Annotated in this window: 210 protein-coding genes, 4 tRNA genes and 3 pseudogenes (2 of these 217 running past the window's edge); 105 read left to right on the plus strand and 112 right to left on the minus strand. The window is 72.0% G+C overall.

Going from position 1 to position 226302, the window contains the following annotated elements; translation table 11 throughout:
• The 4 genes from LG634_RS00260 to LG634_RS00275 form a co-directional block, all read left to right on the plus strand.
• A protein-coding gene (locus LG634_RS00260; protein WP_226731475.1) for a phage holin family protein crosses the window boundary here: on the plus strand, nt 1-311 show its 3' portion. Its footprint begins 70 nt before the window's first position; 311 of the gene's 381 nt are visible here — the last part of the coding sequence; the start codon falls outside the window, past its left edge; it ends in the stop codon at nt 309-311.
• Between the two features lie 10 nt (nt 312-321).
• Nucleotides 322-1506 carry a cystathionine gamma-lyase gene (locus LG634_RS00265; RefSeq protein ID WP_226731476.1) on the plus strand — a complete coding sequence of 395 codons (1185 nt, stop codon included), beginning with the start codon at nt 322-324 and terminating at the stop codon, nt 1504-1506.
• 211 nt (nt 1507-1717) lie between these two features.
• Nucleotides 1718-2614 carry a LysR family transcriptional regulator gene (locus LG634_RS00270; protein WP_226731477.1) on the plus strand — a complete coding sequence of 299 codons (897 nt, stop codon included), beginning with the start codon at nt 1718-1720 and terminating at the stop codon, nt 2612-2614.
• 50 nt (nt 2615-2664) lie between these two features.
• Nucleotides 2665-3144, plus strand: a complete 480-nt coding sequence (locus LG634_RS00275; protein WP_226731478.1) for an NUDIX domain-containing protein — start codon at nt 2665-2667, stop codon at nt 3142-3144.
• Nucleotides 3145-3284: 140 nt separating this feature from the next.
• Here LG634_RS00275 and LG634_RS00280 read toward each other — a convergent pair whose 3' ends face one another.
• Both LG634_RS00280 and LG634_RS00285 read right to left on the minus strand, forming a co-directional pair.
• Nucleotides 3285-4817 carry a globin domain-containing protein gene (locus LG634_RS00280; protein WP_226731479.1) on the minus strand — a complete coding sequence of 511 codons (1533 nt, stop codon included), beginning with the start codon at nt 4815-4817 and terminating at the stop codon, nt 3285-3287.
• Between the two features lie 159 nt (nt 4818-4976).
• Nucleotides 4977-5618, minus strand: coding sequence for an HAD family hydrolase (locus tag LG634_RS00285; RefSeq protein WP_226731480.1), 642 nt, complete (start codon nt 5616-5618; stop codon nt 4977-4979).
• A gap of 225 nt (nt 5619-5843) precedes the next feature.
• Between LG634_RS00285 and LG634_RS00290 the strand changes: the two genes are divergently transcribed.
• The gene (locus LG634_RS00290; RefSeq protein WP_226731481.1) at nt 5844-6731 is read left to right on the plus strand and encodes a GNAT family N-acetyltransferase; all 888 of its coding nucleotides are present in this window, start codon (nt 5844-5846) and stop codon (nt 6729-6731) included.
• Nucleotides 6732-6771: 40 nt separating this feature from the next.
• On the plus strand, nt 6772-7941 hold the full coding sequence (locus LG634_RS00295; RefSeq protein WP_226731482.1) for a winged helix DNA-binding domain-containing protein: 1170 nt from the start codon (nt 6772-6774) through the stop codon (nt 7939-7941).
• A 24-nt stretch (nt 7942-7965) separates the two neighbouring features.
• Here LG634_RS00295 and LG634_RS00300 read toward each other — a convergent pair whose 3' ends face one another.
• The 3 genes from LG634_RS00300 to LG634_RS00310 form a co-directional block, all read right to left on the minus strand.
• Nucleotides 7966-9354, minus strand: coding sequence for a serine hydrolase domain-containing protein (locus LG634_RS00300; protein WP_226731483.1), 1389 nt, complete (start codon nt 9352-9354; stop codon nt 7966-7968).
• 32 nt (nt 9355-9386) lie between these two features.
• A complete protein-coding gene (locus tag LG634_RS00305; RefSeq protein WP_372482351.1) occupies nt 9387-9983 on the minus strand; it encodes a response regulator in 597 nt (198 codons plus the stop codon).
• Nucleotides 9984-10045: 62 nt separating this feature from the next.
• On the minus strand, nt 10046-11176 hold the full coding sequence (locus LG634_RS00310) for a sensor histidine kinase (protein ID WP_226731485.1): 1131 nt from the start codon (nt 11174-11176) through the stop codon (nt 10046-10048).
• A gap of 155 nt (nt 11177-11331) precedes the next feature.
• On the opposite strand from LG634_RS00310, the gene LG634_RS00315 reads away from it, so the two are divergent.
• On the plus strand, nt 11332-11547 hold the full coding sequence (locus tag LG634_RS00315; RefSeq protein ID WP_226731486.1) for a hypothetical protein: 216 nt from the start codon (nt 11332-11334) through the stop codon (nt 11545-11547).
• A 96-nt stretch (nt 11548-11643) separates the two neighbouring features.
• On the plus strand, nt 11644-12210 hold the full coding sequence (locus LG634_RS00320) for a dihydrofolate reductase family protein (RefSeq protein WP_226731487.1): 567 nt from the start codon (nt 11644-11646) through the stop codon (nt 12208-12210).
• A gap of 31 nt (nt 12211-12241) precedes the next feature.
• On the opposite strand, the gene dnaB is transcribed toward LG634_RS00320, so the two are convergent.
• Nucleotides 12242-13729 carry a replicative DNA helicase gene (gene dnaB / locus LG634_RS00325; protein ID WP_226731488.1) on the minus strand — a complete coding sequence of 496 codons (1488 nt, stop codon included), beginning with the start codon at nt 13727-13729 and terminating at the stop codon, nt 12242-12244.
• A 423-nt stretch (nt 13730-14152) separates the two neighbouring features.
• Here dnaB and LG634_RS00330 point away from each other — a divergent pair, with 423 nt between their 5' ends.
• Entirely contained in the window at nt 14153-15490 is a 1338-nt protein-coding gene (locus tag LG634_RS00330; RefSeq protein ID WP_226731489.1) for an MATE family efflux transporter, read from the plus strand.
• Between the two features lie 152 nt (nt 15491-15642).
• On the opposite strand, the gene rplI is transcribed toward LG634_RS00330, so the two are convergent.
• The 4 genes from rplI to rpsF form a co-directional block, all read right to left on the minus strand.
• A complete protein-coding gene (gene rplI, locus LG634_RS00335) occupies nt 15643-16089 on the minus strand; it encodes a 50S ribosomal protein L9 (protein WP_226731490.1) in 447 nt (148 codons plus the stop codon).
• An 18-nt stretch (nt 16090-16107) separates the two neighbouring features.
• The gene (gene rpsR / locus LG634_RS00340) at nt 16108-16344 is read right to left on the minus strand and encodes a 30S ribosomal protein S18 (RefSeq protein WP_005315025.1); all 237 of its coding nucleotides are present in this window, start codon (nt 16342-16344) and stop codon (nt 16108-16110) included.
• A gap of 42 nt (nt 16345-16386) precedes the next feature.
• Complete coding sequence (locus LG634_RS00345; RefSeq protein WP_226731491.1) at nt 16387-16983, minus strand: single-stranded DNA-binding protein; 597 nt, start codon at nt 16981-16983, stop codon at nt 16387-16389.
• A gap of 74 nt (nt 16984-17057) precedes the next feature.
• Nucleotides 17058-17348, minus strand: a complete 291-nt coding sequence (gene rpsF, locus LG634_RS00350; RefSeq protein WP_004950685.1) for a 30S ribosomal protein S6 — start codon at nt 17346-17348, stop codon at nt 17058-17060.
• A 249-nt stretch (nt 17349-17597) separates the two neighbouring features.
• Here rpsF and LG634_RS00355 point away from each other — a divergent pair, with 249 nt between their 5' ends.
• The 3 genes from LG634_RS00355 (at nt 17598) to LG634_RS00365 (ending at nt 20246) form a co-directional block, all read left to right on the plus strand.
• Nucleotides 17598-17912, plus strand: a complete 315-nt coding sequence (locus LG634_RS00355; protein ID WP_226731492.1) for a hypothetical protein — start codon at nt 17598-17600, stop codon at nt 17910-17912.
• A gap of 130 nt (nt 17913-18042) precedes the next feature.
• Nucleotides 18043-19161, plus strand: coding sequence for a lipid II:glycine glycyltransferase FemX (locus tag LG634_RS00360; RefSeq protein WP_226731493.1), 1119 nt, complete (start codon nt 18043-18045; stop codon nt 19159-19161).
• A 53-nt stretch (nt 19162-19214) separates the two neighbouring features.
• Nucleotides 19215-20246, plus strand: coding sequence for an alanine racemase (locus LG634_RS00365; RefSeq protein WP_226731494.1), 1032 nt, complete (start codon nt 19215-19217; stop codon nt 20244-20246).
• 20 nt (nt 20247-20266) lie between these two features.
• Here the strand turns inward: LG634_RS00365 and LG634_RS00370 are convergent, their stop codons facing one another.
• Together LG634_RS00370 and LG634_RS00375 are read right to left on the minus strand one after the other, a co-directional pair.
• Nucleotides 20267-21715: a glycosyltransferase family 87 protein gene (locus tag LG634_RS00370; RefSeq protein WP_226731495.1), complete on the minus strand. Its 1449-nt coding sequence runs from the start codon at nt 21713-21715 to the stop codon at nt 20267-20269.
• An 88-nt stretch (nt 21716-21803) separates the two neighbouring features.
• A complete protein-coding gene (locus tag LG634_RS00375) occupies nt 21804-24485 on the minus strand; it encodes a transglycosylase domain-containing protein (RefSeq protein WP_226731496.1) in 2682 nt (893 codons plus the stop codon).
• Nucleotides 24486-24758: 273 nt separating this feature from the next.
• Between LG634_RS00375 and LG634_RS00380 the strand changes: the two genes are divergently transcribed.
• The 3 genes from LG634_RS00380 to LG634_RS00390 all read left to right on the plus strand — a co-directional run bounded on the left by LG634_RS00380 (nt 24759) and on the right by LG634_RS00390 (nt 27877).
• Nucleotides 24759-25361, plus strand: a complete 603-nt coding sequence (locus LG634_RS00380) for a PadR family transcriptional regulator (RefSeq protein ID WP_226731497.1) — start codon at nt 24759-24761, stop codon at nt 25359-25361.
• A 58-nt stretch (nt 25362-25419) separates the two neighbouring features.
• Nucleotides 25420-26502, plus strand: coding sequence for an inositol-3-phosphate synthase (locus tag LG634_RS00385; RefSeq protein ID WP_226731498.1), 1083 nt, complete (start codon nt 25420-25422; stop codon nt 26500-26502).
• 109 nt (nt 26503-26611) lie between these two features.
• Entirely contained in the window at nt 26612-27877 is a 1266-nt protein-coding gene (locus LG634_RS00390; protein WP_226731499.1) for an MFS transporter, read from the plus strand.
• 144 nt (nt 27878-28021) lie between these two features.
• Here LG634_RS00390 and LG634_RS00395 read toward each other — a convergent pair whose 3' ends face one another.
• The gene (locus tag LG634_RS00395) at nt 28022-29464 is read right to left on the minus strand and encodes a CCA tRNA nucleotidyltransferase (RefSeq protein ID WP_226731500.1); all 1443 of its coding nucleotides are present in this window, start codon (nt 29462-29464) and stop codon (nt 28022-28024) included.
• 186 nt (nt 29465-29650) lie between these two features.
• Here LG634_RS00395 and LG634_RS00400 point away from each other — a divergent pair, with 186 nt between their 5' ends.
• From LG634_RS00400 to trxA, 7 genes are all read left to right on the plus strand, one after another.
• Nucleotides 29651-31969: a DUF6049 family protein gene (locus LG634_RS00400; RefSeq protein WP_226731501.1), complete on the plus strand. Its 2319-nt coding sequence runs from the start codon at nt 29651-29653 to the stop codon at nt 31967-31969.
• Nucleotides 31970-32015: 46 nt separating this feature from the next.
• Nucleotides 32016-34220: a murein biosynthesis integral membrane protein MurJ gene (murJ, locus tag LG634_RS00405; protein WP_226731502.1), complete on the plus strand. Its 2205-nt coding sequence runs from the start codon at nt 32016-32018 to the stop codon at nt 34218-34220.
• A gap of 117 nt (nt 34221-34337) precedes the next feature.
• Nucleotides 34338-36071: a protein kinase family protein gene (locus LG634_RS00410; RefSeq protein ID WP_226731503.1), complete on the plus strand. Its 1734-nt coding sequence runs from the start codon at nt 34338-34340 to the stop codon at nt 36069-36071.
• Between the two features lie 27 nt (nt 36072-36098).
• Nucleotides 36099-36788: an RNA polymerase sigma factor SigM gene (gene sigM, locus LG634_RS00415; RefSeq protein ID WP_226731504.1), complete on the plus strand. Its 690-nt coding sequence runs from the start codon at nt 36099-36101 to the stop codon at nt 36786-36788.
• Nucleotides 36785-37717, plus strand: coding sequence for an RsmA family anti-sigma factor (locus LG634_RS00420; protein WP_226731505.1), 933 nt, complete (start codon nt 36785-36787; stop codon nt 37715-37717). Before sigM ends, LG634_RS00420 begins: the two co-directional genes overlap by 4 nt.
• A gap of 127 nt (nt 37718-37844) precedes the next feature.
• Nucleotides 37845-38804, plus strand: a complete 960-nt coding sequence (gene trxB, locus LG634_RS00425; RefSeq protein ID WP_226731506.1) for a thioredoxin-disulfide reductase — start codon at nt 37845-37847, stop codon at nt 38802-38804.
• 58 nt (nt 38805-38862) lie between these two features.
• Nucleotides 38863-39201: a thioredoxin gene (trxA, locus tag LG634_RS00430; protein WP_226731507.1), complete on the plus strand. Its 339-nt coding sequence runs from the start codon at nt 38863-38865 to the stop codon at nt 39199-39201.
• A gap of 61 nt (nt 39202-39262) precedes the next feature.
• Here trxA and LG634_RS00435 read toward each other — a convergent pair whose 3' ends face one another.
• The 9 genes from LG634_RS00435 to rpmH form a co-directional block, all read right to left on the minus strand.
• Entirely contained in the window at nt 39263-39880 is a 618-nt protein-coding gene (locus LG634_RS00435; protein WP_226731508.1) for a GNAT family N-acetyltransferase, read from the minus strand.
• A gap of 252 nt (nt 39881-40132) precedes the next feature.
• Nucleotides 40133-41209 carry a ParB/RepB/Spo0J family partition protein gene (locus LG634_RS00440; protein ID WP_226731509.1) on the minus strand — a complete coding sequence of 359 codons (1077 nt, stop codon included), beginning with the start codon at nt 41207-41209 and terminating at the stop codon, nt 40133-40135.
• Nucleotides 41206-42285 (minus strand): ParA family protein, encoded by a 1080-nt coding sequence (locus LG634_RS00445; protein WP_308072171.1) that lies wholly within the window; start codon nt 42283-42285, stop codon nt 41206-41208. Before LG634_RS00445 ends, LG634_RS00440 begins: the two co-directional genes overlap by 4 nt.
• A 228-nt stretch (nt 42286-42513) precedes the next feature.
• The gene (gene rsmG / locus LG634_RS00450; RefSeq protein WP_226731511.1) at nt 42514-43233 is read right to left on the minus strand and encodes a 16S rRNA (guanine(527)-N(7))-methyltransferase RsmG; all 720 of its coding nucleotides are present in this window, start codon (nt 43231-43233) and stop codon (nt 42514-42516) included.
• A 157-nt stretch (nt 43234-43390) separates the two neighbouring features.
• Nucleotides 43391-43903, minus strand: coding sequence for a Jag family protein (locus LG634_RS00455; protein WP_226731512.1), 513 nt, complete (start codon nt 43901-43903; stop codon nt 43391-43393).
• 15 nt (nt 43904-43918) lie between these two features.
• Complete coding sequence (gene yidC, locus LG634_RS00460; protein WP_226731513.1) at nt 43919-45022, minus strand: membrane protein insertase YidC; 1104 nt, start codon at nt 45020-45022, stop codon at nt 43919-43921.
• 3 nt (nt 45023-45025) lie between these two features.
• On the minus strand, nt 45026-45307 hold the full coding sequence (gene yidD, locus LG634_RS00465) for a membrane protein insertion efficiency factor YidD (protein ID WP_150208749.1): 282 nt from the start codon (nt 45305-45307) through the stop codon (nt 45026-45028).
• Nucleotides 45304-45681 (minus strand): ribonuclease P protein component, encoded by a 378-nt coding sequence (gene rnpA, locus LG634_RS00470; RefSeq protein WP_226731514.1) that lies wholly within the window; start codon nt 45679-45681, stop codon nt 45304-45306. The genes yidD and rnpA overlap by 4 nt, the downstream gene beginning before the upstream one ends.
• Before the next feature lie 21 nt (nt 45682-45702).
• Nucleotides 45703-45840: a 50S ribosomal protein L34 gene (rpmH, locus tag LG634_RS00475; RefSeq protein ID WP_030457638.1), complete on the minus strand. Its 138-nt coding sequence runs from the start codon at nt 45838-45840 to the stop codon at nt 45703-45705.
• A gap of 352 nt (nt 45841-46192) precedes the next feature.
• Between rpmH and dnaA the strand changes: the two genes are divergently transcribed.
• The 11 genes from dnaA (at nt 46193) to LG634_RS00530 (ending at nt 60259) form a co-directional block, all read left to right on the plus strand.
• Complete coding sequence (gene dnaA, locus LG634_RS00480; protein ID WP_226731515.1) at nt 46193-47950, plus strand: chromosomal replication initiator protein DnaA; 1758 nt, start codon at nt 46193-46195, stop codon at nt 47948-47950.
• 882 nt (nt 47951-48832) lie between these two features.
• Nucleotides 48833-49963, plus strand: coding sequence for a DNA polymerase III subunit beta (gene dnaN / locus LG634_RS00485; RefSeq protein WP_226731694.1), 1131 nt, complete (start codon nt 48833-48835; stop codon nt 49961-49963).
• A 203-nt stretch (nt 49964-50166) separates the two neighbouring features.
• Complete coding sequence (gene gnd / locus LG634_RS00490) at nt 50167-51042, plus strand: phosphogluconate dehydrogenase (NAD(+)-dependent, decarboxylating) (protein ID WP_226731516.1); 876 nt, start codon at nt 50167-50169, stop codon at nt 51040-51042.
• 35 nt (nt 51043-51077) lie between these two features.
• Nucleotides 51078-52214, plus strand: a complete 1137-nt coding sequence (gene recF / locus LG634_RS00495; RefSeq protein WP_226731517.1) for a DNA replication/repair protein RecF — start codon at nt 51078-51080, stop codon at nt 52212-52214.
• Entirely contained in the window at nt 52211-52756 is a 546-nt protein-coding gene (locus LG634_RS00500) for a DciA family protein (protein WP_226731518.1), read from the plus strand. The genes recF and LG634_RS00500 overlap by 4 nt, the downstream gene beginning before the upstream one ends.
• A 335-nt stretch (nt 52757-53091) precedes the next feature.
• Complete coding sequence (gyrB, locus tag LG634_RS00505; protein WP_226731519.1) at nt 53092-55152, plus strand: DNA topoisomerase (ATP-hydrolyzing) subunit B; 2061 nt, start codon at nt 53092-53094, stop codon at nt 55150-55152.
• Nucleotides 55153-55192: 40 nt separating this feature from the next.
• Entirely contained in the window at nt 55193-57793 is a 2601-nt protein-coding gene (gene gyrA / locus LG634_RS00510; RefSeq protein ID WP_226731520.1) for a DNA gyrase subunit A, read from the plus strand.
• A gap of 3 nt (nt 57794-57796) precedes the next feature.
• A complete protein-coding gene (locus tag LG634_RS00515) occupies nt 57797-58402 on the plus strand; it encodes a DUF3566 domain-containing protein (RefSeq protein WP_226731521.1) in 606 nt (201 codons plus the stop codon).
• Nucleotides 58403-58484: 82 nt separating this feature from the next.
• A tRNA-Ile gene (locus LG634_RS00520) sits at nt 58485-58558 on the plus strand.
• Between the two features lie 147 nt (nt 58559-58705).
• A complete protein-coding gene (locus LG634_RS00525) occupies nt 58706-58840 on the plus strand; it encodes a DLW-39 family protein (RefSeq protein WP_208809277.1) in 135 nt (44 codons plus the stop codon).
• 168 nt (nt 58841-59008) lie between these two features.
• Nucleotides 59009-60259 carry a hypothetical protein gene (locus LG634_RS00530; protein WP_226731522.1) on the plus strand — a complete coding sequence of 417 codons (1251 nt, stop codon included), beginning with the start codon at nt 59009-59011 and terminating at the stop codon, nt 60257-60259.
• Here the strand turns inward: LG634_RS00530 and LG634_RS00535 are convergent.
• Complete coding sequence (locus LG634_RS00535; protein WP_226731523.1) at nt 60246-61598, minus strand: serine/threonine-protein kinase; 1353 nt, start codon at nt 61596-61598, stop codon at nt 60246-60248. The two genes, LG634_RS00530 and LG634_RS00535, sit on opposite strands and share 14 nt — an antisense overlap.
• A gap of 27 nt (nt 61599-61625) precedes the next feature.
• Complete coding sequence (locus LG634_RS00540; RefSeq protein WP_226731524.1) at nt 61626-62174, minus strand: helix-turn-helix domain-containing protein; 549 nt, start codon at nt 62172-62174, stop codon at nt 61626-61628.
• A gap of 157 nt (nt 62175-62331) precedes the next feature.
• On the opposite strand from LG634_RS00540, the gene LG634_RS00545 reads away from it, so the two are divergent.
• A tRNA-Ala gene (locus LG634_RS00545) sits at nt 62332-62404 on the plus strand.
• A gap of 66 nt (nt 62405-62470) precedes the next feature.
• Here LG634_RS00545 and LG634_RS00550 read toward each other — a convergent pair.
• Nucleotides 62471-63184: a DUF5324 family protein gene (locus tag LG634_RS00550; RefSeq protein WP_226731525.1), complete on the minus strand. Its 714-nt coding sequence runs from the start codon at nt 63182-63184 to the stop codon at nt 62471-62473.
• 163 nt (nt 63185-63347) lie between these two features.
• Between LG634_RS00550 and LG634_RS00555 the strand changes: the two genes are divergently transcribed.
• Both LG634_RS00555 and LG634_RS00560 read left to right on the plus strand, forming a co-directional pair.
• Nucleotides 63348-63875, plus strand: coding sequence for a peptidylprolyl isomerase (locus tag LG634_RS00555; protein WP_308072176.1), 528 nt, complete (start codon nt 63348-63350; stop codon nt 63873-63875).
• Nucleotides 63876-63889: 14 nt separating this feature from the next.
• On the plus strand, nt 63890-64753 hold the full coding sequence (locus LG634_RS00560) for a rhomboid family intramembrane serine protease (protein WP_226731527.1): 864 nt from the start codon (nt 63890-63892) through the stop codon (nt 64751-64753).
• A 190-nt stretch (nt 64754-64943) separates the two neighbouring features.
• Here the strand turns inward: LG634_RS00560 and crgA are convergent, their stop codons facing one another.
• Entirely contained in the window at nt 64944-65201 is a 258-nt protein-coding gene (gene crgA, locus LG634_RS00565) for a cell division protein CrgA (RefSeq protein ID WP_226731528.1), read from the minus strand.
• A gap of 92 nt (nt 65202-65293) precedes the next feature.
• On the opposite strand from crgA, the gene LG634_RS00570 reads away from it, so the two are divergent.
• The 6 genes and pseudogenes from LG634_RS00570 (at nt 65294) to LG634_RS00595 (ending at nt 69086) form a co-directional block, all read left to right on the plus strand.
• Complete coding sequence (locus LG634_RS00570) at nt 65294-66049, plus strand: DUF881 domain-containing protein (protein WP_226731529.1); 756 nt, start codon at nt 65294-65296, stop codon at nt 66047-66049.
• On the plus strand, nt 66021-66743 hold the full coding sequence (locus tag LG634_RS00575; protein ID WP_226731530.1) for a class E sortase: 723 nt from the start codon (nt 66021-66023) through the stop codon (nt 66741-66743). Before LG634_RS00570 ends, LG634_RS00575 begins: the two co-directional genes overlap by 29 nt.
• Before the next feature lie 32 nt (nt 66744-66775).
• Nucleotides 66776-66952: a hypothetical protein gene (locus LG634_RS00580; RefSeq protein WP_226731531.1), complete on the plus strand. Its 177-nt coding sequence runs from the start codon at nt 66776-66778 to the stop codon at nt 66950-66952.
• Entirely contained in the window at nt 66949-67587 is a 639-nt protein-coding gene (locus tag LG634_RS00585) for an aminodeoxychorismate/anthranilate synthase component II (RefSeq protein ID WP_226731532.1), read from the plus strand. Before LG634_RS00580 ends, LG634_RS00585 begins: the two co-directional genes overlap by 4 nt.
• 14 nt (nt 67588-67601) lie before the next feature.
• A pseudogene (locus tag LG634_RS00590) lies at nt 67602-68360 on the plus strand (class E sortase); the annotation flags it as partial.
• 21 nt (nt 68361-68381) lie between these two features.
• Nucleotides 68382-69086, plus strand: coding sequence for a class E sortase (locus LG634_RS00595; protein ID WP_226731533.1), 705 nt, complete (start codon nt 68382-68384; stop codon nt 69084-69086).
• 71 nt (nt 69087-69157) lie between these two features.
• On the opposite strand, the gene pknB is transcribed toward LG634_RS00595, so the two are convergent.
• The 6 genes from pknB to LG634_RS00625 all read right to left on the minus strand — a co-directional run bounded on the left by pknB (nt 69158) and on the right by LG634_RS00625 (nt 77229).
• Entirely contained in the window at nt 69158-71188 is a 2031-nt protein-coding gene (gene pknB / locus LG634_RS00600; RefSeq protein ID WP_226731534.1) for a Stk1 family PASTA domain-containing Ser/Thr kinase, read from the minus strand.
• A gap of 163 nt (nt 71189-71351) precedes the next feature.
• Nucleotides 71352-72809, minus strand: a complete 1458-nt coding sequence (locus tag LG634_RS00605) for a peptidoglycan D,D-transpeptidase FtsI family protein (protein WP_226731535.1) — start codon at nt 72807-72809, stop codon at nt 71352-71354.
• On the minus strand, nt 72806-74230 hold the full coding sequence (locus LG634_RS00610) for an FtsW/RodA/SpoVE family cell cycle protein (protein ID WP_226731536.1): 1425 nt from the start codon (nt 74228-74230) through the stop codon (nt 72806-72808). The genes LG634_RS00605 and LG634_RS00610 overlap by 4 nt, the downstream gene beginning before the upstream one ends.
• A 46-nt stretch (nt 74231-74276) precedes the next feature.
• Entirely contained in the window at nt 74277-75755 is a 1479-nt protein-coding gene (locus LG634_RS00615) for a PP2C family protein-serine/threonine phosphatase (RefSeq protein ID WP_226731537.1), read from the minus strand.
• Between the two features lie 138 nt (nt 75756-75893).
• Nucleotides 75894-76394 carry an FHA domain-containing protein FhaB/FipA gene (locus tag LG634_RS00620; protein ID WP_226731538.1) on the minus strand — a complete coding sequence of 167 codons (501 nt, stop codon included), beginning with the start codon at nt 76392-76394 and terminating at the stop codon, nt 75894-75896.
• A 10-nt stretch (nt 76395-76404) separates the two neighbouring features.
• Nucleotides 76405-77229 carry an FHA domain-containing protein gene (locus LG634_RS00625; RefSeq protein ID WP_226731539.1) on the minus strand — a complete coding sequence of 275 codons (825 nt, stop codon included), beginning with the start codon at nt 77227-77229 and terminating at the stop codon, nt 76405-76407.
• Nucleotides 77230-77570: 341 nt separating this feature from the next.
• Here LG634_RS00625 and LG634_RS00630 point away from each other — a divergent pair.
• A tRNA-Leu gene (locus LG634_RS00630) sits at nt 77571-77653 on the plus strand.
• A gap of 190 nt (nt 77654-77843) precedes the next feature.
• On the opposite strand, the gene LG634_RS00635 is transcribed toward LG634_RS00630, so the two are convergent.
• A complete protein-coding gene (locus LG634_RS00635; RefSeq protein WP_226731540.1) occupies nt 77844-78995 on the minus strand; it encodes an IMP dehydrogenase in 1152 nt (383 codons plus the stop codon).
• A 362-nt stretch (nt 78996-79357) separates the two neighbouring features.
• On the opposite strand from LG634_RS00635, the gene LG634_RS00640 reads away from it, so the two are divergent.
• The 5 genes from LG634_RS00640 to LG634_RS00660 all read left to right on the plus strand — a co-directional run bounded on the left by LG634_RS00640 (nt 79358) and on the right by LG634_RS00660 (nt 84675).
• Entirely contained in the window at nt 79358-81055 is a 1698-nt protein-coding gene (locus LG634_RS00640) for a sensor histidine kinase (protein ID WP_372482344.1), read from the plus strand.
• Nucleotides 81056-81064: 9 nt separating this feature from the next.
• Nucleotides 81065-81733 (plus strand): response regulator transcription factor, encoded by a 669-nt coding sequence (locus tag LG634_RS00645; RefSeq protein WP_308072178.1) that lies wholly within the window; start codon nt 81065-81067, stop codon nt 81731-81733.
• 131 nt (nt 81734-81864) lie between these two features.
• Nucleotides 81865-83253 (plus strand): DUF2252 domain-containing protein, encoded by a 1389-nt coding sequence (locus LG634_RS00650; protein WP_226731541.1) that lies wholly within the window; start codon nt 81865-81867, stop codon nt 83251-83253.
• 124 nt (nt 83254-83377) lie between these two features.
• Nucleotides 83378-84166, plus strand: a complete 789-nt coding sequence (locus tag LG634_RS00655) for a J domain-containing protein (protein WP_226731542.1) — start codon at nt 83378-83380, stop codon at nt 84164-84166.
• Nucleotides 84167-84330: 164 nt separating this feature from the next.
• Nucleotides 84331-84675, plus strand: coding sequence for a rhodanese-like domain-containing protein (locus LG634_RS00660; protein ID WP_226731543.1), 345 nt, complete (start codon nt 84331-84333; stop codon nt 84673-84675).
• A 150-nt stretch (nt 84676-84825) separates the two neighbouring features.
• On the opposite strand, the gene LG634_RS00665 is transcribed toward LG634_RS00660, so the two are convergent.
• The 6 genes from LG634_RS00665 to paaA all read right to left on the minus strand — a co-directional run bounded on the left by LG634_RS00665 (nt 84826) and on the right by paaA (nt 89680).
• Nucleotides 84826-85968: an acyl-CoA dehydrogenase family protein gene (locus tag LG634_RS00665; RefSeq protein ID WP_226731544.1), complete on the minus strand. Its 1143-nt coding sequence runs from the start codon at nt 85966-85968 to the stop codon at nt 84826-84828.
• Nucleotides 85969-86128: 160 nt separating this feature from the next.
• On the minus strand, nt 86129-87211 hold the full coding sequence (gene paaE / locus LG634_RS00670; RefSeq protein WP_226731545.1) for a 1,2-phenylacetyl-CoA epoxidase subunit PaaE: 1083 nt from the start codon (nt 87209-87211) through the stop codon (nt 86129-86131).
• Nucleotides 87212-87706, minus strand: a complete 495-nt coding sequence (paaD, locus tag LG634_RS00675) for a 1,2-phenylacetyl-CoA epoxidase subunit PaaD (protein WP_226731546.1) — start codon at nt 87704-87706, stop codon at nt 87212-87214.
• Nucleotides 87700-88428: a 1,2-phenylacetyl-CoA epoxidase subunit PaaC gene (gene paaC, locus LG634_RS00680; protein ID WP_226731547.1), complete on the minus strand. Its 729-nt coding sequence runs from the start codon at nt 88426-88428 to the stop codon at nt 87700-87702. The genes paaD and paaC overlap by 7 nt, the downstream gene beginning before the upstream one ends.
• Complete coding sequence (paaB, locus tag LG634_RS00685) at nt 88425-88712, minus strand: 1,2-phenylacetyl-CoA epoxidase subunit PaaB (RefSeq protein ID WP_226731548.1); 288 nt, start codon at nt 88710-88712, stop codon at nt 88425-88427. Before paaB ends, paaC begins: the two co-directional genes overlap by 4 nt.
• Entirely contained in the window at nt 88709-89680 is a 972-nt protein-coding gene (gene paaA, locus LG634_RS00690; RefSeq protein WP_372482346.1) for a 1,2-phenylacetyl-CoA epoxidase subunit PaaA, read from the minus strand. The genes paaB and paaA overlap by 4 nt, the downstream gene beginning before the upstream one ends.
• 162 nt (nt 89681-89842) lie before the next feature.
• Between paaA and LG634_RS00695 the strand changes: the two genes are divergently transcribed.
• Both LG634_RS00695 and LG634_RS00700 read left to right on the plus strand, forming a co-directional pair.
• Nucleotides 89843-90646: a DUF5819 family protein gene (locus tag LG634_RS00695; protein WP_226731549.1), complete on the plus strand. Its 804-nt coding sequence runs from the start codon at nt 89843-89845 to the stop codon at nt 90644-90646.
• Nucleotides 90643-91944, plus strand: a complete 1302-nt coding sequence (locus LG634_RS00700; protein ID WP_226731550.1) for an HTTM domain-containing protein — start codon at nt 90643-90645, stop codon at nt 91942-91944. Before LG634_RS00695 ends, LG634_RS00700 begins: the two co-directional genes overlap by 4 nt.
• On the opposite strand, the gene dhaK is transcribed toward LG634_RS00700, so the two are convergent.
• On the minus strand, nt 91915-92913 hold the full coding sequence (gene dhaK / locus LG634_RS00705) for a dihydroxyacetone kinase subunit DhaK (RefSeq protein ID WP_226731551.1): 999 nt from the start codon (nt 92911-92913) through the stop codon (nt 91915-91917). The genes LG634_RS00700 and dhaK overlap by 30 nt on opposite strands.
• 169 nt (nt 92914-93082) lie before the next feature.
• Here dhaK and LG634_RS00710 point away from each other — a divergent pair, with 169 nt between their 5' ends.
• Complete coding sequence (locus tag LG634_RS00710; RefSeq protein WP_226731552.1) at nt 93083-93895, plus strand: TrmH family RNA methyltransferase; 813 nt, start codon at nt 93083-93085, stop codon at nt 93893-93895.
• Nucleotides 93896-93930: 35 nt separating this feature from the next.
• Here the strand turns inward: LG634_RS00710 and paaN are convergent, their stop codons facing one another.
• Entirely contained in the window at nt 93931-95613 is a 1683-nt protein-coding gene (paaN, locus tag LG634_RS00715; protein WP_226731553.1) for a phenylacetic acid degradation protein PaaN, read from the minus strand.
• Nucleotides 95614-95782: 169 nt separating this feature from the next.
• Between paaN and LG634_RS00720 the strand changes: the two genes are divergently transcribed.
• The 4 genes from LG634_RS00720 (at nt 95783) to LG634_RS00735 (ending at nt 100156) form a co-directional block, all read left to right on the plus strand.
• Nucleotides 95783-97318 (plus strand): 3-hydroxyacyl-CoA dehydrogenase, encoded by a 1536-nt coding sequence (locus LG634_RS00720; protein WP_226731554.1) that lies wholly within the window; start codon nt 95783-95785, stop codon nt 97316-97318.
• Nucleotides 97315-97908: a TetR/AcrR family transcriptional regulator gene (locus LG634_RS00725; RefSeq protein ID WP_226731555.1), complete on the plus strand. Its 594-nt coding sequence runs from the start codon at nt 97315-97317 to the stop codon at nt 97906-97908. The genes LG634_RS00720 and LG634_RS00725 overlap by 4 nt, the downstream gene beginning before the upstream one ends.
• A gap of 344 nt (nt 97909-98252) precedes the next feature.
• Nucleotides 98253-99530: a sensor histidine kinase gene (locus tag LG634_RS00730; RefSeq protein ID WP_226731556.1), complete on the plus strand. Its 1278-nt coding sequence runs from the start codon at nt 98253-98255 to the stop codon at nt 99528-99530.
• Complete coding sequence (locus tag LG634_RS00735) at nt 99527-100156, plus strand: response regulator (RefSeq protein ID WP_226731557.1); 630 nt, start codon at nt 99527-99529, stop codon at nt 100154-100156. The genes LG634_RS00730 and LG634_RS00735 overlap by 4 nt, the downstream gene beginning before the upstream one ends.
• Nucleotides 100157-100245: 89 nt before the next feature.
• On the opposite strand, the gene LG634_RS00740 is transcribed toward LG634_RS00735, so the two are convergent.
• Nucleotides 100246-100776: an Lrp/AsnC family transcriptional regulator gene (locus LG634_RS00740; protein ID WP_226731698.1), complete on the minus strand. Its 531-nt coding sequence runs from the start codon at nt 100774-100776 to the stop codon at nt 100246-100248.
• A gap of 195 nt (nt 100777-100971) precedes the next feature.
• On the opposite strand from LG634_RS00740, the gene pdhA (LG634_RS00745) reads away from it, so the two are divergent.
• Genes pdhA (LG634_RS00745) through LG634_RS00755 form a run of 3 tightly spaced genes read left to right on the plus strand, consistent with a single transcriptional unit; the run spans nt 100972 to nt 104428 of the window.
• Nucleotides 100972-102105 carry a pyruvate dehydrogenase (acetyl-transferring) E1 component subunit alpha gene (gene pdhA / locus LG634_RS00745; protein WP_226731699.1) on the plus strand — a complete coding sequence of 378 codons (1134 nt, stop codon included), beginning with the start codon at nt 100972-100974 and terminating at the stop codon, nt 102103-102105.
• Nucleotides 102105-103106 (plus strand): alpha-ketoacid dehydrogenase subunit beta, encoded by a 1002-nt coding sequence (locus LG634_RS00750; protein ID WP_226731558.1) that lies wholly within the window; start codon nt 102105-102107, stop codon nt 103104-103106. Before pdhA (LG634_RS00745) ends, LG634_RS00750 begins: the two co-directional genes overlap by 1 nt.
• Nucleotides 103106-104428, plus strand: coding sequence for a dihydrolipoamide acetyltransferase family protein (locus LG634_RS00755; RefSeq protein ID WP_226731559.1), 1323 nt, complete (start codon nt 103106-103108; stop codon nt 104426-104428). Before LG634_RS00750 ends, LG634_RS00755 begins: the two co-directional genes overlap by 1 nt.
• Before the next feature lie 53 nt (nt 104429-104481).
• On the opposite strand, the gene LG634_RS00760 is transcribed toward LG634_RS00755, so the two are convergent.
• The 10 genes from LG634_RS00760 to LG634_RS00805 all read right to left on the minus strand — a co-directional run bounded on the left by LG634_RS00760 (nt 104482) and on the right by LG634_RS00805 (nt 116494).
• Nucleotides 104482-105459, minus strand: a complete 978-nt coding sequence (locus LG634_RS00760) for an NAD(P)H-quinone oxidoreductase (protein ID WP_226731560.1) — start codon at nt 105457-105459, stop codon at nt 104482-104484.
• Between the two features lie 29 nt (nt 105460-105488).
• Nucleotides 105489-106583, minus strand: coding sequence for a potassium channel family protein (locus LG634_RS00765; protein ID WP_226731561.1), 1095 nt, complete (start codon nt 106581-106583; stop codon nt 105489-105491).
• Nucleotides 106571-107902 carry a molybdopterin molybdotransferase MoeA gene (locus LG634_RS00770; RefSeq protein WP_226731562.1) on the minus strand — a complete coding sequence of 444 codons (1332 nt, stop codon included), beginning with the start codon at nt 107900-107902 and terminating at the stop codon, nt 106571-106573. Before LG634_RS00770 ends, LG634_RS00765 begins: the two co-directional genes overlap by 13 nt.
• Before the next feature lie 65 nt (nt 107903-107967).
• Nucleotides 107968-108795, minus strand: coding sequence for an NTP transferase domain-containing protein (locus LG634_RS00775; protein ID WP_226731563.1), 828 nt, complete (start codon nt 108793-108795; stop codon nt 107968-107970).
• A gap of 227 nt (nt 108796-109022) precedes the next feature.
• On the minus strand, nt 109023-109562 hold the full coding sequence (locus LG634_RS00780; RefSeq protein WP_226731564.1) for a bacterial proteasome activator family protein: 540 nt from the start codon (nt 109560-109562) through the stop codon (nt 109023-109025).
• A gap of 170 nt (nt 109563-109732) precedes the next feature.
• Nucleotides 109733-112564 (minus strand): FtsX-like permease family protein, encoded by a 2832-nt coding sequence (locus LG634_RS00785; RefSeq protein WP_226731565.1) that lies wholly within the window; start codon nt 112562-112564, stop codon nt 109733-109735.
• Nucleotides 112561-113325 (minus strand): ABC transporter ATP-binding protein, encoded by a 765-nt coding sequence (locus LG634_RS00790; protein ID WP_226731566.1) that lies wholly within the window; start codon nt 113323-113325, stop codon nt 112561-112563. Before LG634_RS00790 ends, LG634_RS00785 begins: the two co-directional genes overlap by 4 nt.
• Nucleotides 113326-113347: 22 nt before the next feature.
• A complete protein-coding gene (locus LG634_RS00795; RefSeq protein WP_226731567.1) occupies nt 113348-114007 on the minus strand; it encodes a PadR family transcriptional regulator in 660 nt (219 codons plus the stop codon).
• Nucleotides 114008-114196: 189 nt separating this feature from the next.
• The gene (locus LG634_RS00800) at nt 114197-114631 is read right to left on the minus strand and encodes a hypothetical protein (protein WP_226731568.1); all 435 of its coding nucleotides are present in this window, start codon (nt 114629-114631) and stop codon (nt 114197-114199) included.
• A gap of 201 nt (nt 114632-114832) precedes the next feature.
• A complete protein-coding gene (locus LG634_RS00805) occupies nt 114833-116494 on the minus strand; it encodes a protein kinase domain-containing protein (protein WP_226731569.1) in 1662 nt (553 codons plus the stop codon).
• Between the two features lie 298 nt (nt 116495-116792).
• Here LG634_RS00805 and LG634_RS00810 point away from each other — a divergent pair, with 298 nt between their 5' ends.
• Nucleotides 116793-118382, plus strand: a complete 1590-nt coding sequence (locus LG634_RS00810) for a protein kinase domain-containing protein (protein WP_226731570.1) — start codon at nt 116793-116795, stop codon at nt 118380-118382.
• 29 nt (nt 118383-118411) lie between these two features.
• Here LG634_RS00810 and LG634_RS00815 read toward each other — a convergent pair whose 3' ends face one another.
• A complete protein-coding gene (locus tag LG634_RS00815) occupies nt 118412-118831 on the minus strand; it encodes a pyridoxamine 5'-phosphate oxidase family protein (RefSeq protein ID WP_226731571.1) in 420 nt (139 codons plus the stop codon).
• Nucleotides 118832-118929: 98 nt separating this feature from the next.
• The gene (locus LG634_RS00820) at nt 118930-119589 is read right to left on the minus strand and encodes a response regulator (protein WP_226731572.1); all 660 of its coding nucleotides are present in this window, start codon (nt 119587-119589) and stop codon (nt 118930-118932) included.
• A gap of 323 nt (nt 119590-119912) precedes the next feature.
• On the opposite strand from LG634_RS00820, the gene pdhA (LG634_RS00825) reads away from it, so the two are divergent.
• From pdhA (LG634_RS00825) to LG634_RS00835, 3 genes are read left to right on the plus strand one after another with little or no spacing between them, the layout of a single operon-like run.
• Nucleotides 119913-121091: a pyruvate dehydrogenase (acetyl-transferring) E1 component subunit alpha gene (pdhA, locus tag LG634_RS00825; RefSeq protein WP_226731573.1), complete on the plus strand. Its 1179-nt coding sequence runs from the start codon at nt 119913-119915 to the stop codon at nt 121089-121091.
• Between the two features lie 2 nt (nt 121092-121093).
• On the plus strand, nt 121094-122074 hold the full coding sequence (locus LG634_RS00830) for an alpha-ketoacid dehydrogenase subunit beta (protein ID WP_226731574.1): 981 nt from the start codon (nt 121094-121096) through the stop codon (nt 122072-122074).
• Between the two features lie 20 nt (nt 122075-122094).
• Complete coding sequence (locus LG634_RS00835; RefSeq protein WP_226731700.1) at nt 122095-123525, plus strand: dihydrolipoamide acetyltransferase family protein; 1431 nt, start codon at nt 122095-122097, stop codon at nt 123523-123525.
• Between the two features lie 82 nt (nt 123526-123607).
• Here the strand turns inward: LG634_RS00835 and LG634_RS00840 are convergent, their stop codons facing one another.
• A complete protein-coding gene (locus tag LG634_RS00840) occupies nt 123608-124033 on the minus strand; it encodes a hypothetical protein (RefSeq protein ID WP_226731575.1) in 426 nt (141 codons plus the stop codon).
• Between the two features lie 160 nt (nt 124034-124193).
• Between LG634_RS00840 and LG634_RS00845 the strand changes: the two genes are divergently transcribed.
• A complete protein-coding gene (locus LG634_RS00845) occupies nt 124194-125150 on the plus strand; it encodes a GNAT family N-acetyltransferase (RefSeq protein WP_226731576.1) in 957 nt (318 codons plus the stop codon).
• Here LG634_RS00845 and LG634_RS00850 read toward each other — a convergent pair.
• The 5 genes and pseudogenes from LG634_RS00850 to LG634_RS00870 all read right to left on the minus strand — a co-directional run bounded on the left by LG634_RS00850 (nt 125116) and on the right by LG634_RS00870 (nt 127894).
• Nucleotides 125116-126219: a CU044_5270 family protein gene (locus LG634_RS00850; protein ID WP_226731701.1), complete on the minus strand. Its 1104-nt coding sequence runs from the start codon at nt 126217-126219 to the stop codon at nt 125116-125118. The genes LG634_RS00845 and LG634_RS00850 overlap by 35 nt on opposite strands.
• Nucleotides 126216-126392 carry a sigma factor-like helix-turn-helix DNA-binding protein gene (locus LG634_RS00855; protein WP_308072182.1) on the minus strand — a complete coding sequence of 59 codons (177 nt, stop codon included), beginning with the start codon at nt 126390-126392 and terminating at the stop codon, nt 126216-126218. The genes LG634_RS00850 and LG634_RS00855 overlap by 4 nt, the downstream gene beginning before the upstream one ends.
• 184 nt (nt 126393-126576) lie before the next feature.
• Nucleotides 126577-126906: pseudogene (locus LG634_RS38120) on the minus strand (RNA polymerase sigma factor); the annotation flags it as partial.
• Entirely contained in the window at nt 126819-127457 is a 639-nt protein-coding gene (locus LG634_RS00865) for a transmembrane-type terpene cyclase (RefSeq protein WP_226731577.1), read from the minus strand. The pseudogene LG634_RS38120 and the gene LG634_RS00865, both read right to left, overlap by 88 nt.
• 26 nt (nt 127458-127483) lie before the next feature.
• On the minus strand, nt 127484-127894 hold the full coding sequence (locus LG634_RS00870) for an ATP-binding protein (protein WP_226731578.1): 411 nt from the start codon (nt 127892-127894) through the stop codon (nt 127484-127486).
• A 215-nt stretch (nt 127895-128109) separates the two neighbouring features.
• Here LG634_RS00870 and LG634_RS00875 point away from each other — a divergent pair, with 215 nt between their 5' ends.
• Both LG634_RS00875 and LG634_RS00880 read left to right on the plus strand, forming a co-directional pair.
• Complete coding sequence (locus LG634_RS00875; RefSeq protein WP_226731579.1) at nt 128110-128991, plus strand: helix-turn-helix domain-containing protein; 882 nt, start codon at nt 128110-128112, stop codon at nt 128989-128991.
• Nucleotides 128992-128993: 2 nt separating this feature from the next.
• Entirely contained in the window at nt 128994-129179 is a 186-nt protein-coding gene (locus LG634_RS00880; protein ID WP_226731580.1) for a DUF397 domain-containing protein, read from the plus strand.
• On the opposite strand, the gene LG634_RS00885 is transcribed toward LG634_RS00880, so the two are convergent.
• From LG634_RS00885 to LG634_RS00895, 3 genes are all read right to left on the minus strand, one after another.
• Complete coding sequence (locus LG634_RS00885; RefSeq protein ID WP_226731581.1) at nt 129160-130413, minus strand: DUF1266 domain-containing protein; 1254 nt, start codon at nt 130411-130413, stop codon at nt 129160-129162. The two genes, LG634_RS00880 and LG634_RS00885, sit on opposite strands and share 20 nt — an antisense overlap.
• Before the next feature lie 81 nt (nt 130414-130494).
• Nucleotides 130495-131427 carry a D-alanyl-D-alanine carboxypeptidase family protein gene (locus LG634_RS00890; protein ID WP_226731582.1) on the minus strand — a complete coding sequence of 311 codons (933 nt, stop codon included), beginning with the start codon at nt 131425-131427 and terminating at the stop codon, nt 130495-130497.
• Between the two features lie 156 nt (nt 131428-131583).
• A complete protein-coding gene (locus tag LG634_RS00895; RefSeq protein ID WP_226731583.1) occupies nt 131584-132765 on the minus strand; it encodes a DUF418 domain-containing protein in 1182 nt (393 codons plus the stop codon).
• A gap of 180 nt (nt 132766-132945) precedes the next feature.
• Here LG634_RS00895 and LG634_RS00900 point away from each other — a divergent pair, with 180 nt between their 5' ends.
• Both LG634_RS00900 and LG634_RS00905 read left to right on the plus strand, forming a co-directional pair.
• Nucleotides 132946-133692: a GntR family transcriptional regulator gene (locus LG634_RS00900; protein ID WP_226731584.1), complete on the plus strand. Its 747-nt coding sequence runs from the start codon at nt 132946-132948 to the stop codon at nt 133690-133692.
• Nucleotides 133689-135005: an MFS transporter gene (locus LG634_RS00905; RefSeq protein WP_226731585.1), complete on the plus strand. Its 1317-nt coding sequence runs from the start codon at nt 133689-133691 to the stop codon at nt 135003-135005. Before LG634_RS00900 ends, LG634_RS00905 begins: the two co-directional genes overlap by 4 nt.
• On the opposite strand, the gene LG634_RS00910 is transcribed toward LG634_RS00905, so the two are convergent.
• Nucleotides 134957-135784 carry a maleylpyruvate isomerase family mycothiol-dependent enzyme gene (locus LG634_RS00910; protein WP_226731586.1) on the minus strand — a complete coding sequence of 276 codons (828 nt, stop codon included), beginning with the start codon at nt 135782-135784 and terminating at the stop codon, nt 134957-134959. The genes LG634_RS00905 and LG634_RS00910 overlap by 49 nt on opposite strands.
• A gap of 168 nt (nt 135785-135952) precedes the next feature.
• Here LG634_RS00910 and LG634_RS00915 point away from each other — a divergent pair, with 168 nt between their 5' ends.
• Nucleotides 135953-136744 (plus strand): carbon-nitrogen family hydrolase, encoded by a 792-nt coding sequence (locus tag LG634_RS00915; protein WP_226731587.1) that lies wholly within the window; start codon nt 135953-135955, stop codon nt 136742-136744.
• A 447-nt stretch (nt 136745-137191) separates the two neighbouring features.
• Here the strand turns inward: LG634_RS00915 and LG634_RS00920 are convergent, their stop codons facing one another.
• Nucleotides 137192-138424: a cytochrome P450 family protein gene (locus LG634_RS00920; RefSeq protein WP_226731588.1), complete on the minus strand. Its 1233-nt coding sequence runs from the start codon at nt 138422-138424 to the stop codon at nt 137192-137194.
• Nucleotides 138425-138609: 185 nt separating this feature from the next.
• Here LG634_RS00920 and LG634_RS00925 point away from each other — a divergent pair, with 185 nt between their 5' ends.
• Both LG634_RS00925 and LG634_RS00930 read left to right on the plus strand, forming a co-directional pair.
• Nucleotides 138610-139428, plus strand: a complete 819-nt coding sequence (locus LG634_RS00925) for an ATP-grasp domain-containing protein (RefSeq protein ID WP_226731589.1) — start codon at nt 138610-138612, stop codon at nt 139426-139428.
• Nucleotides 139429-139508: 80 nt separating this feature from the next.
• Nucleotides 139509-141344, plus strand: coding sequence for an NHL domain-containing thioredoxin family protein (locus LG634_RS00930; RefSeq protein ID WP_226731590.1), 1836 nt, complete (start codon nt 139509-139511; stop codon nt 141342-141344).
• Nucleotides 141345-141436: 92 nt separating this feature from the next.
• Here the strand turns inward: LG634_RS00930 and LG634_RS00935 are convergent, their stop codons facing one another.
• From LG634_RS00935 to LG634_RS00945, 3 genes are all read right to left on the minus strand, one after another.
• On the minus strand, nt 141437-142729 hold the full coding sequence (locus LG634_RS00935) for a M18 family aminopeptidase (RefSeq protein WP_226731591.1): 1293 nt from the start codon (nt 142727-142729) through the stop codon (nt 141437-141439).
• Nucleotides 142730-142852: 123 nt separating this feature from the next.
• Nucleotides 142853-143587 carry a hypothetical protein gene (locus LG634_RS00940; RefSeq protein ID WP_226731592.1) on the minus strand — a complete coding sequence of 245 codons (735 nt, stop codon included), beginning with the start codon at nt 143585-143587 and terminating at the stop codon, nt 142853-142855.
• Between the two features lie 136 nt (nt 143588-143723).
• Entirely contained in the window at nt 143724-145550 is a 1827-nt protein-coding gene (locus LG634_RS00945) for an acyl-CoA dehydrogenase (RefSeq protein WP_226731593.1), read from the minus strand.
• A gap of 183 nt (nt 145551-145733) precedes the next feature.
• On the opposite strand from LG634_RS00945, the gene LG634_RS00950 reads away from it, so the two are divergent.
• The 4 genes from LG634_RS00950 (at nt 145734) to LG634_RS00965 (ending at nt 149160) form a co-directional block, all read left to right on the plus strand.
• Complete coding sequence (locus tag LG634_RS00950; protein WP_226731594.1) at nt 145734-146201, plus strand: SseB family protein; 468 nt, start codon at nt 145734-145736, stop codon at nt 146199-146201.
• Nucleotides 146202-146308: 107 nt separating this feature from the next.
• Nucleotides 146309-147259 (plus strand): ArsR/SmtB family transcription factor, encoded by a 951-nt coding sequence (locus tag LG634_RS38125; RefSeq protein WP_226731595.1) that lies wholly within the window; start codon nt 146309-146311, stop codon nt 147257-147259.
• 154 nt (nt 147260-147413) lie between these two features.
• Nucleotides 147414-148007 (plus strand): hypothetical protein, encoded by a 594-nt coding sequence (locus LG634_RS00960; protein WP_226731596.1) that lies wholly within the window; start codon nt 147414-147416, stop codon nt 148005-148007.
• A 157-nt stretch (nt 148008-148164) separates the two neighbouring features.
• Nucleotides 148165-149160, plus strand: a complete 996-nt coding sequence (locus LG634_RS00965; RefSeq protein WP_226731597.1) for a pirin family protein — start codon at nt 148165-148167, stop codon at nt 149158-149160.
• An 89-nt stretch (nt 149161-149249) separates the two neighbouring features.
• Here the strand turns inward: LG634_RS00965 and LG634_RS00970 are convergent, their stop codons facing one another.
• Together LG634_RS00970 and LG634_RS00975 are read right to left on the minus strand one after the other, a co-directional pair.
• Nucleotides 149250-150284, minus strand: coding sequence for a hypothetical protein (locus tag LG634_RS00970; RefSeq protein WP_264202539.1), 1035 nt, complete (start codon nt 150282-150284; stop codon nt 149250-149252).
• Between the two features lie 194 nt (nt 150285-150478).
• Nucleotides 150479-151477, minus strand: coding sequence for a TetR/AcrR family transcriptional regulator C-terminal domain-containing protein (locus LG634_RS00975; RefSeq protein ID WP_226731598.1), 999 nt, complete (start codon nt 151475-151477; stop codon nt 150479-150481).
• 180 nt (nt 151478-151657) lie between these two features.
• Here LG634_RS00975 and LG634_RS00980 point away from each other — a divergent pair, with 180 nt between their 5' ends.
• Complete coding sequence (locus LG634_RS00980; RefSeq protein WP_226731599.1) at nt 151658-152869, plus strand: FAD-dependent monooxygenase; 1212 nt, start codon at nt 151658-151660, stop codon at nt 152867-152869.
• Nucleotides 152870-152976: 107 nt separating this feature from the next.
• On the opposite strand, the gene LG634_RS00985 is transcribed toward LG634_RS00980, so the two are convergent.
• Entirely contained in the window at nt 152977-155067 is a 2091-nt protein-coding gene (locus LG634_RS00985; RefSeq protein WP_226731600.1) for an ATP-binding SpoIIE family protein phosphatase, read from the minus strand.
• Between the two features lie 160 nt (nt 155068-155227).
• On the opposite strand from LG634_RS00985, the gene aspS reads away from it, so the two are divergent.
• Nucleotides 155228-157045 carry an aspartate--tRNA ligase gene (gene aspS / locus LG634_RS00990; RefSeq protein ID WP_226731704.1) on the plus strand — a complete coding sequence of 606 codons (1818 nt, stop codon included), beginning with the start codon at nt 155228-155230 and terminating at the stop codon, nt 157043-157045.
• 107 nt (nt 157046-157152) lie between these two features.
• Here the strand turns inward: aspS and LG634_RS00995 are convergent, their stop codons facing one another.
• The 4 genes from LG634_RS00995 to LG634_RS01010 form a co-directional block, all read right to left on the minus strand.
• Entirely contained in the window at nt 157153-159390 is a 2238-nt protein-coding gene (locus LG634_RS00995) for an FG-GAP-like repeat-containing protein (protein ID WP_226731601.1), read from the minus strand.
• Nucleotides 159391-159556: 166 nt separating this feature from the next.
• Nucleotides 159557-160828, minus strand: coding sequence for an FG-GAP repeat domain-containing protein (locus LG634_RS01000; RefSeq protein ID WP_226731602.1), 1272 nt, complete (start codon nt 160826-160828; stop codon nt 159557-159559).
• A 324-nt stretch (nt 160829-161152) separates the two neighbouring features.
• On the minus strand, nt 161153-162763 hold the full coding sequence (gene metG, locus LG634_RS01005; protein WP_226731603.1) for a methionine--tRNA ligase: 1611 nt from the start codon (nt 162761-162763) through the stop codon (nt 161153-161155).
• A gap of 119 nt (nt 162764-162882) precedes the next feature.
• Entirely contained in the window at nt 162883-164157 is a 1275-nt protein-coding gene (locus tag LG634_RS01010) for a VWA domain-containing protein (RefSeq protein ID WP_226731604.1), read from the minus strand.
• Between the two features lie 354 nt (nt 164158-164511).
• Here LG634_RS01010 and LG634_RS01015 point away from each other — a divergent pair, with 354 nt between their 5' ends.
• Complete coding sequence (locus tag LG634_RS01015) at nt 164512-166602, plus strand: PhoX family protein (protein ID WP_226731605.1); 2091 nt, start codon at nt 164512-164514, stop codon at nt 166600-166602.
• Between the two features lie 54 nt (nt 166603-166656).
• On the opposite strand, the gene LG634_RS01020 is transcribed toward LG634_RS01015, so the two are convergent.
• The 4 genes from LG634_RS01020 to LG634_RS01035 all read right to left on the minus strand — a co-directional run bounded on the left by LG634_RS01020 (nt 166657) and on the right by LG634_RS01035 (nt 171751).
• On the minus strand, nt 166657-167946 hold the full coding sequence (locus LG634_RS01020; protein ID WP_264202583.1) for a sensor histidine kinase: 1290 nt from the start codon (nt 167944-167946) through the stop codon (nt 166657-166659).
• Nucleotides 167943-168677, minus strand: a complete 735-nt coding sequence (locus LG634_RS01025; RefSeq protein ID WP_226731606.1) for a hypothetical protein — start codon at nt 168675-168677, stop codon at nt 167943-167945. Before LG634_RS01025 ends, LG634_RS01020 begins: the two co-directional genes overlap by 4 nt.
• Nucleotides 168678-168750: 73 nt before the next feature.
• Nucleotides 168751-170772 (minus strand): FUSC family protein, encoded by a 2022-nt coding sequence (locus tag LG634_RS01030; protein WP_226731607.1) that lies wholly within the window; start codon nt 170770-170772, stop codon nt 168751-168753.
• Nucleotides 170773-170845: 73 nt separating this feature from the next.
• Nucleotides 170846-171751: a hypothetical protein gene (locus LG634_RS01035; protein WP_226731608.1), complete on the minus strand. Its 906-nt coding sequence runs from the start codon at nt 171749-171751 to the stop codon at nt 170846-170848.
• A 166-nt stretch (nt 171752-171917) separates the two neighbouring features.
• On the opposite strand from LG634_RS01035, the gene LG634_RS01040 reads away from it, so the two are divergent.
• On the plus strand, nt 171918-172313 hold the full coding sequence (locus LG634_RS01040) for a hypothetical protein (protein WP_226731609.1): 396 nt from the start codon (nt 171918-171920) through the stop codon (nt 172311-172313).
• Nucleotides 172314-172679: 366 nt separating this feature from the next.
• Here LG634_RS01040 and LG634_RS01050 read toward each other — a convergent pair whose 3' ends face one another.
• From LG634_RS01050 to LG634_RS01065, 4 genes are all read right to left on the minus strand, one after another.
• On the minus strand, nt 172680-172889 hold the full coding sequence (locus LG634_RS01050; protein WP_226731709.1) for a hypothetical protein: 210 nt from the start codon (nt 172887-172889) through the stop codon (nt 172680-172682).
• Nucleotides 172890-173727: 838 nt separating this feature from the next.
• Nucleotides 173728-173997 (minus strand): hypothetical protein, encoded by a 270-nt coding sequence (locus LG634_RS01055; RefSeq protein ID WP_226731610.1) that lies wholly within the window; start codon nt 173995-173997, stop codon nt 173728-173730.
• An 81-nt stretch (nt 173998-174078) separates the two neighbouring features.
• Nucleotides 174079-174858, minus strand: a complete 780-nt coding sequence (locus LG634_RS01060) for a CbtA family protein (RefSeq protein ID WP_226731611.1) — start codon at nt 174856-174858, stop codon at nt 174079-174081.
• A 17-nt stretch (nt 174859-174875) separates the two neighbouring features.
• The gene (locus LG634_RS01065) at nt 174876-175097 is read right to left on the minus strand and encodes a CbtB domain-containing protein (RefSeq protein ID WP_226731612.1); all 222 of its coding nucleotides are present in this window, start codon (nt 175095-175097) and stop codon (nt 174876-174878) included.
• Between the two features lie 238 nt (nt 175098-175335).
• Here LG634_RS01065 and LG634_RS01070 point away from each other — a divergent pair, with 238 nt between their 5' ends.
• Nucleotides 175336-175779, plus strand: a complete 444-nt coding sequence (locus tag LG634_RS01070; RefSeq protein WP_308072186.1) for a histidine phosphatase family protein — start codon at nt 175336-175338, stop codon at nt 175777-175779.
• Between the two features lie 129 nt (nt 175780-175908).
• Here LG634_RS01070 and pucL read toward each other — a convergent pair whose 3' ends face one another.
• Together pucL and LG634_RS01080 are read right to left on the minus strand one after the other, a co-directional pair.
• Nucleotides 175909-176826 (minus strand): factor-independent urate hydroxylase, encoded by a 918-nt coding sequence (gene pucL / locus LG634_RS01075; protein WP_226731614.1) that lies wholly within the window; start codon nt 176824-176826, stop codon nt 175909-175911.
• A gap of 272 nt (nt 176827-177098) precedes the next feature.
• A complete protein-coding gene (locus LG634_RS01080) occupies nt 177099-177554 on the minus strand; it encodes a MarR family winged helix-turn-helix transcriptional regulator (protein WP_226731615.1) in 456 nt (151 codons plus the stop codon).
• Nucleotides 177555-177637: 83 nt separating this feature from the next.
• Between LG634_RS01080 and LG634_RS01085 the strand changes: the two genes are divergently transcribed.
• Nucleotides 177638-178927, plus strand: a complete 1290-nt coding sequence (locus LG634_RS01085; RefSeq protein ID WP_226731616.1) for a multidrug effflux MFS transporter — start codon at nt 177638-177640, stop codon at nt 178925-178927.
• A gap of 116 nt (nt 178928-179043) precedes the next feature.
• Here the strand turns inward: LG634_RS01085 and LG634_RS01090 are convergent, their stop codons facing one another.
• Nucleotides 179044-180579: a flotillin family protein gene (locus LG634_RS01090; protein WP_226731617.1), complete on the minus strand. Its 1536-nt coding sequence runs from the start codon at nt 180577-180579 to the stop codon at nt 179044-179046.
• Between the two features lie 155 nt (nt 180580-180734).
• Complete coding sequence (locus LG634_RS01095) at nt 180735-180962, minus strand: NfeD C-terminal domain-containing protein (protein ID WP_226731618.1); 228 nt, start codon at nt 180960-180962, stop codon at nt 180735-180737.
• Nucleotides 180963-181090: 128 nt separating this feature from the next.
• Between LG634_RS01095 and LG634_RS01100 the strand changes: the two genes are divergently transcribed.
• Nucleotides 181091-182173 (plus strand): NAD(P)H-dependent amine dehydrogenase family protein, encoded by a 1083-nt coding sequence (locus LG634_RS01100; protein WP_226731619.1) that lies wholly within the window; start codon nt 181091-181093, stop codon nt 182171-182173.
• The gene (locus LG634_RS01105) at nt 182170-182649 is read left to right on the plus strand and encodes a carboxymuconolactone decarboxylase family protein (RefSeq protein WP_226731620.1); all 480 of its coding nucleotides are present in this window, start codon (nt 182170-182172) and stop codon (nt 182647-182649) included. The genes LG634_RS01100 and LG634_RS01105 overlap by 4 nt, the downstream gene beginning before the upstream one ends.
• A gap of 92 nt (nt 182650-182741) precedes the next feature.
• On the opposite strand, the gene LG634_RS01110 is transcribed toward LG634_RS01105, so the two are convergent.
• Nucleotides 182742-184409, minus strand: coding sequence for a GMC oxidoreductase (locus LG634_RS01110; RefSeq protein ID WP_226731621.1), 1668 nt, complete (start codon nt 184407-184409; stop codon nt 182742-182744).
• Nucleotides 184410-184778: 369 nt separating this feature from the next.
• Between LG634_RS01110 and LG634_RS01115 the strand changes: the two genes are divergently transcribed.
• Nucleotides 184779-186296 (plus strand): hypothetical protein, encoded by a 1518-nt coding sequence (locus LG634_RS01115; protein ID WP_226731622.1) that lies wholly within the window; start codon nt 184779-184781, stop codon nt 186294-186296.
• An 82-nt stretch (nt 186297-186378) separates the two neighbouring features.
• Here LG634_RS01115 and LG634_RS01120 read toward each other — a convergent pair whose 3' ends face one another.
• Nucleotides 186379-186912: a GNAT family N-acetyltransferase gene (locus LG634_RS01120; protein ID WP_226731623.1), complete on the minus strand. Its 534-nt coding sequence runs from the start codon at nt 186910-186912 to the stop codon at nt 186379-186381.
• Nucleotides 186913-186995: 83 nt separating this feature from the next.
• Between LG634_RS01120 and LG634_RS01125 the strand changes: the two genes are divergently transcribed.
• Nucleotides 186996-187283: a hypothetical protein gene (locus LG634_RS01125; RefSeq protein WP_226731624.1), complete on the plus strand. Its 288-nt coding sequence runs from the start codon at nt 186996-186998 to the stop codon at nt 187281-187283.
• Nucleotides 187280-187474: a hypothetical protein gene (locus tag LG634_RS01130; RefSeq protein ID WP_226731625.1), complete on the plus strand. Its 195-nt coding sequence runs from the start codon at nt 187280-187282 to the stop codon at nt 187472-187474. Before LG634_RS01125 ends, LG634_RS01130 begins: the two co-directional genes overlap by 4 nt.
• Nucleotides 187475-187561: 87 nt before the next feature.
• Here the strand turns inward: LG634_RS01130 and LG634_RS01135 are convergent, their stop codons facing one another.
• From LG634_RS01135 to LG634_RS01145, 3 genes are all read right to left on the minus strand, one after another.
• Nucleotides 187562-187837, minus strand: a complete 276-nt coding sequence (locus tag LG634_RS01135; protein WP_226731626.1) for a hypothetical protein — start codon at nt 187835-187837, stop codon at nt 187562-187564.
• 74 nt (nt 187838-187911) lie between these two features.
• A complete protein-coding gene (locus LG634_RS01140) occupies nt 187912-188994 on the minus strand; it encodes a cobalamin-independent methionine synthase II family protein (protein ID WP_308072191.1) in 1083 nt (360 codons plus the stop codon).
• Between the two features lie 369 nt (nt 188995-189363).
• The gene (locus tag LG634_RS01145) at nt 189364-190167 is read right to left on the minus strand and encodes an alpha/beta fold hydrolase (RefSeq protein WP_226731628.1); all 804 of its coding nucleotides are present in this window, start codon (nt 190165-190167) and stop codon (nt 189364-189366) included.
• Nucleotides 190168-190335: 168 nt separating this feature from the next.
• On the opposite strand from LG634_RS01145, the gene LG634_RS01150 reads away from it, so the two are divergent.
• Nucleotides 190336-191187, plus strand: coding sequence for a helix-turn-helix transcriptional regulator (locus LG634_RS01150; protein WP_226731629.1), 852 nt, complete (start codon nt 190336-190338; stop codon nt 191185-191187).
• Nucleotides 191188-191238: 51 nt separating this feature from the next.
• Here the strand turns inward: LG634_RS01150 and LG634_RS01155 are convergent, their stop codons facing one another.
• From LG634_RS01155 to LG634_RS01170, 4 genes are all read right to left on the minus strand, one after another.
• Complete coding sequence (locus LG634_RS01155; protein ID WP_226731630.1) at nt 191239-192438, minus strand: PP2C family protein-serine/threonine phosphatase; 1200 nt, start codon at nt 192436-192438, stop codon at nt 191239-191241.
• Between the two features lie 190 nt (nt 192439-192628).
• The gene (locus LG634_RS01160) at nt 192629-192895 is read right to left on the minus strand and encodes a hypothetical protein (RefSeq protein WP_226731631.1); all 267 of its coding nucleotides are present in this window, start codon (nt 192893-192895) and stop codon (nt 192629-192631) included.
• 95 nt (nt 192896-192990) lie between these two features.
• The gene (locus LG634_RS01165) at nt 192991-193179 is read right to left on the minus strand and encodes a hypothetical protein (RefSeq protein ID WP_226731632.1); all 189 of its coding nucleotides are present in this window, start codon (nt 193177-193179) and stop codon (nt 192991-192993) included.
• Nucleotides 193180-193184: 5 nt separating this feature from the next.
• Nucleotides 193185-193760 carry a DUF5994 family protein gene (locus LG634_RS01170; protein WP_226731633.1) on the minus strand — a complete coding sequence of 192 codons (576 nt, stop codon included), beginning with the start codon at nt 193758-193760 and terminating at the stop codon, nt 193185-193187.
• A 302-nt stretch (nt 193761-194062) separates the two neighbouring features.
• Here LG634_RS01170 and LG634_RS01175 point away from each other — a divergent pair, with 302 nt between their 5' ends.
• Nucleotides 194063-194560 (plus strand): DUF5994 family protein, encoded by a 498-nt coding sequence (locus LG634_RS01175; protein ID WP_226731634.1) that lies wholly within the window; start codon nt 194063-194065, stop codon nt 194558-194560.
• 143 nt (nt 194561-194703) lie between these two features.
• Here LG634_RS01175 and LG634_RS01180 read toward each other — a convergent pair whose 3' ends face one another.
• From LG634_RS01180 to LG634_RS01205, 6 genes are all read right to left on the minus strand, one after another.
• A complete protein-coding gene (locus LG634_RS01180) occupies nt 194704-194925 on the minus strand; it encodes a CarD family transcriptional regulator (protein ID WP_226731635.1) in 222 nt (73 codons plus the stop codon).
• Between the two features lie 134 nt (nt 194926-195059).
• Nucleotides 195060-195368 (minus strand): SCO5918 family protein, encoded by a 309-nt coding sequence (locus LG634_RS01185; protein ID WP_226731636.1) that lies wholly within the window; start codon nt 195366-195368, stop codon nt 195060-195062.
• A gap of 49 nt (nt 195369-195417) precedes the next feature.
• Entirely contained in the window at nt 195418-195822 is a 405-nt protein-coding gene (locus tag LG634_RS01190) for a CBS domain-containing protein (protein ID WP_226731637.1), read from the minus strand.
• Between the two features lie 46 nt (nt 195823-195868).
• On the minus strand, nt 195869-197389 hold the full coding sequence (locus LG634_RS01195; RefSeq protein ID WP_226731638.1) for a DEAD/DEAH box helicase: 1521 nt from the start codon (nt 197387-197389) through the stop codon (nt 195869-195871).
• A 310-nt stretch (nt 197390-197699) separates the two neighbouring features.
• Nucleotides 197700-197903, minus strand: a complete 204-nt coding sequence (locus LG634_RS01200) for a cold-shock protein (RefSeq protein WP_226731639.1) — start codon at nt 197901-197903, stop codon at nt 197700-197702.
• Between the two features lie 483 nt (nt 197904-198386).
• Nucleotides 198387-198728, minus strand: coding sequence for a MerR family transcriptional regulator (locus LG634_RS01205; RefSeq protein WP_226731640.1), 342 nt, complete (start codon nt 198726-198728; stop codon nt 198387-198389).
• A 719-nt stretch (nt 198729-199447) separates the two neighbouring features.
• On the opposite strand from LG634_RS01205, the gene LG634_RS01210 reads away from it, so the two are divergent.
• Nucleotides 199448-199807 carry a hypothetical protein gene (locus LG634_RS01210; protein ID WP_226731641.1) on the plus strand — a complete coding sequence of 120 codons (360 nt, stop codon included), beginning with the start codon at nt 199448-199450 and terminating at the stop codon, nt 199805-199807.
• 80 nt (nt 199808-199887) lie between these two features.
• Here LG634_RS01210 and LG634_RS01215 read toward each other — a convergent pair whose 3' ends face one another.
• From LG634_RS01215 to LG634_RS01225, 3 genes and pseudogenes are all read right to left on the minus strand, one after another.
• Nucleotides 199888-200328, minus strand: a complete 441-nt coding sequence (locus tag LG634_RS01215) for a DUF2267 domain-containing protein (protein ID WP_226731642.1) — start codon at nt 200326-200328, stop codon at nt 199888-199890.
• A gap of 55 nt (nt 200329-200383) precedes the next feature.
• Nucleotides 200384-200554, minus strand: a pseudogene (locus LG634_RS01220) (DUF2267 domain-containing protein); the annotation flags it as partial.
• Between the two features lie 104 nt (nt 200555-200658).
• On the minus strand, nt 200659-201093 hold the full coding sequence (locus LG634_RS01225) for an Hsp20/alpha crystallin family protein (protein WP_226731643.1): 435 nt from the start codon (nt 201091-201093) through the stop codon (nt 200659-200661).
• Nucleotides 201094-201221: 128 nt separating this feature from the next.
• On the opposite strand from LG634_RS01225, the gene LG634_RS01230 reads away from it, so the two are divergent.
• Entirely contained in the window at nt 201222-201884 is a 663-nt protein-coding gene (locus LG634_RS01230) for an HSP18 transcriptional regulator (RefSeq protein ID WP_226731644.1), read from the plus strand.
• Between the two features lie 167 nt (nt 201885-202051).
• Here the strand turns inward: LG634_RS01230 and LG634_RS01235 are convergent.
• Nucleotides 202052-202122: transfer RNA gene (locus tag LG634_RS01235), tRNA-Gly, on the minus strand.
• A 445-nt stretch (nt 202123-202567) separates the two neighbouring features.
• Here LG634_RS01235 and dcd point away from each other — a divergent pair.
• Together dcd and LG634_RS01245 are read left to right on the plus strand one after the other, a co-directional pair.
• Nucleotides 202568-203155 carry a dCTP deaminase gene (gene dcd / locus LG634_RS01240; RefSeq protein ID WP_226731645.1) on the plus strand — a complete coding sequence of 196 codons (588 nt, stop codon included), beginning with the start codon at nt 202568-202570 and terminating at the stop codon, nt 203153-203155.
• Nucleotides 203152-203649, plus strand: a complete 498-nt coding sequence (locus tag LG634_RS01245) for a phosphoribosyltransferase (protein WP_226731646.1) — start codon at nt 203152-203154, stop codon at nt 203647-203649. Before dcd ends, LG634_RS01245 begins: the two co-directional genes overlap by 4 nt.
• Nucleotides 203650-203761: 112 nt before the next feature.
• Here the strand turns inward: LG634_RS01245 and LG634_RS01250 are convergent, their stop codons facing one another.
• Entirely contained in the window at nt 203762-204718 is a 957-nt protein-coding gene (locus LG634_RS01250) for a Yip1 family protein (RefSeq protein WP_226731647.1), read from the minus strand.
• A 289-nt stretch (nt 204719-205007) separates the two neighbouring features.
• Here LG634_RS01250 and LG634_RS01255 point away from each other — a divergent pair, with 289 nt between their 5' ends.
• Nucleotides 205008-206015, plus strand: coding sequence for a hypothetical protein (locus LG634_RS01255; protein ID WP_226731648.1), 1008 nt, complete (start codon nt 205008-205010; stop codon nt 206013-206015).
• A 125-nt stretch (nt 206016-206140) separates the two neighbouring features.
• Here LG634_RS01255 and LG634_RS01260 read toward each other — a convergent pair whose 3' ends face one another.
• Together LG634_RS01260 and LG634_RS01265 are read right to left on the minus strand one after the other, a co-directional pair.
• Entirely contained in the window at nt 206141-208399 is a 2259-nt protein-coding gene (locus tag LG634_RS01260; RefSeq protein WP_226731649.1) for a (Fe-S)-binding protein, read from the minus strand.
• A gap of 85 nt (nt 208400-208484) precedes the next feature.
• Nucleotides 208485-209129 carry a sugar transferase gene (locus LG634_RS01265; protein WP_264202540.1) on the minus strand — a complete coding sequence of 215 codons (645 nt, stop codon included), beginning with the start codon at nt 209127-209129 and terminating at the stop codon, nt 208485-208487.
• Between the two features lie 633 nt (nt 209130-209762).
• Between LG634_RS01265 and dnaK the strand changes: the two genes are divergently transcribed.
• From dnaK to LG634_RS01290, 4 genes are all read left to right on the plus strand, one after another.
• The gene (gene dnaK, locus LG634_RS01275) at nt 209763-211604 is read left to right on the plus strand and encodes a molecular chaperone DnaK (protein ID WP_226731650.1); all 1842 of its coding nucleotides are present in this window, start codon (nt 209763-209765) and stop codon (nt 211602-211604) included.
• On the plus strand, nt 211604-212227 hold the full coding sequence (gene grpE, locus LG634_RS01280) for a nucleotide exchange factor GrpE (protein ID WP_226731651.1): 624 nt from the start codon (nt 211604-211606) through the stop codon (nt 212225-212227). Before dnaK ends, grpE begins: the two co-directional genes overlap by 1 nt.
• 116 nt (nt 212228-212343) lie before the next feature.
• Nucleotides 212344-213516: a molecular chaperone DnaJ gene (dnaJ, locus tag LG634_RS01285; RefSeq protein WP_226731652.1), complete on the plus strand. Its 1173-nt coding sequence runs from the start codon at nt 212344-212346 to the stop codon at nt 213514-213516.
• Between the two features lie 46 nt (nt 213517-213562).
• Nucleotides 213563-214006, plus strand: coding sequence for a heat shock protein transcriptional repressor HspR (locus tag LG634_RS01290; RefSeq protein ID WP_226731707.1), 444 nt, complete (start codon nt 213563-213565; stop codon nt 214004-214006).
• A 50-nt stretch (nt 214007-214056) separates the two neighbouring features.
• Here the strand turns inward: LG634_RS01290 and LG634_RS01295 are convergent, their stop codons facing one another.
• Nucleotides 214057-215109, minus strand: coding sequence for a helix-turn-helix transcriptional regulator (locus tag LG634_RS01295; protein WP_226731653.1), 1053 nt, complete (start codon nt 215107-215109; stop codon nt 214057-214059).
• Nucleotides 215110-215451: 342 nt separating this feature from the next.
• On the opposite strand from LG634_RS01295, the gene LG634_RS01300 reads away from it, so the two are divergent.
• Nucleotides 215452-215766 carry a Rieske (2Fe-2S) protein gene (locus LG634_RS01300; RefSeq protein WP_226731654.1) on the plus strand — a complete coding sequence of 105 codons (315 nt, stop codon included), beginning with the start codon at nt 215452-215454 and terminating at the stop codon, nt 215764-215766.
• Nucleotides 215767-215951: 185 nt separating this feature from the next.
• Here LG634_RS01300 and LG634_RS01305 read toward each other — a convergent pair whose 3' ends face one another.
• Nucleotides 215952-216356, minus strand: a complete 405-nt coding sequence (locus tag LG634_RS01305) for a pyridoxamine 5'-phosphate oxidase family protein (protein WP_226731655.1) — start codon at nt 216354-216356, stop codon at nt 215952-215954.
• A gap of 194 nt (nt 216357-216550) precedes the next feature.
• On the opposite strand from LG634_RS01305, the gene clpB reads away from it, so the two are divergent.
• Together clpB and LG634_RS01315 are read left to right on the plus strand one after the other, a co-directional pair.
• Nucleotides 216551-219136 carry an ATP-dependent chaperone ClpB gene (gene clpB / locus LG634_RS01310; protein ID WP_226731656.1) on the plus strand — a complete coding sequence of 862 codons (2586 nt, stop codon included), beginning with the start codon at nt 216551-216553 and terminating at the stop codon, nt 219134-219136.
• A gap of 138 nt (nt 219137-219274) precedes the next feature.
• On the plus strand, nt 219275-219811 hold the full coding sequence (locus LG634_RS01315) for a YbjN domain-containing protein (RefSeq protein WP_226731657.1): 537 nt from the start codon (nt 219275-219277) through the stop codon (nt 219809-219811).
• A gap of 74 nt (nt 219812-219885) precedes the next feature.
• On the opposite strand, the gene LG634_RS01320 is transcribed toward LG634_RS01315, so the two are convergent.
• Complete coding sequence (locus tag LG634_RS01320; RefSeq protein ID WP_226731658.1) at nt 219886-221082, minus strand: pyridoxal phosphate-dependent aminotransferase; 1197 nt, start codon at nt 221080-221082, stop codon at nt 219886-219888.
• A 140-nt stretch (nt 221083-221222) separates the two neighbouring features.
• Between LG634_RS01320 and LG634_RS01325 the strand changes: the two genes are divergently transcribed.
• The 6 genes from LG634_RS01325 to pyrE all read left to right on the plus strand — a co-directional run.
• Nucleotides 221223-221456, plus strand: a complete 234-nt coding sequence (locus tag LG634_RS01325; protein ID WP_226731659.1) for a hypothetical protein — start codon at nt 221223-221225, stop codon at nt 221454-221456.
• A gap of 312 nt (nt 221457-221768) precedes the next feature.
• Complete coding sequence (locus tag LG634_RS01330; RefSeq protein ID WP_226731660.1) at nt 221769-222287, plus strand: DUF2617 family protein; 519 nt, start codon at nt 221769-221771, stop codon at nt 222285-222287.
• 126 nt (nt 222288-222413) lie between these two features.
• Nucleotides 222414-224102: a polyamine aminopropyltransferase gene (locus tag LG634_RS01335; RefSeq protein ID WP_226731661.1), complete on the plus strand. Its 1689-nt coding sequence runs from the start codon at nt 222414-222416 to the stop codon at nt 224100-224102.
• Nucleotides 224103-224182: 80 nt separating this feature from the next.
• Nucleotides 224183-225025 (plus strand): SRPBCC family protein, encoded by an 843-nt coding sequence (locus LG634_RS01340; RefSeq protein ID WP_226731662.1) that lies wholly within the window; start codon nt 224183-224185, stop codon nt 225023-225025.
• Between the two features lie 29 nt (nt 225026-225054).
• The gene (locus tag LG634_RS01345) at nt 225055-225837 is read left to right on the plus strand and encodes an aldose epimerase family protein (protein ID WP_226731663.1); all 783 of its coding nucleotides are present in this window, start codon (nt 225055-225057) and stop codon (nt 225835-225837) included.
• A gap of 46 nt (nt 225838-225883) precedes the next feature.
• A protein-coding gene (pyrE, locus tag LG634_RS01350) for an orotate phosphoribosyltransferase (protein WP_226731664.1) crosses the window boundary here: on the plus strand, nt 225884-226302 show its 5' portion. Its footprint extends 121 nt past the window's final position; 419 of the gene's 540 nt are visible here — the first part of the coding sequence; the start codon lies at nt 225884-225886; its stop codon lies off the right edge, out of view.

Here is a 226302-nt window from a genome sequence, read left to right on the forward strand (position 1 = left end):
AAATCACCCTCGACGACGGCAGCAGCCTCGGCGACCGGGCCCTCTCCCTGGTCCTGGTCGCGCTGATCTTCGGCCTGGTCAACCTGGTCGTCAAGCCGATCGTGAAGCTGCTGTCCCTGCCCCTGTTCATCCTGACGCTGGGCCTGTTCACGCTCGTCGTGAACGCGCTCATGCTGATGCTCACTTCATGGCTCGCCGAGAAGTGGGGCCTGACGTTCCACGTCGACGGCTTCTGGACCGCCGTATGGGGCGCCCTCATCATCAGCATCGTCTCGTGGGCCCTCAACCTCGTCCTCCCCGACAAGAACTGAGCGGCCCCCCATGACCGATCCCACCCCCAGCCCCCGGACCCCGCCCGGTCGCACCGGGGAGCGGCCGTACGGCGACGGCACCCGTGCCGTACGCGCCGGACTGCCCGAGCCCGTCAAGAACGAACCCACCCTGCCCGGGCCGGTGTTCGCCGCGCACTACCACCTGCCCGGCGAGGTCGAGGGGCCGTACACCTACGGCCGTGACACCAACCCCACCTGGACCCTGCTGGAACGCGCCATCGGCGAGCTCGAGGCACCGGGCACGGACGGCGCGGAAACCATCGTCTTCGCCTCCGGCATGGCCGCCGTCTCCGCCGTCCTCCTCTCCCACGCCGCCGCCGGCGACACCGTGGTCCTGCCCGACGACGGCTACCAGGCCCTGCCGCTGGTCCGGGCCCAGCTGGAGGCGTACGGGGTCGAGGTCCGCACCGGTCCCACCGCCGGTGACGCCCAGCTCGCCCTGCTTGACGGAGCCCGGCTGCTGTGGCTCGAAACCCCGTCCAATCCGGGGCTCGACGTCTGCGACATCCGGCGCCTCGCCGACGCGGCGCACCGCGGCGGCACCCTGGTCGCGGTCGACAACACCCTCGCCACCCCCCTCGGCCAGCGGCCGCTGGAGCTCGGTGCGGACTTCGCCGTCGCCAGCGGCACCAAGGGCCTCACCGGCCACGGCGACCTGCTCCTCGGCTACGTCGTCTGCCGGACCCCGGAACTCGCCGCGCGGATCCGGCTCTGGCGCAAGGTCGTCGGCGCCATCCCCGGACCCATGGAAGCCTGGCTGGCCCACCGCTCCCTGGCCACCCTCCAGCTGCGCACCCGGCAGCAGTGCGCCAACGCCCTCGCCGTGGCCGAAGCCCTCGCCGGCCGCACCGAGGTCACCGGGCTGCGCCACCCCGGGCTGCCCACCGACCCCTCGCACCCGGTGGCCACCCGCCAGATGGGGACGTACGGCAGCATCGTCTCGTTCACCCTGCCCGACCGCACCCATGCCGGCCGCTTCCTCGACGCCCTCCGGCTCGTCGAGGACGCCACCAGCTTCGGCGGCGTGCGGTCCACCGCCGAGCGGCGGGGACGCTGGGGCGGGGACGCCGTACCCGAGGGGTTCATCCGGTTCTCGGCCGGTGCCGAGGACACCGACGACCTGGTGGCGGACGTCCTGCGGGCCCTGGACCTCGCCGCGGACGCCTCGCTGTAGGCACCCGGGCCCGGCCGGCGTACCCGCCCTACGCAGCACGGACGGTCCGAACCTCCCCCCTCATGGCTCGGACCGTCCCGGGTTCCACGCGCGAAGAACCACACAGACAAGGCTAGTTGACTCTGCGTCAGAGTCCAATCACGCTAACGACAGAGACCTATCGACATATTTATAGTGGAGGCCGGGACAAGACCTGCCGAAGGGGGCAGCCGTGGATCTGGCCCTGCTGCGCACCTTCGTCGCCGTGCACCGGGCCGGCTCCTTCACCCGCGCCGCCGCACTGCTCGGCCTCTCCCAGCCCGCCGTCACCTCCCAGATCCGTACCCTGGAACGGCGCCTCGGCCGGCCCCTGTTCGTCCGCCGCGCCCGCGGCGTGACGCCCACCGCCGTCGGCGACGAACTCGCCCACAAGGCCGCCCCGCACCTCGACGCCCTGCTGGAGATCACCGAAACCGAGCGGGACCCCGGCGCCGGCCTGCGGACCCTGCACCTGGCCGGCCCGCCCGAGTTCCTCACCCTGCGGGTCCTGCCCGCCCTCACCCCGCTCACCACCCAGGGCCAGATGCTGCGCACCTCGATGCCGCCGGACGCCGAGGACGCCTTGGACGGGCTCGCCGCCGGCCACCACGACCTCGTCGTCACCACCGCCCGCCCGCGCGGCGAACTGTTCTCCTCGGCCGTCCTGTGCGACGAGGAGCACGTCCTGGTCGCCGCCCCCTACTGGGCCGCCCTCGTCGATCCCGCCGCCCTGCGCGACCGCGGGCCGGCAGCCCTGACCGGGATCCCCGTCGTCGAGGTCCACGAGTCGCTGCCGCTGCTGTCCCGGTACTGGGCCGAGGTCTTCGACACCCCGCCCGCCGCGACCGCGACCGCCGTCGTCCCCGATCTGCGGGCCGTCCTTGAGTGCGCGGCCGCAGGCGGCGGGCTCGCCGTCCTGCCCCGCTACCTGTGCGACGGGGCCCTGAAGTCCGGTCGGCTGGTCGCCCTGCTGGACCCGCCGGTACCGCCGCTGCGCACCTGGTTCCTGGCCGTACGCGCCGGGACCCTGGCCCATCCGCACCTGGCACGGGCCTACGAGCTGCTGCTCCGGGCGGCCTCCGACTGGTGAGCACGGGCCCGGGGAGTTTCAGAACGGGACCGCCGGGCCACTCTTCTCCCATGACCGAACGCCCCGTGGTCAAGCGCACCGCCCGTGCCATCCTGCTCGACGGTGAAGACCTCATCCTGATCAAACGGACCAAGCCCGGTGTCGACCCCTACTGGCTGACCCCCGGCGGGGGAGTCGAGCCCGAGGACGCCACCGTCGTCGACGCCCTGCACCGCGAGGTGCACGAGGAACTCGGCGCGAAGATCACCGATGTCGTGCCCTGCTTCGTGGACACCGTCGAACACATCGCCTCGGGCGGCGTGACGGGGGTCAAGGTGCAGCACTTCTTCGTGTGCCGGCTCGCCTCCATGAACCCCGACCTGCGGCACGGCCCCGAAGTGGACCATCCCGAGGGCACGTACGAGATCGTCCGGGTGCCGTTCAGCCGGGTCGGCATCGCGGCCGTGCACCTCGTCCCGCTCTCCCTGCGCCACTACCTCGACGGCAACATCGAGGGCGTCCGCGCCATGCACGCACCCGACCTCGGCTGAACCTCCGTGCGGGCCTTGGTGGCCGGGCCCGCACGGCGGCACGCCGGCGCCCGTGCGGGCCCGGTCTGGTCTGTTCCGGACTGGACTGGACTGGTCGGACCTGGCTCGACTCGGCTCGACTCGGCTCAGCTCGGCTCGGCTCAGCTCGCGAGGCCCATGAGTTCCTCGACCTGGTCGTGCCGGATCCGGTCCCCGGGGATCCCGATCCGCTTCAGCGCGTCCACTCCGCTGCGGATCAGCCCGGGCGGACCCGAGATGTAGGCGTCGTACGAGTTCCACGGCCCGTGCTCGCCGACGGCCTGGGGCAGCTGCCCGGTCAGACCCTCCGACACCACCGGCCGCACCGACAGCCACGAGTGCGACTTCTGCAGGCCGAGCAGGGTGTCGATGTCGTACAGGTCGACGTCCGTGCGGGCCCCGTAGAACACCTCCACCGGCCGCCGCTCGCCGTGCTCGGCGACGTCCTCGATGAGGGCCTTGATCGGGGCGATGCCCGTGCCGCCGCCGAGGCACAGCATGCCGTTCTCCGTGCTGTGGTCCACGACCATCGACCCGGCCGGCGGGCCCAGCCGCAGCACGTCACCGGGCCGGGCGTGACGGACCAGGGCGTTCGACACCCAGCCGGCCGGGACGGCCTTCACGTGGAACGACAGCAGTCCGTCGGAGCGGGGCGCGGAGGCGAACGAGTAGTGCCGCCACACCCGCGGCCACCACGGGGTCTCCAGGCTCGTGTACTGCCCGGCCAGGAAGGGGTACGGCTGGTCGGGCCGGACCGTGATCACCGCGATGTCCGAGGTCCGCAGGTCGTGTGAGACCACCTCGGCCTGCCACCAGGCCGGCGCCTGGCCCTCCTGCTCGGCGGCGGCGTCGATCATGACCTGCGAGACGACGGTGTAGGCCCGCACCCAGGCCGCCTCCGCCTCGGGGCCCCACGTCTCCACCGCATACCGGGACAGCGCCCCGATCAAGGCCTCGCCGACCGCCGGATAGTGCTCGGGACGGGTCCCGTACTTCCGGTGCCCGCTGCCCAGTCGGCGCAGGTACGGGACGAGGACCTGCGGTTCGTCGATGTGTTCGCCGGCCGTCAGCAGCGCCTTCAGCAGCCGGTCCCGCTGGACGTCCATGGCCGCGGGGAACATCTCCCGCAGATCGGGGTGGCCGGTGAACAGCAGCGCGTAGAAGTAGGAGGTGACCTTGTCGGCGATCGGCGCGATCTCGGTGAGGGTCCGCCGGACCAGCAGGGCGTCAGGGGAGGGCTCGGACACGCTCGCCGGAGGGAAGGCCGCGGGGCAGACCGGACGCTCGGCGGCATCGGCGGCGGGCGCGGCCGGGGTGACAGGGGCGGCCGAGGTGGTGGGGGCAATGGCCCCGGGCGCCCCTGGAGCCGCGGGAGCCGCGGCCGGCTCCGGCGTTGCGGCTGCTTCCGGGGCGGGGGCGACCTGCGGTGCCGGGGCCGCCGCCGGGACCGGGGTGGCCACCGGCACGATGAACGGTTTCGGCGGAGTGGCCGGCATCGGCGGGATGGTCGGCCGGATCGGCAGGGCGGTGACCGGTGCCGTGGTCTGGTGCGCGGTGCCTGTGGTCTTGCTCGCGGGTGTGGACCTGCCCGCTGCGGGACCCACCGGACGTATCTGGGCCAGGCGTCTGGCCGGTTTGGTGGGCGGAGCGTCCATGCGGTGCCTCGCTTCGAGCATCTCGGTGGTCGGCTCCCGCCACGGCCTCGAATCCGTGGTTCCGGGTTTTCGCAGCATGGCACTCGGTGGCGAGAGAACGGGCGAATAGCGGGAATTCAGCGTTTCCCGACCGAGATTCCCTTAGGATCGCCCGCCGTCTTACCGGCCGGTTCGACTTGTGCGCGCCAGCGCGAAGGCCTCCCGCAGGTCGCGGCCCTCGTACACGTGCGTCGCGGTCGCCGCCAGGTGGGGACGGGCGTTGACGGCGACGGATACGGGGACCTTCTCGAAGAGCACGGCGTCGGTCATGGAGTCCCCGTACGCCACGCAGTCCCGCAGGTCGACGCCGAACCGGGTGCACAGCCGGGCGGCGACCTCGGCCTTCCCTTCCGGGGTGAGGATGCCCGAGACGTCGACGGGCTGAGAGAAGGGCACTGACGGGAAGACCGACCCATGTGCCGCATGGGCGCCCCAGCCCAGGAGGCGCTCCACGAAGAAGGAGGGCGACAGCGAGATCACCGCGCAGTACTCCCCGCGGTCCCGGATCTCCTGCCAGACCTCCCGGATCCCGGTCAGCCACGGGGCACCGTCGAAGGCGGCCCGGACGTGCTCCTCGGTCAGCCCGCTCCACATCTCCCGCAGCCGGACGGCGAACTCGGGCGGCCCGATCCGGCTCGCGCTGAACTCCTGCTCCAACTCGGCGATCTCCGACTCCAGACCCAGCTGCCGGGAGATCTCCACCGGCGCAGCGGTGCCGTACATGAGGGTGCCATCGAGATCGAAGAGGTGGAGTGCCGTCATGTCAGACGAGGCTAGTGCGTGTTTCACGTGAAACATCACCCCACCGAAACCCCGGTCCCGGAGAAACGCCGGGACGGGGAATCCCCGCCCTCGTGAAACACCGAGCCGCGTGCAGGCGGCCGCCCGGTGTTTCACGTGAAACATCAGGTTGTTTCACGTGAAACACGAGGCCGGGATACCGAAATCAGGTGGACGCTCCCCCGCCGTTCATCCAGTCTGAACCCCGTGCCCACACCTCACCTCGCCACCCTGACCATCCGCCCGCTGACCGTGCAGGACGTCTCCTTGTGCGCCGATCTCTCCGAGGATCGCGGGTGGCCGCGCGAAGACCACAAGTGGGGACTCCTCCTCAGCGCGGGAGCCGGATACGGCATCGACGCTCCCGACGGAGATGGCCTGGCAGCCTCCTGTGTGGTCACCTCCTACGGGCACAGCGCCGACGGCCCTGCCCTCACCGCCATCGGCATGGTGCTGGTCGCCGCCCGCTACGCCCGCCAGGGCCTGGGCCGCCGCCTCATGACCCAGATCTGTGAGCAACTGGCCCCGGCCCCCATCACCCTGCACGCGACGCCCAACGGGCAGCCGCTCTACGAGCAGCTCGGCTTCGAGGCCACCGGCCGGGCCGAAATGCTGGTCGGACGGTTCACCCCGCACCCCGCCGACAGTGCTGCTTCCTCCGCGGTCTCCGTACGGCCCGCCATCGCCGCCGACCTGCCCGCGATCCTGCACCTCGACCGCGAGGTGTTCGGGGAGGACCGCACACACATGCTCACTCGGCTGCCCTCCTTCGCCGACCTGTTCCTGGTCGCCGAGGACACACACGGCGCCCTCATCGGCTACACCGCCGCCTGGCCCAACATGGACACCCACGTCGTCGGCCCCCTGATCGCCCGGGACGCCGCCACCGCGCAGGCGCTGGTCGCCACGCTCGGCACCCGCAGCGACCGGCCGCTGCGCACTGACATCGACGTCCGGCACACCGCTCTGATCAGCTGGCTCAAGGACCACGGCCTGGGATCCGTGGCCTTCAACGCGGTGATGACCCACGGCATCCCGGAACTGCCCGGCGACTGGACCCGGCGGTTCGCCCCGCTCACCGTCGCCGCCGGCTGAACCACACCGTCACCCCCGGCAGCCGCCCTACGATCCGGCCATGAGCAGCCACCCCGGGATCAGCACCGCCGACCGCCGCAACCGGCTCGGCCTCCGCCACTGCCTGGCCCCCTCGGCCCGCGCCACCACCGTGGCCGAGGCGGCCGACGCCGTCGTCGCCCTGCATGCCACCGATGCCGCGACCGTCTTCCTCTCCGCCCGGGCCCGTACCGGCGCTGATGTCCCGGCGATCGAGAAGGAGTTCTACGAGGAGCACGCCGTGGTCCGGCTGCTCAGCATGCGCAACACCCTGTTCGCCGTCTCCACCGCCCTTGCCCCCGTCGTGGACTCCTCCACCGCCCGGGCGATTGCCGCCAAGGAGCGCCGCACCCTCCTCAAGCACCTCGCCGAGGACGGGCAGGGGCTCGATGCCTCCTGGCTGGCCCGCGCCGAGGAAGCCGTGCTCGCTGCCCTCGACACCCAGGGCCCGGCCACCGGCACCCAGCTCTCCGCTGCCCTCCCGCTCCTCCGCACGAAGATCACCTTCGGCCGCGGGACGAGGCACGAGACCGAGACCGGTGTGGCCACGCGTGTCATCCGGCTGCTGGCCGCCGACGGCCGGATCCGCCGGGACCGCCCCCGTGGCAGCTGGACCTCCAGCCAGTTCCGTTGGACCCACACCGCCCCTTGGCCCCCGCTACCGCCCGCCGACGCCCGTACGGAACTGGCCCGGTGCTGGCTTCTCGCCTACGGCCCGGCCACCGAAGCCGACCTCAAGTGGTGGACCGGCTGGACCCTCACCGACACCCGCAAGGCCCTCGCCGCACTGGGCGCCGAGCAGGTCCGCCTCGACGACGGCAGCACCGCCCTCGTCGCCCCCGGCGACACCGCCCCGGTGCCCGCGCCCGACCCCTGGGCCGCACTGCTGCCCGGCCTCGACCCCAGCGCCATGGGCTGGGCGGACCGCAGCTTCCACCTCGACCCCGCCCACCGTCCCGCCCTCTTCGACCGCGCCGGCAACATCGGCCCCACGGTGTGGTGGAACGGCGAGATCATCGGCGGCTGGGCCCAGCACTCCGACGGCCGGATCGTCTGGCGGCTCCTGACCGACCGCGGCCGGGACGCCGCCGACGCGGTCGCCACCGAAGCCGGACGCCTCACCGACTGGCTGGGGGAGACCCGGGTCACCCCGCGCTTCCGCACTCCGCTGGAACGCGAACTCACCGCGTGAGCACCGGGGCTCCGCCAGGGGCGATCAGCCGTCCAGGCCGCGCCAGCCCTGCGGGTCGACTCCGCCGGGCACCGGGGCCTGCGGGTCGTACGGCTCCCGCGTGAAGCAGAACGACCCCAGGTCGAGGTGGCTCACCGACCCGTCCGGCCGCCGCACCACCCGCAGCGACTCGCCCGCGTAGTAGCCGTTCAGCCCCGTCCACGAGCCGTCCGGCTCCGGCCGGAAGCGCGCCCCCCGGCCGGTGGCCCCCACCGGGCTCAGGTCCAGTTCGCCGCCCGGCAGCAGCCGCAGCAGGTTGGGCGAAGTCCCCCAGTACCAGGGCCCGGTCACCGCCACCACCGCAGGATCCGCCTCGGCCTGCGGCAGCGGCCGCCACGGCTCCGGCATCCGCGGCTCCGCCTCGGCCAGGATCCGCACCAGATCCAGTGCCACCGAGGAAGCCGGCAGCGCCGTCGTACAGTTCGCCAGCACCACTGCGGCGACGTCGTCCGCCTCGCTGAACCACAGCCCCGCCACGAACCCCGGCAGCGAACCGCCGTGCCCGGCCACCGCCCGGCCACCGGAATCCAGCAGTTGGAGCCCCAGCCCGTACCCGGACCCCGGCGTCCCGGGCTCCGGCGCCACCGCGTGCGTCCGCATCTCCCGGACGCTCGCCTCGCTCAGCACCCGGTCGTCACCCCGGGCGAGGAACACCGCGAACCGCGCCAGGTCCCGGGTCGTCGACCACAGCTGTCCGGCCGGCGCCATCAGGCCGAGGTCCTCCAACGGCTCCGGCATCATCACGTCCGCCCACGGGTGCACCGCCCAGCCCCCCGCGTGCGGGGCCTGCGGCTGCCCGCTCGTACGGTCCAGGCCCAGCGGCTCCAGCACCTCGGACCGCAGGACCTCTTCCCACGGCCGCCCGCGCACCGCCTCCACCAGGGATCCCAGCAGTGTGTAACCGGGGTTCGAGTAGTGGAAGCGCCGCCCCGGCTCGTGCCGGAACGGCTCCTCGCCCAGCACCTCCGCGAGCCCCGGCCGCAGCGCGCTCGACGACCGCTCCCACCACTCCCCCGGTGTCTCCGCCGCCAGCCCCGCACCGTGGCACAGCAACTGGGCGACGGTCACCTCGCCGGCGCCCGTCCCGGGCAGGTGCTTCTCCAGCGGGTCCGACAGGCTCAGCAGCCCTTCGTCCCGCAGCCGCAGCACCAGCACCGCCGTGAAGGTCTTCGTGATGGAGCCCACCCGGTACTGCACGTCTCCGTCCGGACCGTGCCCGTCCACGCACGTACGCGAGCCCTCCCACACCACCTGCCCACCCCGGGCGACGGCGGCGACGACGGACGGCGCACGCCCCTCGGACTGGGCGACGGCGAGCCGGTGCAACAAGGCCCGGCGGGTGGCGGGAAGCAGCTCTTCAGCGACGGAGATCATGCCCGCAGCTTCGCACCTCCCCGCGCCCCGGATCATCCGAGTTCCTCCGCGTCGTGCACCAACAGGGCGATCTGCACGCGGTTGTTCAGCCCCAGCTTCGCCAGGATCCGCGACACGTTCGTCTTCACCGTCGGCACGCTCATGAACAGCTCGGCCGCGATCTCCGCGTTCGACCGGCCCCGTCCGACGGCCACCGCCACTTCCCGCTCCCGGTCCGCGAGCGCTGCCAGCCGGGCCTGCGCCTCCGCCGCCCGCGGCCGCGCCCCGCCCCCGGCCACCTGCGCCATCAGCTGCCGGGTCACCGCCGGCGACAGCACCGGCTCCCCCGCGGCCACCCGCCGCACCGCCGCCACGATCTCCGGCGGCGGCGTGTGCTTGAGCACGAACCCCGCGGCGCCGGCCCGCAGCGCCCGCAGCACGTGCTCGTCCGTGTGGAACGTCGTCAGCACGAGCACCTCGGGCGCATCCGGCCGTGCCCGCAGCTGCTCCGTCGCGGCCAGTCCGTCGAGCGTCGGCATCCGGATGTCCATCAGCACCACGTCCGGCGCGCACTGCGCCACCAACGGCAGGACCTCGCTCCCGTCCGCGGCCTCACCCACCACCTCGATGTCCGGGGCACCGCCCAGCATCAGCCGCAGCCCGGAACGGACCAGAGCATCGTCGTCGACCAACAGGACCCGGATCTCAGCGCTCACGCCGACCACGGTAGCCAGGCGTACAACCGGAAGTCCCCGCCGGTCCGCCCGTGTTCGAGCCGACCGCCCGCCAGCTCCACCCGCTCCGCCAGCCCGTTCAGCCCCTGCCCCGCCCCCGGGATCCCGGCTCCCGACGCCCCGCCACGTGACGGCACCGCATTGCGCAGCTCCAGCTCCAGCCCCCGGCCCTGCCGCCCCGCCACCACCACCCGCGCCGACGCCCCCGGCGCATGCTTCAGCGCATTGGTCAGCCCCTCCTGCACCACCCGGTACGCCGTCCGCCCCACCCCCGCCGGCACCCCCGCCAAGTCGTCCGCGGTCACCTCCAGCTCCACCGGCAGCCCGGCCCGCCGCGACTCCGCCACCAGCCGCCCCAGATCGCCCGCCGTCGGCTGCGGCCGCTCGGCGTCGTCCGGCCCCACCGGCGACCTCAGCACCCCGATGACCTCCCGCAGGTCCTCCAGCGCCTGGTGCGCGCTGTCCCGGATCACCGCGGACGCCCGCCGCACGTCCTCCGGCGACGCCCCCGGGTTGTACTCCAGCGCGCCCGCGTGCACGCTCAGCAGCGAGAGCCGGTGCGCCAGCACATCGTGCATCTCCCGCGCCACGTCCTCCCGGGCCTGCCGCCGGGCCGCTGCCTCCGCCTGCTCCGCCCGCAGCCGCAGTTCCGCCACCAGCTGCCGCCGCGACCTCACGTAGAGCCCCCAGCCGAACGAGGCGGCCGCCAGCGCGAAGTAGACGATCGCCGACGCGGTGCCCGGCTGCGCCGGATCCGGTCGGCTCAGCAGGAACCACGGCAGTGGTGCGAACGCCAGCGCCCCCGCCCAGCGGCTCACCCGCAGCGGCCGCAGGCACGCCACCGTGAACAGGGCGACCATGATCGGACCCGTCACGAAGTGCGACCAGGTCCCGGCGATCGGCAGCACCACCGCCAGCGGCACCGGCCACCGCCGCCGCAGGAACAGCAGGACACACGCCAGCAGCCCGCCCAGCTGCTCGTAGAACAGCCGGGCGGACGGGATCTCCTCCCCGGCGAGCACGTCCTCGTAGGTGAGGACGGAGAACCCCGCCGCGAAGAGGAAGGCGCCGATGTCGGCGAAGCGGTCCCGTGCGAGCTGACTGGCCATGCCCGCAATGTACGGTCCGCCCCGGCCCCGGGGCGGACCGCGACGGCACTGCGCGACTTCCGGACGACAAGCGGGGCGCACTCCGCTACTTAGGTCACCGCCCCCGCTACCGGCGGCCGATGCCCCGCCCGGACCGCCCGCACCACCATCGGGGCATGAAGAAAATCCTGGGCTTCCTCAGCTTCGTCCTCACCGCCGGCGGCATCAGCGGACTCCTCGGCGAGTGGCTGGACTTCGACTTCCGCCTCTTCGGCTTCCTGCACCACATCAGCCCCGACGGCTACGAGGTCTACACGTATCTCGTCCTGACCGTCGTCGGCATCGCCCTGGCCCTCGCCAACGACGCCCGCACCCGCACTCCCACGCCCTGACCGGGGGCGAGACCGCGATCCGGCGGCTTGCCCCGGTCGGACGAGCGCACCACGCTGGTCTGTACGCCGGGGACACCACGGACGGAAGGCTGGGCCATGCGGAAACTGATCTACGGCATGAACCTGACCCTGGACGGCTACATCGCCGCGCCCGGCGACGACATCAGCTGGGGCGGACCGCCGAGCGAAGAGCTGTTCCAGTGGTGGCTCGACCACGAACGGGCGAGTGGCCTGACGCTCTACGGGCGCAAGCTGTGGGAGACGATGAGCTCCTACTGGCCGACCGGCGACCAGCAGCCCGGCGCGACCCCGGCGGAGATCGAGTTCGCGCGGAACTGGCGGGACACGCCGAAGGTGGTGTTCTCGTCGACGATCGACAAGGTCGACTGGAACACCCGCCTGGTCACGGGCGACGCGGTCGCCGAGATCACCCGGCTCAAGGCCGAGGACGGCGGCTCGATGACCATCGGCGGCGCCGTCCTCGCCGGGGCTGCGATGCGCGCCGGGCTGATCGACGAGTACGTGATCGCCACCCATCCGGTCCTGGTCGGCGGCGGCACCCCGTTCTTCACCGCGCTGGACAGCTGGGTGAACCTGGACCTGGTGGAGACGCGGACGCTCCCTCGCGGCATCGTCCTGACCAGGTACGAAACGAGGCGCTGAGCACCTGCCCGCCGTCTCACGGCGGTCGGGATCAGGTGTTGGCCATGTCCACGAAGCGGGAGTAGTGGCCCTGGAAGGCGACGGTGATCGTGGCCGTGGGGCCGTTTCGGTGCTTGGCCACGATCAGGTCGGCCTCGCCGGCCCGCGGGGACTCCTTCTCGTACGCGTCCTCGCGGTGCAGCAGGATCACCATGTCGGCGTCCTGCTCGATCGAGCCGGACTCACGCAGGTCGGAGACCATCGGTTTCTTGTCCGTACGCTGCTCCGGGCCACGGTTCAGCTGGGACAGCGCGATCACGGGAACCTCCAGCTCCTTGGCGAGGAGCTTCAGGTTTCGGGACATGTCCGAGACTTCCTGCTGACGGCTCTCGGGCCGCCGGGCGCCACCGGACTGCATCAGCTGGAGGTAGTCGATGACCACCAGTTGGAGGTCGTTGCGCTGCTTGAGCCGCCGGCACTTGGCGCGGATCTCCATCATCGACAGGTTGGGCGAGTCGTCGATGTACAGCGGTGCCGCCGACACGTCCGGCATCCGGCGCGCGAGGCGCGTCCAGTCCTCGTCCGTCATCGTGCCCGAGCGCATGTGGTGCAGCGCCACCCGGGCCTCCGCCGACAGCAGGCGCATCGCGATCTCGTTGCGCCCCATTTCGAGGGAGAAGATCACGCTCGGCAGGTTGCTCTTGATCGAGCAGGCCCGCGCGAAGTCCAGTGCCAGCGTCGACTTGCCCATGGCGGGACGGGCCGCAATGACGATCATCTGGCCGGGGTGCAGTCCGTTGGTGAGCGAGTCGAGGTCCGTGAAGCCCGTCGGGACCCCGGACATCTGCCCGCTGCGGGAGCCGATCGCCTCGATCTCGTCGAGCGCACCCTCCATGATGTCGCCGAGCGGCAGGTAGTCCTCGGACGTCCGCTGCTCGGTGACCGCGTAGATCTCGGCCTGGGCCTTGTTGACGATCTCGTCGACGTCCCCGTCGGCCGCATAGCCCATCTGTGTGATCTTCGTACCGGCGGAGACGAGTCGGCGCAGCACGGCCCGCTCGTGGACGATCTCCGCGTAGTACTCGGCGTTCGCCGCCGTCGGGACGGACTGCACGAGGGTGTGCAGGTACGCGGCACCGCCGACCTTGGAGATCTCCCCGCGCCGGGTCAGCTCGGCGCCGACCGTGATCGGGTCGGCGGGCTCGCCCTTGGCGTAGAGGTCGAGGATCGCCTGGTAGATCGTCTCGTGCGAGGGCCGGTAGAAGTCGTGGCCCTTGAGGACCTCGACGACGTCGGCGATGGCGTCCTTCGACAGCAGCATGCCGCCGAGGACCGACTGCTCGGCGTCGAGGTCCTGCGGGGGCATGCGTTCGAAGGCGCCGCCGCCCCCTTCCCAGGAGCCGCCGTCGCGCTCGCCCTGCTCGTCGCCACCGCCGCCCCGGCGGCCGCCGCCCTCGCCCCGGCGGGAGCGGGAGACGGGCAGACGGTCACCGGGACCGGCATCGGCCCAGGGGTCGTCCATGGGCTCGGCAATGCTCACCGGCCACCTCCTCCCGTCCGCGGCGCGGACCTCGCCGTGTCACTCTTTCTACGACACGGCTCTGACAGTTGGGGCGCCCGGATCCACTCTCGGCGCGTCGGGGCGCCGGTCCACGGTAGGGCTGCCGGCACCTACAGCCAATCTTGTTATCCACAGGCCGTGTGGACGAAGCCCAGAATGCTGTGGGTAAGTCGTCGGATCCTGTGCACGGAGCGGGGGACGGCACTGTGGACAAAATCTCACGCCACCCCCTCACACCCCACCTGAGCTGGGGCTTTCCCATCCACCACCTGTGGGGGAGAAAAAGTTGCGCGGATCTCTCAAGATCGTCGCGAACGGCGCCCGAACGAGCTGCCGAGGACCGCTAAAGTAATAGACGCAATATGATTGCGACCATTACCTGTGGAAGATGAGACTGCACCCATGACACAGGCCACCGCGAGACCGCTGACCACCGCCCGGAAGCACGACCGCGAGATCTTCGCCCTCGCCGTCCCCGCCTTCGGCGCACTCGTCGCCGAGCCACTCTTCGTCATGGTCGACAGCGCTGTCGTCGGCCACCTCGGAACCGCTCAGCTGGCCGGCCTCGGCATCGCCGCCGCCCTCCTCACCACTGCCGTCAGCGTCTTCGTCTTCCTCGCCTACGCGACCACTGCCGCGGTCTCCCGGCGGGTCGGAGCAGGCGACCTCCGGGCCGCCATCCGGCAGGGCATGGACGGCATCTGGCTCGCCCTCCTGCTCGGCGCCGCCGTGGTCGCCGCGACCCTGCCGACCGCCCCTGCGCTCGTCTCCCTGTTCGGCGCCTCCGACAGCGCGGCTCCGCACGCCGTCGAGTACCTCAGGATCGCCTCCCTGGGCATCCCCGCCATGCTGGTGGTGCTGGCAGCCACCGGAGTCCTCCGCGGCCTCCAGGACACCCGTACCCCGCTCTACGTGGCCCTCGGCGGCTTCACCGCCAACGCCGGCCTCAACGTCGGCCTGGTCTACGGCGTCGGCCTGGGCATCGCCGGATCCGCCTGGGGCACGGTCCTCGCCCAGTGGGCCATGGCCGCCGTCTACCTCGCGGTCGTCGTCCGCGGGGCCCGTCGGCAGGGCGCCTCCCTGCGCCCGGACGCCGCCGGCATCCGGGCCTGCGCCCAGGCCGGCGCGCCACTGCTCATCCGCACGCTCTCCCTGCGGGCCGTCCTGATGATCGCCACGGCAGTCGCGGCTCGGCTCGGCGACGCCGACATCGCCGCCCACCAGATCCTGCTCTCCCTCTGGAGCCTGCTCGCTTTCGCGCTGGACGCCATCGCCATCGCCGGCCAGGCGATCATCGGCCGCTACCTGGGCGCCGGCGACACCGAGGGAGCCCGTGCGGTGTGCCGCCGCATGGTCCAGTGGGGCATCGTCTCGGGCGCCGCACTGGGCGTCCTCGTCATCCTCGCCCGGCCGCTGTTCATCCCGCTCTTCACGAGCGACCCTGCGGTCCACGACGCCCTGCTGCCGGCCCTCCTCGTCGTAGCGGTGTCCCAGCCTGTCTCCGGCATCGTCTTCGTCCTCGACGGGGTGCTGATGGGCGCGGGCGACGGACCGTACCTGGCCTGGGCCATGCTCATCACCCTGGCGGTCTTCGCCCCGGTCGCCCTGCTGATCCCGGTGGTCGGCGGCGGCCTCACCGCCCTGTGGTGGGCCATGACCCTGATGATGCTGGTCCGAATGGCCACCCTGCAGCTGCGCGCCCACTCGGGCCGCTGGCTGGTCACCGGCGCCACCCGCTGAGCACGCTGTTTCACGTGAAACAGCCTCGTTTCACGTGAAACACGGAGCATGTGAAGCACAGAGCATGTTTCACGTGAAACGCCGAGCAGCAAGCGCCCCGGACATGCGAAAGGGCCGCACCCCCGGAGGGGTGCGGCCCTTCACGTACAGCCTTAGGCAGCGACGACCTCGACGCCCAGCTGCGCCACGACCTCAGCGTGCAGGCGCACGGAGACCTGGTGCGAACCGAGGGTCTTGATCGGGGAGCCCAGCTCCACGCGGCGCTTGTCGACCTTCGGGCCACCGGAGGTCTCAATCGCCGTGGCGATGTCGCCCGGGGTCACGGAGCCGAAGAGGCGGCCGGCGTCACCCGAGCGGGTGGCCAGGCGGACCTTCAGGCCCTCGAGCGTGGCCTTGATCTCGTTGGCCTGCTCGATGGTCGCGATCTCGTGGATCTTGCGGGCGCGGCGGATCTGCGCCACGTCCTTCTCGCCACCCTTGGTCCAGCGGATCGCGAAACCGCGCGGGACCAGGTAGTTGCGAGCGTAGCCGTCCTTGACGTCAACGACGTCGCCGGCGGTGCCGAGGCCAGAGACCTCGTGGGTCAGGATGATCTTCATTGTTCGGTCACCCTTCCCTTATCGCGCGGTGGACGTGTAGGGCAGCAGCGCCATCTCACGGCTGTTCTTGACGGCCGTGGCGACGTCACGCTGGTGCTGCGTGCAGTTGCCGGTCACGCGACGGGCACGGATCTTGCCGCGGTCGGAAATGAACTTCCGCAGCATGTTCGTGTCCTTGTAGTCCACGTACGCGGTCTTGTCCTTGCAGAACGCGCAGACCTTCTTCTTAGGCTTGCGCACAGGCGGCTTCGCCATTGTGTTTCTCCTGTGTGATCAAGAAGTGGGGAACGGGCTGCCCTAGAAGGGCGGCTCGTCCGAGTAGCCGCCGCCGGAACCGCCGGAACCGCCGGAGTTTCCACCCCAGCCGCCCCCGCCGCCCTGCTGGCCACCGGCCGGCGCGCTGGAGGCCCAGGGGTCGTCGGAGGGAGCTCCGCCGCCCTGCTGGCCACCGCCGCTGGGGGCTCCGCCCCAGCCGCCGCCACCCTGCTGGCCGCCGCCACCGCCGCCGTAACCACCCTGGCCACCGCGGCCGGCGGTCTTGGTGACCTTGGCCGTGGCGTTGCGCAGGCTGGGGCCGACTTCCTCGACGTCCAGCTCGAAGACCGTGCGCTTGACTCCGTCCCGGTCCTCGTACGAGCGCTGGCGGAGCCGGCCCTGTACGACGACGCGCATACCACGCTGGAGCGACTCGGCGACGTTCTCCGCCGCCTGGCGCCACACCGAGCAGGTCAGGAACAGGCTCTCGCCGTCCTTCCACTCATTGGTCTGGCGGTCGAACGTGCGCGGGGTGGACGCGACGCGGAACTTCGCGACGGCCGCCCCGGACGGGGTGAAGCGCAGCTCGGGGTCGTCGACGAGATTGCCGACGACCGTGATGACGGTCTCGCCTGCCATGGATGAACCTCTCGGCGGGGATTGCTGGCTGCTGGTGCTTGGCTACTCGAACCCGATGACTTCTGAGCGGAAGCTCAGTGGGTCTCGGGGCGGAGGACCTTGGTCCGGAGGACCGACTCGTTCAGGTTCATCTGGCGGTCGAGCTCCTTGACGACCGCAGGCTCGGCCTGCAGGTCGATGACCGAGTAGATGCCCTCGGGCTTCTTCTTGATCTCGTAAGCGAGACGACGACGGCCCCAGGTGTCGACCTTCTCGACCTTTCCGTTGCCCTCACGGACGACGGAAAGGAAGTTCTCGATCAGGGGAGAGACAGCGCGCTCCTCAAGATCGGGGTCGAGGATGACCATCACCTCGTAGTGACGCATGTGGAACCCACCTCCTTTGGACTCAGCGGCCACGGTCGTTCCGTGGCAGGAGGGTCGTGATGCGTGCCGCACGGCGTCTGAGAGCAGACACCGCGCAGACCGTACAGAGTACCTGCTCCCCTCCTTCCGGTTGAAATCCGGCAGCCGGGGGCCACAATCAGTACACATCGGGTGTGTGCGGTGCTAGGGCCGCCGGAGCGGCCGGCGCAGCACCGCGGCACGTCGTCTCCTCGCCTGGAGGTGCCCCTCATGGCACAGGCAATGCGTCCGCAGCAGTCCATCTCCCTGTTCTCCACCGACGGCAAGCCCCATCCGCTCCAGGACACCCTGCTCGCGGTGACCCTGGTGCTGGGAGCCGTGGCGTTCGTCACGGCGTTCTTCCACAATCTGCATCTGCTCAGCTCGTGGACCGGCCTGATCGGCATCCTCACGGGGGCCTACGGCCAGTTCATCTCGGAGACGACACGCGAGCGCTTCGCACTGATCATCGGGCTCGGCGCCTCGGCCATCGGGTTCTTCATCGCGATGTCGCACGGCGGGCTCTTCGGCGGCGTGCTGGGCTGACCGGGGCCCCGCCCGAGACGGTGGGGGACGTGCTGCGGAGTTTCCGCAGCACGTCCCCCAGATGGGTGCCGCCCTTGTCGCAGTAGGCTTCGCGCCATACCCAGCGAAGCCGCCGGAGGAGACACCCCGCATGAGCCTGTCCCTGAGGACCATCAGCCGAGAGCAGCATCTGGCCTACATCCAGAGCCTGTCCTCGGCGAGCCACTGTCAGGTCCCGGCATGGGCCGACGTGAAGAACGAGTGGCGTTCCGAGAACCTCGGCTGGTTCGACAAGTCCGGTGAACTCGTCGGCGTCGCCCTGGTGTTGTACCGGCAGCTGCCCAAGGTCAAGCGGTACCTCGCGTACCTGCCCGAGGGTCCGGTCATCAACTGGTACGCCCCCAATCTCGACGAGTGGCTCCAGCCGATGCTGGCCCACCTGAAGGCCCAGGGCGCGTTCACCGTGAAGATGGGTCCGCCGGTGGTCATCCGCCGCTGGAACGCCGCCGCCATCAAGGCCGGCATCCAGGACCCCGAGGTCAAGCGCCTGCGGGACGTCGAGGCATCGCACATCGAGCCGCGCGCCTTCGAAGTGTCGGACAAGCTGCGCCGGATGGGCTGGCAGCAGGGCGAGGACGGCGGCGCCGGATTCGGGGACGTCCAGCCGCGCTACGTGTTCCAGGTCCCGCTGGCCAACCGCTCCCTGGACGACGTCCTCAAGGGCTTCAACCAGCTGTGGCGCCGCAACATCAAGAAGGCCGAGAAGGCCGGCGTCGAGGTCGTCCAGGGCGGCTACGAGGACCTGCCCACCTGGCAGCACCTGTACGAAATCACCGCAGAGCGCGACAAGTTCCGCCCGCGCCCGCTCAGCTACTTCCAGCGCCAGTGGACGGCCCTCAACTCCGAGGACCCGAACCGCATGCGCCTGTACATCGCCACGCACGAGGGCGAGCCGCTCGCGGCCGCCACGATGCTGACGGTCGGCCAGCACGTCTGGTACTCGTACGGCGCGTCCGCGAACCACAAGCGCGAGGTCCGCCCGTCGAACGCGATGCAGTGGCGGATGCTCCGCGACTCGTACGCGCTCGGCGCCAGCGTCTACGACCTGCGCGGCATCAGTGACACGCTGGACGAAAACGATCACCTGTTCGGCCTGATCCAGTTCAAGGTCGGCACCGGCGGCGAGGCCGTCGAGTACGTCGGCGAGTGGGACTTCCCGCTGAACAAGCTGCTGCACAAGGCGCTCGACATCTACATGTCGCGCCGCTGACGGCCGACGCCCCACCGCCCACCACCCCATACGAGAGAGGCTCCGTCCGCGTCATGGCGCTCACGCTCTACGTCGACACCGCGCGCTGGCGTGCGCACCAGAAGCACGTCCTGGACCAGTTCCCCGGGATGATCCCGGTCTGCAAGGGCAACGGCTACGGCTTTGGTCACGAGCGGCTCGCCGAGGAGGCGACCCGGCTCGGGGCCGACGTCCTGGCCGTGGGCACCACGTACGAGGCGGCCCGGATCAAGGACATGTTCAGCGGCGACCTGCTGGTCCTCACCCCGTTCCGGCGGGGTGAGGAGCCGGTGCCGCTGCCGGACCGGGTGATCCGTTCCGTGTCGTCCGTCGACGGGGTCCGCGCGCTGGTCGGCGTCCGGGTCGTGATCGAGTGCATGAGCTCGATGAAGCGGCACGGCGTCTCCGAGCAGGACCTCGGGATGCTGGCGTCGGCCATCGAGGACGTCCGCCTGGAGGGCTTCGCCCTGCACCTGCCGCTGGACCGCCCGGACGGGACCGACCCCGTCGAAGAGGTCATCGAGTGGATGGACCGGCTGCGCGCGGCCCGGCTGCCGCTGCACACCATGTTCGTCAGCCACCTGCGGGCCGAGGACCTGGTGCGGCTGCAGCAGCAGTTCCCGCAGACCCGCTTCCGGGCCCGGATCGGCACCCGGCTGTGGCTGGGCGACCACGAGGCGACCGAGTACCGCGGCGCGGTGCTGGACGTGACGCGGGTCGCCAAGGGAGACCGTTTCGGCTACCGCCAGCAGAAGGCCGCCTCGGACGGCTGGCTGGTCGTGGTCGCCGGCGGAACCTCCCACGGCGTGGGCCTGGAGGCGCCCAAGGCGCTGCACGGCGTGATGCCGCGGGCCAAGGGCGTGGCGCGGGCCGGCCTGGCGACGGTCAACCGGAACCTTTCGCCATTCGTGTGGGCGGGCAAGCAGCGCTGGTTCGCCGAGCCGCCGCACATGCAGGTCTCGATCCTGTTCGTGCCGGCCGACGCCACGGAGCCGAAGGTCGGCGACGAGCTGGTGGCGCACCTGCGGCACACCACCACGCAGTTCGACCGCGCGGTCGACCGCTAGGTTCTGAGGGCCCGGGCCGCTCAGTGGCCCCAGTCCACCCGCTGTCCCGGTGAGGGCGTCGCATCCTGCGGCGCCCTCGCGGCGTCTCCGAGCACGAACACGTCGGGTGCGCCGTCCAGCACCCCGCCGGAGGGGTCGTCGGAGCCGTCGCGGCGCACCGGATCCCGGTCGGGCCTCAGGACGTCGCGTACGACCACCGCGCACAGGTACAGCGTGGCGAGCAGGTGGGCGGCGACGGCCAGCTGGTAGCCCTCGACGGGCAGCCCCTGGTGCTTGTCCCCGCTGGTCGTGTACGCGAGGTACATCCAGATCCCGAGGAAGTACGCGACCTCGCCGGCCTGCCAGATCAGGAAGTCACGCCAGCGCGGGCGCGCGAGTGCGGCCAGCGGCACCAGCCACAGCACGTACTGCGGCGAGTACACCTTGTTGGTGAGGATGAACGCGGCCACGACGAGGAAGGCCAGCTGAGCGAGGCGGGGCCGCCGCGGGGCGGTCAGGGCGAGCAGCCCGATGCCGGCGCAGACCAGCAGCATGAGCACGGTGGCGTACGTGTTGACGTCGTCCAGGGGGTTCCCGGAGCGCTGGGAGAGGACCAGCCAGAACGAGCCGAAGTCCACCGGCCGCTCCTGGCTGAACGTGTAGAACTTCTTCCAGCCCTGCGGCGCGATCAGCAGCACGGGCACGTTGACCAGCAGCCAGGTGCCGGCGGCACCGGCGACGGCGGTGCCGTACTCCCGCCAGCGTCCGGCCCGCCAGCACAGCACGAGCAGCGGTCCGAGGATCAGCACCGGGTACAGCTTCGCAGCGGTGGCCAGGCCGATCAGCAGGCCGAAGGCGAGCGGCCGGCTACGCGACCACATCAGCAGCGCGGCGGCGGTCAGGGCGACGGCGAGCAGGTCCCAGTTGATCGTGGCCGTGAGCGCGGCGGCCGGGGCCAGGGCGACCAGCAGGGCGTCCCAGGGCCGGCGGCGGTGGGTCCGGGCCACGCAGACGGCGATGACGGCGGCGCAGGCCATCAGCATGCCCGCGTTGACCATCCAGTAGATCTGCTCGCGGTGCTGGACGGTGCCGGCGCTCGGCGTGAACCAGGACGCGAACTCCATGAACAGGCCGGTCAGCACGGGGTACTCCAGGTACTCCATGTCGCCGGCGATGCGGTCCACGTACGGGGTGAGGCCGTCGGAGAAGCCGCGGGCCGCGTACAGGTGCGGGATGTCCGAGTAGCAGGCGTGGGTGTACTGGGACGCCGCTCCGCGGAACCAGGCCCAGTCGTAGCAGGGCAGCTTCTGGACCATGCCGAGGGCGAACATGCCGATGGCGACCAGGACGATCACGTGGACCGGGGTGAACCGGCGGCCGCCGGTCCTGGCGTACCGGCCGAACGGCCCGCCGAGCAGCCCGCTGCCCGCTGCGGCGACCTCGTCCTGCTGTGTGGGCAGTACGGGGCGGTCCTCGTGCACCTTCGTCATGCGCTCATCCTGCCGTACGGATCCGGGAATGCGGCGAGGGCCGCCGCACCGTGGTGCGACGGCCCTCTGCGGGTGCCGGCAGGCCGGATCAGCCGTCTCCGCTGCCGCCGATCAGTCCGCTGTTCGTACCGCCGTTGCGGCCGCCCGGTTTCAGGGTGTCGGTCGGTGTCGGTGTCGGTGTCGTCCCGCCGCTCACGCCTCCGTCGGACGTGCCGCCGGTGTCGTTGCCGGCGGTCGTGCCGCTGTCGGTGCCGCCGTCGGTGTTGCAGTCCCACTGCCAGGGCTTGCAGGTCGGCTTGCCGCCCTTGGTCGGCGTCGGCGTGGGCTTCGGCGACTTGGTCGTGGCCGACGGCGTCGGCTCGACGGTCTTGGTGGCCTTCGCGGTGGGCGTCGGGGTCGGGGCGCCCAGGGCGTCGGCGTCGACGCCGATCTCCTCGGCCTCCGGGAAGTCCTTCACCGGGACGCCCTTGACGGCGTCCTTCATGTAGTTCACCCAGATCTCGGCCGGAATGTCACCACCGTGGATGGACGGCACGTCACCCGTGCCGTTCATGGAGATGAGCTCCTTGTCCTTGGAGTTCGGGTCGGTGCGGAACAGCGTCACCGCGGTCGACAGCTGCGGGGTGTAGCCGACGAACCAGGCCGACTTGTTCTTGTCGGTGGTACCGGTCTTGCCGGCGGCCGGCCGGCCGAGCTTCTTGACCTTGGTGCCGGTGCCGTTCTCGACGACGTTCTGCAGCACCTTGGTGACGTTGTCCGCGATGGAGTTGTCCATCGCCTTCTCGGCCGCCGGGGCCTCGAAGCCGGGCTGCTCGACGCCGTTCTTGAGGACCTTCGTGACGGAGAACGGTTCGTAGTGCGTGCCGGACGCCGCGAAGGTCGCGTAGGAGTCGGCCATGCGGATGGCGCTGGGGGTGGAGGTGCCCAGGGCGAACGACGCGTTGTCGTTCGGGTCCATCGAGTCCTTGAGGATGCCGGTGGCCTCGGCGACCTTGCGCACCTTGTCGTGGCCGACGTCGAAGACGAGCTGCGCGAACGGCGTGTTGATGGACTTCTCCATCGCCTCGTTGAGGGTCACGTAGCCGTACTTCGTGGGGCTCTCGTTCTTCTGCCGGAACGGCCGGCCGTCCGCGTACCGCAGCGGCTCGCCGTTGCGGTTCTTGATGACGGTCAGGTCGTCGCCGTTGTACTTGCTGTCGACGGAGATGCCCTCGCCGTCGGAGTTCGACGTGCCGTACTCCATCGCGGCGGCGAGGACGTACGGCTTCCACGTCGAGCCGACCGGGACACCGATGGTGTTGGCGTTGTTCGAGAAGTGCTTCTTGTCGTAGCCGGCGCCGCCGTACAGGGCGACGATGGCCCCGCTCTTCGGGTCCACCGAGGCCGCGCCGAACTGCACGAACCTGTCGGTCTTCGGCCGGGACTTCTCGTCGAGGAACTCGTCGCGGGTCTTGTCGACGGCCTTGGCCAGCGCGTCCACCTTCGGCTTCTGGAAGGTGGTGTAGATCCGGTAGCCGCCGCGGTCGAGGTCCTCGGGCTTGAGGTCCAGCTTCTTCATGACGTACTGCTTGGCCGTCTCGACCAGGTAGCCCGTCTGGCCGGTCAGTGCGAGGGCCTGCTCGGAGGGCTGGAGCTTGGGGAAGGTCGTGTACTTGGCCCGTTCCTCCGGGGTCATGCGGCCGACCTCGACCTCGCGGTCGAGGACCCACGCCCAGCGCTGCTTGGCCCGCGCCTCGTTCGCCTCGGGGGTGGCGGCCTTGCCGATGCCGCCGTCCGGGTTGTAGAGGTTCGGGCCCTTCAGCAGCTGGGCGAGGAAGGCGCTCTCGGAGGGGTCGATCTCCTGGCAGTCCTTCTTGAAGTACGCCTGGGAGGCGGCCTGGCAGCCGTACGCGTTGCGGCCGAAGTACGCGGTGTTGAGGTAGCCCTGCATGATCTCGGGCTTCTTCTTGGTCGCGCCGACCTTTATCGAGATGAAGAGCTCGGCGACCTTGCGCTTCATCGTCTGGTCGGAGTCCAGGTAGGTGTTCTTCACGAACTGCTGCGTGATCGTGGAACCACCCTGCGTCTCACCGCCCGTCATCATGTTGAAGACGGCCCGGCCGATGCCCATCGGGTCGACGCCCTTGTCGGTGTCGAACGAGGCGTTCTCCGCCGCGATCACCGCGTTCTGCAGGGACAGCGGGATCTTCTCGATGGGGATGATCTGGCGGTTCATCTCGCCGCCGACCGCGGCCATCTGCTCTTTGTCGGCCCAGTAGTAGACGTTGTTCTGCGCCTTGGCAGCGTCCTTCTCGTTGGGCGTGCCGACCACGGCCAGGGCGATGCCCGCGCCGGCCGTGAGCAGGGCCGTGAACCCGAGCGCGGTGCCGCCGACCAGCTTCCAGCTGGGCACGAACCGCTGCCAGCCGTCCTTGTCGGCGCGCGGGTAGTTGATGAAGCGGTCCTTGGCGGCCGCGCCGCCGCGCCCCTGGGGCTCCGCACCGCGCCGGCGGCCGCCCGCACCGCGCTGGGCCGCGCGCCGGGCCTCGGCACGGCCGCCCTGCACGGCGCCCGGGCTGTAGCCGCCCTGATCGTGGCCGGTCTGTCCGTAGGGGGCCTGGCCGTAGCCCTGCTGACCGTAGGGGGCCTGACCGTACGGTGCCGAGGGCGACCCGGTGGGGACGTCCCGTCCGGCCGCGTCTCTGCGACCGGGACGCTGCTGCGCAGCACGGCGGCCTGCGGCGCGTCCACCACCCTGCGACTGCGGCGGTTTGCGACGGTGCTCGCTCATCGAACGACTACTCCTCGGGCAGGCAGTGACGCCTGAAGCGGCAGTTGAGTTCCGGTCCCCCCGGTGTCTGCCGCACAGACTACGCACGGTCAAAACCCTCGCAGCACCGAAGTTCACCCCAAAACAGGCACTTCGCCTCCTGCGAATTGGTGATGTGACGCCGGTCACCATGCCCGCCCTTGCTGCTTGATCCAGCCCGTTCTATCGTCTGGATGTATCGAGTCGATACATCAGCTCGGCATAAGGAACCAGGGTGGAGGAGGAGGGCGACGAATGAGCAGACGCTCGGGGATCCTCGAATTCGCCGTCCTGGGACTCCTCCGCGAATCCCCCATGCACGGTTACGAGCTGCGGAAACGGCTCAACACCTCGCTGGGGGTGTTCCGGGCGTTCAGCTACGGAACCCTCTACCCCTGCCTCAAGACGCTGGTGGCCAACGGCTGGTTGATCGAGGAACCGGGCAATGCCCCGGAGGACGCCCTCGCCGCTTCACTCGCGGGGCGCCGCGCCAAGATCGTCTATCGGTTGACGGCCGAAGGTAAGGAGCACTTCGAGGAGCTCCTGTCCCACACCGGACCCGATACCTGGGAAGACGAGTCCTTCGCCGCCCGCTTCGCCTTCTTCGGCCAGACCGAACGCGACGTGCGGATGCGAGTGCTCGAAGGCCGTCGGAGCCGGCTCGAGGAACGCCTGGAGAAGATGCGGGCCTCGCTGGCCCGTACCCGGGAGCGCCTCGACGACTACACGCTTGAGCTGCAGCGGCACGGAATGGAGTCCGTGGAGCGCGAAGTGCGCTGGCTGAACGAGCTCATCGAGAGCGAGAGGGCGGGACGGGATCGGCGACGATCCGGCCCGTCCGACGACACTGCAAAGTGAGCGCCTGCTGATGCAGGCACTCAACCGGAACACTGAAAACTGACAGGGAGCAACCGGAATGGGTTCGGTTCGCGTAGCCATCGTCGGCGTGGGCAACTGCGCCGCCTCGCTGGTGCAGGGCGTCGAGTACTACAAGGACGCCGACCCGGCCACCAAGGTCCCGGGCCTGATGCACGTCCAGTTCGGCGACTACCACGTCGGTGACGTCGAGTTCGTCGCCGCCTTCGACGTTGACGCGAAGAAGGTCGGCCTCGACCTCTCGGACGCCATCGGCGCCAGCGAGAACAACACCATCAAGATCTGCGACGTCCCGAACGCGGGCGTCACGGTCCAGCGCGGCCACACCTTCGACGGCCTGGGCAAGTACTACCGCCAGACCATCGAGGAGTCCGCCGAGGCCCCGGTCGACGTCGTCCAGGTCCTCAAGGACAAGCAGGTCGACGTTCTGGTCTGCTACCTGCCCGTCGGTTCCGAGGACGCTGCGAAGTTCTACGCGCAGTGCGCCATCGACGCCAAGGTCGCCTTCGTCAACGCCCTCCCGGTCTTCATCGCCGGCACCAAGGAGTGGGCGGACAAGTTCACCGAGGCCGGTGTCCCGATCGTCGGCGACGACATCAAGTCGCAGGTCGGCGCCACCATCACGCACCGCGTGATGGCCAAGCTGTTCGAGGACCGCGGTGTCCGTCTTGAGCGCACCATGCAGCTCAACGTCGGCGGCAACATGGACTTCAAGAACATGCTCGAGCGCGAGCGCCTGGAGTCCAAGAAGATCTCGAAGACGCAGGCCGTCACCTCGCAGATCCCAGACCGTGAGCTGGGCGAGAAGAACGTCCACATCGGCCCGTCCGACTACGTCGCGTGGCTCGACGACCGCAAGTGGGCGTACGTCCGCCTCGAGGGCCGCGCCTTCGGTGACGTCCCGCTGAACCTCGAGTACAAGCTCGAGGTCTGGGACTCCCCGAACTCCGCCGGTGTCATCATCGACGCCCTGCGCGCCGCGAAGATCGCGAAGGACCGGGGCATCGGTGGCCCGATCCTCTCCGCGTCCTCGTACTTCATGAAGTCCCCGCCGGTGCAGTACTTCGACGACGAGGCCCTGGCCAACGTCGAGAAGTTCATCAAGGGCGAGGTCGAGCGCTAAATCCGCGCCGACCGCCGGAACACCGGGTGACCGGCTGTTCTCCGGCTCTTCTCAGAGGGTCTCCGGACAATGTGTCCGGAGACCCTCTGCGTATGTGACTCTTGCCCACATGCCTGTCGTACGTGATCTGCGCGTACTCCTGCGCTTCCGGGACTTCCGCCGTCTGCTCGCCGTACGACTGCTCTCCCAGGCCGCCGACGGTGTCTACCAGGTGGCCCTGGCCACGTATGTGGTGTTCTCCCCGGAGAAGCAGACCTCGCCTGCGGCGATCGCCTCCGCCATGGCCGTGCTCCTGCTCCCGTACTCGGTGATCGGCCCCTTTGCCGGGGTCCTCCTCGACCGCTGGCGCCGGCGGCAGGTCTTCCTCTACGGCAACCTGCTGCGGGCCGCCCTGGCCTGCGGCACCGCGGGACTGGTGCTGGCTTCCGTACCCGACTGGCTCTTCTACGCCTCAGCCCTCTCGGTCACCGCCGTCAACCGGTTCGTGCTCGCCGGCCTCTCGGCGGCCCTGCCCCGCGTGGTCGACTCCGACCGGCTGGTGACCGCCAACGCCCTCTCGCCCACCGCCGGCACCCTGGCCGCGACCGCGGGCGGGGCCCTCGCCTTCCTCGTCCGCGTGCTCTCCTCCGAGACCGACGCCCTGGTCGTCCTGCTGGGAGCCGCCCTCTACCTCTGCGCGGCCCTGGCTTCACTACGGCTCGCCATCGGACTGCTCGGCCCCGACCACACCCCCGAGCACCGCCACCCGGCACTCGGCGAGGCGGTCGTTCTCACCGCGCGGGGCATGGCGGAAGGGCTCCGGCACCTGACCTCCCGCCCGGATGCCGCCCGCGCGATGACCGCCATGACCCTGATGCGCTTCTGCTACGGCGCGCTGACCGTGATGCTGCTGATGCTCTGCCGGTACGCCTGGACCGACACGGAGTCCGAGGGGCTGGCCCTGCTGGGCGTGGCGGTCGGGGTCTCGGGCGGCGGGTTCTTCATGGCAGCTCTGATCACGCCCTGGGTCGTGGGCCGGCTCGGCACCCTGGGATGGATCACGGCCTCCGCGGCCGGCGCAGCCGTCCTCGTGCCGGCCCTGGGACTGCCCTTCGCGGTCGCGCCCATGCTGGTCGCCGCCTTCGTCCTGGGCCTGGTCACCCAGAGCGCCAAGATCTGCACCGACACCGAGGTCCAGTTCCGGGTGGACGACGCGTACCGCGGACGGGTCTTCTCGGTCTACGACGTGCTCTTCAACGTGGCCTTTGTCGGCGCGGCGGCAGTGTCGGCGCTGATGCTGCCGCCCGACGGCAAGTCGGTGACGCTGCTCCTGTCGGTCGCCGCCCTCTACGGCGCGGTCGCGCTGGCACTGCTGCGCCGACGACGTTTCACGTGAAACACCACACCCCGGCGCGCGCGTGCGCAGGCGGTGTTTCACGTGAAACGAGAACGGGGTCGTTGTTTCACGTGAAACATCGACCCCGTTCCGCAGCATCGCTCCCCGGCTGGCGTCGGTGTTTCACGTGAAACACCCACCGCTTCAGCTCTGAGTCGCCCACCACTCCTTGAGGGCCTCGGCAGCCGCGTCCCGGCCCATCGGGCCGTTCTCCAGGCGCAGCTCCAGCAGGAACTTGTACGCCTGGCCGATCAGCGGGCCGGGACCGACGCCCAGCACGGTCATGATCTCGTTGCCGTCGAGGTCGGGCCGGATCGAGTCCAGCTCCTCCTGCTCCTTGAGCTGGGAAATCCGGTCCTCCAGCCCGTCGTACGCCCGCGACAGCGCGGCTGCCTTGCGCTTGTTGCGGGTGGTGCAGTCGGACCTCGTCAGCTTGTGCAGCCGGTCGAGCAGCGGGCCCGCGTCGCGCACGTACCGGCGGACGGCCGAGTCGGTCCACTCTCCGGTCCCGTAGCCGTGGAACCGCAGGTGCAGCTCGACCAGCCGCGAGACCTCCTTGACCATGTCGTTGGAGTACTTCAGCGCGGTCATCCGCTTCTTGGTCATCTTGGCGCCCACCACCTCGTGGTGGTGGAAGGAGACCCGCCCGTCGCTCTCGAAGCGCCGGGTCCGCGGCTTGCCGATGTCATGGAGCAGCGCAGCGAGCCGCAGCACCAGGTCCGGGCCGTCCTCCTCCAGGTCGATCGCCTGCTCCAGGACGATCAGCGAGTGGTCGTAGACGTCCTTGTGCCGGTGGTGCTCGTCGCTCTCCAGCCGCAGCGCCGGCAGCTCGGGCAGTACGTGGTCCGCGAGACCCGTCTCCACGAGCAGGGCCAGGCCCTTGCGGGGGTGAGCGGAGAGCAGCAGCTTGTTCAGCTCGTCGCGCACCCGCTCGGCCGAGACGATCTCCAGCCGGTCCGACATCTCCGTCATCGCGGCGACGACCTCGGGGGCCACCTCGAAGTCCAGCTGCGCGGCGAAGCGGGCGGCCCGCATCATGCGCAGCGGGTCGTCAGAGAACGACTCCTCAGGAGTTCCAGGGGTGCGCAGCACCTGGGCGGCCAGATCCTCCAGGCCGCCGTGCGGGTCCACGAACTCCTTCTGCGGAAGGGCCACGGCCATCGCGTTGACCGTGAAGTCGCGGCGGACCAGGTCCTCCTCGATGGAGTCGCCGTACGACACCTCGGGCTTGCGGGAAGTCCGGTCGTACGCCTCGGAGCGGTAGGTGGTCACCTCGATCTGGTAGCCGTCCTTCTGGGCACCGACGGTGCCGAAGGCGATGCCGACGTCCCAGACCGAGTCCGCCCAGCCGCGCACCAGCTTGAGGACGTCTTCGGGACGGGCGTCCGTCGTGAAGTCGAGGTCGTTGCCGAGCCGACCCAGCAGTGCGTCCCGGACCGAGCCGCCGACGAGGGCCAGGCTGAAGCCCGCCCCCTGGAATCGACGGGCAAGATCGTCTGCAACGGGGGCGACCCGCAGCAGCTCGGTCACGGCGCGCTGCTGCACCTGGTTCAGGGCGCTGGGGGAGTCTTCATTGGCGTTCGGCACAACAGAAGAGGGTACGTGCCCCACCCGGTCCGGGCTTCCGCGTTTCCGCCCGGCCCCGGCCGCCGGCCCCGGGCACCCCCCGGCGATCATGTGGAGCAGTCCGCGGCACTCACGTACAGCAGCCCTCGTTACCATGCGTGGACGCACAACCGACGACCACTGACACGACGAGGGACGGGCGAGCGCGTGGCCGAGGCGGCAGACATCCAGGGGAGCTCCCCCGCTCCTGCCCGCCGCTGGCTGCGGCGGGCGGTCGTTCTGCTCGCCGGGACACCCGTCCTGGCCGGACTGGTCTACGTCCAGGACCCCTCCGCGGCCCAGGCCGCCCCGAGCGCTCCGACCGCCCCCACGGCGCCGGGCACTCCCGCCGGGCCCCGCTCGGCCTCCTCGGCCGTGGACGTCTCCCTGGACTCCCTGACGCCCAGCGCGCCGGTGAAGGACGACACCCTCACCATCACGGGGACCGTCGTCAACCGCGGCGCCGAGACGATCACCGACGCCCACGTCGGCCTGCGGGTCGGATCCGCGCTCACCGACCGCAGCTCCCTGGACGACGTCACCGAGCGGACCTCCTACCAGCCTGGGGTCGACCCGCAGGAGATCGACTCGGCGTACGCCATAAAACTCCCGCCGCTCACCTCGAAGGTCGCCCAGCCCTTCACCCTCAAGGTCCCCGTGGCCAAGCTGGGACTCGACGACGAGGGCGTCTATCCGCTGGGCGTCTCGGTGTCCGGCCAGACCGACAGCCGACGCTACGAGCAGGTCCAGGGCATCGAGAGGACCCTGCTCCCGTGGCAGCCGGAGCCCGCCGCCAAGCGCGCGCAGATCAGCTACGTCTGGCCGCTGATCTCCACCACCCACCTGACTGCCGAGACCGGCTCCGACGAAACCCAGACTCCGGTCTTCCAGAACGACGACCTCGCCGCCGAGCTCGCCCCGGGCGGCCGCCTGGAGCAGATGGTCTCCCTCGGCTCCGAGCTGCCCGTCACCTGGGTCATCGACCCCGACCTCCTCGCCAGCGCCGACGCGATGAAGGGCAACTACCAGGTCCGCACCGAGGACGGCGGTACCGTCCCCGGCCGCAACCAGGACGTCGCCAAGCGCTGGCTGAACGCCCTGGAGCAGGCCGTCCAGGGCAAGAAGGTCGTCGCCCTCCCGTTCGCCGACCCCGACCTGGCCTCCCTCGCGCACCGCGGGAAGAACGTCTCCGGCTCGCTCGGACAGCTCCGGCCCGCCACCGACAAGGCCCGGCAGGCCGTGGAGACCGTCCTGCACGTCACACCGTCCACGGACTTCTCCTGGCCGGTCGACGGCGCCGTGGACCCCTCCATCGTCAGCGTCGCCACCTCCGCCGGCGCCCACAACGTGCTCGCCCGCAGCGACAGCTTCCGGGAGACCGGCTCCCTCGGCTACACCCCGTCCGCGGCCCGCCCGATCGGCGCCGGCCGCACCGCCGTCGTCGCCGACGCCCGCCTGTCGACCGCCTTCGGCGGGGACATGCTCAACGCCGGGAAGTCCACCCTGGCCGTGCAGGAGTTCCTCTCCCACAGCCTCGCCCTGAACCTCCAGGACGCCGCCGGACCGCGCAGCTTCGTCGTCGCCCCCCAGCGCATGCCCACCACCGGCCAGGTGCAGAGCATGGCCATCGCCCTGCGCACCCTCCAGTCCGGGCGCTGGAGCCAGCCCGTGGACCTGGAGACCGCCGCCAAGGCCAAGCCCGACCCCGACGCCACCTCCCTGGTGCCCGGCGCCGGCCAGTACCCGCGCGCCCTGAGCCGCCAGGAACTGTCCCAGGACGCCTTCGAGCAGATCCGCGCCACCCAGGTCCAGCTCGGCAACTTCCAGGTGATCCTCACCAAGCCCGAGCGCGTCGACATCCCCTTCAACAACACGTTCAACCGGGAGATGTCCACCTCCTGGCGCGGCCGCGCCCAGGCGGGCCGGGTCTACCGCACCGAAACCCAGGACTACCTGCGCACCCTCACCGAGCGGGTGCAGCTGATCCCGAAGACGGATGTCACCCTCTCCGGGCACAGCGCGACCATCCCCGTGACCGTGCAGAACAGCCTCGTCCAGGACGTGGAAGGGCTGGTCCTCAGGCTGAAGTCGAGCAACTCCACCCGCCTGATGTTCAACGGCTCCGGCGTCGACGAGCAGGACGTCGCCGTCCAGGGCGGCCACAGCCAGTCGGTGAAGTTCACCGCGAACGCCACCGCCAGCGGCCCGGTCGAGGTCACCGCACAGCTCTTCACCAAGGAAGGCGTCCCGTACGGCAAGGAACGCCGCTTCAAGGTCGACGCCACCGAGATCACCCCCACGGTGATGCTCGTCATCGCGGGCGGCATGCTTCTCCTGGTCCTCGCCGGCATCAAGATGTACGCCAGCCGCAAGCGCGCCGCGGCCCGCGCCGCCTCGGAGCAGAGCACGCAGCCGAGTGACCCGACCCCGGACACCGGACCCGAAAGCGGGGACCCGTCCGGCGCGGGTGAGACAGTGGACCGTTGAGCGATGCCGTGGCCGGCCGGCCTGGGGACGATGAGGTGGGGTTTCGATGAACGCGCCGTACGACGGTGACCGCCCGCAGAGCGCGGGCAGTCCTGCGCCCTTCGGGGACACGGGTCAGGGCGCACCGCTGCCGGGTCAGGCGACTCCGCCCGCGCCCCCGCAGCCGGACCCGTACGTCCAGGACGCCTACGCCCACGACCCGTACCGGGCTCAGGACCTGTCCGCGCAGGATCCGGTGACCGAAGCCCTGTACGACCGGGCCGCGCACCCGCCGCCCCCGCCCGGCACCTTCCAGGAGCCCGGCCCGCTGTACGACAGCCCCGCTACGGCCGCGTACGGCCCCGACCCCCGGGTGTGGGCGCAGACCCCGCCGCCCGAGCCGGACGGCCCGTCCCGGCACCTGCCGTACGGGGACCACGCCACGACCACGCAGTTCGTCGGTGTGGACGCCCTGGTCACCACGGCCGCCGACGAGCAGCCCGAGCCCGACGCCTTCGCGCACCTCTACCGCGACCAGCAGGCTCCCGCCCCGCGCGCCCCCGGCCAGGCGCCGGCCCCCGCTCCCGCCCCCGTGCCGGAGGCCCCGGTGGCCACGCCCGCGCCGAGCAAGCCGGCCGGCCGGGCCGCCAGTCTGCTGAAGTCCTCGGCGCTCATGGCGGCCGGCACGATCGTGTCCCGCATCACCGGGTTCCTGCGCACCCTGGTGATCGCTGCGGCCATCGGCGTCGGCACCCTCAACGACACCTACCAGGTCGCCAACACCCTGCCGACGATGATCTACGTCCTCGTCGGCGGCGGCGCCCTGAACGCCGTCTTCATCCCGCAGCTCGTGCGGGCCATGAAGAACGACGACGACGGGGGAGAGGCGTACGCCAACCGCCTCCTGACCCTCGTCGTGGTTCTCCTCGCCGGCGTCACCACCGTGTGCGTGCTCGCCGCCCCGCTGTTCATCCGGATGATGTCGACGAAGATCGCGTCCGACCCGGAGCAGCTGGAAGTGGCCGTGGCCTTCGCCCGCTACTGCCTGCCCACCATGTTCTTCATGGGCATCCACGTGGTGCTCGGTCAGATCCTCAACGCACGTGGCCGCTTCGGCGCGATGATGTGGACCCCCGTCCTCAACAACATCGTCGTCATCGCCACCTTCGGCGCCTTCATCTGGGCCTTCGGCGGCTTCACCGAGTCCGGCGTCACCGCCGGGAACGTCACCGCCGACGGTGTACGGCTCCTCGGCATCGGCACCCTGCTCGGCCTCACCGTCCAAGCCCTCGCGATGCTCCCCTACCTGCGCGACGCCGGCTTCAAGCCCCGCCTGCGGTTCGACTGGAAGGGCCACGGCCTCGGCAAGGCCGCCCGCCTCGCCAAGTGGACGTTCTTCTTCGTCCTCGCCAACCAGATCGGCCTGGTCGTCGTCACCCAGCTCGCCACCTGGGCCGGTTCCGTCGCAGAGAAGCAGGGCCACCCCGGCACCGGCATCACCGCCTACAACTACGCGCTCCTGCTCTGGCAGATGCCGCAGGCCATCATCACCGTCTCCGTGATGACGGCGGTCCTGCCCCGGATCTCCCGCTCCGCCCACGACGGCGACGCCGCCGCCGTCCGCGACGACATCTCCTACGGCCTGCGCACCTCGGCCGTCGCGATCGTGCCCTGCGCCTTCGCGTTCCTCGCCCTCGGCGTCCCGATGTCCACCCTGCTCTACGCGGGCTCCGGGGCCGGCGCCCAGAACATCGGCTACGTGCTGATGGCCTTCGGCCTCGGCCTCATCCCGTACTCCGTGCAGTACGTCGTCCTCCGCGGCTTCTACGCCTACGAGGACACCCGAACGCCCTTCTACAACACGGTCATCGTCGCCTCCGTCAACGCGGCCGTCTCCGCCGTCGCCTTCTTCGTCCTGCCCGCCCGCTGGGCCGTGGTCGGCATGGCCGTCGCCTACGGCCTCGGCTATGCCGTCGGCGTCGGCGTCGCCTGGCGCCGGCTGCGCACCCGCCTCGGCGGCGACCTCGACGGCGCCCACGTCATCCGCACGTACGCCCGCCTCGCCGGCGCCTGCCTCCCGGCGGCCGTGCTGGCCGGTGCCGCGGGCTTCGGCATCACCCGAATGCTCGGCAGCGGAGTCGGAGGTTCCCTCCTGTCCCTGGCCGCCGGCGGGATCGTGCTGCTGGGCGTCTTCCTCGCCGCCGCCAAGCGCATGCGGATCGACGAGCTGAACGCGATGGTCGGCATGGTGCGCGGACGCCTCGGGCGCTGATGCGCACAACCATCGCCCCCCGCCGCGTGTCGTGCATAGCGACGGACTGTGGGCACAATTGGCATGGCTTTGCAGACTGGCCGACAGCGCGCAACGGATGGGGAGGCAGGAACGACGGTGGCGGAACGTAGCACAGCTGCCGTCGACGTGGCCGACAACAGCGGCGACAAGCCGCTGGCCGCCAACGCGGCGAAGGCCACGGCCGACGGGGCAGCGGAGACCCAGGCCCGGACAGCCCAGCAGCAGCCGGACACCGGCACGCCCGAACCCGAGACCGACCGCAAGACCGCAGCGACCACCGCCGCACCCGAGCTGCACAGCGGCCACAAACTCGCCAGACGCTACCGCCTGGAAGAGTGCGTCACCCGTCTGGACGGTTTCAGCAGTTGGCGCGCCATGGACGAAAAACTGCGCCGCGCAGTCGGCGTGCACCTGTTGCCCGCCGACCACCCCCGCGCCCGGTCCGTCCTCGCCGCCGCCCGGTCCTCCGCCCTGCTCGGCGACCCCCGGTTCGTCCAGGTCCTCGACGCAGTGGAGGAGAACGACCTCGTCTACGTCGTCCACGAATGGCTGCCCGACGCCACCGAGCTCACCGCCATCCTGGCCGCCGGCGCCCTCGAACCGCACGAGGCGTACCAGCTCGTCAGCCAGGTCTCGCAGGCCATGGCCGCCGCCCACCGCGAAGGCCTCGCCCACCTACGGCTCACCCCGAGCGCCATACTCCGCACCTCCACCGGCCAGTACCGGATCCGCGGGCTCGCCGTGAACGCCGCCCTGCGCGGCATCACCAGCCAGCACCCCCAGCGCACCGACACCGAGGCCATCGGCGCCCTCCTGTACGCCTCCCTCACGCAGCGCTGGCCGTACGAGAACGACGCCCACGGCCTCACCGGACTCCCCAAGGGCGTCGGTCTCCTCGCCCCGGACCAGGTCCGCGCGGGCGTCCACCGCGGCCTGGGCGAGCTCGCCATGCGTGCGCTCGCCAATGACGGCGCCACCGCGTCCCGCCAGGAACCGGCCTGCACCACCCCCGAAGAGCTCGCCAAGGCCGTGGCCGCCATGCCGCGGATCCGCCCGCCCGAGCCCTCCTTCGCCGCCCCGCCGGACTACCAGCACACCACCTACCAGCAGGGCACCTACGGCCGGCCGCCGCAGCACCCCGGCACGGCCGCCACCACCACGATGGCCGTACCGCCGCCGCTGCAGAGCCGCACCGGCCGCGCTCTCAAGTGGGGCGTTGCCGCGCTGCTCATCGCCGCCCTCGGACTCGGCAGCTGGCAGCTGGCCGATGCCCTCATCGACCGCCTCAACGGCGGTGCCGGCCACACCCAGGTCCAGGACGAAGGCACCGACGACGCCCCCAAGAAGAAGGCCCTCGTCCAGCTCAAGATCGAGGGCGCCGAGGAGTACTACCCCGACGGCAACCCGCAGGACCGATCCGGCGTGGCCAAGAGCTACGACGGGGACTCCGGCACCTTCTGGAAGTCCCGCACCTACCGAGACGGTCCGCGTCTTGCCCCGTACAAGCAGGGTGTCGGCATCGTCTACGACCTGGGCGCCGCCCGGGACGTCTCCACCGCCGCCATCGCCCTGCGCTACGGCTCCGGGCACACCACGATCAACCTCTACGCAGCCGACTCGCTGTCCCCCTCGGGCAGCGTCGACGCGATGAAGCAGATCGGCACCGGTACCACTTCGGGAACGAACCTGAAGATCGCCGCCAAGAAACCGGTGAAGACCCGCTACGTTCTCCTCTGGATCACCGACGTCCCCTACTCCGCCGGGGACCAGGAGAGCGGCTCCATGGCCGGCTACAAGCAGGCCATCACGGATGTGAAGTTCTCCGGCTGACGGAACGGCACAGGAGGGGGCACACCGTTGGACGACTCCGCACCCGGCGACATCAGCGACCAGGAACTCCTGGCACGGCATGTCGCCGGGGACCCCGACGCCTTCGGTGAGCTCGTACGCCGCCACCGCGACCGGCTCTGGGCCGTCGCCCTGCGCACCCTCGGCGACCGAGAGGAGGCCGCCGACGCCGTCCAGGACGCCCTCGTTTCCGCCTATCGCGCCGCCCACACCTTCCGGGGCCAGTCCGCCGTCACCACCTGGCTGCACCGGATCACCGTCAACGCCTGCCTCGACCGGGCCCGCAAGGCCGCGACCCGCCGCACCTCCCCGCTCAACGACACCGAGCGCCTGGAGAGCCTCCTGGAGCCGCACGAGTCGGCCGAGGCACCCGCCGAACGCCAGGACCTCCACCGGGAGCTCCTGGCCGCACTCAGCACCCTCCCCGCCGAACAGCGAGCCGCTCTGATCCTCGTCGACATGCAGGGATACCCCGTGGCGGAGGTCGCCCGCATCCTCGACGTACCGACCGGCACCGTGAAGAGCCGCTGTGCGCGCGGCCGCGCCAGACTCCTCCCGATGCTCACTCATCTGCGCGCAGGTCCCGGGGGTAGCAGTGACTCCGACCGGGGAAGGAACCGGTCGCAGGGGACAGCCGTCCCACCAGCAGCAGAACCCAGGGACCCAGATGCCGTGAAGGGCGGAGGTGGAAGAGCGTGACTTCTACGACCGGCGCGATCCGGCACCCTGACGTCTCGGAGATCTCCGACCTGACCGAGGGCCTGCTCTCCCCGGCCCGGACGGCCGAGGTCCGCGGGCACCTGACCGACTGCGCCCTGTGCGCCGACGTCAGGGACTCCCTCGAGGAAATCCGCGGCCTGCTCGGTACCCTGCCGGGCCATCCCCGGATGCCCGCCGACATCGCCGGGCGGATCGACGCCGCCCTCGCCGCTGAAGCCCTCCTCGACGCGACCTCCCCCGAGGCCCGTCCGGTGTCCGCAGACGACGAGACCACCCCGGTAGCCGAAGCACCGGCACCCGATGTTTCACGTGAAACACCGCGCCCGGTGCCCGCCGCAGACGTCCGGAGCACCGGTCCCGACCGGCCCGCCGGCCGCGGGCGCGCCGCCACCGGACCCGGTCTCCGCTCCCGCCGCCGCATCGCTCTGGGAGCCCTCACCGGCGCCGCCGTCCTCGCCTTCGGCGTCTTCCTCACCCAGAACATGCAGACGTCCTCCACCGACGCCAAGAAGGACGCCGGCACCTTCTCCGCCAGCCTCCCCTCGGGAGAGTTCACCGCCGCCGAGCTGGGGGGAACCGTTCAGCAGCTGCTGAACGGCGAGAGCACGGATTCCGGCGCCAAGACCTACCCGGTACCGAACTCGCTCGGAGCCGACACCAAGGAAGCCGGCACCAAGGGCGCCGCCCCGCCGCTGCCCGCATGCGTCCGCGCAGGCACCGGCCGCACCGAGCCGCCGCTGGCCGCCGAACAGGGGACCTACCAGGGCACCGACGTCTACCTGGTCGTCCTCCCCCACCCCGGCGACAGCCGCGCCGCAGACGCCTACCTCGTCGATGCCGGCTGCGAGACCGCCGCCCCCCAGGGCAAGGGACAGGTCCTCTTCGAGAACACCTACCCGCGTCCCTGACGGCTCGCCCTGTGGTCACGCGGACCGTCCGGGAATGCACGCGCCGTAGGATCCGTTGGGTGGGGTGAGACCAAGCACCGGCCCCCCGGTAGTCAGCAGGCAGTCCGCAGAGACGAGGAAAACACCCGTGAGCGACGTCCGTAACGTGATCATCATCGGCTCTGGGCCGGCCGGTTACACCGCCGCCCTGTACACCGCACGCGCTTCGCTCAAGCCGCTGGTCTTCGAAGGTGCCGTCACTGCCGGTGGCGCCCTCATGAACACCACCGACGTGGAGAACTTCCCCGGCTTCCGCGACGGCATCATGGGCCCGGACCTCATGGACAACATGCGCGCCCAGGCGGAGCGCTTCGGCGCCGAGCTGGTCCCGGACGACATCGTCTCCGTCGACCTGACCGGTGAGATCAAGACCGTCACCGACACCGCCGGCACCGTGCACCGCGCCAAGGCCGTCATCGTCACCACCGGCTCGCAGCACCGCAAGCTCGGCCTGCCCAACGAGGACGCCCTCTCCGGCCGCGGTGTCTCCTGGTGCGCCACCTGCGACGGCTTCTTCTTCAAGGACCAGGACATCGCCGTCGTCGGCGGCGGCGACACCGCGATGGAGGAGGCCACCTTCCTCTCGCGCTTCGCCAAGTCCGTCACCATCGTCCACCGCCGTGACAGCCTGCGCGCCTCCAAGGCCATGCAGGACCGCGCCTTCGCCGACCCGAAGATCAAGTTCGCCTGGGACAGCGAGGTCGCCGCGATCCACGGCGAGCAGAAGCTCACCGGCCTGACCCTGCGCAACACCAAGACCGGCGAGACCTCCGAGCTGCCCGTGACCGGCCTGTTCATCGCCGTCGGCCACGACCCGCGCACCGAGCTGTTCAAGGGCCAGCTGGAGCTCGACGACGAGGGCTACCTCAAGGTCGACGCCCCCTCGACCCGCACCAACCTCACCGGTGTCTTCGGCGCCGGCGACGTGGTCGACCACACCTACCGCCAGGCGATCACCGCCTCCGGCACCGGCTGCTCCGCAGCCCTCGACGCCGAGCGCTTCCTCGCCGCGCTCGCCGACGCCGAGACCGCGGCCGCGACCGCCTGACACCCCGAGCTTCCCCAGCTTCCCCCACCCCACCGCAGTAAAGAAGAAGGAGGCCGCTGTGGCCGGCACCTTGAAGAACGTGACCGACTCGACCTTCGAGGCCGACGTCCTCAAGAGCGAGAAGCCCGTCCTGGTGGACTTCTGGGCCGAATGGTGCGGCCCGTGCCGTCAGATCGCCCCGTCCCTGGAGGCCATCGCGGCCGAGTACGGCGACCAGATCGAGATCGTCAAGCTCAACATCGACGAGAACCCGGACACCGCCGCCAAGTACGGCGTCATGTCCATCCCGACCCTGAACGTCTACCAGGGTGGCGAGGTCGCCAAGACCATCGTCGGTGCCAAGCCCAAGGCGGCGCTCCTGCGCGAGCTCGACGGTTTCGTCGAGCTGAACGCCTGACCGCCACACCGTTTCACGTGAAACAGGGCCGCCCTCCGGGGCGGCCCTGTTTCCGTTGTGGTCACAGCGGCCGCAGGGCCGGCTCCTTCTGCACCGCACCGAGCAGCCGATCCAGCGCCATCTCCACGTCTTCCTTCCACGACAGCGTCGACCTCAGCTCCAGCCGCAGTCGCGGATGCGCAGGATGCGGACGCACCGTCTTGAAGCCCACCGACAGCAGGTGGTCCGCCGGCAGCACACACGCCGGCCCTTCCCACCGCGCATCGCCGAAGGCCTCAATCGCCCGGAACCCTCGCCGCAGCAGGTCCTTCGCCACCGTCTGCACCATGACCCGGCCCAGCCCCTGGCCCTGATAGCCCGGCAGGATCCGTGCCGTGATCAGCTGCACCGCATCCGACGCCACGGGACTGGTCGGAAAAGCGAGCGACCGCGGAACGTAGGCCGGCGGCGCGTAGAGCACGAACCCCACGGGCACCTCGTCGACGTAGACCACCCGCCCGCATGAGCCCCACTCCAGGAGCACCGCGGAGATCCAGGCCTCCTTCTCCAGCTCCGGAGTCCCCGCCTTTACCGCGGCCTCTCCGGTGACCGGGTCGAGCTCCCAGAAAACACAGGACCGGCAGGGCTGGGGCAGATCCTTGAGGTTGTCCAGCGTGAGCGGTACAAGCCGACGGCCCATGATCCGACAAACCCTCCGACGGCTCCCAGTCCCAGGCCCACGGTCACCAGCCCGGTTCGACTCACCGATCGCATGGCCCCCGCCCCCTCCGCACTGAGGTGCTCTTGCGTGGAAATGCCATACCTGGACGCATCGTATCCACCCAGCGATTGCCCCGATACCGGTGGAAAGCAAAAGAGGACAGCCCGCTCTCCACAAGGGGCGGGAACGCCGGAGGGGCGGACCGAAGCCCGCCCCTCCGCCGCACGGCGTTCAGCTCTCGGAGCCGCCCTGATCAAGCACCCGGCCCTCGCCCGGTGCCAGCGTGGACAGGATCCGCTCCAGATCCTCCATCGAGGCGAACTCGACGGTGATCTTGCCCTTCTTCTGGCCCAGGTCGACCTTCACCCGCGTCTCGAACCGGTCCGACAGCCGCGAAGCCAGCTCCGTCAGCGCCGGCGACACGCGCGCGCCGGCGCGCGGACCCTTCGGCTTCACCGAGCTCGACGGGCTCGACCCCATCAGCGTCACGATCTCCTCGACCGCACGCACCGACAGCCCCTCGGCCACGATCCGGTGCGCCAGCCGGTCCTGCTCTTCCGAGTCCTCCACGGAAAGCAGCGCCCTCGCATGCCCCGCAGACAGCACACCCGCGGCCACCCGCCGCTGCACCGGCGGCGAGAGCCGCAGCAGCCGGAGCGTGTTCGACACCTGAGGGCGGGACCGGCCGATCCGGTCGGCCAGCTGGTCATGGGTGCAGTGGAAGTCCTGGAGCAGCTGGTCATACGCCGCTGCCTCTTCCAGAGGGTTCAGCTGCGACCGGTGCAGGTTCTCCAGGAGTGCGTCCAGGAGCAACTTCTCGTCTTCCGTGTCCCGGATGATCGCCGGAATCCGCTCCAGGCCCGCCTCACGGCAAGCCCGCCAGCGCCGCTCGCCCATGATCAGCTCGTAGCGCTCGGCACCCACCTGCCGGATCACCACCGGCTGGAGCAGGCCCACCTCCTGAATGGAGGTCACCAGCTCGGCCAGCGCGTCCTCGTCGAACACCTCGCGCGGCTGCTTCGGGTTGGGCGCGATGGCATCCAGCGGAATCTCCGCGAAGGTCGCCCCCGCCACCGAGGGAAGCGCCGGCAGCACCGGCTCCGCCTCGGGCACCGCTGTTTCACGTGAAACAGCGCTGTGCGGAAGCGTCGCAACCTTCGCCGCCGCCACCCCGCGCTCCGCCGTCAACAGCGGAACAGCCGACGGAGAAGTCGACCCCGCCCCCACGGCCGTACCCGGCTTCTCCTGCGGAGCAGCGGGAATCAGCGCACCGAGCCCCCGCCCCAGTCCTCTACGTCGCTCGCTCACTGGATCCCCTCCGCCATGCTCGCCGTGCTGTGCTGTGCCCCGCTCATCGAGGCGTGCCCGTCGTACGCCATCCCCGCCCCGCGCAGCGCGATCTCGCGAGCCGCCTCCAGGTAGGACAGCGCACCACTGGAGCCCGGATCGTACGTGAGCACCGTCTGGCCGTAGCTCGGCGCCTCCGAGATACGGACCGACCGCGGGATGCTGGTCCGCAGGACCTCGTTGCCGAAGTGGCTGCGCACCTCCTCGGCCACCTGGGAGGCAAGCCGGGTCCGGCCGTCGTACATGGTCAGCAGGATCGTCGACACATGCAGGCCCGGGTTCAGGTGCGCGCGCACCAGGTCCACGTTCCGCAGCAGCTGCCCCAGCCCCTCCAGCGCGTAGTACTCACACTGGATCGGGATGAGCACCTCGGCCCCCGCCACCAGGGCGTTGACCGTGAGCAGCCCCAGGGACGGCGGGCAGTCGATGAGGATGTAGTCCAGCGGCTGCTGGTATGCCTGGATCGCCCGCTGGAGCCGGCTCTCGCGGGCCACCAGGGACACCAGCTCGATCTCCGCACCCGCCAGGTCGATGGTGGCCGGCGCGCAGAAGAGCCCCTCGACGTCGGGGACCGGCTGAACGACCTCCAGCAGCGGCCTGCCTTCCACCAGCACGTCGTAGATCGACGGCACATCGGCGTGGTGGTCGATGCCCAGCGCCGTGGAGGCGTTCCCCTGCGGATCGAGGTCGATGACCAGTACCCGGGCACCGTGCAGGGCGAGGGATGCAGCCAGGTTCACGGTGGTCGTGGTCTTGCCCACGCCACCCTTCTGGTTGGCGACCACCATCACACGGGTCTGCGCCGGACGGGGGAGCACCTCACCCGCACGGCCCACCGCCTGTACCGCCAAACGGGCGGCATGTTCAAACGGGGTGTCGTCGACCGGGGGAGGTGTTTCACGTGAAACATCCTCGCCCGGCGACTCGGAGCGGGGGCCGGGGACCGGGTCGGCCACGGGCCCCGCAAGGTTGGCGTCGGACCGCACGGATTCACTCTCCTCGACGGCAGCGGGCTCGGAACCCCCTGAGCCTCCCATGCCATCGGGGTTGCGAACCAGCGGGGCCCCGTCATCTGGGGATGAATCCACCGATGTGGACAACTCTGTCACCCCCGCCTCCTTGCGGGCGCGAGGGGACGCAGCCGCACGACCGCGGCTGATGATTCCGTGCAGCAGTGAGCGACGTTTCACGTGAAACACGATGCACGCGCGGCCTCACCAGCCCGCTACGACACTCCGAAATCCCTACCCGTGGGGCGCAACAGCTCAGCGGCGCCGGCGTACCCGTCCCGTCCGGGCCGCCTTGGCCCGCTTGGCCGCGAATCGCACGCCGCCCGGGCTCTCCCCGACCTCGACCCGCACCACCGTGGACAGCGGGTCGACGACCCCTTCACCCACCTGGAGCACCGAGGTCTTCACCACACCGAGCTTGCTCAGCGCGGCCTTCGCCGACACGAGCTCCTCGTCCGCAGTGTCGCCCTTGAGCGCCAGCATCTCTCCGTACGGACGCAGCAGCGGCACGCCCCAGCCCGCCAGCCGGTCCAGCGGAGCCACCGCGCGGGCCGTGACCACATGCACCGGCTGGAGCTTGCCCAGCATCTCCTCAGCACGGCCGCGCACCACGGTCACGTGGTCCAGGCCGAGCAGCTCGACGGCCTCCTGGAGGAAGGTCGTGCGCCGCAGCAGCGGCTCCAGCAGCGTGATCTTCAGGTCGCGGCGCACCAGCGCCAGGGGGATGCCGGGCAGACCGGCACCGGAACCCACGTCGCACACGGTGACGCCCTCAGGCACCACCTCGGAGAGCACGGCGCAGTTCAGCAGGTGCCGCTCCCACAGCCGGGGCACCTCCCGCGGACCGATCAGACCGCGCTTGACGCCTGCATCGGCCAACAGCTCCGCGTACCGGACAGCCGCGGGGAAATAATCGCCGAATACCGCCCGGGCCTCTTCGGGGGCCGGGGGAAGCTCCGCTGCTGCCTCCGTCACGGGGACCGTCCTTCCGTACCGTGCTGTGATGTCTGAACTCTGGGGTGACTGTGAAACCGGGCGGCCGGAGCCGGCCCCGGCGCATGTGAATGCCAGGCTGACAAAGATCGGCCCCGCCTGCGATACAGACGGGGCCGACCTCTCGACTCGCTCCGGATCAGGCCGGGAGCACAACGACGAAGCGCTGCGGCTCCTCGCCCTCGGACTCGCTGCTCAGGCCCGCGGCCGCGACGGCGTCGTGGACGACCTTCCGCTCGAACGGGGTCATCGGGTCCAGCTTGACCGGCTGGCCGGTGCTCTTCGCCTCGTCCGCCGCCTTCGCGCCGATCGCCGCGAGCTCCTCGCGCTTCTTGGCGCGGAAGCCGGCGATGTCCAGCATCAGACGGCTGCGGTCACCGGTCTCCCGGTGCACGGCCAGGCGGGTCAGCTCCTGGAGCGCTTCCAGGACCTCGCCGTCCCGGCCCACGAGCTTCTGCAGGTCCCGGCTGCTCGAGTCGCTGATGATCGACACCGCGGCCCGGTCGGCCTCGACGTCCATGTCGATGTCGCCGTCGAGGTCGGCGATGTCGAGCAGGCCTTCGAGGTAGTCGGCCGCGATCTCACCCTCCTGCTCCAGGCGGGTGAGGGTGTCGCCACCCTCAGCGGCGGCGGAGGTGGTGCCTTCCGTCACGGGATGGACTCCTTCTTACTTCTTGGGCGAGGACTTGGGGGGGTTCTGGCGCTGCGACTTCGACTGCCGCTTCGGCTGCTGGCGCTTCTGCGTACCGCTGCTCGCGGCATCCGCGTCGGCGGTCGCCTCCACGCTCTTGACGACCGTGCCGTCGGCCTGGGCGGCCAGACCCTGCTTCGACAGTGCGGTGACGAACTTGCGCTCGTTGTCGTTGCGGTCCGGACCCTTGGCCACGATCGCCGAGACGATGTTCTTGCGGCGGCGGCCGCGGACGTCACCGTGCGAGCTGATGTGCTTGAGCAGGCGCTGCAGGTACTGGTCCTGCGCCTTGCTGCCCGGCGTCGGGTTCTGGTTGATCACGTACATCTGCTGGCCCAGGGTCCACACGTTGGTGGTCAGCCAGTAGACGAGGACACCCACGGGGAAGTTGATGCCCATGCCGGCGAAGATCAGCGGGAAGATGTACATGAGCATCTTCTGCTGCTGCATGAACGGCGTCTGGACCGAGAGGTCGACGTTCTTCGCCATCAGCTGGCGCTGCGTGTAGAACTGCGACAGCGACATCAGGACGATCATGATCGCGGTCACGACCCGGACGTCGGTCAGGGTCGCGCCGAGCGCCTCGACCTTCGCGGGGCTGTCCATGAACTTCGCGGCGATCGGCGCACCGAAGATCTTGGCCTCACGCGCGCTGTCGACCAGGCGCTGGTCGAGGACACCGATCTGCTTGCCGTTCGCGATGCTCGCGAGCACGTGGTAGAGCGCGAAGAAGAACGGCGACTGCGCCAGGATGGGAAGGCACGAGGAGAGCGGGTTGGTACCCGTCTCCTTGTACAGCTTCATCATCTCTTCGGACTGACGCTGCTTGTCGTTCTTGTAGCGCTCCTGGATCGCCTTCATCTTCGGCTGGAGCGCCTGCATGCCCCGCGTCGCCTTGATCTGCTTCACGAAGAGCGGGATCAGGCAGATACGGATCAGCACCACCAGCGACACGATGGACAGGCCCCAGGCCCACCCCGAGTCATCGCCGAACAGGGCGCCGTACAGCTTGTGGAACTGCACGATGACCCACGAAACAGGCGTGGTGATAAAGCTGAACAGACTGGCAATCGTGTCCACTAATCAGGCTCCTTGAGCATTGCGAGGTCTACGCAACGCACTGCGCAGCTGTTCGTGCCAACGCGGGCGTTTACGAGGTGGGACATGATCCACACCGCCCGGGGACCACGGATTGCACCGCAGGATCCGCCAGGCGGTGAGGGCAGTCCCCTTCACCGCACCATGCCGGTCGATGGCCGTGTACCCGTAGTGCGAACACGACGGGTAATAGCGGCACACCGGCCCGAGCAGCGGACTGATCGTCCACTGGTACAGCTTGATCAAAGCGAGCAGCGGGTACTTCATCGAGCCGCGCCTCCCACCAGCAGCCGCTGTATGGCGGCATCCAGGTCCCGGGCCAGCTGTTCGTGGTCGGCCTCGCCCGATCCGGGCAGAGCACGCACCACGACCAGGCTACCGGCGGGCAGGACGGCGAGCCGGTCCCGCATCAGGTGGCGCAGCCTGCGCCGGACCCGATTGCGGACGACCGCTCCGCCCACTGCCTTGTTGACGACGAAACCCGCACGCGTCGGGGAAGCTGAGTCCCCCGGCTCGTGCGGGTCCGTTGCACCGCTGGTACGTAGGTGGACGACGAGGAGCGGGCGGCCTGCCCGGCGGCCCCGTCGTACCGCGGTCGCGAAGTCCTCGCGCCGCCTCAGCCGGTTTCCGGTAGGCAGCACGACGTCATGACCTGTGCGCGATTACGCGGACAGGGCGCTGCGACCCTTGGCGCGGCGGTTCGCGAGGATCGCGCGGCCGGCACGGGTACGCATACGCAGACGGAAACCGTGGGTCTTGGCGCGACGACGGTTGTTCGGCTGGAAGGTGCGCTTGCTCACTCGGGGGCTCCAGAGAATGAATCGTTGTGGCGGGACATCGCCTGGCTGTCACCGTGCGCCCACGAGGAACTCGCGTATCGCCCGAGTGGCACCGCTAAACGATCACTTGGAGTGACCTTCGCCCATCGGTAGGCAGGCGGCAGCAGCCATCGACAACTCGACCTGGTTACGGTACGCGCGGCTACGCCATCCGGTCAAACCGAGCCGCACTGACCCCACACTGTGCACAGCCTGTGGACAACAACTTGAACCACGGCCCCCGCGCTGACTACCTTGGCTTGACCCCGCATTTTTTTGTCCCGACCGTCCCAAAGAACCACACATTCGTGGGACCTGTGAGAGAGCGTGCCCTGTGGCTGACGTACCTGCCGATCTTGCCGCAGTGTGGCCACGGGTCCTCGACCAGCTCCTCGGGGACGGCACGACGGGGATCGAGCCCAAGGACCAGCAGTGGATCGAGCGCTGCCAGCCCCTCGCGCTGGTCGCCGACACCGCCCTGCTCGCCGTGCCCAACGAATACGGCAAGCAGGTCCTCGAAGGCCGCCTCGCCCCGCTGATCAGCGAGACCCTCAGCCGCGAGTGCGGCCGGCCGATCCGCATCGCGATCACCGTCGACGACTCCGTCGGCGAGCCCGCCCCGGCCCCCGCCCCGCCGGCTCCCCAGTCCCGGTACGACGACGACCGCCGCGACGCCTACGACGGATACGGCCAGCGCCCCGGCGACGACCTCCCCACCGTCCGCCCCGCCTACCCGGACTACCAGCAGCCGCGCCCCGAGCCCGGCGCCTGGCCCCGGGCCGGCCAGCAGGACGACTACGGCTGGCAGCAGCCCCGCCTCGGGGGCTACCCCGAGCGCGACCCCTACTCCACCCCGCAGCAGCCCCAGCACGGCTACCTGCCGCAGCCCGAGCCCGGCGGCTACGACCAGCAGCCCCCGTACGAGCCGTACCCGTACGAGCCCAAGCCGTACGAGCAGCAGCGCCCCGACCGCACCGAGCAGCAGCCCGCGCCCGGCCGGCCCGGACCCGCCGCGCCGCCGCCCGCCCCCTCCGGCTCCTCGTCCGGCCCCGTCGAGCCCACCGCCCGGCTGAACCCGAAGTACCTCTTCGACACGTTCGTCATCGGTGCCTCCAACCGGTTCGCGCACGCCGCCGCCGTCGCCGTGGCCGAGGCGCCCGCGAAGGCGTACAACCCTCTCTTCATCTATGGCGAGTCCGGCCTCGGCAAGACGCACCTGCTGCACGCCATCGGGCACTACGCGCGGAGCCTCTACCCCGGCACCCGGGTGCGGTACGTGAGCTCCGAGGAGTTCACCAACGAGTTCATCAACTCCATCCGCGACGGCAAGGGCGACGCCTTCCGCAAGCGGTACCGCGAGATGGACATCCTGCTCGTCGACGACATCCAGTTCCTCGCGAGCAAGGAGTCGACGCAGGAGGAGTTCTTCCACACCTTCAACACGCTCCACAACGCGAACAAGCAGATCGTGCTGTCCTCCGACCGGCCGCCCAAGCAGCTCGTCACCCTGGAGGACCGGCTGCGCAACCGCTTCGAATGGGGCCTCATCACCGACGTCCAGCCGCCCGAGCTGGAGACCCGCATCGCGATCCTGCGCAAGAAGGCGGTCCAGGAGCAGCTGAACGCCCCGCCGGAGGTGCTGGAGTTCATCGCCTCGCGGATCTCGCGCAACATCCGCGAACTCGAGGGCGCCCTCATCCGGGTCACCGCCTTCGCCAGCCTGAACCGGCAGCCGGTCGACCTCGGCCTCACCGAGGACGTCCTCAAGAACCTGATCCCCGGCGGCGAGGACACCGCGCCCGAGATCACGGCCGGCGCCATCATGGCCGCCACCGCCGACTACTTCGGGCTGACCGTGGACGACCTCTGCGGATCGTCGCGCAGCCGCGTCCTCGTGACGGCCCGGCAGATCGCCATGTACCTGTGCCGGGAGCTCACCGACCTCTCGCTGCCGAAGATCGGCGCACAGTTCGGCGGCCGCGACCACACCACCGTCATGCACGCCGATCGGAAGATCCGCGCCCTGATGGCCGAACGGCGGTCCATCTACAACCAGGTGACCGAGCTGACGAACCGCATCAAGAACGGCTGAGCCGTTCGGGCGACGTGGGTGAGAGGGCGCCCCGGGGCAACTCCCCGGGGCGCTTTTTCGTGTCCGGGGGCGGTCCTCGACGCCGTCCGGGCGCCCAGCGGACGGTGTCCGCGGTGTGAACAGACGACCAAAGCGTTCGATTAGTGAGGTGGTTACGCAAGTTGCCCACAGATCGGGAGACTTTGTTCCGTCCACACCCTGGGGACTCTTGCGATCGCCCACAATCTGTCCACAGGCAGGCCTGTTGAGGGACCATCAGAGCTGGTCAGAGGGTTGTGAAATTGTGGGCGAGAGGTGTCCACAGGCTGTGGACGAAAAAACTGTCCACAGGACTGCCCACAGCGTTGTCCACCGTCGGCCCACAGGCTGGGGCTGCTTGTGCACAGCCGGAGCCGTTTCGTCCACACGGTTGTCCACTGTTCGGCAACGAGAGGTCCGCAGTCACCACCCGGAGTGAAAGGCGTCACACCAAGGTGGACGATTGGCCTGTGGGCAAGCCGGGTAAAGCTGGGGACGATTCTGTGGACGGGGAGGGGCTTCCTGGGGACGGGGTGTGCAGAACTTTCCGTTCTCCACAGACAAGGCCTGTTGTCCACCGGTGCCACCCACAGGGTGTGGGGATAAAAAACCGGGGCTGACCTGCGTAGATCGCGTTATCCACGGTATCCACAAGGCCTACTACTACCCCCATAGAGAGGTAGGCCGGAATCCGTTTTGAAGCAGGACCTGTGCACAAGTCGTCGTCCGGGCTCGCCTCCGACTCGGGACCGATTTGACGGGCAGCAGCGTCAGGTGTCGGTGCCGTACGTCAGACTGGTCTCCGGCATTCAGCCGACGACGAAGGCCAGCAGGGCGAGCCAGCAACAGCAGGAGGCGGTTCCGGTGAAGATCCGGGTGGAGCGCGACGTACTCGCGGAGGCGGTGGCGTGGGCGGCCCGTAGCCTTCCGGCCCGGCCGCCGGTGCCCGTTCTCGCAGGCCTTCTCCTGAAGGCAGAGGAGGGCTCCCTGAGCCTCTCCGGCTTCGACTACGAGGTCTCGGCCCGCGTCTCCGTCGACGCCGACGTCGAGGAGGACGGCACCGTCCTCGTCTCCGGCCGTCTCCTCGCCGACATCTGCCGTGCCCTCCCCAACCGGCCCGTCGAGATTTCCACAGACGGTGTACGGGCGACCGTCGTCTGCGGCTCCTCCCGGTTCACCCTCCACACCCTGCCGGTGGAGGAGTACCCGGCGCTGCCCCAGATGCCCGGCGCCACCGGCACGGTCCCCGGCGAGGTCTTCGCCTCCGCGGCCGCCCAGGTCGCCATCGCCGCCGGCCGCGACGACACGCTCCCCGTCCTCACCGGCGTGCGCATCGAGATCGAGGGTGACCGCGTCACCCTCGCCTCCACCGACCGCTACCGCTTCGCCGTCCGCGAGTTCCTGTGGAAGCCGGAGAACCCGGACGCGTCCGCCGTCGCCCTGGTGCCCGCCAAGACGCTGCTCGACACCGCCAAGTCCCTGACCAGCGGTGACACCGTCACTCTGGCGCTGTCGGGCTCCGGTGCGGGCGAAGGCCTCATCGGCTTCGAGGGCGCCGGCCGCCGCACCACCACCCGGCTGCTGGAGGGCGACCTCCCCAAGTACCGGACGCTGTTCCCGACCGAGTTCAACTCCGTCGCCGTCATCGAGACCGCCCCGTTCGTCGAGGCCGTCAAGCGCGTGGCCCTCGTCGCCGAGCGGAACACCCCGGTGCGCCTCAGCTTCGAGCAGGGCGTCCTCATCCTGGAGGCCGGTTCCAGCGACGATGCACAGGCTGTGGAACGTGTGGACGCCAAGCTGGACGGCGACGACATCTCGATCGCCTTCAACCCGACCTTCCTGCTCGACGGCCTGAGCGCCATCGACTCCCCGGTCGCCCAGCTCTCCTTCACCACCTCGACCAAGCCGGCCCTGCTCAGCGGCCGTCCCGCCGTCGACGCCGAGGCGGACGAGGCGTACAAGTACCTGATCATGCCGGTGCGGCTGTCCGGCTGACCCGCCCGGCCGGATGCCGGTGCGGCTGTCCGGCCCGCTGACGGCCGGACGTTCTCGCAGCTCAGGCCCGGTCCCGCGACGCGCGGGGCCGGGCCTTGCGACTCCTGTGCAGGCCGGCACCCGCGGCCCGGCGTAGGCTCGGAGCCGGGAGAAGGCCCGGGAATCCCCGGGCTTGACGGCCTCAACGCTTAAGGAACCACCTGATGGAGCTCGGTCTCGTCGGTCTCGGCAAGATGGGCGGCAACATGCGCGAGCGCATCCGCCGCGCAGGCCACACCGTCATCGGATACGACCGCAACCCTGACCTCGCTGATGTCCACAGCCTGCAGGAGCTTGTGGACGGACTGCAAGGTCCGCGCGTGGTGTGGGTGATGGTCCCGGCAGGGGCGGCCACCCAGTCAACGATCGACGAGCTGGCCCAGCTGCTCTCCCCCGGCGACATCGTCGTGGACGGCGGGAACTCCCGCTGGACCGACGACGAGAAGCACGCCGAAGAGCTCGCCGCCAAGGGCATCGGCTTCGTCGACTGCGGCGTCTCCGGCGGTGTCTGGGGCCTGGAGAACGGCTACGCGCTGATGTACGGCGGCGACAAGGAGCACGTCGCGGCCGTCCAGCCGATCTTCGACGCGCTCAAGCCGGCCGGTGACTTCGGCGCGGTGCACGCCGGCAAGGTCGGCGCGGGCCACTTCGCGAAGATGGTCCACAACGGCATCGAGTACGCCATGATGCAGGCCTACGCCGAGGGCTGGGAGCTGCTGGAGAAGGTGGACTCCGTCACCGACGTCCGCGAGGTGTTCCGGTCCTGGCAGGAGGGCACGGTCATCCGTTCCTGGCTGCTGGACCTCGCCGTCAACGCGCTGGACGAGGACGAGCACCTGGAGCAGCTGAAGGGCTTCGCGCAGGACTCCGGCGAGGGCCGCTGGACGGTCGAGGCCGCGATCGACAACGCGGTGCCGCTGCCGGCGATCACCGCGTCGCTGTTCGCGCGCTTCGCGTCGCGCCAGGACGACTCCCCGCAGATGAAGATGATCGCCGCGCTCCGCAACCAGTTCGGCGGCCACGCGGTCGAGAAGAAGTAACGACACACCTGCAGCCGGGGGAGGTCGGCGCAACCATGCACGTTTCGCATCTGTCGCTGGCCGACTTCCGCTCGTACGCCCGGGCCGAGGTTCCGCTCGACCCGGGCGTCACGGCTTTCGTGGGCCCCAACGGGCAGGGGAAGACGAACCTCGTCGAGGCCGTCGGCTATCTGGCGACGCTCGGCAGCCACCGGGTGTCGTCGGACGCCCCGCTGGTGCGGATGGGGGCCGACCGGGCCGTCATCCGGGCCGCGGTCACCCAGGGCGAGCGCCGTCAGCTGGTCGAGCTGGAGCTCAACCCCGGCCGCGCGAACCGGGCCCGTATCAACAGGTCCTCGCAGGTCAGGCCGCGGGACGTGCTGGGGATCGTGCGGACGGTGCTGTTCGCGCCGGAGGACTTGGCGCTGGTCAAGGGCGACCCCGGGGAGCGGCGGAAGTTCCTCGACGAGCTGATCACGGCGCGGTCGCCGCGGATGGCGGGCGTGCGGTCCGACTACGAGCGGGTGCTCAAACAGCGGAACACGCTGCTGAAGTCGGCGGCGATGGCGCGCCGGCACGGCGGCCGGTCGATGGACCTGTCGACGCTCGACGTGTGGGACCAGCACCTGGCGCGGGCCGGTGCGGAGCTGCTGGCGCAGCGGCTGGACCTGATCGCGACGCTGCAGCCGCTGGCCGACAAGGCGTACGAGCAGCTGGCGCCGGGCGGGGGCCCGCTGGCGCTGGCGTACCGCAGTTCGGTGGGCGAGGCGGTGGACGCAGCTGTCCACAGCAGCCGCGAAGAGCTGTGCACAGCGCTGCTCGGTGCGCTGGCCGAGGCCCGCAAGCAGGAGATCGAGCGGGGGGTGACACTGGTCGGTCCGCACCGGGACGAGCTGCTGCTGCGGCTGGGCGACCTGCCCGCGAAGGGGTACGCGAGCCACGGCGAGTCGTGGTCGTACGCGCTGGCGCTGCGGCTGGCGTCGTACGACCTGCTGCGGGCCGAGGGCAGCGAGCCGGTGCTGGTGCTGGACGACGTGTTCGCCGAGCTGGACGCGCGGCGGCGGGAGCGGCTGGCGGAGCTGGTGGCCCCGGCTGAGCAGGTGCTGGTGACGGCGGCTGTGGACGACGACGTTCCGGACGTTCTGACGGGCGTCCGGTACGGGGTTTCGGGTGGTGAGGTGACCCGGCTGTGAGCGAGCAGGAAGAAGGTTCCGGGGCGGGGCGGGTGCCCGAGCTGTCGGGAGTCGACCTGGCCCGGCAGGCGCTGGCGGCTGCGAAGGAGGCGGCGCGGGCGCGGGGTGCGGTGGCCGGCGACCGCAGCCGGGCGCGGCAGGGCGGGCTGCGGTCGGGTGCGCGGGCGGACGGCCGGGACCCGATGCGGCTGGGTGCCGCGCTGGAGCGGATGCGGACCGAGCACGGCTGGGAGCAGCCGATGGCGGTGGCGGGCGTGATGCAGCGCTGGGACGAGATCGTGGGTCCTGACGTGGCGGCGCACTGCCGGCCGGAGTCGTACGACGCGGATCCGGAGAAGCGCGAGCTGACGGTGCGGTGTGACTCGTCGGCGTGGATGGTGCAGCTCAGGCACCTGACTCCGCAGCTGATCGCCCGGCTGAACGGGCAGCTCGGGCAGGGAACCGTGCGGTTCATCAAGGTGCTGCCGCCGGGTGGTGCCCCGCGTCGGTACGGCCCGCTGCGGGCGCCGGGATCGACGGGACCCGGGGATACGTACGGGTGATGCGGGCCGGCTGCGGGCCGTGGGAGGTGTGGTGTCCCGCACGGTAGCCGGAGCTTGACAGCCCGAAGCGCTGGATGCCCGTGTGAGCCTCTTGGGACCCCGGTCCGGATATGGGGAGTCGGGCGACACAGGTTCAGGGCGGCACATGCGGACTCAGGTACCTGCAAACCCCCATTCATGTCCGTGGTACCGGTAGACTGGGGGGTAATCCCGCCTTTCGGCGGGATCGAACGTGAAGATCGCTGAAGACCGCAAAGACACCGCTAGACAACGCTGACTACGCAGAACGACGCAGCCGCTCCTGCTTGCATGCCTGCCGGCCCGGAGTACGGCCTGTGCTGTGCCAGAAAGGGCGCTTCGTGGCCGATTCGGGCAACCCCAACGAGAACAAGTCCACAGCCGCCGAGGGCGGCGAGGCCGCGGGGGCCTCGTACACCGGAAGCAACATCCAGGTCCTGGAAGGTCTGGACGCGGTTCGCAAGCGGCCGGGCATGTACATCGGCTCGACCGGTGAGCGCGGCCTGCACCACCTCGTGTACGAGGTGGTCGACAACTCGGTCGACGAGGCCCTGGCCGGGCACGCGGACACGATCGACGTGACGATCCTGGCCGACGGCGGGGTGCGGGTGGTCGACAACGGCCGTGGCATCCCCGTCGACATCGTGCCGTCCGAAGGGAAGCCGGCCGTCGAGGTCGTCCTCACGGTGCTGCACGCGGGCGGCAAGTTCGGCGGCGGCGGCTACGCCGTCTCCGGCGGTCTGCACGGCGTGGGTGTGTCCGTGGTGAACGCCCTGTCGAGCCGGGTCTCGGTCGAGGTGAAGCGGGACGGCTACCGCTGGAGCCAGGACTACAAGCTCGGTGCACCGACGGCGGGCCTGGCCCGCAACGAGGAGACCGACGCGACGGGCACCTCGGTGACGTTCTGGGCCGACGCGGACATCTTCGAGACGACCGAGTACTCCTTCGAGACGCTGTCGCGGCGCTTCCAGGAGATGGCCTTCCTCAACAAGGGCCTGCGGCTGCGGCTGACGGACGAGCGCGAGTCGGCCAAGGCGACGATGGGTGCGGATTCCGCGGAGGAGTCCGACGCCGACCAGGTGCGCACGGTCGAGTACCACTACGAGGGCGGCATCGTCGACTTCGTGAGGTACCTGAACTCGCGCAAGGGCGAACTGATCCACCCCACGGTGATCGACGTCGCGGCCGAGGACAAGGAGCGGATGCTCTCGGTCGAGATCGCGATGCAGTGGAACAACGGGTACACGGAGGGCGTGTACTCGTTCGCCAACATCATCCACACGCACGAGGGCGGTACCCACGAGGAGGGTTTCCGCGCCGCGCTGACGTCGCTGATCAACAAGTACGCGCGCGACAAGAAGATCCTGCGCGAAAAGGACGACAACCTCACGGGTGAGGACATCCGCGAGGGCCTGACGGCGATCATCTCGGTGAAGCTGAGCGAGCCGCAGTTCGAGGGCCAGACGAAGACCAAGCTGGGCAACACGGAGGCGAAGACCTTCGTGCAGAAGGCGGTCTACGAGCACCTGGCGGACTGGCTGGACCGCAACCCGAACGAGGCGGCGGACATCGTCCGCAAGTCGGTGCAGGCGGCGACGGCGCGCGTGGCGGCCCGCAAGGCGCGCGACCTGACGCGCCGCAAGGGTCTGCTGGAGAGCGCGTCGCTGCCGGGCAAGCTCTCGGACTGCCAGTCGAACGACCCGACCAAGTGCGAGATCTTCATCGTCGAGGGTGACTCCGCCGGCGGCTCGGCGAAGTCGGGCCGCAACCCGATGTACCAGGCCATCCTGCCGATCCGAGGCAAGATCCTGAACGTCGAGAAGGCGCGGATCGACAAGATCCTCCAGAACGCCGAGGTGCAGGCGCTGATCTCGGCGTTCGGCACGGGCGTGCACGAGGACTTCGACATCGAGAAGCTCCGCTATCACAAGATCATCCTGATGGCGGACGCCGACGTCGACGGCCAGCACATCAACACCCTGCTGCTGACCTTCCTGTTCCGCTTCATGCGGCCGCTGGTCGAGGCGGGGCACGTCTACCTCTCCCGGCCGCCGCTGTACAAGATCAAGTGGGGTCGTGACGACTTCGAGTACGCGTACTCGGACCGTGAGCGCGACGCCCTGGTGGAGCTCGGCAAGCAGCAGGGCAAGCGGATCAAGGAAGACTCGATCCAGCGCTTCAAGGGTCTGGGCGAGATGAACGCCGAGGAGCTGCGCGTCACCACCATGGACGTGGACCACCGCGTGCTCGGCCAGGTCACGCTGGACGACGCGGCGCAGGCCGACGACCTGTTCTCGGTGCTGATGGGTGAGGACGTCGAGGCGCGGCGCTCCTTCATCCAGCGGAACGCCAAGGACGTTCGCTTCCTCGACATCTGAGTCGGTCTCAGCTGACCGCCTGAAAGGACTGAAGCCGGCCATGGCCGACGAGAACACCCCCGTTTCCGACGGGGCGACCGAAGAAGAGGGTCCGCAGCTGCGGATCGAGCCCGTCGGGCTCGAAACGGAGATGCAGCGCTCGTACCTCGACTACGCGATGTCCGTCATCGTGTCCCGCGCGCTGCCCGACGTACGCGACGGCCTGAAGCCGGTGCACCGGCGCGTGCTGTACGCGATGTACGACGGCGGGTACCGGCCCGAGAAGGGCTTCTACAAGTGCGCCCGCGTCGTCGGTGACGTCATGGGCACCTACCACCCGCACGGCGACTCCTCGATCTACGACGCGCTGGTCCGCCTGGCGCAGTCGTGGTCGATGCGGATGCCGCTGGTGGACTCCAACGGCAACTTCGGCTCCCCGGGCAACGACCCGGCGGCCGCCATGCGCTACACCGAGTGCAAGATGGCGCCGCTGTCGATGGAGATGGTCCGCGACATCGACGAGGAGACCGTCGACTTCACGGACAACTACGACGGCCGCAACCAGGAGCCGACGGTCCTGCCGGCGCGCTTCCCGAACCTGCTGGTGAACGGTTCGGCGGGCATCGCGGTCGGCATGGCGACGAACATCCCGCCGCACAACCTGCGCGAGGTCGCGGAGGGCGCGCAGTGGTACCTGGCGCACCCGGAGGCCTCGCACGAGGAGCTGCTGGACGCGCTGATCGAGCGGATCAAGGGCCCGGACTTCCCGACCGGTGCGCTGGTCGTGGGCCGCAAGGGCATCGAGGAGGCGTACCGGACGGGCCGCGGCTCGATCACGATGCGCGCGGTGGTCGAGGTCGAGGAGATCCAGAACCGCCAGTGCCTGGTGGTCACGGAGCTGCCGTACCAGACCAACCCGGACAACCTCGCGCAGAAGATCGCCGACCTGGTGAAGGACGGCAAGATCGGCGGCATCGCGGACGTCCGTGACGAGACCTCGTCGCGGACCGGCCAGCGCCTGGTGATCGTGCTCAAGCGCGACGCCGTCGCCAAGGTCGTGCTGAACAACCTGTACAAGCACACCGATCTGCAGTCGAACTTCGGCGCGAACATGCTGGCGCTGGTGGACGGCGTGCCGCGCACGCTGTCGCTGGACGCGTTCATCCGGCACTGGGTGCAGCACCAGATCGAGGTCATCGTCCGGCGGACGAAGTTCCGGCTGCGCAAGGCCGAGGAGCGCGCGCACATCCTGCGCGGTCTGCTCAAGGCGCTGGACGCGATCGACGAGGTCATCGCGCTGATCCGGCGCAGCAACACGGTCGAGATCGCGCGCGAGGGCCTGATGGGCCTGCTGGAGATCGACGAGATCCAGGCGAACGCGATCCTGGAGATGCAGCTGCGCCGCCTGGCGGCGCTGGAGCGGCAGAAGATCGTCGCCGAGCACGACGAGCTCCAGGCCAAGATCAACGAGTACAACGCGATCCTGGCCTCGCCGGAGAAGCAGCGGGCGATCGTCAGCGAGGAGCTGGCCGCGATCGTCGAGAAGTTCGGCGACGACCGCCGCTCGAAGCTGGTGCCGTTCGACGGCGACATGTCCATCGAGGACCTGATCGCCGAAGAGGACATCGTCGTCACCATCACCAACGGCGGCTACGTCAAGCGCACCAAGACCGAGGACTACCGGTCGCAGAAGCGCGGCGGCAAGGGCGTCCGCGGCACGAAGCTGAAGCAGGACGACATCGTCGACCACTTCTTCGTGTCCACCACGCACCACTGGCTGCTGTTCTTCACGAACAAGGGCCGGGTCTACCGGGCGAAGGCGTACGAGCTGCCGGACGCCGGCCGGGACGCGCGCGGCCAGCACGTGGCGAACCTGCTGGCCTTCCAGCCGGACGAGCAGATCGCGCAGATCCTCGCGATCCGCGACTACGAGGCGGCCCCGTACCTGATCCTGGCCACGAAGGCCGGCCTGGTGAAGAAGACGGCGCTCAAGGACTACGACTCCCCGCGTTCCGGCGGTGTCATCGCGATCAACCTGCGGGAGACCGCGGACGGCAGCGACGACGAGCTGATCGGTGCCGAGCTGGTGTCCGCGGACGACGACCTGCTGCTCATCAGCAAGAAGGCGCAGTCGATCCGGTTCACCGCCACGGACGAGTCGCTGCGCCCGATGGGCCGGGCGACGTCCGGTGTGAAGGGCATGAGTTTCCGCGAAGGCGACGAACTGCTCTCGATGAGCGTGGTCCGGCCGGGTACCTTCGTGTTCACCGCGACCGACGGCGGCTACGCCAAGCGGACGCCGGTCGACGAGTACCGCGTGCAGGGCCGCGGCGGTCTGGGCATCAAGGCTGCGAAGATCGTCGAGGACCGCGGTTCGCTCGTCGGTGCGCTGGTGGTCGATGAATCCGATGAGATTCTCGCCATCACGCTCAGCGGTGGTGTGATTCGTACGCGAGTCAGCGAAGTGAGGGAGACCGGCCGTGACACCATGGGCGTCCAGCTGATCAACCTGGGGAAGCGCGATGCCGTGGTCGGCATCGCTCGTAACGCGGAGGCGGGTCAGGACGCTGAAGAGGTCGACGAGTCGGCCGACGCAGCGGAGGGCCCGGCCGTCGAGGCCGCCGAGGGCAGCGAAGCCCCGGCCGGGGAGCACGAGGAGTAGATCGTGAGTGGAGCCACGGGCGCCGGATCGGCCACGTCCGGAGCGAACGGTGCCCGTGGCCCTGCCGCGGACTCCAAGGGGGGAACCGTGACGGATCCGCGGGCGCCGCAGCCCCAGTCGTCGTCCCAGGCGCAGCAGCCGTACCACCCGCCGCAGGCATACGCGGCCCCGGGCAGCGGCCCGGCGGCGGCGCGCGGCGGGGACCGGGCGCGGGTGGCCGCGTCCCGGACGCAGCCGCGGACCCGGAAGGCGCGGCTGCGGGTGGCCAAGGCCGACCCGTGGTCGGTGATGAAGGTCAGCTTCCTGCTGTCCATCGCGCTGGGCGTGTGCACGATCGTGGCGTCGGTGGTGCTGTGGATGGTCATGGACGCGATGGGCGTCTTCTCGACCGTCGGCGGCACCATCAGCGAGGCCACCGGCTCCAACGAGAGCAACGGCTTCGATCTGCAGTCGTTCCTTTCGCTGCCGCGGGTCATCATCTTCACCTCGGTGATCGCCGTGATCGACGTGGTGCTGGCGACGGCCCTCGCGACCCTCGGGGCGTTCATCTACAACCTGTCCGCGGGCTTCGTGGGCGGCGTGGAGCTGACGCTCGCCGAGGACGAGTAGGGGCTCCTGAGCCCCTGTGACCTGCGATTTGGGAACTCCCGGGTCTGTGCGCTAACCTTCAGGAGTCAGCGCGCAGCGCGGAGGGGCTATAGCTCAGTTGGTTAGAGCGCATCCCTGATAAGGATGAGGCCACAGGTTCAAATCCTGTTAGCCCCACAGAACGGCAACGGCCCGGCGGAGATTCTCCGCCGGGCCGTTGCCGTTGCGGCATCCGGGTCGTTCCCAGGTAACCAATCGATATCGGTCGGTGTGTATAGTCGGGCGCCAGAAGTCCCCTACGTCAACGAAAGACGAGGTCGCGCGGTGAAGAAGCTGCTCCTGGTCGCACTGGCCGCCATCGGCGGGCTCCTCGTGTACCGCCAGATCCAGGCGGACCGCGCCGAGCAGGACCTTTGGACGGAGGCCACCGACTCCGTGCCGTCCGGTTCCGGTGTGTGAGACCCCAGGCTGAGTTCATGAAGCCCCGGCTGCCGCTGCGGCCGGGGCTTTGTGCTGTTCTGGGGCAATAAGTTCTGGTTTGCAAAGTTTTGAGTTGCGCTGGCAAATTCGGGGTGGGGCGTGATGGTTCGGATCCGTGCGGCGGCGGTCGTGACAGGCGCGGGACTCGTGCTGGGAACCGTGACTCCGGGGGCCGTGGCCGCCGACGGACCCGCCTACGTGACCGCGCCGGGCTCCCGGGCCGTCAGCGGGGCCGCCAGCACCGCCACCGCGCCCCTGCTGGAGCCCGGCAGCCACGAGGACGCCGTGGCGCCCGGTGAGCGCTTCTACCAGGTCACGCTGGACGCCCGGTCGAGCGTCTACGTCTCGGCGGTGGTCCGGCCCGCGCCCGGCGCCGAAGTGGCGTACGGGGACGGCATCGACGTGGTGCTGATGACCGCCGGCGGCGAGGAGTGCGGCAGTTCGGACCGTGGCACCTTCGGCTCGGACCACGCCCGGCCGATCACCGACGTGGCCGTACGCCGCCTCCAGGAGGACGCGGACTGCCAACAGGCGGGCCCCTACTACGTGAAGCTCGTCCGGACCTCCGACAAGGACTCCGACCAGGCGCCGTGGCCCGTGGAACTGACGGTCATGCGGGAACCGGGCCTCGGCACCGGCAGCGCCCCGCCGTCCGCCGCCCCCAGTACCTGGCCCTCCGCCGAACCGGTGCGCCCGCCCGGCGTCGGCGAGGTCCGCGCGGGCGGCACCGGGTTCAACGACGCCCGGGCGCTGGAGACAGGGGTCTGGCGGGACGGGATGCACCCGGGGCAGACCCGCTTCTACCGGATCCCCGTCGAGTGGGGGCGCCAGCTGAGCGTCAGCGCCGAGCTGGCCAAGGCGCCGCGGATGACCAAGGAGTACGGCTCCGCCGGCCGGGGGCTGTCCGTCAGCCTGTACAACCCGGCCCGTGCGCTCATGGACACCGAGACCGCCTCGTACGACGGCAAGCAGGCGATGGCGGCCTTCGGCAAGACGCCCCCGGTCGCGTACGACAACCGCTTCTCGAACGACGACTGGATGGAGCCGGCCGCGGTCGCGGGCTGGTACTACCTCGCCGTGACCGTGGACCGCGAGGTCGGCGACTTCGTCGCGGACGCCGAGGAGCTGCCGCTGACCCTGCGGGTGAAGACCGAAGGGCAGCCGGCCGCAGAGCCCCCGTACCGGGAGGACGCCGTCGCCGCGGGCTTCGGGGTCTCGGCGGAAGACCGCAGTGCCGCGCGCGACGGGCTGACCGCAGTGGAGGCGCAGGACGCCGCCGATCGGCGCTCGCTCATGGGAACGGTGGCCGCCGGCGGCATCGGCACCGGCACCGTCCTCCTGCTCGGACTGGGCGCGTGGACGCTGCTGGCGCGGCGCGGGCGGGTCAGGACTGGCTGAGGGCCCAGAAGCCGACGGCGAGGCATACCAGGGCCAGCAGCAGCACCGGGACGGTCACCTTCGCAGGGGGGCCGGGACGGGCCGTCGCCGGCTCCTGAGGGGCCACGGGGCCCGACGGAGGCGCGGGGGCCGTCCAGGGCTCGGGACGCTGCTGAGGGGCCGTGTACGGGCGGGTGGGCTCCGGCGGCGCCAGGTGGAAGCTGCCGGTCTCCGACACGGAGGGCTGCGGCGGCGCGGCTACGGGCGCCGGTGGCGTTGTTTCACGTGAAACAGGGCCGAACGCGGTCCGGGTGGGCTCGCCGGGCGTGTACAGCGTGGGCGGGCCGTCCGGGGGCGGGGTGGCCGGGTGTCCGGGCCCGTACGTCGGGGGCGTCCCGGGGACCGGACCGGCTGCCTGGCCCGGCACCGGGAAGGACGCCGCCGTGGGATCGCCGGGCAGCGGGGCGCCGGCAGCAGGTGACTGCGGGCCTTCGGGGGCGAACCCGGCGGGCAGCGGGCCCAGTTGGTCGAAGACCTCGACCGGCTCCTCGTCCGCGGCGGGCGGCGGCAGCAGCTGTACGGCGTCCGCGAGCGCCTTGCGCGCTCCCGTGGCCGTACGGAACCGCTGGGCCGGGTCGGGCTGCAGGAGGCTCGCTATGACCTGCCAGAGCGGCTCCGGGACGCCCTGGGGGGCCGCCGGGGTGCCCTGCGTCAGGAACAGGTCCACCAGCGCCTGGGAGTCGGGCTTCCGGCCCTCCAGCAGGTAGAGGGCCACCAGGCCGGTCGCATACAGGTCGGCCGGGAAGTCCGGCTCCGCACCCATGAGTTGCTCGGGCGCGAAATAGCCCGGCGTGCCCACCACGTAGTTGGTCTCGGTGAGCCGCGGCTCACCCTTGCGCATCGAGATGCCGAAGTCGGACAGCCGCAGGTGCGGCCGCCCGGTTCCGGTGGCCTCCATCAGGATGTTGGCCGGCTTGATGTCCCGGTGCACCACACCCTCGGCGTGCACCGCTGCCAGCCCGGACAGCAGCTGGTCCAGCAGCGCGCACACGAACCGGGGCGGCAGCGGCCCGTAATCGCCGATGACATGGGCGAGGGAGCCGCCGCTCACCAGGTCCATGGTGAACAGCACCTTGTCGTCGTCCGCCGCCCAGCTGGCCGGAGCCAGCACATGGGGGTGGTCGATGCGCAGGGCCTGTTCACGCACGAACCTCAACAGGGCGTGGGCGTCGCTCTGCTGGAGGACTTTTGCGGCGACGTACCGCCGGCGACGGTGATCCCAGGCCCGCCAGACGGCCCCGACACCACCCCGCCCGATCGGATCGATGAGCTCGTACCGACCGGCGAAGACCTCTCCCATTGCGTTGCGCCCGCTCCCCGTCCGGTATCAGCCCTGGTGCGCCTCGTAATGCGACACCGCGTCGGCGGTGCGCCCGGCGCCGTACACCCGGAGGAACTCTGCCAGTTCCGGGTGGGTCGGTGCGAGCGTGTCCGCCGCATCGATGATGTCCCCCGCCGCCGCGACCGAGCGGAGCAGCGACTGGATCTCGCGGACCACGCGCTTCACGGTGGGCGCACCGGAACTCGTCGTGGTCTGGCCGGTGTTGCTGAGCACCGAACCGCCCTGCGTCTTCTTGATCTCGTCCATGCGGTCCGTGGCCTCCGCCGCGCTGACACTGCCGTCCGCGACCTGGCTCGCCAGCTCCTGGAGGGCCTGGACGCGCTGGACGACCGCCGGATTGCCGATCTTGGCCCGCTGCCCGCTCATGAGTTGGGACAGCATGGGGGCCGACAGGCCGAGCACGGCAGCGAGACGGGCCTGGTTCAAGCCGAGGTCATCTATGAGCCGGCGGAAGAGCGCGCCGAGGGGCTCCCCGTACCAACTGCGCTGAAGCTCTCTGGCTCTCGCCGTGGCCTCTTGCTGCACTGCGTCCACTACTACTCCCCTTCGCTGGTGCGAACCTCGCGAGCATCTTACGGAGAGTGGTCGCGGACCGGGAGCCCCTATCATTTTGCGGTATCCGGGGGGTAACCCGGTACTCTGGTCGCGGACGTGGCCCTGCGGTGATCCGCAACGGCCGCCTTCACTGCACGGGGCCTTAGCTCAGTTGGTAGAGCGCTGTCTTTGCATGGCAGATGTCAGGGGTTCGACTCCCCTAGGCTCCACATGTAAACACCCCCTCTGACCTGCGGAAACGCGGTCAGAGGGGGTGTTTGTGCGTTGCGGGGCGGTCAGGCGCCGTCGTCCTTGCGGCGGGCCGCCTCGGCGTCGGCTTCCGCAGCCGCGTCGTCCAGTGAGCGGTCCTGGCCCGAGCCGTCCACGGCACTCAGCGGACCCCGGTCCGCCACCTCCGTCGCCGCCGGCGGCTCCACCAGCCAGTCCGGATTGGACTGCTGGTCCCACCACTTCCACGCCGCGAAGGCACCTGCCGCGAGCAGTCCGGTCAGTGCCACGCCCTTCAGCAGCCGGTGGTTGCGCGCCTGCCGCTCGTGCTTGCGGACCAGGCGCCGGACCTCCTCCGCGGACACCTGGCCGCGCAGTGCCGCCAGCGCCGCCGACGACCGCGACGCGGCCTCCTCGGCCACCGGCCGCCCCACGGCCACGGCGTGCTCGAGCCGCGGCTGCGCGTAGTCGGCCGCGTGCCGGCAGGCCCGCCGGGTGCCGCGCACCATCCGCACCGCCGTCTCGTCGACCTGCGGCGGCAGGGCACCCCGTGCCTGCACCAGCCGCGGCGCCACGTGCGCCCCGTACTGGACGCGCGCCTGCCGGGCCGCCTCGTGGGCCGCCACCGACATCTTCGGCGCCAGCCGCTCGTTCGCCTCGTGCGCGTAGTGCAGTGCGGCGTCCCGGGCGGTCCCGGCGTACGGAGCCACCGCTTCCGCCGCCTGCCGGACGCTCTCCTTGGCCGTGCCTGCCGCGGCAAGCAGGCCTTCCGTGCGGGTCACGTGATCACTCCTCTTCGGTGGTGGACACAGTTCACCTTTCCACCCATTGCAGGATCATGCCCCTTATAACGCCCCACGGCATGCGCGGACGTGCATCTGGGTGTCCGTGGTTCCTCCATGCGAGGATCGAGAGACGTCAGATGGACTTATGGAAGGCAGATTCGTGGCCGAGAAGCTGTACGCCACCCTCAGGACCAACCACGGCGACATCGAGATCGAACTACTGCCGAACCACGCACCGAAGACGGTCAGGAACTTCGTCGAACTCGCCACCGGCGAGCGCGAATGGACCAACCCCGAGACCGGTGAGAAGACCAAGGACCCGCTCTACGACGGCACCGTCTTCCACCGGGTCATCAGCGGGTTCATGATCCAGGGCGGCGACCCCCTCGGGAACGGCACCGGCGGCCCGGGCTACCAGTTCGCCGACGAGTTCCACCCCGACCTCGCCTTCACCAAGCCCTACCTGCTCGCCATGGCCAACGCCGGCCCCGGCACCAACGGATCGCAGTTCTTCATCACCGTCGCCCCCACCGCCTGGCTGACCCGCCGTCACACGATCTTCGGCGAGGTCACCGACAAGGCGAGCCAGGCCGTCGTCAACGCCATCGCCGGCACCTCCACCAACCCGCGGACCGAACGCCCCCTGGAGGACGTCGTCCTCCGGTCGGTCGTCATCGAGAAGCGCTGACCCGGGCGGGGGCCATGGACACCGAGCGACTGCCCGCCTGCTACCGCCATCCCGACCGCGAGACCGGCATCCGCTGCACCCGCTGCGACCGGCCGATCTGCCCCGACTGCATGATCGACGCCTCCGTCGGCTTCCAGTGCCCCGAGTGCGTCCGCACCGGCTCCGGCACCGGCCACCCGCCGGACGCCACCCAGCCGCGCACGGTCGCCGGTGGCACCCTCGCCGCCGACCCCGCCCTGGTCACCAAGCTGCTCATCGCGGCGAACCTGGCCGTCTTCCTCGGCGCGCTCGTCTACAAGGACCCGTTCGTCGACGCCCTCGGGCTCGCCGGCCGCTACTTCGACCCGGCCACCCTCACCCTGGAGGGCGTCGCCGAGGGCCAGTGGTACCGGCTGCTGACGTCGATGTTCCTCCACCAGGAGATCGTCCACATCGGCTTCAACATGGTCAGCCTCTGGTTCCTGGGCCCGCCGCTCGAAGCCGCGCTCGGCCGCTCCCGCTACCTGGCGCTGTACCTCGGCTCCGGGCTCGCCGGCAGCGCCCTCGTGTACTGGATGACCGCCCCCCAGCAGCTCACCCTGGGCGCCTCCGGGGCGATCTTCGGGCTGTTCGGCGCGACGGCCGTGTTCATGCGCCGGATGCGGTACGACATGCGGCCGGTGCTCGCCCTGCTGGCGATCAACCTGGTGCTGACCTTCGGCTGGGGCGGCATCTCCTGGCAGGCCCACATCGGGGGTCTGATCGGCGGTGCGCTCATCGGCTTCGGGATGGTGCACGCGCCGCGGGAGCGGCGGGGGCTGTGGCAGTGGGGGAGCTGTGTCCTCGTGCTCGCCGCGGTCGTGGTGATCGTGCTCTTGAGGACGGCCGCGCTCACCTGAGCGGAGAGTTGTCCACAGACCGTGCTGGATCTTGTGCACGGGGTGGAGCGGGTCCCGGGATGCACAAGGACCCAGGTCGGCGGCCGGTATCAATCACACCGGCGTCAACCTGGGTCCAAGTTATCCACAGATCTTCTGTCTTTTCCTCAGCTGTGGATAACGCTGTGGATAAGACTGCGGAGAGCTTGACTTACTTCCACTGGGTGGATACGCCGAAGCCCGCGGCGATGAAGCCGAAGCCGACCACGATGTTCCAGTTGCCCAGCGACTCGATGGGCAGGCGCGTGTCGGTGACGTAGAACATCACGATCCACGCCAGACCGATCAGGAACATCGCGAGCATCACCGGCGCGACCCAGCTGCGGTTCGTCAGCTTGATCGCCTGGGCCTGGCGGGCGCCCGGCGGCGGCGTGTAGTCGGTCTTCTTGCGGATCCGTGACTTCGGCACGAGGGTCTCTCCTGTCGATGCGCTGGGGACTCTTCCTCCCCCGGGCGTCCGTTAGCGTAGTGGTTCTTGCGGCGTTGAAGGAGAAGGGTACGTTGAGCAATTCCGAGCACTCCCACCGGAGGCCGGTCCGGCTCCTGACCCTCGCCGTCTTCGCGCTCGCGGGACTCATCTTCGTCACGAGCTTCAACACTTCCAAGGGTACGAACATCCGTACCGACGATTCGCTCCTGAAACTGTCCGATCTGATCCACGAGCGAAGCCAGAAGAACGCCGCCCTGGAGGACAGCACGAGCGCGGTCCGCCGCGAGGTCGACGCCCTCGCGGAACGTGACGACGGCAGCACCCGGGCCGAGGACGCCCGGCTGAAAGCACTCCAGAAGGCCGCCGGCACCGAGCCCGTCAGCGGCCGGGCCCTCACCGTCACCCTCGACGACGCCCCGCCGGACGCCAAGGCCCGGATCCCCAACGTGCCCGAGCCCCAGCCCAACGACCTCGTCATCCACCAGCAGGACCTGCAGGCCGTCGTGAACGCGCTGTGGCAGGGCGGGGCCCGCGGGATCCGCGTCATGGACCAGCGCCTGATCTCCACCAGCGCGGTCCGCTGCGTGGGCAACACGCTGATCCTCCAGGGGCGGGTCTACTCGCCGCCCTACAAGGTGACGGCGGTCGGCGACCCGGGCACCCTCCAGCGGGCCCTGGCGGCCTCCCCGGCGCTCCAGAACTACCAGGCGTACGTGAACGCGTACGGGCTCGGCTGGAAAGTCGACGAGCACGGGGCGCTGACTCTGCCGGGCTACTCCGGCACAGTGGACCTCCACTATGCGAAGCCCGTGGAGAGCCGGTCCTGAACGGTCCCGCCCGCGCCCGGAGGCGGTGCTGCGGCTGGCCGTGCGCACGTTCAGCGAGCTGTGCCTGACGGTCGGCACGGTGATCCTCCTGTTCGTCGCCTACGTGCTGTGGTGGACGGGCGTGACGGCGGACCGGGCGATGGACGCGGAGCTGGCCGGGCTGCACGAGCGGTGGGAGCGGACGGCCCCCGCTCCCCCGGCGCCGCAGGCGGGAGCCCCGCCCCAGGCGGTCCGGCATCCGGCCGGGCGGGCGTTCGCCGAGATGTTCGTCCCCCGGTTCGGGGCGGGCTGGCGCAAGCCGGTGCTGGAAGGCACGGACCCGGACACCCTCAAGCGGGGGCTGGGGCACTACCGCGGGACGGCGGCGCCCGGCGGGACCGGGAACTTCGCCGTGGCCGGGCACCGGCGGACCCACGGCGACCCGTTCAAGGACTTCCCGCGGCTGCGGCCCGGCGACCAGGTGATCCTGAAGGACCCGGCGGGCACCTACACGTACACCGTGCGGACCGGCCCGGTGCGGACGCTGCCGACGGACGTGGCGGTGCTGGACCCGGTGCCCGTGAAGTCCGGGTTCACCGGGCCGGGGCGCTATCTGACGCTCACCACGTGCGACCCGGAGTGGGGCCACAGCCACCGTCTCATCGTGTGGGCGGAACTTGCCGAGACCCGGCCCGCCCGGCAGGCCAGCCCGTAGTCTGTTGCTCGATACGGAACGGAAGGGACGGCATGTACGGCTGGATCTGGCGGCATCTGCCGGGCAACGCGTGGGTACGCGCGCTGATCTCCCTCGTACTGGTCCTGGCGGTGGTCTTCGTGCTGTTCCAGTACGTGTTCCCGTGGGCCGAGCCGCTGCTTCCGTTCAACGATGTGACCGTCGACGAAGGATCGGGAGCCACCCGGTGAGCGCGCGCATTCTGGTCGTGGACAACTACGACAGCTTTGTTTTCAACCTGGTCCAGTACCTGTACCAGCTCGGCGCCGAGTGCGAGGTGCTGCGCAACGACGAGGTCGCGCTCGCCCACGCCCAGGACGGCTTCGACGGGGTGCTGCTGTCGCCCGGGCCCGGTACGCCGGAAGAGGCCGGGGTCTGCGTGGACATGGTCCGGCACTGCGCCGGCACGGGCGTGCCGGTCTTCGGCGTCTGCCTGGGCATGCAGTCCATGACGGTGGCGTACGGCGGTGTCGTCGGCCGTGCCCCGGAGCTGCTGCACGGCAAGACCTCGCCGGTGCTGCACGAAGGCCTGGGCGTGTTCGAGGGACTGCCGTCGCCGTTCACCGCGACCCGGTACCACTCACTGGCCGCCGAGCCGCAGACGCTGCCGGACGTGCTGGAGGTGACCGCGCGGACCGAGGACGGGATCATCATGGGCCTGCGGCACCGGGAGCACGACGTGGAGGGCGTGCAGTTCCACCCCGAGTCGGTGCTGACCGAATGGGGCCACCGGATGCTCGCGAACTGGCTGGTGCGCTGCGGTGACGCCGGGGCCGTGGCACGGTCGGCGGGCCTGGCGCCGGTGGTGGGCAAGGCCGTCGCGTGACGGCGCTCGCGCCGCCCGCTCCCACCGGGGGACGGGCCGCGCGGCGCCGGGCGGCCCAGGAGGCCGCCAGACGGGCGCGCAGGCGGGCTCGCGGGGGTCCCCTGGTCGTGGCCGGCCGTGCCGTCGGAGAGCTCTTCATCACGGTGGGCGTGCTGATGCTGCTCTTCGTCACCTACCAGCTCTGGTACACCAACGTGCTGGCCGAGCGGACGGCCGACGGCGCGGTGGGCAGCCTCCGGGAGGACTGGGCGGCCGGCGCGGGCGGGGCCGCGGCTCCGAAGGCGTTCGAGCCCGGTCAGGGCTTCGCCATCCTGTACATCCCGAAGCTGGACGTGAAGGTGCCGGTCGCCGAGGGCGTCAGCAAGACGAAGGTGCTGGACCGGGGGCTGGTCGGGCACTACGCGGAGGGCGCCCTGAAGACGGCGATGCCCGGCGACCGCACGGGGAACTTCGCGGTGGCCGGCCACCGGAACACGCACGGAGAGCCGTTCCGGTTCATCAACCGGCTGCAGCCCGGCGATCCGGTGGTCGTGGAGACGCGCGAGGCCTACTACACGTACGAGATGACCTCGATCCTGCCGCAGACCCCGCCGGCGAACGTCGGGGTGCTGCGGCCGGTGCCGGAGGGCTCCGGCTTCACCGGGCCGGGCCGGTACCTGACGCTGACCACGTGCACCCCCGAGTTCACCAGCACCTACCGGATGGTGGTGTGGGGCAGGATGGTCGACGAGAGGCCGCGCAGCAAGGGCGTGCCGGCCGCGCTGGCCGGATAGCAGTCAGAGGACGGTGGGCAGGTGGCGGGCACGCGCAGGCGGAGTCGGAACCGGGTCGCGGCGGTGCTGAGTTTCACCGGCGAACTGCTGATCACGGCGGGGCTGGTGCTGGGCCTGTTCGTCGTCTACTCGCTGTGGTGGACGAACGTGCTGGCGGACCGCGAGGCCTCCGCGCGCGGCAACGCGGTGCGCGAGACGTGGCGCACGGCACCCGCCGCGGCCGGCCCGGGGGCGCTCGACACCCGGGACGGCATCGGGTTCCTGCACGTCCCGGCGATGGGCGGCGGCGAGGTCCTGGTCAAGAAGGGCACCTCGTCGGACGTCCTCAACGACGGCGTGGCGGGCTACTACACGGAGCCGGTGAAGTCGGCCCTGCCGTGGGACCGTTCGGGGAACTTCACGCTGGCCGCGCACCGGGACGGACACGGGGCGAAGTTCCACAACATCCACAAGGTGCGCACGGGCGACGCGGTGGTCTTCGAAACCCGCGACACCTGGTACGTCTACAAGGTCTACGCCCAGCTGAGCCAGACCTCGAAGTACAACACCGAGGTCCTGGCGCCGGTCCCCCGCCAGTCGGGCCGCACCGTCCCCGGCCGCTACATCACCCTCACCACGTGCACCCCGGTCTACACGTCGAAGTACCGGTACATCGTGTGGGGCGAGCTGGTCCGCACGGAGAAGGTGAACGCCGACCGGACGCCGCCGCCGGAACTGCGGGGCTGACGCGCCCCCGGACGACGGAAGGCCGGGCGCCCCCGAGGGAGCGCCCGGCCTTCCGGTCCGTGCGGGGCGGGTCAGTTGCCGCGGAGGCCGCCGAAGAGGCCGCCGCCCTGCTGGCCGCCCTGCTGCCCGCCCTGGTTGCCGCCGCCGTTGGTGGTGGTCACGTTGACCACCGTGCCGGCGTCGACCGGGGTGCCCGCGCCGGGGTCGGTGGTCAGGACGATGGCGTTGTCGTCCTGCGACCCCGAGGTGACCGAGCCGAAGCTCAGGTTGTTCTGCTGGAGGATCTGCTTGGCCTCGGCGACCGTCTTGCCGAACAGCATCGGGACCTGGACCTTCGCGGCCGCCTTCGCGATCTTCACGTTGACGGTGGAGTCCTTGGCGACCTCGACGTTCGGCGCGAGGCTCTGCTCCACCACCGTGCCGGCGGTGGCGCTGGACTCGATCTCGGTGACACTGCCGAGCTTGAGGCCCTCGTCCTCCAGGGCCTTCCGGGCGTCGTCCACGGTCTTGCCGGCGAGGTCCGGAACGGTGGACTTCGCGGCCTCCTTGGCGACCCACAGGGTGACCGTGGAGCCCTTCTCGACCGAGGAGCTGCCGCCGGGGGTCTGCTTGAGGACGGTGCCGGGGGTCCGGTCGGACTCCTCGTTCTTCCGCTCGACGACGAAGCCCTTGTCCTTGAGGGTCTTCTCGGCCTCGTCGAAGGAGACGTTGATGACGTCGGGTACGAGGACCTTCGGCGCGCCCGTGGAGACGGTCACGTTGATCGTGTCGCCCTTGGAGACCTCTTCGCCGGCGGCCGGGTCCTGCGAGCAGACGCTGCCCTTGGGCTGGTCCTCGCAGGGCTCCTTCTTCGCCTCGACGACGTTCACGCCGGCGTTCTTGCCGTTCTTGACGGCCTGGTCGAAGGGGGTGCCGACGAAGTTGGGGGCGGCGAGGGTGTCTCCGCCGGTCTTGTTGGTCAGCGCCTGGCCGATGAGGATCGCGCCGACCAGCACGAGGAGGCCGGCGGCGACGAGCAGGATCGTGGAGGCCCGGCTCTTCTTCTGGCCGCGGCGGCCGCCGCGGCCGCCGTCGTCGTAGCCGTGCGGCGGGTAGCCGCCGTCGCCGCCCGGCGGCATCGGCGGCATCATCGAGGTCTGGCCGGGGTCGGCGGTGCGCAGCGCGGTGGTCGGCTGGTCGTAGCCCGGGTGGCCGTGGTTCTGGTCGGGGTAGCCGTAGCCGCCGTAGCCGGGCGCGCCCATGGTGGCGGTCGCGGCGACGGGCTGGCCGTCGAGGCAGGCCTCGATGTCGGCGCGCATCTCGTCGGCCGACTGGTAGCGGTAGTCGGGGTCCTTGACCAGGGCCTTGAGGACGATGGCGTCCATCTCGGGCGTGATCTCGGGGTCGAAGTTGCTCGGCGGCTGGGGTTCCTCGCGCACGTGCTGGTACGCGACGGCGACGGGGGAGTCGCCGACGAACGGGGGCCGGACGGTGAGCAGCTCGTAGAGCAGGCAGCCGGTGGAGTACAGGTCGGAACGGGCGTCGACCTGCTCGCCCTTCGCCTGCTCGGGGGAGAGGTACTGGGCGGTGCCGATGACGGCGGCCGTCTGCGTCATGGTCATGCCGGAGTCGCCCATGGCGCGGGCGATGCCGAAGTCCATGACCTTGACCTGACCGGTGCGGGTCAGCATCACGTTGGCCGGCTTGATGTCACGGTGGACGATGCCCGCGCGGTGCGAGTACTCCAGGGCCTGGAGGATGCCGGTGGTCATCTCCAGGGTGCGCTCGGGCAGCAGACGGCGGCCGGAGTGCAGGAGCTCCCGCAGCGTGGACCCGTCGACGTACTCCATCACGATGTACGGGATGGAGATGTTGTCGACGTAGTCCTCGCCGGTGTCGTAGACCGCGACGATCGCCGGATGGTTCAGCGAGGCGGCCGACTGGGCTTCGCGGCGGAACCGGGCCTGGAAGGACGGGTCGCGGGCGAGGTCCGCCCGGAGCGTCTTCACGGCGACGGTGCGGCCGAGCCGGGTGTCGTGCGCGAGATAGACCTCGGCCATGCCACCACGGCCGAGCACCGAGCCCAGCTCGTACCGGCCGCCGAGGCGACGCGGCTCTTCCATAACTTCCAGCCCTCTCCGTCAGTCCCGACCGCACCCGTGTGTGGTCCGGCGGTGTGCTGTTCGCGCAAAGGCTACCGGCCGTGCGTGTGTCTGCCGTCCGTGACCGCAGGCTGATACGAGACCGGTACCCGTCGCCGCCGGTGGTGCGGCGGCGTGAGGTGCGTCACCCCTGTGCCTTGAGGACGGCCTGCATGACGTCCTTGGCGATCGGGGCGGCGAGCCCGCTGCCGCTGATGTCCTCGCGGGTGGCGTTGCTGTCCTCGATGACGACGGCGACGGCGACGGCGCCCTTGTCGGTCGTGGCGTACGAGATGAACCAGGCGTAGGGGCGCTTCTTGTTCTTCTCGCCGTGCTGCGCGGTGCCGGTCTTGCCGCCGACGGTGGCGCCGTCGATCTGCGCCCTCGTGCCGGTGCCCTTCTCGACGACGTTGACCATCATGGCCTGGAGCTTCTCCGCGTTCTCGGCGGAGAGCGGGCGGCTCATCTCCTGCGGGTCGGTCTGCTCGATGACGTCGAGGTTGGGGGCGGTGAGCCGGTCCACCATGTACGGCTTCATCAGCTTGCCGTCGTTGGCGACGGCGGCGGCGACCATGGCCATCTGGAGCGGGGTGGCCGCGGTGTTGAACTGGCCGATGGAGGACTGGGCGTTCCCGTCGCGGCTCATGGTCTTGTCGTAGACGCTGGCGAAGGCGCGGACCGGGGTGTCGATCTCCGGGTCGTTGAAGCCGAACTTCTCGGCGGTCTCGACCATCTTGTCGCGGGTGACCTTGTCGCCCATGTTCGCGAAGACGCTGTTGCAGGACACCTCGAGCGCCTTGTTCAGGCTGGCGTTCTTGCACCCGCCGTGCTGGTTGACCATCGGGGTGCGGGTGCCGGGGAGGATGTACGGCTCGGGGGTGTCCGTGGGGGCGTTGATGTCCGTGACCACCTTGTGCTCCAGGGCGGCGGCGGCGGTGACGACCTTGAAGGTGGACCCGGGCGGGTAGGTCTCGCGCAGGGCGCGGTTGACCAGCTCCTTGTTCTTGCTGTCCTTGAGGGAGACCCAGGCCTTCTCGTCCTTCTTGGAGTTGCCGGCGAAGGAGGAGGGGTCGTACGAGGGGGCGCTGGCGAGGGCCAGGATCGCGCCGGTGCGCGGGTCGAGCGCGACGACGGCGCCCTTGTTGCTGCCCAGGCCCTTGAAGGCGGCCTTCTGGGCGGCCGGCATCAGCGTGGTGACGACGTTGCCGCCCTGGCGCTTCTCGCCGGTGAACATGCCGATGGTGCGGTCGAAGAAGAGCCGGTCGTCGTTGCCGGTGAGGATCTTGTCTTCGAGGTTCTCCAGCTGGGTGGAGCCGAAGGCCTGCGAGGCGAAGCCGGTGACGGGGGCCCACATCGGGCCGTCGATGTAGGTCCGCTTGTACTTGTAGTCGCTGCCGTCGGTCACGACCGAGCCCGTGATGGGCTTGCCGTTGGCGATGATGTTGCCCCGCTCCTGGGCGTACTGGGCGATGGCGACCCGGCGGTTCTCCTTGCGGGTGCTCAGCTCTTCGGCCTGGACGTACTGCAGCCAGTTGGTGCGTACGAGGAGGGCGAGGACGAGCAGCCCGCAGAAGATCGCGATGCGGCGCAGCGGCTTGTTCATGAGGGTCGGACCACCTGGGTCATCTCGGCGTCGGGGGACGGGGCGGGGGCCGGTGCGGGACGGCGCGCGGTGTCGCTGATGCGGATCAGGATGCCGATGAGGGCCCAGTTGGCGATGACCGAGGAACCGCCGGAGGCGAGGAAGGGCATGGTCATGCCGGTGAGGGGGATGAGGCCCATCACGCCGCCGGCGACCACGAAGATCTGGATCGCGAAGGCGCCGGAGAGGCCGATCGCGAAGAGCTTGCCGAAGGGGTCGCGGGCCGCGAGGGCGGTCCGGGCGCCGCGCTCGATGATCAGGCCGTAGAGGAGCAGGAAGGCCATCACACCGGCGAGTCCGAGCTCTTCGCCGACGGTGGAGAAGATGAAGTCGGAGTTGGCGGCGAACAGGATGAGGTCGGAGTGGCCCTGGCCGAGGCCGGTGCCGAGGACGCCGCCGGAGCCGAAGGACATCAGGGACTGGCCGACCTGCTCGCAGGCGCCGGAGGTGGTGTAGCAGGCGAACGGGTCGAGCCAGGCGTTGACACGGGCTTCGACGTGGCCGGAGAAGCCGGCCACGACCACGGCGCCGCCGACCGACATGAGCAGGCCGATGACGATCCAGCTGGTCCGCTCGGTGGCGACGTACAGCATGATCACGAACATGCCGAAGAACAGCAGCGAGGTGCCGAGGTCGTTCTCGAAGATCAGGATGAGCAGGCTCATCGCCCAGATCATGAGGATCGGACCGAGGTCGCGGCCGCGGGGCAGGTAGAGGCCCATGAAGCGGCGGCTGGCCAGGGCCAGGGCGTCGCGCTTGACCATGAGGTAGCCGGCGAAGAAGACCGCGATGACGATCTTCGCGAACTCGCCGGGCTGGATGGAGAAGCCGGCGACGCTGATCCAGATCTTGGCGCCGAAGACGTCCGCGCCCAGGCCCGGGACGACGGGCAGGATCAGCAGGACGAGCGCGGCGGCCATCGAGATGTACGTGAACCGCTGGAGCGTGCGGTGGTCCTTGAGCAGGAGGAGGACGCCGACGAACAGGGCGATGCCGACCGCGGTGTAGAAGAGCTGGTTGGGCGCGGAGGGCGAGAACGCGCCGAACTGCCGCTCGGCGAGGTTCTGGAGCCGCTCCGACTGGTCGAGCCGCCAGATGAGGACGAGCCCGAGCCCGTTGAGCAGGGTGGCCAGCGGCAGCAGCAGCGGGTCGGCGTACTTGGCGTACCGGCGCACGACGAAGTGCCCGATGCCCGCGAGCAGGCCGAGGCCGAGGCCGTAGGCGAGCATGCCGGGGGGCAGCTTGCCGTGGACGGCGAGGCCCACGTTGGCGTAGGCGAAGATCGGGATGACCACGGCGAACACGAGCAGCAGGAGCTCGGTGTTGCGCCGGCTCGGCAGCTCGATGGCGCCGATGGTGGTCGTGTTGGTGACAACGCTCATGGTGTGGCAGGCCCCCTGCGCCCGCTTGCCGCTACGGGTGCGGCTCCTACTGCTTCCCGCACGATCCGACCAGCTTCTGCTCTTCCGCGGTGAGGCTGGGGCCGGGCGTGGGCGTCGGGTTCTTCTGGGTGGCCGTGCCGCCGTCGGGCGCGGGCTTGGAGGTCTCCTCGGCCTTGCGGCGCGCCTCGTCCTTCTTGCAGGCGGACGCCTGGACCGCAAGCTCGTCGATCTTCTTCTCGGCTCCGGCCCGGCTGCCCTGGCTGATGGTCTCCTTGAGCTGCTTCAGCTGGAAGGGCGGCAGGTACTTGAGTTCGATCTCGGGGTGGTCCTTCTCGACCTTCGAGAGCTTGATCATGGCCAGGTCCTGGCTGATCCCGCGGAAGAGCGCGACGTGCTCGTCCTGGACGCCGACGTAGTACTGGGTCTGCGTCCAGCGCCAGCCGCCGTACAGGCCGCCGCCGATCACTCCGGCGACGACGAGGAGGACGAGGGACCGCTTGAGCCACTTCCGCCCTTTGCGGGGGGCGAAGTCGTCGCCGTCGTCGTCGAAGTCGTCGTAGCCGTCGTGGTCGCCGAAGCTGCCGTACGGGCCTTCCGGCGCGGCGCCGTAGCCGGGGGCGTCGCCGCTTCCGGGCGGGCCGAAGCCGGGAGCCGGCGGGGCGGCGTGGCGGCGGCCGAGCCCGGAGGCGCGGCCGGCGGGGGTCTGCATGGCACCGCCGTCGAACAGCTGGTGCTGGTTCTCGGCGACCGCGCCGACGACCACGGGGGTGTCGGTGAACTGGCCGGCGAGGGTGTCCACGCTGCCGTTGTCGAGGACGTCGGCGACGATGCAGGTGATGTTGTCGGGTCCGCCGCCGCGCAGGGCGAGCTGGATCAGGGCCTGCACGGTCTCGTGCGGGCCGTGGTAGCCGGCGAGGGTCTCCTCCAGGGTCTGGTGGGAGACGACGCCGGAGAGCCCGTCGGAGCAGATCAGGTAGCGGTCGCCGGCCCGGACCTCGCGGATGGAGAGGTCGGGTTCGACGTGGTCGCCGCTGCCGAGGGCGCGCATCAGCAGGGAGCGCTGCGGGTGCGTGGTGGCTTCTTCCTCGGTGATCCGGCCCTCGTCGACGAGCCGCTGGACCCAGGTGTGGTCCTGGGTGATCTGGGTGAGGACGCCGTCGCGCAGCAGGTAGGCGCGGGAGTCGCCGACGTGGACGAGGCCGAGGCGCTGCCCGGTCCACAGCAGGGCGGTGAGCGTGGTGCCCATGCCTTCGAGCTGGGGGTCCTCCTCGACCATGACGCGCAGCTGGTCGTTGGCGCGCTGGACGGCGCTGCCGAGGGAGGTGAGCAGGTCGGAACCGGGGACGTCGTCGTCGAGCTGCACGAGGGTGGAGATCACCTCGGAGCTGGCGACCTCGCCGGCGGCCTGGCCGCCCATGCCGTCGGCGATCGCGAGGAGGCGCGGTCCGGCATAGCCGGAGTCTTCGTTCCCCTCGCGGATCATGCCCTTGTGGGATCCGGCGGCGAACCGCAGGGACAGACTCATGTGCACCTGCCCAGTCGACAAGCCTTCCGGGTACAGCCGGTCCTGACGAGCCACACTGCCCACCCTCCGGTCGGGAGCGCGCTCGGGTCCGCTGTGGGGACCGCCGCGGCTCGCTCGCTCCGCTCGCTCATTCTCGTACTACTTCCGCAGCTCGATGACGGTCTTGCCGATGCGGATCGGGGCGCCCAGCGGAATGGGAGTCGCGACGGTCAGCCGGGCCCGGTCGAGGTAGGTGCCGTTGGTCGACCCGAGGTCCTCGACGATCCAGTTGCCGTCGCGGTCGGGGTAGATCCTGGCATGGCGGCTGGAGGCGTAGTCGTCGTCCAGCACGATGGTCGAGTCGTGGGCCCGCCCCAGCGTGATGGTCTGGCCCTGGAGGGCGACCGTCGTGCCGGTCAGCGTGCCTTCGGAGACCACCAGCTTGGTGGGTGCGCCGCGGCGCTGGCGCTGCTGCGGAGGTGCGGTCTGCCGGCCGCCCTGGGGCTGTGTGCGGGTGTCGCCCCCGCCGCGGCGTGAACCGCGCTGGGTCACCCGCGTTCCGAACAGGTCACTTCTGATGACCTGGACGGCCACGATGACGAACAGCCACAGAACGGCCAGGAAACCCAGCCGCATGACCGTCAGGGTCAGCTCTGACATTGCCCCCGCTTCACCCTTCGGCTTGCCGGTAAATGATGGTGGTGCTGCCCACGACGATCCGCGAGCCGTCGCGGAGCGTAGCGCGGGTGGTGTGCTGCCCGTCCACCACGATGCCGTTGGTGGACCCGAGATCCTGGATCGTCGAGGGCGTTCCGGTCCGGATCTCACAGTGCCGGCGCGAGACGCCGGGGTCGTCGATCCGCACGTCGGCTTCGGTGCTGCGGCCCAGCACGAGCGCCGGGCGGGAGATCTGGTGGCGGGTGCCGTTGATCTCGATCCAGCGGCGCAGGCGGTCGCCGCCTGCGGGTGCGGGGGCCGGGCCGCCGGCTCCGGGGCGCCGCTGCGGGCCGCCGGGAGGCGGGCCCGCGGGCATGGGGGGTGCGGCGACGGGCGGGTATCCGTATCCGCCGGGGCGCTGTCCGCCCTGGCCCTGCTGGGCTTCCGGCTGGGACTGGGAGGTGGAGGCGGCGAGGGTGCGGCTGCGGACGCGGTACAGGCCGGTGTCGAGGTCGTCGGCCTTCTCCAGGTGGACCTTGATGGGGCCCATGAAGGTGTAGCGCTGCTGCTTCGCGTAGTCGCGGACGAGGCCCGCGAGCTCGTCGCCGAGCTGGCCGGAGTACGGGCTGAGCCGCTCGTAGTCGCCGGCGCTGAGTTCCACGATGAAGTCGTTCGGGACGACGGTGCGCTCGCGGTTCCAGATCGTCGCGTTGTTGTCGCACTCGCGCTGCAGGGCGCCGGCGATCTCGACGGGCTGGACCTCGGACTTGAACACCTTGGCGAAGGTGCCGTTCACCAAGCCTTCAAGTCGCTGCTCGAACCGCTTCAGGACTCCCATGGGGCACCTCCTCCGTTCGTTGTCGCCCTGTACTGCTTACTGATCGTATCCACGCGTGGGGAAATCGGCTGGTTCCCCTTATCTGTCCGGCAGACGAGTGTTGCCCCTCACAAGGGATCGTAGAGGCGGCTCCCGGACAGTGTCCCGCACCTGGCGGGGACAGCGGGAGGGGAGGGCGCAACCCCGGCCGGTGTGCCGTCCGGAACGGGCTCCGGGCGGAGGTCCGGGGGCGGGGTGCGGGGGGTCCGGGAAAGCGATTCGGTTGCACCCCGTCCGACGTGCTAATGTTCCGATGTCGCCAGGGGAACGGCCCGAAAGGGAAGGCCCTCAGGTAGCTACTCGGGCGAGTGGCGGAACGGCAGACGCGCTGGCTTCAGGTGCCAGTGTCCTTCGGGACGTGGGGGTTCAAATCCCCCCTCGCCCACCGACGAAACGGCCGGCATCGTGATCACGATGCCGGCCGTTTCGCTTTTCCCCGGCCGGTCGCCGCATCCGGAGGCCGCAGAGTGCGTGTGCCGGAGTCCGTGTAAGGGAGGTCACACCCCGTGTCCCCCGCACGTCCCGCACCTCCGGCCCTGGTTGCGGAGGTGCGGGGGCGCGGGGGCGCGGTCGGGCTATTCGCCCGCGTCGATGGCGGGCCGGCGCACCTCGATCTCGGCGCCGGTCTGCTTGAACGATTCCGCCGAGACCGGGACCAGCACTGCGTCCCGGTGGAAGTCCCGCAGGGTGGTCGAGCCGCAGCTGATCATGGTGGAGATCAGCTTGGCCCGGGTCCGCTCCACGTTGTCGTGCAGGCCGCCCGCGTACGGGACGTAGCCGTCGACGCCCTCCTCGAAGACCATCCGGCCGCGCTGGCCGTAGCGGGCCGCGTTCTGCGCGCGCCGCGAGCCCTCGCCCCAGTACTCCTTGTACCACTGGCCGTCGATCTGCAGCTTGCGTGACGGGCTCTCGTCGAGCCGGGCGAAGTACCGGCCGAGCATGATGAAGTCCGCGCCCATCGCCAGGGCCACCGCCATGTGCGAGTCGTTCAGCAGGCCGCCGTCGCAGCACAGCGGCACGTACACGCCGGTCTCCCGGGCGTAGGCGTCGCGTTCCTCGACCACGGCGAGCAGCGCAGAGGCCTGACCGCGGCCGATGCCCTTCTGCGCCCGGGTGGTGCAGATGGCCCCGCCGCCGATGCCGACCTTCACGAAGGCCGCGCCCGCGTCGGCCAGGTAGCGGAACGCCCGGCCGTCGACGACGTTGCCCGCGCCGACGAACGCGTCGTCCCCGTGGTTCTCCCGGGCGAATTCGAGGGTCCTCGCCTGGTGGACGGAATAGCCGTCCGAGGAGTCCAGGCACAGCACGTCCGCGCCGGCCTCCAGCAGGGCGGGAATGCGGTCCTTGAAGTCGCGCGAGTTGATGCCGGCACCCACCCGCAGGCGCATTTCGCCGTCCACCGACGCGCGGTGGTGCGCCCCGTCGGCCGGGTGCTCGTGCTTGACCGCCAGCACGTCGGCGGCCTGGTCCTCGATCTGCTGGTTCTGGTGGATGAACGACAGCCCGCCGGCCCGGGCGAGGGCCGCCGCCAGCGCCGGCGACGACACGGCCTGCATGACGGCGCTCACCAGGGGTGTGGCGATCCGGACGGGAGCCTCCTCGCCGACCCGGTGGCGCACCAGGGGCGCCCCGAGGTCCACGTTGTCCGGCGTGCACTCTTCCGTGGTCAGGCCGGGGATGAGGAGGTATTCGCTCAGCGTGCGAGAGATCTCGGGGAGGATTTTCACGTCGTCTCCTGAAAGGAGCCTGCGGACCGGTGCGGTGGTGCGGCGAGGCTCGGGCGGGCAGTGCAGAAGGCTGCCGGCGGGAGCGCGCGGTCGGAAGAATGCGCTCTCCGGAAGGGCCGGGAGCGGGCACCCCCGCGTGGCAAGTGCGCGCGCAGGGCCGAATCGAGGGCGCTTGCGTGGACTCAACTCGCACGCTGTGCACAGGCGTTGACTTCCCTCACGCCATACGGGATGGTACCGCAGCCTTGATCGTCATCCGCCGGGACGCATGGCCGGACCCCCGAGCCGCGGTGCGACTTTCGTCGGGCGGGGCGCGACGAAAGAGAGCGGACGCCGGTGGGCCCGGTGTCTAAGGTCGGGGCGTGAACGTGAGGGCAGAGCTGGGCCGGGGCTGGAACTGGCTGAAGGGTCCGGATCCCTGGACCCGGCGCCGGATCGCGGGCGAGGCGGTGCTCGCCGGGCTGCTGGTGCTGATGGCGGCGGGGGTCGAGGACCTGGCGGGTGACCCCGCCTGGATGGTGGGGGCGGCGTCGGTGGCCGTGGCGCCGCTCTCGCTGCTGCGGCGGCGGCTGCCCGCCGGGGTGCTGGTGGTGTCGTGCGCGCTGGCGGGCGCCCTGGCCGGGATGGCGCCGGTGTCGATCCTGGCGGGGTGGACGGCCGGGCGGCGGATCGTGGGCGTGGTGCGGGCGCTGTTCGCGTTCACGCTGGCGTTCGTGCTGACGGTGGCGGTCAGCCTGGTGACGGAGGCCGGGCAGGGGCTGCGGGTGCTGCCCATGCTGTTCTTCTCGGCGCTGCTGTTCCTGGGGACGACGGTGGTGCCGGGGCTCGCGGGCCGGTACTGGAACCAGCGGCGGACGCTGCTGCACGCGCTTCAGGACCGCAATGCGCAGCTGCTGCGGGAGCGGGAGATGGTGTCGGGCCAGGCGCGGCTGCGGGAACGGCAGCGGATCGCCCAGGACATGCACGACAGCCTGGGCCACCAGCTGGCGCTGATCGCCGTGCACACGGGGGCCCTGGAGGTCGATCCGGAGCTGACGGGCCGCCAGCGGGAGGCGGTGGGGGTGCTGCGGCAGGCGTCCGTCGCGGCGATGCACGAACTGCGCGAGGTCGTCGGCATCCTGCGGGACGGCGTGGAGGCGCCGGCCGGGGACGACGCGGGGCCGGCGGGGCGCGGCGTGGCCGGTGTCGCGGAGGTGGTCGCGGCGGCCCGGGCGGCGGGTACGGACGTACGGCTGGCGCGGTCGGGCGTGGAGCGCCCGCTGGCGGCGGCGTGCGACCACGCGGCGTACCGGATCGTGCAGGAGGCGCTGACGAACGCGTACAAGCACGCGCCGGGGGCGGCGATCGCCGTGGAGCTGCGGTACGAGGACGACTCGCTGGTGGTCGAGATCGCGAACGGGCCGGCGGCGGGGCCGGCCGGTGAGGTGGTCAGCGGCGGGCAGGGCCTGACGGGGCTGCGGGAGCGGGCCCGGCTGGTCGGCGGGATGGTGCACGCGGGGCCGCTGCCGGACGGCGGGTTCCGGGTGGCCGGGGTGCTTCCGTACGGCGCGGAGGCGGCCGGGCCGGTGGTGGCGCCGGTGGACGCGGCGGACGACTTCGGGCAGCAGGCGCCGGCGGTGCCGCTGTGGGGTCAGGGGGCGCCGGTCGACTGGGGCGCGGTGGACAAGGAGCTGGCCGTCGAGGTGGGCCGGAGCCGGGGCCGGGCGGTGGCGCTGGGCTGCGGGATCGCGGTGGCCGCGCTGGTGGTGCTGGTGATCGCGGCCGGGGTGCTGCTCTTCGTGGTGATCGACGAGACCCAGGAGGCGTCGATCGACCAGGGGACGTTCGACGGGGTGAAGGTCGGGACCGCGGAGGCGGAGGTGCGCGGGGGGCTGCCGGAGGGCAGTGCGATGGTGACGTCCGGGCTGGGCGACGGCGGGCCGGCGCGGCCGGCGGGGGCGGAGTGCCTGGTGCTGCTGGACCGGGCGTATGCGTCGGACGTGCGCACCGACCGGGTTTTCCGGTTCTGTTTCCGGGACGGCAAGCTGGTCCAGAAGTCGGCGTACGAGGTGGACAGGTAGGGAGCGGGCGTGGCGAGCGGTGTGGTCCGGGTGGTCATCGCCGATGACGAGCCCCTCATCCGGGCGGGGATCCGGATGATCCTGACGTCGGATCCGGGGATCGAGGTGGTGGCGGAGGCCGCGGACGGGCGGGCGGCGGTGGAGCTGGCGCGGGCGCACGCGCCGGACGTGGTGCTGCTGGACATCCAGATGCCGGTGATGGACGGGCTGACGGCGCTGGGGGAGCTGCGGCGGGCGGTGCCGGCGGCGCGGGCGCTGGTGCTGACGACATTCGGGGAGAAGGAGAACGTGCTGCGGGCGCTGTCGGAGGGCGGGGCCGGGTTCCTGCTCAAGGACACCGCGCCGGCGGAGCTGATCGGGGCGGTGCGGGCGGCCGCGGCGGGGGACGCGTACCTCTCGCCGGCGGCGACGCGGCACGTGGTGGACCAGCTGGCGTCCGGTGCGGGGGTGGCCGGCGGCGGGCGGGCCGGCGAGGCGCGGCGGCGGGTGGCGGAGCTGGGTGAGCGGGAGCGTGGGGTGCTGGCGCTGCTCGGTGAGGGACTGTCGAACGCGGAGGCGGGGCGGCGGCTGCACATGAGCGAGGCGACGGTGAAGACGTACGTGTCGCGGATTCTGGCGAAGCTGGGGTGTGAGAACCGGGTGCAGGCGGCGTTGCTGGCGCGGGACGCGGGGCTGTAGGCGGGTTCTGCTTCGGGGCTCCGCCGCGGGCTCCGCGCCTCCGACGCCGGACGGGCTGGAATTTGCCGCCGTGGCCGGTACCGTCAGGCGCTGTTGAGCTGTACTGATGCGCGAGTGAGGGCGGGGTCGGGATGGGCGAGCGGATACCGGGCGTGACGGGGTTTGCGCCGCGTACGGCACAGGGCGACGCGCGCGGCGAGGGCCGGGCCCTGCGCATCCGGGTGCCGCGGGCCTCGCACGCGCTGCTCGCGCCCGTGGCGGACCGGCCGGACGCGGTGTCGGCCGTCGAGGAGTCGAACGCCGGCCGGGTGCCGGAGCTGACCCCGATACGGGTCGGGCGGATGGCGGCGAACCCGTTCGCGTTCCTGCGCGGCGCGGCCGGGCTGATGGCGCACGACCTGACCGGTACGCCGCTGACCGGGATCGGCGCGCAGCTGTGCGGCGACGCGCACGCGGCGAACTTTGGGCTGTACGGAGATGCGCGCGGGCGGCTGGTCATCGACCTGAACGACTTCGACGAGACCGTGTACGGGCCGTGGGAGTGGGACGTGAAGCGGCTGGCGGCGTCGCTGGTGCTGGCCGGGCGGGTGGCGGGTGCCTCCGAGGAGGTCTGCCGGACGGCGGCGCAGGACGCGGTGGGCGCGTACCGGCGCACGATGCGGCTGCTGGCGAAGCTGCCGGCGCTGGACGCGTGGAACGCGATCGCCGACGAGGAGCTGGTGTCGCACACCGACGCGAAGGACCTGCTGGGGCTGCTGGAACGGGTGTCGGCGAAAGCCCGCAACAACACGAGCGCGCGGTTCGCGGCGAAGTCGACGGAGCCGGCGCCGGACGGCGGGCGGCGGTTCGTGGACGCGCTGCCGGTGCTGCGGCGGGTCGGGGACGCGGAGGCGGCGGCGGTCGCGGCGTCGCTGGGCCCGTACCTGAAGACGCTGCAGGGCGACCGGCTGCCGTTGCTGGCCCGGTACGCGATCCACGACGTGGCGTTCCGGGTGGTGGGCACGGGCAGCGTGGGCACGCGGTCGTACGTGGTGCTGCTGCTGGACCACCGGGGGGAGCCGCTGGTGCTCCAGGTGAAGGAGGCGCGGCCTTCGGTGCTGCTGCCGCACCTGGCGGCGGTCGGGTTCGGGGCGGTGCCGGTGGAGCACGAGGGACAGCGGGTGGTGGCCGGGCAGAAGCGGATGCAGGTGGTGTCGGACATCCTGCTGGGGTGGACGACGGTGCAGGGGCGGCCGTTCCAGGTGCGGCAGTTCCGCAACCGGAAGGGGAGCGTGGATCCGGCGGCGCTGTCTCCGGACCAGCTGGACGACTATGCGCGGATGACGGGGGCGCTGCTGGCCCGGGCGCATGCGCACAGTGCGGATCCTCGGCGGATTGCGGGCTACTGCGGGAAGAACGAGGAGCTGGACGTGGCGGTGGGGGCGTTCGCGGTGGCCTATGCGGATGTGACCGAGGCGGATCATGCGGGGCTGGTGGCGGCGGTCCGGTCCGGGCGGGTCGCGGCCGAATCGGGGGTCTGACCCTTTTCGGGGCTCCGCCCCCGCCCCCGCGCCTCAAACGCCGGCGGGGCCGGATCTTGGCCTGGCGGGGACCGTCGGGGCTTGGGCGGGTTGGTTTTGAGGGGGAGGGCCTAGGGTGGGGCGGGTGAGTGATGACGTGCAGGGTGAGGTGCGGCTGGGGCGGGCCGTGCGGGCGGCCGAGCAGGCGCTGATCGAGTTCGAGATCGCCGTGGAGACCTTCCGCGTGGAGGTCGAGAACTTCTCCCGGCTGCACCACCAGAAGCTCGGCCCCATGTACACCCGGCTCGACGAGCTGGACGCGCTGATCGCGGAGGCCCGGGCGGCCCGTACCGGCGATCCCGAGGACCTCCGCAAGGCGGCCGAGGCCCGGTCGCTGGTCATGCCGATGCCCGGCGTGGACGAGCTGTTCCACGACTGGCTCGGCTCGGACGGCGTGTCGGACGACGCGGCGGCGATGCTCACCGGGCAGTCGGTGCGGCCGCCCGAGCGGGTGCGGCCCTCGGACGAGGCCCGCAAGCGGTACCGCGAGCTGGTCCGGCAGGCCCACCCCGACCTGGCCCGGGACGACGCGGAGCGGCAGCGCCGGGACGCGTTCATCGTGCGGGTCAATGCGGCGTACGCGCGGGGCGACGAGGCGGAGCTGGGCGCGCTGGCGGAGGAGTGGGCGGCGGGCCCGCAGCCCGAGGAGCAGCGGCCGACCGAGGCGGAGGAGCTGTACGCCCGGCTGGAGTGGCTGGCCCGCCGCAAGGAGCTGCTGGCGCTGGTCGCGGCCGAGCTGGAGGAGAGCGCGATCGGCGCGATGCTCAAGATGGCCCCGGACGACCCGGACCGCTTGCTGGAGGAGATCGCCGAGCAGCTCCTGTCCCAGGTCGCGGACCGCGAACGGGAACTCGCGGAGCTGACGGGGCCGTAGCCGGGCGGACGCGCCGATGCCTCCCGTACGCAGCTGCGGCAGCCGATCCGGCAGCTGATCCGGCAGCTCTGACGCCGCGGGGTCGGATAGGTTCGAGGTGGCTGCCCCGGTGCTCCGGGTGGCCGCCGTGCCTGCCACGGGAGACCTACACGAGAGAAGGCGTTATGAACTTCGGTCCGCTCCCCTCGGTGGACGCCGCCGCCGTGCCCGCCGACGGGTTCGTCCTGGACGTCCGTGAGGACGACGAATGGGCGGCCGGGCACGTCGACGGTGCGCTGCACCTGCCGATGAGCGGTTTCGTGGCCCGCTTCGGCGAGCTGACGGAGGCCGTGGAGGACGGTCGCCGGGTGCACGTGATGTGCCGGGTGGGCGGCCGGTCGGCGCAGGTCACGCAGTACCTGCTCCAGCAGGGGCTGGACGCCGTGAACATCGACGGCGGGATGAAGGCCTGGGAGGCCGCCGGACGTCCGATGGTGACGGAGGGCGGCGGCGCGGCGTTCGTGCTGTAAGGTCCCGCTCTTCGAGGTGAGCTCGGGGACGGCCCCGGTCCGGCTCCCGCCGCGCGACGGCGGTGGGGCCGGATCCGGGGCCGTTTGTCGTGCGTGGTCCGGGTGCCGGTGCGGGAGCCGGTCCGGGAGCCGGTGCCGGTGCCGGTGCCGTCAGGCCAGGGGGTGGGCGGCCAGGAGGTCGCCGAGGGCTTCCTCGTGGGCGGCTGCGGGGCCCAGGGAGAGCTCCAGCTGCTTGGCCCAGGCGTGGTAGCGGTGCAGCGGGTAGTCGGTGTCGGCGCCGAAGCCGCCGTGCAGGTGCTGGGCGGTCTGGACGACCCGGCGGACGCCCTCGGAGGCCCAGATCTTGGCGACGGACACGTCGCCGGCGGCGGGCAGCGGGCCGCCGGCTCCGGTGTCGAGGCGCCAGGCGGCCTGCCAGAGGGTGGCGGCCATGGCCCGCAGGTCGATGTAGCGGTCGGCGGCCTGGACGGCGACGGCCTGGAACGTGGCGACGGGGAAGCCGAACTGCTCGCGCTTGCCCGTGTAGCCGGCGGTCATCGCGAGGACCTGTTCGCCGAGTCCGAGGGCGAGGGCGCAGGTGCCGGTGGCGAGGGTCTGGCGCAGCTGCTCCCAGGCGCCGGGGGCGTCGATGACGCGGTCGGCGGGGACGCGGACGGCGTCGAGGGTGAGTTCGGCGAGGAGTTCGCCGCTGGTGGCGTACTGGCGGGCGGCGCTCAGGCCGGGGCCGGTACGGTCGACGAGGGCGAGGACCGGGGCGCCGTCGGCGGTGTGGGCGGGTACGGCGATCAGGTCGGCGGTGTGGGCCCAGGGGACGGCGGTCTGGGTGCCGTCGAGGATCCAGTGGGAGCCGCCGGGCCCGTCGGGGCGGGCGGTGACGGCGAGTTCGGCGGGGTCGTGGCCGGTGCGGCCGGCGCTGGCGGCGGTCAGGACGAGGTCGCCGCGGGCGGCCCGGGGCAGGAGCTCCGCGGCGAGGGCCGGGCTGCCGTGGGCCTGTACGGCCATGGCGGTGGCGCAGTGTTCGAGCAGTGGGACGCGGGCCAGGACCCGGGCGGATTCGCGCAGGAGCAGGCAGAGGGCCACGGTGTCGAGCCCGGAGCCGCCGTGCTCGGGGGCGAGGGTGAGGCCGAGCAGGTCGGAGGTGCCCAGCCGGGCCCACAGCGGGCGGTCGAAGTCCTCGGCGACCGCGCCGGGCGACAGGGCGGGGCTGGGAACCGTATCGGGGGCGACGTCCGCGAACACGGCCTTCGCCGCCTCGACGGCCGCCTGCTGCTCCTCGGTGAAGGTGAAGTCCACTGCTGTCCTCCCGCGCGCACCGGAACCTGTTCCACTCCATCTGACGGTCCGTCAAGATAGAACAGGTTCTGGAAAAAGCACAGGCCCGGTGCGGCCCCGCCGTGGGGGGACGCACCGGGCCCGTGCCGGGCTTGTGCCGGGTCCGTGCCGGGCCGCCGGCTCAGCGGTCGAAGTCGATCTCCACCTCGTCGGTGAGGGGGTGCGACTGGCAGGCCAGCACGAAACCGGCGCCGGTCTCCTCCTCTTCCAGGGCGAAGTTGCGGTCCATGCGCACCTCGCCGGAGACGACGAAGGCCCGGCAGGTGCCGCAGACGCCGCCCTTGCACGCGTACGGGGCGTCCGCCCGGTTGCGCAGCACCGCGTCGAGGAGGGACTCCCCCGCCTCCACGGGCCAGCTGCCGGAGCGGCCGTCGAGCTTGGCGGTGACCCGGCTGTGGGCCGGGGCCGCGGTGCGGGCGGCCGGGGCCGGCGTGGCCTCGTCCGCGACGTGGAAGATCTCCTCGTGGATCCGGGTGCGGTCCACGCCCAGGCCCCGCAGCGCCCGCTCGGCGCCCTGCACCAGCCCGTACGGGCCGCACAGGAACCAGCCGGCCACGGACTCCACCGGCAGCAGCGCCGGGAGCAGCCCGGTGAGGCGCTCCTCGTCGAGGCGCCCGGACGGCAGTCCGGCCTCCTGCTCCTCGCGGGACAGGACGGTCACCAGCTGGAAGCGGTCCGGGTAGCGGTCCTTGAGGTCGGCGACCTCCTCCAGGAACATCACGGAGGCCGTCGTGCGGTCGGCGCGGACCAGGCAGAACCGGGCCTCGGGCTCGGCGGCCAGCAGGGTCTCGGCGATCGACAGGACGGGCGTGATGCCGCTGCCGCCGACGACCGCGGCGAAGTGCCCGGGCCGCGGGTCCAGCACGAACCGGCCGGCCGGGACCATGACCTCCAGGACGTCGCCGGCGGCGATCTCCTTGTGCGCGTACGTGGAGAACTCGCCGCCTTCCACGAGGCGCACGCCCACCCGCAGGGCCTCCGGCCCGTCCTCGCCGGGGGCCGCCGAGCAGATCGAGTAGGTGCGCCGGACCTCGGCGCCGTCGGAGGTCCGGCGGCGCAGGGTGAGGTGCTGGCCGGGGGCGTGCCGGTACTCCGCGCGGAGCTCCGGCGGCACCCGGAGGGTGAGGGCCACCGCGTCGTCGGTGAGCCGGTCGACCGCGGCCACCGTCAGCTGGTGGAACGCGCCGTGGCGGGCCGCAGCCATCTACAACTCCTTGAAGTGGTCGAACGGTTCGCGGCAGGAGGTGCAGCGCCGCAGGGCCTTGCAGGCGGTGGAGGAGAAACGGCTCAGGAGCTCGGTGTCGGTGGAGCCGCAGTGCGGGCAGCGCACGGACAGGGTGACCGGGACGGGTCCCTGGGCGCTGTGCGGGCGCGGCGGGGCGATGCCGAACTCGGAGAGCTTGCGCCGCCCTTCCGCGGTGATGTCGTCGGTGGACCAGGCGGGCGCGAGCACCGTGCGCACCGTGACCTCGGGTATGCCGTGGTCGTGGAGGACCCGCTCGATGTCGGCGGACATGGCCTCGATGGCCGGGCAGCCGGTGTACGTGGGGGTGAGGTCCACTTCGGCGCGGCCGGGGGCGAGCATCCGCACCCCGCGCACGACGCCGAGCTCCGCGAGGGTGAGGACGGGCAGCTCGGGGTCGGGGACGGACCCGGCGAGCGCGGCGAGTTCCTCTTCCAGGCGGCTGGTGGTCACCATGACGCCCCCGGGTGGCTGCGGTGCAGGTGCTGCATCTCGGCGAGCATCCGCCCGAACGGCTCGGTGTGCAGGCCCTGCCGGCCGGCGCCGGCGGTCCAGGCGCCGGTCCGGGGCCCCTCGGGGAGGGTCAGGCCGGCCTTCTCGACGACGGCGGTGACGGCGGCCAGCCAGCGGGCCTCCAGGGCCGCCATGGCCTCGGCGTCCAGGTCCAGGCCCTCGACGGGCCGGAACATCTCGCCGGTGAACTTCCACAGCGCGGCGAGCCCGGCCTGCACGCGGCGGCGGCTCTCGTCGGTGCCGTCGCCGAGCCGCAGGGTCCACTGCTCGGCGTGGTCGCGGTGGTAGGCGGTCTCCTTGACGGCCTTGGCCGCCAGCGGGGCGAACGGGCCGTCGCCCGCGGCCAGCTCGCCGTACAGCAGCTGCTGGTACACGGAGAAGTACAGCTGCCGGGCGATGGTGTGGGCGAAGTCGCCGTTGGCCTGCTCGACGAGCTGGAGGTTGCGGAACTCCCGCTCCTCGCGGAGGAAGGCCAGCTCGTCCTCGTCGCCCGCGAGGGAGAGCAGGACGCGGGCCTGGCCGAGCAGGTCGAGGGCGATGTTGGCCAGGGCCACTTCCTCTTCGAGGACGGGGGCGTGGCCCGCCCATTCGCCCAGGCGCTGCGCGAGCACCAGGGCGTCGTCGCCGAGGGCGAGCGCCGCCGCCTTGTCCACGGTGGTGGTCACAGGTGCCGCACCCCTTCGGGGATCTCGTAGAACGTGGGGTGCCGGTACGGCTTGTCCGCGGACGGGGCGAAGAAGGGGTCGCGCTCGTCGGGGGAGGAGGCGGTCACGGCGGCGGAGGGCACCACCCAGATGGAGACGCCCTCGTTGCGCCGGGTGTAGAGGTCGCGTGCGTTGCGCAGCGCCATCTCGGCGTCCGGTGCGTGCAGGCTGCCCGCGTGGGTGTGCGAGAGCCCGCGCCGCGAGCGGACGAACACCTCCCAGAGCGGCCATTCCGACGTGCTCATGCCTTCGCCTCTCCGTGCTTGCGGGCGTACTCCGCCGCCGCGTCCCTCACCCAGGCGCCCTCTTCGTGGGCCCTGCGGCGCTGCCCGATCCGCTGCTCGTTGCAGGGGCCGTTGCCCTTGAGGACCTCCCAGAACTCGGACCAGTCGATGGTCCCGAAGTCGTGGTGGCCCCGCTCCTCGTTCCACTTGAGGTCCGGGTCCGGGAGGGTCAGGCCGAGGGCCTCGGCCTGCGGTACCGCGATGTCCACGAACCGCTGGCGCAGCTCGTCGTTCGAATGCCGCTTGATGCGCCAGGCCATGGACTGGGCCGAGTGCGCCGACTCGTCGTCCGGCGGGCCGAACATCATCAGCGAGGGCCACCACCAGCGGTCCACCGCGTCCTGGGCCATGGCGTGCTGGGCCTCGGTGCCCTGGGACAGGGCGAGGAGCAGCTCGTACCCCTGGCGCTGGTGGAAGGACTCCTCCTTGCAGATCCGGACCATGGCGCGGGCGTACGGGCCGTAGGAGCAGCGGCACAGCGGGACCTGGTTGGTGATCGCCGCGCCGTCCACGAGCCAGCCGATGGCGCCGACGTCGGCCCAGGTCAGCGTGGGGTAGTTGAAGATCGAGGAGTACTTCTGCTTGCCGGCGTGCAGCTTGTCCAGCAGCTCGTCGCGGCTGGTGCCGAGGGTCTCGGCGGCGCTGTACAGGTACAGCCCGTGGCCCGCCTCGTCCTGGACCTTGGCCATGAGGATCGCCTTGCGCCGCAGCGAGGGCGCGCGGGTGATCCAGTTGGCCTCGGGCTGCATGCCGATGATCTCGGAATGCGCGTGCTGGGCCATCTGGCGGACCAGGGAGGCGCGGTACTCCGCGGGCATCCAGTCCCGCGGCTCCACGCGCTCGTCGGCCGCCACGGCCGCGTCGAACGCGGCGACGAGCGCCGGGTCCGGCGCCTGCCCTGCCGCCGCGTCCTGGGTCATTGCCACCATGCCGGCCCCCTGCCGATGTCCTGCGCTGTCGTGGACGAGTGCCTGTCGACCGGTCGGCCCTACCGACCGATCGTTCGGTTCATGCTCTTCAATGGTGAGACGGCGGCCCGTAGGGTGTCAACCTCTGTGGATGGCTTGTGGACGGCCGAAGATCGGGGCGGGATGGATTCGAACGAGCAGGGCACCCCGCGCGGGCCCGCCGCGGAGGCGGATCCGCCCCCGGAACCAGCCACTCCGGAAGTTCCGGCGGAAGCGCTGAAGGAATCGCCGCCGGATGCGGGTCCGGAGGCGGTGGCGGAGCAGGCTCCCGACCCCGTCGAGACCGCCCTCGCCTCCCGTCCCGCGGGAATCGCCGGCCTGTCGCGGCCGTACCGGATCGCCGCCGCGGTCGTGCTCGCCGCCGTCGGCGTGGCCGCCTGCTGGCACCTCGGGCTGGTCTTCCTGCACGTCGCCCCCGCGAACGCGCTGACCAAGCAGCACGCGGAGACCACGGACGCCTGGATCTACCCGGAGTTCGAACAGAACTGGAAGCTGTTCGCCCCCAACCCGCTCCAGCAGAACATCGCCGTCGAGGCACGGGCTCAGGTCCGCTCCGCCGACGGCAACCGGGTCACCACGGACTGGCAGAACCTCTCCGCCGCCGACGGCGCGTTCATCCGCCACAACCCGTTCCCCAGCCACGTCCAGCAGAACGAGCTCCGCCGCGCCTGGGACTTCTACACCGGCTCCCACGACGACCAGAACCGCGCCACGGGCGACCGCGGCAAGCTCTCCGAGGCCTACCTGCGGCGGATCGCGGTGCGCCGGCTGCAGGCCGCGTACAGCCACGGCGCGGAGATCCTGCGCGTGCAGATCCGTTCCGCCACCACCAACGTCGCGGCGCCGCCGTGGAGCGACGAGAAGACCGACACGAAGACGTACCACCGGCAGCTGCCGTGGTGGGACGTGACGGAGGCCGACCGATGAGCACGCGCCCCGCCGACGCCACCGTTCCCGCCGACACCGACACCGACACCGACACCGCGCCCGTCGCCCGTACCGTCGCCGCCGCGCGGGCCGCGCTCGGGCGGGGCGTCGGCAAGGTCACCGGGCGGGCCCTGGGCCCGTACCAGAGTGCGGTCATACGCATCGGCTTCGCCGGCACCTGGCTGCTGTTCCTGCTGCGCGAGCTGCCGCACCGCCGTGAGCTGTACGGGCCCGACGGGCCGTGGAGCTTCGAGCTCGCCGAGCGGCTGATCGCGTCGAACAACGCCTTCACGGTGCTGCTGTGGGGGCGCAGCGGGCTGTGGTTCGAGCTGGTCTACCTGATGGCCGTGGTCTCCGCGGCGCTGCTGGCGCTGGGCTGGCGGACCCGGGCCACCTCCGTGTTCTTCATGATCGGCGTGCTGTCCCTGCAGAACCGGTCCGTCTTCATGGGCGACGGCGGGGACAACGTCATCCACCTCATGGCGCTGTACCTGGTGCTGACCCGGTGCGCGCAGGTCTGGTCGCTGGACGCCCGCCGGGCCGCCCGGGAGGCGGCCGAGGGGCGGCGGGGGCGCGACGTGGCCGGGCCGGTGCTGTGGGCCGTGCTCGGGGTCGTGCTGGTCGTGACCGCGCAGAAGGGGGCGACCAGCGGCACGCTGACGGTGCTGTTCGCGGCGCTGTGGGCAGGGCACGCGCTGTGGTGGTTCGCGGAGCGGACCGATCCGCGGGGCGAGGCCCGGGCACTGTTCGACGTGATCGGGAACGTCGTGCACAACGCGGCGATGTTCGTGATCATGGCCGAGGTGTGCCTGATCTACGCGACGGCCGGCTGGTACAAGATCCAGGGGTCGCGCTGGCAGGACGGCACCGCCCTCTACTACCCGCTGAACCTCGACTACTTCGCGCCCTGGCCGGCCCTGTCCGACCTGCTCGGCGGCAGTGCGGTGCTGGTGCTGCTCCTGTCGTACGGGACGGTGGCGGTGCAGGTCGCGTTCCCGTTCACGCTGTTCAACCGGCGGGTGAAGAACGTGCTGCTCGCGGTGATGATGCTGGAGCACGCGGGGATCGCGGTGGTGCTCGGGCTGCCGTTCTTCTCGCTGGCGATGATCGCCGCCGACGCGGTGTTCCTGCCGACGGCGTTCCTGGTGTGGACGGGGGCGCGGGCGGGGTCGGCGTTCCGGAGGCTCCGCCCCCGGACCCCCGCGCCCCGGACTCCCCCGGCCCCTGCCGGGACGGGCCCCCTGGAGGGGCTGGAACCGCCCCCGGTGTCAGCCGCCCCAGCGCAGGGCCGGGGTTGAGACCGGGGCGTCCCACAGGCGGAGGAGTTCGGGGTCGGCGCGGCAGAGGGTGAAGGTGCAGCCGGCCATGTCGAGGCTGGTGACGTACGTGCCGACCAGGCTGCGGGCGATGCGGATGCCGTGGGACGACAGGACCCGCTCCGCTTCGGCGCGCATGATGTAGAGCTCGATCGGCGGGGTGCCGCCCAGGCCGTTGACCAGCAGGATCACCGGATCGTCGGAAGGGCCGGGCAGGTCGGCGAGGATCGTGTCGAGCATCAGGCGGGCGGTGTCGGCGGCGGGCAGCAGGGGGCTGCGGGCGCGGCCGGGTTCGCCGTGGATGCCGATGCCCAGTTCCATGTCCCCGTCGCCGAGTTCGAAGGTGGGGCTGCCCTTGGCGGGCGTCGTGCAGGAGGTGAGGGCGACGCCGTAGCTGCGGGAGCGCTCGTTGACCTTGCGGGCCACCGAGGCGACCGCGTCGAGCGGTGCGCCCTGCTCGGCGAGGGCGCCGGCGATCTTCTCGACGAACAGGGTGGCGCCGGTGCCGCGGCGGCCGGGGCCGCCCTCGGCGGGGGTGACGGCCACGTCGTCGTCGACGACGACCCGGGCCACCCGGACTCCGTCGTCCGCGCTGTCCTCCGCGGCCATCGTGAAGTTGAGGACGTCGCCGGTGTAGTTCTTCACGATGTGCAGCACCCCGGCGCCGGAGTCCACGGCCGCGGTGGCCCTGGCGACGGCGTCGGGCACCGGCGAGGTGAACACGGGCCCGCAGACGGCCGCGTCGAGCATGCCGGGGCCGACGAACCCGGCGTGCAACGGCTCGTGGCCGCTGCCGCCGCCGGAGAGCAGGGCGACCTTGCCGGGTACGGGGCCGGAGGCTCGGGTGACGATGCCCTCGGCGGGGGACACGGCCAGCTCCGGATGGGCCGCCGCGAGGCCGCGCAGGGCGTCGGCGACCACGGTCTCAGGGGAGTTGACGAGTTTCTTCACGATCCGCTCCGTCCCGTCCGCCCGGTCCCGTCCGCCCGGTCCCGTCGGGGGACCTGTCCGGGGGCGTGCCTGGTTCCACTGCAAGCCGAGGGTAGTGCGGAGGAGGCCGCGCGGCGGGCTGCCGTCGCCGTTGCCCGGGGGGTCGGCCGGCGGCTCGTAGGGTGGGGGGATGAGCGAGCAGGGCGCAGCGCAGCGGCAGGGTGACGGGGAAGCGGTCGCACAGGCCGTGCTGGACTGGCGGCTGACCGCCGAGGAGGGCGCCGTCCTGCTGGACGGGTTCCACGCCCTCAAGCACGCGCTGCGGTTCGGTGCCGAGGTGCGGATCGGGATCTCCGACGACCGGGCCGGGCTGCTGCGGCTGGCCGACCAGCTGGCCTCGGACGTGGGCCCGGCCGTGTCGGAGGCGGTCCGGGAGGTGCCCACGCAGGTGCTCCACGAACTGCTGCTGAAGGTGCACCCGACCGGTGTGGCGGCGCTGGCCGCCCGCCGGGACCGGGCGGCGAACCTGGCCGCGCTGGCGCGGCTGCCGCGGCCGGCGCCGGTGGTGGTGCTCGACAACCCGCGGCACCTGGGGAACGTGGGTGCGGTGGTGCGGCTGGCCGCCGGCTTCGGGGCCACCGGGGTGGTGACCACAGGCGACCTCGACCCGTGGCACCCGAACGTGGTCCGGGCGGGCGCCGGGCTGCACTACGCCACGGCCGTGGAGCGGGTGACGCTCGACGGGCTGCCGCCGGGGCCGCTGTTCGCGCTGGACCCCGAGGGCGAGAGCATCCGTGCGTACACCCTGCCCGACGACGCGGTGCTCGCCTTCGGCTCGGAACGGCACGGCATCTCGCCGGAGCTGCGCGAACGCGCCGACCACCTGGTGTCGCTGCCGATGCGCCCGCAGGTCTCCAGCTACAACCTGGCCACCAGCGTGGCCATGGCCCTCTTCCACTGGGGAGGCCCGGCAACGGCAGTCCTGCCGCCGGACCTCCCCTGAACGAACCCGCCGCCGAGGCGGCCCTGGGGCCTGCCTTACGCCTGGCGGCGCACCTCGACCACGCGGAAGCGGTTGGCCACAAACGCCCCGTCGCACAGAGCGGCGTTGGCGGCCGGGTTGCCTCCGGAGCCGTGGAAGTCGGAGAAGGCTGCAGTCTGGTTCACGTACACGCCGCCCGTGAGGTTCAGCGAGAGCTGCGCGGACTCGTCCAGGCAGACCTGCTCGACGGCCCGCTCGGTGTCGGGCGAGGTGGTGTACGCGCCGACCGTCATCGCGCCCTTGTCGCGGACGGTGCGGCGGAGCAGGTCGAGGGCGTCGGCGGTGGAGTCCACGGCCACCGCGAAGGCGACCGGGCCGAAGCACTCGGACATGTAGGCGGCCGCGTCGTCCGGCTTGGCCGCGTCCAGCTTGACCAGGACCGGGGTGCGGACGACCGCGTCCGGGAACTCCGGGTTGGCCACGGTGCGCGAGGCCAGGGCGACCTCGCCGAGCCCGGCGGCGGCCTCCAGGCGCTCCTTGACGCCGGGGTTGACCAGTGCGCCGAGCAGGGCGTTGGCGCGGGCGTCGTCGCCGAGCAGCTTCTCCACCGACGTGGCGAGGTCCGCGACGACCTCGTCGAAGGTCTTGTGGCCGCCGTCGGTGGCGATGCCGTCGCGGGGGATCAGCAGGTTCTGCGGGGTGGTGCACATCTGGCCGCTGTACAGGGACAGCGAGAAGGCGAGGTTGGAGAGCATGCCGCGGTAGTCGTCGGTGGAGTCGACGACGACAGTGTTGACGCCGGCCTTCTCCGTGTAGACGAGGGCCTGGCGGGCGTTCTGCTCCAGCCAGTCGCCGAACTCGGTGGAGCCCGTGTAGTCGATGATCTTGATCTCGGGGCGCAGCGCCAGGGTCTTGGCGATGCCCTCGCCGGGCTGCTCGGCGGCGAGCGCGACCAGGTTCGGGTCGAAGCCGGCCTCGGCGAGCACCTCGCGGGCCACCTGCACGGTCAGGGCGAGCGGGAGCACGGCCCGCGGGTGCGCCTTGACGAGCACGGCGTTGCCGGTGGCGAGGGAGGCGAACAGGCCGGGGTAGCCGTTCCACGTCGGGAAGGTGTTGCAGCCGATGACGAGCGCGATGCCGCGCGGCACGGCGGTGAAGGTCTTGCCCAGGTTGAGCGGGTCCTTCTTGCCCTGCGGCTTGGACCAGTCGGCCTGGCCGGGTACCCGGGTCTGCTCCGCGTACGCGTACGCCACGGCCTCCAGGCCGCGGTCCTGGGCGTGCGGGCCGCCGGCCTGGAACGCCATCATGAACGCCTGGCCGCTGGTGTGCATGACGGCGTGCGCGAACTCGTGGGTGCGGGCGCCGATGCGGGCCAGGATCTCGATGCTGACGAGGGCGCGGACCTCCGGTCCGGCGTCCCGCCAGGCGGCCATGCCGGCCTTCATCGCGGGCAGCAGGACGTCCGGGTCCACGTGCGGGTACTCGACGGCGAGGGCCGGGCCGAACGGGGAGACCTCGCCGCCCGCCCAGCCGTCGGTGCCGGGCTGGCCGAGGTCGAGGCGGGTGCCGCGGACCGCTTCGTGGGCCGCCAGGCCGTCGGCCGGGGCGGTCTCGCCGTAGGCCTTGGGGTGCTCGGGGTGCGGCGACCAGTACGCCCGGCTGCGGATGGCCTCCAGCGCCTGGTCGAGGGTGGGCCGGTGCTTCTCGGTGAGCAGGGGGACGGTGAGCTCGGCGGCCATCAGGGACCAACTCCTCGTTGAGCCGGGCAGGATCGGGGCGGGGTTTCCGTACGGGATCAGGCGACTGCGGCGTCGGCAGAGCAGACTGGAGTTAGAGTAACCGAACGATCGGTCGGGACAAGAGGGCCTGCCGCTCCTTGTGGACAACTGATGCGAGAGGATCGGGGCCATGACAGGAATCGAGCGGTCCGGGACCGTCGCGGTCGTCGGAGCCGGAACCATGGGCCAGGGAATCGCCCAGGTGGCCCTCCTCGCAGGTCACAGCGTGCTGCTGTACGACGCCCGGGAGGGCGGCGCCGACCTGGGCGCGGCCGCGGTCGGCGACCGGGTCGCCCGGCTCGTCGCCAAGGGCCGGCTGGACGCGGCGGAGGCCGAGGCCGCGACGGCCCGCCTCACGGCCGTGCGGCAGCTCTCCGACCTGGCCCCGGCCGCCCTGGTGATCGAGGCGATCGTCGAGGACGTCCGGATCAAGCAGGAGCTGTTCGCGGCCCTCGAAGGGGTGGTTTCGCCGGACTGCGTGCTGGCCACCAACACCTCCAGCCTGTCGGTCACCGAGCTGGGCGCCCTGCTCAAGCACCCCGGCCGGTTCGTCGGCCTGCACTTCTTCAACCCGGCCCCGCTGCTGCCGCTGGTCGAGGTGGTCAGCGGCGCGGCCACCGACCCCGAGGCCGCGCGGACCGCGTACGACACCGTCGCCAGCTGGGGCAAGACCCCGGTGCGCTGCGCCGACACCCCCGGCTTCATCGTCAACCGGATCGCCCGCCCCTTCTACGCCGAGGCCTTCGCGGTGTACGAGGAGCAGGGCGCCGACCCGGCCACCATCGACGCCGTGCTCCGCGAGAGCGGCGGTTTCAAGATGGGCCCGTTCGAGCTGACCGACCTGATCGGCCAGGACGTCAACGAGGCCGTCACCCGGTCCGTGTGGGAGTCCTTCTTCCACAGCCCCAAGTTCCTGCCCTCGCTCGCCCAGCGCCGCCTGGTGCAGTCCGGCCGGCTGGGCCGCAAGGCGGGCCGCGGCTGGTACCCGTACGGCGACGGCGCGCAGGTCCCCGAGCCGCACACGGCCGGCCCGGAGGAGGCCCCCGCCGAGGTCACCGTCGTCGGCGACCTCGGACCGGCCGCGGACCTGGTGGAGCTGATGGAGGAGGCCGGGATCGCCGTCACGACGGCCCCCACCGGCGGCCCGTACATCCAGCTGCCCGGCGAGGGCCAGCTGGTGCCTGCCGACGGCAAGACCTCCGTCGAGTTCACCGACGTCGTCTACTTCGACCTCGCCCTCGACTACCGCGGCGCCACCCGCATCGCGCTGTCGGCCTCCGAGGACACCGACCCGCAGACCCTCGCCGAGGCCGTCGGACTGTTCCAGAAGCTCGGCAAGAAGGTCAGCATCATCGGCGACGTCCCCGGCATGATCGTCGCCCGTACGGTGGCCATGCTGATCGACCTGGCCGCCGACGCCGTCGCCAAGGGCACCGCCACCTTCGAGGACATCGACACCGCCATGCGGCTGGGCGTCAACTACCCCCTCGGCCCCGGCGCCTGGCACGACCGCCTCGGCCAGGACTGGGCGTACGACCTGCTGCACCACCTCGACGAGCGCTGCCCCGGCGGCCGGTACGCGCCCTCGCTGGCGCTGTTCCGGCTCGGGTACGCGGCCGGCGCCGACGAGACGGAGACCACCGACGACGGGGAGAGCGGCGCGTGACGACGGCCAGGCGGGACACCTACACCCCGGAGACGCTGCTCACGGTGGCGGTGGAGGTGTTCAACGAGCGCGGCTACGACGGCACGTCGATGGAGCACCTGTCGAAGGCGGCCGGAATCTCCAAGTCCTCGATCTACCACCACGTGGCGGGCAAGGAGGAGCTGCTGCGCCGGGCCGTCAGCCGGGCGCTCGACGGGCTCTTCGGGATCCTCGACGAGGCGGGTGCGGTCCGCGGCCGGGCCATCGAGCGGGTCGAGTACGTCACCCGGCGCACGGTCGAGGTGCTGGTCGCGGAACTGCCGTACGTGACGCTGCTGCTGCGGGTGCGCGGCAACACGCGCACCGAGCGCTGGGCGCTGGAGCGCCGCCGCGAGTTCGACCACCGGGTCGCCGACCTGCTGGGGGCCGCCCAGGCCGAGGGCGACCTGCGGGCCGACGCGGACATCCGGCTGGCCACCCGGCTGCTCTTCGGGATGGTGAACTCGCTGGTCGAGTGGTACCGGCCGCACCCCGGCTCGGGCCAGGACGCCGAGCAGGTCGCGGAGGCCGTCGTCGCTCTCGCGTTCGACGGCCTCCGGACCGCTCCCTGAGGGTGTGCCGTCACCGGGCCGACAGGCCTACGGGGTGCCCGACGGCACCGGTGACGGCACACCCGGGACCGCAGACCGCCCGACGGGGGTCCGGGCAGCCGGGGCCTCGTGGCGGGCGGCTCCCCTGAGGTCGCCCGACAGCCGGCCCTCCTGCGGTCAGGGCTGGGTGGAGGAGCAGTCGTGGCAGCCGTCGAACCGCGGGGTCCGCACACCGGTCTGCGCCACGGGCCCTCCTGGCTTGAAACAACTGTCCTGACATGTCCTTGACGTCGAGAAAGTAGCGAGTTCCACTGAGCCACCGGTACCCGCCCTTTCGGGGGGGTGTGTTCAGTGAAGAGGCTGTGGTGGCGGTGGGATCGGGGCTGCAGCGGGCACAGCGGTTCATGATCCTCGCGACGGCCCTGTACCGGGGCAGCCACCTCACGATGGGCGCGGTGGCCGCGGCGTACCGCACGAGCGGCTCGGGGCTGGTGGCCTGGGGGCTTTTCGCCGTCGCGGTCGCATCGAGCCTCGTGCTCTACGCGACGGCGCACGGGCGCGGCTGGTTCGCACGCCGCTGGGTGTGGACGGACGTGGTGCTGACCGGCTGCGTGCTGCCGCTCGTCGCGGTGGCCCTGGCCGGCGGCGGCACCGGCGACGGACCGCCGGCCGAACGGGCGAACGCCGCGGGCTACGGCTGGCTGTTCCTGCTCGGCGGCTCGTCGAGTGCCGCGGCCGGCACCGCGCTCGGCGTGCGCTGGGGAGCGGCCGCCGTCGGCCTGCTGCTCGCGACCCCGCTGGCGGCCGACCTGTGGATGGCCGGCACCTGGCAGCTGCCCGACCCCGGCACCCTGCGGCACCTCAACTCGGTCGCCGCCTCGGCCGTGATGTGCCGGGTCTTCTGGTGGTACCTGCGCCGCCAGGGCTCCCTGCTCGACGCGGCGGTGGCCAAGGCGGTCTCCGCCGAGGCCCAGCGGGCCCGGCAGGCCGAGCGGATGGCACACCACAGGGCCCTTCACGACACCGTGCTGGCGACGCTGACCACGATCGCCTCCGGCCAGATCGACGCCAACGCGCCGCAGGTCCGCGAGCGCTGCGCCCGGGAAGCCGCCTACCTGCGGCGGCTGGTGCAGGTCGAGGACCAGGCGGCGGACCCGGGGCCTGGGGAGGGGCCGGACATGAGAACGCAGACGGCGACGGGGGAACGGACGGCGGCGGAGGAGGTGTCCGTGACGGCCGCCCTGGAGGAGGCGGTGCGGTCCGCCGAATGCCTGGGGCTGAAGGTGACCGCCCAGTACCACGCGGTACCGGAGGTCCCCGGCCCGGTCGCGGCCGCGCTGGCCGCCGCGGTCACCGAGGCGCTGAACAACGTACGGCGGCACGCCGGGACCGGGCACGCCTACCTGACCGCCACCGGCACCGGACCCGACGGGGCCGTCCGGGTGACGGTCGTGGACCGCGGCGCCGGCTTCGACCCGGCCGCGGCACCGGCCGGCACCGGCGCGTCCGCGCCCGCCGGCACCTGCACGGGCACGGGGCTGCGCCGGTCCATCCACGTACGGCTCGCCGCGGCCGGCGGGCGCTCCGAGGTGGACAGCGCGCCCGGCGAGGGCACCCGGGTCGAACTGCGGTGGCCCGCATGATCACCGTGTCGCTCGTGGACGACGACCGGATGCTCCGCGAGGGCCTGCGCTCCTGGCTGGCCGGGGCGGACCGGCTGCGCCTGGTCGCCGCCGAGCCGACCGTGGACGCGCTGCTCGCGCTGCCCGGGCCGCCCGCCGAGGTGGTCCTGCTCGACCTGGTGCTGCGCGACGACTCGCGCGCCGAGGACAACGTACGAAGGCTCCGGGCGGCCGGCAGCCGGGTCCTGGTGGTCAGCACGGTCGCCGACCGGACCCGGATCGTGTCGGCGGTGGCGGCCGGGGCGGACGGCTACCTCACCAAGGACCACTCGCTGGAGACGCTGACCCACGCGGTCTGCACGATCGCCGGCGGCGGCACCGCGCACAGCGCCGAGCTGGCCTTCGCCTGGGCCTACGACGCCGGTCCGTGCCGTCCCCAGCTGGCCCCGCGCGAGCTGGAGGTGCTGCTCGACTACGCGTCGGGACTGACCCTCAAGGCGACCGCACGGCGCGCCGGGATCAGCGTGAACACGGCGAAGTGGTACCTCGACCGGGTGAAGGAGAAGTACCAGGAGGCCGGCCGGCCCACCTATACGAAGATCGACCTGGCGCGGCGGGTGGAGGAGGACGGACTGGGGCGGGTGTGAGGCCCCGGGCCGGTCCCGGACCCGGACCCGGACCCGGACCCGGTCGGACCCGGACCGGACCGGGTCCCGGCCCCGGTGAACCGTTTCGGTCAGCCGCCCGTGAACGGGTCCAGATCGGTCTCCTCGAAGACCAGCAGGGTGCGGGTCGACAGCACCTCGGGGATCGCCTGCAGCCGCGTCAGGACCAGCTCCCGCAGCGTCCGGTTGTCCGGCGTGTGCACCAGCAGCAGCACGTCGAAATCACCGCTGACCAGCGCGATGTGTGCGGCGCCCGGCAGCTCCTGGAGCTGCTCGCGCACGGTCCGCCAGGAGTTCTGCACGATCCGCAGCGTGATGTACGCGGACGCGCCCTGTCCGGCCCGCTCGTGGTTCACCCGGGCCGAGAACCCGCGGATCACCCCGTCGTCGATCAGCCGGTTGATCCGCGCGTACGCGTTCGCCCGGGAGACGTGCACCCGCTCGGCCACCGAGCGTATGGAGGCCCGCCCGTCGCTCTGCAGCATCTGGAGGATCGACCGGTCGATGGCGTCCAGCGGGCGCGGCGGAGCGACCGGAGCCGGGGCGTCCGGCGCGGGAACGGGCAGCGGAGCCTCCGGCCCGCTGCCCGCCGCCACGGCCATTTGTTCATCCGTCATGGCCCCCGGCCTCCCTGTCCTGGACGTCCTGCACCCATCTCAGGCCGTGGATTTCCGTTTGTCCACAGCCTGAAGCCGCCTGTAGCCAAAATGCGCCCACGACCGAACAATCGGTAGGTGAGGCGCCTCACACCCGTGCGCGCTGCCCTGCCCGCTTCCCACGAGGAGGTGTACGCCGCCATGACGGTCCAAGAGCTGCCCGGTGCCGGTGCGGACTACCGCCCCACCCCGCCGCCCGCCTGGAGGCCGCGCATCGACGCCGCGCCGCTGCTCCCGGATGCCGAGCCCCACCGGGTCCTCGGCACCCCGGCGGCGGACCGCCTCGACCCCGACCTGATGCGCCGGCTGTACGCGGAACTCGTCCGCGGCCGCCGGTACAACGCTCAGGCCACCGCACTGACCCGGCAGGGCCGACTGGCCGTCTATCCCTCCACCGTCGGACAGGAGGCGTGCGAGATCGCCGCCGCCGCCGTGCTGGAGGAGCAGGACTGGCTCTTCCCCAGCTACCGCGACACCCTCGCCGCGGTCGCCCGCGGCCTCGACCCCGTGCAGGCCCTCACCCTGCTGCGCGGCGACTGGCACACCGGCTACGACCCGCGCGAATGCCGGATCGCCCCGCTGAGCACCCCGCTCGCCACCCAGCTGCCGCACGCCGTCGGCCTCGCCCACGCGGCCCGCCTCAAGGGCGACGACGTGGTCGCACTCGCCATGATCGGCGACGGCGGCACCAGCGAGGGCGACTTCCACGAGGCGCTGAACTTCGCCGCCGTCTGGCAGGCCCCGGTGGTCTTCCTGGTCCAGAACAACGGCTTCGCGATCTCCGTGCCGCTCGCCAAGCAGACCGCGGCGCCCTCCCTGGCCCACAAGGCCGTCGGGTACGGCATGCCGGGCCGCCTCGTCGACGGCAACGACGTCGCCGCGATGCACGAGGTGCTGTCCGAGGCGGTCGCGAAGGCGCGCGCCGGCGGCGGCCCCACCCTCATCGAGGCCGTGACGTACCGCATGGAGGCGCACACCAACGCCGACGACGCGACCCGCTACCGCACCGACGCCGAGGTCGAGGCCTGGCGTGCGCACGACCCGATCCTCCTGCTGGAGCGCGAGTTGACGCAGCGCGGACACCTCGACGACGAGGGCATACAGGCGGCCCGCGACGCGGCCGACGCCATGGCGTCCGACCTCCGCGACGCGATGAACGCCGAGCCGGTGCTCGACCCGATGGACCTCTTCACGCACGTGTACGCGGAGCAGACCGGACAGCTCCGCGAGCAGGCCGCGCTGCTGCGCGCCGAGCTGGAAGCCGAGGAGCAGTGATGGCGACCGCCACCGCGGCCAAGCCCGCGACCATGGCCCAGGCCCTCAACCGGGCCCTGCGCGACGCCATGGCCGAGGACCCGACCGTCCACCTGATGGGCGAGGACGTCGGCACCCTCGGCGGCGTCTTCCGCATCACCGACGGCCTGGCCAAGGAGTTCGGCGAGGACCGCTGTACGGACACCCCGCTCGCGGAGGCCGGAATCCTCGGCACCGCAGTCGGCATGGCCATGTACGGGCTGCGCCCGGTGGTCGAGATGCAGTTCGACGCGTTCGCCTACCCGGCGTTCGAGCAGCTGTTCAGCCATGTCGCGAAGATGCGCAACCGGACCCGCGGCGCGATGCCGCTGCCGATCACCATCCGCGTGCCCTACGGCGGCGGCATCGGCGGCGTCGAGCACCACAGCGACTCCTCCGAGGCGTATTACATGGCCACCCCCGGCCTGCACGTCGTGACCCCGGCGACCGTCGAGGACGCATACGGCCTGATGCGGGCCTCGATCGCCTCCGACGACCCGGTGATCTTCATGGAGCCCAAGCGGCTCTACTGGTCCAAGGCCGACTGGAACCCGGAGGCGCCGACGGCCGTGGGCCCGATCGGCAGTGCGGCGGTGCGCCGCCAGGGCGCCAGTGCCACGCTGATCACGTACGGTCCGTCGGTGCCGGTCTGCCTGGAGGCGGCGGAGGCCGCCCGGGAGGAGGGCTGGGACCTGGAGGTCGTGGACCTGCGCTCGCTCGTGCCGTTCGACGAGGACACCGTCGCCGCGTCGGTCCGCCGGACCGGGCGTGCGGTGGTCGTGCACGAGTCGACCGGTTTCGGCGGCCCGGGCGGGGAGATAGCCGCCCGGATCACCGAGCGCTGCTTCCACCACCTGGAGGCCCCGGTGCTGCGCGTGGCGGGCTTCGACATCCCGTACCCGCCGCCGATGCTGGAGAAGCACCACCTGCCCGGCGTGGACCGCATCCTGGACGCGGTGGCCCGTCTCCAGTGGGAGAACTGATGCCCCAGGTCTTTGAGTTCAAGCTGCCCGACCTCGGCGAAGGCCTCACCGAGGCGGAGATCGTCCGCTGGCTGGTCGACGTCGGCGACGTGGTCGAGATCGACCAGCCGGTCGTCGAGGTCGAGACGGCCAAGGCGATGGTCGAGGTGCCCTGCCCGTACGGCGGGGTGGTGACCGCCCGCTTCGGCGAGGAGGGCACCGAACTGCCGGTCGGCGCACCGCTGATCACCGTGGCGGTGGGCGCCCCCGGCGCCGCCGAGGCCGAGGCCCCGGCCGAGTCCGGCTCGGGCAACGTCCTCGTCGGCTACGGCACGGACCACTCCCGCCCGGCCCGCCGCCGGCGCATCCGCCCGACGGGGGCGCCGGCCGCGCCTGCCCCGGCCGCTCCGGCACCCGCTGCTCCGGCGCCCGCACCGGTGGTGGCGGTCCCGGCCGCCGTCTCGGACGTGCTCGCCACGGCTCCCGTCGCGGTGATCTCCCCGCTGGTCCGCAAGCTGGCCCGGGACAACGGGATCGACCTGCGGGCCCTGTCCGGCAGCGGTCCCGAGGGCCTGATCATGCGGGCGGACGTCGAGGCGGCGCTGAAGGCGCCCGTCACGGCCCCGCAGCCGGCGGCCGCCGCCCCGGCCGCGGCCGGCGAGCGGATCCCGCTCAAGGGCCTGCGCGGTGCCGTCGCGGAGAAGCTGTCGCGCAGCCGCCGGGAGATCCCGGACGCCACCTGCTGGGTGGACGCCGACGCCACCGAGCTGATGGCCGCGCGCGCCGCCCTGAACGCGGTGGGCGGACCGAAGATCTCGGTGCTGGCGCTGCTGGCCCGGATCTGCACCGCGGCCCTGGCGAAGTACCCCGAGCTGAACTCCACGGTGGACCTCGCGGCCAACGAGATCGTCCGGCTGCCCGCCGTCCACCTGGGCTTCGCCGCCCAGACCGAGCGCGGCCTGGTCGTACCCGTGGTCCGCGACGCGCACACCATGAACCCGGAGGCGCTGTCCGCCGAGTTCGCCCGCCTCACGGACCTGGCCCGCACCGGCAAGCTCGCCCCCGCGGACCTGACCGGCGGCACCTTCACCCTGAACAACTACGGCGTCTTCGGAGTGGACGGCTCGACCCCGATCCTCAACCACCCCGAGGCCGCCATGCTGGGGGTCGGCCGCATCGTCCCCAAGCCGTGGGTCCACGAAGGCGAGCTGGCCGTCCGCCAGGTCGTCCAGCTCTCCTTCACCTTCGACCACCGGGTCTGCGACGGCGGCACCGCGGGCGGTTTCCTCCGCCACGTGGCGGACTGCATAGAGAACCCGGCAGTCCTGCTGCGCACGCTGTGATCCTGCTGCCCGGCCGCGCAGTTTCCTGCCCGGCCGGGCGGCATCCAGACCCGTCAGCGCGCCAGCAGCACCTTCCCCACGTGCGCACTGGCCTCGACGATCCGGTGCGCCTCGGCCGCCTCGGCAAACGGCAACACCTCATGCACCACCGGCCGCACCCGCCCCGCCTCGACCAGCGGCCACACGTGCTCCCGCACAGCCCCCACGATGGCCGCCTTCTCCTCCAGCGGACGGGCCCGCAGCGTCGTCGCGGTGATCGCCGCCCGCTTGGCCAGCAGCGCCGCCAGATCGATCTCGCCCCTGCGCCCGCCCTGCAGCCCGATGATCGCGAGCCGCCCGTTCCGCGCCAGCGCCTTCACGTTCCGGTCGAGGTACTTCGCTCCGATGATGTCGAGGATGACGTCGGCCCCGGCCCCGCCGGTCGCCGCCCGCACCTCCTCGACGAAGTCCTGCTCCCGGTAGTCGATGAGGACGTCCGCCCCCAACTCCGCGCAGCGCGCCAGCTTCTCCTTGCCGCCGGCGGTGACCAGCACCCGCGCCCCGACCGCCTTCGCCAGCTGGACGGCCATCGTCCCGATCCCGCTGGCCCCGCCGTGCACCAGGAACGTCTCCCCCGGCCGCAGGTGCGCGATCATGAACACGTTCGACCAGACCGTGCAGGCCACCTCCGGCAGCGCGGCCGCCTCGACCAGGCCGACCCCCGCCGGCACCGGCAGCAGCTGCCCCGCCGGCACCACGACCTGCTCCGCATAGCCGCCGCCCACCAGCAGCGCGCACACCTCGTCGCCCACGGCCCACCCGGTGACCCCCGGGCCCAGCGCCGTGATGCGCCCCGAGCACTCCAGACCCGGGTACGGGGACGTGCCGGGCGGCGGGTCGTAGAAGCCCTGCCGCTGGAGCAGGTCGGCGCGGTTCACGGCGCTCGCCGCGACCTCCACCAGGACTTCACCGTCACCGGGCACCGGATCGGGGACCTCCGCCCACACCAGGGCCTCCGGGCCACCGGGCTGGGGAATCGTGATCGCATGCATGGCCCGGAGCGTACGCGAGCGGTGAAGGCCTACTCGGCCGCCGGTCCGAGCGTTGCCGCGGGCGGGGCCGCCCGTACGATCACGATCACACGGTCCGTCAACTGGAGCTTGCCCAGGTGGGCATCGTCGTACGGGATCAGCCGGTGGCCGCGGACCACGCTGACCACGAGGTCGTCGATCTCCCGCACCCCGCGGCCCGCCTCCGCCTTGGTGACCGGCCGCTCCAACATGTCGAGCCCGCTGCCCTGCTGGATCAGGTCCTCCATGACCGCGCCCGCGCTGGGGCTCAGCACGGACAGGCCCAGCAGCCGGCCGGCGGCGCTGGCGCTGGTGATGACGGCGTCGGCGCCCGACTGCCGCAGCAGTGGGGCGTTCTCCTCCTCGCGGACCGCCGCCACGATCTTCGCCCCGCGGTTGAGCTGGCGGGCCGTCAGCGTGACCAGGACCGCGGTGTCGTCGCGCTGGGTGGCGATGATGACCTGACGGGCCTTCTGGAGCTCGGCGCGCAGCAGGACATCGGAGCGGGTGGCATCGCCGACGACGCCGGTGAACCCCTCCGCGTTGGCCACGTCGATGACCTTGGAGCTCGGGTCGACGATGACCACGGACTCCTTCTTCAGCCCGGTCGCCAGCAGCGTCTGGAGCGCCGAACGCCCCTTGGTGCCGAAGCCGACGACGACGGTGTGTTCCCGCAACTGGTTCCTCCAGCGGTTCAGCCGCCACTCCTCCCGGGTCCGCTCGGTGAGGACCTCCAGGGTGGTGCCGACCAGGATGATCAGGAACAGCACCCTGAGGGGAGTGATCAGCAGGATGTTCATCAGACGTGCACTGTCGCTGTACGGGACGATGTCGCCGTATCCGGTCGTCGACAGGGTCACCGTGGCGTAGTAGACGCAGTCGAGGAAGTCGACCTTCTCGTTCGCGTTGTCGTGGTAGCCCTCGCGGTCGAGCCAGACGATCAGCACGGTCGCGAAGAGCACCATCAGCGCCAGCAGCAGCCGCTTGGTGACCTGCCGGAGCGGCCGTTCGACCACCCGCTTGGGGAGTTTGACCCGCCGGGAGGCAAGGCTTTCGTCGGCCTGTCGGGCCATCGCGTCATGTCCGGGCAGTTTCACGTGAAACATCCTCCCGCTGCCCAGGGCAGTTCGAGAACCTCCAGTTCCTGCCCGGCCCGTGCCCCGTGCGGCGGTACGACGGCCAGCGCGTCCGCGGCGGCGATCCCGCGGAGCATCGCGGGTCCGTGGTAGCGCAGCGGTACGGCGTACTCGGCGTGCAGGGTCACCGGGACCAGCCGGGTGTCGTGCGGGTGGCCCTGGACCTCCTCGCGGACCGGGAGCGTGTACCGGGGCCGGGGTGCCAGGCCCGCGCGGACCCGCAGCAGCGGCTCGGCGAGGGTGAGCAGCCCGGAGACGGCGGCCAGCGGGTTGCCGGGCAGCCCGACCAGGTGCCTGCCGGGGCCCAGCCGGGCCAGCAGCATCGGGTGTCCGGGCCGTACGGCCACGCCGTCCACGAGGAGTTCGGCGCCCGTCCGGGCCAGCACGGGGTGGACGTGGTCCACGGGGCCGGAGGCGGTGCCGCCGGTGGTGACGACCAGGTCGGCGGTGGAGCGGGTGACGGCCCGGTGCAGGGCGTCGGCGTCGTCGCCGAGCCGGCGGGTGGCCACGGTCTCGGCGCCCAGCGCGGCCAGCCAGGGGCCGATCATCGGGCCGAGGGCGTCGCGGATCAGGCCCTCGTGCGGCAGCCCTTCGGCGAGGAGCTCGTCACCGAGGACGAGGATCTCGACGCGCGGCCGCGGCAGCACCTCCAGCTCGTCGTACCCGGCGGCGGCGGCCAGACCGAGGACGGCGGGGGTGACGGGCGTGCCGGCGGGCAGCAGCCGGTCGCCGGAACGGCACTCCTGGCCGCGCGGCCGGATGTCCTGGCCGGTGAGGACCGCCCGGTCGGCGTACAGCCGGCCCTTGGCGTCGGTACGGGCGTGCTCGCTGCGGATGACGGCGGTGGTGTCGGCGGGGACCCTGGCGCCGGTGGCGATCCGCACGGCCTCCCCGTCGGCCAGCGGCACGGTCCGGGCGCCGCCGGCGAGCACCTGACCGCCGTCCTGGACCGTCCACGGCCCGGGGCCGGCTACGGCCCAGCCGTCCATGGCGGAGGTGTCGAAGGACGGCAGGTCGGTCAGGGCCGACAGCGGGGCGGCGAGCACCCGGCCGAGGGCCTTGGCCAGGGGGGCCCGGGCGGGCGCGGCCGGGTCGGTGGCACCGGCCAGCGCGGCGGTCCGCCGGGCCTCGGGCCAGGCGGCCGCCCGGTGCACCGCGGCGGCCGGGGCGGGCCGGACCTCGGCCGGGCCCGGGCCGAGCAGGGCCAGCGCCTCCAGGACGGCGGACTCGGCGGTCCCGCCGGGTTCGGCCGGGCCCGGGGCGGGCCCGGCGGGGTTCACGACCGGCATGGGGTTCTCCGTGTCCTGGGCGGTTCGGTGGCCTCGGGGTGCTGCGTCCCGGCCCGGCGGGGGGTTCATCCCGAGCCGGGCCCGGACTCGGCGGCCCAGCGGTTGGCGAGGGCGGCTGCCTTGCGGGTGGCCTCCTCCAGGGACAGGCCGCCCTGGGCCGCTGCGTAGCCCACCAGGAAGGTGGTCAGCGGGGCGGCGGGGCGGGCGACGCCGTGCGCGGCGTCGCGGGCGAGGTCGAGCAGGGCGGGGATGTCGACGTCGAGGTCGATGCCGAGCTCGTTCTTGACTGCGGTGATCCATTCGTCCAGCACGTGTCCATGCTCTCTGATCCGGGCGCGGGCGGCGGCGAGATCTTCCCAGGTGTCGCAGTCGAAGGACGCCAGCGGACTGCCGGCCGCGGTGCGGTCCAGCTCCAGGCCCTCGACGAGCAGTCGCAGCGGGAGGCCGTACAGGGTGCCGTGTTCGGCGGCGATCAGGGCGAGTTCGCGGCGCAGCGGCTCGGCCCGGTAGGCGGCGACCAGCGGCTGGTCGCGGCCGTCCGCGTCGGTGAGCAGGACGGCTTCGCGGTGCAGGGCGCCGAGCAGGGTGTGGACGGTGCCGGGGCCGAGGAACGGCAGGTCGGCGGAGAGCACCAGCACCCGGTCGGCGGTGACGCGGCGCAGCCCGGCGTCGAGGGCGGCGAGCGGGCCGCCGCCGGGCGGCTCCTCGCGGGTCCAGTCCACGGGCCGGGCGGTGGCCCGGCGGCCGCCGACGACGACGGTGGTGGCGGCGTCCCGGCAGGCGTCGAGCACCCGGTCGAGCAGGGCGCGGCCGCCGACGCTCAGCCCTGGCTTGTCGGCCCCGCCGAGCCGCCGGGCCGCGCCGCCGGCCAGCACGATCGCGTCGTAGGTCATGGCACGAGTATGCGTCCCCCATCCGGCTTCCCCGGGAGGCCACTTAGCCCGTCTTTACCGCCGGCTGCGCGCACCGTCCCGCCCGTGCCCCCGGCGCCCCTCCCGGAGAAGCCCCGGAAGCAGCCCGGGCCGCATCCCCGGAAACACCCCCGGAAACGCCCCCGGGCCGGCACCCGCCCCTTCGGCGGACACCGGCCCGGTGATGTGTTGCGCGCGTGCGGCAGCGGTTACAGGTACGGCCCCGAGCGGACCGGGCCGTGCCCGTGCCCGTCCTCGTCGTCGTGCCCGGCGCCGGGCGGCAGGGCCCGGCGCATCTGCTCCAGCTGGGCCCGCGCGGCCATCTGCTGCGCGAACAGGGCGGTCTGGATGCCGTGGAACAGGCCTTCCAGCCAGCCGACCAACTGCGCCTGGGCGATCCTGAGTTCCGCTTCGGACGGGATCGCCTCGTCCGTGAACGGGAGCGACAGCCGCTCCAGTTCCTCGACGAGCTCGGGAGCGAGCCCGTCCTCCAGCTCCTTCACGGAGCTGGCGTGGATGTCCTTGAGCCGGACCCGGCTGGCCTCGTCGAGAGGAGCCGCTCGGACTTCTTCCAGAAGCTGCTTGATCATGCTGCCGATCCGCATGACCTTGGCGGGCTGTTCGACCATCTCCGTCACCGGGACCTCGCGCGACTCGTCATCGGCGCCGCCGACCGCCATCCCGTCCTGGCCCACGATCAGAACCTGCGGGGGGCTGTCCTGCGACCGTTCACTCCTCGGCATCTCCATGCCGCCATTCTCTCGCACACCGTCGTCAAGAGACGGTGTGCCCCCGTGCGGGTGTGATCCACCCTGCACGGGGGCACCGATCGTGCGCCGGTCGCGCCGGAGCGTGCCCGGGAGCGCCCTACGCCCGCCCTACGCCCGCCCCGGACCGCCCCGGCCGGCCGGGGGTGCCGTCAGGCGGCCGCCCGGCGGGCCATGGCCCCGCTGGAGCGGGTCACCAGGGCCGCGAGCACCGCCGCGCCCACCGGGACCGCCACGAGCAGCAGTCCGAGGGTGCCCCAGGGCACCACGACCGGCACGTACGGGACCTGCAGCCCCTGCGCGTAGCCGTTGTCGGTGGCCTCCCGGAACCATTCCATCTGCTCGCGACGCTCGTTCAGCCGCAGGCCGAACGCCGGCAGTATGCCCGCGGCGGAGCCGAGCAGCACGCCCATCGCGGCGACCACACCGCACTGGAAGCCGCTCAGGGTGCGGCGTACCCGCGGGGGTGCGCCGACGGCCGCGAGGGTCTTCAGGTCGGCCTCGGCGTCGGCCTGGGCCAGCCCGGTCGCGATGCCGGCCGCACCGATCGTCACGAGCCCGGCGAACAGCGCCAGGGCCAGCAGGATCAGGCTGTTCTCGCTGGTGTAGCCGTTCTCGACGTAGAACTCCGGGTCGGCGCCCATCTTGTCGAACGCGCCGTCCAGACGCTGCCGTTCGACCGACGAGGGGCTGCGCTCCAGCGTGAAGTACGAGCCCTGCGGCACGGTCTTGTAGCCGGCGGCCTTCGCCGTCGCCGGGGGCAGGATCAGCTTCACGCCCCAGGACTTGGCGTCCAGCGCCTCGTACACCGCGTACGTCCGGCGCTCGCCCGGCGGCTCCTGCCGCTTCGACCGGGCCTGGTCGACCCGTTCCATGTCGGTGATCTTCAGGAGGGTGACCTTGCCGTCCTTGACGGCCTTCCGCTCGAAGGCGACCGGCGTGCCCGCCTTCAGGGCGCGCACCGCCCCCGGGTCCTCGATGCCCAGGACGGCCAGCAGCTTCTCGTCGGCGACGGCCACCTCGTGCTGCGCCCAGCCGCCCATGGACATGCAGCGCCAGTCGTCGTTGAACTTCTTGCGCTCGGCCTTGGTGAAGGACTCGGGGCCGCCCTCGCTCTCCCACAGCGGGCACTCCTGCCCCTTGGGGACGAGGACTTCGACGTTCCCGCAGCCCTCGCGGCCGGTGTAGCGGTCGCAGTCGGGGCGGCCGACGGCGATCCGGTCGACGTCGGCGCGGACGCCCACCGGGAGTTCCTTGGAGACGGCCTCCCGGACGGCCGGGATCTCGCGGACGTCGGTGGAGTCCTGGGACATCGCCTTGCCGGTGCCGGCGGGCAGTTCGGCGGTGTAGGCGGCCCGGTGCTCGACGTCCCGGCTCTCCTGGTAGGTGGCCACGGCGACGGTGCCGGCGACGGCGGCGAGCACGGCGGCCACGGCGGGGGCGGTACGGGCCCGGTTGCGGACGGCGTCGCGCAGCGCGAGCCGCGGCGACAGCGGCAGCAGCCGGCCGAGCCGGCCGAACGCGCCGACCAGGACCGGGGTCAGGGCCACGATGCCCAGTTCGGCGACGGCGCTGCCGGCCGCGACCACGCTGAAGCCCAGCCCGGTGGTGGTGCCGTACAGGGCGAGGGCGGTGCCCAGGGCGATGGCGATCAGGCCGATGACGGGCAGCACCCGGCCGGCCTTGCGGACGCCGCGGCGGCCGGTGAGCGAGGCGAGGACGGACTGGCGGGAGGCGGTGACGGCGGGCGCGATCGCGGCCAGCAGGCCGGTCAGGACGGCGAGGGCGCCGATGCCCAGGAGTTCCAGCGGCCGGACGTCGAAGTCGGGCCAGCGGGTGCCCATGTACTGCTCCAGCACCGACCGCAGTCCGAGGGTGAGGGCGATTCCCAGCGCGGTGCCGATGACGGCCGCGGCGGTGCCGATGACCAGGCCGCCGGAGAGCACGATCGCCCGGATGTGCTTGCGGTCGCCGCCGTTGGCGCCGACCAGGCCGAGCTGGCGGCGCGAGCGGCGGGCGCCGACCGCGAAGGCGGGCCCGGCCAGCAGGCAGATCTCCAGCATGGCGAGGCCGACGATGGTGGCCGCGGCGGCCAGGTCGGCGGTCCGGCTGAGCGCGCTTTCCTGCCAGCTCCTGTTCTCCTGCCGGTAGTACGGCACCTCGGAGTCGGCGGGCGGGTCGAGGACGACGGAGCGCGAGGTGACCAGGAAGCCCTTGGCGTTGGCCGCCTGGACCATGTTCCACGTGAAACCGCCGTCGATGCCGACGAAGTTGTTGGTGCTGGTGCCAGGCCTGCTCAGGCCGGCGGCGACGAGCGCCTTGCCGAGCGGGGCGTGGAAGCTGCCGGCCGGGGCGATCAGCGCGCTGGTCTTCAGGTCGCCGGGCATTTCGTACGCGCCGGTGATGGTGAACGGCCGGTCCAGCCCGCGGGCCACCACCTTGGAGCCGACGTACAGGCCGGACTCCTCCAGGAAGGCGGTGCTCGCGGCGACCTCGCCGGCCTTCTGCGCGAAGCGGCCGCGGTCGAGCGTGACCAGCCCCTTGACCAGCGGGTCGGTGGGGTCGAACTCGCTGACGGCGGCGTTGAGCAGGCCGTGCCGGGTGCGCAGCTTGGCGTCGGACACGACCTCTTCGACCAGCCGGGCGCCGGGCGGCAGCGCCGCCTTCGCCGATGCCGGGGTGGCCTTGTCCGGGGTCCAGTCGTCGTTGTAGCCGCCGACCGGGGCGAAGTTGTCGGCCCGCGGGTCCTGGTAGAGCGGCCCGGCGGAGGTGCCGGTGAGCCGGGCATCGGCCGCGCCGAGGGCGCGGTCCAGCATCTGCACGGTGGACGGTTCGGCGCTGCGCAGGGTCAGGCTCAGGCCGCTGACGCCGACGATCGGCAGCGCGATCATGGCGAGGACCAGCAGGCTGCGGCCCTTGGCGCGCCAGGCGTCGCGGCGGGCTATCCGGATCGCGGCGATCCAGGAGTGGTACCAGGAGTTCACCGGCCGCCCGCCCGCCCGGAGAGCAGCGAGTCGGGCTCGGTGCGCAGGGTCTCGTCGACGACGCGGCCGTCGCGCAGGAACACGACGCGGTCCGCCCAGGCGGCGAACCGGGGCTCGTGGGTGACGAGGATGCCGGCGGCGCCCGCGTCGCAGCGGGCCCGCAGCAGACCGAGGACGGATTCGCCGGTCTCGGAGTCCAGGGCGCCGGTCGGCTCGTCGGCGAGCACCAGGCGGCGGTTGCCGACCAGGGCGCGGGCGATGGCCACGCGCTGCTGCTGGCCGCCGGACATCTCGTCGGGGAACCGGTCGGCGAGCTGCGGCAGGTTCATCTCCTCCAGTGCGGCGAGCGCCTGGACGCGGGCCTTGCGGGCGGAGGTGCCGTCGAGTTCGAGGGGCAGGGCGACGTTCTCGGCGGCGGTCAGGGCCGGGATCAGGTTGTAGTCCTGGAAGACGTAGCCGATGGAGCGCCTGCGCAGGGCGGCCAGCTGCTTGCGGCTCGCGGTGGTGATGTCGGTGCCCTCGACGAGCACCCGTCCGCCGGTGGGGGTGTCGAGGCCGCCGGCGAGGGTGAGCAGGGTGGACTTGCCGGATCCGGACGGGCCCATGACGGCGACCAGCTCGCCGGGGTGGACGGCCAGGTCGATGCCGCGCAGCGCGTGCACCTCGGTGGCGCCGCTGCCGTGCACGCGGCTGAGCTGCTGCAGCTCCAGTACGGGCGCGGCGGGCGGGTCGAAGACCTGGGCCTGGTGAGGGTGGTGCATGAGGGTTCCCCCCTGGGACGGATCAGCCGCGCCGGCTGCGGGCAGCGCGCGGGGCGGCGGCCGGGCGGGCCGGCGCGGTGGTCGGAGCGGCGGTCGGAGCGGCCTGGGGCGGTGCGGTCGGGGCTCCCCGTTCGGCCAGGACGGAGAGCCGCACCAGCCGGGATTCGGAGTGGTCGAGCCACCGCGCCTCGGCCTCGGTCTGGAAGATGAGCTGTTCGAGGACGAGCAGCCAGGCCACGTCGTCGCGTTCGCGGGCCTGCCCGCTCTCGATGGCGGTGAGGGCCTGGGCCTTGAGCCGGGTGTAGTCCTGCATGGCGCGGATGGTCGCCGCGCGCTGGGCCTGGATGACGGCGCGGATGTCCACGCCGGGTGCCCCGATGGCCATCGCCAGTTTGATGGCGAGTTCGTCGCGGGGCGGGTTGGTGCGCTCGACGGGGCGTTCGTACCAGGCGCGCAGCTCGGTACGGCCGTCCTCCGTGATCGCGTACAGGGTGTGGCCGGCCTCGTCGGTCCCGTCGGGGGAGACCAGGCCGTCGCGCTCCAGCCGGGCGAGGGTCGTGTAGACCTGCCCGACGTTGAGCGGCCAGGTGGAGCCGGTGCGGGATTCGAATTCGGTACGCAGCTGGGAGCCGTACCGGGGACCTCGCTCCAGCAGGGCGAGGAGTCCGTGGCGGATCGACATACTCAGTATGTATACCGAGTATGTTCCTCTGCACAAGCGGCTTCCGGCGTACGCCGGAAGGGGGATGCGGGGGTGCGGGTCGGACCGCAGGGGGACGGAGCGGGTGCAAAAGCCCTGTTCAGCGGCTTGTTGGCGGCGGTCGGCGGCGGTCGGGACAGTCGGCCGCGGTCGGCGGCTGTCGGTGGGACGTCAGCGGCGAAGCCGCATGCCCAGGAAGCCCAGCCCGAGCCCCATCAGGGCCAGTCCCGCGCCCAGCGGCATGAGATGTGCGGCGATGTCCGCGAGCCGCTCGCTCTGGTCGCCCGCGAGGGGCCGCGGTGCCGCCTGAACGGCGCTCGGCGTGGGTGGCGGCACCGGTTCCGGGACGGCGGCGGGCGGTTCCTCGCGGACGGCCGGCACCGGCGCCGGCCGCTCGGCCGCCGCCTCGGCGGCCCGCCCGGGCCGGGCCCGCCCCACCCCGGCCGCACTCCCCGCCAGCTCGCGCTCGGCCGGGTCGCCGGTGGACGTCACGGCCGCGGTCACGGCGGGCGTCAGTCCGCTCTGCGCGGCCCCGGGAGGCAGCAGTACGACACCTGCGCAGGCGATCCCGACCGCCCAGCCCGGCGCGCGGAAGCGTGAACTCACGGGAAGCCCCTCCCGTCCCGGCCGACGCGATGTCAGGCTCAGGTTCACACATCACCGCAAACCGGGCATCCCGGACACCTCCACCCGGGCGACCGCACGGATCTGCTCCGGGGCCGCTCCCGGGCCGCTCCGGATCTGCCCCGGAGCGGCTCCGGACCTACTCCGGACCTACTCCGGACCTACTCCGGACCTACTCCGGACCTACTCCGGATCGCCCGAGGACACGCGCAGCGTGAACACCACGGTCTTCGGGTCGAAGTCGTCGCCCTTCGAGGGGTACTGGTCGACGACGATGCCCTCGCCCCAGACCGCCTCGTGGCGGGTTTCCTCCTTGAAGTTCCAGCCCGCGGCGTTCAGGCAGTCCTTCACCGACAGCACGTGCTTGTACTGGAAGTCGGGCGCCCGGAGCTTCGTCGCGTCCTTGTAGGACTCGGTCGCCTCCGTGCACTCCTTCGTCTCGATCGTCCGCGACTTGTCCCCGTCCCGGTGGCCCGGCTTCGCATCGCCCGAGGCCGAGGTGCCGCCGGCCGTCGGCGTCTCCTTCTTGTCGTCGTTGCCGGACAGCGCGTAGATCAGGCCGCCGATCGCCAGCAGGGCCACCGCGGCCGCGCCGACGATCAGGCCGGTGCTGCGGCCGCCGCCCTGCGCGCCGCCGCGCCCGCCGGCCGGCGGGGTCGGCGCGGACACCTGGTACGGCTGCGGGGTCGGCACCTGCTGCGGGTACGCCTGCTGCGGCGGGTACGCGTAGCCGCCGGTCTGCGGCGGCGGCGTGTGGAGGTGCTGCTGCACGGGCTGCATCGGCTGCATCGGCTGCGGCGTCGGCGCGTACGGCTGGTACGGCTGCTGCACGGCCTGCGGCGGCGGGGCCTGGAGCGAGGCGTCCACCGGCGGGAAGACGGTGGAACCGACCCCCGCACCGCTGTTCACGGGCCCGCCCTGGACGATCACCGGCGCCCCGGGCCGCCCCGCCGACAGCACCCGGTCGCACTCGTCGCGCATCGCGGCCGCGGTCGGGAAGCGCTCGTTCGGGTTCTTCTTCAGCGCCCGCGCCACCAGCGCGTCGATCGCCGGCGTCAGCGACCGGTTGACGCTCGACGGCGCGACCGGCTCCTCCTGGACGTGCGCGTACGCGATGGCCAGCGGCGAGTCCGCCTCGAACGGCAGCCGCCCGGTCAGCAACTGGAAGAGCATGATGCCGACCGAGTACAGGTCCGAGCGGGCGTCCACGCCCCGGCCCAGCGCCTGCTCCGGCGAGAGGTACTGCGGGGTGCCCACGACCATGCCGGTCTGGGTCATCGAGGTGACCCCGGACTGCATCGCACGGGCGATGCCGAAGTCCATCACCTTGACCACGCCACGCTTGGTGATCATGACGTTGCCGGGCTTGATGTCGCGGTGCACCAGGCCCATCTCGTGGCTGGCCTCCAGTGCCGCCAGCACGTCGGCCGTCACCTTCAGCGCCCGGTCCGCGGGCATCGCGCCGTGCTGCGCGATGTCGGCCTGGAGCACCGAACCGAGCGGCCGGCCCTCCACGTACTCCATCACGATGTACGGCATCGGCAGGCTCTCGCCGTCCGTCCCACCCATCGAGACGATGTCCTCGCCGGTGTCGAACACCGAGACGATGTTGGTGTGCGACAGTTTCGCTACAGCTTGGGCCTCGCGCCGGAAGCGCTCGCGGAAGGACTGCTCGCGGCCCAGCTCGGTGTGCATCGTCTTGATGGCCACCTGCCGGTCCAGCGACGCGTCGTAGGCCAGGTAGACCGACGCCATGCCGCCCTCACCCAGCAAGTCCCGTAGCTGGTAACGGCCACGGGCCAGGGAACCGCCTGCGTACCGGCCCTGTGTGCCGTCCTGGCTCATGACTCTGCTTCCCCTCGGGCTATACCTGCGGACCCCGCCGATCCCTGCGACCACCTGCGGGACCTGGCGATCCGCTTTTGACGGCGCCCAGTCTGCCGGAGGGCACCCACACGTCAAGCCGGGGTTCCCGTTCCGTGACCACACCAGGACGCCGCGTCGACCTCCGGCCGTTCCCGAGCGGGCCTCGGCGGAATCCCTGACCGGTGCGGCGCACAAAGGCTGTAGCGTTCATCGGAGCACCCTGCACAAAGCACCGCGGCCCCGCCGGACGCGGCCCGGATACGACAGGCGAGGACTGATGGCACCCGAACCCGAGGGAAACGGCGCCGGGATGTCAGACGTTCCCGAACAGTTCGGCGCGGGCGGGCTCGTGGGCGAGGGCCGCTACCGGCTGACGCACCGTCTCGGCCGCGGTGGCATGGCCGAGGTGTTCGCCGCCGAGGACGTCCGGCTCGGCCGGACCGTGGCCGTGAAGCTGCTGCGCGCCGACCTCGCCGAGGACCCGGTCTCCAAGGCCCGCTTCACGCGCGAGGCGCAGTCCGTCGCCGGCCTCAACCACCACGCCGTCGTCGCCGTGTACGACTCGGGCGAAGACCGGGTCGGGCCGAACGTCGTCCCCTACATCGTCATGGAGCTGGTTGAAGGCCGGACCATCCGCGACCTGTTGATCAGCGCCGAGGCGCCGGGGCCGGACCAGGCGCTCATCATCGTCTCCGGCGTCCTCGAAGCGCTCGCGTACTCGCACCAGCACGGCATCGTGCACCGCGACATCAAGCCCGCGAACGTCATCATCACCAACACGGGCGCCGTGAAGGTGATGGACTTCGGCATCGCCCGCGCCCTGCACGGCGCCCAGTCGACGATGACGCAGACCGGCATGGTCATGGGCACCCCGCAGTACCTCTCCCCGGAGCAGGCCCTCGGCAAGGCCGTCGACCACCGCTCCGACCTGTACGCGACCGGCTGCCTGCTGTACGAACTCCTCGCGCTGCGCCCCCCGTTCACCGGCGAGACGCCGCTCGCGGTGGTGTACCAGCACGTCCAGGACGCGCCGGTGCCGCCGTCCACGGTGGCGCCCGGTGTGCCCGCGGAGCTCGACGGCCTGGTGATGCGCTCGCTGGCCAAGGACCCGGACGACCGGTTCCAGAGCGCCGAGGAGATGCGCGGGCTGGTCCAGTACGCGCTCCAGATGCTGCACGACCAGGGCGGCCACACCGGCACCTGGAACACCGGCCCGGTCACCATGGCGCTGCCGCACGGCCAGGTCGGTCCGGCGCCCACCGCCGCCATGCCGATGGCCGGCCAGGGCCCGCAGCCGCACTACCCGTCGCACTCGACGACCTCGCAGTTCGGGCAGCCGATGGTGCCGCCGCTGAACCCGGACGACGGCTCCGCCTTCGGTGGCGGCGGCTACCACGACGGCAACGGCCACGGCGGCCAGGCTTCCGGCGGCGCCGGCCGCTGGAAGATGTGGCTGTTCGCCGCGCTCGCGGTCATCGCCATCACGGCGGGCGTCGTGTACGCGGTCGACAAGGCCGGCAGCGGCGGCGGCACGAACGAGGGCCCGCAGCAGAAGCCCGGGATCACCGACTCGAAGTCCCCGTCGGCCGACACCCCGAGCCCGGAGGGCAAGAGCCCCTCGCAGGAGGAGGAAGAGCCCTCGCAGGAGCAGCCCTCCTACGAGCCGTCGTACGAGCCCTCCAAGCCGCGCACCCAGGACCCGTCGCCGTCGCCGTCGTACGAGCCGCCGACCACGGAGCCCACGCACAGCGAGGAGCCGTCCACCGAGCCCTCGGAGCCCAGCCCGGACCCGGAGACCCCGGACACCGGCGAGAGCCCCGGCGCGGGCGGCGACCCGGCAGGCGAGGGCCAGGGCGCCACGCGCTAGGCACGGGCCGCCGCGGGCCGGTACGGGCGTCAGAGCGCGTGCTGGAACGCCCGCCCCACCGGGGCGGCGGCCATCGTGTGCACGGTGACGAACTGGGGCTCGATCCGCATGTGGACCGGGTCGAACAGCTCGCCGTCCACGTAGTGCGGCGCCGGCCCGAACAGCTCCAGCTCGCCGGTCGTCGGCTCCACGACCTCGGCCGTACCGGTGAACTGCACCGACCACAGGTGCGGGTCACCGGTGTTGAAGTTGTCCGCCCCGTACGCGACGACGCTGCCGCTGCACGCCTGGTGGTAGCCGAACCCGGCGTGCATGCGCAGCACGACGCGGTCGGCCACCACGATGTGGCGGGCGGCGGCGAGGAACGGCAGCGCGCGCATGCTGGTGGCGACGCGGCCGTACGGCACCCGGCGCAGCAGGTCGAGGGCGTGGAGCTCCTGGGGGGACATGCCCCCACTCTCGGGTACCGACAGGCTGCCGGGAAGGGGATCCGGACCCCGCCACCGGGGCCATTGGTCCCGTGTGGGCGCCCCGCGGGCGCCCCGGTTCAGTGCTTCTCGGCCTGCAGCCTGGCCACGTAAGCCGCCGCCTGGGAGCGCCGCTCCATGCCCAGCTTGGACAGCAGGCTGGACACGTAGTTCTTGATCGTCTTCTCGGCGAGGTGCAGCCGCTCGCCGATCACGCGGTTGGTCAGGCCCTCGCCGATCAGGTCGAGGATCTTGCGCTCCTGCTCGGTGAGGTTCGCGAGCCGGTCGTCGCCCTTGCCGTTCTTGCCGTCGCGCAGCCGCTCCAGCACCCGGGCGGTGGCCACGGGGTCCAGCAGCGACTTGCCGGCCGCCACGTCGCGCACCGCGTTCAGCAGTTCGTTCCCCCGGATGGCCTTCAGGACGTAACCCGAGGCCCCGGCCATGATCGCGTCGAAGAGCGCCTCGTCGTCCGCGAACGAGGTCAGCATGAGGCACTTGATGTCCTCGTTCAGCGAGCGGACCTCCCGGCACACCTCGACCCCGCTGCCGTCGGGCAGCCGTACGTCGAGGACCGCCACGTCCGGGCGGGTGGCCGGAATGCGCACCAAAGCGTCGGCGGCCGTGCCGGCCTCACCCACCACTTCGATGTCCGATTCGCTCGACAGCAGCTCATAGACGCCACGACGTACTACTTCGTGGTCGTCAAGCAGGAATACAGTGATTTTTCCGTCTTCGCGCACTACGCCAGTTTCACATACTCACCCCTTCCCTGCCGCAGTTACCCGGGATAACGTGCCGTTGTTCCGGCCCCCTGCAAGGCTGTGACCAGTGGTTGTTCCAGAAACCTCGGATTTACTTGGAAATCCAAGTAAAAACGCAGGTCAGATGGGGTTTCGCAGTTATGCGGAGCGCTGGGTAACGTGCTTGGTGCAGGGCACTCGCCGGGGCGACTGTCACGCCTGATTCCCGTCAAGCCGCACCCACCCCGTGCGCCTGTACGGATCCAGGCGAGCCGCACTGGTCCCCGGACGACCCCGGGTGCCGGACCGACGGAGGAGCACACGTGACCGTGGAGAGCACTGCCGCGCGCAAGCCGCGACGCAGCAGCGGCACCAAGCGAGCGACCGGGAAGACCGCCGCCGCTGCCACCCAGAGTGCCGAGCCCCAGCTCGTACAGCTGCTGACGCCTGAAGGGGAGCGGGTCGCGGACGCCACGTCCGCCGAGTTCGCCCCCTACGTCGCCGACATCACCGCCGACGACCTGCGCGGGCTGTACCGCGACATGGTCCTGACCCGCCGCTTCGACGCCGAGGCCACCGCCCTGCAGCGCCAGGGCGAGCTGGGCCTGTGGGCCTCGCTGCTCGGCCAGGAGGCCGCGCAGATCGGCTCCGGCCGCGCGCTGCGCGACGACGACTACGTCTTCCCGACCTACCGGGAGCACGGCGTCGCCTGGTGCCGCGGGGTGGACCCGACCAACCTGCTGGGCATGTTCCGCGGTGTGAACCACGGCGGCTGGGACCCTAACGGGAACAACTTCCACCTGTACACGATCGTCATCGGCTCGCAGACGCTGCACGCGACCGGCTACGCGATGGGCATCACCAAGGACGGCGCGGACTCCGCCGTCATCGCGTACTTCGGCGACGGCGCGTCCAGCCAGGGCGACGTCAACGAGGCCTTCACGTTCTCCGCGGTCTACAACGCCCCCGTGGTGTTCTTCTGCCAGAACAACCAGTGGGCGATCTCCGAGCCCACCGAGCGCCAGACCCGCGTGCCGCTGTACCAGCGCGCCTCCGGCTTCGGCTTCCCCGGCATCCGCGTCGACGGCAACGACGTCCTCGCCTGCCTCGCCGTGACCCGCTGGGCCCTGGAGCGGGCCCGCAACGGCGAGGGCCCGACCCTGGTCGAGGCCTTCACCTACCGCATGGGCGCCCACACCACCTCCGACGACCCGACGAAGTACCGCCGGGACGAGGAGCGCGCCGCCTGGGAGCACAAGGACCCGATCGAGCGCCTGAAGACCCACCTGCTGGCCTCCGGCGGTGCCGACGAGGAGTTCTTCGCCGCCCTGGAAGCCGAGAGCGAGACGCTCGGCAAGCGCGTCCGCGAGGCCGTGCGCGCCATGCCCGACCCGGACACCATGGCCATTTTCGAGAACGTCTACGCGGACGGACACGCGCTCGTCGACGAGGAGCGCGCCCAGTTCGCCGCCTACCTCGCGTCCTTCGAGGAGGGCAACTGACCATGGCCATCGAAAAGATGTCGATCGCGAAGGCGCTCAACGAGTCGCTGCGCAAGGCCCTGGACACGGACCCGAAGGTCCTGATCATGGGCGAGGACGTCGGCAAGCTCGGCGGCGTCTTCCGCATCACCGACGGTCTCCAGAAGGACTTCGGCGAGGACCGGGTGATCGACACCCCGCTCGCCGAGTCCGGCATCGTCGGCACCGCCATCGGCCTGGCCCTGCGCGGCTACCGGCCGGTCGTGGAGATCCAGTTCGACGGGTTCGTCTTCCCCGCGTACGACCAGATCGTCACGCAGCTCGCGAAGATGCACGCCCGCGCCCTCGGCAAGGTCAAGATGCCGGTCGTCGTGCGCATCCCGTACGGCGGCGCGATCGGCGCCGTCGAGCACCACTCCGAGTCGCCCGAGGCACTGTTCGCGCACGTGGCCGGCCTCAAGGTGGTCTCCCCCTCGAACGCCTCCGACGCGTACTGGATGATGCAGCAGGCCATCCAGAGCGACGACCCGGTGATCTTCTTCGAGCCGAAGCGGCGCTACTGGGACAAGGGCGAGGTCGACACCGAGGCCATCCCGGGCGAGCTGCACAAGGCGCGGGTGGCCCGCGAGGGCAGCGACCTGACGCTCGCGGCGTACGGGCCGATGGTGAAGCTCTGCCTGGAGGCGGCCGCGGCCGCCGCCGAGGAGGGCAAGTCGGTGGAGGTCGTGGACCTGCGCTCGATGTCGCCGGTGGACTTCGACGGGGTGCAGGCGTCGGTGGAGAAGACCCGCCGCCTGGTCGTGGTGCACGAGGCGCCGGTGTTCCTGGGTGTCGGTTCCGAGATCGCCGCTCGCATCACGGAGCGCTGCTTCTACCACCTGGAGGCGCCGGTGCTCCGGGTCGGCGGCTTCCACACGCCGTACCCGCCGGCCCGCCTGGAGGACGAGTACCTGCCGGGCCTGGACCGCGTGCTCGACGCCGTCGACCGCTCGCTGGCGTACTGAGGAGAGGGTCCGTGACGACGATGACGACGAACAGCGCGGTCCGCGAGTTCAAGATGCCCGACGTGGGCGAGGGCCTCACCGAGGCCGAGATCCTCAAGTGGTACGTCCAGCCCGGTGACACCGTCACCGACGGCCAGGTCGTGTGCGAGGTGGAGACGGCGAAGGCGGCCGTGGAGCTGCCGATCCCGTTCGACGGGGTGGTCGCCGAGCTGCGCTTCCCCGAGGGCACGACGGTCGACGTCGGCCAGGTGATCATCACGGTGGCCACCGGTGACGCGGCCGCGGCTCCGGTGGCCCCGGTCGCCGAGGCTGCTCCGGCCGCCGCTCCGGCCGCCGAGGAGGCCGAGCCCGAGGGCCGCCAGCCGGTGCTCGTCGGGTACGGCGTGTCCCAGGGCGCGTCGAAGCGGCGCGCCCGCAAGGCACCGGCCGGTGCGCCGGCCGCTGCCCCGGTCGCCGCCGCCCCCGCTCCGGCCCCCGTGATCCCGGCGCCCGCCGCCCCGGTCTCCCTGAACGGGAACGGGCACGCCCCGGCCGGTGAGCGTCCGCTCGCCAAGCCGCCGGTCCGCAAGCTGGCCAAGGACCTCGGCATCGACCTCGCCGCGGTGGTCCCCACCGGCCCCGGCGGGATCATCACCCGCGAGGACGTCCACGCGGCCGCCGCCCCGGCGCCGGCCGCCGTGGCCGCCGCTCCGGCCGCCGAGCCCGTGGCCGCCCCGGTCGCGGCTGCCGCCCCGGCCGTGGACGCGGCCGCGCGGGAGACCCGTATCCCCGTCAAGGGCGTACGGAAGGCCACCGCGGCGGCGATGGTCGGGTCGGCCTTCACCGCTCCGCACGTCACCGAGTTCATCACGCTCGACGTGACGCGCACGATGAAGCTGGTCCAGGAGCTCAAGGACGACCCGGACCTCGCCGGTCTGCGGATCAACCCGCTGCTGCTGATCGCGAAGGCGGTGCTCGTCGCCGTCCGCCGCAACCCGGAGGTCAACGCCTCCTGGGACGAGGCGAACCAGGAGATCGTGCTCAAGCACTACGTGAACCTGGGCATCGCCGCGGCCACCCCGCGCGGCCTGATCGTCCCGAACATCAAGGACGCTCACGCCAAGACCCTCGCGGAGCTGTCGCAGTCCCTGTCCGACCTGGTCGGCACGGCCCGCGAGGGCAAGACCTCCCCGGCGGACATGCAGGGCGGCACGCTCACGATCACCAACGTCGGCGTCTTCGGCGTCGACACCGGCACGCCGATCATCAACCCGGGCGAGTCCGCGATCCTCGCCGTCGGCGCGATCAAGGCCCAGCCGTGGGTCCACAAGGGCAAGGTCAAGCCCCGCCAGGTCACCACCCTGGCCCTCTCCTTCGACCACCGCCTCATCGACGGCGAACTCGGCTCCAAGTTCCTGGCCGACATCGCCGCCGTCCTGGAACACCCGCGCCGCCTGGTCACCTGGGCGTAGCACCCCGCCAGGCCGCGAACGGGAGGACCCCCGCCGGAGATCCGGCGGGGGTCCTCCCGGTTTCCGGCCGGCCGGCCGGTGGTCAGATCTCGCGGATCCGCTGCCGCCACCAGGCGGCGGCGGCATAGGGGCTTGCCTCGGCGATCAGGGGGTTGGGCAGGGTACGGCGCCGGAACTCGTCGTCGAGGCGGGCGACGAGCGCGTACAGGTCTCTGCGGGCCGCAGGCGGGAGGTGCCGGAGGGCGTCTTCGAGGGTGTCCCGGGCTTCCACCGGGTCACAGCAGCAGGTGTCGTGGGGGAGGTAAAGGTGGCGGCCGGGGAGCTTCAGGAAGCGCTCGTAGCGCAACAGGGCCTCGGCAACGGCACCGTGCCACAGGTGTCGGGCTTCGGTCCGGCGGACGGCGGCTTGAGTACGGCGGGCAACGCCGTGGATCTGGCGGACGGGGCGGGTCGTGGTGCGGGCCGACCGCAACCGGGCGCGGACGGCGCCGGGCGGCTTACGCGCCATGGGCCTTTCGGAGGAACGTCATGACGGTCAACCTATCAAGGGCGCCGGGCGGGCACCGGCGCCCGTCGTTGCGGGTGGCCCCCGGAAATCCCTTGGCCGGTAGGCCCCATGCATGTGAGGATCACCGGTGTTGATCTTCTTCTGTGTGCCCGGAGGCCGCATGCTGTTTCGCCCCGTCGTCCTTGCCGAGCTGGACCGGATCGCCGCCTACCCGGCGGACGGGCCGGTGCCCTTGATCGGGGAGGAGCGTTTCCGCGGTGATTTCGCGGAGCGGCAGTACCGGCCCGAGTGGTCGTGGGTGGCCGAAGGGGACGACGGGGAGTGGGTGGCCCGGGCGCTGTGGTGGGGTCGGGCGGACAGTACGCATCCGGCCGCCCTGGACTGCCTGCACGTGAGCGGGGCCGTGGCTGATCCGGCCGCGGTCGCCGCGGGGCTGCTGGAGGCGGGGCACGGGGCGCTGAAGGCGGCCGGGGCCACGACGCTGCCCCTGTACAACCTCCTCTCCCTGCCCGGGACGTGGGAGAGCGACCCGGCGACCGCCGACGCCGTGTCCTGGCGGCGGGAGGCCGTCCGCCGGGCCGGGCTGACGCGGGAGTTCGAACGGCTCCAGCTTGCCTGGACGCCGGCCGCCCCGCTGCCGCCGGAGCCGACGCGGCTGGTGTTCTCCGAGGCCGAAGACGAGGCGTTCCTCGACGTGTTCCGGCGGGTGGCCGAGGGCTCGCTCGACGTGCACACCCGGGGCGAGGTCGCCGCGCACGGCGTGGAGACCCTGGCCCGCGAGGACCTGGAGTACTACCGGGACGCCCCCGGCGAGCGCTCCTGGTGGCGCCTGGCGCACCTCCCCGACGGCACCCTCGCCGGCTTCGCCATCCCCTCCGCGACCCCGTACGCCCGGAACGTCGGCTACCTCGGTGTCCTCCCGGAGCTGCGCGGCCGCGGCCTCATCGACGACCTGCTCGCCTGGATCACCCGCTTCCACGCCGAAGCGGGCGCCGACCGCATCACCGCGACCACGGACCGCGTGAACGCCCCGATGGCCAACGCGTTCGCCCGCGCCGGCTACGAGACCACGGAGATCCGCATCAACTTCGAGCCGGAGCCGGCTGCTTCGGAGTGAGTTTCAGGAACTCCTCCGGCGAGACGGGCTGCGGCTCCCGGGAGGCCGGGGCCCGCGCGACCGGGCCCGACTCCAGGTAGGTGGATCGGACGGCGAGCCGGCCGTCGTCGGGGCCGCCCAGCTCGTGGATGCTGCTTTCGAGCAGCCGCCCCGTGGCGGGCTCGATGACCAGGCGGAAGCGGCGGATGTCGCTGTGCACCTCCACGGCCGTCCCGGTGCGCCCGACGGCGTCCCGGACTTCTCCGACGAGGCGGATGTCCGGCAGGTCGGCCAGGATCCGGAAGAAGGCGGCCCGTACCTGAGGCGGCACGGGCGCCTGGGCGAGCAGTTGGCCCGAGCCGCCGAAGAACCCGTCGGAGAGCGTGGCTTCGCCGCCGAGGAGGCGGGTCCGCAGGGCCTGCGGGTCCGTGGGCAAGGTCTTCAGGTCGTCCCAGGTCAGGCCGACGCTTCCGACGAGCCAGCTGATCTGTTCGGTCGAGTTGCGGTTCGTGAACTCCCACGGAGCGCCCGGACCTTCGGTCCACATCTGGCGGGTGCGGCTCGTCCAGGACGTGCGCTCCATGGGCCGTGGCACCGCCGGCAGGGCGCCCTCCTGCCCGGGCATGCGGGGCCTGCTCATGACCCCCAGCGACCGCACCCGCCACCACGGCGCGTCCGCGGTCGGCATCCCGGCCACCTCCTCCGACACCCCCCGCAGGAACTCGGCCGCGCCGGCGCTCGCCGCGGGCCGGGAGCCGGGCAGGTCCACCGCCGGGTACACGGACACCCCGACCGTGACGGCGGCCACCGCCGCGGCCGTGACGAGCAGCCGCCGGGGCCGGGCGGCCCAGGCCCGCGGGCGGCGGACGGCGGGTACGGGGGACGACGGCCGGGCGGCGGACGGTCCGGCCGGGCCGGTGTCCGCCGGCGCGCTCCCGGCCCGCTCCGCCGCCGCGGCCGTACGGACCGCAGCCAGAGCCGCGTCCACGGCCGACCGCGGCGCCGGACCCACGCAGCCGGCCGCTGCCAGCGCGTCGGCGCCGTCGAACGCCGTCCACCCGGTGTCGAATCCGTCGTCGTGCCGGCTCATGCGAGGGCTCCTGTCTCGGTGGTCGCGTCGTGGGGCCCGAGGGCCGTACGGAGGCGGGCGCGGGCCCGGTGCAGGCGGGAGCGGGCGGTGCCGGCGGGGATGCCGACGACCGCCGCGGCCTCGGTGGGCGACAGCTGCTCCCAGGCGACCAGGGGCAGGAGCTCCCGCTCCACGGCGGGCAGTCCGGCGAGGGTGTCGCGCAGGACGGGGGCGACGGCCGCGGCGTAGCCGCCGGTCCACCGCCGCCCACGGGTCGCCGGCCGGGGCCTCGGCCCGGGGCAGCCGCTGCTGCCGGAGGGCCTGCCTGCGCCAGTGCCCGGCCAGCACGTTGCGGGCGATGCCGTAGAGCCAGGCCGCGGCAGTGCCGCGCTCCGGATCGAACCCGGCCCGTCCGTGGAAGGCCTCCAGCCAGGTTTCGGCGAGCAGGTCGTCCGCCGCGTCGGGAGCCCGGCGGGCGAGGTAGCGGTACAGGGCGTCCGACCGCCGCTGCACCAGCTCCTCGAAGGCCGCGCTGCCGTCCGGTGCCGAAGCCCGGACCAGCAGCTGTTCGTCTGAGACCACGTCCCCCACTCTCCGCCAGGGCCACCCCGGCGGCGGCCTCACCCCCCTCTTGTCGCGGGGGCGGCGGAGCGTTCGCGCCGGTCCCGGAGCAGCAGGCCGATGTAGGCCAGGTCGAAGGCGCTGCACAGGAGGCCGAGGGCGAGGATGAAGGGGGCGTCCTCCAGGACGCCGAAGAGGATCGTGGGGGCCAGGGTGCCGAGCCATTTCGAGACCGCGATGGTGAGGGTCTGGCCCCGCCCGCCGGCGCGGGACGCGAACATCGCGATGAACAGGACCGACATCAGCAGGTTCTGCAGGAAGGCCGAGTAGCGGCTCGCGTCGTGCAGGCCGAAGTGGGCGAGGAAGAGCCACTGGAGGGCGAACGCGGTGCCGAAGAGGAGGACGTTCCAGCCGGCGAAGAGCGACCGGGTCAGGAAGGCGGGGAACTCGGCTCGGCCGTACGCCAGATAGGTGTGGACGATCGCCACGTCGGCGAGGGCCCAGACGACGTTGACGACGCCCTGGAGCGACGGCCCGTGCTGCCACTCGGTGACGGCGTACGTCGTCTCCCACGCGAAGTTCAGCGCGAGCGCGGCGACGGGCATGGCGTACGTGCGCTGCGCGAATCCGGTGCGGATGGCGGAGACGTAGACGAGCGTCCAGGCCAGCCCGCTGACGGCGGTGAGGAAGAGATCCACGGCGCCGCACGATAGTGGGGCGGCCGTTACGTGGGAACGGGTGCGGCCAGTTCGGCCCAGACGGTTTTGCCGATCGTGCGGTCGTCCACTCCCCAGTGACGGCTGAGCGCGTCGACGATGTGCAGCCCGCGGCCGAAGCGGCGGTCGGCGCCGACGTGTTGCAGCTCGGGCCGCCGCTCCCCCTTCGGGTCGGTGACCGCGACCCGGAGCAGCCCGGCTTCGGTGAGCGCCAGCTCCACCCTGATGAACCGGTCGCTCATGCTGCCGTGCAGCAGGGCGTTCGTGGTCAGCTCACTGGTCACGAGCGCGACGTCGGTGGCGGCCTGAGCCCACCCCCACGCGACCGCCAGCCAGGCGGCCCGCCGCCGGGCCGCCGTGACGGAGTCCAACCGGGGCGGGTAGTTCACCACGTCGTGGCGGGTCATGTGTGCGAGCACGATGCGCACCTTTCGTGTGCGGGCGCCGCGGTGGCGTTGTCGCGCAGGGCAGCGCGATGCCTTCCGCGTTCCGCGCGGGGCGTAAGCGATGACACACAGACGGTAGCGAGAGAGTCTGTCGGGCATCAATCGAACGAGGCAGAAATTTTTATGCCCGAGTTGTGGGGTGTCGGGGAGGCAGAGCAGACTGGGCGCACTCGGAGGGAGGGAGCGGCATGGCAGGGAGCAACCCGGACCGCGGGGTGTCCGTTTCCACGGCCCTCGGCCGCCGGTTGGGCGGCGAACTGCTGCGGATGCGCGAGGCGTTGGATCTGCGCCAGGCGCACGCGGCGGAGGCGCTGACGGCTTCAGTGGCCAAGGTCGCGAAGATGGAGCGCGGACTGGTGCCGATGCGGGACCCCGATGTGCGGGCCCTGTGCCACTGCTACGGGGAGACGGACCCCGTGGTCGTTGACCGTCTGCTCGAACTGGCTCGGCTCGACCGTGAGCGACGCAGGGCCAAGGGATGGTGGCACGAGTACTTCGGGAAGAGCTCGATGGCCGAGTACGTGGCGATGGAGGACGTTGCCACGCACGTGCGAACGTGGCAGGCCGCATACATCCCCGGCCTGCTCCAGGCCCCTGAGTACGTGCGGGCGCTGGTCGTCAGCGGCGACTGGTGGCAAGACCGCCCGGAAGAGATCGAGAACGTGGTCGAAGGGCGGCTGAAGCGTCAGCGTCGGCTGTGGGGTGACGACCCGCTGTACCTCCATGCCGTCATCTGGGAGGCGGCGCTGCGCCAACAGGTCGGAGGCCCGGAGGTCATGCGAGCACAGCTGGCGCATCTGCTGGAGGCATCGCACCTACCCAACGTCCACATCCAGGTTCTGCCGTTCCGCGTCGGTGCACACGCGGGGCTTTCCGGTGCGTTCAACGTACTCTCGTTCGAGGAACCTGACGCCTTGGACGTTGGCTTTGCCGAGAGGCTCATGTCCACCGAGTGGGCTGAGAGCAAGGAGGGCTCCGCTCAGTACCGTCGGGCGTTCGATGACGTATGCAGGTTGAGCCTCTCGCCGCACGACTCCAGAGCGCTGATCGAGACCCTCAAAGGGAACTGACGATGGCTGAGTTCAAGTTCATGAAGTCCACTCACAGCGACCCGATCAACGAGTGCGTGGAAGTCGCCCGCAACATCCCCGGCGTCGTCGCCGTCCGCGACAGCAAGCGGGTGGACGGGCCCGTCGTGACCGTTGCGGCGGCGGCCTGGGCGCCGTTCCTTCAGGCCGTCACTCCCACGGCAGGTTGAGCCACGGGCTGGACGGGTCCGTGGTCAGGGCGCGGTGGGTGGTGAGGGCGGAGGCGTACCACTTGCCGAACTGCTCTTCGTCGAAGTGGAGGCAGCGGCCGAGGATGTACGCCGCCGAGAAGTCCTGCCAGGAGTCGTAGTTGGCCTTGACCAGGCGGCCGGCGCGCAGGACCGCCGACTCCGTCTCGGCGAGCGTGCAGTAGCCGGCCGCCAGGCCCCAGCGGGCCATGCCCGAGGCGCGGCCGTAGTCCCAGGCCTCGGCGGACCGTACGTACCCCTGCTCCGGCAGCAGGCCGTCCGCGCGGAAGCGGGACTCGTAGCGGGCGATCCGGCCGATGAGCCGCTGGACGCCCGCGATCTGCCCGTCGATCTCCGCGGCCGCGCGCGGGCGGCCCTGGGTGACCCCGTCGGGCGTCAGCACCGGCTGGGCGGCTTCCTCCGCGCCCGCGCGGATGACGTGCGCGGCCGCCTCCCGCCAGTGGTCCAGGCCCACCGGACCGGCGAAGTCGCGGGCCATCTGGCGGCGCAGACCGAGGACGAACTCCCACACCCCGCTGACCATGTCGGCGTCGAGAAGGCGTTCCTGGGCGCTCAGCCAGTCGGCCCGGCTGGTGACGCCCCACCACTCCTTGAGGGTCTGCTTCTCCAGCTTGTAGCCGATGCCGTGGTACGCGAGGGAGTTCCAGAACCGGCCGTTGGTGACGGCGATGTGGGCCCCGCAGGCCAGGCCGAAGGCCACCGGTCCGCGCAGCGGGCCGCCGACGGACAGCGTGTGCACCCGGCCGCCTTCAAGGCCAACCGACTCCACCCCGGCCGCGTGCCGCCGCCACAGCGCCCGAGCCTCCGGGCCGGTCGGGAGCACGCCCTCGCAGGGGCTGCCGGGGTTCACCACGAGCCACTGCGGGTCCCGCTCGTTCCACGTCTGCGCGAACCAGTCCAGCTCGTACGCGCAGTACACCGGGTCGGCGACCGGCGGCGGGAGCATCCCGGCGGTGTAGACGGCCAGGCACTGCGCGCGCAGCTGCGGGTTCCAGTACGGGTGGAAGACGGTGCTGCGGGGCCGCTCGTCCACGTCCTTGCGGCTCTGCATCATGAAGAGGTCCGAGGCCGCGAGTACGTCGAAGTAGGCGGGCCAGTCACCGCGCAGTTTCGCCTGGTACAACGCCCGCTCGACGTGGCTGGGCGCCTGCCAGAGCGCCGCCGTCCCGTACGGGTTCGTCCCCACCACCTTCATGCCCCGCAGCCTAGGCGACAGGGCGAAGGGGGCCGAGGTGCCCCCGTGGCACCCCGACCCCCTTCAGTCACGCGACCGGACTCAGTCCTCGGTGTCCGGTATCGGCTTCTGCGGCATCCGGTACTGGGTACCGAAGGCGTAGTTGCCGAGCTTTATGGCGGAGGTGTAGCGGTTGGCGTCGTTGAGGAGGACGCCGATGACGGTCTTTCCGTTCCGCGTCACCGCGAACACGAGGCAGGGGCCGGCAGGGGTGTTGGTGCCCGTCTTCACGCCGACCGCACCCGGGTAGGCGTAACCCTTCTGCGGGTCCGTCGTGGGACGGATCAGCAGGTTCGAGTTCTTCCACGTGTACCAGCGCGGCTTGCCGTTGGAGGCGGTCGCCGTCGCCTTGGCGTACGGGGTCTTCACGATGGACGCGAAGGTGGCGTTCTTCAGCGCGATCTGCGTGAGCTTGGCCAGGTCGCGCGGGGTGGTCCAGTTGTTCTTCGTCGGCGAGTTGCCGTCGAAGGAGTCGAACTTGGTGTTGACCAGGCCGAGGGCCTTGGCCTTGGCGTTCATCTGGGAGATGAAGTTGGCCTTGCGGGCGGTGAAGCTGGTGCCCTTGCCGTAGGCGTCGGCCAGTGCGGCGGCGGCGTCGCACCCGGAGGGTGCGAGCATCGCGTTCAGCATGCCCGCCGTCGTCAGCTTGTCGCCGGCGAAGATGTGGGCGCTGCTGCCGTAGACCGACGTCGTGTAGTTGATGTGGGTCTGAGTGAGCGTGATCTTGCGGTTCAGGTCCAGGCCGGGCGTCTGGAGGACCACGAGCGCGCTCATGATCTTCGTGGTGCTCGCCATCGGGCGCTTGGTGTCGGCAGCCTTGCTGAACAGCGTCTTGCCGGTGCCCGGGTTGAACATGAACGCGCCGGACGCGGTCACGGTCGGAGCGGCGGCCTGAGCGGGCGTGATCGCCACCACCGTGCCGGCCAGGACGGCTCCGGCGGTGAACGTGACGGCCGCGGCCCGGCGCGCGCGCATGAGGCTGGTTATCAAAGGACGTCCCCGAAATCGGTGACACCCCAGTGGGTTTGACCGGGGTGAGGGACCGCCTGCGGTGCGGGCCCTTGAAAGGGAGACACCGTCAGGCGGTCAAAGGATGCACCCGAAAGTGCTTTCGTGATCGTTTCGCAATCTTCAGCGCCCGATGAGTCGCTTCTGTACTGATTCGAGTGGGCCGATCGGGTGGCGCTTCAGCCAGAGCCACGAACTCGCCGTCAGGATCACGCAGACCACCGCCCACAGGCCCATCACCCAGTACGGCCCGTCGCCCGCGAAACGTTCCGCCAGGCCCAGCCCGATCCCGTAACAGGCCAGCATGCACAGCAGGTTCTGGAGGACGTAGCAGGACAGTGCGGTCCGGCCGACGGAGGAGAGCGCGACGGTCACCGGTCCCGGCGTGCGGACGCGGTCCATGACCACGCCGATCAGGCCGATGTAGCCGAGGGCGACCACGGGAGCGATCACGTACCGGCCCAGGGCGAAGTACGCGTCCCCGCCGACGATGGCGGCGGCGCCGAGCGGCATGCCGAGGCCCAGGCCCCAGCCGGCCAGCCTGGCCCGGATCCGGCGGCCGCGGGCGTCCGGGCCGAACGCGCCCGCCCGGTAGAGCCGTACGCCGAGGAGGAAGAGGAAGACCAGCAGGCCGAAGGAGAACACCGGCTCGATGCGGAGCGCGATCGCGTTCTCGGCGCGGAAGCGGATCTGGTCGAACCAGGAGCCGTGCGCGTACAGCTCGACGGCGGTGGTGCTCGGCGGGGCGGCCGGGCCGCCGCTGTCTCCGGCCGCCAGGGCGACCGTCACCAGCGACATCAGCGTCACGTGCAGGCCGCCGGCGATCCACATCGCCCGCCGCTGCACCTTCTCCGAGCGGGCCAGCAGCCAGGCCACCAGCAGCGCGGTGACCGCGTACCCCATGAGCACGTCCCAGGCGAAGACCAGCAGGAAGTGCAGGGTGCCCTCGGCGAACAGGAAGAACGCCCGGCGCCGGTACGAGCCCGGCCACGGCAGGCCGCGCCGCCCGGCCGAGTCGTACTGGATGGCCAGGCCCACGCCGAACAGGATCGTCAGCAGCGAGAGGAACTTGCCGTCCGCGAGGAAGCGGAACACCGTCTCGGGGATCCCCGCACCCTCGGTCGAGAGGCCGTCGAGGACCGCCCACTCCGATCCGGTGCCGGCGAAGATCCACACGTTGGTCATCAGGGTGCCGAGGATGGCCGCTCCGCGCAGTACGTCGAGCAGCGGGATCCGGCGGCCGCCGGCAGGGGCGGCGGAGGTGGCGGAGGGCGCCTCGGCGGCGGCCCGCAGGGAATTCGACATGACTCAAGGCTCCCGTCGGAACGGGCCCCGGGCGTCGTGCGGGTGGACGAGAGCGGCGTACATCCTTGTGTGCAACCGGAGGGTGTCGGTCTCCTCCCGGGCGGCCCGCGGGCGCGGGCCCGCCGTCCGCATGCCGGGCAGGGGATCGAGCCGGCGGGCTGTTGTATCTATGCTGTGTGCATGCCGCCAGCCGCCGCTTCCGCCTCGCCGTCCCCGGCCCCGTCCGCCGCACAGCCGCTCGCCCCGCAGCCCTCCGCCGCACAGCCGTCCGCCGTACGGCCGCCCGCCAAGCAGCCGCCCGCCGCCGACCGGGTCTACCGGCACGTCAAGCAGGGCGTGCTCGACCGCACGTTCGCCGGCGGCAGCCTGCTCACCGAGGGGGAGATCGCCGAGGCCGTCGGAGTCTCCCGGACCCCGGTCCGGGAGGCCCTGCTGCGGCTGGAGACGGAAGGGCTGATCAAGCTCTACCCGAAGAAGGGCGCGCTGGTGCTGCCGGTCTCCGCGCAGGAGATCGCCGACGTGGTCGAGACCCGGCGCCTCGTGGAGGAGCACACCGCGCGCCGCGCCGTGCCCGCCTCCCCGGCGCTGCTGGAGCGGCTGGCGGACCTGCTGGCCCGCCAGGCCGGACACGCACGGGCCGGGAACCTCGCCGCCTTCGCCGAGGACGACCGCGCCTTCCACGCCGAGATCGTCCGCAGCGCCGGCAACGAGATCCTGTCCCGCCTCTACGACCAGCTCCGCGACCGGCAGCTGCGGATGGGCGTCGCCGTCATGCACATGCACCCGGACCGGATGGTGCGGAACCTCGCCGAACACACCGAGATCCACGCCGCCCTGAGCGCCGGTGACGCCGAGCGGGCCGCGGCGGCCGTACGCGCCCACCTGAGCCGCGCCGAGCAGCTCCTCCAGGGGGTGGCAGCCCGGTGACGGCGACTCCCGAACCCCCCGGCGGCCGCCGGGCCGTGGCCGTCTGGTCGATCGGCGTCTCCGTCTACTTCGTCGCCGTCGTCTTCCGCACCAGCCTGGGCGTCGCCGGACTGGACGCCGCCGACCGGTTCCACGTCAACGCGTCCGCGCTCGCCACGTTCTCGCTGCTCCAACTGCTGGTCTACGCGGGCATGCAGATACCCGTCGGCCTGATGGTCGACCGGCTCGGCACCAAGAAGGTGCTGACGCTGGGCGCCGTCCTGTTCACCGCCGGGCAGCTGGCCTTCGCGCTCGCCCCCTCGTACGGCATGGCGCTCGCCGCCCGCGCGCTGCTCGGCTGCGGGGACGCGATGACGTTCATCTCGGTGCTGCGGCTGGGGAGCCGCTGGTTCCCGCCGCGCCGCGGGCCGCTGATGGCGCAGCTCGCCGGGCTGGTCGGGATGGCGGGCAACCTGGTCTCCACGCTGGTCCTCGCGCCGGTGCTGCACGGCGTGGGCTGGGTCGCCGCGTTCGCCGGCAGCTCCGCCGCCGGGCTGGTGGTCCTCGTGCCGCTGCTGCTCTTCCTGCGCGACCACCCGGAGGGCCACGAGCCGGAGCCGGCCGTCCGGGCCGGCGGCACCGGCTACGTGCGGACGCAGATCGCCGAGTCCTGGCGGGAGCCGGGCACCCGGCTGGGGCTGTGGGTCCACTTCACCACCCAGTTCCCCGCGATGTTCTTCCTGCTGCTGTGGGGGATGCCGTTCCTCGTCGAGGACCAGGGGCTGTCCCGGAACACGGCGGGCGCCCTCCTGACCCTGACCGTCGCCTCGAACATGGTGCTGGGCCTGGTCTACGGGCAGCTGGTGGCCCGCCGGCAGAGCGCGCGGATCCCGCTCGCCCTCGGCACGGTCGGCGTCACCGGCACGCTGTGGGCGGCCGTCCTCGCGCATCCCGGTGCGCATGCCCCGATGTGGCTGCTGATCACGCTGTGCACGGTGCTGGGGGCCTGCGGACCGGCCTCGATGATCGGCTTCGACTTCGCCCGGCCCGCCAACCCGGCCGCCCGGCAGGGCACCGCCTCGGGCATCACCAACATGGGTGGCTTCCTCGCCACCATGACCACGCTGCTCGCCGTCGGCCTGCTGCTGGACGCCACCGGCGACGACTACCGGCTCGCGTTCTGCTCGGTGTTCGTGCTCCAGGCGCTGGGCGCGGCGCAGATCCTGCGGCTGCGGCCGCACGCCCTGCGCCGCGAACGGGAACGGGCCGCCGAGGCGGCCGGTGGTCAGGGAGTGATCGCGAACTCGCGGAGGATCGCGTCGGCGAGGTCCTGATCGCCGTCCACCTTCAGCCGGTCGCCGGCGGCCTGCGGGCGGAGCCGGCCCGCGGCCAGCCGGAAGTACGTCTCCCAGTCGGTGGCCAGGGTCACGGCCGGGCCCAGGGAGGGCGTGCCGTCGATGCTGCCCTTGCCGTCGGCGTCGACCCGTACGGTCCGCATGAACTCCAGCGGGCCGTGCACGTCGATGACGACGGCGGTGCCGGCCGGGGCGCCCGCGTTCTTCGCGACCACGCGGGGGAGGGCACCGAGCATGATCTCGCAGGCGATGTGGGCGCCGGGGGAGTCCAGGTTGCCGGGGACGCCGAGGGCGGTGCGGAGGTCCTGCTCGTGGATCCAGACGTCGAACGCGCGCAGCTGGAGGGCGCGGGGCAGCGGTATCGCCTCGCCGAACGGGCCGCGGCCGGTGGCCGTTTCGGGGTCCCGCTTGTCGTTGCGCAGCTGGCGGGCGCGCCGGATGACCGTGTACTCCAGCTCCGAGGTGATCTCCAGCGAGGTGTGGTGGCGGCGGGCGTCCACCTGCACCTCCATGTACCGGCTGGCCTCGTCCACCACGTGCCGGAGGTCGCGCGGCAGCGAGTGGATCGGCCGCGGGTCGCCCAGCTGTTCCGTCTCCAGGCCGATGACGTGTGACACGACGTCACGCACCGACCAGCCGGGGCAGGGGGTGGCGCGGTTCCAGTCGGCGTCCGGCAGCGGGGCGATCAGCTCGGATATCGCCTCGATGGCGTGGTTCCAGGCGTCTACGTAGGGCTGGATGGCGGGATGGACGGTCACGGAACCCCTCGTGCTGCTGATCAGTGGCGACTGGAACTCGTGGCGGGTGGGAGGCTGGAATCCCAAATTTACGCTGCTCGGGGGCACCCCGGCAGTGCTTTCGTGTGACGATCGTAGGCCCCGATATGGGCCCCGAGTCGACGGCCTTGCAGCCAGGACGGTGGTACTGTGCGCGCTTCTCTGATCCAAATCGCAGTCAACGAGGGCGAGTCGGTGGAATCCCGCCGGTTCCGCGCGGCGGATCTGGTCCGGGCGCAGGGCGACGCGGAACTGGTGCTGCTGCCCGAGCTGTGGCCCGTCGGGGCCTTCGACTACGAGGAGTTCGGGGCGGCGGCGGAGCCGGTGGAAGGGCCGACGTACGCGGTGATGGCGGAGGCCGCGCGGGAGGCCGGGGTGTGGCTGCACGCCGGGTCGATCGTGGAGCGGGACGCCGACGGGACGCTGTACAACACGACGCTGGTGTTCGCGCCGGACGGGGCGCTCGCCGCGTCCTACCGGAAGATCCACCGGTTCGGGTTCGACCGGGGGGAGGCCGTGATGATGGGGCGGGGGGACGAGCTGCGGACGGTGTCCGTGCCGTCGTTCGTCCTGGGCCTGTCCACGTGCTACGACCTGCGGTTCCCGGAGCTGTACCGGGGGCTGGTCGACCGGGGGGCCACTGCGCTGGTGGTGTCCGCGGGGTGGCCGGAGCGGCGGCGCGGGCACTGGACGCTGCTCGCGCGGGCGCGGGCGGTCGAGAACCAGGCGTACGTGCTGGCGGTCGGGGGTGCCGGGACCCATGCGGGGGTGGAGATGGCGGGGCACAGTCTGGTGGTCGACCCGTGGGGTGAGGTCCTGGGCGAGGCCGGGCCGTCGGAGCAGGTCCTGACCGTCGACCTGGACCCGGGCCTGGTCGCCCGGACCCGCGCCGATTTCCCCGCCCTCAAGGACCGCCTCCTGGGCCTGATCCCGCCCGCCTGATCCCTGGCGGCTCCCCTGCCGGGGCTCCGCCCGGACCCCGCTCCTCAAGCGCCGGAGGGGCTGCAATCGCCCCGCCCGGTGGGCAGCCGGCGGGGCAGATCCAGCCGCCCCGCCCGGTGGGCAGCCGGCGGGGCAGATCCAGCCGCTCCGCCCGGTGGGCAGCCGGTGGGGCAGATCCAGCCCCGCCGGCGTTTGAGGCGCGGGTCCGGGCGGAGCCCGGGAGCCGGCGCCGGCCGGCCTGCCTTGGGGCTCCGCCCCAAACCCCGCTCCTCAAACTCCCCCAGCCCCAGGGGGCCGGGAGGTACCCCCTGGAGGGGCTGGAATTTCCCCCGCCCGGTGGGCAGCCGGCGCCGGAGGGGCCGCTTCTGGACCCCGCCCGGCGAAGTCAGCCCCGCCGGCGTTTGAGGCGCGGGGTACGGGGCGGAGCCCCGGGGGCGGCAGGGTCGGTCAGGCCGGGACCACCTCGTGGCCGAGGCGGACCGGGAGGGTGAGGGGGCCGTTCATGATGAAGGACGGCATGGGGTCGAGCGCCTCGTCGGGGACGGCGATCTCCAGGTCCGGGAAACGGGAGAAGAGCGCCGGGAGGGCGATCGCGGCCTCCATGCGGGCCAGCGGGGCGCCCATGCAGTAGTGCGCACCGTGACCCAGCGACAGGTGCGTCTTGTTGGGCCGGGTGATGTCGAAGCGATCCGCATCCGCACCGTGCAGCTTCGGGTCCCGCCCGGTCGCACCGAAGCCCATCAGGATCGGCTGCCCCGCAGGAATCCGCACACCGCCCAGCTCGACGTCCTCCACCGCGAACCGGAACGGCAGCTGGTTGATCGGCGACTGGACCCGCATGACCTCCTCGGCGACCTCCTCCCACGCCACCTTCCCGCTCATCGCCAGCTCCAGCTGGTCCGGGTTGGCCTTCAGGTTCTTCACCGCGTGGCACAGCAGGTTCATCACCGTCTCGGAGCCCGCCCCGAGCATCAGGAACAGCGTCCCGACCAGCTCCTCGTGGCTCAGCCGCTCCTCCCCGTCCGCCGCGTCGATCAGCACGCTGGTCAGGTCCTCGCCCGGCTCCCGGCGCTTCGCGTCGACCAGGTCGCCCAGCGCCTGGTGCCAGTGCGCGACGTTCGCCGCCGCCTCCTCCTCGGTGAGGGCGGTGCTCGTGGTCACCTCGCCGCCCTTCAGCACCTCGGCCCGGCGCTCGGCGGGCACGCCGAACATGTCGCAGATCACCGCGGCGGGCAGCGCGTACGCGAACTTGCCCTTCAGGTCGACGACCTCGCCCTCGGGGGTGGCGGCCAGCCGGTCCAGCAGCTCGGTGGTGATCTTCTCGATCATCGGGCGGCAGGCCTCGACCCGGCGCGGCGTGAACGCCTGCGAGACCAGGCGGCGCAGCCGGCTGTGGTCGGCGCCGTCGTGCGTGGTCATGTTGTCCATGACCACCCAGCTGATCAGCGGCCAGCTCGGGGGGATCTCGCCGTTCGCGAACGCCGGCCACGCCTGCGGGTTCTTCACGAACCGGGAGTCGTTGAGCATCTGCCGGGCGACGGCGTGGTCCACGACCGTCCAGGCGTGCACGCCCCCGGGCAGCTCCACCGGGACCACCGGGCCCTGGGCGCGCAGGCTGGCGTTCTCGGCATGTACGTCGGTGCCGGTGCGGTCGAGCGCGAAGGGGCATGCGGTCGCCATCGGGGACCCTCCAGTGAGTAGGTGCCACGACCGTAGGTACCGACCGGTTGCCGGTACATCTTCCGGATTGCTCTGCGGGCCCGTCCCGGACGGCCCGCCGCTTCTCTGCCATCTCGGCCGCCCCGCCCGCCCCGCGGTCTCCGCCGCCCCTGCCGGGTACGAGGGATTCCGGTTAGCGTGTGGCCATGTCACGCCTGCTCTACGTCACCGACCTCGCCTACCCGGCCCAGGGCCGCCGGTACGGCGACGAGGACGTGTTCCTGACCTCCCGGCTGCGCGAGGAGTTCGCCGTCGCGCTGTGCCACCCGCGGGACGCGGCCGCCCTCATGGACGGCTTCGACGCGGTCGTGGTCCGCAACAGCGGTCCGGTCCTGCACTACCGGGAGGCGTACGAAGCGTTCCGCGCGGCCGCCCTGGCCCGCGGCACCCGGGTCTACAACCCGCTGACCGGGCGGGCCGACCAGGCCGGCAAGCAGTACCTGCCGGACCTGTCCGCCGCGGGCCTGCCGGTCATCCCGACGGTCGACCGCGCGGCGGACGTGCCCCGGCTGCCGGCGGCCGCCTCGTACGCGGTGAAGCCGAAGCAGGGCGCGGACTCGGTGGGACTGGTCTTCACCGCCGACCCGGCGGCCGAGGCCGCCGGTGCGGACGGCGAGGTGCTGATCCAGCCCCGCATCGACTTCGCGTACGAGGTGTCGTTCTACTTCGTGGACCGGGACTTCCAGTACGCCCTCCACGCGCCGGACCCGGACCGCCGCTGGCTGCTGGAGCCGTACCGGCCGACCGCCGCCGACCTGTCCTTCGCCCGCACCTTCATCGACTGGAACGGCCTGGACCACGGCATCCAGCGCGTCGACGCCTGCCGCACGAAGGACACCGGCGAGCTGCTGCTCGTCGAACTGGAGGACCTGAACCCGTACCTCTCCCTCGACCTCCTGGACGCGGCCACCCGCGAGTCCTTCGTGGCGTCCTTCATACGCTCCCTGCGGGCGTTCACCGCCTGACGGCCGGGACGGGGAGGCCACCCGAGTCCACCCACCGGGCACGTCACAGGGCGTTCACGTGCAGGTGGCAAGCTTGAAGGATGAACGATGCCGCCCCGGCGCCCACCCCCGCGCCCGCGCCCCGCCGTGCCCGTGTCCGTGCCCCCGAGCTGGTCGGGAAGGGGGGCTGGCTCAACACCGGAGGAGCCCAGCTCACCCTCGCCGACCTGCGCGGCAAGATCGCGATCCTGGATTTCTGGACCTTCTGCTGCATCAACTGCCTGCACGTCCTCGACGAGCTGCGCGAGCTGGAGGAGAAGCACCGGGACACCGTGGTGATCGTCGGCGTGCACTCGCCGAAGTTCGTGCACGAGGCCGAGCACCAGGCCGTGGTGGACGCCGTGGAGCGGTACGAGGTGCACCACCCGGTGCTCGACGACCCGGAGCTGGCCACCTGGAAGCAGTACGCGGTCCGGGCCTGGCCGACGCTCGTCGTCATCGACCCCGAGGGCTACGTCGTGGCCCAGCACGCCGGCGAGGGGCACGCGCACGCCATCGCCCGGCTCGTCGAGGAGCTGGAGGCCGAGCACGAGGCCAAGGGCACCCTGCGGCGCGGCGACGGCCCGTACGTGGCTCCCGAGCCGGTCGCCACCCACCTGCGGTTCCCCGGCAAGGCCCTCGTCCTGCCGTCCGGCAACCTGCTGGTCTCCGACTCCACCCGCCACCAGCTCGTGGAGACCGCGCCCGACGGCGAGACCGTGGTCCGCCGCATCGGCAGCGGGCAGCGCGGCTTCGGGCCGGACGCGTTCAACGAGCCGCAGGGCCTGTGCCTGCTGCCCGACGGCTCCGTGATCGTCGCCGACACCGTCAACCACGCCCTGCGCCGCCTCGACCCGGACACCGGCGTCGTGACGACCGTCGCCGGCACCGGCCGCCAGTGGTGGCAGGGCTCCCCCACCGCCGGCCCGGCCCTGGAGGTCGACCTGTCCTCGCCGTGGGACGTCGCCTGGTGGCAGGACAAGGTGTGGATCGCCATGGCCGGCGTCCACCAGCTGTGGACGTACGACCCCGCGGACGGCACCGTCGCGGTCGCCGCCGGCACCACCAACGAGGGCCTGGTCGACGGCCCGGCCGCCGAGGCCTGGTTCGCCCAGCCCTCCGGGCTCGCCGCCGCCGGCGACCGGCTGTGGCTCGCCGACTCCGAGACCAGCGCCCTGCGCTGGGTGGAACGCGACGGCGACGGCTACGCGGTCCGGTCCGCCGTCGGCACCGGCCTCTTCGACTTCGGGCACCGCGACGGCGACGCCGCCCAGGCCCTGCTCCAGCACCCGCTGGGCGTCACCGCCCTGCCGGACGGCTCGGTCGCGGTCTGCGACACGTACAACCACGCCCTGCGCCGCTACGACCCGGCCACCGGCCAGGTCACCACCCTCGCCACCGACCTGCGCGAGCCCAGCGGGGCCGTGCTCGACGGGGACGAGATCGTCGTCGTCGAGTCGGCCCGGCACCGGCTGACCCGGCTGCGGCTGCCCGAGGAGGCCGTCCGCGTCGAGTCCGCCGCGTACCGCACCCAGCGGGCCGCCACCGAGGTCGGCCCCGGCCGGCTCCGCCTCGACATCGTCTTCCAGGCCCCGGCCGGCCAGAAGCTGGACACCCGGTACGGGCCCTCCACCCGCCTGCTGGTCTCCGCCACCCCGCCGGAGCTGCTCGCGGAGGGCGAGGGCAAGGGCACCGACCTGTCCCGCGAGCTGCTGCTCGCCGACGGGGTCACCGAGGGCGTGCTGCACGTCTCCGCGATGGCCGCGTCCTGCGACGACGACCCGGCGAACGAGTACCCGGCCTGCCACGTCCACCAGCAGGACTGGGGCGTGCCGGTGAAGGTCACCGCCGGCGGTGCGACCCGGCTGCCGCTGGTCCTGGCGGGGCTTGACGCGTAACACCCCGGCGGGCGGCGGATGCCACCGCCCGCCCGCCGCCGCGGACCGCCCTCACCCGGCGGTCCGCGGCCGTTGCGGCGTCAGTGCCGCCGTCATCCCTCCAGGAACGCGACGAGGGCGTTCGCCAGCAGGAACGGGTCGTCGGAGCCGCAGAGTTCGCGGGCGCTGTGCATCGACAGGATCGCCACGCCGATGTCGACGGTCTGGATGCCGTGCCGGGCGGCCGTGATCGGGCCGATGGTGGTGCCGCACGGCATCGAGTTGTTCGACACGAACGTCTGCCACGGCACGCCCGCCCGCTCGCACGCGGCGGCGAACACGGCCCGGCCGGCGCCGTCGGTGGCGTACCGCTGGTTGACGTTCACCTTCAGGATCGGGCCGCCGTTGGCCCGCGGGTGGTGCGAAGGGTCGTGCCGCTCGCCGTAGTTGGGGTGCACGGCGTGACCGGTGTCCGAGGACAGGCAGACGGTGCCGGCGAAGGCGCGGGCCCGGTCCTCGTAGCTGCCGCCGCGGGCGAAGACGGATCGTTCCAGCACGTTGCCCAGCAGCGGCCCGTCCGCGCCGGTGTCCGACTGGGAGCCGTTCTCCTCGTGGTCGAACGCGGCAAGGACGGGGATGTGGTCGAGCTTGCCGCTGGTGGCGACGGCGGCCAGCGCGGCCGTACCGGCGTGCACCGACAGGAGGTTGTCCATCCGCGGGCCGGCCAGCAGCTCGCGGTCGCGGCCCAGGTAGGCGGGCGGCTCGATCGAATGGACCATCAGGTCCCAGCCGGCGACCTCGCCCTGCGGCAGGCCCTCTTCCTCCTCCAGGAAGGCGATCAGGTCGCCCTCGGTGACCTCGCCCAGACCCCAGATGGGCTGCATGTGGCGCTGCTTGTCGAGCTTGAGGCCGTCGGAGTTGACGGACCGGTCGAGGTGCACGGCGAGCTGCGGGACGCGCAGCAGGGCGCGGTCCACGTTGACGAGCCGGTGGCTGCCGTCGCGCAGGGTCAGCCGGCCGGCGAGGCCGAGGTCGCGGTCCAGCCAGGTGTTGAGCAGGGTGCCGCCGTAGATCTCGACGGCGATCTGCCGCCAGCCCTGGGAGCCGAGGTCGGGCTGCGGCTTGACGCGCAGGTTGGGCGAGTCGGTGTGGGCGCCGACGATGCGGAACGGGGTGTGTGCGGAGGCGCCTTCGGGCACGTACCAGGCGATGATCGCGCCACCGCGCAGCACGAACCGGCCGCCCGTGCCCGCATCCCAGGCGTCCGTCTCCGACACCTGGCGGAACCCGGCCTTCTCCAGCCGTTCGGCGGCGTTGGCCACGGCATGGTACGGCGATGGGCTCGCCGCCAGGAAGGTCATCAGGTCGTCGGTGTGGCCGCGGTCGAAGCGGGCGGGAGAGCTCATGTGGTTCACCTTAACGACGGTCGTTGTCACGAGGTCCGGAGTGCGGAGGGTGGCCGGAGGCGCACGATCGGTGCGGCTCCGCAGGCCGCCGGGGCATCCGCACAGGGCCGCCCCGCCGCGCCCTCAGCCCGACGGACGGTCGAAGCGCCGGCCCAGCTGCCGCCGCTCCCCCCGGCGGATGCGCGGCAGCATCTCGGGGGTCTGGGGCGAGCGCTGTGCGCGCTTTTTCCGTCCGGCGCAGAAGATACAGGCCTCACCGGGGGGCGCGTCCGGGTCGATGGGCGCGCCGGGGTGTTCGGCGCACCCGGAGGCGTTGCGCGGCCGGGAGAGTTCCCGGGCCACGATGAACGCCCGGTGGAGGTCGTCGGCCACGTCCACGAAGGCGTCACCCGGCGAGGTGACGCCGAGGTGGAACGCCTGCTCCTGCACCTTCCCGACCCACGTGCGCAACTGCTCGACGGTGTACGGGCCCTCCGGCACGGGGTAGCCGAGGCGGCGCTGCTGTTCGGCCGGAGCGGGGCCGGAGACCCGGCCGCCGGTCCGGCGCAGGCCGCGGCGGCGCCGGTCGTTGCAGATCAGGCAGCGGCCCCAGCCGTCGGGGGCCTCCGGGTCCAGCGCTCCGTTGGGGTGTTCGGAGCAGCCGGTGTAGCTCTTCACGGGGGCCAGCCCCGCGGCGGTCTGGAAGGCGGCGTACAGGGCGTCGGCGACGGGCTCGTACTCGGCGGGGTGGGCGCCGTCGTACAGCTCCCTCACCTGGTCGCCGAGGGAACCGATCTTGCCGTGCAGCTCCTTGAGCTGGAACGGCCGCCCGGTGGGGACGGAGTACCCCCGGCTGCTGTGCTGTTCCTGCGGACTCATGCCTAGAGACTGCCACGGACGGCTGACAAAAGGGGCCGGGGTGCTGCCGTGACGCAGCTCCCCGGCCCCCTGTGCGGGTTCCGGTACTGGTTCCGGTTGGGGCCGGTACCAGGCGGAGAAGCCGGGGCGGACCCGACTAGAACGCGGCCTCGTCCAGCTCCATGAGGGAGTTGTCGACGGCCTCGGCCAGGGTGCGGGCGACGGTGACGCCCGGCAGGACCTGGGAGGCGAAGAACTTCGCCGCCGCGATCTTGCCCTGGTAGAACGCGGTGTCCTTGGCGGACGCGGTCTTCAGCTTCTCGGCGGCCACCGCGGCACCGCGGAGCAGCAGGTAGCCGACGACCACGTCACCGGAGGCCATCAGCAGGCGGGTGGTGTTCTGGCCGACCTTGTAGATGTTCTTGAGGTCCTCGCCGGTGGCGGTGAGGTCGGCGACCATGTGGCCGACGATCCCCTCCAGGTCCACGGCGGCCTTGGCCAGCGCGTCGCGGGCGGCGGCCAGCTCCTCGCCGCCCTCGCCCTCCGCGAGGAACTTCTTGATGGTCTCGGAGAGCATGTTCAGGGACGCGCCCTGGTCGCGGACGATCTTCCGGAAGAAGAAGTCCTGGCCCTGGATCGCCGTGGTGCCCTCGTACAGGGTGTCGATCTTGGCGTCGCGGATGTACTGCTCGATCGGGTACTCCTGCAGGTAGCCGGAGCCGCCGAAGGTCTGGAGCGACTGGGCCAGCTGCTCGTAGGACTTCTCGGAGCCGTAGCCCTTGACGATCGGCAGGAGCAGGTCGTTCAGGCCGACGAGCGCGGAGGCGTCCTCGCCCGCGGCCTGCTTGACGGCGATCTCGTCCTGGACGGTGGCCGTGTACAGGACCAGGGCGCGCATGCCCTCGGCGTACGCCTTCTGCGTCATCAGCGAGCGGCGGACGTCGGGGTGGTGCGTGATGGTGACCTTGGGCGCGGTCTTGTCCAGGAAGTTCGCGAGGTCCGGGCCCTGCACGCGCTCCTTGGCGTACTCCAGCGCGTTCAGGTACCCGGTGGAGAGCGTCGCGATGGCCTTCGTGCCGACCATCATGCGGGCGAACTCGATGATCATGAACATCTGGCGGATGCCGTCGTGCTTGTCGCCGATCAGCCAGCCCTTGGCGGGGTGCTGGTCGCCGAAGGTCATCTCGCACGTGTTGGAGGCCTTGAGGCCCATCTTGTGCTCGACGTTGGTGGCGTACACGCCGTTGCGCTCGCCCAGCTCGCCGGTCTCCCAGTCGAAGTGGAACTTCGGGACGAGGAAGAGCGACAGGCCCTTGGTGCCGGGGCCGTGGCCCTCGGGGCGGGCGAGGACGTAGTGGAGGATGTTCTCCTCCATGTCGTGCTCACCGGACGTGATGAAGCGCTTCACGCCCTCGATGTGCCAGGAGCCGTCCTCCTGCTGGATCGCCTTGGTGCGGCCGGCGCCGACGTCCGAACCCGCGTCGGGCTCGGTCAGGACCATGGTGGAGCCCCAGCGCTTCTCGACCGCGATCTGGGCGATCTTCTTCTGGACCTCGTTGCCCTCCTCGAACAGCACACCGGCGAAGGCCGGGCCGGAGGAGTACATCCAGATGGCCGGGTTCGAGCCGAGCAGCAGCTCCGCGTACGACCACACCAGGGAGCGCGGCGAGGTGGTGCCGCCGATCTCCTCGGGCAGGCCCAGCCGCCAGTACTCGGAGTCCATGAAGGCCTGGTAGCTCTTCTTGAAGGAGGCCGGGACCGGCGCGGTGTTGGTGGCCGGGTCGAAGACCGGCGGGTTGCGGTCGGCGTCCTCGAAGGAGGCGGCCAGCTCGTTCTCGGCCAGGCGCGCGATCTCGGACAGGACGTCCTTGGCGGTCTCGGTGTCCATCTCCGCGAACGGTCCGGTGCCGTACACCTTGTCGCGGCCGAGCACCTCGAAGAGGTTGAACTCGATGTCTCGAAGGTTGGACTTGTAGTGCCCCATGGCGACGGCTCCGTAAGCGGGTCGGTTACATCTACCAGCAAGTAGCTAAATCATGCTACCCGCCGGTAATAACGGCAACCCCTGGAGCGCCGATGTGACGGGGCTCAAGCGGTCTGCGCCGTTTTGCGCCAGGCTCCGCCCGCAGGGCGGTGCTCGGGCGGGTGAATCGGTAGTCTCTGGCGCATGTACGGCTATGACCAGAACGTGAGCGCGGGGCACGCGGGGCAGCAGCAGTACGCCGCTCCGCAGCAGTCGGCCGGCGGCTACGAGCAGCCGCTGTACCCGGAGCCCTCGCCGCCGTCGCTGGCCGACGCGGTGCGCGCGTTCACGACGGGGTCGCTCTCCGCCGAGGACTTCCAGCAGATCTTCGCCACGTCCAAGGTCTACTGCCCGCGCGGCGACAACCCGGGGTTCCTGGCCCTGCACAACACGCAGCAGCCGGTCATCCCGATGTTCACCACGCTCAAGGAGCTCCGCCGGTACGCCGGCAAGGAGTCCAAGTACTTCGTGATCACCGGCGCCGAGGTGATCGACCTCCTCCCGACCGGCTACGGCTTCGTCCTCGACATGGAGGGCGACCACCGCATGGTCTTCGATGCGAAGGCCGTCGAGCAGATGGTCGACTACGCGATGCGGCGGATGTACGGCTAGGACGTCCCGCCGGGCCGCCGCGGCCGCCAGGGCAGGACGCAGCACGACCGGTACGGCCGTACACGGGGTGCGGCCGTCGGCCTCGCAGGGGGTGGTGCGTGTTACGGGTGCACTTCAGTGCCGAGGACCTGCTCAACGTCACCTTCATCGCCGAACCGTTCCCGCTGATCGAGCTGGCGGTGGCGCTCGTCGCCTGGCAGCGCTCCGACGAGCAGGCCGTCTTCGGGCGCTGGCGCCGGCGGCTGGCCGGTGAGCTGCCCGGTCCGGTCCGGCCGCTGCTGGACCTGCTGCGGCCCGACGGGGACAACCCCCAGTTCGTGGAGCCCTTCGTGCCCGACCTGGACGGGGCCCTGGAGGCGGTCCGGGCCTCCGCCGGGCGGCTCACGCTCCCGCAGCTCCGGCGCACGGCCGGCCGGGCGCCGGGGTCCGACTCCTGGCTGCGCGGGCTGTGGCGGGCGGACCCCACGGCCTGGGACCAACTGGATGCCGCCCTGCGTGCCGGGTACGAGGCGGTGATCGCCCCGCACTGGCAGCAGATCCGGCAGTGCTTCCAGGCGGACGTGGCCTGGCGCTCCCGGCTGCTGGCGGGGCACGGCATCAAGGCGGCGCTGGCCAGTACGCACCCCCTGGCCCGCTGGTCGGGGACGACGCTGGAGGTGGATCTGCCGCCCCGCTACGAGGTCCGGCTCGGCGGGCGCGGGCTGATGCTGATGCCCTCGCCGTTCTGGACGGGGCGCCCGCTGCTGGCCGACCATCCGGGCGGCTCGTACGTCCTGTGCTACCCGGCGATGACCCCGTTCCCGCTGGCCGGTCCGGCTCCGGCGGACGGAGCGCTGGACGCGCTGCTGGGCCGGACCCGGGCGGCCGTGCTCCAGTGTCTGGTCCGCGGCCGGACGACGACCGAGCTGGCCCGGGACCTCGACATCTCCCTGCCGTCGGCCTCGGAGCACACCCGCACCCTGCGGGCGGCCGGACTGATCACGACGGAGCGCGAGGGCAAGGCCGTCCTGCACTCGGCCACCGGCCTGGGCGTGGACCTGCTGCGCAGCGGCCGCTGAGTCCCTTCGGGGCCTTTCCGGCGGCCCTCCGGGGGTCTTCCGGGTCCTTTCGGGCAGCGCCGAAAGGATCGCGGCCGCCGCCGGGCGCGGCGGAGCATGGCGGCACGGGAGGAGACCAACGGGGGATCCGACCGGTCGGACAAGGAGACTGATCGTGACAGGACGTCGTACGGCTCGCCGCGGTCCGTGGCGAATCGCGGTTGCCGCGCTGACCGCGGTGTGCGCAGTGCTCTTCGGGATGACGGCGTCGGCCGGGGCCGCGGACGGGTCCGCCGTGGACCGGTTCGGGGCGCAGGCCAGGAAGGCAGGGCTGAGCGCGGCCCAGGCCGAGGCGCTGCAGGCCCGGCTGGACGGGTACCTGGCCAAGGCCGGCGGCCGGCAGACCGCCGCGAACGAGATCACGTACGAGGGCAACGGCACGCTGGTCCTCGCGCTGCCGGGCGAGCGGAAGGCGCGCAGCCTGAACCCGGCGGCCCCGACCGCCCTCGCCGGCTGCTCGTACTACTGGTTCTGCACCTTCTCCGGGCCCGAGTTCACGGGGGACAGCCGGAGTGCCGAGCGGTGCAACACGAACACGTACATCCCGTGGACCACGACCAACGGCTCCTGGATCAACAACCAGACGGGGGGCACCCGGGCCAAGCTGAAGAACCAGTCGTACACCATCCTCAGCTGGACCGCGGGGGCCTACTCCGAGCAGCGGTGGGGCGTGAACTGGGGCCCGATCCACTACATCGACCCCTGCTGAGCCGTCGCGCGACTCCTGCTGAGCCATAGGAGGCCTGCCGAGCGCCCCACCGCTACGGGCCAAGGCCCCCGGGGAATGATCCCCGGGGGCCTTCCGTTCGTACGGGTGGCAGAAAGTTCGAGTTTCAACTAAACTCGACGCAGAAGGAGGTCCGACCATGCCTGCAGTGACTGTCGAGAACCCGTTGACCCTTCCGCGGGTGGCCGAGCCCCAGGGGGTCACGGCCCGCAAGGTGCTGGCCGTGACGACCGCCCCGGGCGGCTTCGAGGGCGAGGGATTCCCGGTGCGGCGCGCGTTCGCCGGCATCAACTACCAGTACCTCGACCCGTTCATCATGATGGACCAGATGGGCGAGGTGGAGTACGCGCCGGGCGAGCCCAAGGGCACCCCCTGGCACCCCCACCGCGGCTTCGAGACCGTCACGTACCTGATCGACGGGACCTTCGTCCACCAGGACAGCCACGGCGGCGGCGGAGTCATCAACGGCGGCGACACCCAGTGGATGACCGCCGGCTCCGGCCTCCTGCACATCGAGGCCCCGCCGGAGTCGCTCGTCGTCAGCGGCGGCCTGTTCCACGGCCTCCAGCTGTGGGTGAACCTCCCGGCTGCCGACAAGATGATGCCCCCGCGCTACCAGGACATCGGCGGCGGCAAGGTCCGGCTGCTCACCACCCCCGACGGCGGCGCGCTGCTGCGCGTCATCGCCGGTGAGCTGGACGGGCACCAGGGCCCCGGCATCACCCACACGCCGATCACGATGATCCACGCCACCGTCACCCCGGGCGCCCAGCTCACCCTGCCGTGGCGCGAGGACTTCAACGGCCTCGCGTACGTCATGGCCGGGCGCGGCACCGTCGGCGAGGAGCGGCGGCCGGTCCACACCGGGCAGACCGCGGTCTTCGGCGAGGGCGGCTCGCTGACCGTACGGGCCGACGCCTCGCAGGACGCGCACACGCCGGACCTGGAGATCGTCCTGCTCGGCGGGCGGCCGATCCGCGAGCCGATGGCCCACTACGGCCCGTTCGTCATGAACAGCCGCGCGGAGCTCCAGCAGGCCTTCGACGACTTCCAGGCCGGCCGGCTCGGCACCATCCCCACCACGGCCCGCTCGGGGCTGGGGCACCGGGGGACGGGCGAGGCGGACACGGAGTAGCCGGCGAACGTTTCGTGACGACGGGCCCGGCCCGGACGGCTTTCGAGCCGCCCGGGCCGGGCCCGTTCCGGTGTGCCCCGGGGGCCGGCTCAGCAGTTGGTCCTGGTGTCGCCCGGGTCGGACGTGCAGCTGCTGCTGCCGGCGGCGGTGTGGGTGCTGTCGTTGCCGCCGACGCCGTCCAGCGCGTTGATGGTGTCCTGGCCGGAGTCGCCGAAGCTGACGTCCGCGCCGGCGCCCGGGGTGATGGTGTCGTTGCCGCTGCCGCCGTCCGAGCGGTCGTCGCCGCTGCCGCCGAACAGCCGGTCGGCGCCGGAACCGCCTTCGAGGGTGTCGTCGCCGGTGCCGCCGTGCACGGTGTCGTCGCCCGAGCCGCCGCGCAGGCGGTCGTTCCCGCCGAGCCCGCAGACCACGTCGTCCTCGGCGGTGCCGGCCAGGATGTCGTTGCCGGGGGTGCCGACGAGGGTGCAGCCGAGGGAGTTGGCGACCTGGGCGGACGAGGCGGCGGTCTGCGCGGCCGCGTCGCCGGCACTGGCGGTGGCGGTCGCCTCGATCATGCCGGTGCGCTGCGGCTCGACGGTGACGGTGACGGTGGCGGCGGCACCGGGGGCCAGGTCACCGAGCGCGCACCCGGTGTCGGCCGCGCAGGTCCCCTGGCTCGCGGTCTGCGCGACGGGGGCGGTGCCGGCGGGGGTGGGGGCGGTGAGCGTGACGCCGTGGGCCGTGGCCCGGCCCTTGTTGGTGACGGTGTAGGTGTACGTGTACGTCCCGCCGAGCGGGGCGGGCGCCGGCGCGGTCCGCACGGCCAGCCCCAGCTCGGCCTGCGCGTCCGGGGCCGGGGGCAGCGGGGGCACGGCCGGTACGGGTTCCTCGGCGGGCAGCGTCACGGCGGGGACGGGGTCGCCGGCAGTGGGAGGCCCGGCCGGGACGGCCGGTGCGGGGACGGCCGGTGCGGGGACGGCCGGTGCGGGGACGGGGGGTGTCTGGCCGGGGGCCACCGGGGCCGGGTCGGTCTGGCCGGTTGCCGCCTGGGCCGGGGGCGGGTCGGCGTGCCCGGCTGCGGCCGGGGTCAGTACGGCTGCCGCGGTCAGGGCGACCGTGGTGAGGCCCGTCTTCCACCTGCTCAAGTTGTGCTCCTGTCGCTCGCCCCCTGCTCAGCGCAAGGGTGAGCGCCCATGCCGTTCTGGCCGCGCCGCCACGCCGGTCCCCCCACCCCGACAACCCGATTGTCAGCCTGTGGCTCCACCCTGCGGCCATCACCGGCGGGGCAATCCCAGCCCGTCCGGCGTTTGAGGACCGGGGGTGTGGGGCGGAGCCCCCGCTAGGCGTCCAGGAGGGGGGCGAGGCCGTCCAGAAGGCGGTGGAGGCCGAACTCGAAGAGCGCGTCGAGGTCGAGGTCGTAGCCGGCAGACGCCAGGCGGGAGAGCGCGGGGAAGCGGCCGGAGGACAGCGTGGTCAGGAGCGCCGGCTCCTGCGTGTCCATCCACGCCTCGCTGTCGAGCCCGCTGTGCGCCTCCGCTTCGCGCTCGGACTCCAGGTTGACCGCGATGCCGCGCGCGTAGTTCAGCAGCATCAGGTGCGCGGTGAACGCGGTCTGCAGGTCGAGCCCGTGCGCGTGCAGAACCGCCAGCGTCCACTCGCTGTACGGCAACGCCGAGACGATCACCTGCGGCCGGGTCATCGACAGCGCCGGCGCCAGCCACGGGTGCCGGCGGAACAGCCCCCACAGCTGCCGGGCCGCCAGCCCGACCGCCTCCCGCCACTCCGCCGGCGGCTCGTCCGGCAGCGGCCGCGCCGCGATGACCGTGTCCATCATCCGCGTCAGCAGGTCGTCCTTGTCGGCCACGTGCCGGTAGAGCGACATGGTCGCCACCCCCAGCTCGGACGCCACCCGCCGCATGGAGACCGCGGCCAGCCCCTCCGCATCGGCGACCGCGACGGCGGCCCCCACGATCCGGCCGAGCGCCAGCCCGCCCGGCCCCGGACCCGCCTCGGCCGCGCGCACGGCGACGACGGGTGCGACCCGGGCGGCCCGTACCGGCCGCTCCGCCTCCGCCCCGGCCGGCGCCACCACGGCCGCCCCGGCCGGCGCCACCGCCCGTTCCGCCACCACCGTCCCGACACCCGGCACCGCCCGCACCAGCCCTTCGTGCCGCAGTTCGGTCAGCACCCTGGTCGCGGTCGCCATCGCGACGCCCCACTGCCGGGTGATCTCGCGCGTCGACGGCACCCGGTCGCCCGGCGCGAGCTGCCCCGTCTCGATCCGCTGCCGCAGCTCGGCGACGATCCGGCCGTAACGCGGCCCCTCCTGTCCGCCCACCGACACCCCTCCGTACTAGTGCACCTGAAACCCCGTCATCCTAGCCGCCGACGGTGCGCGGTGTCCCTCGTGAGCCCCCTCCCCGACCCTTCTGCACTAGTGCACTACCCTACAACATCTCCGAATCAAAAGGCAATTCGGGCTTGCACCCTCTTCCGCGTACGCCGTACATTCGCCGTCATGAAGAACAACGAGATCCTCATCAGCGGCGCCGGCATCGCAGGGCCGGCCCTGGCGTACTGGCTACGCAAGGCCGGCTTCGCGGTCACGATCGTCGAGCGCGCCCCGCAGCCCCGCCCCGGCGGCCAGACCGTGGACCTGCGCGGCGCCGGCCGGACCGTCGTCGAGCGGATGGGCCTGATGGACCGGGCCAAGGCGGAGAGCGTCCACCAGCACGGCATCGCCCTCGTCGACGCCGCCGGCCGGGTCACCGCGCGGGTCGGCGCCGACAGCTTCGGCGGCGAGGGCATCGTCTCCGAGATCGAGATCCTCCGCGGCGACCTCGCCCGCCTCCTGTACGAGGCCACCCTGCCGGACACCGAGTACCTGTGGGACGACACGATCACCGCGCTGGACCAGGACGCGGACGGCGTCACCGTCACCTTCGAGAAGGCTCCGCCGCGCCGGTTCGCGCTGGTCGTCGGCGCCGACGGACCGCACTCCGTGGTCCGCTCCCTGGCCTTCGGTCCCGAGCGGGACTGCGTCCGCCCGCTCGGCCTGTACACCGCCTGGTTCACCGCCACCGCGGACCTGGACCTCGACGGCTGGTACCTGATGCACAACGCGCCCGGCGGACTGGTCGCCTCCGCCCGCCCCGGCCGGCTCCCCGGCGAGATCAAGGCCGGTTTCAGCTTCCGCTCCGACCCGATCGCGTACGACCGCCGGGACACCGCCGCGCAGCGGGCCGTCGTCGCCGAGCGGTTCGCCGGCGTCGGCTGGGAGACCCCGCGCCTGCTGCGCGCCATGCACACCGCACCGGACTTCTTCCTCGACTCCATGGGGCAGGTCCGCCTCGACGGCCGGTCGCGCGGCCGCGTGGTGCTGCTCGGCGACGCCGGGTACTGCGCGAGCCCGCTGACCGGCCTCGGGACCAGCCTCGCGCTGGTCGGCGCGTACGTCCTGGCCGGCGAGCTGGCGGCCGCCGGGGGCGACCACCGCACCGCCTTCGGCCGCTACGACGAGCTGATGCGCCCGTACGTCGACCAGGCCCAGGAACTCCCGCCGGGCGGCGCCGCGGGGTTCGCGCCGACCGGCCGGTTCGGCATCCGGATGCGGAACCTCTCCATGCGCCAGATGACCCGCTGGCCGATGCGGAACCTGCTCGCCGCGCAGTTCGCCAAGGCCGGCTCCATCGCCCTGCCGGAATACGCACTCCCCGCGCAGACCGCATGAGCGCGGGGCACGCCCGGCCAGGGCCCGTCCCGGCCCTACGCCCCGTCCCGGCCCTACGCCCCGTCCCGGCCCTACGCCCCGTCCCGGCCCTACGCCCCGTCCCGGCCCTACGCCCCCGGCTCGTGCAGCTCGAACCAGATCGATTTGCCCTCGCCCCGCGGATCCACGCCCCACCGGTCCGCCAGCATCTCCATCAGCAGCACGCCCCGCCCGCTCGACGACATCTCACCCGGATGGCGCTTGTGCGGCAGCTCGTCACTGGCGTCCGACACCTCGACGCGCAGCCGGCGCGACCCCGGCGCACCCGTCGCCGACGCGATCAGCAGCGCATCCCCGTCCGTGTGCATGAGGACGTTCGTCACCATCTCCGACACCAGCAGCACCGCCGAATCCACCTGGTCCGGGTCCGCCCAGTCGTGCAGCAGGTCCCGCACCTGCCGCCGGGCCCCGGCGATCCGCTCCGGTTCCGCCTGCGCCACCGTCACCACCGTCTGCCGCACCGCCGGCGCCGGCGGCCCCGCGCCCTGGCGGGACAGCAGCACCACCGCTATGTCGTCCTCGCGCCGGTCCGCCAGCGGCCCCGTCGTGTGGTGCGACGACGGCCCGTGCACCGCGGCCACCAGGTCGTCCGCCAGGTCCTCCAGCCCGGCAGCGTCCCCGACGGGCGCCCCGGCCTCCAGCACGGTCCGCAGCCGCGCCCAGCCGGTGTCCAGGTCGTGCCCGCCGGTCTCGATCAGCCCGTCGGTGCACAGCATCACCGTCTCCCCCGGCTCCAGCACGAACCGGGTCGTCGGATAGTCCGTGTCCGGCACGATGCCCAGCGGCAGCCCGCCCGCGGTGGCCCGTACCAGCACCGTGCCGTCGGCCAGCCGCACCGCCGGCTCCGGGTGCCCGGCCCGGGCCAGCTCCAGCGTCCCGGTCACCGGGTCGCACTCCACGTACAGGCAGGTCGCGAACCGCGGGACGGTGAAACCGTCCTCGCCCGGCCCGGACGCGTGCAGCCCCGCCAGGAACCGCGAGGCCCGGGACAGCACCGCATCCGGCCGGTGCCCCTCCGAGGCGTACGCCCGCACCGCGATCCGCAGCTGGCCCATCAGCCCCGCCGCCCGCACGTCGTGCCCCTGCACGTCCCCGATGACCAGCGCGAACCGTCCCGACGGCAGCGGGATCATGTCGTACCAGTCGCCGCCGACCTGGAGCCCGCCGCCCGTCGGCACGTACCGTGCCGCGATCGCCATGCCCGGGATCTCCGGCCCCAGCGTCGGCATCATCGCCCGCTGCAGGCCGGTGCTCAGCTCCCGCTCCGACTCCGCCACGCCCGCCCGCTGGAGCGCCTGCGCCAGCATCCGGGCCACCGTCGTCAGCACCGACCGCTCGTCCGGCGAGAACGACACCGGCTGCCGGAAGGCCGCCATCCACGCGCCCATCGTCCGGCCCGCGACGATCAGCGGCAGGAACGCCCACGACATCCGGCCGAACCGCTGCGCCAGCGGCCAGGTCGCCGGGAACCGCCGCTTGTACTCCTCCGGCGTCGGCAGGTAGATCGCCCGCCCGGTGCGCACCACCTCGGCCGCCGGATAGTCGGTGTCCACCCGCATCTCGGTGAACGGGCTCTCGTCCCCGGGGCTGTGCCCGTGGTGCCCGATCACCGACAGCCGGTCGCCGGCCACCCCGAACACCGCCAGCCCGTCCGGGCTGAACCCCGGCATCGACAGCGAGGCCGCCACCCGCAGCACCTCCGCCGTGGACCGGGCCTCGGCCAGCGCCCGCCCCGCGTCCAGCAGGAACGCCTCCCGCGAGCGCCGCCAGTCGCCGGTGACCGCCGGCTGCGCGGCCGTGGTGCCCGGCTGCGGCTCGGCGATCTCCTGGAGGGTGCCGATCAGCTGGTAGTCCGTACGGTCCGGCAGCGGCTTGGAGCGGCTGCGCACGGTACGCAGCACCCGCCCCTCCTCGTCCACGACCCGCAGCCGTGCCTCGGCGAGGGTGCCCTCGGCCGCCGCCAGCGCGACGATCCCGTTGACCTCGTTCCAGTCCACCGGGTGGAAGCGGGAGCGCACCGTCGACTCGGGAACGGTCACCGGCTCCGGCGGCAGGCCCAGCAGCCGGGCCGCCTCGCCGTCGAGGCGCACGGTTCCGGTCACGTTGTCCCACCGCCACAGGCCGGTCGCCACGGCGGCCAGGACGTCTTCGGTGCGCACTGACTCATCTTTACAGCTCATTGCACCGGTTTGCCCGGCAGGCCGGAGCGGCCCGTCCGCCCGGTGCGAGTTGTCCACAGCCCGGCGGGCCGTCCACAGCCCGGGCGGTAACCTTGGGAGGGTTGAATCCACCCTGGTATCGCGAAGAACTGGATGAATGATGCATCGGTACAGGTCCCACACCTGCGGCGAGCTCCGCGCGACTGACGTCGGCACCGACGTCCGGCTGAGCGGCTGGCTGCACAATCGTCGAGACCTGGGCGGCATCCTCTTCATCGATCTGCGCGACCACTACGGCATCACGCAGCTCGTCGCCCGACCGGGCACCGCGGCCGCCGAGGTCCTCGACAAGCTGTCGAAGGAGACCACGGTCCGCATCGACGGCAAGGTCGTCTCCCGCGGCGCCGAGAACATCAACCCCGACCTCGCCACCGGCGAGATCGAGATCGAGGCCGTCGAGGTCGAGGTCCTGGGTGCGGCCGCCCCGCTGCCGTTCACGATCAACACGGACGACGGCGTCAACGAGGAGCGCCGCCTGGAGTACCGCTTCCTCGACCTGCGCCGCGAGCGCATGCACCGCAACATCATGCTGCGCTCCGCCGTCATCGGCGCGATCCGCGACAAGATGCGCGCCCTCGGGTTCAACGAGATGGCGACCCCGATCCTGACCGCGACCTCCCCCGAGGGCGCCCGCGACTTCGTGGTCCCGTCCCGCCTGAACCCGGGCAAGTTCTACGCCCTGCCGCAGGCCCCGCAGCAGTTCAAGCAGCTGCTGATGATCTCCGGCTTCGACCGCTACTTCCAGATCGCGCCCTGCTTCCGCGACGAGGACGCCCGCGCCGACCGCTCGCCGGGCGAGTTCTACCAGCTCGACGTGGAGATGTCCTTCGTCGAGCAGGAGGACGTCTTCCAGCCGATCGAGAAGCTGATGACCGAGCTCTTCGAGGAGTTCGGCAACGGCCGTCACGTCACCTCGCCGTTCCCGCGGATCCCGTTCCGCGAGTCGATGCTCAAGTACGGCAACGACAAGCCGGACCTGCGCACCGACCTGGAGCTCGTCGACATCACCGACGTGTTCGAGAACTCCGAGTTCAAGGCGTTCGCCGGCAAGCACGTCCGCGCCCTCGCGGTGCCGGACACCGGCGACCAGCCGCGCAAGTTCTTCGACGGCCTGGGCGACTTCGCGGTCTCCCTCGGCGCGAAGGGCCTGGCCTGGGTCCGCGTCGGCGAGGAGAACGCGCTGACCGGCCCGATCGCCAAGTTCCTCACCGAGGAGAACGTCAAGGTCCTCGCCGAGCGCCTGAGCCTGAAGCCCGGTCACGCGGTGTTCTTCGGCGCCGGCGAGTTCGACGAGGTCTCCAAGATCATGGGACCGGTCCGCGTCGAGGCCGCCAAGCGCGCCGGCCGGTTCGAGGAGAACGTCTTCCGGTTCGCCTGGATCGTCGACTTCCCGATGTACGAGAAGGACGAGGAGACCGGCAAGATCGACTTCTCGCACAACCCCTTCTCGATGCCGCAGGGCGGCCTGGAGGCCCTGGAGACCCAGGACCCGCTGGACGTCCTGGGCTGGCAGTACGACATCGTCTGCAACGGCATCGAGCTGTCCTCGGGCGCCATCCGGAACCACGAGCCCGAGATCATGTTCAAGGCGTTCGAGATCGCCGGTTACTCCAAGGAGACCGTCGAGACCGAGTTCGCCGGCATGCTCCGCGCGTTCCAGTTCGGCGCCCCGCCGCACGGCGGCATCGCCCCGGGCGTGGACCGCATCGTGATGCTGCTGGCCGACGAGCCGAACATCCGCGAGACCATCGCCTTCCCGCTCAACGGCAACGCCCAGGACCTGATGATGGGCGCGCCGACGGAGCTGGAGGAGGCCCGCCTGCGCGAGCTGAACATCGCCCTGCGCAAGCCGGTCGAGAAGAAGGCCACCGGCGACCGCCCGGTCTCCGAGGCCGTCCACCCGGACGCCGCGCGGTAGGCACGCGCACGGCCGTGACGCCGTAGCCGGAGGGCCCGGGATCCACTGCGGATCCCGGGCCCTCCGTCGTTCGCGGCCACATGCCGCCGCCTGCCGCCGTGCCGGGCTCAGGCGAGCCGGTCGTAGACCTGCCAGCCGGTGCCGAGCTGTGTGACGTCGCCGGGGGAGGATCTCCAGGAGATCCCGTGCAGCAGCCAGAGCGTGCCGGCGGTGTCCCGGGCGACCAGGTCGGCGAGGCCGTCGCCGGTCAGGTCGCCGACGCCGACGACGGCGTCGTACGGGGCGAGCCACCGCTGGACCTGCCGGAGCGGGGCGAACCCGCCCGTGCCGGTGGCCGACATGCGGTGCACGAAGTTCCGGCGGTCCTGGAGCAGCAGGTCGCCGTATCCGTCGCCGTCGACGTCCCCCGCACCGATGATCTTCTTGTAGCCCTTGTACCCGGAACCGATGACGGTGCGGGGAGCGAAGGCCGCACCCCGCGCGGCGTACAGGTAGAGCACCCCGCTCTTCGGATCGCGGGCGACCAGGTCCGCCCGGTCGTCGCCGGTGACGTCACCCGGCGAGGTGATCACGTCGTACGCGTTCCAGCCCTTGCCCAGCACGGTGTGCCTGGTGGCCGGCTTGAGCACCGCACCGCAGGCGGGGGTGTAGGCGCGCATCACGCCGTCGGGCAGCCGGACCAGGACGTCGTTGCACCGGTCGCCGTTCAGGTCGCCGACGGGGACGGGCAGGAAGCCCTTGGGCCAGCCGGTGCTGACGGCGCTGCCGCTGAAGCCGCCCCTGGCCGTGGTGCCGTACGCCGTGCGCAGTCCGCCCGAGGGGGTGGTCTGGAACAGGTCGGGCGTGCCGTCGGGGCGGCCGGCCCGCGAGCCGAAGTCCCGGCGGACCGCGTCGGTGCCGGTACGGGCGGCCATGAGCGGGTGCTCGTCGTAGTGACTGCTGTGGGTCCAGAGGAGGGCGGCCGAGCCGCCGGGGCCCGCCGCGATCTGTCCGGTCGGGTACTCCTCGCCCCTCCGGGTCGGCAGGGCCGGCAGCGACCAGGTGCCGGTGTGCGGATCGCGCACGGCTTCCTTCAGCTCGTAGTCGGGCTCGACTCCGCTGGTCGAACTCGTCCACAGCACCCGGACGGTGCCGTCCGGGCCGAGGGACACGTCGAGGCCCCGGCCCGGTCCGGCGATCCGCGCGGCGGGCCGCCACCCGGCGGCACCGCCCTCCAGGGTCGCGCTGCGGAGGTCCGTGCGGCGGTCCGTGTACTCCGACCAGTCGAAGGGGTGCACCTCCTCCCACAGCAGGGTGACGTCCCCGTCCGGGCCGATGAGCGGCCGCCGCGCGGCCCGGTGCTCGATGGTGCCGGGCATCGGCTGCCGGTGGGCGGCGCCCCAGCCGGCCGCGCCGGGGCGGCGTACGACGGTGTCCAGGGCGCGGGTCGGAGCCTTGTCGCCCGCCTCGCGCAGGCCCCAGGAGAGGGCGAAGCTGCCGTCCGGACCGGCGGCGACCGCGGGGTCGTCCGTCCCGGCCTCGGGCGCGGACACCGGCTCCGGGGCACCCCAGGGGGCGGTGGGCCCGGTCCGGGCGACGGTGTCGATCCGCGGGTGCCCCGCGCCGGTGGCCAGCCGGTACGCGAGAACGGTCCGGCCGGTCGGCCCGACGGCCACGTCCACCACGCCCGGCCGCTCCTCCGGGGTGCCGGCGGCGGTCCGGACCGGCGGGCCCCAGACGCCGTTCGCGGTCCGGGTCGCGGTGTACACCGCCGCGTCCGCCCGGTCCGGCGCCACCGTCCAGGCAGCCGTGAACACGCCCCGCGGCCCGGCCGCCAGGCGCACCCGCGGGACGGCCGCCGGCACCTTCGGGGCGTACACCGGGTTGGGCGCAGACCAGGTGTGCCCGGCCGGGGAGAGGGTGGCGGCCACCAGGCGTGCGGCATCCGCTCCCGGCTCCGCCGCGGGCTCCCGCCACACGGCCGTGACCAGCCCGTCGGTGCCGGCCGCCAACTGGATGCCGGGCCGCCCGTCGGTGCGGACGGAGAGCCGCCTCGGGCGCTGCCAGACGCTGCTGTGCGGCGGCCGTGCGGCCGCGTACAGCTCGTACTCCGCGGCCGGTCCCCCCGCCGTCACCCGGACCTGCCAGACGGCCGCGGCCCAGCCGTCGCCGGCGATCACGAGGTCCTTCTCGCCGATGTGCCGCTCGGTGCCGGTCACCGGCGCGGACGGGAGCCAGTACGGCCGCGGGGCCGCCGTGGCCGGGCCGGCCGCGAGCAGCGGTGGCACCAGCACCCCGGCGAGGAGCGCCGCGGCGGCCGCGACGGCGGGCGGGCGCCGGCGGCGGATGCGGACGGGTGTGCCCATGGACAGGTTCCTTCCCCCGTGTGGATCGGTCGGGAGTTGGACCGCCCCGAACACCGTTTGGTTGTGCGGAATCTGCCGCTTCATCACGAAAGGCGATGCTCCCACCCCCGTGGAGAGCACCGCCTTTCGTCATCGTGGGCCGACCCGCGGGCCGGCCCGCTGACGGTCAGGTCAGCCGGTCGTAGACCTGCCAGCCCGTGCCGAGCTGCACGCGGGTGCCGAAGGTGCCCTTGCCGGTGCCGTTGTGCCGCCAGATCCGCCCGGCGGTGTCGCGGGCGACGAGGTCGGCATGGCCGTCACCGGTCAGGTCGCCCACGCCCACGACGGAGTTGTACGAAGCGCCCCAGTCGCGGACGACGAGGGTGCGCGGGCCGAGGGTGCCCTTGCCGGTGCCGGGCATCAGCCACAGCTCGTTGGAGGCGTCCTGGAGGAGCAGGTCGCCGTTCCGGTCGCCGTTGAGGTCACCGGCGCCGATGATCTTCTTGTAGCCCTTGAAGCCGGTGCCGAGCACCACCTTCTTCCTCAGGTAGCCGCTGCCGTTGCGGTAGGTGGCGAAGAGGTAGAGCGTCCCCGTCTTCGCCTCGCGGGCGACCACGTCGGCGCGGCCGTCCCTCGTCAGGTCGCCGGGCGAGGTGATCACGTCGTGCGTGTTCCAGCGCTTGCCGAGGGAGAGGTGGTGGTCGCCGGGCTTGAAGTCGGGCGTCTTGGAGAGCCGGCAGTTGGAGCTGTAGCGCCGCAGCTCGCCGTCGGGCATGCGGACCAGGAGGTCGTTGCACGATCCCCCGTTCTGCCGGGCACCGATGGACACCGGCAGGATCCCCTTCGGCCAGCCGGTCGTGGTGTGGCTGCCGCTGAAGTTGCCCGTGCCCGCGTGCCCGAAGGCGAAGCGCATGGTGCCCGAGGCGGTGGTGGTGATGATGTCGCCGGTGCCGTCCGGGGCGCCGCCGCGGGAACCGTAGTCGTGGCGGACGGCCCGGCCGCCCGTGTGGGCGACCTTGCCGGTGCCCAGCTCGACGGGGGCGGCCCCGTCGGCCGTGCCCGTGAGGGTCCACGTGAAGACGCCGTTCGGGGCGTCCTTCCAGGAATCGTCGACGCGTCCGTCCCACTGCGGGCGGATGTCCGACCCGGTCCCTGTGAAGGTGCGGAACGCGCGGCCGACGGTGTCCTTGAGCGTCAGGGTCCACGCCGCCGGCCGGTTCAGCGTCCACACCGGGTCCCAGACGATGTCGTTGCTCATGCGCTGGGGCGTGGTGGCGGCCGGGACCGTCGAGGAGGTCACGGTGAGCGGCGCCTCGGTGCCGGCGCGGGCCGCCCGCTGCTGTTCGGCGGTGGCCGGAGCGGCGATGGCCGCCGGCGTGGCGAGGGCGCCGCCGGCCAGCAGGCCGAGGGCGGTGAGGGCGACGACCGGCAGGCGGTGCGTGCGGGCGGCTGTGCCCATGAGGAGTGTTCCCTTTCCCTGTACGGATGTGGACCTCCGGCGGGCCGTGCGGCGGAAGGTGGTGCTCCCACCCCCGTGGAGAGCACCGCCTTCCGTGGCGCCGGGTCGGTTCGCGGCCGGCCGGTGCGATCCCCCTGGGAGATCAAGGAGTTGGACCACGCACCCCGGCGGATGGTTGTACGGGCGGAGAGAAAAGATCATGGACGGGCCGGAACACACGGCCGGCGATGCAGCCGGGCACTGCGGCCGGGCACTGCGGCCGGGCATGCGGGAGGCCCCGCGCGAACGTGTCGCGCGGGGCCTCCCGGCGGAAGCGGTACGGCCCTACTCGGCCGGCTTCTCCTCCAGGCGCGGGAACAGCACCGCGCCCTTGGTGACGGTGGCGCCGACGGGCAGCAGGCCCCAGGTGCCGGCGTCCTGCACGCGCTGGTCGGCCAGCGGTCCCAGGTCCGCGGCCTCGGCACCCAGCGACTCCCACAGCTTCTGCGAGGTCTCCGGCATGACGGGGTTCAGCAGGACGGCGACGGCGCGCAGCGACTCGGCCGCCGTGTACAGGATCGTCGCGAGGCGGGCCCGGCCCTCCTCCGACTCGTCCTTGGCCACCTTCCACGGCTCCTGCTCCGTGATGTAGCCGTTGACCTGCTTCACGAAGTCGAAGATCGCCAGGATGCCGCCCTGGAAGTCCAGCTCCTCGCCGATCTTCCGGTCCGCCTCGGCCACGGCCTTCGCCATGCCCTCCGCGATCGCCTTCTCGGCCTCGCCGGCGGCGGTCGCCTCCGGCAGGGTGCCGCCGAAGTACTTGCCGACCATGGCGGCCAGGCGCGAGGCGAGGTTGCCGTAGTCGTTGGCCAGCTCGGACGTGTAGCGGGCGGTGAAGTCCTCCCACGAGAACGAGCCGTCCTGGCCGAACGCGATCGCGCGCAGGAAGTACCAGCGGTACGCGTCCACGCCGAAGTGCGAGGTCAGGTCCTGCGGCTTGATGCCGGTCAGGTTCGACTTCGACATCTTCTCGCCGCCGACCATCAGCCAGCCGTTGGCCGCGACCCGGCCGGGGACCGGCAGGCCCTGCGCCATCAGCATGGCGGGCCAGATGATCGCGTGGAAGCGGAGGATGTCCTTGCCGATGAGGTGGACGTTCGCCGGGAACGTCTCCTGGAACTTCGCCGGGTTCTCGTTGTAGCCGACCGCCGTCGCGTAGTTCAGGAGCGCGTCGATCCACACGTAGATGACGTGCTTGTCGTCCCACGGCACGGGGACGCCCCAGTCGAAGGTGGACCGGGAGATCGACAGGTCCTCAAGACCCTGCTTGACGAAGTTCACGACCTCGTTGCGCGCCGCCTCGGGCTGGATGAAGCCCGGGTTGGCCTCGTACAGCTCGATCAGCTTCGGGCCGTACGCGGAGAGCTTGAAGAAGTAGTTCTCCTCCTTGAGGATCTCCACCGGCTTCTTGTGGACGGGGCACAGCTTGGTGCCGGCCTCGTCCTCGATCAGGTCGCCGGGGAGCTTGTACTCCTCGCAGCCCACGCAGTACGGGCCTTCGTACCCGCCCTTGTAGATCTCGCCCTTGTCGTACAGGTCCTGCACGAACTCCTGCACACGGTCGGTGTGCCGCTTCTCCGTGGTGCGGATGAAGTCGTCGTTCGCGATGTTCAGGTGCTCCCAGAGGGGCTTCCACGCCTCCGTGACGAGCTTGTCGCACCACTCCTGCGGGGTGACGTTGTTCGCCTCCGCGGTGCGCATGATCTTCTGACCGTGCTCGTCCGTGCCGGTGAGGTACCACACCTTCTCGCCGCGCTGACGGTGCCAGCGCGTGAGCACGTCGCCTGCGACGGTCGTGTAGGCGTGGCCCAGGTGAGGAGCGTCGTTGACGTAGTAGATCGGGGTCGTGACGTAGAACGCCGCGCCCTCGTGCTTCTCGGTTCCAGTGGCCGCCATGGGCGAAATCCTAATCGCCCCGGCGGGCCCGCTTCACCGCGATATCACGGGCTGGACCCCGCCCGGGTGAACGCCTCCCCCGGTGCCCCGGGGGAGGCGCGCGTACGGCCGCTTCCGGCTCAGCGGCGGAATTCGCCCAGAAGACCCTTGACCAGGGCGGACGGGGTGAGCTCCCGGGGCGCCGGCCCGGCGTGGAAGAACCCGGCGTTCTCGGCGTCCAGCTTGCGCAGGAAGTCGAACGCCTTGGACTCGTGCTCACCGAAGGCGACGAACTGCCAGTGGATGTCGTACCGCGCCGCATCCGCCAGCGCCTGCCGCGCCGGCTGCCGGCTGTCGGGCGCCCCGTCGGTCTGGAACACGACCAGCGCGGGCCCCTCGGCCCCGGCCTTCTCGTAGTGCGCGACGACCTCCTCGACGGCCCGGTGGTAGCTGGTCCGCCCCATGTGCCCGAACTCCGCGTGCAGGGCGTCGACCCGGCCCTCGTGGTCGTCGAGCGTCAGGTCCCCGGTGCCGTCGATGTCGGTCGAGAAGAACACGGTGTGCACCGTCGCCTCCTCGTCGAGGTGCGCGGCGAGCGCGAGCGTCTGATCGGCGAGGAACTGCGCACTGCCGTCCTTGTAGAACGGCCGCATCGACCCGGACCGGTCGAGCACGAGGTACACCCGCGCCCGTGCCCCGCCCATCCCGCGTCCCCGCAGCACACTGCCGGCCGCCTTGTACCCGTCGACCAGCCCCTTCCCCTTGGCCCGCACCTGCACCAACGAAAACGCAGGCCCGGCCACGACCTCGGCATCCGCCTCGACGGCAACGGCCTCCGCCTCGACGGCAACGGCCTCCTCGGCAGCGAGGGGCTCGGCCTCGACGACGGCCTCGGCTGTAACGGCCTCCTCGGCAGCGAGGGGCTCGGCCTCGACAACCGCCTCGGCCGTAACGGCCTCCTCGGCGGCAACGGGCTCGGCCTCCGCGACCGCCCCCGCCCCCACCGACTCCCCGTCCCGGGGCGAACGGGCCTCCGGAACGACGGCCTCGCCGGCAGGTACCGCCACCGGCCCCTGCACCGGCACCGGGGCAGCGTCCCCGCCGCCCCGCGCCGGCTCCCCGGCCCCCACCGGAACCGGAACCGGCTCCGCCTCCCGCGGCGCCCCCTGGGCCGGCACCGTCGGGTTGTCGAAGGCCGCGGCCACCAGCTCCGCCGCCGCATCCAGCGGCGCCTTGTCATCCGCGCCGCCCTGCGTCGGCACGCCCGCCTCGACGGCGGCAGCCCGGTCGCCCTGCGCCGGAAGCGCCGCCTGTACCTGCTCCTCGCCCCCGGCGTCCGCAGCGGCGGCGGCAGTGGCTTCGCCCTCCGCCCGCTCGCGGCCGAACACCTTGCGCAACAGACTCCGAATACCCATGGGCGAGGCCTTTCGCATGAGCTACACGAGCTAGGGGGTGCGTTGTTTGTCCGAACTGCGGGGTTGATGGGGCAAAGATCCCTGCCCAGAGTGGACACGTAAGGTTATCGGTCCCGCGCCCGGTTACCAGGGAGGGGCGCCCTTAAAACGGAGCCCCCGGGGCCACCCTGCCGCGCTGCCTCCCCTCGTACCCCGCCGCCTCCGGCGAACTCCCGCACCGACGTGCCGGGTTCATCGCTCGTTCACCCGCAGTCCCCCGAAGTGGCGCAACCCCGCCCTAGCGTCACGGCTGGATTCGTTCCGACACGATGTCGGCGCAGGGGGCGTCGCCGTGTACCCAACCGGAGGACATTCGTGCGCAAGCTCCTGCCGCTCATCAGCACCCCGCACTCGGGCGGTCGTTCCGCGCTCACCTGCCGCTTCCGCTGCGGGGACGCCTGCTTCCACGAGGTGCCGAACACCTCGGACAACGAGTACGTCGGCGACGTCATAGCCGGCGCCCTCTCCCGCCGCTCGATGATGCGCGCCGCCGCCGTGGTGACCGTCGCCGCCGCGGCCGGCACCGCCGCCGTCACCGGCAACGGCGGGGCCACCGCCACCGCCGCCACCGTCCCGGCCGGCACCGCCCCCAAGGACACCGGCGCCGCCCGCGGCCTCCGCTTCACCCCGGTCGCCCCGAACACCGCCGACCAGGTCACCATCCCCGAGGGCTACGAGCAGAACGTCGTGATCCGCTGGGGTGACCCGATCCTGCGCGGTGCGCCGGCCTTCGACGCCAAGAACCAGACCGCCGCCGCCCAGGCCGGCCAGTTCGGCTACAACAACGACTTCCTCGCCCTGCTCCCGCTGGACGGCGACTACGAGCGGCAGCAGCTGCTCGTCGCGAACCACGAGTACACCGACGAAGTCCTGATGTTCGCCAACTACGACCCGGCGAACCCCACCCGCGAGCAGGTCGAGATCGCCTGGGCCGCGCACGGCCTCGGCGTCGTCGTGGTCCAGGAGGACCACCGCAGCGGCAAGCTCACCGCCGTCCGCCGCCACCAGCTCAACCGCCGCCTCACCGCCACCAGCGAGTTCCGTCTGACCGGCCCCGCGGCCGGCAGCGACCTGGTGAAGACCTCCGCCGACGCCACCGGCACCAAGGTCCTCGGCACCCTCAACAACTGCTCCGGCGGCACCACCCCGTGGGGCACCACCCTCCACGGCGAGGAGAACTTCAACCAGTACTTCGCCAACGGCGGCGCCGTCACCGAGCCCGTCCAGGCTGCCCGCCTCAAGCGCTACGGCGTCACCGGTGCCGCCTCCGAGCGCAAGTGGGAGCGCTTCGACAAGCGCTTCGACGTGCTCCAGGAGCCGAACGAGGCCAACCGGTTCGGCTACGTCGTCGAGCTCGACCCGTACGACCCGACCTCGACCCCGCGCAAGCACACCGCGCTGGGCCGCTTCAAGCACGAGGGTGCGCAGCCCCGCCTGACCGAGGACGGCCGTCCGGTCGTCTACTCGGGCGACGACGAGCGCTTCGACTACTTCTACAAGTTCGTCTCCTCGAAGAAGATGAAGAAGGGCAAGTCCCGCGCGGCCCGGGCGTACAACCTGACCCTGCTCGACGAGGGCACCCTGTACGTCGCCAAGCTGACCGGCGACTCCCCGGCAGCCCAGATCGACGGCACCGGCAAGCTCCCGGCCGACGGCGAGTTCGACGGCAGCGGCGTGTGGATCCCGCTGGTCACGGCCAACGCCGACGGTGCCGTCTCGCACGTCCCCGGCATGACCGCCGAGGAGGTCTGCGTGTTCACCCGCGAGGCCGGTGACAAGGTGGGCGCCACCAAGATGGACCGCCCCGAGGACATCGAGCCCTCGCCGCGCACCGGCCGCGTGTACGTCGCGCTGACCAACAACAAGGACCGCGGCGCCGCCGGCAAGGCCGCGGCCGACGAGGCCAACCCGCGCAACAGCAACAAGCACGGCCAGATCCTGGAGCTCGCCGAGAACTGGAACGACCCGGCCTCCGACGGTTTCGCCTGGCGCCTGTTCCTGGTCGCCGGCGACCCGAACGACCCGTCCACGTACTTCGCGGGCTACCCGAAGGACAAGGTCAGCCCGATCTCCTGCCCGGACAACGTGGCCTTCGACTCGCACGGCAACCTGTGGATCTCCACCGACGGCAACCAGCTCGGCTCGCACGACGGCCTGTTCGGCGTCGCCACCCAGGGCCCGCGCCGCGGTGAGCTGAAGCAGTTCCTGACCGTGCCGCGCGGCGCGGAGACCTGCGGCCCGCTGATCCAGGACCGCCGGGTCCTGGTCGCCGTCCAGCACCCGGGCGAGCTCGACGGGGCCTCCGTCGAGAACCCGATGTCCGCGTGGCCCGACGGCCCCGGCAAGATGGTCCGCCCGGCCGTCGTGAGCGTCTGGCGCAAGGACGGCCGCAACATCGGCGTCTGAGTCCGAGCCGAGGGGTGTTTCACGTGAAACAAGGTGTTTCACGTGAAACACCCCTCACGCGTTCTCCGGCCCGGGTCCGAGCGGCAGCGTGAGCGTGGTGACCGCCCCGCCGTCCGGTGCGTTGGCGAAGGTCAGCCGGATGCCGAGCACGGCAGCCTGGCCGGCCACGATGGTGAGCCCCAGCCCGTGCCCCTTCCCCCGCCCGGGATCGCCCGTACGGAACCGCTTGGGCCCCTGGCGGATCAGTTCCGGCGGGTAGCCGGGCCCGTGATCGCGCACGGACACCACCGGGCCGGTCACCGTGACCGTGACCGGGGGCTGCCCGTGCCGGTGAGCGTTGACCAGCAGGTTGGTGAGGATCCGGTCCAGCCGCCGCCGGTCGGTCAGCACCTGAGCCGGATCCTCCGTCCGCACCTCCGCCGCCAGCCGGGACGCGGCCACGATCCGTTCGACCGCCGGCCCGAGAGGGCACGGCGCGAGGTCGGGCTTCTCGGCCCCGGCGTCCAGCCGGGAGATCTCCAGCAGGTCCTCGGTCAGCAGGTGCAGCGCCCGCAGCCGGTCGTTGATCATCTCCTTGGGGCGGCCCTCGGGCAGCAGCCCGGCCGCGGCCAGTGACCCGGTCAGCGGGGTGCGCAGCTCGTGGGCGACGTCCGCGGTGAACCGCTTCTCGGCCTCCAGCCGGTTCTGCAGGGTCTCGGCCATGGTGTCCAGCGCGACGGCGACGTCCCGTACCTCGTCGTGGTGCCGCCGCACCCGGCCCGGCTCTTCCCCGTCCGCCGGAGGCGACCCGTCGAGGGCCACCCGGGCGTCCAGGTCCCCGTCGGTGATCCGCCGGGCCACCGCGGCCGTCCGTGCCAGCCGCCGGCTGATCCGCCCGGCCAGGAACAGGCCCGCCAGCGCCACCGTCCCGGCGGCCAGCCCGGCGGAGGCGAGGATCGCGGTGTCGATGGCCCGCAGCCGGGACCGGGTGCTGCCGTACGGGATCCAGACCGCCAGCGCCTTCCCGTCGGCCGGTGCCGCCGCCCACATGACGGGCTTCCCGTCGCGCTCGCCCACCATCGAGCCGCTGTGCCCCTCGGCGACCAGCCGGGCCAGCGGCACGGGCAGCTCGGCCGGGTTCAGCGCCATGGCCACGTCCCCGTGCGCGGTGCCGTACGCGTAGTGGGCGAGCGCGTGGTCGAGGACGGCCTGTACTTCCTTGCGGACCTCGCCGACCACCTGCCGGGCCACCACGTTGTGCACGAGGATCCCCAGCACGGCGGCCACCGCGCAGCAGACCGCGGTGGTGGTCGCCGCGATCTGCCACCGCAGGCTGGTCGCCCGCCGTATCCAGGACACCGTCAGCCCCCGCCGTTCGGGCAGGGCCGGTCCGGGTCCGGGAGGCTGGGACAGTCGTCGAGGGTGAGCTGCTGGAGGGTCATGGTGCGGGTGTCCGGGTCCCACTCGTAGTCCGAGACGGACACGTACGACGGGTTGGTGGTCGGCTCGCGGACCGCGAGGTGCCCGGCGGCCACCTCGACGCCCTCCAGGACCCCGCGCCGGGCCAGCACGCGCACCACCTTGCCGCCCTGCACGGTGTAGACGCGCAGCTCGGACAGCCGCCCGTCCACGTCCACGGCGGTGATCAGCTCGTCCTTGCCGTCGCCCGTCAGATCGTGGAAGACGGGCGGGCGCACCGCGCAGTCCGCGGGCGGCGGCCCGTCCTCCGGGCACTGCGCGAGCCGCTGCGCGGCCCGCGGGTCCACGAGCCGGCCGGTGCCGCCGTCCGCCCGCGTCGCCGACTCGATGTCCGCGCGCACCAGGCCCAGCACGTCGGCCCCGCGCATCCCGCCCTCCGGCACCGCCACCCCCGGCACGACCGTCGCGTCCCCGGCGGACTGACCGGGCGCGGCGGGCGAGGGATGCCGGTCCGGCCACAGCGCCTTCGGCGCGTTCACTTCTCCCCGGTCCCCGTCGTCCCGCACCCCCTCCGCGTCGGCGCACCCGGCGAGCCCGGCCAGGGCACCCAGCAGGACCAGACCCGCCCGGACACCCGGGCGCGGGCCCCCGGACCTGCGGGACACCACCTGCCACATGCTCCGATGCTCTCCCGCGGCCCCCGCGCCGGCCCCGGCGGATGAGCCGTTCGGGCGACGCCGCGGCGGCCGCTCAGGCCGGCGACGTGATCGCCAGGGCGGCCGCGACCTCCTGCCGCACCGGATCGAGCACCCCGCCCCCGGCCGCGTCCCCGGCCGCCCCGCTGCCGGCGTCCGCCGCCGTGACCCGGGCGCCCGCCGGATGCGGGCTGCTGCGGACCACCGCCGCCAGGTCCCGCAGCCGGGCGGTGACCTCCTCGACCTCCTGCCGGGCGGGCGGCGGCGCCCCGTGGTTCACCCGCACCCGGGCCGCGGTCGTCGCGTCCACGATCCGCTCCACGGCCACCACCAGCGGCCACCACGCGGAGGCCCGGGTCCCGGTCGGCGGCGGCTCCGTCAGGGCCCGCTGGAACTCGGACCGGACACCGGACAGGTCCCGGTAGATCCGCCGCCGGGCGTGCACCCGGGCCGTCCGGGCCGCCCGCAGCGCGGCCTCGTCCGCCGGCACCTCCCCGAACGCCCGCTCCACGTACCGCGCGGCATCCTCCACGGTGTCCGCCAGCCGGTCCCCGAGCCGGCTGCGCCAGCTCTCCGGCCACAGCAGGTACCCGGCCACCAGCGTGATCGCGCACCCGATCAGGCTGTCGAACAGCCGCGGCCGGATCAGGTCGAACCCCTGGTGGTTCAGCAGGTCCGACAGCAGCAGGATCACCGGCGTGATCGCCGCCGTCTGGAACACGTACCCCTTGGCCGAGAACGCCGGGATCAGCGCGCCCAGCACCACCATCACCGGTACGTCCCACCAGCCCCGGGGCACCTCTGCGAGCACCGCCGCCGCGACCACCAGCCCGCCCGCCGTGCCGAGCGCCCGCAGCACGGCCCGCGAGAACACCGACCCGAAGTCCGGCTTCAGTACGAACGTCACGGTCAGCGCGATCCAGTACGACCGCTCGAACTCGACCAGCGACACCAGCGCCTGCGCCAGCCCGATGCACAGCGCCAGCCGCAGCCCGTACCGCCAGGACTCCTTCGACAGCGTCACGTCCCGCACCGCCCGCCGGACCCGCACCCGCAGCGCCGCCGGCCGCCCCAGCCGGTCGTCGACGTTGTACGGGTCGGGCCCCGCCGGATCCGCGATCGTCGCCGCGTACCGCAGGGCGGCGTCGATGGCCTTCTCCGTCGGCCGGTCCGGCGGGGCGGGCAGGGCCGGTGCAGGGACCGCGGTGCGCCCCTCCTCGACGGCTGCGGCCAGCTCCCTCACCGCCGCCGGGATCTCCGGCGGCAGCGGCCGCCCGCGCAGATGTGCGGCGGGTGCCGCCTCGACCAGCGGGATGACGATGTTCAGCTGCGCCAGCAGCCGCACCAGCTCGGGGCTGCGGCCGTGCACCCGGGCCCGGCGCCCCAGCACCAGGTCGTACGCCTGGTTGAGGGCGGCGGTGACCGCCACCCGGCGCTCCTCGTACCCGGGGCCGCCGGCCGCCTCCAGCAGGTCGGCCAGCGCCCGGTAGGTGGCGGCGACCGCGGCCCGCTCCGGTTGCCGGCCGCGCAGCGGCCAGCCCAGCAGGGTGAGCAGGAGGACGAACAGTCCGCCGGCGCTGAGCAGCACCGGCGCCGTCCACCACGGCTGCGGCATCGCGAGCCCGGCGCCCACCACCGCGTTCAGCAGGAGCAGCAGCCCGGACACGGAGGCGACCGAACCGATCGAGGAGATCATTCCGGAGACGAGGGCGATCAGCGTGAGGACGCCGACGGCTGCCCAGCCGCTGCCGTAGACGAGGGTGCCCAGGGTGACGCCGACCGCGCCGAACAGCTGCGGCACGGCGATGTTCAGGATCCGCATCCGGTACGCGTCGGCGGTGTCGCCGATCACTCCGGACAGCGCGCCCATGGAGACGAGGGCCCCGTACTGCGGCTCGTCGAGGGCGAATCCGGCGGCGAGCGGGGCGGCGAGCGCGATGCCGGCCCGGGCCACGGCCGCCCACGGGACCGGCGCAGGGCCCGGCCGCAGGCCGCTGAGCAGCCAGCCGGGCGGGGTCAGGGGGAGGGTACGGGGTCGTGCGGGCCGTGTCCGGTCCGTGCCCTGATGGGTGCTCATTCCGCTTCCGTGCCGCTGGTTGGGGATCCGGTTCGCGAATCGTTCCTTCTGTGCGTTCTGCGCGGTTTCCAGCCTATGGGGTCGTTCGGATCGTTTGGTCCGGGTGGGGTGCCTCCGGGGTGCCCGGACCGGACCCGCCCGCCCGCCGCCGCGCGATCCGGCCCGCCGCCCACGCGCCGAGCGCCAGCACCGCACCGGCCGCCAGGACCACCCAGGCCGAGGTCCGCAGGAAGGCGGTCAGGGCGTCGTACACCGCGGCCGCCGCCGGCCGGTCCACGTCGGGGGGCAGGTCCCGGAGGGTGCGGCGGCGGCCTTCCGGGACCGCGGCCGCCAGCAGCAGCGCCCCCAGGGCCAGCCCGGTGCCGACCGCGACCAGCACGCGCAGCCGCCGGCGGGCCCCCGCCACCGCGCCCGCGACCAGCACGAGGGCCAGGAGCGGCAGCCACAGCCCGGCCACCTGCAGGACGTGGAATCCCTTGCGGAGCGCGCCGAGGTTCTCGTACTCCAGCACCGTGATCGCCACGTGCCCGACCGGGATCCGGTCCGCGAACGGCACCCCGTCCGCGATGAGGTCGGCCCGCACCTGCTCGATCACCGGTGCCAGGTCCACGCTGACGGTGTTGCCCTCGCCGCTGCTCAGAGCTTCGAAGAAGGCCTCGTGCGCGGCCCGGTTGGCGGTGTTCCACGCGGTCTGGAAGTTGTCGGTGCCGACGAAGGAGCGGACCGCTTCGGCCAGCAGCGTCTCCAGCCCGGCCTGGAACGGCCCGACGTCGATCTGCCCCGAGATGGCCCGCGTGGCCTGCCGTACGACGGCGTCCTGCACGGCCGGGTCGCGGGCCAGCGGAGCCATCGCCGCCACGTACCGGTCGCGGTCCCCGATCACGCGGTCCGCCCACACCGCGACCGCGCTCAGCGGCACGAGGACGGCGAGCACCACGACCAGGGCCGCCGTCAGGGCCGCCGACAGGGATTTCCGCACGTCACCAGGGAACGACGGGCCGCCGCCGGTGCGCGACCGCTGCTGCTGCGGCCGGGTGGCGCGGCCACTCCGGTGATCCACTTGCCGCCGTCGGTGCGCGGGTGTGCCCTTGAGGGTGGGGAGGCCGGGCCGCCGCGGCGGCGGCCCCCGGACGAAGGAGCCCGACATGGCACATGCGGCACCGGCCGCCGGCCGGCACCAGGGCACGATGCGGCACATCGACACCGGAGCGTGGCTGCGGCCCGTCCTCTTCGGTCTCGTCTACGGCGTGTACGCGGCCTTCATGAAGCGGCAGATGGGCCCGGTCGACGCGGGCAACGTCTTCTACGGCATCCTCTGCGGCGTCCTGTTCGCCGGCATGCTCTTCCTGCTGTCCCGGGTCGGACCGAGCCTGCCGCGCGAACTGCGGGCCGCCGCGTACGGCGCGTTCGCGGGCATCGCAATGGGCTACCTGTACAGCCTGGCCGACGAATCGATCCTGCGCAGCGTCGGCATCGCGCTGGCGGTCGCCGTCCCGATCGGCATCGGCGCCTTCTACCGCTACTACCAGCGCGAGCCCTGACCGGGCGGACGGCGGCCGGACCGGCCCGCCGGTACTTTCGGCGGGCCGGCCGGGACCAAAGCCCGGTCCCGCCGGCCCGCCGGCCCGCGCACACTGGCAGAGGCGCCGGCCGCCGGGCGCCCCGGGGGGGCCCCCCCCGGCCCCCCAACCGACCCGACGGCCCCCCCCCCCCCCCCCCCCCCCCCCCCCCCCCCCCGCCCCCCCCCCGGGCCGCCCGCCCCCCGGCCCGGCCCCCCCCCGGGGGGGCCCCCCCCCCCGGGCCCGGGGGCCCCCCCCCCCCCCCCCCCGCCGGGTGCCCCGGGCCCCCCCGCCCCGGCCCCTCCCCGCGTCCCCCGCCGTGGCCCGGCCACGGCGGGGCCACGGCGGTTACGCGCAGTCGCGCGGCTCCTGCGCGGAGGCCGTGCGCTCGGGCCGCCGCGCCGGAGCGGCCGCCGTGGCGCGCTCGGGCTGCCGCGCGTCCGCCTCGGCGGCCGGTACGGCCTGCGGGCGGGCCGGCGGCGTCTGCGGCCGCGGGGCGATGCGGGAGGCTTCCGCGCGCAGCATGGCGTTCAGCGCGGCGTACGGGTCGAAGGGCATGGCGAAGTCCTCGGGGTGTGTGGGGGTGTGGGGAAGACGTGCGTGGCGTACCGCGCACCTCCTCAGCACCGCAGCACCACGCTCCGCCGCTCATCGAGCGACTCCGGAACCGCCCTGCGCCCCCCACCGGGTCCCCGTACCGCACCGCTCCCCGGGCACCGCTCCCTCCCGGCCCGGCCTGCCCACGGCGCCTGCCGCACCCCCGCCCGCACCGCAACGCGCTGCTCCGTCCCGTCCCCCGCCTGCTCCGCCGACCCCTCCTTGACCGGCTCCCCCGGCCCCCCGGGCACCGGCCCCGGCGCGGGCGCAGGCACCTGCCCGGGCAGCAGGGGCAGCTCGAAGGGCCCGTGGAACGGCACCGGCCGGGGGAGCGGCAGCGGAAGGTCCAGCCGTACCGGAGGCGGCACCCGCAGGCCCGCCCGGGCGGGGTCCGGAGGGGGCGCGGGTACCCGTACGAATGCGCTCGCCCGGTCCGGGGGCGGGGCGAGGTCCGGTGCCCGGGCCGGGACGGCGGCCGTCGACCGGTCGGAGGGCCGCTCCGCGGGCCCGCCCGTCGGCCCCGGCGCCGCGTGGCCGGCCGGTGCCGTGGTCAGGAGCGCGAGCAGCAGGACGCAGGCGGCCGACAGCCACCTCGTCACCGCACAACGCGTCCCGGTCATGCCCTGGATGTGCCCGTCGGGAACCGCTCCCTGCGCACCGGCGCCCGAGAACCCCCCGACCGGGGGAGGCGCCCGGCCCCACCGGCGGCCGAACGGGTGACCCACCCGGTGCGTCCCCCGGCGTGTCGGCCCCGCGCCCGTCAACCCGGCGCCCGCGGGCCCCGGCCCGGATCAGCCGGTCAGCACAGCACGAACAACCCCAGCACCACCGCCGCCGACCCCGTCAGGGAGGCCGCCGCGTGCATCACCACATGGCCGTAGTCGCCGAACACCAGCTGGCGCACCAGGCCGCCGAGGCCGGCCAGGGTGGTGATCACGGCGATCTGGGGGACCAGGGGGACCTGGAGGAAGACCACCAGGAGGAGTAAGGCCGCGCTCAGCCACAAGGGCCCGGTTCCGGTCCAGCCGTGCCAGCTCCAGAAGCCCTTGTGCGCGATCGGGTCGTCCATGCCAGCCCCCCGTTGCGGAAACGACGCTGCGGCACACAACTCCGTGTGCTCACAGCGCCGTTGTACCGGATCGGAGGGCTGTCAGGCAGCCACCGCGGAGGACCCGGAACGATCTGCCGGGGACCCGGCCGCCCGTTCCGGTACGAGGTGCCGGTGCGCCAACTCTCCCAGCAGCAGCCCGATCCCGGCCCACAGCGTGGCCTGGATCGCCAGCGAGGACAGCCGGAACTGCCAGATCAGCGTGGCCGGGAAGCCCGCCGGCACCTCGTCCACGCCCGGCAGCACGGCGTACGCGACCGCCACCGCCGTCACCAGGAAGCCGCCGCCGGCCACCGACGCGTACCAGCCGCCCAGCCGCGGCGCGAGCCGCCGCCCGAGCAGCACCGCGGCCGCGGTCAGCAGCAGACCGAGCACGATCATCAGCAGGTAGAGGGCGGTCCGCCGGCCGGCGGTCGCCGGATCGCCGACCGCCGGCGGATTCGCCGGGTACTTGAAGAACGGCACCAGCGTCACGGCGGCGAACGCACCGCCCGCGACGAACGCCGCCGTCGCCCGCGGCCCGAACCGCCCGACCCGGCCCAGCGCGAAGCACAGCGCGAGCGCCGTGAGCCCGCCGAGCGCGACCCCGTACAGCAGGACGCCCGTACCGAGCCCGGCCGTGGCCTGGAGCGCCCGGCCGACCGGCGCCGCCTCGTGGTGGTGGCCGCCGCCCGACGCGTGCGCGGCCGCCTCCTCCAGCGCGATGGCGTCCTCCACCCGGGGCTCGCCGAGGACGTACGAGACCAGGAACGCGAGCACGCCGGCGGCCAGCCCCGCCAGCATGCCGCGCACCAGCAGGGCCCGTACCGAAGGGGAATTCACGAGGGGAACCCCGGCGCTCAGTGGCAGGGGAAACCGAGCAGGTGGCGGCCGTCGTGCAGCCACTCGTGGACCGTCTCGCCCTCGAACAGGGCCGTCGCGCCCTGCTCGGCGCCGACGAAGTACAGCAGGACCAGCATCAGGACCCCGGTGAACACCGCCCACGGCGCCAGTTCGCGCAGCGGAACGGGCGTCACGGCGGCATCGCTCGCAGGTACGGCGGGCACGGCGGACTGAGCCATGGCAGAACCTCCTGGGGAACACGCGTCCCGGTCATGTGGTGCCCTGAAACGACGGCTGCGGGTCTGACTTCCCTCCCCGCGAGGAGAGGTTCACAGTGGCGCGACCGTGCCGGATTCCCACCGGTACTTCCGTCATACCGTCGTCATGTCGTCCGAGACCGTACCGCTTCGATGGCCTGAACACCACGGCGCGCGAACGCCGTTCTGCGCCCCTGCGCACGCCGTCTACGCTCCCTGCATGAGCAGCGCATCGGTACGCGTACGGCTGTGCACCCGGGACCTCGTCCCCGGATTCCGCTTCGGCGCGTGCGAGGCGCCCCCCGGCGCCCCGCAGCTGCGCGGACCCGACGCGGGCGAGTGGCACGGCCGTTCCCTGGACGAGGTCGCCGCCGCCGACCCGGAGGCGGTCCGCCGCTGGCTCACCGACCCCGCGTACGCGCCCCCCGGCGGCGAGTCCGTCGAGACGCTGGTCGCCCGGGTCGGGACGTGGCTGGACGGCCTGGCGCCGGGCACCGCGGAGGTGGTGGTCGAACAGGCGGTGGTACGGGCGGCCGTCGTGCACGCCCTGGGACTGCCCGCGGCCGTCTTCTGGCGGCTGGACGCACGCCCGGGCACGGTCACCGAACTCAGCGGGCGCGCCGGCCGCTGGAACCTGCGGCTCGGGGCCCCCGCCGAACGGTGACCCGGTGCCCCGCTGATCCGGTGCCCCGCTGATCCGGTGCCCCGCTGATCCGGTGCCCCGCTGATCCGGTGCCCCGCTGATCCGGTGCCCCGCTGATCCGGTGCCCCGCTGATCCGGTGACCCGGAGCGTCAGGCCGTGATCCAGTCGCTGGTGGCGATGACCGGCTGCACGCCGTCACGGTGGATGGTGCCCTCGATCAGGCCGTACATCCGGTCCGCGGCGAAGTACACCTCGTTGTCGTTCTTGAGCCCGAACGGCTCCAGGTCGACCAGGAAGTGGTGCTTGTTCGGCAGGTTGAGGCGCACCTCGTTGACCCGCGCGCAGTGGTCGAGGACCCGCTCGGCCATCGCGTTCAGCGTCTGCTGGAGCGAGTACGAGTAGGTGTCGGCGAACGCCTCCAGCAGGTACTTCCGCACCTTCCTGTACGCCTGGTCCCAGTCGGTCGACGCGTCGTCGGCGGCCAGCCGGGAGTGCGCCCAGCGGGCGGTGACCTTGGTCGCCAGGATGCGGTCGTACGCCTCCCGGAGCGTGGTGTACCGGTCCTTGATGTAGCCGTGGAACTCGGAGTCGGTCGAGTTCATGACCGTCAGCTCCTTGAGGCCGGAGATGACCTGGAGCCCGGTGGTCTCGCTGTACGTGATCTGCGCGGTGCGCACCTCCTGGCCCTTGCGGACGAAGGAGTGCTGCTCCTTGCGGGTCGGTACCGGGATCCGGTCCCAGGCGTACTCCTCGATGCGGATCTGCGCCTCGCGGATCGGCGTCTGGGAGGACACGAAGTGCTTGGCGAGCAGGATGCCGAAGGCCTCGGGGGAGTCGACGCCGTGCTCCTTGGCGAAGGCGTAGACGGTGTTCTTGGTGGTGTCGGTGGGGAGGCAGTTGGCGTTGTCGCCGGTGAGGTGCACGTCGCGGAACTCGCCGCGCAGGGCCACCGAGACGTTCAGGTCCCGGATCTCGTGCCAGGAGCCGTCGCTGCCCTTGCGGGTGACCTTGACGATGCGGTTCTCGGCCTTGCCGTACTGGTTCTGCGCGAGGACGTGCCTGCTCATGGTGTCTTCCTTCGGGTCACGGGTCCGTTGGCCGGCTCCGTACGCCCGGCGTCCGGCGACCGCCCCGGAGCCCTCCGGCCGTGCCGCCCCCCGCCGTCCGGTCCCGCAGGACCGCCCCGGGACTGACGTGCATCCCGGTCCGTAGGTACGTATCGGATTGCAACACGCGCGCGGGGGATACGGCGGGGCCCGGATCGTCCGACAATCGGGCCGGCGGGTTCGGCGGACCGTCCAAGGGCGCGGTGCCGGTGTGGCCACGGGGACGGGTGGGATCAGAGGGCCGCGTCGAAGCGGGACAGGTCCTCGATGAGGCGCTTCAGGAGGGCGGGCGGCAGGGTCTCGTCGAGCAGGGCGCGCAACTGGGCGGTGTGCGCCTCCAGGGCGGCGTGCAGCTTCTGCTCGCCGAGCGGGGTGTGCCGGAGCAGGAAGGCGCGTCCGTCGCAGGGGTCGGGCTCGCGGCTGATCAGGCCCTTGGCCAGGACCCGGGCGACCAGGCGGGTGGTGCCGCTGGAGGTCAGGCCGATGGCCTCGCCGAGCGGGGCGGCCTGTGCGGTGTGCCCGGGCTGCTGCCAGAGCCGCAGCAGCAGTTCGAACTCGGGCCCCTCCAGCCCGGACGCGGCGGCAAACACCGGCCGGGTCCGGTTCTGCAACACGTGCACCACGCGGCTCAGGTGCCCCAGCAGCTGCACGCCCTCGGCGGCGGCCAGCCGCTCGATGCTCTCTCCCATGGGGGCGATCCTCCCATCCCGGGCGCAGCGGGCGGCCGCGACCTCTTGCCGAGATACCTGCTTAGGCAGGTATCCTCACCCGTATGACGTACACCGCGCCCCCTTCTGCCGGAGACTCCTCGGATGCGACCCCGGGGGCGGGGGGTCCGGCGACCGCGGGTACGGCGACGACCGCGCAGCCCGTGTCCCGGCCGGTGCCGCGTCCCGCCTTGCGGCTGGTGGTCGTGCTCGGCGCGCTGTCCGCGTTCGGACCGCTGAGCCTGGACATGTACCTCCCGGGGCTGCCGGACCTGGCCGGGGACCTGCACGTGGGGGCCGCCGACGCGCAGCTCACGCTCACCGCCTGCCTGCTGGGCCTGGCCTTCGGGCAGCTCGTCGGGGGGCCGATGGCCGACCGCTGGGGCCGCCGCCGCCCGCTGCTGTGGGGGCTGGCCGGGTACGCCGTCGCCTCCGTCCTGTGCGCCTTCGCCCCGAACGCCCCCGCCCTCACCGGCCTCCGCCTGCTCCAGGGCCTCGCGGGCGGCTTCGGCATCGTCATCGCCCGGGCGGTGGTGTCCGACCTGTACGAGGGTGCCGCGGCGGCCCGCGTGTTCTCCCTGCTCATGATCGTCAACGGTGCCGCCCCGATCCTCGCCCCGCTGGCGGGCGGCCAGCTGCTGCGGCTGACCGACTGGCGGGGGGTGTTCCTCGTCCTGGCCCTGACCGGTGCGGCGATCCTCGCCGGTGCGGCCCTGCTGCTGCGCGAGACCCTGCCCGCGGAGGCGCGCGGGGGCGGGGGGCCGGGGCGGATCGTGCGCGAGTTCGGTGCTCTGCTCCGAGAGCGGCGCTTCCTGGGCCCGACCCTGACCGGCGCCTTCGCGTTCGCCGGGCTCATGGCGTACATCGCCGGCTCGCCGTTCCTCCTCCAGGAGGTGCACGGGCTGTCGGCGCAGCAGTTCAGCCTGGTCTTCGGCGGCAACTCGCTGGGGCTGGTGCTGGCCGGACAGATCGGCGGCCGGCTGGTACGGCGGGTCCCCATGCGGCGGCTGGTCGGCTGCGGGGTCGCCCTCCAGGTGACCGGCGCGATGCTGCTCCTGCTCTCCGCGGTGGCGGACCTCGGGCTGCCGGGGGTGCTGCCGGCCCTCCTGCTGATCGTCTCCAGCATCGGGCTGATCGCCCCCAACACGTCGGCCCTCGCGCTCGAAGGCCGCCCCCGTACGGCGGGTACGGCCTCCGCCCTGCTCGGCCTGTGCTCCTACGCCATGGGTGGCCTCACCGCTCCCCTCGCCGGCCTCTCCGGCACCTCCTCCACCCTCCCCCTGGCCGTGTCCGTCGCCACCACCTCGGCCCTGGCCCTGACGGCGCACCTCACCCTCACCCGCCGCAGCGGCTGACCCTCCGCGGCCGCGGGGCGGCCGTCGCGGCGGCAGGCCGGGGAGTCCGCGGACCCGGGGCCGGGCCGGCCCCGGGCGGGAACCCGGGCCGGCCCCCGCCGTGGCGGCGGCCCCGCTCAGTCCTCGTCGGCGACCGGTATCGGCTGCGAGACCACCACGTCCGGAAGGGCCTCCGGGACGGGCGCCGCAGCGGCAGCGGCAGCGGGGGCGGGGCCGGCGACCGCAGCGGCGGCGACCGCGGCCTGCGACGGCCCCGTTCCCCCGTCCGCCAGCAGCTTCCGTGCCAGCCCCAGCCCCGCCCCGCCCATCGTCAGCGCCTTGGCGAACAGCTCGGCCATGCCGTCGGCACCGTTGAGCAGGACCATCTGGTCGACGTTGCCGAAGGCGGACGCGCCCGCCTCGACGATCTTCGGCCAGTTCTCGGCGAGCTGCTGGGCGACCACGGCCTCCTGGTTCTCGGCCAGCGCGGCGGCCCGCGCCTTGATCGCCTCGGCCTCCGCGAGACCCTTCGCCCTGGCCGCGGAGGCCACTGCGAGGCCCTTCGCCTCGGCGGCCGCCGCCTCCGCCTCGCCCGTGGCCCGGGTGGCCGTCGCGGCCGCCAGGCCGCGGGCCTCGGTGGCCTCGGCCTCGGCGGCGGCGGCCGTCTTGACCCGGGTCGCCTCGGCCGCCGCCGCCAGCTCGGTCTCCCTGGCCTTGGCCTGTGCGGCCGAGATCCGCGCGTCGCGTTCCGCTTCGGCGAGCGTGCGCTTCTCGTACGCCATCGCGTCGGCCGGCTTGCGGACGTCCGCCTGGAGCTGCTGCTCCCGCCGGTGCGCCTCCAGCTCGGCCACCCGGGTCTCCTGGACCACGACCTCCTGCCGGGCCGCGGCCTCCGACAGCGGGCCCGCCTGCCGGGCGGTGGCGGCCGCCTTGTCCCGCTCGGCCTGGTAGCCGGCCTGCAGGATCTCGCTGTCCCGGGTGGCCTCCGCCATCCGCGCCATGGCGGTCTGCTCGGCTTCCGTGGCCAGCCGGTTCGCCTCCGCCTGCGCGATCCGGGCGTCGCGCTGCACGGCGGCGGCGTGCGGGGCCGCCAGGTTCTTGATGTAGCCGGTCGGGTCGTCGATCTCGTGGATCTGGAGCGAGTCCACGATCAGGCCCAGCTTCTCCATCTCCGTATTGCAGGCCGCCCGCGCCTGCCCCGTCAGCTTCTCCCGGTCCCGGATCATGTCCTCGACCGTCAGACCGCCCACGATCGAGCGCAGGTGGCCCGCGAACACGATGTGCACGCGCTCCGGCATCAGTTTCTGCTGGTCCAGGAACCGGCGGGCGGCGTTCGCGATCGACACGTAGTCGTCGCCCACCTTGAAGATCACCACGCCCCGCACCTTGAGCGGGATGCCCTGCTGGGTCACGCACTCCACCGACAGCTGGGTCTCGTTCAGGTCCAGCGACAGCTTGCGGACCGCCTGCACGCCCGGCACCACCAGGGTGCCGCGGCCCGTGACGATCCGGAACCCCATGCCCTCGTCCAGACCCTCGGTCTTGTGGGTGGAGCCGGAGATGACCAGGGCCTCGTTGGGTTCGGCCACCCGCCACATCAGCTTGAACAGGCCTATCAGAAACGCGATTCCGGCGAGACACGCTCCCGCCACGACGCCGACGAACATCGGCATTCGCCCCCTTCGCGCGGTGCCGCCCGGCACCGACGAGGGCGAGTGTCCGCCCGCCGGACCGCCCGTGGAAGCTCCCCGGCAGCCGTTGTCGCCGTCTTGATACGGAGCCGTGAAACGACCGGCACGCAGGGCGGACCCGTACGGGGTCCGGCGCGTCAGACCCCGTACGCAGCCGCCACGTAGACCGTCCGCGGCGGCATGTACTCGACCACCGTCACCAGTGCCCCCGGCCCGAATCGCTCACCCGCCACGGCCGCGTACGCGAGGAACGCCTCCGAGCCGCCGCGGACCGGGACGAGGACCTCCCCGACCAGCCCCGGCCCGATCGATCCGGATACCCGCCCGGTCCGCCCCACCACACCGCCGCCCGCAGCCTCCGTCATGCCGCGAGGGTATCGGCCCACCGGCCGCCGCGGCTCCACCGGGCCTGCTCGGACAGCAAACTGACGTAGCGTCAGATTTATTCGTCGCGGCCCTGGGCTGTTGGGGCGCCGCTCGCTACCCTCCGCGCATGATTCCCACGGCTGTCTGGGGCACCGGCAACGTCGGACGCGCAGCGATCCGCGCCGTAGCGGCCCACCCGGACCTGCACCTCACGTCCGTACTCGTCCACAGTCCCGACAAGGTCGGCCGCGACGCAGGCGAACTCGCCTGCCTCGACCACGCATTGGGGGTGCCGGCCACCGACGACGCCGACGCCGTCCTCGCCGCCCGCCCACGGGCCGTCGTCTACGCGGCCTCCGGCGACATCCGCCCCGACGAGGCCCAGGCCGACGTCATCCGGGCGATCCGGGCCGGCGCCGTGGTCGTCACCCCCGCCCTGTACGCCTTCTACGACCAGCGCAGCGCCCCGCCCGAGCTGCGCGAGCCCGTGCTCGACGCGATCGCCGAGGGCGGCGGCTCGCTGTTCGTCTCCGGCGTCGATCCCGGCTGGGGCAACGACGTCCTCCCGCTCCTGGTCAGCGGCCTCGGCTCGACCGTCGACGCGATCCGCTGCCAGGAGATCTTCGACTACTCGACGTACGAGCAGGAGGACTCGGTCCGTCACCTCATCGGGATGGGCCACCCCATGGACTACCAGCCGCCCATGCTGCTGCCCTCCGTCCCCACCATGGTCTGGGGCGGCCAGCTGCGCCTGATGGCCCGCGCCCTCGGCGTCGAGCTCGACGAGATACGCGAGACCCTCGACCGCCGGGCGCTGGACGCCGACGTGACCACCCGCACCATGGGCGACTTCGCCGCCGGCACCCAGGGCGCGGTCCGCTTCGAGGTGCAGGGCATCGTCGGCGGCGAACCCCGACTGGTCATCGAGCACGTCACCCGCATCCACAAGGACTGCGCCCCCGACTGGCCGGTGCCACCCGGCGGCGGCGACGGCGCGCACCGGGTCGTCGTCGAGGGCCGCCCCCGCATCGAGGTCACGGTCGAGGCCTCCGACGAGGGCGAGAACCGCTCCGCCGGCGGCAACGCCACCGCCGTCGGCCGGCTGGTCGGCGCGATCGACTGGCTGGCCGCGGCCGAACCCGGCCTCTACGACGCACTCGACGTCCCCCTGCGCCCCGCCGCGGGCCGACTCGGAAGGAACCGGCCGTGATCATCGACATCCCCGAGGGCAAGCACCCGATCGAGCACGTGTGGGGCGACATGGTCCCCGAGATCGGCATGGCCGCCTCGAACTTCTCGCTGTCCGTGTACGCCCACACCACCCTGGGCCTGCGCGAGTTCGAGGCCGCCCGGCTGCGCATCGCGCAGATCAACGGCTGCCTGTTCTGCCTGGACTGGCGGACCGACCGGGACGGCGAGAAGGTCGAGGAGGAGTTCGCCGGTGCGGTCGAGGAGTGGCGCACCACGGAGGCCTTCGACGACCGCACCCGGCTGGCGGCCGAGTACGCCGAGCGGTACGCGCTCGACCACCACGGGCTCGACGACGCGTTCTGGTCGAGGATGACCGCGCACTACAGCCAGCCGGAGATCGTGGAGCTGACCATGAGCATCGGCTCGTGGCTGGCGTTCGGCCGCCTCAACCGGGTCCTCGGGCTCGACGCCGTCTGCGTACTCCCGGGTCACTGAACGTACGGGCCCGGATCCGGGCCCGTACGCACGCACCGCACCGCTGGGGCCGTGCCGCGGGAGTCCCCTGGGGAGCCCCCTCAGGGGTCCCCTCAGAAGTCCGCCGCGATGATCCGCTCGATGTTCCGTTCGGCCAGCGCCGTGATGGTGACGAACGGGTTCACGCTGGTGTTGCCCGGGATCAGCGCGCCGTCGATCACGTACAGCCCGGGGTGGCCGTGCAGCCGGCCGTGGTTGTCGGTGGCCTTGCCGAGGACCGCGCCGCCCAGCGGGTGGTAGGTGAGGTGGTCGCCCCACACCCTGTCGGTCCCGAACAGGTCGGTCCGGTAGATCGTCCCCTCCCTCGCGTTGATCTTGTCGAAGATGCTGCGCGCCATGTCGATCGAGGCCTGCTTCCAGGCCCGCTGCCAGTTGAGTTCGACCTTCCCGGCGGCCGCGTTCCAGGAGAACTCGGCGCGGTGCGGGTTCTTCGTGATCGAGAGGTAGAAGGACGCGTACGTCTCGATCCCGGTGGGCAGCGGCGCCACCTCGGCGAAGGCCCCGCCGGCGTCCCAGTTGTCGATGCCGGCGGTCGGGATCGACGCCTGCACCTTGCCGGTCGGGTCCCACATGTGGTTCGCGCGGCCGCACATGACGTTGCCGTTGTCGCCCCAGCCCTTGCCGATCTCGGCGTTGAGGCCGGGCAGCGCGCCGGTGGCCTTCAGCCGGACCAGGAGCTTGCTGGTGCCGACGCTGCCGGCGGCGAAGAACACCTTGTCCGCGGTGACGGTCTTGGCGGCGACCGTGTTCCCGGCGGTGTCGATCTGCTCGACGGCGACGGTGTAGCCGCCGCCGGCGGCCGGGCTCACCGAGGTGACCCGGTGCAGGGGCGAGACGGCGACCCGGCCGGTGGCCGCGGCACGTGCGAGGTACGTCTGCTGGAGGGACTTCTTGCCGTGGTTGTTGCCGTAGAGGATCTCGCCGTCGAGCGCCGACTTGGGCACGGTGCCGGCCGCCTCCGCCTTCATGTACTCCCAGTCGTAGACGTCGGGTACGAAGACGAACGGGAAGCCGGAGCGCTGCGCGTGTTTCCGGCCGACCCGCGCGTACTGGTAGCAGGCGGCGGTCTCGAACCAGGCCGGGTCGATGGTGGCCACGCCGAGACCGGCGTTGGCGCGCGGGTAGTACGTCGCGTACATCTCGTTCACGTCGACCGTGGGGAGGACGGCGGCGAAGTTCTCCCGGCGCGGGGTGACGGCCATGCCGCCGTTGACGAGCGAGCCGCCGCCGACGCCGCGGCCCTGGTAGACGAGGATCCCGCCCATGTCCTCGGCGTCGAGGATGCCCGTGTACTTCGGGACGTCCTTGTCGATCGGGAAGCCGAGGAAGTTGCTGATGGGCGCCTTGGTGCGGGTGCGCAGCCAGTACGAGCGGTAGTCGGGCCTGGTGGTGTTGGCGAAGATCTTGCCGTCGGCGCCCGGGGTGTCCCAGGCCATGCCCATCTCGATCATGTGGACGTCGATGCCGGCCTGGGCGAGCCGGAGGGCGGCGACGGAACCGCCGTAGCCGGAGCCGATGACCAGGGTGGGGACCCGGGCACCGTTCTCGACGGGGGCGGTGGGGATCGCGGTGCGGGCCGGGGCCGCGGCGCCGGCGGCCCAGGCGGGGTGACCGCTGAGCGCCGCAGCCGCAAGAATGGAACCTGTTCCTGTGAGGAATCCGCGGCGTGAAACCCCGAATGACTCTGAACTTCCGCTGAATTGTGGGGGAGTTGTGTGCATGGGGATTTCCTTACGTCGAAGGAAGAGGAACGAGTTCTACTGCGGGGGGCGTGTGAAGTCACGCCATACGCGCAGGTAACTTCCGGCCGCCGTCCGCTCTTGTGCCGCCCCGGGGCCGACCTTGAACGGCCCCCTCCGCCGGTGGCCGGAACCCGTGCCCCGACCCTCAACTCCACCTCAATTGCAGGGGGATTGGGCGTACGCCGTGGCATGATCGGCCCGCTGTTACCGGCAGGTAGGGCGCAGGGCGGGGCTGACCTCCCGGCCGAGCCGCGCCCCACCGGTCACGGCGCCACCCCCCAACCGCACCACGCTCATGACCCATGGCCGTCCGGCCACGCTCAGGGCCCAACGCCGGAGGACACCCCCGTGCGCTCCCTCACGCTCACCAGGAAACTCCTGGTCCCCGCACTGACCTCACTCGCCCTCGCCGCCACCGGCTGCACCGCGGCCGGCACCGCCGACGCCGCGCCCCCCGCCCCCGCCACCGAGGCGGCGGCCGCCGCCTCCCCGGCCCCCGGCCACCCGGCCGGGGCGGGCGAGCAGCTCGCCGTACGCGCCGCCCCGCAGCACACCCCCACCGCCGTGGCCCGCCCGGCGGGCGCCCGTACGACGGCCGAGCGCAGCCCGCTCAAGGTCGCCTCGTACGACAAGAAGACCCGGCGGGCCGTCATATCCACGGCGCAGCACCGGACTTCCGGCGACGCCGGCAGCGACCGGGCCGCCGCGGGCGCCGGGGCCACCGCCGGGGCCGGCGGCGCCGGGGCCACCGCCGGGCCCGCCGCCGGGGCCGGCCGGCCCGTCGAGCCCGTCCCGCCCGCCCAGTCCGCCCAGCCCGTCAAGACGGGTGACGTGATCGCCAGCGCTCCCGCGCCCGGCGCCCCCCAGGGCCTGCTGGCCGAGGTCACCGACATCGTGCGGACCACGGACCGCGGCACCGAGGTCGTCACCAAGCCCGCCACCCTCGACCAGGTCCTCGCCGACGACGAGGCCGCCGGCCAGGTGCCCGTCGACCCGTCGACGGTGCAGGTCGTCCCGCTGCTGGAGGGCGTGAAGTTCTCCTGGACCAGGCCCGACGGAGTCCACTTCGGTCCCAACGGCGTGAAGGTGCCGGCCGGCAACCTCCGCCTCGACGTGGAGACCGGCATCGAGACCGCGGCGGACGCCCCGGTCTCCGCGGCCGCCTCCGCCGCCGGATACGTGCAGCTCGCGCCCGAGGTGGAGTTCTCGTACGACGGCAGCCCGGGCCGGATCGGCCCGGGGGCCGCCTTCCTCGGCATGAGCGGCGACTGGTCGGCGCACTGGAACCTCAAGGGCCGGGTCTCCGCCCAGGCCACCCAGCGCATCCCGCTGGCCCGGCTGCACGCCGACCCGGTCATCCAGGTCGGCCCGGTGCCGGTGGTCGTCAACCTCGGCCTGACCGTCTACCTCCAGGTCCAGGCCGACGGCCGGATCACCGTCGACGTCACGCAGGACGTGAAGGGCGACTTCCGGGTCGGCGGCAGCTACGCGTTCGGCAAGGGCTGGAGCCCGGTCGGCACCTCGCAGGTCACGAGCACCCCGGTGACCGCCTCGGTCACGGCCGCCGGCCGGGCCAAGGCCTCCCTGGGCACCGAGGCCTCCGTCGGCCTGTACGGCCTGGTCGGCCTCACCGCCGACTTCGCCCCGTACGTACGCGGCGAAGCACAGCTCACCGGTACGGCCTCCTCGGACGGAAAGGCGCAGCTGACGGGTGCCTGGTCGCTGCACGGCGGTTTCGACCTCTCGGGCCACCTGAGCCTGCAGCTCCGGATCTTCGGCACGCCGGTCTTCGAGAAGCGGATCCCGCTGGGGACCCTCACCCGCGAATGGCCGCTGACGCAGGGGACCTCGAAGCTCACCGCCTGAGCCGCCCCGCCCCGCCGGGAAGCACCCCGCGCGCCCGGTTTCCGGCCGGCCGGGCGGGGTGCCGCCGTATCCGGAGGGGCGCTCACCCGCCGGTGGAACTCCACCGGACCTCGCCGTCCTCCACGACGTCCGTCGGCGTCAGCCCGAGCGCGCGGGCGACGGCGGCCGACGCCGCGTGCTCCGGGTGCACGTACGCGGCGAGCACGGTCACGCCCTGCCCGCGCAGCCAGTCGGCCATGGCGGCCGCGGCCTCGCGGGCGAAGCCCAGGCCCTGGTGCTCGACGCCCACCACCCATGCGAGGGAAGCCTCCAGGTCACCGGCCGACGTCCGGTACACGGTCGCCTGCACGGTGCCGGCCAGCCGGCCGTCGTCGGTGCGGCGCAGCATCCAGTTCAGCCAGCCCTGGCTGCCGTCCGGCGACCGGCCAGCGGCCTGGCGGGCGTACCGGGCGGCCAGCTCGGCGAGCGTGCTCGGCGCCCCGCCGGTCCACGTGTGCAGCCGGACGTCGTCGAAGACCGGGAACGCCTCCGGGGCGTGCCCGGGACGCAGCGGCTCCAGCGCGAGCCGAGACGACGTCAAGAGATCCGCGACCGGCCAGTGGGTTGATGAGGTCATCCGCGAACAGTAGTTCGCCGATCCGGGCTCTCCCGAGCGCGGACGGCGGACCCTGCCCACACGGACCTGCCCAGGAGGCTCAGATGACCCCGAAGTCCGCCGGCCTGACCCTGGCCGAACCGCCGATCGACGCCGCCTCCCTGGCGGCGGCCCTGCCCCTGCTCACCGACAAGCTGGCCGCCCTCAAGGCGACCCTCGACCACGACCAGCAGGCCGTGCTCGGCAGCATCGTCACCTCGGCCGGCCGGCACCTGAGGGAGCTCCAGGGCCTCGGGGCGGCGACCGGCCCGCTCTCCGCCGCCGCCCCGGCCATGCGCACGGAACTGCTGAACCTGCCGGACACCCTCGGCTTCACCGGGAGCACGCGATGACGAAATCACTCACCATGGGACAGCGGCTGGCCGAGCTGCACGGCATGCTGACCCCCGCCGAGCAGGCCAACCTCGAACTGATCCTCGGCCTCTCGGCCGGCCACCAGCTCCCGGACCACGACCCCGACTCGGCCACCGGCCGCCGCGCCGTCTCGGAGGCCATGGAACTCCTCTGCCTCGCGGGGCCCTGAAGGCCGCCCGCGCGGGCGGGGGCGACCGCCGGGTGGCCCGGCCGTGATTGCTCCGGTCCACCCGGCGTCCGAAGCGCCGTCCAAGCCCTACTGGGCGCGGACCGGCTTCGTCAGGAGGGGCAGCACGGCGGGGACTCCGGCGGCGGTCTGCCTGACCGCGGCACCGAGCGTCTCGCCCTGCTTGTCGACGATGCCGCCGACCAGCCCGCCGCCCAGGGCCGCGGCACCGGCGGGGCCCGTCAGGAGGGTGTCGGAGGCGGCGGGGCTCGTCAGGAACGATTCGGTGCCGGCCGATGCGGTCGGTGCGACGGCCAGGGTGGTCCCGGCCACGATCACGCCGGTGGTCAGGATCTTGTGCAGCATGCCCATCAGGATTACCTGTTCTCTTGGTGGTCTTCGGTCCGTGCCGGTTCTCGGCCGCTCGGGGCCGCGGGCGGCTACCCCCGGAGGCGCTGCTCGGCCAGGCGGGTTCCCTCGACGCGCGCCCGGATCTTGGCGAACGCGGTCTCCCGTGGCGTCGACTTGTCGTCGGCGAAGGGCGCGAATCCGCAGTCGTCGCAGGTGCCGAGCTGCTGGAGCGGGATGAATTCCGCAGCTTCCAGGACCCTGTCGCGCACCTCTTCGGGCGTCTCGACCCGGGGGTTGATCGGGTCCGTCACCCCGATGAACACACGCTGGTTGGGCTTCAGGTGGTCGCGCACCAGGGCCAGCACGCTGCGCCTGTCGGGCTCGCTGGCCATCTGGAGGTAGAAGTTCCCGGCGTGCAGGTCGAAGAACCTCGGGAGGAACTTCTTGTAGTCCACGTCCGCGCTGTGGGTGGAGTCCTGGTCTCCGCCGGGGCAGGTGTGGACGCCGATGCGCTGCCGCTCTTCGGGGGAGAAGCGGTCCAGCACCTCGTTGTTCAGGGCGACGAACTGCCGCAGCATCCCGCCGTCCGGGTCGAGCTTGAAGGAGACCCGGCCTTCGGTGAAGTCCATCTGGACCTTGTGGGCACCCCCTTCGAGACAGCCGCGGAGGTCCGCCTCGGCCTCGTTCACGAGGTCGTCGTGGAACTGCTCCTTGGAGTAGCCGCTGATGCCCAGAGGGGGGTAGAACATGCTCAGCATGGACGGTGCGATCACCGCCTGCTTCACCGGCAGGTCGGTCATCGACCGGATGGTGCGCAGCACCTCGCGGGTCTTCTTCAGGTAGTCGCCGGCGTGCGCCTGGTACCGGAAGTCCCGCTGCGTCAGCAGCGGCAGCTGGCGGGTGTGCCCGTCGGCGAACGGCACGACCTGGCCGCCCGGGTTCAGCTTCAGCCCCGCGACCGGATAGGTGGCGAAACTCGGCTTGCTCTGCTCGCCGTCGGTGATGACCGGGGAACCGGTCGCGACGAACTTCTCGATCGTGTCGCGCAGTGCGCGGTCGCGGTGCTCGTCGAGCTCCCGCCGGGTGATCCGTCCCTCGGCGAAGTCCTGGTTCGCCTTGATCAGGTGCGCCGGGCGCGGAATGCTGCCGATCGGCTCGGTCGGCAGGGAGATCTTCGACGGCGCGCCGTTCGCCGTCTTGTGACGGGTTTCCGCGGCCGCCTCCCCTCCTAAGATCCCGAGGCCGCCGCCGGCGGCCACGGCCCCGGTCGCCACGGCGGCGTATCCGGCGGACTTGAGGAAGCTGCGTCGGTCGCTGCGGTCAGCGGGAGAGGGCACAGGCCCCCCGTTCTGCGTGCTCACAGGCTGCTCCTTCGGCGAGGTGCTGGTCGCCCCCGTATGTGAGGGCCGCAACGGCAACGCGCCCGAGCAACTACTGGAATCGGCAGGCAAGTTGGTCTTCACCCGTTGGTGTGGACAGGTGGCCGAGACCTGTGGGGGACTGGCCGATACGGACGGGGTCCCGGGGCGTGCGGTCTCCGTTCACGCGCCGGACGTGGCGGGGGCTTCGATGAAGTCGGTCACGAGCTTGACGAAGGCGTCCTCTCGCTCGAAGAGCATGACGTGGCCCGCGTCGATCTCTGCGTACGAGCTGTCGGCGATGGCGGCGTGCAGGGCTCGGCTGTGCTCGACGGGGACCGTGATGTCCCGGGTGCCTCCGATCACGAGGGTGGGCGCCTCGATGCGGGGCAGCAACGGCCGGATGTCCACCCGCAGGTCGTAGGCGATGTGGCGCAGGGTGCCGGGGGTGGGCGGAATGTTGGGGATGAGGGCCTCGAACTGTTCGCGGCCGATGGAGTTGAGGAAACCGCGGCTGAAGCCGGTCATCGCCACCGCGCGGCCGAAGGAGGCGGGGTCGGAAGTGCCGAGGTCCTGCCAGAGGGTGAAGAGGCTGCGCAGGTACTCGTCGCCGTCGGTGTGGGCCCAGCCGGCAACCAGGATCAGGCGCTGCACCAGGTCGGGGCGCAGCGCGGCGACGGTGGCGGCGACGGTGGAGCCCATGGAGAAGCCCAGCAGGTCGACCGGCCCGTCCGCTGCGTCCTCGATGACGGCGATGACCTGGGCGGCGAGCCCTTCGGCGGTCAACGGGCCGCCGTCGTCGACGGTCGCATCGGTGCCGGAGAGGTCGGGAGTGATCACTGTGCGGCACGGGGTGAACTGCGGCGCGGTCCGACCCCAGTTGACGGCCGCGCCCGCCGACACGGTGCCGTGCACCAGGACGAGCGCGGGGCCGGAACCGGTCTTCTCGTAGTGGACGTGCGCGCCGTTGACGGAGACGGTGGCCATGGAGTGCTCCTTGCTGGTGTGTTGACCGGGGCGTTCGTGCTCCGGCCAGACCCACGGTGCCGCGGCTGGGAGCTGGTCGGGAGAGCCCTCCCCACCCTGGGATCGGCAGTCCCTGTCTGGCCCCGGGCGGTCCGGTCCCGGGCCCGGACCGCCCGGCAGGATGACCGTATGAAGATCGACCGTGAGGCACTCGCCGATTTCCTGCGCCGCTCCCGCGACCGGGTACGGCCCCAGGACGCCGGCCTGCCCGTCGGCCCCCGGCGGCGCACGCCGGGCCTGCGCCGCGAGGAGGTCGCCCAGCTCGCCGGCATGTCGGCCGACTACTACATCCGCCTCGAACAGGCCCGCGGCCCGCAGCCCTCGCCGGAGATGCTCGCCGCCTTGGCCCGCGCCCTGCGCCTGTCCGACGACGAACGAGACCACCTCCACCTCCTCGCCGGTCGCCGCCCGCCCGCCGCCCGGACTGCAGGCGACCACGTCGGCCCGGGGCTGCTGCACCTGCTGGACCAGCTGCCCGCGACCCCGGTCCAGGTGCTCGGCGACCTCGGTGACGTCCTGGCCCAGAACGCCATGGCCGAGGCCCTGCTGGGCGGTGTGTGCACGGTGTCCGAGCACGGCCGCAACGTGGTCTGGCGCTGGTTCACCGACCCGGCCCAGCGTGCCGCGTACCCGCCGGAGGAGCACGACCACTACAGCCGGCTGCACGTGGCCGACCTGCGGGCGGCCGTGGCGCGTCGCGCCGGCGACCCTGCCGCTACGCGCCTGGTCGAGCGGCTCCTGGGGCTCGGAGAGGAGTTCGCCGCCCTGTGGGAGCTGCACGAGGTCTCCGTGCGCCGGGCCTCGCGCATGCGCGTCGTGCACCCGCTGATCGGCCCGGTCGAGTTGGACTGCCAGGTCCTGCTCGCACCGGAGGGAGACCAGCGCGTGGTCCTGTACACCCCGCCCGTCGCCGGCGACACCGCCGAACGCCTCGCCCTCCTCAAGGTCGTGGGCACCGGCCAGTTCACCGCACCCCGCTGACGTCGGCCGCGTAGTCCGGCCAACACGACCGGCACGTTGCGGCAACCCCCGTCAGCCGCGCCACTCGAACAGGACGAGCGTGGCGTCGTCCGAGGTGGTGTCGCCCCGCGCCCGTTTGAGGGTGTGGGAGAGCTCCCTGGCCACGGTGCGGATCCCGTGGTCGGCCTCTTCCAGTCGGTTCACCCAGTCGATCAGCTGCTCCTCGCCGAACTGGTCCTGCCCGTTCGCGTGTTCCTCGATGAGGCCGTCGGTGAAGCAGAGGACGCGGTCGCCCGGTTCCAGCGTCACCGTGCTGACCTGGGGCTGGTCCCCTCCGAAGCCGACGGGGAGGGTCGTGGGGCTCTCCAGGCGGCCGACGACGCGGTGCGCGCGGACCAGCATGGGTGCGGGGTGTCCTGCGTTGACCCACTGGAGGCGGCCGGTGTCCGTGTCCAGGCGCATCATCTGGGCGGTCACGAAGTGGTCCGGGTCGAACTGCTCGGCGACGGCCCGGTCCATGAAGAGGTAGATCTCCGACAGCTCGATGCTGATCCGGCGGGCGTGGCGGTAGGCGCCGATGGCCACCGTGGCCATGGTGGCCGCGTCCAGGCCGTGGCCCATGGCGTCGATCATGGCGAGGTGCAGGACGTCGCCGTTCAGGGCGTAGTCGAAGCTGTCCCCGGCCACGTCGTAGGCGGGCTCCAGGACTCCGGCGACCGACACGTGCGGCATCACCATCGACAGCGGGGGCAGGAGCGACCACTGGATCTCGGCGGCCACGCTCATCGGTTCGCTGCGCCGGGTCCGGAAGAAGAGGTCGGTGTAGCCGTTCTTGGTCTGCATCATGTCGGCCGTGAGGCCCGCGATCCTGCGCAGGATGCGTCGCTCGTCGGGGCCGGAGCTGTCGAGGGTGACGGAGAGGACCCCCACCTGGTCGCCGCCGTCCAGCAGGGGCAGGTGGACCCGTACGCCGTCGGCCGCCGGGACCTCCAGGGGGCGGGACTCCAGGAAGCACCGGCCGGCATCGGACCGGTCGATGGGCTGCGGCCCCCCGGCCCCGGCTCCCGTGCCCGGCAGGGGGACCAGGTTCTGCTGGCCGTAGTCCTGGAGCAGGATCCGCAGATCGCGACCGCCCAGCCGGGCGACCGTCTCCGCGACGAGCGGGGCGACCTGGTGCGGCGGCAGCTCGTGCGCCCGGTCCAGGAGCATCCCGAGCAGCCCCTCCCCGAAGCTCTCGGAGCGGTCCGGGGCCGCGCGGCCTCCGACGGCCATCCTGGTGCCTCCAACCGGGCCGGGCGCGGGGTCCGGCCCGCACGGGCGCTAGGGGCTCCAGGATCCCCGCAGGCGGCCGGGCACGCCACACGAACGGATCCGGCAGGTGAGGGTGACCATCGCGGGGGTGTTGCCCGGTTCCCAGCCGACGGTGGTTTTCGTGTGGGGGCTCCAGGGCCCGTCGGGGCTCTCAGGTCTCGTCGGGGTGGGCGCCGGTGCCGACGGAGCTGCGGCTGGCGGCCAGCCGGGAGCGGGCGGGGCCGGCGGGTGCGGCCGTGTCCACGGTGAGGTGGAGGCGGGTGTCGCCGTCGAGGCCGGGGTAGCTGCGCTGTTCCGTTGCGGCGAAGCAGCTGCGGAGGGATTCCGCGACCGCCCGCGCGGCTTCGGGGGTGTGCGCGATGATCCGTACCTCGGCGTGTCCGAGCGACGGCAGTGTCTGGGTCTCGATGTACTTCACGTGGGCGTGTCCCTTTTCGGAGTGGGCGGGAAGCCGACCGGTGGGGCGCCGTCGCGCCCCACCCGCTGCCCCGGGCCGGAGGAAAGGTCTGCTGCTCACCGGCGGGTGTGCGTGTGGTGGGCCCGACGGCCGGTGTCGTCCGGCAGGCCGGGAGGGCGCGGCAGGGGGTCGCTGAAGCGGTAGGCCTCGATCCGGGCGTCGTGCTGGGCGTTCAGCAGATGGATCCAGCGCGTTCCGACGGCGATCGCAACGATGATCACTGCGGTGAGGACGATGGTCTCCACCGAGCTCACCTCCAGCCGTCTCCGGGCAGCGGCAGGGTGCTTCGGTCCTTCAGGTGCCCGAAGGGGGACATGCAGGCCCCGCCTTCGCCGTCCCAGGTGGCTTCCTGGCGCCTGGTGTCGCGGATACCGCGCCCGATGACGGCCTCGTTGGCCATGAGCACGCCTGCCGTCAGGACGCTGCCCGGGATCGCGGCGGCGGCCATCAGGCGGGCGGCGGCCGCGGGCTCGGTCTCGGGCGGGATGACCAGCAGGTCCCAGCGGCCGACGGTGAGGGAGAGCAGGATCAGCTTGTCGGGGTGCTGCTCGGTGAACCAGCCCACATGGATGGTGTGCCCGGCGACGGGCACCTTGTGCGGGATTACGGGCCAGCGAGTGGGGTTCACGGTGACGCGGGTGATGCGCCCCCATGCCTCGTCGAGTGCTGCCGCGAGCGGCGGGAGCTCGGCGGTCAGGTCACGGGAGTAGGGCCACCAGGCCCCGTCCAGCTGGCCGGCGAGGGTGGTCTTCGGAGTGAGCGAAAGGCGTGCCGGGGACTGTGTGGCGAGGTCGCGGGGAGCGGTCCGGTCGGTGGTGGTGGTCATGGTGCGGACCTGCCCCCGGGCCACCCGTCGGCGGCCCGGTTTTTCGTGTTCGCCGGAAACGACACCCGCGTGGGAGCCGGTGTGCGAAGTGCTCCCGGTACTTCCACCGTACGCCTGCCCGACCGACTCTGACCCGCCGCTACCAGGCATTTTTCCGTATCGGGGCGGATGCGCCGGCTGCGCGGCGTCCCTGCGCCGGGGGTACCGTGGAAAGGACACGGCAGTGCGGTGTCCACCGACAGGTGCCCGGTGCCCCTCGCACCGGCTCCGTCGGCCCGACTCCCGCAGACGGGCGGACCACGATGGCTGATGCCCCTACCCCGAACACGACCCCACTGGTGCTGCCGGATGCGATCCATTCGGCGGTCCGGCCGGGTACGGCCCTGTTGCGGCTGGAGACCACCGGATCCCGGGAAGGAGTCCTGGACGGTGCGTGGTGGCCGCGCTCCCGGGATGTGGAAAGGGAGCTTCCCGCGCTGATCGGCGCGCTGAGCGAGCACCTCGGCCCCATCACCCGGGTGGGTCTGGACGCCTCCGCCTGGAACGGCCTGCCGACCCGGCTGGTCGTCGACGGCCGCGTCGTCCACCTCGACTCCGACCCTGTCGGCGACGACACCGTCCTCGTCACCCGAGGCGACAGGGACCACTTCGCCCTCCTGGTGGTACCGCCCGACACCACGCCCGACGCGGCACGGACCGCCATGGCCCGCGCGGTACGTGCCGACAACGCGACGTCGGGCGCCGAGATCCTCGTGGCTCCCGTGGACCCTCCCGAATCCGACCGGGGGAAGCCGACATGATTCGGCGGGCGGACACCCGTGAGCGGCGAGACCGAGGCCGCGCCCCGTACGGGAAGCCTTGACAGGAACACGCCGACGTCGCCGATGCCGGGACGCCCGTGTCCGTGAACGGGTCTGGTGTGCCGTGACCGGGCACGGTGGTCCTACAGCTTGCTCATCTTGGCGTAAGGACTCACGATCCGCTCCTGCGTCGAGCCGAAATCCACGACCGCCGCTATCCCGTCCTCGATGCCGGTGACCCGGCCGAGGCCGTGCACGTCGTGTGTGACCTGGTCGCCTACGGCGAACTGCTTGGGAGGCGGCGCGACCGGGGCTTTGAAGGGGCTGGTGGGCAAAAAGCGCTTCGGTGCACTTGGCTTTGTCATTGCCGCCAGTATGCGCCCACGCACCTCCGTTGTGCCCTTCACGTCCGCAGCGCGGTACCTGGGAAAGGGTTCCTTGAACGGCAGGCTCCAGGCCCTTCCCTCGGCGAGCCGGTACCGGCCGCCGCCGCCCCCGCTCAGATGGTCGGGGAGCCGAGCAGCGCAGAGGCGTGCCGGAGGGGGTCGAGGCCGCGCGCGGGCTCGGTGTTCTGCGGGAGGCTGCGGCAGGTGAAGCCGAGCTTGGCCATGGCGCGGAGGACTTCACCGGCGCTGAAGTCACGGCGGTCCTGGCGGGTGATGACCTGGCCGACCTGCTTGGCGGGGTAGGTACGGCGGCCGATGATCACGGTCTCGCCGACGGCCGGCTCGGGCTTGACGCCCTGCATGGCCTGCAGGACGCCGCTCTTGGTGAGGTCGAAGGGGAAGCGGGCGATGACGCAGCGCATGGTGCCTCACAGGAAGGAGGAGGGGAGGGTTCTGCCGTGGTGGGGCGGGTCAGCGGGCCAGGGCGAGGACGCCCATGGCGCTGCCGTGTTCGTCGATGACGGGCAGCACGTCGAGCCGGCGGTGGCGCATCGCGCGTTCGGCTTCGGCCGTCGGGGTCAGGGGCGAGGTGAAGAACCCGCGGTCGCCGGGTACGGCACGCAACCGGACCTGGTCGCTGTAGGCGGCGCCGTCGCGGACGGCGATGAGCTGGCCCCGGGTGACGAGCCCGGTGCACAGGCCGTGCTCGTCGCAGACGAGGAGATGGCCGGTGCGCGCACCGGCCATGACGGCCAGGGCCACTTCGACGGTCATGTCATCGCAGACCTGTGGCCCGGCCACCTCCATGACCTCGTTGACCGTCTGGGGTCCCGTACTGGTGCTCGTCGAGTCGGGCTGCATCCGGACCAGCGTCACAATTTGCCTCCTGCACAGATGGGCGAATCTCCGGATCACGCGGTTCTCAGGCCGTCGCCGCGGCGAAGGCGGGCCGACGGGAACCGGCGCGCCGGGCGGCCGGGGAGGGGCCGCGGCGGCCGCGGGAGGAGGAAGTGCTGCGCTTGGGGCGCTCGGGCGCCGGCGCCTTGACGGTGACCGGGATGCCGGAGGGGGCCTGCGCGCCGGTGATCCGGATCAGCTCTGCCTCACCCGGGCGGACCCGGTTGGACTCGGGCACGATGCCCGCGTCCTGCATGAGACGGTTCACGCCGCGGCGCTGCTGGGGCGTGACGAGGGTGACGACGCTGCCGGACTCGCCGGCGCGGGCGGTGCGGCCGCCGCGGTGGAGGTAGTCCTTGTGGTCGGTCGGCGGATCCACGTTGACGACGAGGTCGAGGTGGTCGACGTGGATGCCGCGGGCCGCGACGTTCGTGGCGACCAGCACGGTGACGTGCCCGGTCTTGAACCAGGCCAGGGTGCGTGCCCGCTGCGGTTGCGTCTTCCCGCCGTGCAGGGCGGCGGCCCGCACGCCGCTGCCGAGGAGCTCTTCGGTGAGGCGGTCCACGGCGTGCTTGGTGTCCAGGAACATGATCACCCGGCCGTCGCGCGCCGCGATCTCCGTGGTCAGCCGCTGCTTGTCGGCGCCGTGCACGTGCAGGACGTGGTGCGCCATCGTCGTGACCGCGCCCCGGGAGGGGTCCACGGAGTGGACGACGGGGTCGGTGAGGTAGCGGCGGACCAGGAGGTCGACGTTGCGGTCCAGGGTCGCGGAGAACAGCATCCGCTGCCCCTCGGGCCTGACCTGGTTGAGCAGTGCGGTGACCTGCGGCATGAAGCCCATGTCGGCCATCTGGTCGGCCTCGTCCAGGACGGTGGTCCCGACCCGGTTCAGCCGGCAGTCGCCGCGCTCGATGAGGTCCTTGAGGCGCCCGGGGGTGGCCACGACGACCTCGACGCCGCTGCGCAGCGCGTTCGCCTGCCGGCCGATCGGCATGCCCCCGACGACCGTGGCCAGGCGCAGCTTCACGGCGCGGGCGTACGGGGTGAGGGCATCCGTGACCTGCTGGGCCAGCTCCCGTGTCGGGACCAGGACCAGGGCCAGCGGCTGACGCGGCTCGGCGACTTGCCCGGAGGTGCGGGCGAGCAGCGCCAAGCCGAAGGCGAGGGTCTTCCCGGAGCCGGTCCGGCCGCGGCCGAGGACGTCACGGCCGGCCAGGGAGTTGGGCAGCGTCGCCCCCTGGATGGGGAACGGTACGGTCACGCCCTGCGCGGCGAGCGCGGCCAGCAGGGTCTTCGGCATGTCGAGATCGGCGAACGCCTCGACGGGGGGCAGCGCCGGGGTGATCGTCTTGGGCGGGGCGAACTCGCCCTGCACCGGTGCAGGGCGTCGACCCTGGCCTCCCGAGAGGCGGGGAGCACCGGAACGGCTGGGGGCGGACGACGCACCGAAGCGGCTGCCCCGGGGCGAACCGGAGGGGGAGCCGAAGGCGGGAGCGCCGGTGCGGCGGGTGCGGGAAGAGCGGCTGCTCGTACGTGTGGGGTTCATGAAGAACCTTCCTTGATACGGCACGCATCGAGGAGTTCCGCAACATGGGAGCAGCATGCGGAATCGCAGGTACGGACCGAATGGAATGAGAGAAGCGGCAGCGAACTGGATGCGCGATGAATTCGAGGCGACGCAGGCGGAGAAGAATGCGCGAAAAAGCGGATCCGAGGCGTCGAAGGGTACGGCTCCTGATGGAGGGGGTGTGTACCTTGAGGCTGTGTCCCGGCAGGAGAAATCGCTGCGGAAATGAATGCAGCTGGGGCCCGCACCCCGAGGGATGCGGGCCCCAGCTGCAAGATGCGCGTCAGCGTCAGACGGTGACGATGTTCTCGGCCGTCGGGCCCTTCTGGCCCTGCGCGATGTCGAAGGTGACCTTCTGGCCCTCCTGCAGCTCGCGGAAGCCCGAGGCGGCGATGTTCGAGAAGTGGGCGAACACGTCAGCGCCGCCACCGTCCTGCTCGATGAAGCCGAAACCCTTTTCCGCGTTGAACCACTTCACGGTGCCATTGGCCATGTCGTATCTCCTTGGGGCAGTACGCCGGCATCCGTACCGTACGGAAGCCGTGTCGCCGCGATGATGCCCTGCCCGGAAACTGACCGGAAAGATAGAGCGCTTCCGTGCGGCACGGGCCGACGGGAGCGCTCGAAGTTTTTTGGGTACCAAAACTGCAACTGAGATAGACGGTAGCACGTCCCCGCAGAATTTGTGCGCCGAATATTTCCCCCGGAGCGCCGCCGGTAAAAACCCTCTCTGCGGTGGCAGTCAAAATCTCAGCCCGCGAGCACAGGTATTCGTGTATTTCGAATGGGGTGTTGCGGAAGGGGCGGCCGGTGGTGGGCGGTCGTAGCGCCGGCGCCGAACCTGCCGCGAGCTGGGCGTACGGGTCGCCCGCCCGCAGCTGGGCGAGGGCAGGAGGGGTCTGGCGGCGGGCCCTCGGGCGCGGCCCGGAGGGCCGATTGCACGGCCGTGCCGCGGCAACTGCCCACGGGGTGGTCGTCACGTTGCAGCTGGTGGATCGGACGCCTCGGCTGCGCGGCGGTATTCGGCGTTGATGCGCTGGGCCTCTTCGAGCTGGTCTTCGAGGATGATGATGCGGCAGGCGGCCTCGATGGGGGTGCCCTGGTCGACGAGCTCGCGGGCGCGGGCGGCGATGCGCAGTTGGTAGCGGGAGTAGCGCCGGTGTCCGCCTTCGGAGCGGAGCGGGGTGATGAGGCGGGCTTCGCCGATGGCGCGGAGGAAGCCCTGGGTGGTGCCGAGCATGGCGGCGGCCCGGCCCATGGTGTAGGCGGGGTAGTCGTCGTCGTCGAGGCGATCGTCGAACGAGTCGTGTGCTGTCATCTGCACCTCTCTCTGGAACGCGTGGAGGGGCCCTGGTGCCGAACGGCACCAGGGCCCCGAAGGAACTGCTACACCATCCGCCGACCCTAGTACTGCGTCGGCCTTCTGTTTCCGCGGACCCTGCCTGAACTCGGCCGGGGGCGCGGGGATCGCGGTTGCTTGACCGGAGACCACCTCACTGTCGATGTCCTGCGGTACCCGGGTTCCGTCCTTCGCCCCGGGCGATCCTGATGGCGGTCAACTCCTCCGTTCTTCCCTCTGAACCGATCACTTGCCAAGCGGGGACTTCGTACTGCTGGTCATGCGAACTGCACTTGCTGGACTGCTACTGCGTTACTGCTGACGGCGGCCCCTGTACTGCGGCCACCCGGTCCGCCCGTCAGCCCCGTCGCCGTCCTGCGACAACGCTGGCTTCGGAACTCCACCTGCGGACCGTCCTGCGCACTGCGTGTACTGCTGCCCGGCAGTTCGTCCCTCCGGGCCTTGCTCGATCTCGGCTACGAGAGAAACCATAGCCGTCTCGGCATCGAATGTCTACTTCGGCCGCGATAGATTTTCGCCTGTTCGGTGGGGAGGTAATCGGGTTCGAACGCGACCTGGTCGGGGTGTGGGCGGCCGGGAGCGCTGCGGCCCGAGGTGGTCCCGGCGCCGCGCCGTCACGAGCGGCGGACGGTCTCCGTCGGGTTCGAGGCGCGGGGCGGGACATACAATCGATTCCCATGTCGAAGCCTGACGAGTTGCTCGTGAACGTTGCTGCACTGGTGGAGTCCGGGCAGAGCAACCAGATGTCCCTGACCGTGGTCGCCGGCGGTGCTGTGATCACCGGCCGGCTGGCTCCCGAAGCCGTGTGGCGGCAGCGTGTGTCGGAGGTGCTGGAGGATTCGGACCGGCTGGTCGAGTTCTCCGGCGCGTTCACTGCCACGACAGGCGGGGAGGCCCCTCCGACGCACCTGCACTTCCACGTGGCGCGGATCCTGCAGGGCACCATGGGCATCCCTGAGACGGGCGGCATGTACCGCGTGTCGATCGAGGACGTCACGGCCTGGACCGTGGGCGACTTCAGCTACTCCGACCACTGATCAAGTCCTGCGGTCCGAACCCGCGGGCTGGGGTGAGAGCCCGGTCCGGCTGAGCCCTCACCCCAGTCGCCCGCGGGTGGTCATGCGTGCTGGGGCTGGCGGAGTTCTGCCCGGCCGAAGAGGAGGGCGTAGCCGCCCGGGAGTGCGCGGAGGATCCGGGCGAGGAGGTCGGGTCCGGCGAGGCGGGTGACGACGGCGAGGACGGCGCCGGTGTCCCAGCGGGCGACGGCGGGGCTGGTGCCGGTGCGGACGGCGAGGTCCTTGACGAAGCCCCAGCCGGTGAGGGGTTCGGTGGCGGGGATCTGGGCCGTGAGGGCGAGGGCGGCTTCGACGGGGAGGGCCTGGGCGAGGTCGACGCGTTCGTCGCCGACGAGCTGGCGTCCGAGTGCGGCCAGGACGGTGCGGACGGCTTCTTCTGCGCGTTCGCGGGTGGGGTAGGCGCCTTCGTAGCGCACGCGTTCCAGCATCTGCTCGAACGTCATGGCTGGCTGGGCCTGGTGCGGTCGAGGCTGGTCGTACATGGTGCCGTGACTGCCTTTCTCGTCTGGGGGCGGGTCAGGGAGGTCGGGGGTGGCCGAGCGCGTCGGACTCCGGGAGACGGGCGGCGGTCTCGGCCCGTACCGTGCCGACCAGGTGCGCGCCGAGCAGGGCCAGGACGACGCGGGCCGCCCGTTCGGCTTCCTCCCGGGTCCGGTACTCGCGGCGTTCCTGGACGCGGCCCGGGGACGCTTCCCGGCGCACCGGCAGCTCACGTCACCCCCCGAGGAGGGGTGAACGGGAGATGGGGTGCGGAGGACGGGGTGCCGGAGGGGGATCGGGTTTCCCGTCCTCCGCCGCTGGTGCCGGCCGGGTCAGCCGGAGATCTGCTTGCGGTCGGTGTTGCCGCCGATGGCGATCTTCCGCGGCTTGGCGCGCTCGGAGATCGGGATCCGCAGGGTCAGCACACCGGCTTCGTAGTCGGCTTCGATGTGCTCGGTGTCGAGGGTGTCGGCCAGCATGACCTGCCGGGAGAAGACCCCGAGGGGACGCTCGGAGAGCTCCATCTGCACGCCGTCGCCCCTCGCTGCGGGCCGGCGCTCGGCCTTGACGGTGAGCATGTTCCGTTCGACGTCGATGTCGATCGCCTCGGGGCTCACTCCCGGGAGGTCGAAGGCGACGACGTACGCGTCTCCCTCCCTGTAGGCGTCCATCGGCATCACGGACGGCTTCGACCACGTACCGGACGTGCCGGAGAGCTGCTGGACGATGCGGTCCATCTCGCGGAACGGGTCGGTGCGCATCAACATCGCGAAACACCTCCAGTTGGTTCAGGCAGAGACTGCCAATGCGCTTCAACGTGCCTCCGTTGTAACATGTCATCGAAACGATGACAAACAAGAAGTCATCCGGAGGACGACAGAGCACGGAGACCGCCATGGCCGAGGCCGCAGAGCCGACCGCACCCGTCCCCTTCCTCGCCGCCGCCGCGGCGCTGGAGACCATCAGCAAGGCCGTCAAGGAGGCGCAGAAAGCCCCCGCGAGCACGCCGGCAGCCTCGTCCGCACCGGCCGCGGGCCCGCACCCGGCCCTGGCCGCACTGCTGATGCTCCGCGAGGTCCGCGAACAGCTCGCCGGCTGGGAAACCGGCCTGATCGAGAACGCCCGCGGCCAGGGGGCCAGTTGGGCCGACCTCGCCGGCCCCCTCGGAGTCGCCAGCCGCCAGGCGGCCGAGCGCCGCTACCTGCGCCTGCGGCCGGGGAAGGCCGGAAGTACGGGCGAGGAACGCGTCCAGGCCACCCGCGACATCCGCGCCGCCGACCGCAGCGTGGACGCCTGGGCCCGGGACAACGCCGCAGACCTGCGCCGCCTCGCCGGCCAGATCACCGCCCTCACCGGCCTGCCCGCCGGCGCCGGGGGTGCCATCGGCGACCTGAACCAGGCCCTCGCCCACGACGACACCGCCCGCCTCGTCCGCCCCCTGGCCGACGCGCGTCCCCACCTGCGGCCCGAGGACGCCGACCTCGCCGACCGCATCGACGCCGTCACCCGACATGCCGACCAGCTCCGCCGGGACACCCACGACCAGCGCAGCGCGTGACCCGTGGTCCCGTACGAGACGCGGTCGCGTCCGGGTGGTGCAAGCGGGGCGCAGGGGGCCCTCAGGCCTGGGCGCTCACGCGGGTTGGGGCACGAGAAGGGCACGGCCGGGGCTGAGGTCTAGATAACGACGAAGGCCCAGGTCGCTGACCTGGGCCTTCGTCTCTGAGCGGATGACGGGAATCGAACCCGCGCTATAAGCTTGGGAAGCTCATGTTCTACCATTAAACTACATCCGCATTGCGGGCAGACGGTGCATCTGCTGCATGCTCGGACACTCTACCTCATGATCGACCCCCGGTGGGCTTGCCGGGGGTCTTCGTGTGTGGGGGGCGGGAGTTGGGGCGTAGCGTGGGGGTGCGGAGCGGCGGATGGAGCGGGCTCCTGTTCATCCCCTAATGTGGCGATTCGTCGCAACCTGGTTTGTTGGGGAAAGGGACTCGATGGAGCACACCGTCGTCCGTTGTGCCGAAGGGCACGTGTTCAGTACCGCTTCGTTCCCGCTGCGGCAGCTCGGTGCCGGGCGGATCGGCCCCGGCCGGCTGCTGCGGTGCCCGCGGTGCGCGCGGCTGCGGCATGCGGTACCGGTGACGGCCGCGCGGCGGTAGCGGCGGCGGCGGCGGTGGCGGGCGCGCGGGTGCCTTCGATTGGGGGTGCCCCGCGGCCTCTGCGTATCCTCGGGACGTGCTTCTCTCAGACAAGGACATCCGGGCCGAGATCGACAGCGGACGGGTGCGCATCGACCCGTTCGACGAATCGATGGTGCAGCCCTCCAGCATCGACGTACGGCTCGACCGGTTCTTCCGGGTGTTCGAGAATCACCGCTACGCACACATCGACCCCGCCATCGAGCAGCCGGATCTGACCCGGCTGGTCGAGCCGGAGGGTGACGAGGCCTTCATCCTGCATCCGGGCGAGTTCGTGCTCGCCTCGACGTACGAGGTCATCTCGCTCCCCGAGGACATCGCGTCCAGACTGGAGGGGAAGTCGAGCCTCGGCAGGCTCGGGCTGGTGACGCATTCGACGGCCGGTTTCATCGACCCGGGGTTCTCTGGGCACGTGACCCTGGAGCTGTCGAACCTGGCCACGCTGCCGATCAAGCTCTGGCCGGGCATGAAGATCGGGCAGCTGTGCATGTTCCGTCTCAGCTCGCCCGCAGAGTTCCCGTACGGAAGTGAGCGGTACGGATCGCGGTACCAGGGCCAGCGCGGCCCGACGGCCTCGCGGTCCTTCGTGAACTTCCACCGCACCCAGGTGGGAAGGCCGGAATGACCCAGGTACGCGAAACCCTCGACTACGAGAACTTCGGTCGGGCGGTGCGCGAGCTCGCGCAGACGATCGCCGACGACGGGTACGAGCCCGACATCATCCTGAGCATTGCCCGGGGCGGCGTGTTCGTGGCGGGCGGTCTGGCCTACGCGCTGGACTGCAAGAACATCCACCTGGTGAACGTCGAGTTCTACACGGGTGTCGGCACCACGCTCGAAATGCCCGTGATGCTGGCCCCCGTCCCCGAGGCGATCGACTTCACCGACAAGAAGGTGCTGATCGCCGACGACGTGGCCGACACCGGCAAGACGCTGAAGCTCGTGCACGACTTCTGCCTCGGCCACGTCGCCGAGGTCCGGTCCGCCGTGATCTACGAGAAGTCCCACAGCCTCGTGAAGTGCGAGTACGTGTGGAAGAAGACGGACGACTGGATCGAGTTCCCCTGGAGCACCGAGCCGCCCGTCGTGAAGCGTGAGGGCCAGGTCCTCGACGCCTGACCCGCCCGTACGGACGTACGCGAGAGGGCCCCGGTGCAGCGCGCACCGGGGCCCTCTCGCGTCCGTACGGTCGCCGGGACGGGCCCGCGGGCCCGTCCTTCGGATCAGGTCCTCAGACCGTGCCCAGCTTGATGATCGACAGCAGGGCGACCAGCTGGATGGCGGAGGCGCCGAGCGCCTTGGGCCAGGGCAGGTCGTGGGTCTTGCTGATCAGCGAGGTGAACAGGGCGCCGGCCGCCAGCCAGGTGATCCAGCCGAGGACCTGCACCAGGCCGTTCTCGCCGCCGAGGAACACCGCGAAGAGCAGGCGCGGCGCGTCCGTGATGGACATGACCAGCATGGACAGGCCCACGGTGGGCTGCCAGGAGCCGTCGCCGCCCAGCTGGCGGGCCAGCGTGTGCGTGACGGCGCCGAGGATCAGCCCGCAGATGACGAAGGCGACGCCGGCCGACAGCACGATCGGGACGGCGTTCCCCAGGGTGGCCTTGATGACGTCGTCGCGCGGCTCGTCGAGGCCGAACACCGCCAGCAGGCCGTACAGGAACGTCACGACGAGCGCGGTGCCCCAGACGGCGTGGTCGCGCATCTGGTCGAAGGTCGGGCCCGGGCGCATCACGATGCCGCTGAGCAGCTGCTTCCAGGGCAGCCGCGGGCCCGCGGGGGCGCTGTCGGCGCCGGCCCGGTAGGTGCCGCCGTCGGAGTACGGGTAGGGCTCCTCGCCGATCGAGAAGGCCTGGGTGTGCCCCGGGTTGTTCGCCTGGCCCGCGTACGCGTCGTAGCCGCCGGGGCCGCCGGGGCCGCCGTACGGGGGCTGCTGCTGCGGGTAGCCGCCCTGCTGCGGGTGCGGCGCGCGGTGCTGCGGGTGCTGCTGCGGGTACGGGTCGCCGAGGTACTCCGGCTCGCCGTGACCGCCGCCGCCGCCCGTGCCCTGCGCGGGCCACTGCTGCTGCGGGGGGTAGGGCTGCTGACCGTACGGCGGCGGCGACTGCTGCTGTCCGTACGGCTGCTGCCGCGGGGGTTGTTGGGGGGTGCGGTTGTCCCGGCCGCGTCCGATCCTGAATCCAGCCACGTGATCGAACGTACCTGGTCGGGCGGGGGCCGGTGGGCGGGCGGCGGGAACATACGGTCATTGCGGCTGACCTGTGACATCCCCTAGGGGGACCCCGGGGGGATAACCCCATGTGCCTCTTTGTCACTGTTTACGGGGCTGTACGGCAGTCTGAGGCTGACCGTTACATTGCCTACGGCTTACCCACATATGACCCTCGTAGCTTCGTGTCTGTCGCCACCGGGCGGAACACCGGCCCGGGCGGAGCGACCCGGAAGAAGTCACCAGAACGAAGCCAGAGGACACAGCCATGCGCGTCACCCGCCGCACCCTCCGCACCGCCGCCGTCTCCGCCGGCGCCCTCTCGGTCCTGGCCTTCCCGGTGGGCTCGGCCTTCGCCGTCTCCCCCGAGGTCCCCGAGCCGCAGGTGCTCCCGGGTGTCGAGCAGCCGGCCCACCCGGACGGCAAGAAGGACGAGACGAAGGAGGACAAGCAGGAGGACAAGCGGGGCGAGACCAAGGACGAGACCGCCGGCAAGCCCGTCCTGCGCGCCTTCGTCACCACGGTGAAGCTCGCCGACGGCTCGTACGCCAAGGTCTACTCGGTCGGCAAGGGGCAGTACGAGGCCGAGATCTGGTCCGGCGGGACCAAGCTGGACACGCTGGTCACCAAGGGCGGCCGGGCCGCCCACGGCCAGCACAACGGCCTGCACGTGGTCCTCCAGCCGGACGGCACCGTGACCTCGTGGATCGAGGGCGCGACGAAGCCCACCCACAAGCCGCAGAGGCCGACCAAGCCGCAGCCCGAGAAGGACGAGCGGGCGCACGTCTCCTCGAAGCGCATCACGATGCCCGACGGCCGGATCGCGAAGCTGGTCAAGGGCGCCCCGGGTGGCCCGCGCGTCGAGTTCTCCATGCCGAACGGCAACCGCCTCGGTTCGATCGACCTCAAGAAGCCGAGCACCGTCAACGACGGCTGGACGTACAAGCTCGTACAGGACGGCAAGCGCACCAAGTTCGTCGTGATCGACGGCAAGGGCGGCGGCTCCAGCTGGGTCTACGACTTCGACGGCAACCTCATCGAGAAGCACGCCGCCGAGCGCCGCGGCCGCCACCACAAGGGCCACCAGGGCCACCAGGGCCACCAGGAGGCCGGGCAGCGCGTCGTGCCCAAGGGCGGCGTGAAGGCCGGCGCCGAGGGCGTCCGGGAGGGCACCGACGGCGACGGGCCGGTGCTGCTCGCCGCGGGCGGCGGCATGGCGGCGGCGGGTGCCGCGGGCCTCGGCTTCTCGATGCTGCGACGCGGCCGCACGAGCTGACGCCGCAGCCCCCCGCCAGGGGGCCCGAGAACGGCGAACGGCCGGTCCTTGCCACGGGGGGCAGGACCGGCCGTTCGTCTTGCGGTCTTACGGTCTTACGGTCATGCGGATCGGTCGCGCACCGCTCAGGCGGCCGGCTCCGGCTCGGCCTCGGCGGCCTCGGGTTCCGGCTCGGCCGGGGCCTTCACCGAGTCGAGGAGCAGCTGGGCCACGTCCACGACCTGCACGGACTCCTTGGCCTGGCCGTCGTTCTTCTTGCCGTTGACCGAGTCGGTCAGCATGACGAGGCAGAACGGGCAGGCGGTGGAGACGATGTCCGGGTTGAGGGACAGGGCCTCGTCGACGCGCTCGTTGTTGATGCGCTTGCCGATCCGCTCCTCCATCCACATCCGGGCGCCGCCGGCACCGCAGCAGAAGCCCCGCTCCTTGTGGCGGTGCATCTCCTGCTGGCGCAGGCCCGGGACGGCCGACATGATCTCGCGCGGCGGCGTGTAGACCTTGTTGTGGCGGCCCAGGTAGCAGGGGTCGTGGTACGTGATCAGGCCGTCGACCGGGGTCACCGGGAGCAGCTTGCCCTCGTCGATGAGGTGCTGGAGCAGCTGGGTGTGGTGGATGACCTCGTACTCGCCGCCGAGCTGCGGGTACTCGTTCGCGATGGTGTTGAAGCAGTGCGGGCAGGTCGAGACGATCTTCTTCGCCGACTTCGGCTTCTTCGTCGACTCGTCCTCGTCGTCCTCGCCGAACGCCATGTTCAGCATGGCCACGTTCTCCTGGCCCAGCTGCTGGAACAGCGGCTCGTTGCCGAGGCGGCGCGGCGAGTCACCGGTGCACTTCTCCTCGCCGCCCATGATCGCGAACTTGACGCCCGCGATGTGCAGCAGCTCGGCGAAGGCCTTGGTGGTCTTCTTGGCGCGGTCCTCCAGGGCGCCGGCGCAGCCGACCCAGTAGAGGTAGTCGACCTCGGACAGGTCCTCGACGTCCTTGCCGACGATCGGGACCTCGAAGTCGACCTCCTTGGTCCACTCGACGCGCTGCTTCTTCGCCAGGCCCCAGGGGTTGCCCTTCTTCTCCAGGTTCTTGAGCATCGTGCCGGCCTCGGACGGGAAGGCGGACTCGATCATCACCTGGTAGCGGCGCATGTCGACGATGTGGTCGATGTGCTCGATGTCGACCGGGCACTGCTCCACGCACGCACCGCAGGTGGTGCAGGACCACAGCACGTCCGGGTCGATGACGCCGTTCTCCTCGACGGTGCCGATCAGCGGGCGCTCGGCCTCGGCCAGTGCGGCCGCCGGGACGTCCTTCAGCTGCTCCTCGGAGGCCTTCTCCTCGCCCTCCATGGTCTTGCCGCCGCCGGCCAGCAGGTACGGCGCCTTGGCGTGCGCGTGGTCGCGCAGCGACATGATCAGGAGCTTCGGCGAGAGCGGCTTGCCGGTGTTCCAGGCGGGGCACTGCGACTGGCAGCGGCCGCACTCGGTGCAGGTGGAGAAGTCGAGGATACCCTTCCAGGAGAACTGCTCGACCTGGGAGACGCCGAAGACGTCGTCCTCGCCCGGGTCCTCGAAGTCGATCTCCTTGCCACCGCTGGTCATCGGCTGGAGCGCGCCGAGGGCGGTCTCGCCGGTGGCGTTGCGCTTGAACCAGATGTTCGGGAAGCCCAGGAAGCGGTGCCAGGCCACACCCATGTTGGTGTTCAGCGAGACGGTGATCATCCAGATCAGCGAGGTGCCGATCTTGATCATCGCGGTGAAGTAGATGGCGTTCTGCAGGGCCGACAGGGACATGCCCTTGAAGAGCAGGACCAGCGGGTACGACACGAAGTACGCCGGCTCGTACGAGTCGACGTGGTGGATCGCGCCTTCGAGGCCGCGCAGGGCGAGGATCGCCAGGCCGATGGTGAGGATCACGTACTCGACGAAGTACGCCTGCCAGGCCTTGGAGCCCGCGAAGCGGGACTTGCGGCCGGCCCGGGAGGGCAGCGACATCAGGCGGATCGCGATCAGCACGAGGATGCCGACCACGGTCATCAGGCCGATGAACTCGATGTAGAGCTCGAACGGCAGGAAGCCGCCGATGACCGGCAGGGTCCAGTCGGCCTGGAACAGCTGCCCGTACGCCTGCGCCAGGGTGGGCGGCAGGGTCAGGAAGCCGATGGCGACGAACCAGTGCGCGAAGCCGACGATGCCCCAGCGGTTCATGCGGCTGTGGCCGAGGAACTCCCTGACCAGGGTGAGCGTTCGTTCCTTGGGGCGGTCCGTGCGGCTGCCCGCCGGGACCGGCTGGCCGAGCTTCACGAACCGGTAGATCTGCGCCACGGCTCGGGCGAGCAGCGCGACGCCGACCACGGTCAGGACCAGCGACACGATGATCGCGGCGAGTTGCATTGGGGGCTCCTCGGGCGGGCCTGCGAGGCGGATTACTGCGGATTACTAAGCAGTAACTTATTCAGTCAAGCCTGAGGTTACCCACTTATAGAGCCGCACTGTAGTTGTGCACGCGGTGATCTGTGTCGCTCAGGCCACCCTTTGCGGCGCCTGGCCTGGGCGTACGCAGGGCCGCGCGGGGGGTCTGCGCCAGGATCGCGAGGTCCATGCCGAGCCAGTGGTGCTCGACGTAGTGCAGGTCCAGCAGCGCCATCTCCTCCCAGGGTAGGTCGGAACGGGCGCTGACCTGCCACAGGCCGGTCATGCCGGGGCGGACGGCGAGCCGGGCGGGGTCCTGGCGGGTGCCGGGGCAGGGACCGACCAGGGACATCTCGCCGGCGAGGACGTTCAGGAGCTGGGGGACGCCCTGGAGTCGGTGCGCGCGGAGCCATTCGCCGGCGGGGCCGGTCGTGGTGAACAGCCAGCGGCGGTACGGGCGGCCGGCCCGGCCGAGGGCCTGCCGGCGGGTGAGGGGGGCCGTGCGGGTGGTGGCGGTGAGGGCGGCGGCCGTCAGGAGGAGCGGGACGGCGGCGGCCGCGAGCAGGGTGAGGGCGGCGATGGTGTCGCACACGCGCTTTGCCGACGGGCGGCGGAATCGTTTCGCGACGGCGGCGGCGAGGGCGGCGGTGCGCCTGGCGGTGCGCCTGGCGGTGAGGTGGGCGGTGAGGTGGGCGGGGAGCGGGGCGGGCATGCGGGAACGATCCCGCTCGCCCGTGTCGGGCCCCGTTTGCCGCGCGGCCCCGTCCCCCGCTCGGCCCGCTTTTCTCCCCCACCCCGCCCCTTCCCGAACCGGGGCCCGGTCCCCGCCTCCGCGCCTCCGCGCCTCGATCGCCGCCGCGGCTCGACCCCGGGGCTCCGCCCCCTACCCCCCCGCGCCTCGAACGCCGGCGGGGCTGGACGTCCCGGCCGTGGAGGGCGGGGGCCTCGGCGCGGGCTGGAGGGGGTGGCGGGGCTGGAGGGTGGCTTGAGGGTGGGGCGAGGTGGGGCAGAGCCCGGCCTCGCCGGCGATTGAGGCGCGGGGTCCGGGGCGGAGCCCCGCTCTTTGAGGCGCGGGGGCAGCGGGGACGAGGGGGCTGCTGTCGCGGCCGTCGACGCGCCCCCGGGAGGTCCCGTGCGCGTGTGGACAGGGGCGGAACCCGGGGCCCGGGGCGTGCCGGATCGGGTGTGCGCGTGGGGCGCGGCGGAGCCGCCGGGTCCGGGTGCTCGCCGGATCGAGCGTAAGGGCCGCATAAGAGTTGAGTCGGTGCGGCTCAGGTCTGTTGACGTCGGCGCAGCCTTGCGGCATCCTTGAGCCTGTTCCACTCAAGTCATGGAGGAATCAAAAATGGCACGTGCGGTCGGCATCGACCTGGGCACGACTAACTCCGTCGTCAGCGTTCTCGAAGGCGGCGAGCCCACCGTCATCACCAACGCAGAGGGCGCCAGGACCACGCCGTCCGTCGTCGCCTTCGCCAAGAACGGCGAGGTCCTCGTCGGCGAGGTCGCCAAGCGCCAGGCGGTCACCAACGTCGACAGGACCATCCGCTCGGTCAAGCGCCACATGGGCACCGACTGGAAGATCGAGCTCGACGGCAAGAACTTCAACCCGCAGCAGATGAGCGCCTTCATCCTGCAGAAGCTGAAGCGCGACGCGGAGGCCTACCTCGGCGAGAAGGTCACCGACGCGGTCATCACCGTGCCGGCGTACTTCAACGACTCCGAGCGCCAGGCCACCAAGGAAGCCGGCGAGATCGCGGGCCTCAACGTCCTTCGTATTGTCAACGAGCCGACCGCGGCCGCCCTGGCCTACGGCCTCGACAAGGACGACCAGACCATTCTCGTCTTCGACCTCGGCGGCGGCACCTTCGACGTGTCCCTCCTGGAGATCGGTGACGGCGTCGTCGAGGTGAAGGCCACCAACGGTGACAACCACCTCGGTGGCGACGACTGGGACCAGCGCGTCGTCGACTACCTGGTGAAGCAGTTCGCCAACGGCCACGGCGTGGACCTGTCCAAGGACAAGATGGCCCTCCAGCGTCTGCGCGAGGCCGCCGAGAAGGCGAAGATCGAGCTCTCGTCCTCGACCGAGACCACGATCAACCTGCCCTACATCACGGCCTCCGCCGAGGGCCCGCTGCACCTGGACGAGAAGCTCACCCGCGCCCAGTTCCAGCAGCTGACCTCGGACCTCCTGGAGCGCTGCAAGACCCCGTTCCACAACGTCATCAAGGACGCCGGCATCGCGCTGTCCGAGATCGACCACGTGGTCCTGGTCGGCGGCTCCACCCGCATGCCGGCCGTCGCCGAGCTCGTCAAGGAGCTGACCGGCGGCAAGGAGGCCAACAAGGGTGTGAACCCCGACGAGGTCGTCGCCATCGGCGCCACCCTCCAGGCCGGTGTCCTCAAGGGTGAGGTCAAGGACGTTCTGCTCCTCGACGTGACCCCGCTGTCCCTCGGCATCGAGACCAAGGGCGGCATCATGACCAAGCTCATCGAGCGCAACACCACGATCCCGACCAAGCGGTCCGAGATCTTCACGACGGCCGAGGACAACCAGCCGTCCGTGCAGATCCAGGTCTACCAGGGCGAGCGCGAGATCGCGGCGTACAACAAGAAGCTCGGCATGTTCGAGCTGACCGGCCTGCCGCCGGCCCCGCGTGGCGTCCCGCAGATCGAGGTCTCCTTCGACATCGACGCGAACGGCATCATGCACGTGACCGCGAAGGACCTCGGCACGGGCAAGGAGCAGAAGATGACCGTCACCGGCGGCTCTTCGCTCGCCAAGGACGAGGTCGACCGGATGCGCCAGGAGGCCGAGCAGTACGCGGAGGAGGACCTCCGCCGCAAGGAGGCCGCCGAGTCCCGCAACCAGGGCGAGCAGCTCGTCTACCAGACCGAGAAGTTCCTCAAGGACAACGAGGACAAGGTCCCGGGCGAGGTCAAGACCGAGGTCGAGTCCGCCGTCGCCGAGCTGAAGGAGAAGCTCAAGGGCGAGGACACCGCCGAGATCCGCACCGCGACCGAGAAGGTCGCCGCGGTCAGCCAGAAGCTGGGCCAGGCCATCTACGCCGACGCCCAGGCCGCGCAGGGCGCCCCTGCCGGTGACGCCGGTGCCCAGGCCGCCGACGACGACGTCGTCGACGCCGAGATCATCGACGAGGACAAGCCGAAGGGCGGCCAGGTCTGATGTCGGAGGAGACCCCGGGCTTCGACGAGAAGCCCGAAGTCCCCGCCGACGGCACGACGCCCGACGAGCCGAAGGCCGCCGACTCCGAGGAGAAGGCGGCCCCGGCCGGGGACGCACAGGACATCGCCCTCACGGCGCAGCTGGACCAGACCCGCACCGCGCTCGGCGAGCGCACCGCGGACCTCCAGCGGCTCCAGGCGGAGTACCAGAACTACCGCCGCCGGGTGGAGCGGGACCGGGTCACGGTCAAGGAGATCGCCGTCGCGAGCCTCCTGACCGAGCTCCTCCCGACCCTCGACGACATCGGCCGGGCCCGCGAACACGGCGAGCTGGTCGGCGGGTTCAAGTCGGTGGCCGAGTCCCTGGAGACGGTCGCCGCCAAGATGGGCCTGCAGCAGTTCGGCAAGGAGGGCGAGCCCTTCGACCCGACGATCCACGAGGCCCTGATGCACTCGTACGCGCCGGACGTCACCGAGACGACCTGCGTGGCGATCCTGCAGCCGGGGTACCGGATCGGCGAGCGTACGATCCGCCCCGCGCGGGTCGCGGTGGCCGAGCCCCAGCCGGGCGCGGCCGGCAAGGCGGAGGGCTCCGAGGAGTCCTCCGACAAGGACGGCGAGTAGCAGTCCGCACCCGGCCCGCCGGAGCCTTCCGGCGGGCCGGGACCGGTAGTACAAGAGCAGTACCGCAGGACCAGAGCAGCACCGAGTGACACCCGGCAGCGGGAGGAGGGACGTCGATGAGCACGAAGGACTTCGTCGAGAAGGACTACTACAAGGTCCTCGGCGTCCCCAAGGACGCCACCGACGCCGAGATCAAGAAGGCCTACCGGAAACTCGCCCGCGAGTTCCACCCGGACGCCAACAAGGGCAACGCGGAGGCCGAGGAGCGCTTCAAGGAGATCTCCGAGGCCAACGACGTCCTTGCCGACCCGAAGAAGCGCAAGGAGTACGACGAGGCCCGAGCCCTGTTCGGCAGCGGCGGCTTCCGCCCCGGCCCCGGTGCCGGCGGCTCCTTCAACTTCGACCTGGGCGACCTCTTCGGCGGTGCGCAGGGCGGTGCCGGCGGCTTCGGCGGCGGTGGTCTGGGCGACGTCTTCGGCGGCCTGTTCAACCGCGGCGGCGCGGGTGCGGGCACCCGTACCCAGCCGCGGCGCGGCCAGGACGTCGAGTCCGAGGTCACCCTCAGCTTCACCGAGGCGGTCGACGGTGCCACCGTCCCGCTCCGGATGTCCTCGCAGGCCCCCTGCAAGGCGTGCGCCGGCACCGGCGACCAGAACGGCACCCCGCGGGTGTGCCCGACCTGCGTCGGTACCGGGCAGGTCTCCCGCGGCGGCGGTGGCGGCTTCTCCCTCACCGACCCGTGCGTGGACTGCAAGGGCCGCGGCCTGATCGCCGAGACCCCGTGCGAGGTCTGCAAGGGCAGCGGCCGGGCCCGTTCCTCGCGCACCATGCAGGTCCGCATCCCGGCGGGCGTCTCCGACGGTCAGCGGATCCGGCTGCGCGGCAAGGGCGCCCCCGGCGAGCGCGGCGGCCCGGCCGGTGACCTGTACGTGGTGGTCCACGTGGGCAGCCACCCGGTGTTCGGCCGCAAGGACGACAACCTGACCGTGACCGTGCCGGTGTCCTTCGTGGAGGCCACCCTCGGCGCCGAGGTCAGGGTGCCCACGCTGGGCGGCCCCGCCGTCACCCTCAAGCTTCCTCCGGGCACGCCCAACGGGCGCACGATGCGGGCCCGCGGCAAGGGCGCGGTCCGCAAGGACGGCACCCGCGGGGACCTGCTGGTCACCGTGGAGGTCGCGGTGCCCACCGAGCTGTCCGACAAGGCCCGCGAGGCGCTGGAGAACTACCGCGCCGCCACCGCGGGCGAGGACCCGAGGGAAGAGCTGTTCCAGGCCGCGAAGGGAGCATGACGCGATGACTCCAGGCAACCCCCGCACGCCCGGCACCCCCGGCGGCATGGACGGCCGCCGGCGGAACCCGTACGAACTCACCGACGAGACGCCGGTGTACGTCATCTCCGTCGCGGCCCAGCTCTCCGGCCTGCACCCGCAGACCCTGCGCCAGTACGACCGCCTCGGCCTGGTCTCCCCGGACCGCACGGCCGGCCGCGGCCGCCGCTACTCGGCCCGCGACATCGAACTGCTCCGCACGGTGCAGGCGCTGTCCCAGGACGAGGGCATCAACCTGGCCGGGATCAAGCGGATCATCGAGCTGGAGAACCAGGTCGCCGCGCTCCAGCAGCGTGTCGCCGAGCTGGCCGCCGCCGTGGACGGCGCGGCCGTCGCGATGCAGCAGCGGGAGGCCCAGGTGCACGCCTCGTACCGGCGCGACCTGGTGCCGTACCAGGACGTCCACCAGACGAGCGCGCTCGTGGTCTGGCGGCCCAAGCGGTCCGACTGAGCGCGTACGCCGACGCGTGAAGGCCCTGCCCGGGTGTCCGGGCGGGGCCTTCAGCCGTCCAGGGGGTCGTCTGCGAGGTCGTCGGCGAGGGCCGGTCCGGGGGCGTCCAGGATGCCCGACTGGGCGATGAGGTAGCCGAGTTGGGCGCGGCTGCCGCTGCCGAGGTGGGTGGCCAGCTTGGCGATGTGGGCCCGGCAGGTGCGGACGTTCATGCCGAGCCGGCGGGCGATGGCCTCGTCCACGTGCCCGGCGATGAGGAGTTGGGCGATGGACCGCTGCACGCCGGAGATGCCCGAGCGCGTGGTGCTGTCCGGGATCTGCTCGCGCAGCGGCACGCCCCGCGCCCACAGCTGTTCGAACACCTTGATGAGGTACGAGACGAGCCCCGGGTGCCGCAGCTCCAGCGCCACCTGCCGGTCGGCGCTGGCGGGGATGAACGCGACGGTGGTGTCGAAGATGATGAGCCGCTCGAACAGCTCTTCCAGCGTGCGGACTTCGACCTTGCCGGCGGAGATCCGCTCCACGTAGGCGAGCGTCCCGCGGCTGTGCCGGGCGGTGTGCTGGTAGAGGGTCCGGATGCTCACCCCGCGGTCGGTGAGGGGCTGGTCGCGCTGCAGGGCCTCGGTGAGGGCCACGGCCGACCGGGCGCCGCCGGGCTGGATGGTCAGCATCTCGGTGTGGCAGTCGGCGGTGGCCAGGTTGAGGGCCGCGTTGATGCGGTCGATGCCCTCCAGCACGGTGATCGCGTGCGTACTGGCCGGATTCTGGGCGCTGATGGCAAGGAAAGGCTCGAACGCGTCGGTAAGCTCCAGCGAATCACGTCGACGATCTTGGATGTCTCGCTCGATCGGGTGAAGACGCTGTGCGAGTGCGACGCTCGGGGGAACCGGACGGAGAGAGTTGACGTCATCCGGGTCAGGCTGCAGTAGGGCGAATTCGAGCAGACACGGAGCGTTCTTCACCTCCGCACGTGCGATGCGGCCGGTGCGCAGCGCGCTCGCGTAGAGCCGCGTTCCCTCGCCGCACATGGCCGTGACGGGGTGGGGATGTGTCGGCTTTGTGCTGTTTATAGGCAAATCTCCACCCCCCAGGGTCCTGAACATGCAAGAACATGATGCATCGTCCCTGTGGCATTGACGTGCCCGAATGAGCCATCGTCTTGTCTCGCGGGGGAGAGGATTTCATCAAGTGAGGACGAAGCCGACCATGAACAAGAGAATGCTTCGCTCGGCGCTTGCCACTGTCATCTTCTCGGCTGTGGCCTGCGGGGGGGTTGTCGAGGCGACCACCCTGAGTGTGGCTGGAACGCGTGCGGCAGGCGGCCCCCCGGACAGCGGGTGGGACTCGACCCCTCTGGACAGCGGTTGGCGTCCCGTCGCCCCCGTGGGCGGTTCCGGTTCGGGTGCCGGCGGTGCTGCGGCCACTGCCGTGGGCGAGGTGTCGGCATGACCCCCGACGACCGCTCCTTCCGCAGGGAAATGGCGTCCGCCTACCGCTCCGGCTGGCAGTTCGTGGACCTCGTGACGGCGATCCCCCACGCCGGCGACTCCCTGATGGTGACCCTGTTCGGCCAGCCGATCGTCGTCGTCCGCGAAGAGGACGAGGACGTCCGTGCCTACCGGTGCCTGCGCCGTCCCCGGGGCGCGCCGCAGCCCGTGCGCTGCGAGATCCGCTACGGCATGGTCTTCGTCAATCTCGATCAGCGCGACCACCAGCTCTTCGAGCCCGATATCACCACCGCCACCCCCCGCAGTGCCTGACGCGATCCCCCCTTCGTTCCAGATCGCTCAGGTGCTTCCCCCACACAACGGCGCCATCGTGGACCTGACCACGATGGCGCCGTTGTGATGTCCGCGTCCATGCGGGGACCGGCCAAACTTGCCGTCCGGCCGCGGCCGGACATCGCCTCTGCCCAGGCCGGACGCCCCCTGCGCGCCGGATCCCGCTACGCGCGCCCCATCGCGCGGTCGAGCGCGATCTCCAGGACCACCCGGTCCGGATTGGGCGTCGGGGTGCGCCCGTACCGCTCGGCGTAGCGCGCCACCGCCTCGGCGACCGAGGCCTCGTCCGTACGGATCACCGCCCGCCCCTCCAGGGTGGCCCAGCGGCGCCCCTCCATCTGGCAGACCGCGACCCGGGCCGCCGCCGGCTGCGCGGCCAGCACGTTGCGGACCTTCTTGCTGTGCTTGTTGCTGATCACCCGGGCCAGTCCGGCCTCCGGGTCGTACGTCACGCCCACCGGGACCACGTGCGGGGTGCCGTCCGGGCGGGGCGTGGTCAGCGTGCAGACGTGCCGCTCCCGCCAGAAGGCGAGGTACTCGGGCGTCGGGTTGAGTGGATCCAGGGCCATGCGCCGAGCTTAGGCGGTGCGGTGCGCTGCGGAAGCGTGGACGGAGACGGGACGGAGGCGGGACGGAGACGGGCCGGAAACGGGCCGGAACGGGTGCCTGAAAGGGTCCCGCAAACAGCCTTGAGTGGAATAGACTCAACTTTGTACACGTTGACCGAGTCAGAGTTGATGGGGACGGAGAGGAGAAGCCGTACGTGGACGCCGAGCTGACCAACAGGAGCCGGGACGCACTGAACGCCGCCACCAGCAGGGCCGTGAAGGGCGGGCACGCGGATCTGACCCCCGCCCACCTGCTGCTGGCCCTGCTCACGGGCTCCGACAACGAGAACATCACCGACCTGCTGGCCGCCGTCGGAGCCGACCAGGCCGACCTGCGGGCCGCCGCCGAGCAGCTGCTCGGCTCGCTGCCCAGCGTCACCGGCTCCACGGTCGCGCCCCCGCAGGCGAGCCGCGACCTGCTCGCGGTGCTGGCGGAGGCCGACCGGCAGGCGGGCGTGCTCGGAGACGAGTACCTCTCCACCGAGCACCTGCTCATCGCCCTCGCCGCCAAGGGCGGCCCGGCCGGGGAGCTGCTGGAGCGGCGCGGCGCCACCGCGAAGAAGCTGCTGGACGCATTCGAATCGGTACGAGGAGGACGGCGGGTGACCACCCCCGACCCGGAGGGCCAGTACAAGGCCCTGGAGAAGTTCGGCACGGACTTCACGGCCGCGGCCCGCGAGGGCAAGCTCGACCCGGTCATCGGCCGGGACCACGAGATCCGCCGGGTCGTGCAGGTCCTGTCCCGCCGCACCAAGAACAACCCGGTGCTCATCGGAGAGCCCGGCGTCGGCAAGACGGCCGTCGTCGAGGGCCTCGCCCAGCGGATCGTGAAGGGCGACGTCCCCGAGTCGCTGAAGAACAAGCGGCTGGTCTCCCTGGACCTGGGCGCGATGGTGGCCGGCGCGAAGTACCGCGGCGAGTTCGAGGAGCGCCTCAAGACCGTCCTGGCGGAGATCAAGTCCAGCGACGGCCAGATCATCACCTTCATCGACGAGCTGCACACCGTCGTCGGCGCGGGCGCCGGCGGCGACTCCGCGATGGACGCCGGCAACATGCTCAAGCCGATGCTGGCCCGCGGCGAGCTGCGGATGGTCGGCGCGACCACCCTCGACGAGTACCGCGAGCGGATCGAGAAGGACCCGGCGCTGGAGCGCCGCTTCCAGCAGGTGCTGGTGGCCGAGCCCTCCGTCGAGGACACCATCGCGATCCTGCGCGGGCTCAAGGGCCGCTACGAGGCCCACCACAAGGTCCAGATCAACGACAGCGCGCTGGTGGCCGCCGCCACCCTGTCCGACCGGTACATCACCTCCCGCTTCCTGCCCGACAAGGCCATCGACCTCGTCGACGAGGCGGCCTCCCGGCTCCGCATGGAGATCGACTCCTCCCCGCTGGAGATCGACGAGCTGCAGCGGTCCGTGGACCGGCTCCGGATGGAGGAGCTGGCGCTGAAGAACGAGTCGGACCCGGCCTCCCGCGAGCGCCTGGAGCGGCTGCGCAAGGACCTCGCCGACAAGGAGGAGGAGCTGCGCGGCCTCACCGCCCGCTGGGAGAAGGAGAAGCAGTCCCTCAACCGCGTCGGCGAGCTGAAGGAGCGGCTGGACGCGCTCCGCGGCCGGGCCGAGCGGGCCCAGCGCGACGGCGACTTCGACGCCGCCTCCAAGCTGCTGTACGGGGAGATCCCCGCGCTGGAGCGGGAGCTGGCGGAGGCCTCCGAGGCGGAGGCCGAGGCCGCCAGGGACACCATGGTCAAGGAGGAGGTCGGGCCCGACGACATCGCCGACGTGGTCGGCGCCTGGACCGGCATCCCGGCCGGCCGGCTGCTGGAGGGCGAGACCCAGAAGCTGCTGCGCATGGAGCAGGAGCTGGGCCGCCGCCTGATCGGCCAGGAAGAGGCCGTCCGGGCGGTCTCGGACGCGGTCCGGCGCACCCGCGCGGGCATCGCCGACCCCGACCGGCCCACCGGCTCGTTCCTCTTCCTCGGCCCCACCGGCGTCGGCAAGACCGAGCTGGCCAAGGCGCTCGCCGACTTCCTCTTCGACGACGAGCGGGCGATGGTCCGCATCGACATGTCGGAGTACTCGGAGAAGCACAGCGTGGCCCGGCTGGTCGGTGCCCCGCCCGGGTACGTCGGCTACGAGGAGGGCGGCCAGCTCACCGAGGCGGTCCGGCGGCGCCCGTACAGCGTGGTGCTGCTGGACGAGGTGGAGAAGGCCCACCCCGAGGTCTTCGACATCCTGCTCCAGGTCCTCGACGACGGCCGGCTCACCGACGGGCAGGGCCGGACGGTGGACTTCCGCAACACCATCCTGATCCTGACCTCCAACCTCGGCTCGCAGTTCCTCGTCGACCCGCTGACCGGCGAGGACGAGAAGCGCCGGCAGGTCCTGGACGTGGTGCGGGGCTCCTTCAAGCCGGAGTTCCTGAACCGGCTGGACGACCTCGTGGTGTTCTCCGCGCTCAGCCGCGAGCAGCTGGCGCACATCGCCGAGCTGCAGATCGGGGCGCTGGCCAAGCGGCTCGCGGAGCGCCGCCTGCTCCTGGACGTCACCCCCGAGGCCCTGGCCTGGCTGGCCGCGGAGGGCCACGACCCGGCGTACGGCGCCCGGCCGCTGCGCCGACTGATCCAGACGGCGGTGGGCGACCGGCTGGCCCGCGAGATCCTCGCCGGCGAGGTCCGGGACGGCGACACGGTCCGGGTGGACGTGGCGGGCGACGGGCTGCTGGTGGGCCGCCCGCTCTGACCGGCCACGGGATCGGGCCCCCGCGGACCCCGCGGGGGCCCGATCCTGTCCGCCTGCAGCGGATGTGGGCGGCAGGGGTTGCCACGGGACGGGCGGGATGGGGGAGGATGGCTCTATCCGCACGAAGGGAAAACCACGGTGAGCATCGACCCGGCCTCGATTCCGAACTTCGGAGGGCAGCAGCCCGATCCGCAGGCCTCTGGACCGGCGGGTCCCGTGTTGCCCGACCAGGACCTCGTCAAGCAGCTCCTCGAGCAGATGGAGCTGAAGTACGTCGTCGACGACGAGGGTGACCTCGCGGCGCCGTGGGAGGAATTCCGCACGTACTTCATGTTCCGCGGCGAGGACGAGCAGCAGGTGTTCTCGGTCCGGACGTTCTACGACCGTCCCCACAAGATCGAGGAGAAGCACCAGCTCCTCGAGTCCATCGACGACTGGAACCGCCGCACCCTGTGGCCGAAGGTCTACAGCCACACCCACGACGACGGCTCGGTCCGCCTGATCGGCGAGGCCCAGATGCTGATCGGCACCGGTGTCTCCCTGGAGCACTTCGTGTCCTCCACGGTCAGCTGGGTCCGCGCGTCGATCGAGTTCGACAAGTGGCTCGTCGAGCAGCTCGGCCTGGAGCAGGAGCTCGACACCCCCGAGGACGGCCAGGACTCCGACGGGGCCTGACCCCGCACCCCACCCGGAAGCCCGGCCGCCGCACGCGGCCGGGCTTCCGGCGTGTCCGGGGCCGGGTACACCCCCTACAGCCGCCGCAGCCGGGCCGCGGCCTCCTCCAGGACCTCGTCCTTCTTGCAGAAGGCCCAGCGGACGTGGGTGCGGCCGGCTTCCTTGTCGTCGTAGAAGACGGCATTGGGGATGGCGACCAGGCCGCAGCGTTCGGGGAGGCGGCGGCAGAAGTCGATGCCGTCGGTCTCGCCGAGGGGGGCGATGTCGGTGGTGATGAAGTAGGTGCCGGCGGGGGCGTACACCTCGAACCCGGCGGCGGCCAGGCCGGCCGACAGGATCTCGCGCTTGCGGGCCATGCCGGCGAGGAAGTCCGCGTAGTACGCGTCCGGCAGCGCCAGGGCCTCGGCGACGGCGTACTGGAAGGGCCCGGAGGAGACGTACGTCAGGAACTGCTTGGCCGAGCGGACCGCGGACACCAGCGCCGGTGAGCCCACGGCCCAGCCGACCTTCCAGCCGGTGAAGGAGAACGTCTTGCCGGCGGAGGAGATGGTGAGCGTACGGTCGCGCATGCCGGGCAGCGAGGCCATCGGCACGTGCGCGGCGCCCGCGAAGACCAGGTGCTCGTAGACCTCGTCGGTGACGACCAGCAGGTCCCGCTCCACGGCCAGCTCCGCGATCGCGCCCATCTCGGCCGCGGTCAGGACGGTGCCGGTCGGGTTGTGCGGGGTGTTCAGCAGCAGCAGCCGGGTGCGCGGGGTGACGGCGGCCCGCAGCTCGTCCAGGTCGAGGCGGAAGGCGCCGTCGCGGGGCCGCAGGGTGACCGGCACCCGGGTGGCGCCGGCCATCGCGATGCAGGCGGCGTACGAGTCGTAGTACGGCTCCAGCGCGATGACCTCGTCGCCGGGTTCCAGCAGGGCCAGCAGGGCGGCGGCGATGGCCTCGGTGGCGCCGGCGGTGACCAGCACCTCGGTGTCGGGGTCGTAGCCGAGCCCGTAGAAGCGCTGCTGGTGGGCGGCGATCGCGGTGCGCAGCTCGGGGACGCCGGGGCCGGGCGGGTACTGGTTGCCGTGTCCGGTGCGGATCGCCCGTGCGGCTGCCTCGGCGATCTCCGCAGGGCCGTCGGTGTCGGGGAAGCCCTGTCCGAGGTTGAGGGAGCCGGTGGCCACGGCGAGGGCGGACATCTCCGCGAAGATCGTCGTGCCGAAGGCGGCGAGGCGGCGGTTGAGGAGCGGGCGGCTGCCCGCCTGCGGGGCGGGGCTCGGTGCGGTCATGGGGGCAATCCTGGGCCGAAGCTCTGGACTTGCTCAAGTGTGCTTTGGGTCGTGACGGGCCCGGGAATCCCCCTGTCACGCGGGACGCGGGGATCCCGCGACCCCGGGGGACCGGGGTCACACGGAAGGGGGCGACGACCATGTTCGCCACTGTTGTGATCGTTCTTTTCATCATCGGTGTGGTCCTGGCCGTGGCCCGGCTGGCGATGCTGGGGGCGTCGCCCAAGGGCAGCCACAAGGGGCGCCGGGGCAGCTGGTGGGGCGACAGCGGCTCGGGCTCCGGCGGCTACGGCTGCTCGGGCGGATCGTCCTGTTCCTCCTCCAGCTCCTGCGGTGGCGGTGGCGGCGGGGGATGCGGCGGCGGGGGCTCCTGACCGGAAAACGGTCCCGGCCGGCAGGGCCGGCCGGGACCCGAGGGGACCTGGGCGTCCGGCGGGGGACAACTTCTGCTGGACGTCCTCACGTTGAACAGGTGAACTGGAGAGCCCCCGAGGGGATGTAAACCCCGTCAAGTTGGGTAAAAACGCTGTGAGTGCCGCGCCTTTCATGATTCCCTCGGTTGAGTAGACCAGTCCTCGGACCTCCTGGACTTTCCTGCTGGATCCGAGCCGGCGAGACCCCCACCCGACTGATTCCGGCCGGGGCGAGTCCGGCCCACCTCCCTTGCGCGTTTGCGGAGCCGACTCATGCTCACGTCCCTCAAGACCACGTACACCGACACGCGTGCCGCCGACCTCGCCTGGGCCCTGGGTCGCGGCCCGCTGCCCGCCCTGGCGGTACTCGACCTCGAACTGTCCGGTGCGAAGGTGCAGTTGCGCCTCCTGGGGGCCTCCCATCAGGTGCTGATGGAAGAGGGCGAGGTGATCTGTTCGGAGACGGTCGCCTGCATCCCCGGGAGCAGCACCCCGCTCCCGCTCGGCGTGGCGAAGCGGGTGGGGGACTGGGAGTACGAGTTCGCCGCGCGCGTCGAGACGCTCTCGCAGGGGCAGTTCGCGGGGCGGGCGCAGGAGTTGCTGGCCCTCGTGGCGGACCATCCGAACGGCCTTGCGGGTACGTTTCCGGGCAGTCCGTACGCGTTCACCGCGATGCTCGCGCAGCGGACCGAGGGGCAGGTGCGCTGGCGGACCTGGCATGCGTATCCGCAGGAAGGGCAGCTCGTGGCGACGCGGACCCGGGTCGGGGTGCGGATGGCTGCCGCGGTCTGAGGCCGCGCGGGGTGCGGGCGGCCGGGCGCCCCGGCATAAAAGTTCCGCCAACCGGGGGGTGTGGTACGCCAGTTACACCCATGTGGGTGACGGGGTGCGAGCGTGCCGTGACGTACGGTTCGCACCATGATCGACCGTTCCTCTCGTTATGGCGGGGAGGTCCCCGGCGGCCGCGGCGCACCCGCGGCGCCCGCCGCGGACCCCGCCCCGCCGGACGCGGCCGCGTCCGGCCGGCGGACGGCCGGCCGGTCGCTGCCCGTACGGCCGAACACCGCCCGCCTGCTCGTGCTGGCCACGGTGTTCGTCTGTGCGGCCTGCGGTCTGGTGTACGAGCTGGAACTCCTGGCGCTGGGCTCGTACCTGATCGGCGATTCGGTGACCCAGGCCTCCGTGGTGCTGTCCGTGATGGTCTTCGCCATGGGCCTCGGGTCGCTGCTGGCCAAGCGCCTGCGGGGGCGCGCGGCCGCCGGCTTCGGCGCGGTGGAGGCGGTCCTCGCGCTGGTCGGCGGGCTGTCCGCGACCGCGCTGTACGCGAGCTTCGCCTGGCTGGGTGAGTCCCGGCCCGCCCTGGTCGCCTTCTCCCTCGCCATCGGCGTCCTGATCGGCGCGGAGATCCCGCTGCTGATGACCCTCATCCAGCGGGTCCGCCGGCAGGACGCGGGCGGCGCGGTCGCCGACCTGTTCGCCGCCGACTACGTGGGCGCCCTGGTCGGTGGGCTGGCCTTCCCGTTCCTGCTGCTGCCGGTGCTCGGCCAGCTCACCGGCGCGATGCTCACCGGCACCGTCAACGCGGCCGTCGGGGGCGGCCTCGTGCTGTGGCTGTTCCGCCGCGACCTGACCCGCCGGGCCCGCTGGCTGCTGATCGCCGGGAACCTCGCCGTGCTGACCGTCCTCGGCTGCGCCACCGCCCTCGCCGACGACTTCGAGCAGGTGGCCCGGCAGGCCGTCTACGGCGACGAGGTGCGGGTCGCCGTGCAGACCGACGTCCAGGAACTCGTGCTCACGGGGCCCGGCCGCGGCTCGCCCCGCACCCTCGACCTGTACCTCGACGGCCGGCTGCGGGTCAGCGGCTACGACGAGCACCGCTACCACGAGGCGCTCGTCCACCCCGCGATGGCCGGGCCGCACGCCCGCGTCCTGGTGCTCGGCGGCGGCGACGGGCTCGCCGCCCGCGAGGTGCTGCGCCACGGCGGCGTCCGCTCGGTCACCGTCGTCGAACTCGACCCCGGTGTGATCCGGCTGGCCCGCACCGACCCGATGCTCGCCGCCCTCAACGGGCACGTGTACGCCGATCCGCGGGTGCACGTGGTCACCGAGGACGCGTTCCACTGGCTGCGCGGGCCCGGCGGCAAGGTCCCGTACGACGTGATCCTCTCGGACCTGCCCGACCCCGGGATCACCCCGAGCACCAAGCTGTACTCGCAGGAGTTCTACGGGCTCGCCGTCCGGGCGCTGCGGCCCGGCGGCCGGATCGCCGTGCACGCCGGCCCGCTGTCCGCGCGGCCGCGCAGCTACTGGACGGTCGACGCCACCCTGAGGGCCGCGGGCCTGGCCACGGTGCCGTACACGGCGGGCGGCCGGCTGTCCGGCTTCGCCGCCGGACCCGACCGGTCCACCGGCCGGGCGGGCGCCCCCCAGGACTGGGGGTTCCTGCTGGCCGCGCCGGGCCGGGCGCCGCAACTGGGGGTGGGCCCCGAGGCCACCTGGCTGCGGACCCTGACCACGGAGTCGCTGCGGTCGGCCGCCCGCGACGCGGCCCGGCTGCGGATCCCCGGCCTGCCGCCCTCCACGCTGCCGCACCCGCGGTACACGTGAACACGCTGCCGCGCCCGCGGTACGCGTGAACCGGTGCGTGAGCGGGTGCAGGAGCGGCGAGCGTCGGTAGGCTCGCAGCCATGGAGCATCAGGTGTTCGTTCCGGTACCGGCAGAGAACCTCCGTGCAGTGCTCAGGGACCCCGAGCGGGTGGCGCGGTGCGTGCCCGGGCTCCAGCGGGACGCCGAGTCGGCCGCCGGCCCGGCCGGCTCCGGCCCCGGCCCGCTGGCCGGGCGGCTCCGGATCCGCGTCGGCGGCAGCACCGTCACCTACCGCGGTGTCCTGCACCTCGCGGAGCGCGACCCCGACACGTTCGAGGTGACCGGCGAGGGCACCGAGGCCCGCGGCACCGGCACCGTGAAGCTGGCCCTGACGGTGTCCCTGCGGCCGGTGGAGGGCGGCACCCAGCTGGAGCTGACCGCCACCGCGCGGGCCGACGGCCGGGCCGCCGGGTTCGAGCCGGAGGCCGTGGAGACGGCCGGGCGGCGGGTGTTGGACCGGGCCGCCGGGCACCTGTCGGCGCTGGCCGCGGCCGACCTCCAGGAGCGGCCGGGGTCCGCCTCCGCAGAGGAGGCGGGCGAGGAGGACGCCGCGGACGCCGAGGGCCCGGACGTGGACGACGAGGAGTTCGCCGGTTCCGCGCTCTTCGGCACCGAGGTGCCCCCGCCCTCGCTCGACCCGTTCATCGACGACGAGTTCAGCGAGGCGGTGCGGCCGCCGGCCGAGGCCGCGCACGCCCGCCGCACGATGATCGGCCGCAGTGCGGAGGAGGTCGACCACGCCCCGCCGCGCGGCCGGTACGCGCCCGTGCCCGGCCCCGACGTGACGTCCGTCGGCGGCCAGTTGCGCTGGCTGGCCCCGGCCGCCGCCCTCGCCATCGCCTCCGCAGTGGTCGCCGCCCGCGTGCTGCGCCGCCGCCGCTGAATCCCCCGTCCCGCCGTAGTGTCTTTGCCATGAGTACGCAACTGACGGCCGGTGGCGCCGAAGTGGTCGTGGACGAGGCGAACGGGTGCCGGATCGCGAGCCTGCGCATCGACGGGGTCGAACTGCTGCGGCAGGGGACCAAGTACGGGGCGTTCCCGATGGTGCCGTGGTGCGGCCGGACCCGCGACGGGGAGTTCCGCAGCGGCGGCGAGCTGCACCGGCTGCCGCTCAACGCCGCGCCGCACGCCATCCACGGCTTCGGCCGGGACGCCGCCTGGAAGCCCGTGCGCACCGACAGGGCCGAGGCGGCCTTCACCTACGACCTGACGGAGCCGTGGCCGTGGCCCGGCCGGGTCACCCAGACCGTCGAACTGGCCGCGGACTCCCTGACGCTGGCCATGGGCATCGAGACGTACGGGGACTCCTTCCCGGCGCAGGCGGGCTGGCACCCGTGGTTCCGGCGCAGTCTGGACGGCGGCGAGGACGTCCGGCTCGCCTTCGAGCCGGCCTGGCAGGAGGAGCGCGGCCTCGACCACCTGCCCACCGGCCGGCGCATCGACCCGCTGCCGGGCCCCTGGGACGACTGCTTCGGCATGCCGTACGGGGTGGACGCGACGCTGACCTGGCCGGGGCAGCTGGAGCTGAGGGTCACGAGCCGGGCCGAATGGGTGGTCGTGTACGACGAGCAGCCCGAGGCCGTGTGCGTGGAGCCGCAGTCCGGGCCGCCGAACGGTCTCAACACCCTGCCGCGGCTGGTCACCCCGGTCGATCCGCTGGAGGTCGCGACCACCTGGAGCTGGCGACGGCTGTGAGCCGGGAGACCGGGCGCACCCCGGGCAACGGCCTAAGCTCGTGGGTATGACTGACGTACGTGGTGAGCTGCTCCAGCAGATCAAGGACAAGGCCGTCGTGCACGGCAAGGTGACCCTCTCCTCCGGGCTCGAAGCGGACTGGTACATCGACCTGCGCCGCATCACCCTGGACGGCGTCGCCGCCCCCCTCGTCGGCCAGGTGATGCTCGACCTCACCGCCGACCTCGACTTCGACTGCGTCGGCGGCCTGACGCTGGGCGCCGACCCGGTCGCCACCTCGATGCTGCACGCCTCCGCGGCCCGCGGGGCCCGGCTGGACGCCTTCGTGGTCCGCAAGGCCCAGAAGGCGCACGGGATGCAGCGCCGGATCGAGGGCACCGACGTGAAGGGCCGCCGCTGCCTGGTGGTCGAGGACACCTCGACCACCGGCGGTTCCCCGCTGACCGCCGTCGAGGCGGTCCGTGA

Origin of the sequence: Streptomyces bambusae (assembly GCF_020532645.1) — a bacterium.
Taxonomy (GTDB): Bacteria; Actinomycetota; Actinomycetes; order Streptomycetales; family Streptomycetaceae; genus Streptomyces; species Streptomyces bambusae.

Excerpts from the sequence above, each read along its gene's own strand:
- LG634_RS00265 (WP_226731476.1), top strand. The coding sequence starts at position 322 with ATGACCGATCCCACCCCCAGCCCCCGGACCCCGCCCGGTCGCACCGGG.
- LG634_RS00275 (WP_226731478.1), top strand. The coding sequence starts at position 2,665 with ATGACCGAACGCCCCGTGGTCAAGCGCACCGCCCGTGCCATCCTGCTC.
- LG634_RS00280 (WP_226731479.1), bottom strand. The coding sequence starts at position 4,817 with ATGGACGCTCCGCCCACCAAACCGGCCAGACGCCTGGCCCAGATACGT.
- LG634_RS00285 (WP_226731480.1), bottom strand. The coding sequence starts at position 5,618 with ATGACGGCACTCCACCTCTTCGATCTCGATGGCACCCTCATGTACGGC.
- LG634_RS00295 (WP_226731482.1), top strand. The coding sequence starts at position 6,772 with ATGAGCAGCCACCCCGGGATCAGCACCGCCGACCGCCGCAACCGGCTC.
- LG634_RS00300 (WP_226731483.1), bottom strand. The coding sequence starts at position 9,354 with ATGATCTCCGTCGCTGAAGAGCTGCTTCCCGCCACCCGCCGGGCCTTG.
- LG634_RS00305 (WP_372482351.1), bottom strand. The coding sequence starts at position 9,983 with ATGCTGGGCGGTGCCCCGGACATCGAGGTGGTGGGTGAGGCCGCGGAC.
- LG634_RS00310 (WP_226731485.1), bottom strand. The coding sequence starts at position 11,176 with ATGGCCAGTCAGCTCGCACGGGACCGCTTCGCCGACATCGGCGCCTTC.
- LG634_RS00315 (WP_226731486.1), top strand. The coding sequence starts at position 11,332 with ATGAAGAAAATCCTGGGCTTCCTCAGCTTCGTCCTCACCGCCGGCGGC.
- LG634_RS00320 (WP_226731487.1), top strand. The coding sequence starts at position 11,644 with ATGCGGAAACTGATCTACGGCATGAACCTGACCCTGGACGGCTACATC.
- LG634_RS00330 (WP_226731489.1), top strand. The coding sequence starts at position 14,153 with ATGACACAGGCCACCGCGAGACCGCTGACCACCGCCCGGAAGCACGAC.
- rplI (WP_226731490.1), bottom strand. The coding sequence starts at position 16,089 with ATGAAGATCATCCTGACCCACGAGGTCTCTGGCCTCGGCACCGCCGGC.
- rpsR (WP_005315025.1), bottom strand. The coding sequence starts at position 16,344 with ATGGCGAAGCCGCCTGTGCGCAAGCCTAAGAAGAAGGTCTGCGCGTTC.
- LG634_RS00345 (WP_226731491.1), bottom strand. The coding sequence starts at position 16,983 with ATGGCAGGCGAGACCGTCATCACGGTCGTCGGCAATCTCGTCGACGAC.
- rpsF (WP_004950685.1), bottom strand. The coding sequence starts at position 17,348 with ATGCGTCACTACGAGGTGATGGTCATCCTCGACCCCGATCTTGAGGAG.
- LG634_RS00355 (WP_226731492.1), top strand. The coding sequence starts at position 17,598 with ATGGCACAGGCAATGCGTCCGCAGCAGTCCATCTCCCTGTTCTCCACC.
- LG634_RS00360 (WP_226731493.1), top strand. The coding sequence starts at position 18,043 with ATGAGCCTGTCCCTGAGGACCATCAGCCGAGAGCAGCATCTGGCCTAC.
- LG634_RS00365 (WP_226731494.1), top strand. The coding sequence starts at position 19,215 with ATGGCGCTCACGCTCTACGTCGACACCGCGCGCTGGCGTGCGCACCAG.
- LG634_RS00370 (WP_226731495.1), bottom strand. The coding sequence starts at position 21,715 with ATGACGAAGGTGCACGAGGACCGCCCCGTACTGCCCACACAGCAGGAC.
- LG634_RS00375 (WP_226731496.1), bottom strand. The coding sequence starts at position 24,485 with ATGAGCGAGCACCGTCGCAAACCGCCGCAGTCGCAGGGTGGTGGACGC.
- LG634_RS00380 (WP_226731497.1), top strand. The coding sequence starts at position 24,759 with ATGAGCAGACGCTCGGGGATCCTCGAATTCGCCGTCCTGGGACTCCTC.
- LG634_RS00385 (WP_226731498.1), top strand. The coding sequence starts at position 25,420 with ATGGGTTCGGTTCGCGTAGCCATCGTCGGCGTGGGCAACTGCGCCGCC.
- LG634_RS00390 (WP_226731499.1), top strand. The coding sequence starts at position 26,612 with ATGCCTGTCGTACGTGATCTGCGCGTACTCCTGCGCTTCCGGGACTTC.
- murJ (WP_226731502.1), top strand. The coding sequence starts at position 32,016 with ATGAACGCGCCGTACGACGGTGACCGCCCGCAGAGCGCGGGCAGTCCT.
- LG634_RS00435 (WP_226731508.1), bottom strand. The coding sequence starts at position 39,880 with ATGGGCCGTCGGCTTGTACCGCTCACGCTGGACAACCTCAAGGATCTG.
- LG634_RS00445 (WP_308072171.1), bottom strand. The coding sequence starts at position 42,285 with ATGGGAGGCTCAGGGGGTTCCGAGCCCGCTGCCGTCGAGGAGAGTGAA.
- yidD (WP_150208749.1), bottom strand. The coding sequence starts at position 45,307 with ATGAAGTACCCGCTGCTCGCTTTGATCAAGCTGTACCAGTGGACGATC.
- gnd (WP_226731516.1), top strand. The coding sequence starts at position 50,167 with ATGGAGCTCGGTCTCGTCGGTCTCGGCAAGATGGGCGGCAACATGCGC.
- recF (WP_226731517.1), top strand. The coding sequence starts at position 51,078 with ATGCACGTTTCGCATCTGTCGCTGGCCGACTTCCGCTCGTACGCCCGG.
- gyrA (WP_226731520.1), top strand. The coding sequence starts at position 55,193 with ATGGCCGACGAGAACACCCCCGTTTCCGACGGGGCGACCGAAGAAGAG.
- LG634_RS00535 (WP_226731523.1), bottom strand. The coding sequence starts at position 61,598 with ATGGGAGAGGTCTTCGCCGGTCGGTACGAGCTCATCGATCCGATCGGG.
- LG634_RS00560 (WP_226731527.1), top strand. The coding sequence starts at position 63,890 with ATGGACACCGAGCGACTGCCCGCCTGCTACCGCCATCCCGACCGCGAG.
- LG634_RS00575 (WP_226731530.1), top strand. The coding sequence starts at position 66,021 with ATGCGAAGCCCGTGGAGAGCCGGTCCTGAACGGTCCCGCCCGCGCCCG.
- LG634_RS00580 (WP_226731531.1), top strand. The coding sequence starts at position 66,776 with ATGTACGGCTGGATCTGGCGGCATCTGCCGGGCAACGCGTGGGTACGC.
- pknB (WP_226731534.1), bottom strand. The coding sequence starts at position 71,188 with ATGGAAGAGCCGCGTCGCCTCGGCGGCCGGTACGAGCTGGGCTCGGTG.
- LG634_RS00605 (WP_226731535.1), bottom strand. The coding sequence starts at position 72,809 with ATGAACAAGCCGCTGCGCCGCATCGCGATCTTCTGCGGGCTGCTCGTC.
- LG634_RS00610 (WP_226731536.1), bottom strand. The coding sequence starts at position 74,230 with ATGAGCGTTGTCACCAACACGACCACCATCGGCGCCATCGAGCTGCCG.
- LG634_RS00615 (WP_226731537.1), bottom strand. The coding sequence starts at position 75,755 with ATGAGTCTGTCCCTGCGGTTCGCCGCCGGATCCCACAAGGGCATGATC.
- LG634_RS00620 (WP_226731538.1), bottom strand. The coding sequence starts at position 76,394 with ATGTCAGAGCTGACCCTGACGGTCATGCGGCTGGGTTTCCTGGCCGTT.
- LG634_RS00625 (WP_226731539.1), bottom strand. The coding sequence starts at position 77,229 with ATGGGAGTCCTGAAGCGGTTCGAGCAGCGACTTGAAGGCTTGGTGAAC.
- LG634_RS00650 (WP_226731541.1), top strand. The coding sequence starts at position 81,865 with ATGGGCGAGCGGATACCGGGCGTGACGGGGTTTGCGCCGCGTACGGCA.
- LG634_RS00660 (WP_226731543.1), top strand. The coding sequence starts at position 84,331 with ATGAACTTCGGTCCGCTCCCCTCGGTGGACGCCGCCGCCGTGCCCGCC.
- paaE (WP_226731545.1), bottom strand. The coding sequence starts at position 87,211 with ATGGCTGCGGCCCGCCACGGCGCGTTCCACCAGCTGACGGTGGCCGCG.
- paaD (WP_226731546.1), bottom strand. The coding sequence starts at position 87,706 with ATGGTGACCACCAGCCGCCTGGAAGAGGAACTCGCCGCGCTCGCCGGG.
- paaB (WP_226731548.1), bottom strand. The coding sequence starts at position 88,712 with ATGAGCACGTCGGAATGGCCGCTCTGGGAGGTGTTCGTCCGCTCGCGG.
- paaA (WP_372482346.1), bottom strand. The coding sequence starts at position 89,680 with ATGGTGGCAATGACCCAGGACGCGGCGGCAGGGCAGGCGCCGGACCCG.
- LG634_RS00695 (WP_226731549.1), top strand. The coding sequence starts at position 89,843 with ATGGATTCGAACGAGCAGGGCACCCCGCGCGGGCCCGCCGCGGAGGCG.
- LG634_RS00700 (WP_226731550.1), top strand. The coding sequence starts at position 90,643 with ATGAGCACGCGCCCCGCCGACGCCACCGTTCCCGCCGACACCGACACC.
- LG634_RS00710 (WP_226731552.1), top strand. The coding sequence starts at position 93,083 with ATGAGCGAGCAGGGCGCAGCGCAGCGGCAGGGTGACGGGGAAGCGGTC.
- paaN (WP_226731553.1), bottom strand. The coding sequence starts at position 95,613 with ATGGCCGCCGAGCTCACCGTCCCCCTGCTCACCGAGAAGCACCGGCCC.
- LG634_RS00720 (WP_226731554.1), top strand. The coding sequence starts at position 95,783 with ATGACAGGAATCGAGCGGTCCGGGACCGTCGCGGTCGTCGGAGCCGGA.
- LG634_RS00735 (WP_226731557.1), top strand. The coding sequence starts at position 99,527 with ATGATCACCGTGTCGCTCGTGGACGACGACCGGATGCTCCGCGAGGGC.
- LG634_RS00740 (WP_226731698.1), bottom strand. The coding sequence starts at position 100,776 with ATGGCCGTGGCGGCGGGCAGCGGGCCGGAGGCTCCGCTGCCCGTTCCC.
- pdhA (WP_226731699.1), top strand. The coding sequence starts at position 100,972 with ATGACGGTCCAAGAGCTGCCCGGTGCCGGTGCGGACTACCGCCCCACC.
- LG634_RS00750 (WP_226731558.1), top strand. The coding sequence starts at position 102,105 with ATGGCGACCGCCACCGCGGCCAAGCCCGCGACCATGGCCCAGGCCCTC.
- LG634_RS00755 (WP_226731559.1), top strand. The coding sequence starts at position 103,106 with ATGCCCCAGGTCTTTGAGTTCAAGCTGCCCGACCTCGGCGAAGGCCTC.
- LG634_RS00760 (WP_226731560.1), bottom strand. The coding sequence starts at position 105,459 with ATGCATGCGATCACGATTCCCCAGCCCGGTGGCCCGGAGGCCCTGGTG.
- LG634_RS00765 (WP_226731561.1), bottom strand. The coding sequence starts at position 106,583 with ATGTTTCACGTGAAACTGCCCGGACATGACGCGATGGCCCGACAGGCC.
- LG634_RS00770 (WP_226731562.1), bottom strand. The coding sequence starts at position 107,902 with ATGCCGGTCGTGAACCCCGCCGGGCCCGCCCCGGGCCCGGCCGAACCC.
- LG634_RS00775 (WP_226731563.1), bottom strand. The coding sequence starts at position 108,795 with ATGACCTACGACGCGATCGTGCTGGCCGGCGGCGCGGCCCGGCGGCTC.
- LG634_RS00780 (WP_226731564.1), bottom strand. The coding sequence starts at position 109,562 with ATGGAGATGCCGAGGAGTGAACGGTCGCAGGACAGCCCCCCGCAGGTT.
- LG634_RS00790 (WP_226731566.1), bottom strand. The coding sequence starts at position 113,325 with ATGCACCACCCTCACCAGGCCCAGGTCTTCGACCCGCCCGCCGCGCCC.
- LG634_RS00795 (WP_226731567.1), bottom strand. The coding sequence starts at position 114,007 with ATGTCGATCCGCCACGGACTCCTCGCCCTGCTGGAGCGAGGTCCCCGG.
- LG634_RS00805 (WP_226731569.1), bottom strand. The coding sequence starts at position 116,494 with ATGAGCCAGGACGGCACACAGGGCCGGTACGCAGGCGGTTCCCTGGCC.
- LG634_RS00810 (WP_226731570.1), top strand. The coding sequence starts at position 116,793 with ATGGCACCCGAACCCGAGGGAAACGGCGCCGGGATGTCAGACGTTCCC.
- LG634_RS00815 (WP_226731571.1), bottom strand. The coding sequence starts at position 118,831 with ATGTCCCCCCAGGAGCTCCACGCCCTCGACCTGCTGCGCCGGGTGCCG.
- LG634_RS00830 (WP_226731574.1), top strand. The coding sequence starts at position 121,094 with ATGGCCATCGAAAAGATGTCGATCGCGAAGGCGCTCAACGAGTCGCTG.
- LG634_RS00835 (WP_226731700.1), top strand. The coding sequence starts at position 122,095 with ATGACGACGAACAGCGCGGTCCGCGAGTTCAAGATGCCCGACGTGGGC.
- LG634_RS00840 (WP_226731575.1), bottom strand. The coding sequence starts at position 124,033 with ATGGCGCGTAAGCCGCCCGGCGCCGTCCGCGCCCGGTTGCGGTCGGCC.
- LG634_RS00845 (WP_226731576.1), top strand. The coding sequence starts at position 124,194 with ATGCTGTTTCGCCCCGTCGTCCTTGCCGAGCTGGACCGGATCGCCGCC.
- LG634_RS00850 (WP_226731701.1), bottom strand. The coding sequence starts at position 126,219 with ATGAGCCGGCACGACGACGGATTCGACACCGGGTGGACGGCGTTCGAC.
- LG634_RS00875 (WP_226731579.1), top strand. The coding sequence starts at position 128,110 with ATGGCAGGGAGCAACCCGGACCGCGGGGTGTCCGTTTCCACGGCCCTC.
- LG634_RS00880 (WP_226731580.1), top strand. The coding sequence starts at position 128,994 with ATGGCTGAGTTCAAGTTCATGAAGTCCACTCACAGCGACCCGATCAAC.
- LG634_RS00885 (WP_226731581.1), bottom strand. The coding sequence starts at position 130,413 with ATGAAGGTGGTGGGGACGAACCCGTACGGGACGGCGGCGCTCTGGCAG.
- LG634_RS00890 (WP_226731582.1), bottom strand. The coding sequence starts at position 131,427 with ATGCGCGCGCGCCGGGCCGCGGCCGTCACGTTCACCGCCGGAGCCGTC.
- LG634_RS00895 (WP_226731583.1), bottom strand. The coding sequence starts at position 132,765 with ATGTCGAATTCCCTGCGGGCCGCCGCCGAGGCGCCCTCCGCCACCTCC.
- LG634_RS00900 (WP_226731584.1), top strand. The coding sequence starts at position 132,946 with ATGCCGCCAGCCGCCGCTTCCGCCTCGCCGTCCCCGGCCCCGTCCGCC.
- LG634_RS00920 (WP_226731588.1), bottom strand. The coding sequence starts at position 138,424 with ATGGCGACCGCATGCCCCTTCGCGCTCGACCGCACCGGCACCGACGTA.
- LG634_RS00925 (WP_226731589.1), top strand. The coding sequence starts at position 138,610 with ATGTCACGCCTGCTCTACGTCACCGACCTCGCCTACCCGGCCCAGGGC.
- LG634_RS00930 (WP_226731590.1), top strand. The coding sequence starts at position 139,509 with ATGAACGATGCCGCCCCGGCGCCCACCCCCGCGCCCGCGCCCCGCCGT.
- LG634_RS00935 (WP_226731591.1), bottom strand. The coding sequence starts at position 142,729 with ATGAGCTCTCCCGCCCGCTTCGACCGCGGCCACACCGACGACCTGATG.
- LG634_RS00940 (WP_226731592.1), bottom strand. The coding sequence starts at position 143,587 with ATGAGTCCGCAGGAACAGCACAGCAGCCGGGGGTACTCCGTCCCCACC.
- LG634_RS00945 (WP_226731593.1), bottom strand. The coding sequence starts at position 145,550 with ATGGGGCACTACAAGTCCAACCTTCGAGACATCGAGTTCAACCTCTTC.
- LG634_RS00950 (WP_226731594.1), top strand. The coding sequence starts at position 145,734 with ATGTACGGCTATGACCAGAACGTGAGCGCGGGGCACGCGGGGCAGCAG.
- LG634_RS00965 (WP_226731597.1), top strand. The coding sequence starts at position 148,165 with ATGCCTGCAGTGACTGTCGAGAACCCGTTGACCCTTCCGCGGGTGGCC.
- LG634_RS00980 (WP_226731599.1), top strand. The coding sequence starts at position 151,658 with ATGAAGAACAACGAGATCCTCATCAGCGGCGCCGGCATCGCAGGGCCG.
- aspS (WP_226731704.1), top strand. The coding sequence starts at position 155,228 with ATGCATCGGTACAGGTCCCACACCTGCGGCGAGCTCCGCGCGACTGAC.
- LG634_RS00995 (WP_226731601.1), bottom strand. The coding sequence starts at position 159,390 with ATGGGCACACCCGTCCGCATCCGCCGCCGGCGCCCGCCCGCCGTCGCG.
- LG634_RS01000 (WP_226731602.1), bottom strand. The coding sequence starts at position 160,828 with ATGGGCACAGCCGCCCGCACGCACCGCCTGCCGGTCGTCGCCCTCACC.
- metG (WP_226731603.1), bottom strand. The coding sequence starts at position 162,763 with ATGGCGGCCACTGGAACCGAGAAGCACGAGGGCGCGGCGTTCTACGTC.
- LG634_RS01010 (WP_226731604.1), bottom strand. The coding sequence starts at position 164,157 with ATGGGTATTCGGAGTCTGTTGCGCAAGGTGTTCGGCCGCGAGCGGGCG.
- LG634_RS01025 (WP_226731606.1), bottom strand. The coding sequence starts at position 168,677 with ATGTGGCAGGTGGTGTCCCGCAGGTCCGGGGGCCCGCGCCCGGGTGTC.
- LG634_RS01030 (WP_226731607.1), bottom strand. The coding sequence starts at position 170,772 with ATGAGCACCCATCAGGGCACGGACCGGACACGGCCCGCACGACCCCGT.
- LG634_RS01040 (WP_226731609.1), top strand. The coding sequence starts at position 171,918 with ATGGCACATGCGGCACCGGCCGCCGGCCGGCACCAGGGCACGATGCGG.
- LG634_RS01050 (WP_226731709.1), bottom strand. The coding sequence starts at position 172,889 with ATGCCCTTCGACCCGTACGCCGCGCTGAACGCCATGCTGCGCGCGGAA.
- LG634_RS01055 (WP_226731610.1), bottom strand. The coding sequence starts at position 173,997 with ATGGACGACCCGATCGCGCACAAGGGCTTCTGGAGCTGGCACGGCTGG.
- LG634_RS01065 (WP_226731612.1), bottom strand. The coding sequence starts at position 175,097 with ATGGCTCAGTCCGCCGTGCCCGCCGTACCTGCGAGCGATGCCGCCGTG.
- LG634_RS01070 (WP_308072186.1), top strand. The coding sequence starts at position 175,336 with ATGAGCAGCGCATCGGTACGCGTACGGCTGTGCACCCGGGACCTCGTC.
- pucL (WP_226731614.1), bottom strand. The coding sequence starts at position 176,826 with ATGAGCAGGCACGTCCTCGCGCAGAACCAGTACGGCAAGGCCGAGAAC.
- LG634_RS01080 (WP_226731615.1), bottom strand. The coding sequence starts at position 177,554 with ATGGGAGAGAGCATCGAGCGGCTGGCCGCCGCCGAGGGCGTGCAGCTG.
- LG634_RS01085 (WP_226731616.1), top strand. The coding sequence starts at position 177,638 with ATGACGTACACCGCGCCCCCTTCTGCCGGAGACTCCTCGGATGCGACC.
- LG634_RS01090 (WP_226731617.1), bottom strand. The coding sequence starts at position 180,579 with ATGCCGATGTTCGTCGGCGTCGTGGCGGGAGCGTGTCTCGCCGGAATC.
- LG634_RS01095 (WP_226731618.1), bottom strand. The coding sequence starts at position 180,962 with ATGACGGAGGCTGCGGGCGGCGGTGTGGTGGGGCGGACCGGGCGGGTA.
- LG634_RS01100 (WP_226731619.1), top strand. The coding sequence starts at position 181,091 with ATGATTCCCACGGCTGTCTGGGGCACCGGCAACGTCGGACGCGCAGCG.
- LG634_RS01110 (WP_226731621.1), bottom strand. The coding sequence starts at position 184,409 with ATGCACACAACTCCCCCACAATTCAGCGGAAGTTCAGAGTCATTCGGG.
- LG634_RS01120 (WP_226731623.1), bottom strand. The coding sequence starts at position 186,912 with ATGACCTCATCAACCCACTGGCCGGTCGCGGATCTCTTGACGTCGTCT.
- LG634_RS01125 (WP_226731624.1), top strand. The coding sequence starts at position 186,996 with ATGACCCCGAAGTCCGCCGGCCTGACCCTGGCCGAACCGCCGATCGAC.
- LG634_RS01130 (WP_226731625.1), top strand. The coding sequence starts at position 187,280 with ATGACGAAATCACTCACCATGGGACAGCGGCTGGCCGAGCTGCACGGC.
- LG634_RS01135 (WP_226731626.1), bottom strand. The coding sequence starts at position 187,837 with ATGCTGCACAAGATCCTGACCACCGGCGTGATCGTGGCCGGGACCACC.
- LG634_RS01145 (WP_226731628.1), bottom strand. The coding sequence starts at position 190,167 with ATGGCCACCGTCTCCGTCAACGGCGCGCACGTCCACTACGAGAAGACC.
- LG634_RS01150 (WP_226731629.1), top strand. The coding sequence starts at position 190,336 with ATGAAGATCGACCGTGAGGCACTCGCCGATTTCCTGCGCCGCTCCCGC.
- LG634_RS01155 (WP_226731630.1), bottom strand. The coding sequence starts at position 192,438 with ATGGCCGTCGGAGGCCGCGCGGCCCCGGACCGCTCCGAGAGCTTCGGG.
- LG634_RS01170 (WP_226731633.1), bottom strand. The coding sequence starts at position 193,760 with ATGACCACCACCACCGACCGGACCGCTCCCCGCGACCTCGCCACACAG.
- LG634_RS01175 (WP_226731634.1), top strand. The coding sequence starts at position 194,063 with ATGGCTGATGCCCCTACCCCGAACACGACCCCACTGGTGCTGCCGGAT.
- LG634_RS01180 (WP_226731635.1), bottom strand. The coding sequence starts at position 194,925 with ATGACAAAGCCAAGTGCACCGAAGCGCTTTTTGCCCACCAGCCCCTTC.
- LG634_RS01185 (WP_226731636.1), bottom strand. The coding sequence starts at position 195,368 with ATGCGCTGCGTCATCGCCCGCTTCCCCTTCGACCTCACCAAGAGCGGC.
- LG634_RS01195 (WP_226731638.1), bottom strand. The coding sequence starts at position 197,389 with ATGAACCCCACACGTACGAGCAGCCGCTCTTCCCGCACCCGCCGCACC.
- LG634_RS01200 (WP_226731639.1), bottom strand. The coding sequence starts at position 197,903 with ATGGCCAATGGCACCGTGAAGTGGTTCAACGCGGAAAAGGGTTTCGGC.
- LG634_RS01205 (WP_226731640.1), bottom strand. The coding sequence starts at position 198,728 with ATGACAGCACACGACTCGTTCGACGATCGCCTCGACGACGACGACTAC.
- LG634_RS01210 (WP_226731641.1), top strand. The coding sequence starts at position 199,448 with ATGTCGAAGCCTGACGAGTTGCTCGTGAACGTTGCTGCACTGGTGGAG.
- LG634_RS01215 (WP_226731642.1), bottom strand. The coding sequence starts at position 200,328 with ATGTACGACCAGCCTCGACCGCACCAGGCCCAGCCAGCCATGACGTTC.
- LG634_RS01225 (WP_226731643.1), bottom strand. The coding sequence starts at position 201,093 with ATGTTGATGCGCACCGACCCGTTCCGCGAGATGGACCGCATCGTCCAG.
- LG634_RS01230 (WP_226731644.1), top strand. The coding sequence starts at position 201,222 with ATGGCCGAGGCCGCAGAGCCGACCGCACCCGTCCCCTTCCTCGCCGCC.
- LG634_RS01245 (WP_226731646.1), top strand. The coding sequence starts at position 203,152 with ATGACCCAGGTACGCGAAACCCTCGACTACGAGAACTTCGGTCGGGCG.
- LG634_RS01255 (WP_226731648.1), top strand. The coding sequence starts at position 205,008 with ATGCGCGTCACCCGCCGCACCCTCCGCACCGCCGCCGTCTCCGCCGGC.
- LG634_RS01260 (WP_226731649.1), bottom strand. The coding sequence starts at position 208,399 with ATGCAACTCGCCGCGATCATCGTGTCGCTGGTCCTGACCGTGGTCGGC.
- LG634_RS01265 (WP_264202540.1), bottom strand. The coding sequence starts at position 209,129 with ATGCCCGCCCCGCTCCCCGCCCACCTCACCGCCCACCTCACCGCCAGG.
- dnaK (WP_226731650.1), top strand. The coding sequence starts at position 209,763 with ATGGCACGTGCGGTCGGCATCGACCTGGGCACGACTAACTCCGTCGTC.
- grpE (WP_226731651.1), top strand. The coding sequence starts at position 211,604 with ATGTCGGAGGAGACCCCGGGCTTCGACGAGAAGCCCGAAGTCCCCGCC.
- dnaJ (WP_226731652.1), top strand. The coding sequence starts at position 212,344 with ATGAGCACGAAGGACTTCGTCGAGAAGGACTACTACAAGGTCCTCGGC.
- LG634_RS01290 (WP_226731707.1), top strand. The coding sequence starts at position 213,563 with ATGGACGGCCGCCGGCGGAACCCGTACGAACTCACCGACGAGACGCCG.
- LG634_RS01295 (WP_226731653.1), bottom strand. The coding sequence starts at position 215,109 with ATGTTCAGGACCCTGGGGGGTGGAGATTTGCCTATAAACAGCACAAAG.
- LG634_RS01300 (WP_226731654.1), top strand. The coding sequence starts at position 215,452 with ATGACCCCCGACGACCGCTCCTTCCGCAGGGAAATGGCGTCCGCCTAC.
- LG634_RS01305 (WP_226731655.1), bottom strand. The coding sequence starts at position 216,356 with ATGGCCCTGGATCCACTCAACCCGACGCCCGAGTACCTCGCCTTCTGG.
- LG634_RS01320 (WP_226731658.1), bottom strand. The coding sequence starts at position 221,082 with ATGACCGCACCGAGCCCCGCCCCGCAGGCGGGCAGCCGCCCGCTCCTC.
- LG634_RS01325 (WP_226731659.1), top strand. The coding sequence starts at position 221,223 with ATGTTCGCCACTGTTGTGATCGTTCTTTTCATCATCGGTGTGGTCCTG.
- LG634_RS01330 (WP_226731660.1), top strand. The coding sequence starts at position 221,769 with ATGCTCACGTCCCTCAAGACCACGTACACCGACACGCGTGCCGCCGAC.
- LG634_RS01335 (WP_226731661.1), top strand. The coding sequence starts at position 222,414 with ATGATCGACCGTTCCTCTCGTTATGGCGGGGAGGTCCCCGGCGGCCGC.
- LG634_RS01340 (WP_226731662.1), top strand. The coding sequence starts at position 224,183 with ATGGAGCATCAGGTGTTCGTTCCGGTACCGGCAGAGAACCTCCGTGCA.
- LG634_RS01345 (WP_226731663.1), top strand. The coding sequence starts at position 225,055 with ATGAGTACGCAACTGACGGCCGGTGGCGCCGAAGTGGTCGTGGACGAG.